This window comes from Nonlabens antarcticus (assembly GCF_015356755.1).
GTDB lineage: Bacteria > Bacteroidota > Bacteroidia > Flavobacteriales > Flavobacteriaceae > Nonlabens > Nonlabens antarcticus.
On record NZ_JADFCO010000066.1, the window covers coordinates 634384 to 865069 of the forward strand.

General features: G+C 37.7%; 210 protein-coding genes and 1 pseudogene (2 of these 211 running past the window's edge). 116 read left to right on the top strand and 95 right to left on the bottom strand.

What is annotated here, in order from left to right; translation table 11 throughout:
* Window positions 1-1062, bottom strand: the 5' portion of a protein-coding gene (locus IQ282_RS13850; protein WP_194852465.1) for an NAD(P)/FAD-dependent oxidoreductase. It extends 495 nt beyond the left edge of the window; only the first 1062 of its 1557 coding nucleotides appear in the window; the start codon lies at window positions 1060-1062; its stop codon lies beyond the left edge, outside the window.
* Window positions 1063-1154: 92 nt separating this feature from the next.
* On the opposite strand from IQ282_RS13850, the gene IQ282_RS13855 reads away from it, so the two are divergent.
* Together IQ282_RS13855 and IQ282_RS13860 are read left to right on the top strand one after the other, a co-directional pair.
* On the top strand, window positions 1155-2303 hold the full coding sequence (locus IQ282_RS13855; RefSeq protein WP_194852466.1) for a serine hydrolase domain-containing protein: 1149 nt from the start codon (window positions 1155-1157) through the stop codon (window positions 2301-2303).
* 317 nt (window positions 2304-2620) lie between these two features.
* A complete protein-coding gene (locus IQ282_RS13860; RefSeq protein WP_194852467.1) occupies window positions 2621-3229 on the top strand; it encodes an MCP four helix bundle domain-containing protein in 609 nt (202 codons plus the stop codon).
* 330 nt (window positions 3230-3559) lie between these two features.
* Here IQ282_RS13860 and katG (IQ282_RS13865) read toward each other — a convergent pair whose 3' ends face one another.
* The 7 genes from katG (IQ282_RS13865) to acs all read right to left on the bottom strand — a co-directional run bounded on the left by katG (IQ282_RS13865) (window position 3560) and on the right by acs (window position 14756).
* On the bottom strand, window positions 3560-5857 hold the full coding sequence (gene katG / locus IQ282_RS13865) for a catalase/peroxidase HPI (protein WP_194852468.1): 2298 nt from the start codon (window positions 5855-5857) through the stop codon (window positions 3560-3562).
* 440 nt (window positions 5858-6297) lie between these two features.
* Window positions 6298-7485, bottom strand: a complete 1188-nt coding sequence (locus IQ282_RS13870) for a BaiN/RdsA family NAD(P)/FAD-dependent oxidoreductase (RefSeq protein WP_194852469.1) — start codon at window positions 7483-7485, stop codon at window positions 6298-6300.
* Between the two features lie 334 nt (window positions 7486-7819).
* Window positions 7820-8041, bottom strand: a complete 222-nt coding sequence (locus IQ282_RS13875; RefSeq protein WP_194852470.1) for a putative signal transducing protein — start codon at window positions 8039-8041, stop codon at window positions 7820-7822.
* A gap of 95 nt (window positions 8042-8136) precedes the next feature.
* The gene (locus IQ282_RS13880; RefSeq protein WP_194852471.1) at window positions 8137-8856 is read right to left on the bottom strand and encodes a 3-ketoacyl-ACP reductase; all 720 of its coding nucleotides are present in this window, start codon (window positions 8854-8856) and stop codon (window positions 8137-8139) included.
* A 330-nt stretch (window positions 8857-9186) separates the two neighbouring features.
* Window positions 9187-11442 carry an FUSC family protein gene (locus IQ282_RS13885; RefSeq protein ID WP_194852472.1) on the bottom strand — a complete coding sequence of 752 codons (2256 nt, stop codon included), beginning with the start codon at window positions 11440-11442 and terminating at the stop codon, window positions 9187-9189.
* Window positions 11443-12008: 566 nt separating this feature from the next.
* On the bottom strand, window positions 12009-12581 hold the full coding sequence (locus IQ282_RS13890; RefSeq protein ID WP_194852473.1) for a PepSY-associated TM helix domain-containing protein: 573 nt from the start codon (window positions 12579-12581) through the stop codon (window positions 12009-12011).
* 267 nt (window positions 12582-12848) lie between these two features.
* Complete coding sequence (gene acs, locus IQ282_RS13895) at window positions 12849-14756, bottom strand: acetate--CoA ligase (protein WP_194852474.1); 1908 nt, start codon at window positions 14754-14756, stop codon at window positions 12849-12851.
* A 476-nt stretch (window positions 14757-15232) separates the two neighbouring features.
* On the opposite strand from acs, the gene IQ282_RS13900 reads away from it, so the two are divergent.
* The 6 genes from IQ282_RS13900 (at window position 15233) to IQ282_RS13925 (ending at window position 20970) form a co-directional block, all read left to right on the top strand.
* Window positions 15233-16324: a transporter substrate-binding domain-containing protein gene (locus tag IQ282_RS13900; RefSeq protein ID WP_194852475.1), complete on the top strand. Its 1092-nt coding sequence runs from the start codon at window positions 15233-15235 to the stop codon at window positions 16322-16324.
* Window positions 16325-16474: 150 nt separating this feature from the next.
* On the top strand, window positions 16475-16852 hold the full coding sequence (locus IQ282_RS13905; protein WP_194852476.1) for a DoxX family membrane protein: 378 nt from the start codon (window positions 16475-16477) through the stop codon (window positions 16850-16852).
* 205 nt (window positions 16853-17057) lie between these two features.
* Window positions 17058-18308, top strand: coding sequence for a metal-dependent hydrolase family protein (locus tag IQ282_RS13910; protein WP_194852477.1), 1251 nt, complete (start codon window positions 17058-17060; stop codon window positions 18306-18308).
* Between the two features lie 373 nt (window positions 18309-18681).
* Entirely contained in the window at window positions 18682-19155 is a 474-nt protein-coding gene (locus IQ282_RS13915) for a YehS family protein (RefSeq protein WP_194852478.1), read from the top strand.
* A gap of 84 nt (window positions 19156-19239) precedes the next feature.
* The gene (locus tag IQ282_RS13920) at window positions 19240-20022 is read left to right on the top strand and encodes a M90 family metallopeptidase (protein ID WP_194852479.1); all 783 of its coding nucleotides are present in this window, start codon (window positions 19240-19242) and stop codon (window positions 20020-20022) included.
* 177 nt (window positions 20023-20199) lie between these two features.
* On the top strand, window positions 20200-20970 hold the full coding sequence (locus IQ282_RS13925; RefSeq protein ID WP_194852480.1) for a S1/P1 nuclease: 771 nt from the start codon (window positions 20200-20202) through the stop codon (window positions 20968-20970).
* Window positions 20971-21055: 85 nt separating this feature from the next.
* On the opposite strand, the gene IQ282_RS13930 is transcribed toward IQ282_RS13925, so the two are convergent.
* From IQ282_RS13930 to IQ282_RS13940, 3 genes are all read right to left on the bottom strand, one after another.
* Window positions 21056-21559 (bottom strand): YkgJ family cysteine cluster protein, encoded by a 504-nt coding sequence (locus tag IQ282_RS13930; protein WP_194852481.1) that lies wholly within the window; start codon window positions 21557-21559, stop codon window positions 21056-21058.
* A gap of 611 nt (window positions 21560-22170) precedes the next feature.
* Window positions 22171-22686 (bottom strand): GNAT family N-acetyltransferase, encoded by a 516-nt coding sequence (locus IQ282_RS13935; RefSeq protein WP_194852482.1) that lies wholly within the window; start codon window positions 22684-22686, stop codon window positions 22171-22173.
* 254 nt (window positions 22687-22940) lie between these two features.
* On the bottom strand, window positions 22941-23657 hold the full coding sequence (locus IQ282_RS13940) for a sulfite exporter TauE/SafE family protein (RefSeq protein ID WP_194852483.1): 717 nt from the start codon (window positions 23655-23657) through the stop codon (window positions 22941-22943).
* A gap of 124 nt (window positions 23658-23781) precedes the next feature.
* Between IQ282_RS13940 and IQ282_RS13945 the strand changes: the two genes are divergently transcribed.
* Window positions 23782-24192, top strand: a complete 411-nt coding sequence (locus IQ282_RS13945) for an Lrp/AsnC family transcriptional regulator (protein WP_194852484.1) — start codon at window positions 23782-23784, stop codon at window positions 24190-24192.
* 399 nt (window positions 24193-24591) lie between these two features.
* Here the strand turns inward: IQ282_RS13945 and IQ282_RS13950 are convergent, their stop codons facing one another.
* The 6 genes from IQ282_RS13950 to IQ282_RS13975 form a co-directional block, all read right to left on the bottom strand.
* Entirely contained in the window at window positions 24592-24990 is a 399-nt protein-coding gene (locus IQ282_RS13950; protein WP_194852485.1) for a GlcG/HbpS family heme-binding protein, read from the bottom strand.
* Between the two features lie 98 nt (window positions 24991-25088).
* Window positions 25089-26279: a formaldehyde dehydrogenase, glutathione-independent gene (fdhA, locus tag IQ282_RS13955; RefSeq protein ID WP_194852486.1), complete on the bottom strand. Its 1191-nt coding sequence runs from the start codon at window positions 26277-26279 to the stop codon at window positions 25089-25091.
* A 215-nt stretch (window positions 26280-26494) separates the two neighbouring features.
* Window positions 26495-27328, bottom strand: a complete 834-nt coding sequence (locus IQ282_RS13960; protein ID WP_194852487.1) for a helix-turn-helix domain-containing protein — start codon at window positions 27326-27328, stop codon at window positions 26495-26497.
* 202 nt (window positions 27329-27530) lie between these two features.
* Window positions 27531-28343, bottom strand: a complete 813-nt coding sequence (locus IQ282_RS13965; protein ID WP_194852488.1) for a metallophosphoesterase — start codon at window positions 28341-28343, stop codon at window positions 27531-27533.
* A 516-nt stretch (window positions 28344-28859) separates the two neighbouring features.
* A complete protein-coding gene (locus tag IQ282_RS13970; RefSeq protein ID WP_194852489.1) occupies window positions 28860-29774 on the bottom strand; it encodes a glutaminase in 915 nt (304 codons plus the stop codon).
* 730 nt (window positions 29775-30504) lie between these two features.
* Window positions 30505-32673, bottom strand: a complete 2169-nt coding sequence (locus IQ282_RS13975; protein ID WP_194852490.1) for an FG-GAP repeat domain-containing protein — start codon at window positions 32671-32673, stop codon at window positions 30505-30507.
* A gap of 520 nt (window positions 32674-33193) precedes the next feature.
* Here IQ282_RS13975 and IQ282_RS13980 point away from each other — a divergent pair.
* Window positions 33194-33862 (top strand): FAD-binding oxidoreductase, encoded by a 669-nt coding sequence (locus IQ282_RS13980; protein ID WP_194852491.1) that lies wholly within the window; start codon window positions 33194-33196, stop codon window positions 33860-33862.
* A gap of 179 nt (window positions 33863-34041) precedes the next feature.
* Here the strand turns inward: IQ282_RS13980 and fumC are convergent, their stop codons facing one another.
* Entirely contained in the window at window positions 34042-35436 is a 1395-nt protein-coding gene (gene fumC / locus IQ282_RS13985; RefSeq protein WP_194852686.1) for a class II fumarate hydratase, read from the bottom strand.
* 310 nt (window positions 35437-35746) lie between these two features.
* Here fumC and IQ282_RS13990 point away from each other — a divergent pair, with 310 nt between their 5' ends.
* Window positions 35747-35932 carry a hypothetical protein gene (locus IQ282_RS13990; RefSeq protein ID WP_194852492.1) on the top strand — a complete coding sequence of 62 codons (186 nt, stop codon included), beginning with the start codon at window positions 35747-35749 and terminating at the stop codon, window positions 35930-35932.
* Between the two features lie 512 nt (window positions 35933-36444).
* On the opposite strand, the gene IQ282_RS13995 is transcribed toward IQ282_RS13990, so the two are convergent.
* From IQ282_RS13995 to IQ282_RS14005, 3 genes are read right to left on the bottom strand one after another with little or no spacing between them, the layout of a single operon-like run.
* A complete protein-coding gene (locus IQ282_RS13995; RefSeq protein ID WP_194852493.1) occupies window positions 36445-36768 on the bottom strand; it encodes a translation initiation factor in 324 nt (107 codons plus the stop codon).
* Window positions 36769-36777: 9 nt separating this feature from the next.
* Entirely contained in the window at window positions 36778-37353 is a 576-nt protein-coding gene (locus tag IQ282_RS14000; protein WP_194852494.1) for a mechanosensitive ion channel family protein, read from the bottom strand.
* Window positions 37350-38267: a septum formation inhibitor Maf gene (locus IQ282_RS14005; protein ID WP_194852495.1), complete on the bottom strand. Its 918-nt coding sequence runs from the start codon at window positions 38265-38267 to the stop codon at window positions 37350-37352. The genes IQ282_RS14000 and IQ282_RS14005 overlap by 4 nt, the downstream gene beginning before the upstream one ends.
* 167 nt (window positions 38268-38434) lie before the next feature.
* Between IQ282_RS14005 and IQ282_RS14010 the strand changes: the two genes are divergently transcribed.
* The 3 genes from IQ282_RS14010 to IQ282_RS14020 all read left to right on the top strand — a co-directional run bounded on the left by IQ282_RS14010 (window position 38435) and on the right by IQ282_RS14020 (window position 40158).
* Window positions 38435-38917, top strand: coding sequence for a lipocalin family protein (locus tag IQ282_RS14010; protein WP_194852496.1), 483 nt, complete (start codon window positions 38435-38437; stop codon window positions 38915-38917).
* Between the two features lie 40 nt (window positions 38918-38957).
* Window positions 38958-39644 (top strand): OmpA family protein, encoded by a 687-nt coding sequence (locus IQ282_RS14015; RefSeq protein WP_194852497.1) that lies wholly within the window; start codon window positions 38958-38960, stop codon window positions 39642-39644.
* Between the two features lie 121 nt (window positions 39645-39765).
* The gene (locus IQ282_RS14020) at window positions 39766-40158 is read left to right on the top strand and encodes a DoxX family protein (protein WP_194852498.1); all 393 of its coding nucleotides are present in this window, start codon (window positions 39766-39768) and stop codon (window positions 40156-40158) included.
* Here the strand turns inward: IQ282_RS14020 and IQ282_RS14025 are convergent.
* Entirely contained in the window at window positions 40155-40502 is a 348-nt protein-coding gene (locus tag IQ282_RS14025) for a DoxX family protein (RefSeq protein WP_194852499.1), read from the bottom strand. The genes IQ282_RS14020 and IQ282_RS14025 overlap by 4 nt on opposite strands.
* A gap of 157 nt (window positions 40503-40659) precedes the next feature.
* On the opposite strand from IQ282_RS14025, the gene IQ282_RS14030 reads away from it, so the two are divergent.
* Together IQ282_RS14030 and IQ282_RS14035 are read left to right on the top strand one after the other, a co-directional pair.
* Window positions 40660-41712: an NAD(P)-dependent alcohol dehydrogenase gene (locus IQ282_RS14030; RefSeq protein ID WP_194852500.1), complete on the top strand. Its 1053-nt coding sequence runs from the start codon at window positions 40660-40662 to the stop codon at window positions 41710-41712.
* A 79-nt stretch (window positions 41713-41791) separates the two neighbouring features.
* Window positions 41792-42814: a hypothetical protein gene (locus IQ282_RS14035; protein WP_194852501.1), complete on the top strand. Its 1023-nt coding sequence runs from the start codon at window positions 41792-41794 to the stop codon at window positions 42812-42814.
* 54 nt (window positions 42815-42868) lie between these two features.
* Here IQ282_RS14035 and IQ282_RS14040 read toward each other — a convergent pair whose 3' ends face one another.
* The gene (locus IQ282_RS14040; RefSeq protein ID WP_194852502.1) at window positions 42869-44080 is read right to left on the bottom strand and encodes a GAF domain-containing sensor histidine kinase; all 1212 of its coding nucleotides are present in this window, start codon (window positions 44078-44080) and stop codon (window positions 42869-42871) included.
* A gap of 273 nt (window positions 44081-44353) precedes the next feature.
* On the opposite strand from IQ282_RS14040, the gene IQ282_RS14045 reads away from it, so the two are divergent.
* A complete protein-coding gene (locus IQ282_RS14045) occupies window positions 44354-44785 on the top strand; it encodes a PepSY-like domain-containing protein (protein ID WP_194852503.1) in 432 nt (143 codons plus the stop codon).
* 106 nt (window positions 44786-44891) lie between these two features.
* Here the strand turns inward: IQ282_RS14045 and IQ282_RS14050 are convergent, their stop codons facing one another.
* Complete coding sequence (locus tag IQ282_RS14050) at window positions 44892-46049, bottom strand: sensor histidine kinase (RefSeq protein ID WP_194852504.1); 1158 nt, start codon at window positions 46047-46049, stop codon at window positions 44892-44894.
* Between the two features lie 377 nt (window positions 46050-46426).
* Here IQ282_RS14050 and IQ282_RS14055 point away from each other — a divergent pair, with 377 nt between their 5' ends.
* Entirely contained in the window at window positions 46427-47350 is a 924-nt protein-coding gene (locus IQ282_RS14055) for an EamA family transporter (protein ID WP_194852505.1), read from the top strand.
* Window positions 47351-47575: 225 nt separating this feature from the next.
* Here IQ282_RS14055 and IQ282_RS14060 read toward each other — a convergent pair whose 3' ends face one another.
* Complete coding sequence (locus IQ282_RS14060; protein WP_228547340.1) at window positions 47576-49126, bottom strand: M20/M25/M40 family metallo-hydrolase; 1551 nt, start codon at window positions 49124-49126, stop codon at window positions 47576-47578.
* Window positions 49127-49599: 473 nt separating this feature from the next.
* Here IQ282_RS14060 and IQ282_RS14065 point away from each other — a divergent pair, with 473 nt between their 5' ends.
* The 4 genes from IQ282_RS14065 to IQ282_RS14080 all read left to right on the top strand — a co-directional run bounded on the left by IQ282_RS14065 (window position 49600) and on the right by IQ282_RS14080 (window position 54783).
* Entirely contained in the window at window positions 49600-49791 is a 192-nt protein-coding gene (locus IQ282_RS14065; RefSeq protein WP_041496837.1) for a cold-shock protein, read from the top strand.
* Window positions 49792-49966: 175 nt separating this feature from the next.
* Window positions 49967-50794: a class I SAM-dependent methyltransferase gene (locus IQ282_RS14070; RefSeq protein WP_194852506.1), complete on the top strand. Its 828-nt coding sequence runs from the start codon at window positions 49967-49969 to the stop codon at window positions 50792-50794.
* Between the two features lie 232 nt (window positions 50795-51026).
* On the top strand, window positions 51027-53057 hold the full coding sequence (locus tag IQ282_RS14075; protein ID WP_194852507.1) for a M13 family metallopeptidase: 2031 nt from the start codon (window positions 51027-51029) through the stop codon (window positions 53055-53057).
* Window positions 53058-53769: 712 nt separating this feature from the next.
* Window positions 53770-54783 (top strand): LLM class flavin-dependent oxidoreductase, encoded by a 1014-nt coding sequence (locus IQ282_RS14080; RefSeq protein ID WP_194852508.1) that lies wholly within the window; start codon window positions 53770-53772, stop codon window positions 54781-54783.
* A gap of 112 nt (window positions 54784-54895) precedes the next feature.
* Here the strand turns inward: IQ282_RS14080 and IQ282_RS14085 are convergent, their stop codons facing one another.
* Window positions 54896-55621: an arylesterase gene (locus IQ282_RS14085; protein ID WP_194852509.1), complete on the bottom strand. Its 726-nt coding sequence runs from the start codon at window positions 55619-55621 to the stop codon at window positions 54896-54898.
* Window positions 55622-55667: 46 nt separating this feature from the next.
* On the opposite strand from IQ282_RS14085, the gene IQ282_RS14090 reads away from it, so the two are divergent.
* From IQ282_RS14090 to IQ282_RS14110, 5 genes are all read left to right on the top strand, one after another.
* A complete protein-coding gene (locus IQ282_RS14090) occupies window positions 55668-56357 on the top strand; it encodes an ABC transporter ATP-binding protein (RefSeq protein ID WP_194852510.1) in 690 nt (229 codons plus the stop codon).
* Window positions 56358-56404: 47 nt separating this feature from the next.
* On the top strand, window positions 56405-58897 hold the full coding sequence (locus IQ282_RS14095; RefSeq protein ID WP_194852688.1) for an ABC transporter permease: 2493 nt from the start codon (window positions 56405-56407) through the stop codon (window positions 58895-58897).
* Window positions 58898-59062: 165 nt separating this feature from the next.
* Window positions 59063-59521: a YqhA family protein gene (locus tag IQ282_RS14100; RefSeq protein WP_194852511.1), complete on the top strand. Its 459-nt coding sequence runs from the start codon at window positions 59063-59065 to the stop codon at window positions 59519-59521.
* Between the two features lie 333 nt (window positions 59522-59854).
* Window positions 59855-62284, top strand: coding sequence for a phosphoenolpyruvate synthase (gene ppsA, locus IQ282_RS14105; RefSeq protein WP_194852512.1), 2430 nt, complete (start codon window positions 59855-59857; stop codon window positions 62282-62284).
* Window positions 62285-62460: 176 nt separating this feature from the next.
* Window positions 62461-62652 carry a cold-shock protein gene (locus IQ282_RS14110; protein ID WP_194852513.1) on the top strand — a complete coding sequence of 64 codons (192 nt, stop codon included), beginning with the start codon at window positions 62461-62463 and terminating at the stop codon, window positions 62650-62652.
* Between the two features lie 202 nt (window positions 62653-62854).
* Here the strand turns inward: IQ282_RS14110 and IQ282_RS14115 are convergent, their stop codons facing one another.
* Together IQ282_RS14115 and IQ282_RS14120 are read right to left on the bottom strand one after the other, a co-directional pair.
* Window positions 62855-64105, bottom strand: coding sequence for a mechanosensitive ion channel family protein (locus IQ282_RS14115; RefSeq protein ID WP_194852514.1), 1251 nt, complete (start codon window positions 64103-64105; stop codon window positions 62855-62857).
* A 107-nt stretch (window positions 64106-64212) separates the two neighbouring features.
* Window positions 64213-64776 (bottom strand): DUF4494 domain-containing protein, encoded by a 564-nt coding sequence (locus tag IQ282_RS14120; protein ID WP_194852515.1) that lies wholly within the window; start codon window positions 64774-64776, stop codon window positions 64213-64215.
* 306 nt (window positions 64777-65082) lie between these two features.
* Between IQ282_RS14120 and IQ282_RS14125 the strand changes: the two genes are divergently transcribed.
* Entirely contained in the window at window positions 65083-65946 is an 864-nt protein-coding gene (locus IQ282_RS14125) for a hypothetical protein (RefSeq protein WP_194852516.1), read from the top strand.
* Window positions 65947-66113: 167 nt separating this feature from the next.
* Window positions 66114-66287: a hypothetical protein gene (locus tag IQ282_RS14130; protein WP_194852517.1), complete on the top strand. Its 174-nt coding sequence runs from the start codon at window positions 66114-66116 to the stop codon at window positions 66285-66287.
* Window positions 66288-66513: 226 nt separating this feature from the next.
* On the opposite strand, the gene IQ282_RS14135 is transcribed toward IQ282_RS14130, so the two are convergent.
* Window positions 66514-67155, bottom strand: a complete 642-nt coding sequence (locus IQ282_RS14135; RefSeq protein ID WP_194852518.1) for a thiamine phosphate synthase — start codon at window positions 67153-67155, stop codon at window positions 66514-66516.
* A 237-nt stretch (window positions 67156-67392) separates the two neighbouring features.
* On the opposite strand from IQ282_RS14135, the gene IQ282_RS14140 reads away from it, so the two are divergent.
* Entirely contained in the window at window positions 67393-67842 is a 450-nt protein-coding gene (locus IQ282_RS14140) for an ABA4-like family protein (protein ID WP_194852519.1), read from the top strand.
* A gap of 74 nt (window positions 67843-67916) precedes the next feature.
* Here IQ282_RS14140 and IQ282_RS14145 read toward each other — a convergent pair whose 3' ends face one another.
* Window positions 67917-68216, bottom strand: a complete 300-nt coding sequence (locus IQ282_RS14145; RefSeq protein ID WP_194852520.1) for a hypothetical protein — start codon at window positions 68214-68216, stop codon at window positions 67917-67919.
* Window positions 68217-68440: 224 nt separating this feature from the next.
* Window positions 68441-69013: a DUF4251 domain-containing protein gene (locus IQ282_RS14150; RefSeq protein WP_194852521.1), complete on the bottom strand. Its 573-nt coding sequence runs from the start codon at window positions 69011-69013 to the stop codon at window positions 68441-68443.
* 441 nt (window positions 69014-69454) lie between these two features.
* On the opposite strand from IQ282_RS14150, the gene IQ282_RS14155 reads away from it, so the two are divergent.
* The 4 genes from IQ282_RS14155 (at window position 69455) to IQ282_RS14170 (ending at window position 71590) form a co-directional block, all read left to right on the top strand.
* Entirely contained in the window at window positions 69455-69757 is a 303-nt protein-coding gene (locus tag IQ282_RS14155) for an HPF/RaiA family ribosome-associated protein (RefSeq protein WP_194852522.1), read from the top strand.
* Window position 69758: 1 nt separating this feature from the next.
* Window positions 69759-70160 carry a hypothetical protein gene (locus tag IQ282_RS14160; RefSeq protein WP_194852523.1) on the top strand — a complete coding sequence of 134 codons (402 nt, stop codon included), beginning with the start codon at window positions 69759-69761 and terminating at the stop codon, window positions 70158-70160.
* A 70-nt stretch (window positions 70161-70230) separates the two neighbouring features.
* Window positions 70231-71187, top strand: coding sequence for a TerC family protein (locus tag IQ282_RS14165; RefSeq protein ID WP_194852524.1), 957 nt, complete (start codon window positions 70231-70233; stop codon window positions 71185-71187).
* Between the two features lie 100 nt (window positions 71188-71287).
* Entirely contained in the window at window positions 71288-71590 is a 303-nt protein-coding gene (locus IQ282_RS14170) for a hypothetical protein (protein WP_194852525.1), read from the top strand.
* 107 nt (window positions 71591-71697) lie between these two features.
* Here the strand turns inward: IQ282_RS14170 and IQ282_RS14175 are convergent, their stop codons facing one another.
* From IQ282_RS14175 to IQ282_RS14190, 4 genes are all read right to left on the bottom strand, one after another.
* Window positions 71698-72327 carry a nitroreductase family protein gene (locus IQ282_RS14175; RefSeq protein ID WP_194852526.1) on the bottom strand — a complete coding sequence of 210 codons (630 nt, stop codon included), beginning with the start codon at window positions 72325-72327 and terminating at the stop codon, window positions 71698-71700.
* 1 nt (window position 72328) lies between these two features.
* Entirely contained in the window at window positions 72329-73036 is a 708-nt protein-coding gene (locus IQ282_RS14180; protein WP_194852527.1) for an MBL fold metallo-hydrolase, read from the bottom strand.
* A 907-nt stretch (window positions 73037-73943) separates the two neighbouring features.
* Window positions 73944-74192 carry an acyl carrier protein gene (locus IQ282_RS14185; protein ID WP_194852528.1) on the bottom strand — a complete coding sequence of 83 codons (249 nt, stop codon included), beginning with the start codon at window positions 74190-74192 and terminating at the stop codon, window positions 73944-73946.
* A 424-nt stretch (window positions 74193-74616) separates the two neighbouring features.
* Window positions 74617-75903, bottom strand: coding sequence for a beta-ketoacyl-[acyl-carrier-protein] synthase family protein (locus tag IQ282_RS14190; protein WP_194852529.1), 1287 nt, complete (start codon window positions 75901-75903; stop codon window positions 74617-74619).
* A gap of 135 nt (window positions 75904-76038) precedes the next feature.
* Between IQ282_RS14190 and IQ282_RS14195 the strand changes: the two genes are divergently transcribed.
* A complete protein-coding gene (locus IQ282_RS14195; RefSeq protein WP_194852530.1) occupies window positions 76039-77307 on the top strand; it encodes a POTRA domain-containing protein in 1269 nt (422 codons plus the stop codon).
* A 297-nt stretch (window positions 77308-77604) separates the two neighbouring features.
* Here the strand turns inward: IQ282_RS14195 and IQ282_RS14200 are convergent, their stop codons facing one another.
* The 9 genes from IQ282_RS14200 to IQ282_RS14240 form a co-directional block, all read right to left on the bottom strand.
* Window positions 77605-78189 (bottom strand): CHAP domain-containing protein, encoded by a 585-nt coding sequence (locus IQ282_RS14200; protein WP_194852531.1) that lies wholly within the window; start codon window positions 78187-78189, stop codon window positions 77605-77607.
* Window positions 78186-78581, bottom strand: a complete 396-nt coding sequence (locus IQ282_RS14205; RefSeq protein ID WP_194852532.1) for a hypothetical protein — start codon at window positions 78579-78581, stop codon at window positions 78186-78188. The genes IQ282_RS14200 and IQ282_RS14205 overlap by 4 nt, the downstream gene beginning before the upstream one ends.
* 190 nt (window positions 78582-78771) lie before the next feature.
* Window positions 78772-79212: a 3-hydroxyacyl-ACP dehydratase FabZ family protein gene (locus IQ282_RS14210; protein WP_194852533.1), complete on the bottom strand. Its 441-nt coding sequence runs from the start codon at window positions 79210-79212 to the stop codon at window positions 78772-78774.
* Window positions 79213-79217: 5 nt separating this feature from the next.
* Entirely contained in the window at window positions 79218-79997 is a 780-nt protein-coding gene (locus tag IQ282_RS14215) for an SDR family oxidoreductase (protein WP_194852534.1), read from the bottom strand.
* Complete coding sequence (locus tag IQ282_RS14220) at window positions 79991-81046, bottom strand: type III polyketide synthase (protein WP_194852535.1); 1056 nt, start codon at window positions 81044-81046, stop codon at window positions 79991-79993. Before IQ282_RS14220 ends, IQ282_RS14215 begins: the two co-directional genes overlap by 7 nt.
* On the bottom strand, window positions 81030-81746 hold the full coding sequence (locus IQ282_RS14225) for a methyltransferase domain-containing protein (RefSeq protein ID WP_228547341.1): 717 nt from the start codon (window positions 81744-81746) through the stop codon (window positions 81030-81032). Before IQ282_RS14225 ends, IQ282_RS14220 begins: the two co-directional genes overlap by 17 nt.
* Window positions 81743-82858 carry an NAD(P)/FAD-dependent oxidoreductase gene (locus tag IQ282_RS14230; RefSeq protein WP_194852536.1) on the bottom strand — a complete coding sequence of 372 codons (1116 nt, stop codon included), beginning with the start codon at window positions 82856-82858 and terminating at the stop codon, window positions 81743-81745. Before IQ282_RS14230 ends, IQ282_RS14225 begins: the two co-directional genes overlap by 4 nt.
* 46 nt (window positions 82859-82904) lie before the next feature.
* Window positions 82905-83123, bottom strand: coding sequence for a hypothetical protein (locus IQ282_RS14235; RefSeq protein WP_194852537.1), 219 nt, complete (start codon window positions 83121-83123; stop codon window positions 82905-82907).
* 60 nt (window positions 83124-83183) lie between these two features.
* Window positions 83184-85172, bottom strand: a complete 1989-nt coding sequence (locus tag IQ282_RS14240; RefSeq protein ID WP_194852538.1) for an alpha-ketoacid dehydrogenase subunit alpha/beta — start codon at window positions 85170-85172, stop codon at window positions 83184-83186.
* Window positions 85173-85363: 191 nt separating this feature from the next.
* Here IQ282_RS14240 and IQ282_RS14245 point away from each other — a divergent pair, with 191 nt between their 5' ends.
* The gene (locus tag IQ282_RS14245) at window positions 85364-86314 is read left to right on the top strand and encodes an isopenicillin N synthase family dioxygenase (protein ID WP_194852539.1); all 951 of its coding nucleotides are present in this window, start codon (window positions 85364-85366) and stop codon (window positions 86312-86314) included.
* Window positions 86315-86479: 165 nt separating this feature from the next.
* On the opposite strand, the gene IQ282_RS14250 is transcribed toward IQ282_RS14245, so the two are convergent.
* A complete protein-coding gene (locus IQ282_RS14250; RefSeq protein ID WP_194852540.1) occupies window positions 86480-87727 on the bottom strand; it encodes an NAD(P)/FAD-dependent oxidoreductase in 1248 nt (415 codons plus the stop codon).
* A 100-nt stretch (window positions 87728-87827) separates the two neighbouring features.
* Here IQ282_RS14250 and IQ282_RS14255 point away from each other — a divergent pair, with 100 nt between their 5' ends.
* The 4 genes from IQ282_RS14255 to IQ282_RS14270 all read left to right on the top strand — a co-directional run bounded on the left by IQ282_RS14255 (window position 87828) and on the right by IQ282_RS14270 (window position 91265).
* Window positions 87828-88751 carry a mechanosensitive ion channel family protein gene (locus tag IQ282_RS14255; protein WP_194852541.1) on the top strand — a complete coding sequence of 308 codons (924 nt, stop codon included), beginning with the start codon at window positions 87828-87830 and terminating at the stop codon, window positions 88749-88751.
* Window positions 88744-89037 carry a DUF3817 domain-containing protein gene (locus tag IQ282_RS14260; RefSeq protein WP_194852542.1) on the top strand — a complete coding sequence of 98 codons (294 nt, stop codon included), beginning with the start codon at window positions 88744-88746 and terminating at the stop codon, window positions 89035-89037. The genes IQ282_RS14255 and IQ282_RS14260 overlap by 8 nt, the downstream gene beginning before the upstream one ends.
* 111 nt (window positions 89038-89148) lie before the next feature.
* A complete protein-coding gene (locus IQ282_RS14265) occupies window positions 89149-89964 on the top strand; it encodes a TrmH family RNA methyltransferase (RefSeq protein ID WP_194852543.1) in 816 nt (271 codons plus the stop codon).
* 65 nt (window positions 89965-90029) lie between these two features.
* Window positions 90030-91265: a M48 family metallopeptidase gene (locus tag IQ282_RS14270; RefSeq protein WP_194852544.1), complete on the top strand. Its 1236-nt coding sequence runs from the start codon at window positions 90030-90032 to the stop codon at window positions 91263-91265.
* Here IQ282_RS14270 and IQ282_RS14275 read toward each other — a convergent pair.
* Window positions 91262-92080 carry a DUF4294 domain-containing protein gene (locus tag IQ282_RS14275; RefSeq protein ID WP_194852545.1) on the bottom strand — a complete coding sequence of 273 codons (819 nt, stop codon included), beginning with the start codon at window positions 92078-92080 and terminating at the stop codon, window positions 91262-91264. The genes IQ282_RS14270 and IQ282_RS14275 overlap by 4 nt on opposite strands.
* A gap of 100 nt (window positions 92081-92180) precedes the next feature.
* Between IQ282_RS14275 and IQ282_RS14280 the strand changes: the two genes are divergently transcribed.
* From IQ282_RS14280 to IQ282_RS14290, 3 genes are all read left to right on the top strand, one after another.
* Window positions 92181-93290 carry a M42 family metallopeptidase gene (locus tag IQ282_RS14280; RefSeq protein WP_194852546.1) on the top strand — a complete coding sequence of 370 codons (1110 nt, stop codon included), beginning with the start codon at window positions 92181-92183 and terminating at the stop codon, window positions 93288-93290.
* 400 nt (window positions 93291-93690) lie between these two features.
* Window positions 93691-94932 (top strand): MFS transporter, encoded by a 1242-nt coding sequence (locus IQ282_RS14285; RefSeq protein ID WP_228547342.1) that lies wholly within the window; start codon window positions 93691-93693, stop codon window positions 94930-94932.
* Window positions 94933-95013: 81 nt separating this feature from the next.
* Window positions 95014-96846 (top strand): ABC transporter ATP-binding protein, encoded by a 1833-nt coding sequence (locus IQ282_RS14290; RefSeq protein WP_194852547.1) that lies wholly within the window; start codon window positions 95014-95016, stop codon window positions 96844-96846.
* A gap of 149 nt (window positions 96847-96995) precedes the next feature.
* Here the strand turns inward: IQ282_RS14290 and IQ282_RS14295 are convergent, their stop codons facing one another.
* The 5 genes from IQ282_RS14295 to IQ282_RS14315 all read right to left on the bottom strand — a co-directional run bounded on the left by IQ282_RS14295 (window position 96996) and on the right by IQ282_RS14315 (window position 102358).
* The gene (locus IQ282_RS14295; protein ID WP_194852548.1) at window positions 96996-98195 is read right to left on the bottom strand and encodes a glutamate-5-semialdehyde dehydrogenase; all 1200 of its coding nucleotides are present in this window, start codon (window positions 98193-98195) and stop codon (window positions 96996-96998) included.
* A 64-nt stretch (window positions 98196-98259) separates the two neighbouring features.
* Entirely contained in the window at window positions 98260-99072 is an 813-nt protein-coding gene (gene proB / locus IQ282_RS14300) for a glutamate 5-kinase (RefSeq protein ID WP_194852549.1), read from the bottom strand.
* Window positions 99069-99875 (bottom strand): pyrroline-5-carboxylate reductase, encoded by an 807-nt coding sequence (gene proC / locus IQ282_RS14305; protein ID WP_194852550.1) that lies wholly within the window; start codon window positions 99873-99875, stop codon window positions 99069-99071. The genes proB and proC overlap by 4 nt, the downstream gene beginning before the upstream one ends.
* A gap of 424 nt (window positions 99876-100299) precedes the next feature.
* Entirely contained in the window at window positions 100300-101262 is a 963-nt protein-coding gene (locus IQ282_RS14310; RefSeq protein WP_194852551.1) for a phosphoribosylaminoimidazolesuccinocarboxamide synthase, read from the bottom strand.
* Window positions 101263-101407: 145 nt separating this feature from the next.
* Window positions 101408-102358 (bottom strand): PhoH family protein, encoded by a 951-nt coding sequence (locus IQ282_RS14315; RefSeq protein WP_194852552.1) that lies wholly within the window; start codon window positions 102356-102358, stop codon window positions 101408-101410.
* A 152-nt stretch (window positions 102359-102510) separates the two neighbouring features.
* On the opposite strand from IQ282_RS14315, the gene IQ282_RS14320 reads away from it, so the two are divergent.
* The 4 genes from IQ282_RS14320 to gldG are packed head-to-tail and all read left to right on the top strand — an operon-like array spanning window position 102511 to window position 106047.
* Window positions 102511-103347, top strand: coding sequence for an SAM hydrolase/SAM-dependent halogenase family protein (locus IQ282_RS14320; protein WP_194852553.1), 837 nt, complete (start codon window positions 102511-102513; stop codon window positions 103345-103347).
* Window positions 103344-103640, top strand: coding sequence for a putative quinol monooxygenase (locus tag IQ282_RS14325; RefSeq protein WP_194852554.1), 297 nt, complete (start codon window positions 103344-103346; stop codon window positions 103638-103640). Before IQ282_RS14320 ends, IQ282_RS14325 begins: the two co-directional genes overlap by 4 nt.
* Window positions 103637-104365, top strand: coding sequence for a gliding motility-associated ABC transporter permease subunit GldF (gldF, locus tag IQ282_RS14330; protein WP_194852555.1), 729 nt, complete (start codon window positions 103637-103639; stop codon window positions 104363-104365). The genes IQ282_RS14325 and gldF overlap by 4 nt, the downstream gene beginning before the upstream one ends.
* Window positions 104365-106047, top strand: coding sequence for a gliding motility-associated ABC transporter substrate-binding protein GldG (gene gldG / locus IQ282_RS14335; RefSeq protein ID WP_194852556.1), 1683 nt, complete (start codon window positions 104365-104367; stop codon window positions 106045-106047). Before gldF ends, gldG begins: the two co-directional genes overlap by 1 nt.
* Here gldG and IQ282_RS14340 read toward each other — a convergent pair.
* From IQ282_RS14340 to aroC, 5 genes are all read right to left on the bottom strand, one after another.
* The gene (locus IQ282_RS14340; protein ID WP_194852557.1) at window positions 106044-106616 is read right to left on the bottom strand and encodes a PhnA domain-containing protein; all 573 of its coding nucleotides are present in this window, start codon (window positions 106614-106616) and stop codon (window positions 106044-106046) included. The two genes, gldG and IQ282_RS14340, sit on opposite strands and share 4 nt — an antisense overlap.
* 125 nt (window positions 106617-106741) lie before the next feature.
* Complete coding sequence (locus IQ282_RS14345; protein ID WP_194852558.1) at window positions 106742-108076, bottom strand: hypothetical protein; 1335 nt, start codon at window positions 108074-108076, stop codon at window positions 106742-106744.
* A 564-nt stretch (window positions 108077-108640) separates the two neighbouring features.
* A complete protein-coding gene (locus IQ282_RS14350) occupies window positions 108641-109480 on the bottom strand; it encodes an N-formylglutamate amidohydrolase (protein WP_194852559.1) in 840 nt (279 codons plus the stop codon).
* A 527-nt stretch (window positions 109481-110007) separates the two neighbouring features.
* On the bottom strand, window positions 110008-111459 hold the full coding sequence (locus IQ282_RS14355) for a dicarboxylate/amino acid:cation symporter (protein ID WP_194852560.1): 1452 nt from the start codon (window positions 111457-111459) through the stop codon (window positions 110008-110010).
* Window positions 111460-111515: 56 nt separating this feature from the next.
* Window positions 111516-112580, bottom strand: a complete 1065-nt coding sequence (aroC, locus tag IQ282_RS14360) for a chorismate synthase (RefSeq protein WP_194852561.1) — start codon at window positions 112578-112580, stop codon at window positions 111516-111518.
* A 91-nt stretch (window positions 112581-112671) separates the two neighbouring features.
* On the opposite strand from aroC, the gene IQ282_RS14365 reads away from it, so the two are divergent.
* Together IQ282_RS14365 and IQ282_RS14370 are read left to right on the top strand one after the other, a co-directional pair.
* On the top strand, window positions 112672-113472 hold the full coding sequence (locus tag IQ282_RS14365) for an energy transducer TonB (RefSeq protein WP_194852562.1): 801 nt from the start codon (window positions 112672-112674) through the stop codon (window positions 113470-113472).
* Window positions 113473-113562: 90 nt separating this feature from the next.
* Window positions 113563-114321 (top strand): energy transducer TonB, encoded by a 759-nt coding sequence (locus IQ282_RS14370; RefSeq protein WP_194852563.1) that lies wholly within the window; start codon window positions 113563-113565, stop codon window positions 114319-114321.
* Window positions 114322-114361: 40 nt separating this feature from the next.
* Here the strand turns inward: IQ282_RS14370 and IQ282_RS14375 are convergent, their stop codons facing one another.
* The 3 genes from IQ282_RS14375 to mtaB all read right to left on the bottom strand — a co-directional run bounded on the left by IQ282_RS14375 (window position 114362) and on the right by mtaB (window position 116823).
* Window positions 114362-115072, bottom strand: coding sequence for a hypothetical protein (locus IQ282_RS14375; protein WP_194852564.1), 711 nt, complete (start codon window positions 115070-115072; stop codon window positions 114362-114364).
* Window positions 115072-115407 carry a PadR family transcriptional regulator gene (locus IQ282_RS14380; protein ID WP_194852565.1) on the bottom strand — a complete coding sequence of 112 codons (336 nt, stop codon included), beginning with the start codon at window positions 115405-115407 and terminating at the stop codon, window positions 115072-115074. The genes IQ282_RS14375 and IQ282_RS14380 overlap by 1 nt, the downstream gene beginning before the upstream one ends.
* 84 nt (window positions 115408-115491) lie before the next feature.
* Entirely contained in the window at window positions 115492-116823 is a 1332-nt protein-coding gene (gene mtaB / locus IQ282_RS14385; protein WP_228547343.1) for a tRNA (N(6)-L-threonylcarbamoyladenosine(37)-C(2))-methylthiotransferase MtaB, read from the bottom strand.
* 139 nt (window positions 116824-116962) lie between these two features.
* Here mtaB and IQ282_RS14390 point away from each other — a divergent pair, with 139 nt between their 5' ends.
* Both IQ282_RS14390 and IQ282_RS14395 read left to right on the top strand, forming a co-directional pair.
* The gene (locus tag IQ282_RS14390; RefSeq protein WP_194852566.1) at window positions 116963-118621 is read left to right on the top strand and encodes an ABC transporter substrate-binding protein; all 1659 of its coding nucleotides are present in this window, start codon (window positions 116963-116965) and stop codon (window positions 118619-118621) included.
* Complete coding sequence (locus IQ282_RS14395; RefSeq protein WP_194852567.1) at window positions 118621-119577, top strand: tRNA dihydrouridine synthase; 957 nt, start codon at window positions 118621-118623, stop codon at window positions 119575-119577. Before IQ282_RS14390 ends, IQ282_RS14395 begins: the two co-directional genes overlap by 1 nt.
* Window positions 119578-119830: 253 nt before the next feature.
* Here IQ282_RS14395 and IQ282_RS14400 read toward each other — a convergent pair whose 3' ends face one another.
* Complete coding sequence (locus IQ282_RS14400; RefSeq protein WP_194852568.1) at window positions 119831-120889, bottom strand: WD40/YVTN/BNR-like repeat-containing protein; 1059 nt, start codon at window positions 120887-120889, stop codon at window positions 119831-119833.
* 131 nt (window positions 120890-121020) lie between these two features.
* On the opposite strand from IQ282_RS14400, the gene IQ282_RS14405 reads away from it, so the two are divergent.
* From IQ282_RS14405 to purL, 6 genes are all read left to right on the top strand, one after another.
* Window positions 121021-122235 (top strand): RsmB/NOP family class I SAM-dependent RNA methyltransferase, encoded by a 1215-nt coding sequence (locus IQ282_RS14405; protein ID WP_194852569.1) that lies wholly within the window; start codon window positions 121021-121023, stop codon window positions 122233-122235.
* 10 nt (window positions 122236-122245) lie between these two features.
* Complete coding sequence (locus IQ282_RS14410) at window positions 122246-124780, top strand: endonuclease (RefSeq protein ID WP_194852570.1); 2535 nt, start codon at window positions 122246-122248, stop codon at window positions 124778-124780.
* A gap of 123 nt (window positions 124781-124903) precedes the next feature.
* Window positions 124904-125611, top strand: coding sequence for a membrane or secreted protein (locus IQ282_RS14415; protein ID WP_194852571.1), 708 nt, complete (start codon window positions 124904-124906; stop codon window positions 125609-125611).
* Between the two features lie 86 nt (window positions 125612-125697).
* Complete coding sequence (locus tag IQ282_RS14420; RefSeq protein WP_194852572.1) at window positions 125698-126585, top strand: SMP-30/gluconolactonase/LRE family protein; 888 nt, start codon at window positions 125698-125700, stop codon at window positions 126583-126585.
* Window positions 126586-126594: 9 nt separating this feature from the next.
* Entirely contained in the window at window positions 126595-127173 is a 579-nt protein-coding gene (locus IQ282_RS14425; protein ID WP_194852573.1) for a GNAT family N-acetyltransferase, read from the top strand.
* Window positions 127174-127267: 94 nt separating this feature from the next.
* Window positions 127268-130909 carry a phosphoribosylformylglycinamidine synthase gene (gene purL / locus IQ282_RS14430; protein WP_194852692.1) on the top strand — a complete coding sequence of 1214 codons (3642 nt, stop codon included), beginning with the start codon at window positions 127268-127270 and terminating at the stop codon, window positions 130907-130909.
* Between the two features lie 2 nt (window positions 130910-130911).
* Here purL and IQ282_RS14435 read toward each other — a convergent pair whose 3' ends face one another.
* Entirely contained in the window at window positions 130912-132033 is a 1122-nt protein-coding gene (locus IQ282_RS14435) for a DUF3800 domain-containing protein (RefSeq protein ID WP_194852574.1), read from the bottom strand.
* A 328-nt stretch (window positions 132034-132361) separates the two neighbouring features.
* Window positions 132362-132811: a KTSC domain-containing protein gene (locus IQ282_RS14440; RefSeq protein WP_194852575.1), complete on the bottom strand. Its 450-nt coding sequence runs from the start codon at window positions 132809-132811 to the stop codon at window positions 132362-132364.
* A 199-nt stretch (window positions 132812-133010) separates the two neighbouring features.
* Here IQ282_RS14440 and IQ282_RS14445 point away from each other — a divergent pair, with 199 nt between their 5' ends.
* The 3 genes from IQ282_RS14445 (at window position 133011) to IQ282_RS14455 (ending at window position 134561) form a co-directional block, all read left to right on the top strand.
* The gene (locus IQ282_RS14445) at window positions 133011-133601 is read left to right on the top strand and encodes an SET domain-containing protein (RefSeq protein WP_194852576.1); all 591 of its coding nucleotides are present in this window, start codon (window positions 133011-133013) and stop codon (window positions 133599-133601) included.
* A gap of 95 nt (window positions 133602-133696) precedes the next feature.
* A complete protein-coding gene (locus IQ282_RS14450) occupies window positions 133697-134155 on the top strand; it encodes a hypothetical protein (protein WP_194852577.1) in 459 nt (152 codons plus the stop codon).
* 28 nt (window positions 134156-134183) lie between these two features.
* The gene (locus IQ282_RS14455; RefSeq protein WP_194852578.1) at window positions 134184-134561 is read left to right on the top strand and encodes a DoxX family protein; all 378 of its coding nucleotides are present in this window, start codon (window positions 134184-134186) and stop codon (window positions 134559-134561) included.
* A gap of 106 nt (window positions 134562-134667) precedes the next feature.
* On the opposite strand, the gene IQ282_RS14460 is transcribed toward IQ282_RS14455, so the two are convergent.
* Window positions 134668-135579, bottom strand: a complete 912-nt coding sequence (locus IQ282_RS14460; protein ID WP_194852579.1) for a mechanosensitive ion channel family protein — start codon at window positions 135577-135579, stop codon at window positions 134668-134670.
* 13 nt (window positions 135580-135592) lie between these two features.
* Window positions 135593-137425 carry an SLC13 family permease gene (locus IQ282_RS14465; RefSeq protein ID WP_194852580.1) on the bottom strand — a complete coding sequence of 611 codons (1833 nt, stop codon included), beginning with the start codon at window positions 137423-137425 and terminating at the stop codon, window positions 135593-135595.
* A 122-nt stretch (window positions 137426-137547) separates the two neighbouring features.
* Between IQ282_RS14465 and IQ282_RS14470 the strand changes: the two genes are divergently transcribed.
* Window positions 137548-138009: a hypothetical protein gene (locus tag IQ282_RS14470; RefSeq protein WP_194852581.1), complete on the top strand. Its 462-nt coding sequence runs from the start codon at window positions 137548-137550 to the stop codon at window positions 138007-138009.
* Between the two features lie 218 nt (window positions 138010-138227).
* Entirely contained in the window at window positions 138228-138713 is a 486-nt protein-coding gene (locus IQ282_RS14475) for a hypothetical protein (RefSeq protein WP_194852582.1), read from the top strand.
* Window positions 138714-138826: 113 nt separating this feature from the next.
* Here the strand turns inward: IQ282_RS14475 and lon are convergent, their stop codons facing one another.
* On the bottom strand, window positions 138827-141280 hold the full coding sequence (gene lon / locus IQ282_RS14480) for an endopeptidase La (RefSeq protein ID WP_194852583.1): 2454 nt from the start codon (window positions 141278-141280) through the stop codon (window positions 138827-138829).
* A gap of 276 nt (window positions 141281-141556) precedes the next feature.
* Between lon and IQ282_RS14485 the strand changes: the two genes are divergently transcribed.
* The 6 genes from IQ282_RS14485 to IQ282_RS14510 all read left to right on the top strand — a co-directional run bounded on the left by IQ282_RS14485 (window position 141557) and on the right by IQ282_RS14510 (window position 146733).
* Window positions 141557-142099 carry an RNA polymerase sigma factor gene (locus IQ282_RS14485; RefSeq protein WP_317174210.1) on the top strand — a complete coding sequence of 181 codons (543 nt, stop codon included), beginning with the start codon at window positions 141557-141559 and terminating at the stop codon, window positions 142097-142099.
* Window positions 142096-142704, top strand: a complete 609-nt coding sequence (locus IQ282_RS14490; protein ID WP_194852584.1) for a hypothetical protein — start codon at window positions 142096-142098, stop codon at window positions 142702-142704. The genes IQ282_RS14485 and IQ282_RS14490 overlap by 4 nt, the downstream gene beginning before the upstream one ends.
* Window positions 142691-143770 (top strand): hypothetical protein, encoded by a 1080-nt coding sequence (locus IQ282_RS14495; protein WP_194852585.1) that lies wholly within the window; start codon window positions 142691-142693, stop codon window positions 143768-143770. The genes IQ282_RS14490 and IQ282_RS14495 overlap by 14 nt, the downstream gene beginning before the upstream one ends.
* Before the next feature lie 11 nt (window positions 143771-143781).
* On the top strand, window positions 143782-144507 hold the full coding sequence (locus tag IQ282_RS14500) for a head GIN domain-containing protein (RefSeq protein ID WP_194852586.1): 726 nt from the start codon (window positions 143782-143784) through the stop codon (window positions 144505-144507).
* A 138-nt stretch (window positions 144508-144645) separates the two neighbouring features.
* Window positions 144646-145800, top strand: a complete 1155-nt coding sequence (locus IQ282_RS14505) for an erythromycin esterase family protein (RefSeq protein WP_194852587.1) — start codon at window positions 144646-144648, stop codon at window positions 145798-145800.
* A 165-nt stretch (window positions 145801-145965) separates the two neighbouring features.
* Window positions 145966-146733, top strand: a complete 768-nt coding sequence (locus tag IQ282_RS14510) for a CDP-alcohol phosphatidyltransferase family protein (protein ID WP_194852588.1) — start codon at window positions 145966-145968, stop codon at window positions 146731-146733.
* A gap of 2 nt (window positions 146734-146735) precedes the next feature.
* Here IQ282_RS14510 and IQ282_RS14515 read toward each other — a convergent pair whose 3' ends face one another.
* Genes IQ282_RS14515 through ytxJ form a run of 3 tightly spaced genes read right to left on the bottom strand, consistent with a single transcriptional unit; the run spans window position 146736 to window position 149312 of the window.
* The gene (locus IQ282_RS14515) at window positions 146736-148049 is read right to left on the bottom strand and encodes an MFS transporter (RefSeq protein ID WP_194852589.1); all 1314 of its coding nucleotides are present in this window, start codon (window positions 148047-148049) and stop codon (window positions 146736-146738) included.
* A 48-nt stretch (window positions 148050-148097) separates the two neighbouring features.
* Entirely contained in the window at window positions 148098-148913 is an 816-nt protein-coding gene (locus tag IQ282_RS14520) for a M48 family metallopeptidase (protein ID WP_194852590.1), read from the bottom strand.
* A 9-nt stretch (window positions 148914-148922) separates the two neighbouring features.
* Entirely contained in the window at window positions 148923-149312 is a 390-nt protein-coding gene (gene ytxJ / locus IQ282_RS14525; RefSeq protein WP_228547344.1) for a bacillithiol system redox-active protein YtxJ, read from the bottom strand.
* A 172-nt stretch (window positions 149313-149484) separates the two neighbouring features.
* Here ytxJ and clpB point away from each other — a divergent pair, with 172 nt between their 5' ends.
* The 5 genes from clpB to IQ282_RS14550 all read left to right on the top strand — a co-directional run bounded on the left by clpB (window position 149485) and on the right by IQ282_RS14550 (window position 159794).
* The gene (clpB, locus tag IQ282_RS14530) at window positions 149485-152094 is read left to right on the top strand and encodes an ATP-dependent chaperone ClpB (protein ID WP_194852591.1); all 2610 of its coding nucleotides are present in this window, start codon (window positions 149485-149487) and stop codon (window positions 152092-152094) included.
* Between the two features lie 295 nt (window positions 152095-152389).
* Window positions 152390-154168, top strand: a complete 1779-nt coding sequence (locus IQ282_RS14535; RefSeq protein WP_194852592.1) for an AMP-dependent synthetase/ligase — start codon at window positions 152390-152392, stop codon at window positions 154166-154168.
* Window positions 154169-154447: 279 nt separating this feature from the next.
* Complete coding sequence (locus IQ282_RS14540) at window positions 154448-155812, top strand: exonuclease domain-containing protein (RefSeq protein ID WP_194852593.1); 1365 nt, start codon at window positions 154448-154450, stop codon at window positions 155810-155812.
* A 139-nt stretch (window positions 155813-155951) separates the two neighbouring features.
* Window positions 155952-156680 carry an SAM-dependent methyltransferase gene (locus IQ282_RS14545; protein ID WP_194852594.1) on the top strand — a complete coding sequence of 243 codons (729 nt, stop codon included), beginning with the start codon at window positions 155952-155954 and terminating at the stop codon, window positions 156678-156680.
* 222 nt (window positions 156681-156902) lie between these two features.
* On the top strand, window positions 156903-159794 hold the full coding sequence (locus IQ282_RS14550) for a M16 family metallopeptidase (protein ID WP_194852595.1): 2892 nt from the start codon (window positions 156903-156905) through the stop codon (window positions 159792-159794).
* Between the two features lie 516 nt (window positions 159795-160310).
* Here the strand turns inward: IQ282_RS14550 and IQ282_RS14555 are convergent.
* Window positions 160311-161756, bottom strand: a complete 1446-nt coding sequence (locus IQ282_RS14555) for an L-serine ammonia-lyase (RefSeq protein ID WP_194852596.1) — start codon at window positions 161754-161756, stop codon at window positions 160311-160313.
* A gap of 531 nt (window positions 161757-162287) precedes the next feature.
* Between IQ282_RS14555 and dnaK the strand changes: the two genes are divergently transcribed.
* From dnaK to IQ282_RS14575, 4 genes are all read left to right on the top strand, one after another.
* Window positions 162288-164195 carry a molecular chaperone DnaK gene (gene dnaK / locus IQ282_RS14560; RefSeq protein WP_194852597.1) on the top strand — a complete coding sequence of 636 codons (1908 nt, stop codon included), beginning with the start codon at window positions 162288-162290 and terminating at the stop codon, window positions 164193-164195.
* A 449-nt stretch (window positions 164196-164644) separates the two neighbouring features.
* Entirely contained in the window at window positions 164645-165133 is a 489-nt protein-coding gene (locus tag IQ282_RS14565) for a hypothetical protein (RefSeq protein ID WP_194852598.1), read from the top strand.
* A 409-nt stretch (window positions 165134-165542) separates the two neighbouring features.
* On the top strand, window positions 165543-165827 hold the full coding sequence (locus IQ282_RS14570; protein WP_194852599.1) for a hypothetical protein: 285 nt from the start codon (window positions 165543-165545) through the stop codon (window positions 165825-165827).
* Window positions 165828-166135: 308 nt separating this feature from the next.
* Window positions 166136-167035, top strand: coding sequence for a DMT family transporter (locus IQ282_RS14575; protein WP_194852600.1), 900 nt, complete (start codon window positions 166136-166138; stop codon window positions 167033-167035).
* Between the two features lie 47 nt (window positions 167036-167082).
* On the opposite strand, the pseudogene IQ282_RS15130 reads toward IQ282_RS14575, so the two are convergent.
* Window positions 167083-167190, bottom strand: a pseudogene (locus tag IQ282_RS15130) (IS110 family transposase); the annotation flags it as partial.
* A 299-nt stretch (window positions 167191-167489) separates the two neighbouring features.
* On the opposite strand from IQ282_RS15130, the gene IQ282_RS14580 reads away from it, so the two are divergent.
* Window positions 167490-167876 (top strand): DUF6122 family protein, encoded by a 387-nt coding sequence (locus IQ282_RS14580; protein ID WP_194852601.1) that lies wholly within the window; start codon window positions 167490-167492, stop codon window positions 167874-167876.
* A 116-nt stretch (window positions 167877-167992) separates the two neighbouring features.
* On the opposite strand, the gene IQ282_RS14585 is transcribed toward IQ282_RS14580, so the two are convergent.
* The 5 genes from IQ282_RS14585 to katG (IQ282_RS14605) form a co-directional block, all read right to left on the bottom strand.
* A complete protein-coding gene (locus IQ282_RS14585) occupies window positions 167993-168799 on the bottom strand; it encodes a type 1 glutamine amidotransferase domain-containing protein (RefSeq protein WP_228547345.1) in 807 nt (268 codons plus the stop codon).
* A 14-nt stretch (window positions 168800-168813) separates the two neighbouring features.
* Window positions 168814-169446, bottom strand: coding sequence for a nitroreductase family protein (locus IQ282_RS14590; RefSeq protein WP_194852602.1), 633 nt, complete (start codon window positions 169444-169446; stop codon window positions 168814-168816).
* A gap of 14 nt (window positions 169447-169460) precedes the next feature.
* Entirely contained in the window at window positions 169461-169922 is a 462-nt protein-coding gene (locus IQ282_RS14595; protein WP_194852603.1) for a MarR family winged helix-turn-helix transcriptional regulator, read from the bottom strand.
* On the bottom strand, window positions 169915-170337 hold the full coding sequence (locus IQ282_RS14600; protein ID WP_194852604.1) for a DoxX family protein: 423 nt from the start codon (window positions 170335-170337) through the stop codon (window positions 169915-169917). The genes IQ282_RS14595 and IQ282_RS14600 overlap by 8 nt, the downstream gene beginning before the upstream one ends.
* A 270-nt stretch (window positions 170338-170607) precedes the next feature.
* Window positions 170608-172869, bottom strand: a complete 2262-nt coding sequence (gene katG, locus IQ282_RS14605; protein ID WP_194852605.1) for a catalase/peroxidase HPI — start codon at window positions 172867-172869, stop codon at window positions 170608-170610.
* Between the two features lie 352 nt (window positions 172870-173221).
* On the opposite strand from katG (IQ282_RS14605), the gene IQ282_RS14610 reads away from it, so the two are divergent.
* The 9 genes from IQ282_RS14610 (at window position 173222) to IQ282_RS14650 (ending at window position 183464) form a co-directional block, all read left to right on the top strand.
* Window positions 173222-175435: a RelA/SpoT family protein gene (locus IQ282_RS14610; protein WP_194852606.1), complete on the top strand. Its 2214-nt coding sequence runs from the start codon at window positions 173222-173224 to the stop codon at window positions 175433-175435.
* On the top strand, window positions 175428-175895 hold the full coding sequence (locus IQ282_RS14615) for a Fur family transcriptional regulator (protein ID WP_194852607.1): 468 nt from the start codon (window positions 175428-175430) through the stop codon (window positions 175893-175895). The genes IQ282_RS14610 and IQ282_RS14615 overlap by 8 nt, the downstream gene beginning before the upstream one ends.
* Window positions 175895-177166, top strand: coding sequence for an adenylosuccinate synthase (locus tag IQ282_RS14620; protein ID WP_194852608.1), 1272 nt, complete (start codon window positions 175895-175897; stop codon window positions 177164-177166). The genes IQ282_RS14615 and IQ282_RS14620 overlap by 1 nt, the downstream gene beginning before the upstream one ends.
* Before the next feature lie 59 nt (window positions 177167-177225).
* Window positions 177226-178185, top strand: a complete 960-nt coding sequence (locus IQ282_RS14625) for a DUF368 domain-containing protein (protein WP_194852609.1) — start codon at window positions 177226-177228, stop codon at window positions 178183-178185.
* Window positions 178185-179204, top strand: coding sequence for a DUF368 domain-containing protein (locus tag IQ282_RS14630; protein ID WP_194852610.1), 1020 nt, complete (start codon window positions 178185-178187; stop codon window positions 179202-179204). Before IQ282_RS14625 ends, IQ282_RS14630 begins: the two co-directional genes overlap by 1 nt.
* Window positions 179179-179973 carry a shikimate dehydrogenase family protein gene (locus IQ282_RS14635; RefSeq protein ID WP_194852611.1) on the top strand — a complete coding sequence of 265 codons (795 nt, stop codon included), beginning with the start codon at window positions 179179-179181 and terminating at the stop codon, window positions 179971-179973. Before IQ282_RS14630 ends, IQ282_RS14635 begins: the two co-directional genes overlap by 26 nt.
* 64 nt (window positions 179974-180037) lie before the next feature.
* Entirely contained in the window at window positions 180038-182176 is a 2139-nt protein-coding gene (locus IQ282_RS14640) for a DUF349 domain-containing protein (protein WP_194852612.1), read from the top strand.
* A gap of 63 nt (window positions 182177-182239) precedes the next feature.
* Window positions 182240-182899 carry a hypothetical protein gene (locus IQ282_RS14645; protein ID WP_194852613.1) on the top strand — a complete coding sequence of 220 codons (660 nt, stop codon included), beginning with the start codon at window positions 182240-182242 and terminating at the stop codon, window positions 182897-182899.
* A gap of 52 nt (window positions 182900-182951) precedes the next feature.
* Window positions 182952-183464: a CIA30 family protein gene (locus tag IQ282_RS14650; protein ID WP_194852614.1), complete on the top strand. Its 513-nt coding sequence runs from the start codon at window positions 182952-182954 to the stop codon at window positions 183462-183464.
* Here the strand turns inward: IQ282_RS14650 and IQ282_RS14655 are convergent.
* The 3 genes from IQ282_RS14655 to pfkA all read right to left on the bottom strand — a co-directional run bounded on the left by IQ282_RS14655 (window position 183461) and on the right by pfkA (window position 186608).
* A complete protein-coding gene (locus IQ282_RS14655) occupies window positions 183461-184318 on the bottom strand; it encodes an N-acetylglucosamine kinase (protein ID WP_194852615.1) in 858 nt (285 codons plus the stop codon). The genes IQ282_RS14650 and IQ282_RS14655 overlap by 4 nt on opposite strands.
* A gap of 73 nt (window positions 184319-184391) precedes the next feature.
* Entirely contained in the window at window positions 184392-185396 is a 1005-nt protein-coding gene (gap, locus tag IQ282_RS14660; RefSeq protein WP_194852616.1) for a type I glyceraldehyde-3-phosphate dehydrogenase, read from the bottom strand.
* Window positions 185397-185624: 228 nt separating this feature from the next.
* Window positions 185625-186608, bottom strand: a complete 984-nt coding sequence (gene pfkA, locus IQ282_RS14665; protein ID WP_194852617.1) for a 6-phosphofructokinase — start codon at window positions 186606-186608, stop codon at window positions 185625-185627.
* A 589-nt stretch (window positions 186609-187197) separates the two neighbouring features.
* On the opposite strand from pfkA, the gene IQ282_RS14670 reads away from it, so the two are divergent.
* The 3 genes from IQ282_RS14670 (at window position 187198) to IQ282_RS14680 (ending at window position 190160) form a co-directional block, all read left to right on the top strand.
* Window positions 187198-188538, top strand: a complete 1341-nt coding sequence (locus IQ282_RS14670; protein WP_194852618.1) for an ATP-binding protein — start codon at window positions 187198-187200, stop codon at window positions 188536-188538.
* 41 nt (window positions 188539-188579) lie between these two features.
* Window positions 188580-189116 (top strand): DUF488 domain-containing protein, encoded by a 537-nt coding sequence (locus IQ282_RS14675; RefSeq protein WP_194852619.1) that lies wholly within the window; start codon window positions 188580-188582, stop codon window positions 189114-189116.
* A gap of 474 nt (window positions 189117-189590) precedes the next feature.
* Window positions 189591-190160 carry a pentapeptide repeat-containing protein gene (locus IQ282_RS14680; protein WP_194852620.1) on the top strand — a complete coding sequence of 190 codons (570 nt, stop codon included), beginning with the start codon at window positions 189591-189593 and terminating at the stop codon, window positions 190158-190160.
* A 336-nt stretch (window positions 190161-190496) separates the two neighbouring features.
* Here the strand turns inward: IQ282_RS14680 and ccsA are convergent, their stop codons facing one another.
* Complete coding sequence (gene ccsA, locus IQ282_RS14685; protein WP_194852621.1) at window positions 190497-193901, bottom strand: cytochrome c biogenesis protein CcsA; 3405 nt, start codon at window positions 193899-193901, stop codon at window positions 190497-190499.
* 87 nt (window positions 193902-193988) lie between these two features.
* Between ccsA and IQ282_RS14690 the strand changes: the two genes are divergently transcribed.
* The 6 genes from IQ282_RS14690 to IQ282_RS14715 are packed head-to-tail and all read left to right on the top strand — an operon-like array spanning window position 193989 to window position 197358.
* Window positions 193989-194744 (top strand): Rossmann-like and DUF2520 domain-containing protein, encoded by a 756-nt coding sequence (locus tag IQ282_RS14690; RefSeq protein WP_194852622.1) that lies wholly within the window; start codon window positions 193989-193991, stop codon window positions 194742-194744.
* Window positions 194728-195261 (top strand): KdsC family phosphatase, encoded by a 534-nt coding sequence (locus IQ282_RS14695; protein ID WP_194852623.1) that lies wholly within the window; start codon window positions 194728-194730, stop codon window positions 195259-195261. Before IQ282_RS14690 ends, IQ282_RS14695 begins: the two co-directional genes overlap by 17 nt.
* Window positions 195258-196166 (top strand): geranylgeranylglycerol-phosphate geranylgeranyltransferase, encoded by a 909-nt coding sequence (locus IQ282_RS14700; protein ID WP_228547346.1) that lies wholly within the window; start codon window positions 195258-195260, stop codon window positions 196164-196166. The genes IQ282_RS14695 and IQ282_RS14700 overlap by 4 nt, the downstream gene beginning before the upstream one ends.
* Window positions 196167-196760: a Maf family nucleotide pyrophosphatase gene (locus tag IQ282_RS14705; protein WP_194852624.1), complete on the top strand. Its 594-nt coding sequence runs from the start codon at window positions 196167-196169 to the stop codon at window positions 196758-196760.
* The gene (locus tag IQ282_RS14710) at window positions 196757-197155 is read left to right on the top strand and encodes a hypothetical protein (RefSeq protein ID WP_194852625.1); all 399 of its coding nucleotides are present in this window, start codon (window positions 196757-196759) and stop codon (window positions 197153-197155) included. The genes IQ282_RS14705 and IQ282_RS14710 overlap by 4 nt, the downstream gene beginning before the upstream one ends.
* Window positions 197152-197358 (top strand): hypothetical protein, encoded by a 207-nt coding sequence (locus IQ282_RS14715; protein ID WP_194852626.1) that lies wholly within the window; start codon window positions 197152-197154, stop codon window positions 197356-197358. Before IQ282_RS14710 ends, IQ282_RS14715 begins: the two co-directional genes overlap by 4 nt.
* A gap of 168 nt (window positions 197359-197526) precedes the next feature.
* Here the strand turns inward: IQ282_RS14715 and IQ282_RS14720 are convergent, their stop codons facing one another.
* Window positions 197527-197946 carry a nucleoside-diphosphate kinase gene (locus tag IQ282_RS14720; protein WP_194852627.1) on the bottom strand — a complete coding sequence of 140 codons (420 nt, stop codon included), beginning with the start codon at window positions 197944-197946 and terminating at the stop codon, window positions 197527-197529.
* A gap of 283 nt (window positions 197947-198229) precedes the next feature.
* On the opposite strand from IQ282_RS14720, the gene IQ282_RS14725 reads away from it, so the two are divergent.
* The 7 genes from IQ282_RS14725 to IQ282_RS14755 all read left to right on the top strand — a co-directional run bounded on the left by IQ282_RS14725 (window position 198230) and on the right by IQ282_RS14755 (window position 205335).
* The gene (locus IQ282_RS14725) at window positions 198230-199255 is read left to right on the top strand and encodes a DHH family phosphoesterase (protein WP_194852628.1); all 1026 of its coding nucleotides are present in this window, start codon (window positions 198230-198232) and stop codon (window positions 199253-199255) included.
* Window positions 199224-199787 carry a gliding motility-associated peptidyl-prolyl isomerase GldI gene (gene gldI, locus IQ282_RS14730; protein WP_194852629.1) on the top strand — a complete coding sequence of 188 codons (564 nt, stop codon included), beginning with the start codon at window positions 199224-199226 and terminating at the stop codon, window positions 199785-199787. Before IQ282_RS14725 ends, gldI begins: the two co-directional genes overlap by 32 nt.
* A 92-nt stretch (window positions 199788-199879) precedes the next feature.
* Window positions 199880-201016, top strand: coding sequence for a peptidylprolyl isomerase (locus IQ282_RS14735; RefSeq protein ID WP_194852630.1), 1137 nt, complete (start codon window positions 199880-199882; stop codon window positions 201014-201016).
* An 85-nt stretch (window positions 201017-201101) separates the two neighbouring features.
* Window positions 201102-201497, top strand: coding sequence for a Rid family detoxifying hydrolase (locus IQ282_RS14740; RefSeq protein ID WP_194852631.1), 396 nt, complete (start codon window positions 201102-201104; stop codon window positions 201495-201497).
* A 1-nt stretch (window position 201498) separates the two neighbouring features.
* Window positions 201499-202368, top strand: a complete 870-nt coding sequence (locus IQ282_RS14745) for a nucleoside phosphorylase (protein WP_194852632.1) — start codon at window positions 201499-201501, stop codon at window positions 202366-202368.
* A 36-nt stretch (window positions 202369-202404) separates the two neighbouring features.
* Window positions 202405-204453, top strand: a complete 2049-nt coding sequence (gene ppk1, locus IQ282_RS14750) for a polyphosphate kinase 1 (protein WP_194852633.1) — start codon at window positions 202405-202407, stop codon at window positions 204451-204453.
* A 9-nt stretch (window positions 204454-204462) separates the two neighbouring features.
* Entirely contained in the window at window positions 204463-205335 is an 873-nt protein-coding gene (locus tag IQ282_RS14755; protein ID WP_194852634.1) for a substrate-binding domain-containing protein, read from the top strand.
* A 1-nt stretch (window position 205336) separates the two neighbouring features.
* On the opposite strand, the gene ung is transcribed toward IQ282_RS14755, so the two are convergent.
* The gene (ung, locus tag IQ282_RS14760) at window positions 205337-206002 is read right to left on the bottom strand and encodes a uracil-DNA glycosylase (protein ID WP_194852635.1); all 666 of its coding nucleotides are present in this window, start codon (window positions 206000-206002) and stop codon (window positions 205337-205339) included.
* Window positions 206003-206154: 152 nt separating this feature from the next.
* Here ung and IQ282_RS14765 point away from each other — a divergent pair, with 152 nt between their 5' ends.
* The 4 genes from IQ282_RS14765 (at window position 206155) to IQ282_RS14780 (ending at window position 210444) form a co-directional block, all read left to right on the top strand.
* A complete protein-coding gene (locus IQ282_RS14765) occupies window positions 206155-208320 on the top strand; it encodes an endonuclease MutS2 (protein ID WP_194852636.1) in 2166 nt (721 codons plus the stop codon).
* Window positions 208320-208724, top strand: a complete 405-nt coding sequence (locus IQ282_RS14770) for a thiol-disulfide oxidoreductase DCC family protein (protein ID WP_194852637.1) — start codon at window positions 208320-208322, stop codon at window positions 208722-208724. The genes IQ282_RS14765 and IQ282_RS14770 overlap by 1 nt, the downstream gene beginning before the upstream one ends.
* A gap of 63 nt (window positions 208725-208787) precedes the next feature.
* Window positions 208788-209876, top strand: a complete 1089-nt coding sequence (locus IQ282_RS14775; protein ID WP_194852638.1) for an OmpA family protein — start codon at window positions 208788-208790, stop codon at window positions 209874-209876.
* Between the two features lie 4 nt (window positions 209877-209880).
* Window positions 209881-210444 (top strand): hypothetical protein, encoded by a 564-nt coding sequence (locus tag IQ282_RS14780; RefSeq protein ID WP_194852639.1) that lies wholly within the window; start codon window positions 209881-209883, stop codon window positions 210442-210444.
* Between the two features lie 51 nt (window positions 210445-210495).
* Here IQ282_RS14780 and IQ282_RS14785 read toward each other — a convergent pair whose 3' ends face one another.
* From IQ282_RS14785 to IQ282_RS14840, 12 genes are read right to left on the bottom strand one after another with little or no spacing between them, the layout of a single operon-like run.
* Window positions 210496-211308 carry a prohibitin family protein gene (locus IQ282_RS14785; protein ID WP_194852640.1) on the bottom strand — a complete coding sequence of 271 codons (813 nt, stop codon included), beginning with the start codon at window positions 211306-211308 and terminating at the stop codon, window positions 210496-210498.
* A 12-nt stretch (window positions 211309-211320) separates the two neighbouring features.
* Window positions 211321-213339, bottom strand: a complete 2019-nt coding sequence (locus IQ282_RS14790) for a hypothetical protein (protein ID WP_194852641.1) — start codon at window positions 213337-213339, stop codon at window positions 211321-211323.
* Between the two features lie 9 nt (window positions 213340-213348).
* Entirely contained in the window at window positions 213349-214095 is a 747-nt protein-coding gene (gene fabG / locus IQ282_RS14795) for a 3-oxoacyl-[acyl-carrier-protein] reductase (protein WP_194852642.1), read from the bottom strand.
* Window positions 214092-214634, bottom strand: coding sequence for a hypothetical protein (locus IQ282_RS14800; RefSeq protein WP_194852643.1), 543 nt, complete (start codon window positions 214632-214634; stop codon window positions 214092-214094). The genes fabG and IQ282_RS14800 overlap by 4 nt, the downstream gene beginning before the upstream one ends.
* A gap of 41 nt (window positions 214635-214675) precedes the next feature.
* Entirely contained in the window at window positions 214676-215554 is an 879-nt protein-coding gene (gene sucD / locus IQ282_RS14805; protein ID WP_194852644.1) for a succinate--CoA ligase subunit alpha, read from the bottom strand.
* A 31-nt stretch (window positions 215555-215585) separates the two neighbouring features.
* A complete protein-coding gene (locus tag IQ282_RS14810; RefSeq protein WP_194852645.1) occupies window positions 215586-215957 on the bottom strand; it encodes a nuclear transport factor 2 family protein in 372 nt (123 codons plus the stop codon).
* Between the two features lies 1 nt (window position 215958).
* Window positions 215959-216888, bottom strand: coding sequence for a UDP-3-O-(3-hydroxymyristoyl)glucosamine N-acyltransferase (locus IQ282_RS14815; RefSeq protein WP_194852646.1), 930 nt, complete (start codon window positions 216886-216888; stop codon window positions 215959-215961).
* A gap of 1 nt (window position 216889) precedes the next feature.
* Window positions 216890-217456, bottom strand: coding sequence for an elongation factor P (gene efp / locus IQ282_RS14820; protein WP_194852647.1), 567 nt, complete (start codon window positions 217454-217456; stop codon window positions 216890-216892).
* Between the two features lie 3 nt (window positions 217457-217459).
* Window positions 217460-218245 carry an acyl-ACP--UDP-N-acetylglucosamine O-acyltransferase gene (lpxA, locus tag IQ282_RS14825; RefSeq protein ID WP_194852648.1) on the bottom strand — a complete coding sequence of 262 codons (786 nt, stop codon included), beginning with the start codon at window positions 218243-218245 and terminating at the stop codon, window positions 217460-217462.
* Window positions 218245-219645 (bottom strand): bifunctional UDP-3-O-[3-hydroxymyristoyl] N-acetylglucosamine deacetylase/3-hydroxyacyl-ACP dehydratase, encoded by a 1401-nt coding sequence (locus tag IQ282_RS14830; RefSeq protein WP_194852649.1) that lies wholly within the window; start codon window positions 219643-219645, stop codon window positions 218245-218247. The genes lpxA and IQ282_RS14830 overlap by 1 nt, the downstream gene beginning before the upstream one ends.
* Window positions 219646-220665, bottom strand: a complete 1020-nt coding sequence (lpxD, locus tag IQ282_RS14835; protein ID WP_194852650.1) for a UDP-3-O-(3-hydroxymyristoyl)glucosamine N-acyltransferase — start codon at window positions 220663-220665, stop codon at window positions 219646-219648.
* 23 nt (window positions 220666-220688) lie between these two features.
* Window positions 220689-221906, bottom strand: coding sequence for an HD domain-containing protein (locus IQ282_RS14840; RefSeq protein WP_194852651.1), 1218 nt, complete (start codon window positions 221904-221906; stop codon window positions 220689-220691).
* Between the two features lie 31 nt (window positions 221907-221937).
* Here IQ282_RS14840 and porX point away from each other — a divergent pair, with 31 nt between their 5' ends.
* From porX to IQ282_RS15100, 7 genes are all read left to right on the top strand, one after another.
* The gene (porX, locus tag IQ282_RS14845) at window positions 221938-223491 is read left to right on the top strand and encodes a T9SS response regulator signal transducer PorX (protein ID WP_194852652.1); all 1554 of its coding nucleotides are present in this window, start codon (window positions 221938-221940) and stop codon (window positions 223489-223491) included.
* Complete coding sequence (gene tsaE / locus IQ282_RS14850; RefSeq protein ID WP_194852653.1) at window positions 223492-223902, top strand: tRNA (adenosine(37)-N6)-threonylcarbamoyltransferase complex ATPase subunit type 1 TsaE; 411 nt, start codon at window positions 223492-223494, stop codon at window positions 223900-223902.
* Window positions 223903-224079: 177 nt separating this feature from the next.
* Window positions 224080-224226 (top strand): hypothetical protein, encoded by a 147-nt coding sequence (locus IQ282_RS14855; RefSeq protein WP_194852698.1) that lies wholly within the window; start codon window positions 224080-224082, stop codon window positions 224224-224226.
* Window positions 224227-224368: 142 nt separating this feature from the next.
* Complete coding sequence (locus IQ282_RS15005) at window positions 224369-224668, top strand: hypothetical protein (protein ID WP_228547347.1); 300 nt, start codon at window positions 224369-224371, stop codon at window positions 224666-224668.
* Between the two features lie 32 nt (window positions 224669-224700).
* Window positions 224701-225900, top strand: a complete 1200-nt coding sequence (locus IQ282_RS14865; RefSeq protein ID WP_194852654.1) for an alanine dehydrogenase — start codon at window positions 224701-224703, stop codon at window positions 225898-225900.
* 9 nt (window positions 225901-225909) lie between these two features.
* Window positions 225910-226284: a DUF4258 domain-containing protein gene (locus IQ282_RS14870; protein WP_194852655.1), complete on the top strand. Its 375-nt coding sequence runs from the start codon at window positions 225910-225912 to the stop codon at window positions 226282-226284.
* A gap of 95 nt (window positions 226285-226379) precedes the next feature.
* Window positions 226380-226916, top strand: coding sequence for a glycosyl-4,4'-diaponeurosporenoate acyltransferase CrtO family protein (locus tag IQ282_RS15100; protein WP_394355206.1), 537 nt, complete (start codon window positions 226380-226382; stop codon window positions 226914-226916).
* Between the two features lie 61 nt (window positions 226917-226977).
* On the opposite strand, the gene IQ282_RS14875 is transcribed toward IQ282_RS15100, so the two are convergent.
* Window positions 226978-228147: a proline dehydrogenase family protein gene (locus IQ282_RS14875; RefSeq protein WP_194852656.1), complete on the bottom strand. Its 1170-nt coding sequence runs from the start codon at window positions 228145-228147 to the stop codon at window positions 226978-226980.
* 187 nt (window positions 228148-228334) lie between these two features.
* Between IQ282_RS14875 and aroB the strand changes: the two genes are divergently transcribed.
* Both aroB and IQ282_RS14885 read left to right on the top strand, forming a co-directional pair.
* Window positions 228335-229405 (top strand): 3-dehydroquinate synthase, encoded by a 1071-nt coding sequence (gene aroB, locus IQ282_RS14880; RefSeq protein ID WP_194852657.1) that lies wholly within the window; start codon window positions 228335-228337, stop codon window positions 229403-229405.
* A 70-nt stretch (window positions 229406-229475) separates the two neighbouring features.
* Window positions 229476-229808, top strand: a complete 333-nt coding sequence (locus IQ282_RS14885; RefSeq protein WP_194852658.1) for a hypothetical protein — start codon at window positions 229476-229478, stop codon at window positions 229806-229808.
* Window positions 229809-230212: 404 nt separating this feature from the next.
* Here IQ282_RS14885 and sucC read toward each other — a convergent pair whose 3' ends face one another.
* Window positions 230213-230686, bottom strand: the 3' end of a protein-coding gene (gene sucC / locus IQ282_RS14890; protein WP_194852659.1) for an ADP-forming succinate--CoA ligase subunit beta. 720 nt of this gene lie beyond the right edge of the window; 474 of the gene's 1194 nt are visible here — the last part of the coding sequence; its start codon lies beyond the right edge, outside the window — the gene reads right to left on this strand; its stop codon occupies window positions 230213-230215.

The window sequence follows — 230686 nt, forward strand, 5'->3', positions numbered from 1 at the left end:
AATTCCGCTGTTGGCAAACTTATTATTTCTTCTGGAAGGTGACATTCCGTTGACCACGACCTCACCATCTTCTGTGGCAGCTGGAACAATAAATCCACCAGGACACATACAGAAAGAATAGACGCCACGGCCTTTTATTTGTTGGACAAGGCTGTAAGCCGCTGCTGGTAATAACTCATTGCGATCACCCGAACAATTGTATTGTATAGAATCAATTATCTGTTGTGGATGCTCCACGCGAACTCCCATTGCAAATGATTTTGCTTCAATGGCAATTTTCTTTTTATCAAGTAAATAGAAAATATCACGAGCGGAATGGCCTGTTGCCAGAATCACGCGCTCCACGGTCATTTCACGTTGATCATCTAGAATGATGGCTGTTATCTTATCGTTTTTTAATTCAAAGTCGGTCACCTTAGTTTCAAAATGAATCTCACCTCCATATTTAAGTATGGTCTCCCGGATATTTTGGATGATTTTAGGCAGTTTATTCGTGCCTATATGTGGGTGCGCATCTACAAGAATTTCATTTGTGGCACCATGAAAAACTAGGTTTTCGAAAATCCTGCGCACATCACCACGCTTCAAACTGCGGGTATATAACTTACCATCACTATATGTTCCAGCGCCACCCTCACCAAAACAGTAATTGGAATCTGTATCAACAATATGATCTTGATTGATGGCTTTAATATCACGACGGCGTTTCTGTACATCTTTACCTCGTTCTAGAACGATAGGCTTGTAGCCTAATTCTATACAGCGCAGTGCAGCATACATTCCTGCAGGGCCAAAACCTATTATATGTACCTGACGACCACTTGAAACATCTTTGTAATCAAATTGATAATCAGACTCCTGCGGTAACGGCTCATTAATGTAAACCGCTAGTTTGTAATTAAATACGACAACTTTTTTACGTGCATCAATGGACTTTCTTAAAACAACCACGCCAGTTATCTTAGAAAAATCCTCCCCTAAGTAAGCTGCTGCTCTTCTAGCCATGTCTGGATCCTGTTCTTCCTCAGGCAATGTCACACGCAATTGTATCTCTTTAATCATGGCGCAAATTTATGTATTTATATGCAGGTATTAAGATTCTAATTATCATACTAATAGTGTTATATCCACTGGTAACGCTTATTTTTAAAACTATGAAAACCACTTCTTTATTATTGTTTTTGATTTCAGTTCTGACCGTAAATGCTCAGAATTTTTACTTTCCTGAACGCAATGCAAATTGGCAAACTATTTCAACGGCTGATGCTGGTATAAATAGTAAGAGTATGGAGGAGGCCATCGCTTTCGCGAAAGCGAATGAATATTCAGGCTCTCGGGATTTGAGAATCGCCATTTTAGAAGGTTTCAAAAGTGAACCATTTCACGAAATCTTAGGTCCTACGAAAAAACGCGGTGGACCCGCTGGAATGATTCTCAAAAGAGGAAAATTAGTTGCACAATGGGGAGATGTACAACGTGTCGACATGACCTTTTCTGTAACCAAGAGTTTCCTATCCACAATGGCGGGAATTGCTGTAGATCAGGGGTTAATTGCAGACGTAAATGATAAAGTTGCACCTTATGTATGGGATGGAACTTTTGATGGAAAGCATAATTCAAAGATTACCTGGAGCCAACTATTACAGCAAAATAGCGCATGGCAGGGAACTCTATTTGGCGGGAAAGATTGGGCAGACAGACCACCGAGCAAAGGTGACGTTGATGACTGGCAGTATGCCGCACCTGTAGAGCCTGGAACGGTTATGGAATATAACGACGTTAGGGTCAATATTCTGGCATATAGCTTATTAAATGTTTTACGCAAACCATTACCTCAGGTGTTAAAAGAACAAATAATGGATAAAATAGGAGCGTCGTCAACATGGCGCTGGCATGGTTATGATAAAGCATGGGTAGAAATTGACGGACTTCAAATGAAGAGCGTTACAGGTGGTGGTCACAGTGGTGCAGGACTATTCATAAACACAGCGGATATGGCTCGTTTTGGCTTGCTATTTTTGAATAATGGGGAATGGAAAAATGAACAGCTGATTTCTAAAGACTGGATTAACGCGGCAACAACCGCTTCAAAACCTAATCCTAATTATGGATTTATGTGGTGGCTCAACGAGCAAGGTCCACGACACTGGAATGGAGTGGGAGATGATGTTTTTTATGCAGCCGGATTCGGTGGTAATTTTATTGTGGTGGATCGTAAAAATGATCTAGTCATTGTTACAAGATGGTTAGAGCCTGCAAAAGCAGGTGAATTTATGAAAATGTTAGCTGAGTCAATGGAATAACCGTATGTCTGAGAAATATTTCATCAAAAGGATCAAGTGCTTTGGTTAATGAGGATTGAACTCGCAGCTTTTTAATAAGTCATGATGTCAATATTTTTTAGATTGAGTCGAGTCTGACAGTTTATGAATTATCTAATAGCGGAATAGACATAGTTCATATTATTTTCTTGGTGTTCTGACCCGCATTTATTTTAGAAATCAGCATATTTTAAATTGAGAAAACTTCTTGGAATCCTTTGTAGCTAAGGATTATGGATCGTGTTTTCAGGTCGTATAGTTTATATTTGCTAGAACTACATGTTTTAATATAATCAAATATGGCCTTTTACAATAAAATAAAATGGGTTCTAGGAATTCTCATGGTTTTCGTCCTGATCATTACTACGAATCTCATTGATAGAAATAATTTTGTTAGAGTGAAGGACTCAGTAGAGACCATTTATGAAGATCGGCTTATTGCAAATGATTTGATTTTTGAAATGACCAAGTTGGTTCAAGAAAAAGAGCTAGCGGTAGCCACAACAAACGAAGCGTTTTTTAAAGAGGAAAATCGGGTAATTAACAATGATATCCAACGATATATTGAACAGTTTGAACAAACAAAACTGACTAGAAAAGAAACAGAAGTATTTGAGAGTCTCAAATATAATTTTGACCAAGTAGAGAAATCAGAATCTTCTTTTATTGCTTCTGGATTTATAACTACAGATAAATTATCAACTCAAATAACCGATATAAAACAAGACTTGTACGACCTTTCAAAAATTCAACTTAATGAAGGAAGAAGGCAAATGTCGATCAGTAAAAAAGCTTTAGATACGGTAGAACTATTTACTCAAATGGAAATATACCTTTTGGTTTTTCTTGCCATAGTGATACAAATAATCGTGATGTACAATCCAAAGTCAAAGAAAGCAAACTTATAAATTTAGAGTTTTCATTTGTTTATTGATGTGAAGGATCTTGAACAATTGTCCCGCACGAGCGCAGGCATTTTTAAAAATAATAAATTGAGTTTCGACTGCATATTATTAAATGTAGCTGCCTAGCAGATATCTGACTCAAATTTAATGCACCGCTTAATATCATCTAAAACATTCAGCACTCTGTGTTCCCTGTGTTAAAAGCAAATTTGTTATTGAAATTGCTGATTTTATTATGCCACAACTTCAGAGTATCACAAAATATATAATCAAGTAAAATGCCCATCTTCTTAAAGAAGACGGGCATTTTTCAAAAGATCTTAGAAAGTTGCTTTAGTCGTCTTTCACGTCATAGCGGTCGTGCATCATCACTTTATCCCATGCCGCAACAAAATCCCGTACAAACCGATCCTGAGCATTTTCAGCGCCATAAACCTCTGCGATGTTGCGCAGTTGTGCGTTAGAACCAAAAATCAGATCACAGCGTGTTGCGGTATATTTAGTTTGCCCATCTGCACGACTTTTGATGTCAAATAGCAATTTACTCGAGCTTTTAGGAACCCATTCATAATCCATGCTGGTCAGCACTTGGAAAAAATCGTTGGTCAACTGTCCGGGCCGTTTTGTAAATACGCCATGCTTGGAGTGATCAAAATTCTGATCCAGAACCCGCAGGCCTCCGGTCAATACCGTCCATTCTGGAGCGTTTAAGTTTAAGAGCTGCGCTCTGTCCAGAAAGATTCTTTCAGAAGAAACGCGGTATCCAACTTTTGAATTATGGTAGTTTTTGAATCCGTCAGAAACGGGTTTGAGCCAGTCAAAACTTTCTACATCTGTCAAGTCCTGCGTGGTATCCGTTCGTCCTGGTGTAAAGGGAACTTTAACGGGAGTACCGGCATCGTTAGCGGCCATTTCTATGGCGGCGCAACCACCGAGAACAACCAAATCTGCTAGGGAAACCTGCTTGTCACCAGATTGCTTTCCATTGAAGCTGCCCTGGATTTCTTTAAGCTTATGAAGGACTTCATTCAATTCTGCTGGGCGGTTCATTTCCCAGCTGTTTTGAGGTTCTAAAGCGATACGAGCGCCATTTGCACCACCACGTTTATCAGAATGTCGGTAAATTGCCGCTGATGACCATGCTGCGTTTACTAATGCTGATACCGTCAGATTAGTTTCATGGATTTGGCTTTTTAAATCGGCAATGTCTTGATCATTAATTAACTCATGATTACAAACAGGAACTGGATCTTGCCATAATAGATCTTCTTTAGGTACTTCTGGGCCTAGGTAGCGGTCTTTAGGTCCCATGTCCCGGTGGGTTAATTTGTACCACGCTTTCGCGAAAGCGTCTGTGAAATAATCAAAATCATTCATGAATTTTTCACACACCTTGCGGTATTCTGGATCTACCTTCAACGCAATGTCAGAGGTCATCATCATGAGATCGTCCATTTTGCCATCAATATGCGCATCTGGCGTTTTAGGGGCGTTGCGATTAATAGGTGTCCACTGTGAAGCGCCAGCCGGACTGACTTTTTGCTCCCATTCAAATTTGAAAAGATTTTTTAGATAATCATTGTCCCATTCGGTAGGGTTGGGCGTCCATGAACCTTCAATACCGTTGGTACTCGTGAATTCTGCATTTCCTGTGCCTACCGGATTATGCCATCCAAAACCCTGCGCTTCAATGGATGCAGCTTCCGGAGCGGCACCTATTTTATCAGAATTTACCATCCCGTGACTTTTACCAAAAGCATGACCGCCAGCAATCAAGGCCACCGTTTCTTCATCACCCATCGCCATGCGCTTGAAGGATTCCCGTATGTGCCGCGCAGAATCCTGGGGATCCATATTCCCGCCTGGTCCTTCAGGATTTACATAAATCAAGTTGGAATGCGTTGCGGCCAGCGGGTTTTCTAGATCGTGGTATTTCTCTTTAAGCCCGCCTACCCATCGCAGGTTTTCATTCACCATTTCTTCAGGATGGCCTTTGCGATCGCCAGCTGTCATGGATTCATCAAATGGTTTTCCATCCCAAAACTCGGGTCCCCAGTACGTGCTACGGTCTGGTTCCCAAGCATCGCGACGGCCACCGGCAAAACCATAAGTTGGGAAATTCATGATTTCAAGCGAACAGTTTCCAGCGAGAATGATCAGGTCTGCCCACGAGAGTGCGGTTCCGTATTTTTTCTTGATAGGCCATAACAACCGTCTGGATTTATCTGTATTTCCATTGTCCCACCAGGAATTGATGGGAGCAAAGCGCTGCATTGCTTGTGCCGCGCCACCGCGACCGTCAGCAATACGATAGGATCCGGCAGAATGCCAGGCCATACGGATCATTTGTGGACCATAATTGTTATAATCTGCTGGCCACCAGTCTTTAGAATCTACGAGTAGCGCTTTAATCTCTTTTTTTAATTGATCATAATCCAGATTATTGAATTCTTTCTTATAATCCTCATCACTCAATGGGTTTGAAGCTGGCTGTTCCTGATGCAATAAATCAACTTGCAAACGATTGGGCCACCAGTCATCGGTGCTTGGAGCCGATCCCATGGCGCCACCGACTCGCGTACCGCGGAAAGGACATTGTTCAAGATTTTCTGGATTGTCTATGTTTTTCATATTATGTTTTATTGTAGTTTTCTATAGCTCCAAGAAAATTAATATTTAATTATTTCTAGGAAAGTTCACAGTTCACAAATTCAAAAATGATGTATTGAAGCAGTTTCCTTAAAACTATTAGATCTAGTGGAAAAACAGTGGCTATTCCCTGTTAATTTAAAACCAAATCTCTTTATTCACTTGAACAGAAAGTGTAATTATGAAATATTCATAGCTATTAGTCTAAGCCCTTAAAAATTTAAAATTTATATGTTTAATACTAAAAGGAATCACTTCAATTTGAGAATAGAAAGAAAGCATGAATAGAAGAAAGCTATTTTTTGTCTGTGATAGGATCTTTTTAATATGGAAAATGTTAGGCTGTGCTATATCCTTAGTTAACGAACGATTGATTCTCTATTATAAATTAGATAATAATATGAAATTTGATAATTAACAATCTACTTTCTTTCGTTCAAATGATTTGCAAGATAAACCCCACTGCTAGCGCAAGCTTGTATCAAATAACCACCGGTAGGAGCATCCCAATCCAGCATCTCGCCAATACAAAATTGATTCGATAATTTTTTCAATTCAAAATTTTCAGAAATAGCACTTAAATCTATTCCTCCCACCGTGGAAATAGCTTCATCCTTATTGACTGTACCTACAATGTCCAGTTTAAACCTCTTAATATTATTAGCTAATAATTCGATATTCAAGTAGGAATCTTTAGTCAGATATGTTTTTAATAAGTCAATTTGAGGAACACTTAGTTTTAGCTCCTTTTTTAATGTATCAGTAGTAGTTCTATGCGAGGATAATTTTATTTTTGCTTGAACTTCCTCTAAAGTGAGTGAAGGTTTGAAATCGATAAAAACAGTCGCTTTTGAATTTGTCGATAGCTGTTTTCTTATTTTAGGACTCAGGCCGTACAAGGTATTCCCTTCTAGTCCCTGCTTTGTTATTGTTGCTTCTCCTTTTTGCTCGATGTTATCACAATAAATAGCTATGTTTTTTAATGGAGCTCCTTCATGTTTGTTGATGAATTGAGGATCCCAGTCAACCTGATGACCACAGTTTGAAGCTTTGAAAGCTTTTGTTTGAACTCCAATTTTAGAAAAAACATTTAGCCAGCTGCCATCTGATCCTGTAACTTTCCAGCTGGCCCCTCCTAAGGAAAATACGGTATAATCGGCTTTCACACTCTCTTGATTTATTATAGGGTTGTTATACTGATCCCAATCAGAAAATGTGTGTTCATACTTCATAACGGTTCCTTTGTCTTTTAGAAAACTAAGAATGGCGTTGAGGACTTCTATAGGTTTAGTGCCTTTTGTAGGAAACACCCTTTTACTACTTCCTATATATGTTTTGATACCTATCTGACTAAGCCAATTTCTAAAATCTGAATTGGTAAATGCCGATATTGCTTTGTTTAAAAAATCGTTTGGTGTGAAACGATCAATAAAAGTACCTATAGGTTCTGAATGGGTTAAATTGAAACCTCCTTTACCAGCAACCAAAAATTTACGCCCAGCTGTTTTATTTTTCTCGTAAATGGTAACCTCAAATTTTTCAGCATCTAAAAAAGCGGCTAAAAATAATGCAGATGTTCCCCCACCAATAATAGCAACTTTTTTTTTCATCTCACAAAAGTAGTGGTTATTGAAATGCTTTATCCGCAAGATGAGGCTTTAGGGTTTCCAAGGATTGGTTTTGCGGCTTGGAGGCTTATTCATCTGGAATGCTAGTAACAACGTTCATTATAACCACTATTAGCGTTTACGATTCTACATCCCTAAATATTCAAAACGACCACCAGCAAAAACGATTGAACGATGGAGTAACTGAACCAAAACCTTTGAAGTTCAGACAATCATCGCTATTGAGTGTGAGAGTTTACAAGTTTCTTTATTGCGGCAGAATCTGTAACGGTAAGGTTGAGATCAATAATTAAATCTTCATCTGATTAATCCAGATTTATTCCGCCGATTCAAAATTGGAAAGCACTTTTTCTGCCTTGGGGAGATGTGTATTTAATACATACAAATCAACGCTATCTCCTGAAGTTCCAAATCCAGCCAGCCTTCCTGATTCTACATTGTCTTTTATAATGGAAGAGATATTTTCCTGATCTAATAAATCTGCTAATCTGCTGATGGTTATTGATGATCCTGCGTAAATTTTTGTGTATTCTTCCATGTTGGTAATGTTTAAATTGTTTTTAAAATGAAATACAGGGTTCGCTAATTGATTTCAAAAAATGATGGGATCGTTGGCCTAGTGTAAATTACTAATTATGGATTTGTTGACCACAAAGAAGCTGTTTTGAGCATGGCTCTTCTGGGGAGTTTTAATCCAGCAACAATCAGCTCGGCAAAATCTTCTGGTTGTAAAACGCTGTCTTCAGAGTCTTTGTCGGCTATTCCTAACTCTACAGACATGTCAGATGCTATTGTGCTAGGTGTAAGTGTACAAACTCTTATATTGTCTTTACGAACTTCTTTCATTAATGCTTCAGACATTCCTACCACCGCAAATTTAGATGCAGAATAGGCAGAAGTGTTGGCATTTGCAACTAATCCAGCTGTAGAGGCCACATTTATAATATCACCTTCATTCTTTTCTATTAAGTGCGGTAATACTTCTTTAGTCATGTAATACATTCCCATAAGATTTGTTTGTATAATCTGACTCCACTGGGTCACTTCCATTTCATTAAAAGTACCAAACGCTGCAATTCCTGCATTGTTCACCAAAATATCTACGGAACCTAATTTGTCGATAATCTCTTTGACACTGCTTTTAACTTCGTCATAATTGCTTACATCAAAAACGGAGTACAGCGCATTAACACCTAAAGATTCTAATTCTGCAACGGTTTCTTTCATTACATCTTCAGTTCTACCAGTAATAGCTACATAAATTCCTTCTTTCGCGAAAGCGATAGCAGTTGCCTTTCCTAATCCTCTGCCGCCTCCTGTGATTATAGCTTTTTTACCTTTTAAGTTTTGCATGCTTCTTTTTTATGTTGATTTGTATCGTTAATAAGTACCGGAGTAAAGTTAACCTTGACTTTTTAATTAACGGCAAGAGTCGTAGACTTTATCCATAGATTTTCTTACTTGTGAAAGTTATAAAAGTGATCAATAAATTCAACTGCATCTGAAAATATCAATCTGATTCTGGATAGACTTGATTTAATTACCGATCAAGAATAACGCTGTGATTATTGTAAAGTGATTGAAAATAGGAGAAAAAGTATACTTAATTAGTGTGAAGTAATTGTTTGGATAGATTAGTCTAAATAACAGCTAAACAATAAATTAAATATCGATAAATGATATTCAATTATTATCTATTATAGAAACCCTGTAACTATTAGTTGTCTTTTCTAGATTTTCTGAAAGTGATTTTAACCAGTTCATGTGATTAGCAATGAGGTAAGCTTCCTGTAAACCATGAAGAGTTTCCGTGTCTAATTCTGTATTTCCCTTTTTAATATTCTCATCCCTCATATTTGATAACAGACGGTATTTATCAAGTAATTTATCTTGTGCATCTTCAATGCTCTCCTCATTAATTTTTACCATGGATGATGTGGTATTTAAACAGTCAAATGACATTTGGAGCGTTTTAGCAATCCGTTCCATCAACCTATTAAACTCCACCGAGGCTGGAGTGGTTCTATGATTGATCATAAAATTGCCGATGGATGCAATCGCTGAGATCATGGTTTGATTAAGGGTTACAATCTCATAAATGAGTTGAAATTCTTTCTGTTTTGATTTAGGGTCCTGTGTCAAGCGTTGAAACGCCGCATTCAAGTTGCTGATCGCAAGAAAAGCTTCTTTCCTTGCCAGATTATAAGGCAGTTTGTTTGTTGACGGGTCTTGATACAAAGCTTGTGTTGCTAAAAGATAGTCCCTATTCATTTTCAAGGCATTCAACAAAACCTGCTTGAGGTTGTTGACTTCCCAACTGGGAACTATTAAATAATTTGCTAAAACAGCAATAACAGACCCTATAACAGTATCGAGCACGCGGTATTGAATAACCTCAAAGGCATCAGGATTAATCAGACAATACACAAAAATTATACTAATGGTAATTAAAGCTGCTGCCGACTTATAATTGAGCTGAAGCAATGAAAAAGCAAATATTAATGAAACAAACGCAAGGACAGCATAGACGACAACATTCTGGGTTATTAGCACGATCCCAACAGCGATTACAGCACCTATCAGAGTGCCTATAATACGGTCTTTTGATCTAGTTCTGGTCAGTCCATAGCTAGGACGCATGATCACAATTATGGTTAATAAAATCCAATAGGTATTTTGAATATCAAAAACGACACCCAGCATAAAGGCAAATATAATCGCGATAGTGAGCCTTAAAGAATGTCTGAACATCGTAGAGCTCAGACTGAAATTTTGAAGTAGAACGTTCAGTCGGTATTCCTGAAGGGTTAAAAACTGAGTGGAATTCTGCCGCTTTAAAGATATTTTAGAAGCATCCTGAACATTTGCCATCACTTTTCTAATGGCTTGTATTTCCTGAAGTAATTGTTCTTGATAATCGTATAAATTCTTCAAAACCAGTGCGCCCTCTCGCGCTTCAGGTAGTTTGACTTTATTGATATATTCTGTTATGATGTCATTGGCTTTCGCCAAAGCTGCTAGCAAAATTTTATTTTCAGGTATTTTATCATTCTGAATTAACAATTCAGATAAACGTATTAAATGGTTGCCCATTTTTTTATTCAGCTTTTTAGAAGCCTTTAAGTACTCTTTGCGCTCGCCGAAGATGCCGTCGATGGTATCGTAATCTAAATGTTTAGCTTCGATCAATTCAAAAATCTTAATAGAAGAAAGAAAGATTAACAACTGTTTTTCTTCATAGCGAGATCGCCCAGAACGTTTTCTGGCGGTAAGAAGCGTTTCACGTAGCGTTTCATGTTTGTCGTTAATTTGACTTTGAAGAACAAACGTTTGTTTTAACCCTTCCTCGCGTTTATTTTTATTGGTTAAGAGTTTGGCTCTTAATTTTAAATATTTCCCTATAAGCTGCAGTGTGTTTGACAAAAGCTGATTTTGATCTTTTTTAGGTGCTAGTTTTTGAAAAATAAGAGAAACGATGAGATACCAAAGACCACCAAGTCCCATTAACGCAACTTGAGCAAAAATTTCGGTTACTGTTTCCTTTGGAACAGCAAGTGCGATGACCATGGCTAATAAGCCAGAAAACGAAACTAAAGAAGCCCTAAATCCATAAACTGAAATCAGCGATATTATAAAAGTGATGACGGCAAGTGCTACAAATAAAACGGGAAGAAAAGGTTTAGAAAGATGGATTATGGCCGTAATAACCATGGTTAACCCTATACTTATAAGAATGGCATTAACCTTACGTTTGAAGCTACCTGGAATGTCACCAGGTGCATTTAAAAATGTTCCTAAAACTACAGCGGGAGCATATTGAGAATAACCCAATAAATAAAGGACTCCAAAAGGCACCACAATACCCACGCCGATTCTTATCCCACGGTCAAAGTTGGTACTTTTTAAAAATAATTCTAATTGCTTTATTAGGTCTTTCAAATAGATTGTCAATAGGATGGTAAGTTAGGAGAATATGGTCAGATAATCGATTCTTAAGAGCTCTTTGAATATACAAATGATCCATTATTCTAAAGAATGAAATCTCCTTAAAACCACGGTAAAATATTAAGAGTTATACCGCATAAATATTTTGAAACCTTCTCTAAGAAAAGTCACACAATCTCAATCAGTATAATTCCAAATCTAAAAAGTCAAATTAGATTTATCAGAATAAACATTATTTAGTTGCCCGATTTTTAATAATTGGTTTATATTTATTAACCAATTGATATATAAACGGTTAAGATGATTCACTGACTTTATGAATGAGCACTTTAAACCACTTGCAGTAAAGTAAAAAAGGATGAAGGTAGTGTAGAAATGATGTGTTTAAAAGCTTTCGCGAAAGCGGAAAAGAACTAAAAGTACTGCAATAAATAGATTTTCATAGTATCTATTATTGTCGCTAAGGATTAATAATCGCATGTTAGCTAGTTACAGATAGATTAAAAAATCTATACCTGCGTATAAGTAGCTACGCGATTAAATTTTTAATCATGATCATTCTATTTTTTACTTTTTCTCATGCGCTTAGGACCATACCACAACCAGAATCCAGTCACGGTAAACATGAGTAACGACAAGCCCATGATAGAAGTGTAAATAACTTTGAATGGCTCATTACTGGTATCAAAGATCTTGTCGAGAATTGATCCATCATGGATATTTTCAATAAGATCTGCCCGTCTTTCTTCAAGATGCAAAAGCTCTCCAGTGGAGCCATCCAGCTGGATTCCCCAGTAATGATCTTCAAAAACGAATTTTACCATTCCTTTTTCTTTCCTGATATCAATTCTATCAATTTTTGTGGATAAGTCTGGTGAGACGGAATCCCTGAGAACATTTACCGCAATAGTGTGTAAACTATCAACTGTAAGCCATTCTTTTAAGTCGGTTGATAAGCCAGATTGAGATTTGGGTAGTATTAAATTTCCAGTATGCTTCTTCCATCCCAATAGCAACCCGGTAACAGAAATAAATAAGAAAAAAACGAACAAGAAAGCCCCCATTGTTCTGTGGATCTTTCTCGAAACGCGTAATACTTTAGCTTGTTTCTTTCTCTTGTTCTTCTCCGTCATAATATTTTTTTCTCGCACCAAATTTAAAAAGTATTCGCTAATTTTTATTCCAAGTACCTAAGGTTAAAGCGGAACTAACACATCAAGAGAATTCTGCATTTGTTTCAAACATACGGCGTTTAAACGGAACATTCATGAGAGATAACCCTCAAGGGATTCAAGGTGAATGAACTTGGTAAAATCTATTACAATAGAGAATCACCGTTTCACAATTGTCCAATTGGTTCCTTTACCGATTTGATACAAGAATAGATCTAAAACTTACTTTTACAGTCTTGTGTCAATAATTTCTTGAACAACTTCTGGGTTGAGCAGGGTAGAACTGTCGCCTAAACTATTGATCTCTCCAGCAGCAATTTTTCTCAGAATGCGACGCATTATTTTACCTGATCTGGTTTTGGGAAGTCCATTTGTAAACTGAATCTTTTCCATTTTGGCAATCGGTCCTATACGTTCAGATATGAGTTGGTTGATTTCTTTCCTCAAATTTTGAGGATCGCGTTGTTCACCACTTTCTTTTAAAATCACAAAACCATAGAGCGAGTTCCCTTTAATGTCGTGCGGGAAACCTACAATCGCACTTTCTGCTACCGCCGGATGTTCATTTATGACGTCTTCAATCGGTGCAGTTCCCAGGTTATGTCCAGAAACAATAATCACATCATCCACACGGCCTGTGATCCGGTAATAACCTGTGGCATCTCTTAAGGCCCCATCACCTGTGAAATACATGTTTTTAAATGTGGAGAAATAGGTGTCTTTAAACCGCTTGTGATCACCATAAATAGTCCGAGCCATACCAGGCCATGGAAATCTTATACATAACCGACCAGAAACCTGGTTTCCTAAAAGTTCATTACCGTTTTCATCCATTAAAGCGGGCTGGATACCCGGTAATGGTAAAGTGGCAAATGTAGGAATGGTGGGTGTTGCAAAAGGTATTGGGCTGATCATTATTCCTCCGTTTTCTGTTTGAAACCAGGTATCTACAACTGGACAATTATTCTTACCTATGTTATCATTATACCAGTGCCATGCCTCTTCATTTATAGGTTCACCAACGGTTCCCAGTACTTTGAGCGAACTCAGGTCATGGTTCTCTACATAGCTAAGGTTTTCTTTTGCAAGTGCTCTGATTGCGGTGGGAGCGGTGTAAAATTGGTTAACCTTGTGCTTATCTATGACATCCCAAAACCTACTGTAATCTGGAAAATTTGGAACTCCCTCAAATAGTAATGTTGTCGCTCCATTGAGAAGCGGTCCATAAATGATGTAACTATGGCCGGTAATCCACCCAACGTCTGCACTACACCAATATACGTCTGGTTGATTGTATTGGAAAACATTTTTAAATGTGTAAGCCGCATAAACCATATATCCAGCTGTGGTGTGCAACATTCCCTTAGGTTGGCCAGTCGATCCTGACGTGTAAAGAACAAATAATGGATCCTCAGCATTCATGATTTCAGGTGTAAACGTGGTAGATGCCTCTTCCATTAAGGGTTCAAGCCACTTATCCCGATTAGGCCTCATATGGATATCACTTTTGATGCGTTTCACCACAAGAACGGTCTCAATAGAAGGCGTGTCTTCTAAGGCAACGTCAACTATTCCTTTTAAATCGATTGTTTTATTGCCTCGATATGAACCATCGCTGGTGATAACCATTTTACAATTAGCATCATTGATTCTACTGCGTATAGCGGTGCTGGAAAAACCAGCAAAAACAACGCTATGAACTGCACCTACACGAGCACAAGCTAACATTGCAATCGCTAACTCTGGAATCATCGAGAGGTAGATGCACACTCGATCGCCACGTTTTATTCCTTGATCCTGGAGAACGTTAGAAAATTTGCAGACGCGCTCCTGCAATTCTTGATAGGTGATATGTTGGGCAGGTTCTAACGGATCATTAGGTTCAAATATAATAGCCGTTTTATCTGCTGACGCATAAAGATGACGGTCCAGACAGTTTTCTGTAATGTTGAGCTGGGCGCCTTCGAACCATTTGATTTCTGGCTTTTCAAAATCCCATTTTAAAACCTTATCCCATCGTTTGCGCCACAAGAAATTCTCTTCCGCTATTTCTCCCCAGAACTGTTCTGGTTGGTTCACGGACTTGCGATATACTTGAAAATATTCTTCTAAACCCTTTATATGATAGTTGCTCATCTGTAGTCCTCGTTAAGTGATTTAAATGTACCAAAATCCTCCTACACAAAGAAGGTCTCTGATAAGTACATTTTCTATAAAACTCTAATAAACCAGAATCTTACCTAGAATAAACGAAAGGTTTCATTTAAAGTTTTTGTTATCAGGACGTAGAAAGTTCAAATCAAAATGAATACTCAACACATTGTAAAATGAACAAAAGTTTTAGACGCATGTAACGTCTTTCAATTATCGAAAAAATATCAGAGTAGCTTCAAAGCTTAAAGATGCTTCTAAAGAACCACTTGATGTAATTCAAACATAACTTCAAATAGTCAGGTAGCATCAGGGCTAATCTATACAAGCAAGTCTTAAAAATTAGTTGATTATTTTAAATTTATATATTTTTACAAAAATGGCTTGTCAATAACTGCTAGATATTATTATAATCTAGAGCTAAGTTGGCATCAATTCCAGAAAACATCGAATTAAATACTATGATCTCCACATTTTTGAAGAATCCTTTTTTATTAATTTTATTAGCTCTTTTTTCCGTCAGTTCAGTGACGGCACAAAATGATTCTACCACGCTAACTAACGAAACTTTGCGTGTAGGCGTAGCAGGAAGTCAGCCATTTACATTTAAGGATACTGATAAAGGTATTTCTGTAGAAATCTGGGATAAAATCGCACAGAAGAAATCATGGGAATATGAATATGTTTCTTATGATACAGTCAGCGATGCTTTATCTGCTTTGAAAAAGGGAGATATCGATTTAGTCGCAGGTCCTATTAGTATAACCGCAAAACGTTTAGAAACCATGCGGTTTTCACAACCGTTTTATAACTCGAGTATTTCTATTCTATCAAGAGTGGAAGATGCGAGTTTATGGCAAAAGGTAAAACCTCTTTTCAGCTTTAAATTAATCATCGCTGTCGGGATTTTCTTGATAATTCTCGCGATTGTAGGAACATTATTTTGGCTGGCAGAACGCAAGCGGTCACCAGAACAATTTCCACAGAAACCTATTGATGGCATTGGGAACGGTATGTGGCTTGCGATTGTTACCATGAGTACAACAGGTTATGGTGATAAAGCACCTATTACAGTCATGGGTAGGATTTTAGCTGGATCTTGGATGATAATTTCCATCATATTTGCCACTTCCATGATTGCTGGAATAGCTAGTATTTTGACAGTTTCAACCGCAAATACGACGATTTCTAATATTGAACAACTGTCCGGAAGAAAGGCAGCGACAATTTCTGGTTCACCTTCAGATGAGTTTTTAGTCAAGGCTGGAGTGAAGGTAACAGGAGTGACTACACTAAGTGAAGCAGTTGAAAAATTAGAAAATAAAGAGGTTGATGCGGTTATTTATGACCGTCCACAACTGCTATATTATTTAACTGAAAATCAAGTAGAAAATCTTTATATCAGTAAAGCAGAGTACTACAAACAAGGTTACGGGTTTGCTTTTCCAATAGACTCAAAACTAATTTCAGATGTGAACCGCAGTTTATTAGTTCTGACTGAAGATCAAGAAAAAGAAGAAATTATTCTTAAGTATATTCAAAAAGATGAGTAATAATTGAATAAACAAAATTCTTATTTTTAAGAATAAGTTTATTAAAAATTGTTTTTTCTTATAGATTCATAACGAAATGCCTAGGTTAAAAGCATGGTATTAAGAGCTTGAAACTTGAAGGGTTGTACCTTGCCCGTGTAAAAAAACAACATGAATCCTAAAATATTTCTAGTACTTCGCATTATTTTCAGTGCGTTTTTGATTTTCTTCGGTTTGGATCACTTTTTCAATTACATTCCATTTCCAGAGATGGCTCCAGAGGCAAACGCTTATTTTGCAAACTTACTTTCTACCTATGTAATGCAGTTAGTGGGAGTCGTGGAAGTTCTCGCAGGAATAGCGTTTCTATTTAATCGTTATGGGGCTTTGATGGCTTTTATATTGATGAGTGTTTCCATTAACGCCGTATTATTTCACCTTTTCCTTGACCCGCCTAAAATTTATGGCGCACTAGTTCTCTTGATTCTGAACGTGGTTTTTCTCTATCATTACAGAAAAAGTTATGCTGCAATACTGAAGCCGGTATAATTGACTTTTATTTATCCTGAATTGTGGATATTTAATTTGAGTTTCTAATATTTGAATTTATACTGAGATTGAGTTTATTCCGCTTTCGCGGAAGCGGAATAAACTCGTCTTAAAATAACAACTATCAGGTTTATAATTATCTGTTGCTTTCTTGCATTAAAAACGTATTGATTATTTTCTTAGAAGATTACTAACTTAGTCATCTATGAAAAACCTGCTTGCTTTAATTACCCTATTATTTTTTATCAGTGTTCATTCCCAAACATTACTGTTACCAGATCGTGTATTTGATGGTGTGGAAGTGCACGAGAACTGGTCGGTTCTAGTGGAGGGAAATAGGATTACTCAAGTAGGAGTGAGGGGTAGTCTTCAAGTTCCATCAGGCACAGTTGAAATATCTTTAAAAGGTAAAACCTTGATGCCAGGAATCATTGAAGGGCATTCCCATATTTTATTGCATCCTTATAATGAGACATCCTGGAATGATCAGGTGTTAAAAGAATCGCCCGTTGAAAGATCGATCAGAGCAACAAATCATGTGCGAGAGTCTTTGATGGCAGGAATCACCACAATGCGAGACCTAGGTGCGGAAGGTGCTGGATACAGCGATGTTTATATTAAAAAGTCAATTGATCAAGGCATAATTCCAGGACCACGATTGATCGTTGCTGGACCAGCAATAGTGGCAACTGGCGCCTATGGTCCTAAAGGCTTTCATGATGGAGTCACTGTTCCATTAGGGGCAGAAGAAGCAAGTGGAAATGATGTGATTTCCACCGTGCGACGCCAGATAGGCAATGGAGCAGATCTTATTAAAATCTATGCAGATTATCGTTGGAAAACGGGAGCCGCCTCGCAACCTACGTTTTCAATTGAAGAAATGAAATTGATGGTAGAAACAGCAAAAAGTGCAGGCCTATATGCCGTCGCTCACGCCAGTACTGCCGAGGGTATGCGCCGGGCGATTTTCGCAGGAGTAGAAACAATTGAACATGGTGATGGTGCGACTCCAGAGATTTTTGAACTTATGAAAAAAAACAATGTTGCCTTGTGTGCTACTCTGGCAGCCGGTGATGCCATTGCACAATATTCAGGATGGAATAAAAGTTCAGATTCAGAACCCAGCAGGATTATTGAAAAGAAAAAATCTTTCAAAGCAGCACTGGATGCTGGTGTGGAGATCCTTTTTGGCGGTGACGTGGGTGTTTTTCCTCATGGGGAAAATTACAGGGAACTGGAATTAATGGTGGAGTACGGGATGAAGCCTATAATGGCATTACAAGCCGCAACAGCCGTAAACGCCAGAGTTTTCCATCTCGACAATTTAGGGCTTATAAAAACAAACCATCTAGCCGACTTGATCGCGGTTGAGGGCAATCCTGTAAAGGATATTTCAATGATGCGCGACGTAAGTTTGGTTATGAAGGATGGTGTTGTGTATAAAAATGTAAATTGAAAATAATTGAAATTTTCATTTGACATTCACAGATCTTTAAGTCTATAACATTAATTATTAAGTGAAAGTATAGTGTAACTTCAAGTCAAAAGCAACACCTGCATCGTGAAATACGGATAGTTTAATAAAGACTGATTATAGCTTAAATTCGATATTCAACTAGCGTCTTTTGTAACATCTACAGAACTTATTTACAATACTTGTTCTAAAAGTATTTTTAAGATTATCATTTATGAATTACAATAAATGTGGGCTCATTAAAATGAATTGTTTTAAACAGTCTGTGATTTCTGTACTCTAGAAGTTTATGCAACGCGCTGTTAAAGTGCGATGACGAACTAGTATATTTGTAATTGCAAACCCTTTATTATTCATGGATAACAACGATATTTTACGACGCTTGCGTTATACACTCAACTTAAGTGATGATTCCATGATGGATATGTATGCTAAAGGTGGCGAGCCAGTTTCAAGATCTGAGGTAAGCGACTGGTTAAAAAAGGAAGAAGATGAAGCTTTTGATGTGGTAACAGATGAGAATCTTGCTACTTTTTTAAACGGTGTTATCGTCAATTATCGTGGAAAGCAAGATGGACAAACACCCGTGGCAGAAATCGTTCTTGACAATAATATTATACTTAGAAAACTGAAAATCGCTTTTAATTTTAAGGCGGAAGAAATGGTTTATCTATTAAAACTAGGAGGTCAGAAAGTGAGCACCACAGAGCTGAGTGCTTTTTTTCGCAATCCTAAACATAATAAGTATAAAGCACTTAATGATCAGTATTTGCGCAACTTTCTTTCTGGTTTTCAAAAACAACGAGATGCACAGCGGGATAAACTATAATCATTTTTTAGGCACTATTGTTTTCTCATAACCTTAAGAGTTATTCATTTTCCCTACAAGTACATTTGGTAAAAATTAAAACTCTTGCTGTATATTCTTCCCTTACTATTAGTCGCTGCCGCAGCTTTATACTTTTTTGTTTTTCGTGAGCCTGAGGCAAGAACCACCGCACATCCTGATGGATGGCATGCTGTGCTTTTGAAGGAAGTTGATTTTTATAAAAAACTCAAGAATAAAGACAAAAAACGCTTTCGCAATAGAATGATGTTTTTCCTAGAAGAAACATATGTGGAGTCTATTGGGTTTGAGTTAGAAGAATTAGACAAAATTCTTGTAGCTGCCAGCGCGGTGATTCCGGTATTTAGATTTAAGGAGTGGCATTATACAAACTTGAGTGGTGTCATCATTTATCCTGAAAACTTTAATAAAGACCTAGGTTTTGATGAAGGCCATCCAGACCGTATGATAGGAGGTATGGTGGGTAATGGAGCTTATGAAAATCAGATGATTTTATCAAGGTCTTCCTTGTACCATGGTTTTTCTAATAATAGTGATAAACACAACACAGGCGTTCATGAATTTGTTCACCTGCTCGATAAAGTGGACGGAGAGACGGACGGCGTACCGGAGCGATTGCTTCAACAATCTTATGTTATTCCATGGATCAATTTGATGCATAAAGAAATGGAAGCCATAGATAATAATAAATCAGATATTAGAAAATATGGTGGTACAAATCAAGCTGAATTCTTTGCAGTAGCTGCTGAATATTTTTTCTCTCGACCTAAGTTATTGAAGAGAAAACACCCTGAGTTGTATAAAATGCTTTCCATGTGCTTTGATCCAGAACATAATAAAGCCGGATAGAAACACAGGTTTTTTTGCATTGTCTCCTATTATTTTGCTTTCGCGAAAGCGATGATAATTGAAAAAACCACTCTTTTGAAAATTATAGTTTCTACAAGCTTTATAGACTATAAATCTTAAACATTAGGTAGCGCTTAAATATTAACGAAGCGTGTATATTTGTGAAAAACCTCACTTATGCGTTACTTATTATTTCTAGTCTGTTTGTTACTGTCAATTAATGCTCAAGCCTACGACTGGGGTCAAACAGGACACAGAGCCACTGGAGCCATTGCAGAAAACTATTTGACTTATAAAACCAAAAGAGCAATTGCAGATCTTTTAGATGGTCAATCTCTAGCATTTGTTTCTACTTATGGAGACGAGATAAAAAGTGATAATGCCTTTAGAATGTATGGGCCGTGGCATTATGTAAATGTCCCGTTCGATTCAACTTATGAAGAGCATGAGCACAATGATAAAGGAGACATTATTACAGGAATCGATACTTGTATAAAGATCATAAAATCAAAAACAGCCACTAAGCAAGAAAAGGCTTTTCATTTAAAATTACTGGTTCACTTTATAGGTGATTTACACCAACCTATGCATGTGGGAATAGGGGATGATAAAGGAGGGAATGATTTTCAAGTAAGCTGGTACAATAATGGAACTAATCTGCACAGTGTATGGGATTCAAGAATGATTGAAAGCTACGGAATGACATATTCTGAACTGGCTGATAATATGCCAGCGCTTTCTAAAGAAGAGCGTCAGAAAATGCAGTCTGGAACTCACAGAGACTGGATGGTAGACAGTCGTGTGGTCATAAAAGACATCTATGCAAATACGGAGGTGGGTGAAAAACTAGGCTATCGCTATATGTATGATTATTTTGATACGGTACGCAATCAATTACAAAAAGGCGGCGTGCGATTAGCTGGATTACTCAACGAATTGTTGGGCTAACACTAAGTTATCACATCGAATAATATTCTTAAAAAGTCATCTGCAATGCAGATGACTTTTTATATATACGGTATTTTTTTACTTTCTAAAAAAGAGATACTTCAAAATTTTTCAAAAGCAATAACTCCAGTTCATTAAGGTTTTTTAATAATTCAAAATGATCTTTAGATAGATTGGATGCCTCATGATTTTCATCTAATATTTTCTTGAGTTCGATCATTCTAAAGTAAAAAGAAGGAGAGGTTAGTTGCCATTGTTGGGTTGTTACTTGTTCTTCTATCACTCTCTTTTTTTGCTTGATTTCATGAACCATGTCTACTGCCACGTTAAAATCTAATTCGTTTTGTTCTACAGACTTTAAAAGACCACACTTGAAAGTTCCACAGTGTTTAGGCCGGTCTTCATAAATCGTACAACCATCACAAAATTTATCGCAAGGTTGTAGAAAGAATCCATTGCCGCCCTCGTCCTCAATATCCATCAGCTTTTTAATAGATGGCTTCTCTTCATCATTAAGCTCGACAAACCCTATTACTGTGCCATCACAGCATAAGCCGCAGGACAAACAAATACTTAAGTCGTCACTCATAATGATTGGAAATTAACAAACCTGTAATCCTAACTTAAATGGTAGAGGTAAATGATTTGTGATTGTGACAAAGGTAGTCTGCTTGTGAGCAGTTCCTACCAGTAGTGAGGTAATTTGTAATTATTATATAATAGTATCTGCGATATTTTTTTCTTATACGATTGATTCATCTAATCTTCATACTCAAATGTCGAATATCTATTAAGGAAATAGCCACTTTTTTGACCCTGCTGGTTTTTGTTTATTTAAGGGAGTTATAAAATGTCTCTTTAATTAAGAATTTTTATATGGAAAAAGTAGGTTTAACCAGTATAATTCATTTGCTCTATTTTCTTAATTGAGAGACTGTTTGACTGGTGTGTTTCTTAACTAGAAGAGAGATCAGTGAGGTACTCAAACGCTAGATGATACGTTATCTGCAATGGCTGTTTCTTAATTTTAATTTTAGCCTTGGGAGTCATGGATTCCTAGATGATTTCAGAATCATTATAGAATTAGAGGGTTTACACGATCTTATTTGTAGTACTATGAATTTTAATGTTTTGATTTTACTAATGAAGATTAGTTTTGAACCAAACAGATCCAGGTGATGACGCGTTCAGTAATGTTTCTTAAGAAGTCAACTTAATTTCAAAAAAGCACACATCTGCATTATGATAATGGGAGGGGAGCTCAGAACTGTCTTTGATTTTTTTCATTCCTAGAAAACTAAATCCGCTATTTACATAGTGATTGATCAGTCTCTCATTATTACCGCAAGTATCCATTCTAATGAACTCTATGTTATTATTGCGGGCAAATTCTTTAGACCAATTCACAATCGCATCTACAAAATTGTTACCTCTAAAATCAGGATTTGTTGCTATTCTATGAATATAAATAGCGGCATCGTTTTCACTGCCTTCCCATATCTGTGGGTCACTATTTGTAATAGCCCATACACAGGCTATCTGACCGTCGATTAACAGTTTGAATTGACGTTCTTCTTTGATTTCTGCAGTAATTAAATCATCACTAAATTTAGGCCATTGATTTGCTGGAAATTTAATTTTTTGAAAGTCGGTAGCTAATTGATATAGTCTAAAAATCTCTGGCATATCGGCCATTTGGCTATTCCTAATCTTCATATTCATATTCTTTTTATCTCTTGATTTAAAGCTATCAATAACAAAGATATGCTGCTGGTATAGAACAAAATAATGTTAGTGAGGACATTAAGTTTTATTTCCAAATAAAACATTGAATCAAAAAAAATGTCTTTTAGCTCAGTGTATCTAGTATTAGAAGCTTGCTTCAATATTCTTTCAACACCACCCTTAGGTTCTTAGGTATGGAATCAAGATCAATGGTTATTAATATCTCAAACACATGAAATAAATAGCTAAAAAATAAGAATGATACCAGAAATACATAGTAAAATCATTAATAACGCTTTAAACGCTTTTTCATTTATTTTCTTAAAAGTTCGCTTACCTAAAAACTGGGCAAAAAGGAATATAGGAAATACAATTAATGATGTTTTTAGATGGCTGAAATTTAAAATTCCGCTAACTGCCAGAGCGGGAACTCTTGTGAGTGTAACTAGTCCTAAAACGCCTATCATAGTTGCTCTAAAGGCTTTGACTTCCTTCACGGTATTCTCAATACACATAACATACAATGGGCCACCAGTAGAAAATACTCCTGAGAAAAAACCTCCTAGCACTCCAAATCCTATAATGCCACCTTTGCTCAATTGAACTTTCTTCTTACCAAAGGACGCATAAGCTACATAGATGATGATAAAAACTCCTAAAGCTTTTTTGAGGACAATCGGTTTTGAATAAGTAAGGACAATAATCCCTAAAATAACGCCTATGACAGAAGTGAAAGCGAGTTTTAGTATCATCTTTTTATCGATGTTGTGCCATTCTTTTGTGATAAGGAAAACACTAGAAAATAAGTAGAAGATCGAAATGTAAGCGATCGCATTCGGCAAATCCATCACTAACAGCAATATGGGTAGCGCCATTAATGAACCAGCAAATCCCACTACCGTTTGTACGTAAAAGCCAACAAATATTCCTAACGCGAGAATCAAAATAATATTTATATCCATAAAATCACCTGCCTTTATTTTTCAAAATTAGGCATAGCTATATGCAAGCCAAAATTGATTGATTGTAAAGCAGAACATATTTACACGTAAAAGATGTATTTTTAGAAATAAAATCAACGATTCCATGGTAAGTGATATCGATCTTAAAATAATCAACATCTTAAAAATAAACGCTCGAGCTTCTTTTGCAGAAATAGGAAGAGAGATAGCACTGTCGCCGTCTTCCATAAGGGAGCGCATTCAGAAATTAGAAGATCAAGAAGTTATAAAGTCCTATAATATCAAACTTGATCATGCCATGTTGGGAAATGGATTGGAGGTTTTTATTATGCTCAAGATTTTTGATGGCAAACTCAAATTTATATTATCAGAAATTACGACCTATCCTGAGGTACTAGAGGTTTTTCGCATCACGGGTCCTTATAACATTCACATGAGGGTGGCGCTGCGAGATCAACTGCATCTACAACAATTTATCGATAAGCTCATTAAGTACGGGAGCCCTACCACACACCTCATACTTTCTGAACTTTAGCATGTTGATTCCTAGCTTTAGCGTTAAGATTTAAATCTTTAACGTCCCATATTATCTTAGGAGAACACGGATTTCACTAAATATAATAGGCACGCTTTCGCGAAATCAGCTTAAACCCAAATCTTAGAAAGACGGATTTAGCAGAACACCTAGTTAGTGCTTTGCAATTTAAAATCATATAGCTAAAGTATGTACTGGCATCCCACTTCAAAATTCATAGCAGTAGGAATTTCAATTTTCACATTTTAAACCTTGAGAATTAGGGTGTCTTTTCATACTCTACGTGGTTAGATAAAAAGTCAATAACCATTATAATTATCTAGTTTTCCATTCGAGATTCTCAAAAAAAAAGAGGATAATTGGTTACAATTATCCTCTTCAATATAACTTAAAAACCTACTAGATTGCTGATACTCCAGCTTCTGCAACAGCGTGGTCATTTTCAACAGAACTACCGCTTACTCCGATAGCGCCAATAATGACTCCCTCTTTATTTTTGATTGGAATTCCACCAGGAAAAGTAATTAATCCATTGTTAGAATGCTCGATGTTAAATAAAGAACCTCCAGGTTGAGATAGCTCTCCTAGAAGACCCGTATTCATATCAAAATAACGAGCTGTCTTAGCTTTTTTGTTTGCAATGTCAAGTGAGCCTAACCATGCGCCATCCATACGTGCGAGTGCAACAACGTTTGCTCCACCATCTACAACGACAATGTTCATTTTAGTATCAATTGCAGTAGATTTTTGTTTTGCTGCTGCGATAGCTTTTTCTGCTTGTGCTAATGTAATATTCATAATTTTATATTTAGTGTTATTATTTTAATGAAAATGTAAATTGAGAATCTTTTAATTCTGTTTTTATAGTAGTTGAGTGCTTATATCAAGACGTCAAATTATTTACCTATCATACCGTGTGGATCGATAACAAACTTTTTAGCGACTCCTGTATCAAATTCTGCATATCCCCTTGGCGCATCTTGCAGACTTATTACCTCTGCATTTACGGCTTTAGCGATATCTACTTTATCGTGCAATATGGCATTCATTAATTGTCTGTTATATTTCATTGTAGGAGTTTGTCCTGTATGGAAAGAATGGGATTTAGCCCATCCCAATCCAAAACGGATTTTCAGACTTCCTTGTTTTGCGGCCTCTTCTTTGGCTCCTGGATCTTCAGTTACATATAAACCTGGAATTCCTATAGATCCACCAGCTTTAGTAATCGCCATAGCTTGGTTTAACACAATGGCAGGCATTTCTTTTCCTGCATTTTCACCATGTCCATTGGCTTCAAAACCTACACAGTCAACGAAGCAATCAACCTCAGGTATACCTACAATCATTGCGATTTGCTCTTCTACAGGGATTCCATTAGTTAAATCAATGGTTTCACAACCAAAACTTTTAGCATGAGATAAACGAGCCTTATTCATATCACCTACAATAACAACGGCTGCACCTAATAACTGACAGCTTGCAGCACAAGCGAGACCTACTGGACCTGCTCCTGCAATATAAACGACGGAACCAGCAGATACACCTGCCATTACCGCTCCATGAAAACCTGTTGGAAAAATATCAGTAAGCATGGTTAGATCTAATATCTTTTCCATCGCTTGATCTTTATCTGGAAACTTTAATAGGTTAAAATCGGCATAAGGTATCATTACATATTCGGCTTGGCCTCCGATCCAGCCACCCATATCAACATATCCATAAGCGCCTCCTGGTCGATCTCCGTTAACATTTAAACAGATATTTGTTAGTCCTTTTTTACAATTTACACAACGACCACAAGCGACATTAAAAGGAACAGAAACTAAGTCTCCGTTTTTGATAAATTCCACGTCGCGTCCACATTCTATGACCTCTCCCGTGATTTCATGACCTAGTACCAGTCCTTTTTCGGCAGTGGTTCTTCCTCGTACCATGTGTTGATCTGAGCCACAAATATTACTGGCAACTATTTTTAGTATAACGCCGTGTTCACATTTACGATCTCCTAAAGCCAGTTTTGGATAGTCAATTTCTGTCAATTCTACTTCTCCTGTACCTTTATAGGCAATTCCATGATTTTTACACATAACGTTCTAATTTTAATTGGATGAATAAATGCATTTGATAGTTACATCAAACCATTTGTAAATTTAGAATTAATAGAAGAGGATGTAATTATGAAAAAGGTTCATTAATTTATGATAATAGGTCACATAAACCAACCGTTTAATGAACTGCTTTAAAGAGTGGATCTAGCCAGATTCAATAGATAATGACTACAATCATTAAATAAGATTTGTCATCATGCGTCTTTCGGGCTAAAACCAAACTTATTCTTGAAGGCAGTACTAAAATTTGAAAGGTTGTTATACCCAAAATTTAAATAAATTTCTGATGGTTTCAGTTCTCCCTGTTCTAAAATTTCCTTTGCTTTTTGCAGTCTTTTATCTTGAAGCCATTTTCCTGGTGACCTTTTGTATTCCTTCGTAAAGTTTCTCTTAAAAGTCGAAAGACTCATATGACATAAGAAGGCGATTTCCTCCAGTTTTAAATTAGAGTCAATTTGATTTTCGACAATTTTTTTAAATTCAGACTTATTATCAATTATCAAAGAATATAAATATGCTTCAAACTTCCTTCCATATTTCTGTAGGAGGTAAAGCATTAATTCTTCAAATTTCACCGCAAGTAAATTTTCCAATAAAACAGTAGGGGACTTACTTATTGCCGATAAGGAATTTAAATAAGAAATGATATAGGCATCATTTCGAATAACGAAATAGGGGCTTTTCTCCTTTAAAATCAAGGGTTTATCAGCATGCTTATCTAAAAATAATTTAAGGTTCCTATCTGAAAAAAATAAAAGCTTACAATAATAAATCACTTCCGTATCTAATAATTCGGTCCAAAGCCAATTCCCTTTTTTAAGAAGTAGTGATTGATCTTTATTTACCGCAACAGAAGTCCCTGCAAAGTGCACCTGCTTTTTGCCCACCTGTAAAAAGCTAAACATATTCATACCTAAATGAACTTTGCTTTTTACAACGTCACGATTCATTTTAAAATCATACACGAATAAATCAGGAGTACTATTATTATCGTTAATATAGATTTCAGGAATTTTTTCGATAGGCATTTGAAACTATTTTTAGTTTAATGTTAAGGATCTAAACAAAATCAGTAGGTCGTAAAAATACACGAACGATATTTGTTTCTCTTTCATTTTAGTATTCCTATATTATGCAAATTACATTTCTATTTCTCTATTGAATTAGCATTACTCTTGTAAACCATTTAGAATTTTCTTGACTTTAGAAAAGTACTTTAAGTAGAGATTTTTAGATATCCATTTCCACCATTTCCGCTCTGGCACCAAAACGGATTGGTAGAATACTGGTTCCTATGCCCTTTGAAATATACATTTTTGGTTCTATGTTTTTGTACCAACCTTTTAAATATTTCCCGCTGCCCTGTGGTTTAAAAGGAGCAAAACCAAAAAGAGTAATTTGACCGCCATGTGTATGACCTGAAAGAACTAGATCTATCTTAAATTCTCCTTTTTCTGCTGTTATTACATCTCTATGTTCTGGACAATGGGACAGGACAATGTTAGTTTTAGTTTGTTTTATTCCCTGAATGGCTTTTAAGAAATCTGAATTGCCTCCTACATAATCATCAATACCAATAATTGATATCTCCCGTTGTTTTAAAGTGATACTTCTATTTTCATTGATTAAAAGTTCGCAATTATTGCGTGAATACATTTCTTTAAGTATTTTCAAATCAACATTTCCCCAATATTCCCAATTGCCAGTTATTGCGTATTTTTTAATTGGTTTATCAATTAATTGAAGAAACTCATTTAGAAGTTCAATTTTCTCTGTGTTCTCAACGGAATCACCGGTTATAAAAATCAAGTCAGGCTTCAGAAAATTTATTTTTTTTGCGATAGAACTATGAAAAGACTTTAGTTGATCAAAATGTAAGTCTGAGATTTGAATAATTTTTATCTTGTTCTTCTCCGATTTTGATATGTCAAAATAATTCCAGTCAATGACATATTTCTCAAACCAAAGAGAATCCAGAAGAACAAGCCCGATTAAAGCCAGAAGACCTCTTTTTAAAAATTTTCTTCTGGATAGTTTATTCATTCCTTATTTTGTTATTGCGCATAAATGTATTAGTTCTTGAAACATTTTTCATAACCTTTTTGGATTTTAAAATTAGCTACCTAATATATTAATGATACCGAATGAGTTTTCTTAAAGATAGATAGACTCCCAAACAGTTTATGCACAGTTACGCTGATGAAAAATTTCTTTGGACTTAATCATAAGGAGTTGTTCTTTCTTTTCGCGACTGGATTGCAAGGTAAAGACGCTATAACTTTTATTGAATAAGATTAAAAGTTATAAACTCCATCAAAATTTCAAATGTTTTAGTCGTGTTGAAATTTTGAAAGGAATGCGATTTCTATTCATTTACGGATATTGAATTGATTGCAAAACTTATTCAGAATTCGCTTTCGCGAAAGCGAACTCTTAGGTTATAAGATTAGATGATATACTTTTAATCACATTTTACCGAAGTGGCAAAAGCTGCTAAGTAAATATTGTCGTTTAAAATTTCCAAAACTGGCTTTTAAAGCAAATATCCTTTTAGAAAAATTAAAATATAGAAAGCTCAGATAGCGTGGTAAACTCTTCTAGAAATTTCATGCCGCGATATGAATTTCCTTTTGAATTTAATTTAGGACTCCACACTGCAATAGCATATTCATTAGGATGGATGGCTATGATACCGCCGCCCACGCCACTTTTCCCTGGTAAACCCACTCTAAAAGCAAAATCGCCAGACTCATCATAAAAGCCACAGGTTTGTAGAAGCGCATTAATTCTTTTATTTTGACTTTTAGTTAATATCTGATTATCATCGTGGGTCGTTTTTCCTTTATTTGATAAAAATAGGAATGCTTCTGAAAGCTGTTTACAACTCAACTCTAGTGAACATAAATCAAAATAAAAATCGAGTACGTCTTCAGGCTCATTATTTATATTTCCCAATGACTTAATGAAATTGCACATCGCGATATTGCGATATCCAACGGACTTCTCTGAAGCTGCAATTTTATTAGAAAAATTTATATCTTGATTTTTACATAGACTTCTAATGAACTTTAATAAATCTTCTTTGGGATCAGTTAAATGACTTAAAAGAATATCAGAAATGACCAATGCTCCCGAGTTGATAAACGGATTCCTAGGTATTCCATTATCATTATCAAGCTGGATTAAAGAGTTGAAACCTGTTCCTGAAGGTTCTAGACCTACACGGGTCCAAATACTTTCACCCAACATCTTATAAGCTAAACAAAGGGAAAAAACTTTAGCAATACTCTGTACGGAAAATTTTTCCTCAAAATCTCCAATTCCAAAATCAAAATTAGAAGAGGTTGAAATGTGGATACCCAACTTATTAGAATCTACGACAGCCAATTCTGGAATATAACAAGCTAATTGACCTCTGTTTTCTAGCTTAATAACCTTTTGGAAAACCTCTTCAATCAACTCCTTATAACTCATTCGCTCTATTTAAATAATTAGTTTGCGCAATAGTAAGGTAGAATAGGTACACTAACGAATTGTTTAGGTCCATTAAGATTACTTTTTATGTTATTTGTATATGACATAGGTCAGCTACAAGTTGTAGAACTTATAAATTTGCTGGTTTTATAAAGTCATAATTAAATTTTCGGTTTGCTAAATAGTTCCTAAGATAATGACGTAAATGAAACATGAATATTTACGATAGGATAAAAAGGAACGGAAACCTCAGAAGATAGGTTAATGCTGTTGGTCAAAAAAAACTTTATAAAGTCCTGAATTTTTTTGACATATTTTTTATTAGAAACAAAACATAATTTTCATACCTATGGATTTAAGAGTATAAAAAGTAGAAGTTAGCTATATAGTTATATAGCGCTTTCTCTAATAAAATGTCAGTCTACGAGCTTTGTAACAGAAGGGAGTAGAGGTTTTGAGGTGAAGGATTAAAAAAATCATCAATCGTTTATAGACTTATAATTTACACCCGTAATTAAAATAATTCATCAGAAAAAATTTTGAGTATTGAACAAAAAGAGACATAGGAAAACTCGCTCTAATTGTTGTGTGTAATAAGCATATGCCATTGCAAAATCCAAACTTATCTTTGACGACTCTTACAGAAGCACTTTAATTAAAAACTAAGTAGATTTCACTTGTTTTTTACCATAGTTATTTGGTGCCATTTCGTTGTTATTCGGAATACTATTTATTCGTTTAGTTTTTTACTAACACCCGCTTTCCATACATAAGCATTACCATCGCTATGCACACTAATTAAGTCCGCCTTACCGTCACCATTTACATCGGCAACACCAACAATATAATGTCCTGTTTTATCTACATTAGCGGTGTCTAAAGTACCATCGAAAGATGCAGTGGTATTAGAAAAATTGCCATTGGAATCGCCTTTAAAAACGTAAGCATTACCATTACTATGCACACTAATCAAATCTGCATTACCATCTCCATTAACATCAGCGACACCAACAATATAATGTCCTGTTCCATCTACATTAGCACTATCTAAAGTTCCATTGAATGAATCGATAGCTCCAGAAAACTTACCATTGGAATCTCCTTTCCACACATAAGCTCTACCATTACTATGTACACTAACTAAGTCTGCTTTTCCATCACCATTGACATCAGCGACACCCACAATATAATGTCCAGTCCCATCTACATTAGCACTATCTAAAGTTCCATTGAATGAATCTACAACTCCAGAAAACTTACCGTTGGAATCTCCTTTCCATACATAAGCTCTACCATTACTATGTACACTAACTAAATCTGCTTTTCCATCACCAGTAACATCAGCAACACCAACAATATAATGTCCAGTTCCATCTACATTGGCGTTGTCTAAAGTACCATCGAAAGATTCGGTAGTATTAGAAAATTTACCATTAGAATCTCCTTTCCATACATAAGCTCTACCATTGCTATGAACGCTAACTAAATCTGCTTTTCTATCTCCAGTAACATCAGCTACACCAACAATATAATGTCCTGTTCCATCTGCGTTTGCAATATCTAAAGTTTTATTGAAAGATTCGGCAGAATTAGAAAACTTGCTACTAGCATCACCTTTCCATACATAAGTACTTCCATTACTATGTACACTTATTAAATCAGATTTTCTATCGCCTGTGACATCTGATACACCTACAATATAGTGCCCAATTCCATCCACATTAGCGTTGTCTAAAGTTCCGTTGAAAGAACTAACGACGCTCCCGAATTTTTCTTTATGTTCAATAGTCATTTCATCCATTCCATAAATGATATGTTGATAACCTGATTCAACGGTTTTCTTAAGACAATCTGAATTATTAAAGAAATTGCATCCACCCATTTCTTCATGCCCAAAATTTAACCAATGTTGTTTGTACCAACCAAGATCTGTGTTTTCCTCTTTCCAAGAAAATGCACGAATAGATTCATTTATATCCTTACTGACTTTATCTCCAGAATGTACAATATATACTTTTAAGTTGTCTCTAGCCGCCGGAGGAAAAGTCACATCCATATCAACTTTCCAACAATATTTATTATTATCAATAGGATTTCTCAGTATGTCTTTTTTGCTATTAATTGGCAGGTATTGTTCAATTTTTCTTTTAATAATTACATTTGGCAAATGGAATAACATATTCGGAAGTTTCGCCAATATAGGATTTGCAGCTACTGGATCATAACCTTGCACAATTAATGGCGTTTTTGAATAGATAGAACTATGTCTCAGACGACTACCAAGTCGAAAAGCAAGTGCACCACCTCTACTTTGTCCTGATAATACTATTAACTCTACATTTGATGGAATAAACTTGGAAGTTAAAAAATTGAAGAAGGCAGTCTCTCTTCGTTTTGTTTCATTTTCAGACCTAAAATAACCTAGTCTTGCATCAAAAGCCAATACAAATAGAGTAGATTCTTTTGGGAATTGTCCAGAATTGATAAGTTTAGAAGCGAGTGATAATGAGTTTAATGTTCTTTTAGCCTCTAAGTTGTTAGTTGATCTAACACCTTGTTTATAGTTGTTTGGTTGTCCTGTAAGTACATTTGTGTAACCATCTCCATAATTTCCTGTAGTAATACCATCACTACTTGTTGGATCATCACTCTGTTGACCTGCAGCTATAAAAACAACTCTTTTAACTTGGTCTCTAGGCGGTTCACTAACTATTGATATATAAGTGTCTTGTCTACCAGTTAAACTAACTCCAGCTTCTACCCAATGATTTAGTTTAGAATGATTGGATCCTGATTTGTTTGTTACTCTCATTACAGTAACTTGCTCTTGAGCAAAACAGTATTGACTAAAAATCAAAAAAATTATAGTAAACATTAATAAAATTCGTTTTGCTTTCATAATTCTTTATTTATTTTAATGGGTTTTACATCCTAAATATTAGTTTTCCTGCTTTTTTTATCAAAAATAGGATTTATTTATAATTGTAATATCTGTCATTTGATCAATGGTATAGTTCATTCGATAATCGGTTCTCCACAATGAATGGCAACGTCAAAAGTATAATGCGTTTAAGGCGTTCCCTCTCATTTGGCTGTTACTTATAATTGGTTTAGATTGATGAAGATATACAATTGAAATGAATAAAGGCCTCGCTAGTAGCAACTTGCTTCGGACGAGATTTTGCGAGCGGAAGGCACAACCTGATGCATTTAATTAGTGATTCTTGCCAGTTGATACTATACGCGAATAGTATGCGATTAAATTATAAGGGTCGAGTTTACAATAATTTTAGGCTACCATGTCGTGTTCCGTATAATAGAATAAATTTTCTAACACTTGAGCGGTTTAAATGAATGTTAAACAAAGACACAGTTTACCAAAACACCTTACCTTAAAAAGGTCTATTTAAATACTGATCATGGAACAGAAAGTAAAAATTAAAGAGGTGGTTTCAATCACCCACGATGTCAAACAGTTCAAAACAGAAAAACCCGCCGGTTATAACTACACACCAGGTCATGCGACAGAGGTTTCTATAAATAAAGAAGGTTGGCAAGACAAAAAAAGACCTTTTACATTTACAAGTCTTCACGACGCAGATCATCTGGAATTTGTTATTAAAATATATCCAGATCACGATGGTGTCACAGAGCAGATGGATGCGTTAGAACCTGGTGACGAATTGATACTAAGGGATACCTGGGGAGCCATTGAATATAATGGTCCCGGTTATATCATTGCCGGCGGTGCTGGAATAACACCTTATATTGCCATGCTGCGCGATTTGAAAAGAAAGGACAAGCTTGAGGGAATGAAACTGCTATTTTCTAATAAGACAGAGAAGGATATTATTTTAAAAGCAGAATTGGATGCCCTTTTAGGAGAACATGCCACCTATGTGATCACAGATCAAAAAGATACCTCTCATAAAAAGGGTCACATAGATCAGGAATTTTTGAAAAAGGAAATTAATGATTTCGATCAAAAGTTCTATGTCTGCGGCCCGCCTAAAATGACTAAGGAAATAGCGGCGATCCTAGAAAATCTAGGAGCTGATCCTAACCAGGTGACACTGGACGATCAGTAAGCTAATAAAGATGTGCTACGTTGCTATACAAGAGACTTTAATGAAGCAAAATCCAGCAATAAAAGCCTGTTAAATTGTCAGCAACATTGATTTAATTCCGCTTTCGCGAAAGCGGAAAATTTCCCACAAAAAAAGCCCAATCCTTGAGATTGGGCTTTTGTATTTATGATAAACTATTCCTATCTTTTTCCCACCATTTCTTCTGGTTTCACCCATTCATCAAATTCCGCTGCTGTGACATAGCCTAAAGCCAGTGCAGATTCCTTAAGGGTCGTTCCTTCCTCATGGGCTTTATTTGCAATTTCGGCCGCTTTATAATAGCCTATTTTAGTGTTTAGAGCCGTTACTAGCATGAGAGAATTATTCAATAAATCTTTTATACGAGCATGGTTAGGCTCGATACCAGCAGCACAATGTTCTTCAAAACTTCTACAGGCATCGCCTATGAGCTGGGCACTTTGCAAGACCGCAGCTGCCATAACTGGTTTGAATACATTAAGCTCGTACTGTCCCTGCATGCCACCCACACTTACCGTCACGTCGTTCCCCATAACCTGAGCACTCACCATAGTTAAGGCCTCACATTGTGTAGGATTTACCTTTCCAGGCATAATGGAGCTTCCAGGTTCATTTGCAGGGATCATAATCTCGCCTATACCACTGCGAGGACCGCTGGCTAGCATTCTTATATCGTTAGCAATCTTATTGAGCGATACCGCAACTTGTTTCAATGCACCATGTGTTCCCACAAGAGCATCGTGAGCGGCAAGCGCTTCAAATTTATTAGGAGCTGTTTTAAAAGGAAGCTCCGTAAATTCTGAAATAAATTCTGCCACCTTCACATCATAACCATCAGGCGTATTCAGTCCAGTTCCCACCGCAGTTCCTCCCAGAGCTAATTCACTTAAATGATCCAGAGTGTTCTCCAGCGCTATGATACCGTGATCTAATTGTGACACATATCCTGAAAATTCCTGTCCTAATGTGAGCGGCGTTGCATCCATAAGGTGCGTGCGTCCTATTTTTACAACATCTTCAAACGCGATGCTTTTTTTATGTAGCGTGTTGCGCAATTGTATGATTCCAGGAATGGTGTTTTCCACCACTTTTTTATAACAAGCAATATGCATTCCCGTGGGAAAAGTATCGTTACTACTTTGTGATTTATTCACATCATCATTGGGCTGGATGGTTTTTTCTCCCTCACCTATTTTATGACCTGCAATCTGGTGCGCGCGGTTAGCAATCACTTCATTGACATTCATATTAGACTGGGTTCCAGAACCCGTTTGCCAGATCACCAGCGGGAATTGATCATCATGTTTTCCCTCTAAGATTTCCTCACAAACCTGAGCAATAAGGTCGCGTTTTTCAGTAGTTAATACGCCTAAATGTTCATTAGTATAAGCTGCCGCTTTTTTCAAATAGGCAAAACCATAGACGATTTCAAGAGGCATGCTTCCCGCAGGTCCTATTTTAAAATTATCCCGAGAACGCTGTGTTTGAGCGCCCCATAATTTATCTGCAGGTACCTCAACCGGTCCCATTGTATCTTTATCTATGCGATATTCCATTTGATTTGATTTTACACAAATATAGCCGTCCACCCATTCTTTTAACAGCCTCACGGTTATAAATTACTCTTAATACGACATTAGATACTGCGCAATAGCGATGTGATTCCTACTATTCAAAACTGGGTATGCGTACTAGTTTATATAAAAGAGAGTTCCATAAAATTTTTAAAATAGGAGAGAGGACACCCTATTAAATAATATAATGGTCGCTATTCACAATTACACATCTTATTTTGTTGATAAAGTTGGCGCAGGTTTTTCTTTTTATCTGCAAAGCCCTTATCTTTGCAATCAATAACACATTATTATGTTTGAATTTGATCAATATTTAGGCTTTTTGGCATTTGCGGGAATTCTTGTTATAGGTTTTTGGCTTATGATTTTCTTGACAGCTTTTGCGATTCCTTATTGGATTACAGGAACATTGCTGGAAAAACGTAAAATGAAGAAGGAAGCTAAGAAGTTAGAACAGGATAAAGAACTGCGAGCTTAAACCTATTTTAATTATATTTTAAAGCATGCCATTTAGGATTTCCTAAGTGGCATTTTTTATGCAGTTTATTTTGAACTTTAATAATCATAGTTCCAATCCGTTAATTTAAAAGATAAGTTCTACTTACAGAATTAGTCGTCTGACTGTTAATGTGCTAAGTTCGTTCCCGCAAAATGAACGGTATGATGATTATTATGTCTAGTCCGCTTTCGCGAAATGAACTTTTCCACGGGATTCAAGATAAAAGAGATCCCGAAACTCTTATCAAAATATTGCAAGAAGGAATTCCGTTTTCTTAAGAAAGATTCCAAATATCTGATACGCAATACAAAAAAAATCGAATTCACATTCTTTCCAAAATCCCAAAAACCTGTTTCGAGCGAAAGTCGAGAAAAGGTAAGTTCCAAACTCGATATAATCTTTAATTTTTCGCCTTTGGGGAAATGCCAGCAGGCAAAGAGTTTTCTGTCGTTTCTAGAACCTCCTAAAAAGTATCACGCTAGAGCGTCAAATCAACCGCCTACACGTTTTACCTTAAACCCCTTTTCTTTTAAAATTTCCATAATCCGCTGGCGGTAATCGCCTTGGATGATGATTTGGTCATTTTTGAAACTTCCTCCTACACCTAGAGTCGTTTTGATATCTTTAGCAAGAATTTTGAAATCTTCGGTAGCGCCAGTATAGCCTGCGATAATTGTATTCACTTTTCCTTTGCGTTTTTCAAACCTACATTCTAGCGGGTCGTCTTGCAACCAGATGTCACTTTTCTCTTCGGGAGTTTCTTCCGGAACCTCGTGCTCTGGAAATAAATTTTTGAGTTGATCACTTAATTCCATAATAAAGTTTTATCGAGCAGTGGGATCTGCTTCTTGATGTTTTCCGGGTTCATCTTGTTTGTAGATATCAAATATGGACTCTGTGCGGTCATATAAGATACTTACTCCCTTTTGCATCAATAAGTTGTTAGGATAGGTGACAAGTTCGCCGTCTGCAGTTCTTAATATGGTATAAAACCCTTTAATATCTTCAATTACTCCTGTTAGTGGCAAATCCTTATCGTGGATTCTAATACGGTCGCCTATCTTATAGGGAAATGAAAAGTAGAGAATGAAACTAGCAGTCACATTACTCAGGATACTCCAGTTTGCAAACAAGGCAACACCTACCACTGCAAATGTGGACCCTAAAACTACCAAAAATCCATCGCGCTCGACAATCCACACTAAAGCGATACTGATTAACGCCATTGTCCATATAATGTAACCTATGTATCTTTTTAAATATTGCTTGCGCAATTTAGAACGTTCAACTTGTTTACTCAACTTCAAGGCACTCCAGGAAACTATTTTATGCATCAAAAAACCCAACAGCAATAATACTCCTGTTAATATAACCTCACGCTGTAAGAAAAAATTTGTCATAAGTCTAAACTATCTCTTAGGACACTATATTTATTGCTGTTCTGTTGCCAGTAAGCCGTTTTTAAAGTTTTTCTGAGTACCGCTGTGGTGGTGGACATTCCCTCTAAACTAGGAAATTCCTCTTTCCAAGAAATGATTTCATATGGAAATTTTTTACCAACGACATAAGTAACTTTTCTACCTCCCTTAAAATCGACCCGATAGCTAAAGGTAGAATCGGTGGTGGCCAGGTTTGCAGTAGCTGCTTGTGCGTTTAACTTTTTATGGGTAAGCCGTAAATATTCTGTAGATGGAATAATATTCATTTTCCCGGTAGGCATTTGCTCTGGACCCAACCGCAATTGCAGCGGAATTTCGTTTTCCAGAATTGCTGCTTCCACTTTTAAGTTTTGATTTCCTTCTCCTTGAAAGTAACTATTCAAGACACCTTCAAAATTATCACCGGTTTTATCAAGTTGCATGTAGGTGTGGCCACACCATTCTTGTATTGAGGTGGCTACTTTTACAGCATTATCTTGAGAAGATAAAGGCAGAAAAGTACTACTCATAATTTTATAAGGATAAATGCCGGTGTAAAAATCTCGGGTTGCATTCAATTTCAACATGGACCTATTGCTGTCCTCGTTTTGATCTGTTTTGATATTTTCGTTAACACTAAATGGTTCAGTTACAAATATCATTACAGCAGTTCCTTCTCTGATCTCTCCATACCGCTCCATCTTTAGATCATAACTGGAAATTTCTGCAACGCCAGAATACCAATAATCCTTGAACTCGTTTGATAAGTTTCTCGATGCAGATCTAGTCGAATCTGGATTGGAACGGTTTTCAATCTCACGCAAACTAGAATCTTGATCCTTATTGCAAGAAACAATGCATGCCGCTAGAAGTAGAATTGTAATTAGGGATCGCATTATTTATATTTTTAACAAAGATAATCATTGCCTCATACCTAGACTCTAAGTCTTTTTTCATTCTCAAGCTTCTTTATATCAATTTAACTATTTGCTGTTAAACATCGTTAATCTTTGAAAGTTACAGGGAGCATAAAGTTAATTTTGGCCTTCAATCAATAATAACTATGAAAAAATTTATTCTATTAGGATTTGTGGCTACTATGCTTCTTGCAAGTTGTGGAGGTACTCAAAATATCCAGAAACAGACCGAAAGAACCGTACGTGGTAATTGGGTTGTAGACAGCGTTACTTACAACGGTAATGGTGAGTTTGCATCAACATTACTTCAGGACGTGTCCGCTAAATGTTTTGAAGGAAGCCAGTGGTACTTTGTAGCAAATAACAATCGTGGAAGCTATTCTATTGAGTCTATAGGCTGTGATACTGGAACTAGAAACTTTGTATGGGTAATACCCGGATCAAAAGACATCATTGAAGGTGACCTTTTATTGAAGCCTACTGGTGATAACTATAAAAGTGATTCTGATGCTGGCTTTAGATTGAATGTTAATAACCTGACTGAAACTAGCATGACTTGGAGTCAGAGTGTTTTGGTGGAAGGTAGAACTGTAAAAGTTAATATGAACTTTAGAAAACTTGCCGAGTAATCAACTCCTTAATTCAATTCAACTAACTAAAAATTAAAATATGAAAACTAAAATTTTAAGTATCGCAACAGCCTTGCTATTAATTGTAAGCTGTCAATCATTACAAAACACAAATAAACAACAACGTGGTACCGCTATAGGTGCTGCAGGTGGAGCAATTCTAGGAGCCATCGTTGGAAATAATGTAGGTGGTGGTGACAATCAAACGGAAGGTGCTATTCTAGGCGCTGTAGTAGGTGGTGTTGCTGGTAACGTGATAGGTCGTAAAATGGATAAGCAGGCTCAAGAAATTTCTCAAGAAATTCCTGGGGCAGAGGTAGAACGTGTGGGCGAAGGAATCGTAGTAACATTTGATGAAGGAAGTGGTGTAAAATTTGCTACAAATCAAGCTTCATTAAACGCATCTTCTCAAGCTACCTTGAATAAGTTAATCAACGTAATGAACAATTATGATGGTACAGAGATTCTTGTTTCTGGTCATACAGATAGCGCTGGTGATGCAGCATATAACTTAGAGCTTTCTAAGAAAAGAGCATTTGCTGTAAGAGATTACTTATCGGCTAAAGGTGTTGCGATGAATCGTATGGCTGTAACTTATGCAGGAGAAACTTCTCCTATTGCTACGAATGATACAGCAGCAGGTAAAGCAAAAAACCGTCGTGTTGAAATAGGTATTGTTGCCGGTGAAGAAATGAGACGTGATGCAGAACAAGAAGTGAAAGGATAATCTAACTTCTTTAAATTATAGCCGCTATGGATCTACCATAGCGGCTTTTTTTGTGAGTTTATTTACACTGTGTTCTGGCTTTACAAACTACTTTAGTGATCCATCAACTAAAACACTTTAAATGGAATACAATTTTTTAAACATCCTTGAAATAATTATAAAGCTCGTCGTGGGTTTAAGCATCCTGAACGTATGGATACTTAATCGTGATAATGCCTCGCCCTGGCGCGCTGGAAACGCCACAACCATGCGTGAGGAATTTGCGGTTTATGGTCTTTCAAAAAGTATGATGGTCATAGTGGGAACCCTTAAATGTGTATTTGCCGTTTTACTTATAATATCGATATTTTATCCCAGCAACTTTTTCCCGAGTATTGAATGGATAGGAGCAGCAGGAATTGCATTAATGATGGCAGTAGCCATATCAATGCACTTTAAAGTCAAAGATCCCCTTAAAAAATCAATACCAGCAGCGACCTTTTTAATACTTTCCTTAATTGTTATCTTGATTTAGACCATTAGCCATAGTTTAAATGCTATAATAGCATTCAAAACCATAAAAATAAATGCGGGTGAGGATTCATAAACAGAATCTTTGACCCGCATTCTTACTATAAAGCCCATAAGCATTAATAGCGATAAACCAGTTGCTGAAATAGCCGCGAGTATAAAAGAAAACTTAAAGAGCAATAAGCCCACAGCGCCCACTAATTGTAGTACACCCGTCAATTGTCGTTGTAGTTTGGTAAGGCCAAATCTTGTGAACTCAGTACGCATGTGAGGTGTAAATAAACAGGTGGTTCCAAAGAAAAGGAATGCAATACTGCTTAGATAAATTAAAATATATAAGGTGTTCATAAGAGCCAGTTGAAATATTCCGCTTTCGCGAAAGCGGAAACGGGATAAACTTAATGCAAAAACGTCAGTATTGGGCTAATGACTACAGCTTTAACGGCAGCTTAACCGATTTCCATGTATGCACAATTATATTTGCGTTATAAATCAATTACTACATATGTCTACTAAAATAAAAGCGTACGGAACACAAGATCCCAAATCAGATCTTAAGGAAATGACGATCGAAAGACGGGAGTTGAAGGATACTGATGTGAAGATCGATATCCTTTATTGTGGAGTGTGTCATAGCGATATTCATTCTGCCAGAAACGATTGGGGAAATGCAAAATATCCCATCGTTCCAGGTCATGAAATCATAGGAAAGGTATCTGAAGTAGGTTCCAAAGTATCTAAATTTTCAAAAGGTCAACTAGTAGGAGTGGGCTGCATGGTTGATTCTTGTCTTACTTGCAGTGCTTGTGAGGAAGATCTAGAGCAATTTTGTGAAAGTGGGATGGTAGGAACTTATAATGGAAAGGATAAACATTCTGGCGGCCATACCTTTGGAGGTTATTCTACAAGTGTTGTAGTTACAGAGCATTTTGTTCTCACCATTCCAGAAAACCTTGATGTTAAAGCAGTAGCACCTTTATTATGTGCAGGGATTACTACGTTTTCTCCATTAAATCACTGGAAAATTAAAAAAGGAGATAAAGTAGGTGTTGTAGGTTTAGGTGGTTTAGGTCATATGGGAATTAAATTTGCAGCCGCAATGGGTGCAGAAACTATTATGATAACTACTTCTCCAGAAAAAGCGTCAGATGCTAAGCGATTGGGTGCAAATGGTGTCTTGGTATCTAAGGATAGCGATGCCATGAACGAGCATAAAGGAACATTTGACTTCATTTTAAATACGGTTCCCGTAAAACATGATGTCAATCCTTATTTACAATTGTTGAAGAGAGATTCTACTATGGTAATGGTAGGTGCTATAGAACCTTTAGAGCCTATGAATGGTGGTAACTTAATCATAGGGAGAAAGAGTATTGCAGGATCTTTGATAGGAGGTATCAAAGAAACGCAAGAGATGTTAGACTTTTGCGGTAAGCATAATATTGTGTCTGACGTTGAAATGATTGATATGAACGAAATTAACACAGCATTTGATAGAGTGACAGATAATGATGTGAAGTACCGTTTCGTTATTGACATGGCATCTCTTAAAAATTAAGAATAATTATTATAACAAATTTTATTTAAGTCGGGCAATGGTAATCACTATCATTGCCCGATTTTACACAAGATCACGTATGAAATATATTTTAGGAGCTTTACTGCTCAGCGGGTTTGCTAGCATAGCGCAATCTGACAAATTTGGTGGGTTTAAAGATTATTACCCCATTGCCGTTCGTCCAGAGTTTTCTGTTGGCGTAGGAAACAACCAGTATGAACAAATCTTAATTGAAGCAAAGCCAGCCGTTTACTATGGCATTTATAACAACTTGAGAGAAGCATTAAATAAGGATACTATTTCTAATGGCGATGCAGTTTACATAACATTTCAGCCAGAATTTAGAATTTATAATGAAGAATCAAATCCAGTAAAAACACCTTCCTATAAGGTGTTATTAGGATGGCAAAAAATATTCAAAACTAACGCCGACAATTTTTTAACTGCAGCTATAGAATCTGGTCATTACAGCAATGGTCAATCAAACAGTGCTTTCAGTCAAGAATTTGAAGACGCATCAGATGAAAGTGTGGCGCTTTATGAAACATTCACAGACGACACAGACCTTGCTGCTTTATTGAATAGGTCTTCTGGTAACTTTTCTGTGAACTTAACTAGATTCTCACTTAATTATAGACTTAATACGTTTGATAAAGATAATGTTCCCGAAAAAATCCATTCCATTACTGCAACATATCAATTGTATCACGATAAATTTCTAGGTGTCGCAGATTTTGGAGGGTATAACCCAGAAGATATCAATATCTACGGTAGAAATAGAGTAGAGGTAGGATATGAATTTACAGGCAGATACAAAAAGTTCAGGTATACCTTGAGCGAGCAGGCATTGTATCATTTTGGCTCCCATCCATCTGCAAATCCTTTTAGATCTGAAACTAAGGCGATTGTTTATCCATGGGATAGGGACTTAGGATTTGTATTGCAGTTGAGTATAGGACGAGATGACTACAACTATAGATTTGTGGATAGTTTTACACGATTGTCCTTAGGAATAACCTGGGACTGGTTTACCCCTTTTGTAATAAAACCTACTAAGACCCAAAAGGTGGATCCCGACAAAGGTCTTAAGATCTTGAATTAAAAAATCCCTGAACATAAATATGTTCAGGGATTTCTGTATTTAGCAGGGTTGATATTAATTAATTTCTCGAGGAAATTTCATAGTGATTTTGGTTCCTACACCTAGCTCAGACTCGATGTCAATCGTGGCGTGTAATTCATCCAGTAATCTTTTAGTCGTGGCTAGTCCTATTCCAGTACCTCTTTTACCGTTGCGATCTGCTTCATCTGCAGTGAAGAATAATTTGAATACTTTATCAATTTTATCAGGGGCAATACCTCTCCCGTTGTCTTCTACGGTAAGCGTGTAGCAATCTTTTGATTGATTTAAATCTATGTGAATGGTGGTGGGGTCTTTATCTCCATACTTGATACTATTAGAAACGAGGTTCAACAAGATCTGGTGTAAGGCAGAATTACTGGTGCGCATCACAACGTCCATTTCTGGTGCATAGGTAACTAAAGTATGCTCATCAGTTACAGTCATCGCTACGATATCTTCCACAAGATCTACATAGCTAATTTCTTCAAACTCCTCGCTGGCAAGTTCATCACTTTTATAAAACGTCAACATACCATCAATATAGCGGCTCAATGTGCTACCGGCATCTCGCAGGTATTGAAGATATTTCATGGAGCGCTCACTAATCTTTTCAGCGTTTTCTTTCTGAAGTAAATCTGCAATCATCAAAATATTTGACAAGGGAGCTTTCAGATCATGAGAAACAATTCCCGCAAAATCTTTAAGTTCTTCATTCCGTTCCTCGAGCTCTTTTTTTGTGCGCAACAACTCAACATTTTGCTGACGCTCTTCAAACAATAGCATCACATGCTTTGCCATGCTCTTTAAAGACCTTAATTGCAAATCTGTAAGCTCTCTAGGTTTCGTATCAAATACGCATAGAGATCCTAACTTATATCCGTTTTTATCAATTAGAGGAACACCAGCATAAAAAACAATGTTTGCTTCGTCTAATAAAGGGTTACCAATAAAACGCTCGTCTTTAGTGGCGTCCGGTACAATAGTAACTTCATCATCGCTGGAAATGGTGTGGGAACAAAAAGAAATCTCACGTGGGGATTCCTTCATATCAATACCATAACTGGACTTAAGAAAAGTTCTATTTTTATCGACTAAGTTAATGATGGAAATTGGAACATTGCAAATGGTGGCCACGATGTCTGTAATACTGTCATAGTTGTCTTCAGGCATCGTATCAAGCAAGTCATATTTTTCAAGTGCTTGCAAGCGCTTCTTCTCGTCGGTCGGAATAGGTGCAACAATCATAGATTTTATTAAGTAACAAATTAATGACTTTCTTTGATGATATCAAATATCATTTTAATAGTAAGTCTAAAAAGAACATTGGTGTAAAGGAAAACCGTGCCATGATTTTCTAAGCATTTCTCGCTGCCATATTAGTGCAATCAAAATGGCAAAGGGCTCATTGAGTTAAAGGATTTGGCAAAAGCATGGCATTACTAGTAATCTTTAGCCAATTGATCTTTTCTAAACGCTTTCAGCTATTCTTTCCTCTTATAATTGTATCAAATTAAATCAATGAATCTCTTTTTCACACGCATTTTATTTGTGTTGGTTCTGGTCTGCACTACAGGTTGTGAAAACTCAGATGAAATCAAAGTACCACAGTCCGTAGAAGCAACTTTTCTAGCTCAATATCCTGGTGACAATAATCCAGACTGGGAGAAAAGTGCACAAGGGAATTGGGAAGTCCATTTCAATATTGCTGGTGAGAAATATAGCGCAGATTTCCAACCAAATGGTTTATGGATAGCAACACAAAACAGCATTACAAAAACGGAATTGCCAGAGCTGGTAAAACAAGCTATTGATAAGAATTATAGTACTGAAAAAATAACCAAAATCCATCGTGTTATCCATCACAGTAAAGGAGTGTTTTATTATGTAGAATTCAAAAGCAATGAAAAAAGCTACAATGTAGAATTTATAGAGGATGGAACTACTTTTTAAGCAGAATGTCAAAATTCTCTATACGGTGATGCTCAAGTAAAAAAACATAAATGAAAGAAGTCATCGTAAATATTTACGATAAAAAAAGCGGCCACCGGCCGCTTTTTTATGTTAACAGCTTTTCTTTAGGAATGCGGATGGTAAGAGCAGTTCCTTCCGTTGCAGTAGACTCAAATGTAATGTCCCCACCGTGAAATCGTGCAACCATCTGAGCGATGTAAGTTCCCAGTCCTGTGCCTCGATCTTTCCCAGAAGTAGTATATTTCTCAAAGAAATTTTTCTGAATTTCTATAGGTATCATGCCAGCATTAGAAATACGTATTTTGAAATCGCTACCATCCATAATAAGGATGTCGATCGTACCGTTTTCTGGAGAGGCATCAATCGCATTTCCTATCAAATTTTGAAATAAGTGCTCTAGATAGAATTGATCACCATTAATGAATAGCTCATCACTTCCAGGCTCGATCTCCTCATCGTTGCAAAACATATTGATCTCTACCTTTTTTTCATCAATGAGATTCATAAAATCCTTAGTAACACTAGCTAAGGAGCTTATTACATCAAATAATACATATTGAGGAAGGTATTCACCACGCTCCATCTTGGCAAAATCACGTGCAGATGCAAGCAGGTGTAATGTATCTTTTCCCACGCGCTTTATCGTTTCAACCCATTTACGCTGGTTGTCATCTATTTGCGTTTTAGATAAAATATCTGCAACAGAAACTATGGAACTCAGTCTGTTGCGCAAATCATGCTCTGCAAGCCGATTAGCGATATCCTGAGTTTCAAGTTTGCGTTCTAATATTTGGACGGTAGTTTCCAGTCGTACAAAAGTGTCTTCAAGTTCCTCCGCTCGAACTACCAGTGTCATTTTACTTTTATCACCGGTGTTTGCATCTTTTAGAAATGCAGCATTTGCGAGTATTTCAAACTTTTCCTTTTCTTTATTCTGTACAGTCCATCGTCCTTGGAGTTCAAACTCTTTTTCCATGAATTCATGATGATATTTCATCAATTCCTCCTTAGACTCTTCAGGAACCATGGCTGTAAATTTTTTACCTATCAGTTCTTCGCGCGTATATCCATAAATATCACAATAGGTAGCATTTACATCCGTAAAATAGCCTTCCATATTAGTGATGCAAATACCGATAGGCATGTGCTGAAAGAGATTAAAGGAAACGGCTTTTTTATCCTCAAAAATACTTTTGATGGAATGTAGATGGTTCTTTATATTTTTTTCTCGAGAGACATTCATAGTGTTGGTTGCTTAACAAAAAACAATAAATACGACACAAATCTACGAATAATCGTACATTTCTGAAACACCCGATATTATTAAAGTAATCGTGATTTTTAGGTGCTATGTTGGTGAGAGTAGGGGTTTCGCTTTAGCGAAAGCTAACTTTCACTCCATTTCATCAATAATGTTTCTAGACTTATAATGGCATCAAATTAAGATAGCTAGCCATTTTTAAGTAAGTGAAATCAGAGGTGTTCCTGATTTAAAATTAGTTGACAAGACTTAAGATCACTATCAATTTTATTGATGCATTTTAATCTATATCCTGCAGTATTACTCTAGTTTTGCATCCTTTTAAAACAGCTTCTTTCAGCCTTTAAGATTATAATTTGATGAGCATTTCTCGCAACACTTGGTTATTAGTTATTGCATTTTTTAGTGTGTATGTATTCTGGGGCAGCACTTATTTATGGAATAAGATGGCGGTTACAGAATTGCCTCCTTTTTTTCTAGCCTCGATCAGGTTTACTTCTGCTGGGATTTTGATTTTTACCATCGCAAAGTTCTTGAAGTTTGACCTTGCTATCACTAGAAAGCAGTTTTTGAACTGTATTCTGGCGGGATTTTTATTTCTCGCTTATGGTAATGGAATGTTTGTATGGGCCCTTAAGTGGGTGGATACTGGTTTTGCTTCTTTACTAGCGGCAATGCAACCCTTGATTATTTTATTGATGATGCGCGCTATTCATGGCAAAGCGTTGCAATGGAAATCAATGGTAGGTGTTGGACTGGGATTAATAGGAATGTATTTTTTGATAGGTCAGAATTCCATCATTGAAAAACCAGGGATGTTGATAGGAATAGGCATGATTTTTACGTGTATGATCAGCTGGTGTAGTGGAAGTTTATTTGTTGCCAAAGCAGACCTGCCTAAGAATTTCTTTGTAGCCGCAGCTTACCAGATGATAACAGCGGGAATTACACTTATGATGGCAAGCTTTCTATTTCAAGAAGATTGGAAATCACCAGTAGAATGGTCGCCCTCCACATTTGTAGCAATGATCTGCTTGATCCTTTTCGGCAGTATAGCGGCTTTTACTTCTTTTAATTATTTACTGAAGAAAGTCTCTCCAGAAAAAGTGAGCACCTCCACATTTGTGAATCCGCTAATTGCTATTTTATTGGGTTGGTATTTCCTGGATGAAAACCTAACCATGCAATCTGGTATCGCCGCATTGCTTCTTCTTACGGGCGTTTATTTTATCAATAGCCGCAAGCGAACTCCAGATGAACCTGTATCTCGCAAACGTACTTAATTAGTTTTTCGAGGATAATAGCTTTGACTTTATTAATGGCAGGAGATCCTTAATATAACGAATCGTGATTTTCTGCGGACAATTTGAGCTGGCTTCAATTAAATTATTTGCATAATGTAGAGAAAGTTCGCTTTCGCGAAAGCGAACTTATTTTCATTTTACAGCACAAAAAAAAGCTCGAAACTTTTGATAGTTTCGAGCCTTCTGTATAGAAATATTTTGGTACTAATCCATACCGCCTAATCTTGTAGGAGATCTAGGTGTAGGCCATACTCTAGGCTCCCCAGTTCTATTGTCTATAGGTAAAACAGCCTTCTCACGAGATGTAGTTTCAGGATCCTCACTTGCTTTATAGGCAAGAATCGCAGTTAGTATCGCATTGCTTCTTACATCATCAAAAACGATTTTATCATAGGTATCCCGGTTGGTATGCCAGGTATAATTCCAGTAATCCCAACTGATGGAACTCAAGCTGAAGGCTGGTGCTCCCGCTGCTTGAAAGGAAGCATAATCAGAACCACCGGACGCAGGTGCTCCAGGAAAGGAAGTTTCAATATGTTTAGTGATATCATTAGGAACAGCATTTAACCAGCGGCCCAGATAGTCATAAGACTGTAAAAATCCACCTCCAGATAAATTAACAACTCTACCGGTACCATTATCTTGATTGAAAGAAGCTTGAATGTTTTTAACGATTTCAGGATTATCCTCAACATATGCTCTGGAACCATTTAGTCCCTGCTCTTCACTTCCCCATAAACCAATTATAATGGTGCGTTTAGGGTTGGGATAATGTTTTTTGAGCAATCTAGCCGCTTCCATCATAGTTATAGAACCTGTACCATTATCAGTGGCGCCTGTACCGCCATCCCATGAATCAAAGTGAGCTGAAAGTACCACATACTCATCAGGCTTTTCAGTTCCAGGAATAGTTGCAATCGTATTAAAAGTAGGAACTTTTCCTAGTTCTTTAGATTCTGCGACTAGATGCACTACCGGCTTATTACCAGATTGTGCCAGTCTATAAAGCATACCATAATCTTCTAGTTCAAGGTCGATTTCAGCAATTTTTTTAGTTCCTGCACCAAATATTTTATTCACACCAAAACCTCTTGACCAGTTAGATGATAAAATAGCTGCTGCTCCAGCCTGTTCAAGAATACTGTCAAGGTCTCTGGAACTGATTCCCATATTTGAAAAGTTATCGCGGAATTCTTTTGACATGGCATTGCGATCTTCCTTCATTTTAGCTAATGATTCTGGAGTCGCAAACTCTTCCCAGTTCTCATCTGGACGGCCAGTAGGCTGTGGCATTGAAGTAAGGACAATTTTACCTTTTACCGTTTTAAGCCATGATTGGAATTCGCTAGCATTTTTCACTGTAGGTAAAGCAACTACCTCACCACGTACTCCTTTTTTAGAAGTTGAAGGACTCCATGCCAGCTGCGTTCCCTGCAGGCTTTGTACTCTAGGCTCTAGCATATCAATGTGGGTAATACCACGATCCCAGCCGCGCCATTCGCCATATTTTTCTGATTTGGCGTCAATCCCCCAATCATTAAATTTTGCAATCGCCCAGTCGCCAGCAGATTTCATCTGCGGTGATCCTACTAATCTAGGACCGACTACATCCATTAACTCATGAGCCAGATTTTCTAGCTGAGAGTTTTCTGTGCCATCCTTAACCATCGCTTCAACGACGGGATCTTTTGATTGTGCTAACAACATCGCGCTAGACAACAACAAACTGGATAATAAAATAGTTGTTTTGTTCATAGTTATAGTTTAATCGATTAAGATATGACAATGTGGTGAAATAGAATCTAGGTTTCAAGACATTTAATTCCATCTATGTCAAATTGAGCCACTCTATAAAATACTAATACAATGAAAAAAAGGATTTATCGTTCAAATAATTTTCAAAACACATTGAAAATGTGAACGTTGTAATCAACTAAAACATATTACTAGACTCAATTTTTTGTAGGAATCAATTTTAGATCATTAATATGACACTCTTGGGGTTTATTATAGGAGTAAATCATGTAAAAAACATTAAATAAATAGCCCTATTATTCTAGTTTATAGGGGTTCATGTAAAATATTTTTAAATTTATCATCTTGCAATCCCTTTAAAACAGTGAGTTTTTGAAATGACAGGATTTTTATTTTAAGAATAAATAAAAATTTAGCATTTTTTCATAATAAAGTAAGCATCTTTGCAACATAATTATTTTAAATAAATTACAATGAGTACAGGAACAGTAAAATTTTTCAATGAAACTAAAGGTTTCGGATTCATCACTGAAGAAGGTGTTGATAAGGACCACTTCGTACATATCTCAGGATTGATCGATGAAATTCGCGAAGGCGATGAAGTATCTTTTGATCTTAAAGAAGGAAACAAAGGATTGAACGCAGTAAACGTAAAAGTACTTTAATTAGACTTTAACCTTATTGTCATCCGGTTTTCTTTCAGAATTCAGGAATTGAAATTAAAAACCCATCGCATTGCGATGGGTTTTTTGCTTGGTATATATTTGAGTAGAAGGTTTTACCACTTGTTAGTTGGTAACCATTCTGCGTCTAATTAAAAGATCTGCAATACAAAACCCTATGATTTCTAGAATAAAACAAAATATTGATAGATTTTTCAATAGTCAGATTTTACACAACGTGCAACTTCTCCAGCCTTTCCAACCAAAAATAACCAACACAAAGATTTATAAAGTTCTTTTACTTTGTTTGTTTGTAATTCCCCTGCAGAGTTGCAATAGTCAAACAAAGGAGACCGCGACCAGTGAAAGTAATTCTTACATTTTCAAAACTGGTGATCGCAACGGGATAGGGAAGTGGTATTTAGGAAGGGAAATTGCCCACGTTATGGGATTCCAGGGAATGGAATGGCTCAACCGACCAGAACGGGAACAAGAAGAAAAGGTTTCTAAATTATTGGAAAATATGAACATCTTAAATACAGATGTTATTGCAGATATAGGTGCGGGTTCTGGTTTTCACACTTTTAGAATGGCATCCATGGCAAATAATGGTCTTATATATGCCGTTGATATTCAGAAGGAGATGCTGGCGGAAATGAATCGTCAGAAATCACTTAAGAAGATCAATAATGTCAAAACTATTCAAGGTACAGAGCAAAGTGTCAATTTGCCAGAAAACAGTATAGATAAAGTGCTGATGGTAGATGTATATCATGAGTTCAATTACCCGCTGGAGATGATGCTGTCCATTAAACAATCTTTACGTCGTGATGGCAAAGTTTACTTAATTGAATATCGCGGTGAAGATGCCAGCATTCCTATAAAGACAATCCATAAAATGACCGAAGCTCAATCTGTGAAAGAAATGGAAGCTGCAGGTTTTAAATTGTTGGAAAACATTGACAATCTACCGTGGCAGCATTGTATGATTTTTGGCATCAAATAATAGCTCATGAGACTCTCTGGATCAATCTTTTAATTCTAGATAATGCGCAATTTAGTTTTAAACACAAGTCTCGAAAGTCTCCAGTAGAAAGCAATTTAATTGTACCAATTTCCTTGATGATAAGAAGAAATTTGAATCATTGAAACTCTAAGACTTACGCAGGTATTTGAAATCTGCCAACTAAAGTTTTGGATGAGAGGATTTCTTATATTTGGGTAAATCTGATGCATTCATGAAAAACCTAGCTTACCTCGCGATCTTTGCTATACTTGCTACTTCTTGTAAAAGCGACACCTCCACAGATCCTGCACCGTTTCCTAAAGTGGATAGAACCGTGGTTTTTGATGGGATTTCAGACTCTACTCTACCAGGTGATAATTTTTATGATCATGTCAATAAGACCTGGTATGAAAATACGCCTATCGCAGACGATCAAGTAGGCGTAGGAGCCTACCGGTTTTTAAATATTCCCCAACAAGAATTGTTGCGCAAAATATTAGAAGAGGTTTCCCAGAACGAAAACGCTCAAGGCACAATAGAGCAACAAGTGGGAGATTTTTATGCTTCTGGAATGGATACGTTGAAAATTGATGAGCGAGGCATATCGCCCATAAAACCTATTCTCGCAAGAATTGGTGCGGTAAATGATATCAAATCCATGATGGTATTTGTTGCAGATCAGATCAAAACGGGTGATTATTCTATAGCGGCTCCTTATATTTCTCCAGATCAGAAAAACAGCACTATCAATATCCTTCATTTTGGACAATCGGGACTTGGTTTGCCTGACCGTGATTATTATTTCGCTACAGATTCTTCGACAATAGCTGTCCAGGAAGCTTATAAGAAGTATTTGACCACTCTATTTGAACTGGTTGATGAGGATAACGCTTTCGCGAAAGCAAAAACGGTTTATGATATAGAAAAACAACTGGCCCAGTCACACAAGACAAGAGTCGAACGACGAAATGTCACCAAAAATTACAACATGCTAGCGGTTTCAAGCCTGAACAAGTCGCAACAAAATTTAGGGTGGAAAACCATGCTTTCCAATCTAGGAGCAACTACAGACTCCGTTGACGTATCTCAACCTGGATATTATAAAAAATTGAATGCGATGCTAATGACTGTCCCTTTGAAGGACTGGAAATTATATTTAATGGCAAACTCGATTAGTACACACAGCAATTTGTTGAGCACTCCATTTCAGGACGCTTCTTTTGCTTATTCTAAGGTTTTATCGGGTCAAGGTGAACAACAACCACGCTCTAAAGTCATGACTAACCGGGTGGACGACCAGCTAGGATTTGCTTTAGGACAGTTATACGTAAAGCGTTATTTTAAAGAAGATGCTAAAAAAAGAGCATTAGACCTGGTCAATAACTTTCAAAAAACGCTTGAAAAACGCATAAATAATTTGGAATGGATGAGCGACAGTACAAAGGTTAAAGCGGTTGAAAAGCTATACGCCATCAATAAAAAAATAGGATACCCAGACGTGTGGAGGGTTTATGATGCAGACATTAAGAGAGAAGCGTTCTTTGAAAATGTAGTAGCATTAAGACAAAACGATTATGATTATGAACTCGCAAAATTAGGGAAGGCTCCCAATAAGGACGAATGGTTTACCACACCTTCAACGGTAACGGCTTATTATAATCCGTCTGCTAATGAGATTGTATTTCCCGCTGGAATTTTGCAAGCGCCATACTTTGATTTGTATGCAGATGATGCTGTGAATTATGGTGGTATAGGAATGGTGATAGGCCATGAATTTACCCACGCATTTGATGATCAAGGCGCCCAGTTTGATAAGGATGGAAATGTTTCCAACTGGTGGACCAAGGAGGATTATACAAAGTTCCAGGCAAAGACCCAACAGATTATAGATCAGTATAGCAACTTTACCGTGCTGGACGACCTCCATTTGAATGGAGCACTAACCGTGGGTGAAAACACCGCAGACAATGGTGGAATCGCCATCGCTTACGATGCTTTTCAAATGACGGAGCAGGGTAAAGGGTCTGAAAAAATAGGAGGTTATACACCAGAGCAGCGGTTCTTTTTATCTGTTGCTCGCATATGGCGTGTAAAAATGCGGGATGAATTCCTCAGAAACTATGTGACTACAGATCCTCATTCACCACCTACCTGGCGCGTTAATGGGCCATTAATGAATTTCACACCTTTTTACGAGGCGTTTGATGTGAAGGAAGGTCAAGCCAACTTTAAACCAGAAGCAGACCGGATCCGGATTTGGTAATTTGTTCCTTCAAAGAATTAAGCTTATTCTATTTTTTGGAAGTCAAATAGATTAGAAAATTTAGAACCATCAACATGAAATGATTTCTCGTTGTAATTTTATTTCTAAAGAACGGTGTGTTTAAGTCCTAACAGTTATTAACGAATGATCATTATTAAATGTTATCCTTATTCCGAATAGGGAACACGTTACCAACCTATGGCCAGCAATAAGTTTTTGGTAAGAGTAAAGGAACCTGAGAATTGAAAGCCAGCATATAGTATTATAAATTTCAAGCAGATTTTTTTTGAAATCTATAGTGTCGATTTTACCCTCGAGTTACTTAATATTTTATGTGATATTTTTGAAAATCTTTTGGTTCTGTGGTTCTATGAATAACATTTCTCTTTAAAATCTATTGGTTCTATAATAAGCATCAGATTGCTTCTAATGCAACGTTTTGAGGTATTAATCAGCAGTCAATTAAAGAACGAAACAGCTGAAATATTCAAAATTTTGTAAACCATACAAAATGGATATTCCTTCAGGATTCTGTAGCAATATCCATGAGTCATGTCAAACATTTCTTAACATTTGCAGCGTTACATTTAAGTTGGTTAACTTCTATTTAGTACCGTAAAACGCAAAAAAATCTAGAAAGCAATTAATGACTAATATTCATTTTGAGCAACTCTGATTTTAAGAAAAAGCGTTTTACCATTCAATAGCAATTATGAAAACAACTCCGACTTCCTATTCTATATTAGATCTTGCTTTAGTATCTCAAGGTCAAACGCTCAAACAGACTTATGACGGCGCTTTAGAATTGGCTCAAAATGCTGAAGCTTTAGGGTATACGCGCTACTGGCTGGCAGAACATCACAATGCGCCAAATATAGGAAGTAGTGCGACATCAATTTTGATAGGTTATCTCGCTCAAGGAACTAAAACCCTGCGTATAGGTTCCGGTGGGATTATGTTGCCTAATCATTCTCCACTTATTGTTGCAGAGCAATTCGGCACGCTTGCTTCATTATATCCTAACCGCATTGATTTAGGCTTAGGAAGGGCACCGGGAACAGACCGGGAAACTGCTCAAGCAATACGATCTGATTTTATGCAGGCTGCGCAGTCCTTTCCAAATGAATTGGATAAAATTGAAACTTATTTCTCAAAGGAAAACGCTAGTTCTAGAGTTCGCGCGACCGTTGCAGAAGGTGTGGATGTTCCCATTTATATTTTGGGATCCAGCACAGATAGTGCGCACCTAGCCGCAAAAAAAGGGTTGCCTTACGCTTTTGCAAGCCATTTTGCTACTACTCATTTATGGGATGCCATAACTATTTATCGCAATGAGTTCCAGCCATCTGATGTTTTGGATAAGCCCTACGTAATGGCAGGCGTAAATATCATTATTGCTGATACGGATGAAGAAGCAGAAAATATTTCAACCTCATTAATTCGCATGATCGTCGGAATTTTTACGGGTAAGCGCGATTACGTGCAGCCGCCCATTCCCATGAATGATGAGCTTAAGGAAATTCTCCAGCATCCACAAATTCACCAGATGCTCAAATACTCTTTTATAGGTAGTAAAGCTAGCGTTAAGGCTCAAGTGAAAGAATTTATGGAGCAGACAAATGCAGATGAATTGATTGCTGTGACTAATATTTATGATGTAAAAGACAGGGTCAAATCCTATAAATTATTTGCTGAAATCATGAAGGAATTAGAACAAGAAAGCTAATATTTTAGAAGCAGTACTATTTCTATTTTCGCAAGATGATTTTTTTAGAGTTCGCTTTCGCGAAAGCGGTCTTTTATTCAAAATAGCTGATTAAAGAACTCTGAGATTAATTTTAATCCATCACTACGGACAATATTTCCCACACGTTATTTGCAACAATCCTGTGACCTTCCGCAGTGGGATGAATGCCATCACTTTGATTCAAGGCTGCAATACCACCCACATCCTTTAATATAAATGGAATGAAAGCCAGGTCATTCTCAGCAGCTAAATCTGAAAAAATGGATTTGAATTCTGTTGTGTATTCTTGTCCCATATTGGGCGGTAGCTGCATTCCAGCGATAATTATCTGCGTGTCTGGACTTTTAGCATTTACAGCATCAATGATCGCCTGTAGATTTAATCTCGTTTCAGATAGAGGTACACCTCGCAAACCATCGTTAGCTCCTAACTCAAGCACAAAAATATCAATCTCTTGATTTAAAATCCAGTCGATTCTGCTTTTACCACCAGCACTCGTTTCACCACTCAAACCTGAATTGATAATCTCGTAATCTAATCCTAGAGAGTCAATTTTAGTTTGAATCAATCCAGGAAAAGCATCGTTAGTGTCATCAAGCCCGTATCCAGCGGTAATGCTGTCCCCAAAAAATAAAATCGTTTTTTTTGGGGTAATAGTGTCACTATCATTTTCAGAAGTTGTCGCGGTCGGTGTATTTTGATTTGCATCTGCTTTAGATTCCTTACCGCAACAAATCAGAGAAATTGCGACTATGAAATAACAAAAGTTTAAGAGGTTACGTTGATTGGAAATGCCTCTGTTTAAAAGCGTTTGCATAGTTTTAGACTCGAGCATAGGTTCAAATAATAATTTCAAATTATAGATGTCAAAGATATTAAAGATTAACGGTTTAGGAAAAACATATAACAGTGGTTCCCGCCAATTGACAGTTTTACAAAATATTTCATTTGATGTAGAAAAAGGGCAAACTTTTTCTATTGTAGGTCCATCTGGAAGTGGCAAAACAACATTATTAGGATTGTGTGCTGGTTTAGATCAACCTAATGCGGGAACAGTTGAGTTGTGCGGTTATGACTTACAAACATTAAACGAGGATGAACGAGCGGAATTGCGCAATAAAGAAGTAGGATTTATATTTCAAAATTTCCAATTACTGCCAACTCTTACAGCACTGGAAAATGTAAGTGTGCCTTTAGAATTACAATCGGCGCAGGATGCTTCATCAAGGGCTCGAAAGTTATTGGAAAAAGTAGGACTAGGCGATCGCATTCATCATTATCCATCACAATTATCAGGCGGAGAGCAGCAACGTGTGGCACTAGCGAGAGCATTCTCTAACCGACCCTCCATATTATTTGCAGATGAACCTACTGGCAATCTGGACGAGGAAACCGGTGAGAAAGTGATAGAACTACTTTTTGAACTCAATAAAGATGCAGGAACGACACTTGTAATTATCTCACACGATCTTGATCTTGCTGCACGCACACAGCAAATTTTGAGATTGAAGGGTGGTCAGATATTGACTAATGAAACGACAGCAACATTTTGAGTTCATCTAAACTAACATCGACTGTAAATACTCCCTGGTTATTCAAAATGGCATGGCGGGATGCAAAAGCAAGTAGGGTACGACTGCTGCTTTTTATGGCATCGATCATTCTTGGAATAGCGGCCGTAGTTTCTATACAATTATTCAGTCAAAACCTGACAGATAACATACAGCGTCAATCTAAATCATTAATGGGGGCTGATTTTATAATTGATAGCGACCAGATTCCAAACGAAAGAGCACAAGCAATTATAGACTCTCTCCAGCCAGATGCTTTAGAGGTGAAGTTCGTTTCAATGATTGCCTTTCCTAAAAACAATGGGACAAAGCTAGTGAGCGTGCGAGCTTTAGAAGGTAGTTTTCCTTTTTATGGAACGATTGAAACGCTGCCAGAAACTGCGGGATCAAATTACCAAAAGACTGGCGGTGTTCTAGTAGATGCCACGTTAATGTTGCAGTACAACATCGTTCCTGGAGATTCCATTAAGATAGGAGAGTTAACCATGCCTATTACTGGTTCTCTAAAAGGAATTCCAGGAAGTACGGGAATTTCCTCATCAATTGCGCCTACAGTTGTAATGCCGTATCGGTTTGTTGAAGCTACAAAATTGTTACAATTTGGAAGTCGTAAGGAATACCAGTTTTACTACAATCAACCCACAGCAGATCTCGCGGCATTGGAAGAAAACGTTGAACCAATGCTGGATGTACAGAATGCGGACCTTGATACTCATACCAGCACCAGCGAGCGTTTAGGAAGACGCTATGAAAACGTTGGATCATTTCTGAATCTTGCTGCCTTTATTGCGTTATTGTTAGGCTGCGTGGGAATAGCTAGTTCTGTTAATATCTACATTAAAGAAAAATTGCCCGCTGTAGCCGTATTGAAATGTATGGGAGCTTCCAGAAAGCAAAGCTTCTTGATATTCTTGATTCAAATTGCTGGAATAGGTATTGCCGGTGGAGTTGTTGGGACGGCTATAGGGGTAGGGCTTCAAATGGCCTTTCCCTATATTTTAAAAGAATTTCTACCTTTTGATTTAATCATCAACATCAGTGTACAGCCTTTAATCATGGGCGTTTTACTGGGTTTATTTATGTCAGTTCTCTTTGCTTTATTGCCACTATTGCGCACCTGGTACGTTTCTCCATTAGAAGTGTTGCGAGTAGGCGATAGTTCATCGACCGACTCTAGAAAAGCTCAGTATATTGTTATTGGGGTTATTGTTTTATTTCTCTATGGTTTTACATTTTGGTTGCTCAGGGATTGGCTATTTGCACTTGCATTTATCGGTGGTGTTTTACTGACGTTTGCTTTTTTGGCTGGAGTTGCAACTCTCACTATGAAAGCCATTAAAAACTTCTTTCCTAAGCGTGCTCGTTTTACAACACGACAAAGTCTGCTCAATCTTTTTAGGCCTAATAATCAAACGGTCGTATTATTAGTTGCTATTGGGTTGGGAACATTTTTGATCAGTACGTTGTTTTTTACCAAAGATATTTTGCTCGCTAAAACTGAAATAGGTCAAGCCTCTGATAAAGCAAATTTAATTACAATGGATGTTCAACCAGAACAACTCTCCGAAGTAGTTAATTCATTTAAATATAGCAACTTACCAGTTATTGATAATATTCCTATAGTGACCATGCGCATGCACAGTATAAATGATCAACTGGTAAATAATTTAAGAGCTGATAGCACTGCGCAAATCCGTGGTTGGATTTTGAGTCATGAATTTAGGACGACCTATCGTGACGAACTCATTGCCTCAGAGGAGGTTTTAGAAGGCAAATGGATTCCCTCTCAAAATGCGGAAGAAACCATTCAAATATCAATTTCAGATAATCTAGCAGAGGACGCAAAACTCAGCATAGGTGATCCTGTCGTTTTTAATGTGCAGGGCGTACTTATGGAAACTATCGTGGGAAGCATCCGGAAAGTTGATTGGGCTAATTTGCAAATAAACTTCTCTATCGTATTTCCAGAAGGTGTTCTTGAAGATGCACCACAATTTAACGTACTGACAACTTATGCCGCGACTGAGAAGGAATCGGCTGGATTGCAGCAGGACTTAGTTCAAAAATTTCCTAACGTTTCCATTATAGATTTGCGGCAAGTATTTACAGTGGTGGATGATATTCTGAACAAGGTTTCCTGGATCATAAATTTTATGGCCTTTTTTAGTATCCTCACAGGAATCATTGTTTTGATAGGATCCGTACGTACCAGTAAATATCAACGCATAAAAGAAAGCGTTTTATTGCGCACCCTAGGTGCTAAGAATAAACAAATCCTGACCATCACGGCGCTAGAATACCTTTTCTTAGGAATTTTAGGTAGCCTCGTCGGGATTCTGCTAGCACTAGTGAGTAGTTTTTTACTGGCTTTATTTATTTTCAAGGAACCTTTTACTCCTTCGGTGTTACCATTTTTAGTGTTTTTACCTGGCATTTCCATCTTGGTATTGGCCATAGGATTGAGTAATATCCGTAGTGTTCTTAAAAGTTCACCCTTGGAGGTACTTCGCAAAGCAAGATAAAGCTCTGTTCCATAATTCACTTTACAATGCAGGAGAACGCGCTGTTAACAGCACTTTGATTATTGAGATTACCTTTGATCTCAAGGATTTAAAATATTTCGCTTTCGCGAAAGCGAAAAAGCATTTTATTTACAATTATCTCATTATCATTATTATATTTATTCGATGACAAGAACACTAGGCATTCTATTAAAGATCGTGGCATTTTGTGCCGTAATAGCCATCATATGTCTTGCTATAGGCGTCGAAGGATATGCCTTTGTGGAAATCTATAACACACTTTCAACGATTATTACGGGATATACTCAGGAAGATGAGATCATTAAAAAATGTCTGAAAGGGTTAGATTTAGTTTTGTTAGGAGTGATTTTCTTTTCTGTCGCCACGGCCTTATTTGAACTCTACATCATGAAAATTCCAAAACTCCCCAAATGGTTAGTTATTGACGATCTGGACGGTTTAAAAGCTCTGATGATTAAGATGGTGATATTTGTTATGACCATATCATTTACAGGGCGCGTGGTGACCTACAGCGGCGGTATTGATATTCTATATTTAGGCGGCGGCCTCGCTTTAGTAATTGGGTCCTTAACTTACTTCCTCGTCAATAAGAATGAAACCTAGGGGTGCTTACCCTTACTTCTTATAAGTTTGCGAGATGAATGTCTGATATAAACCAATGCTGCTATACATTTGTGGCTTATCCGCAAGCCATTTTATCGTATTCTTTGTTTCTCTCAAAAAATAGACTGATCAGCTGTGGAATCAGCAATAGTCTATAAGCTATTTTAAAAATCCTTTTCATAGCATAAGTTGAAGATCTTCCTTTTCCGCTATTATAATTTTATGGATTTCTAGCAAATTTATAAATTGGGCTGTTATTATTTCAAAGTTTTACACAGCAACCCGTACTTTTAGAAAAATGAAATAAACAGCTTCTAAAAATACCCATGTAAAATGAACGAAAAGACGGAATACGTTAGACAGTTAGAGACCCTTAGTATTAATGACATCTCGTTAGTAGGTGGTAAAAATGCTTCACTGGGCGAGATGATTCAAAATCTAAAAAGCCAGGATGTACAGGTTCCTGGAGGTTTTGCTGTTACCGTGGATGCTTATGATGCTTTTATTGGTGAAAACAATCTGAAAGATAAAATTCTGGAAGAGCTGGAAGGACTGGATGCTACCGATATTATTCAACTGCGAAAAGCTGGTTCTCAAATACGGAAATTTATAGCTAACGGTAAATTTCCTCACCTAGTGGAGAAAAGAATACTGAGCGCCTATTATGAGCTTTCTGATAAATACGAACAGAATGCTACTGATGTAGCTGTTCGTTCTTCTGCAACTGCAGAGGATTTACCAGACGCTTCATTTGCAGGTCAGCAATCTACCTATTTAAATATTAGAGGTGGTGAAATGCTGTTAACCGTGGTTAGAAGCTGTTTTGCTTCTTTATATACGGATCGTGCAATTTCCTATAGATCTTCAAGGGGTTATGATCAATTTTCTGTAAAACTATCGGTCTGCGTTCAAAAAATGGTCAGATCAGACATAGGTTCTGCTGGTGTTGCTTTTTCCCTTGATACAGAAAGTGGATTTAAGGATGTCGTTCTTATAAATGGTTCTTACGGCCTGGGTGAGCTTGTTGTGGGTGGGGAAATAGAGCCCGACGAGTTTATCGTTTTCAAACCGACCTTAAAGAAAGGATTCGCTTCCATCATCGATAAAAGATTAGGAAACAAAACCCATAAGCTGGTTTACAGTAAGAAATCGTTTGAAACGGTTCGTAAAGTTCCTGTGGATAGAGAGTTGAAATCTAAATTTTGTATGACTGAAAGCCAGGTATTACAATTGGCGCAATGGGTACAGAAAATAGAAGAATATTACAGTGCAAAATATGATCGCTGGTGCCCTATGGATATAGAATGGGCCATAGATGGATTGACTGATCAGCTGTATATAGTACAGGCAAGACCAGAAACGGTGCATTCCCAGCAATCTGAGGGTGTTTTGAAAGAGTACAATATTGTAAATGAAATCCCGCTAGATCGTCTGTTAATGGAGGGTATTGCCGTTGGAGATAAAATAGGACATGGAAAAGCGAGGCAAATTTTAACCCTTGACGGTAGGGATGGCAGCGTTGACGAGATAGACTTTAAAGCGGGAGAGGTACTGATCACAGAAATGACCGACCCGGACTGGGAGCCACTCATGAAAAAAGCTTCTGCAATCATTACAGAAAAAGGAGGCAGAACGTGTCATGCCGCAATTATTGCTAGAGAGTTAGGAGTTCCTGCAGTAGTAGGAGTAGGGCCTAAGATTTCTCAATTGGAAAGTGGTCAGGATATTACTGTTTCTTGTGCCGAAGGTGGTGATGGTAAAATCTACAGCGGCATCATCGATTATGAATTTGTAGAAACTAATTACGACGAGTTTCCAAAAACGGATATGCACGTGATGATGAATATAGGTTCTCCTGATCTTGCTTTTAAGTACTCTAAAATACCTAACGACGGCGTAGGGCTGGCGCGACAAGAATTTATTATTAATAATCATATCAAGGTTCACCCACTAGCGTTGCTTAATCATAAAGAATTAAAAGACGATGAGCTTACAAAAGCTATAGAAGGGTTGACTAGAGGATATGCGTCTGAAGAAGATTTTTTCATTGAAAAGCTAGCACAGGGCGTTGCAAAAATTGCTGCCGCATTTTATCCTAAAAGAACCATTATTAGGTTATCCGATTTTAAAACCAACGAATATTATAATTTATTAGGAGGTAAATATTTTGAGCCTAAGGAAGAAAATCCCATGATAGGGTGGAGAGGGGCATCAAGATATTACTCTAGCGAATTCAGAAAAGCATTTGACATGGAGTGTAAAGCTCTCGCAAAAGTTAGAAACGAGTTCGGTTTAGACAATGTTACAATTATGATTCCTTTTTGTAGAACTCCTGCAGAACTCAAAAAAGTACTCGCTATACTTGAGGAAAATGGGCTGAAACGAGGGGAGAATGGGTTAGAGATTTATTTAATGGCAGAAATTCCTTCTAATATTATTTTGGCAGATCAATTTGCGCCACATATAGATGGATTTTCCATAGGTTCCAATGACCTTACCCAGCTCGTACTAGGGTTAGACAGAGACTCTAGTCTTGTGGCACATTTGTACGATGAGCGCAATGATGCAGTTAAAAGCATGATCAGTCTTCTGATACAAACAGCCAAAAAACATAACGTTAAGGTGGGGATTTGTGGTCAGGGACCGTCAGATTTCCCAGATTTTTCAGAATTTTTGATTGAAAATGGAATAGATACATTGTCTGTAACCCCAGATTCTATTTTAAAAACACTTAGGGTGGTGAGCGCTATTGAGGCTCGATAGTAGCGTTATTGTTACTTAAATCATCCAATTAAATTGACGATTCCCGTCGTAGATCGTCCGTTCTGGAAATCCGTTAAGAGAATAGTGGTCAAGCAATATTCTTAAATAGAGGAGTTTGTCAATAAATGGCACTATCATTGTATATATTTAAGTATTAATAAATTAAATACATTACAATGAGTAAAGGAACAGTAAAATTTTTCAATGACACAAAAGGATTTGGATTCATTACAGAAGAAGGAGTTGAAAGAGATCACTTCGTACACGTATCAGGATTAATCGATGAGATTAGAGAAGGTGACGAGGTAGAATTTGACCTACAAGAAGGAAACAAAGGACTTAATGCGGTTAACGTAAAAGTACTTTAATATATACCCATATATTTTTATCACAAACCCCATCAATTTTGATGGGGTTTTTTGTTGCCTTATTTTAATATTTGGTTCTTAGAATATGTGGATACTTACTTTGAACTAGTGACATTTTCGCTTTCGCGAAAGCGAATTCATAATCATCACTTTTCTATAAATGTTAGGTTCATAAAGAGAGCAATTCAACCTGTAGAACAGTTTACTTCTTGTAACCAGCAAAAGTGGAATTACTGGGTAATTCAAAAATGGCTAAATTAAAATAAGGCACCGCGGCAATAAGATGGTCAAATATATCTGCCATAATATACTCATAGTTCTGCCATCGTTTATCACTGCTAAAAGCATACATTTCAATTGGAATTCCTTGTTCCGTTGGTTCTAGCTGGCGCACCATGATCATCATCTCCTTATTAGTCCCAGAATGATTCTCAATGTAAGTCTCCATATATTTTCTGAATAAACCGATGTTCGTCAGGTTCCTACCATTCAAAAGAAGCTCTTTATTTACATGATTATTAGTGTTATAGCTATTAATATCTGACTGCCGGGTTTCTATGTAAGCAGAAATTAAATGGATCTCCTTTAAAGCAATAACCTCCTCATGGGATAAATATTTGATACTGTCTAATTTGATATTCAGGGCTCTTTTGATGCGTCTACCATCAGCATCCTCCATACCTCGCCAGTTCTTAAAGGAATCTGAGATTAAGGCATAGGTAGGAATAGTTGTGATGGTCTTGTCAAAGTTTTGAACCTTTACCGTTGACAGATTGATCTCGATCACATCACCATCAGCTCCATATTTATCAAAAGTAATCCAGTCACCTATGCGCACCATGTCATTTATGGACACTTGAATACTGGCAACAAATCCTAAAATAGTATCCTTAAATACAAGAATAATTACTGCAGATGCCGCTCCTATTGTAGTAAGGAATTTTATAAACTCTATTCCTGTAATGATCGCAAATGCAGACAAAATTCCCAAAACCCACGCTACAATCATAAATACTTGAATGTAGCTGTCTATAGGTTTGTCCTTCAAACTGGCTACCGTTTTAAAGTAATCCCTGAGCGCTTTTAGCAAACTACGTACGATCCACAAAGTTAATATGATAGCAAAGACTTGCAGCCCTTTTTCAAATAACCTCTCGAAATATGGAAAATCTACAAAAACCTGTGGTAGAAACTCCATTACCACAATCAATGGAATGATATGAGCAATGTTGTTGGGCACCTTGTTACTGACCAGTAGGTCATCAAAGTTAGTTTTGGTTCTTGTTGTGAACCTAATGAAGACCTCGATGATTATTTTCTTAATAATCAGGTCAATAACTACTGCTATTGTTATGAGCGCCGCCAGTAAGATTAGCGCATTTAAATAAATCGCAACCGACTCTAACATTCCCTGTTCTATCAGATAATCATATATAAGGTGTTCAATATTCATAACGATAAAAGCTTTTGTAAGCGTGACAGATGTAAAAGATTATTATTAAAAAAAAGGTAATGTCACAAAAGTAGCATTACCCTTTACATATAGACTCTATAATTGCCTTATTCTTCCTCGATAGAGGATAAAACGTCGGTCATTTCTGCATCTTCATCTATACCGACAGTTACTGGTACAGAATCTTTAAGTGCAGTGAAATTTTTCAAACGTTCTTCATCATCTTCTTCACCCGTAAAGTAAGGGAATACATCCACAATAGGTGATTCTGAAACCGCAGGAATAGTATACTCACCCATGGTACCTTTCATGATGCTCACGGTGTTTTCATAGGCTTCTTTCACATCATTTGCCTGTACCAATAAGTATAAATTGGTTTTACGCTCTTTCCCACTTTCTTCATCAAATGCGATTAGCGAAACGCGGGACTTGAACCAGCGGTCTGCATTCTCAAACGGATGGATCTCTGCATAATTGGCCACCTTAATGTTGGTAATCTTAATTTCTTCACTTTCACTCAAATAAGCCGCCATTTCTTGGGTAATTCTACTTTCAGCCTCTGTATATGAGATGGCATCTACTAAAAATGGTTCTGTTTTTATTTTTTGGGTGGCTGTCGCCTCATCAAATTTTCTGTATTTCACTTTACACTCGTACCAGGTTGCGCTCATTTTGTTTGTTTTTTAAGGACGGCAAATATAGGGTGGAGTGGAAGCTTAGAAAGTTCAAATAGTTGGGAGATGTTCACAAATTTGGTTTGGATTAGTAGAGGTTTTAGGATGAGAGGATTGGATAGTAGTTTTCTGTTTTTGTTTTCGCTTTCGCGAAAGCCAAATAAAAATAACAAGAAGTTTATGCCGTACTCAATACAATACGAAAACATAGGTGTACCTAATATTGATTTATTAAATGGCAATTTAAAACTTGAAGTAGTAAGGTGCTAGGTTTGCTTATCTTTCATTGAGAAAATATGGATTATGAAATTTACACTTTGTGCGATCTTATTAGGTGTTGCTGGTTGCCTATACGGTCAAAATTTAGTGGATCCTATCAGTGGATCTTATAACATGGGCAGCAACGACCCATTAGGCGGCACGCATTTCATAGTGATGCCAGACCAGCAGTTTGTGGTGGCGTATTTTGGCGGAATGCGCAAGGGAACATGGGAACGTTATGAAGATACCTACCAGTTTACCTATCATGTAGAACCACAATTTGTACTGTACGGTAGAAAGAATCCATCGATTGCCGACTCCATCCAGGTGCGCGTGGGTCTGGATGGGAATAGGGGCTTTGCAGTGCGATTCAATGGAACCAAAACCGATGCATTCACTCCCATTTTCAATGAGGATTCCAACTGCTATAGTTATCCCTATATCTACAAACAGACCGCTGCGCTGGAACAGGTAGACGTTTATGCGCCAGACTTGCGGGAATACTACGAAGGAGAAATCCACGAAATCCCAGATTATTACAGCTTCAAAGTAGGGGCAACCTACAATGAATTTGTTCTCACCGGATTATCCAGAGAATATTCCACAGAACGATCATTTACCGCCCAATTCAAAGAAGGTAGCATGATCATCAATGGCAGCGAATCCATCAAAAAAAGCGGCGATTATGCCGACTTAAATCCAGAAGATCTGAACTACTTCAAACAATACACAACTACCGAAATCTTTCCACCGCAACTGGAATACGGCAACGAATTCTTTCCTTATAACGATGAACCTATAAATGATGATTTGATACCGTTTAATAGGATTGATGCGGTTTTGGTTTCTTCTGATGGTGTTGTTGTGGGTGGTGAGTCTTTTTTTGTGGTACGTTGTGAGGAGTAGGGAATCGAACTTTTATAGAAGTAAAGTCATTAATGCGAATTGCAATTAATGCGGTTTGAATGGAATGTATATGTTTGGAATAAAAAATGACCTGCCAACAATTGAGAACATACTGTAACAAATCACTTTATAATTCTACCAATTCATTGAATACTAACTCGGCCAACATGAAAAACAAGAAAGCAACGACGCTATTTGTCATTGGGATTACGTTATCAACGTTAGGAGTGACTGTTTTATCTGATTATAAAATGGTTCAATATACCGCGATGATTCTTGGATTAATCATTATGATTTACAGTGTTTTTGTAACGGATGCTGAAAAGAAATGTCAAGGATAAAATAAAAAGTAAATCCGCATTTATGCTTGAATTAAACGTACAATCCAGAAGAAAAATAGAATAGTAGTGTAGCTTATAACAATATAAATTGTGGCCGGCACACTGTGTTTTCACGCGTTGGAAAAACGCTGATCCAAACACCATTTGGCGATCTCAAACACTAGCAAAAAAACATATTACATTTTTCAGGCTCCATCCATAAATACTGCTCATAATGACCAGTGATTTATGGTTTCTCAAAACTATGCCGCATCTCTTGATTAGAAGAAGCATTCAATAATTGATGAAAGGTTTTAATTCTATCAAAATCCTGTAAGATCGCATCAGAAACTGCAATTCCAGAAACGCCGGTTTTTAAAATATCGTTGACATCATCTGTAGTAATTCCGCCAAAACCTATCAGCGGTGTCTCGGTCGTTAAAGCTTCTGCAATAGCCGTATAACCGTTTACACCTAAAGTTTTAGTTTCATTATTACTAGAAGTTAGAAATGGCCCTAAACTGATGTAATCCACTTCTTGAGAGAGTAATGTTTCACAATCTTGTAAGGTGTGCGCGCTGGCGCCTATAGTTTGCCAGGCATGTAGATGATCCCTAACTAGAGTAGGGCGGGTGTCGGTTTTTTCCAAATAAACACCGTCTGCTTTTATTTGTTTGGCAATCTTGTAGTAGGAAACAATAATCAATCTTGTTTGAAAATGGGCAGTAATCGCTTGTGCTTCTTCGGCCAGTTTTAAGCGATGCGCTTTTGAAATGTGTTTGAGATCCAGTTGAACCAATTCGATTCCGGAACTACAGGCCTTTTGGATATTTTCTAAATGCTCTTTTGGGGATTTAGCCTTAGAAACGAAATGAAGTTTTGGGATCATGGGGTAGTTTTTATTGGTTTTACAACACTTTGCAATTTACGAATCCTGATGTGCCAATTGATTTAAATGGACGATTGACTTTTCAAAAAGAGATTGATTTCAAAGAATATTAATGAAAGTTCCCTGATTTTACGGACTAGTAACACTCCTTAATGGGCTAATGGTCTGGTGATCTTTATTAAAGTTGGATATTTGGTTTATTGAAAGCTTCCAAAGATCAATTTAATAATTCCTTATATGACACCAACCTTAGTTTTTTCCATTGTCAATATTCTCGTTTTGCCCATGTGGATCTTAATGATCTTTTTACCCAACTGGAAACCTACACGGTTCTTAATTAACTATAAAATTATTCCCGTGGTGCTTGGGATAATTTATGCTATCTATTTAATTCAGGCCCTTGCTGCAAATGGAATGATGGACTTCGGCAGTCTGGAATCCATCATGGGATTATTCACTACAGAAACGGCAGTGCTGACCGGCTGGATCCATTATTTGGCTTTTGACCTGTTGGTAGGAATGTGGATGGTGGATCAAAACAGATCTTTGGGAATTTCTAAATGGTTGATGGCGCCTAACTTATTGGGAACATTCATGTTTGGGCCGGTGGGTTTTTTGCTGTTTATGATTCTTAAAAGTATTAAAGAAAAGAGATCTCAAAAGTCCAAAGTACCTATGAAACTTTAGGTTTAAAAATGGTATAACGCAAAAGGCTTTCAAACCACAAAATTTGAAAGCCTTTTCTAATGATGTAGGTGAAATTATTTAGCCGCGTCATCACGCTCTAAATTATTTTTACTGTCACCACCTTGACTGTGCAGTTTGTTCTCCTCGTCATTGAGGCCTTTAGGTCCATGACCTTTTTGGGCTTCGTTTCTTCCCGGAATATCTAAATCATTTCCAGCAAAATCAGCATCCTTTTTTCTGTCTACTAATTGTTGATCTGCACCGCCATCACGATGCAAATTTTTATTTCCCTGGCGCAGGATATCTTTATCGTGCGCAGTTATGTCTGAATTATAAGGTAATTTCTCGTCGGATTTTGATTTGTTCTCTTTCATGATAATTGTATTTACTTTAAAGTTACCTATTAGTTAGTGGTAGAATGTTCAGAAAATGTTATAAAATAGGAACAGACTAAAATCTATTACAAACCTATATTTCCTTTAAAGCAAAGATCTCAAGAAGAAAGATGGCAATTATTACAATTCATATATCTGAACCATAATTTATATTATGTCAAGTAGAATATTTCAGAGTCTACACACAACTTCAATTATGATAATCATTCCATAGATTCCACTATTCGACCTCTATACTCTATTCTTGACCTTCTATTGCTTGTTATATAAATCATCACGTTTCCATTAGCATAAAGGATTACTTCTGTATCAAAATTATCATTCCCAGGATCATTAGCATTAAATGATATGTCATAACTATAGCTATTCTCCTTAGAACGCACGATATAATCATCTGGAGCTACTTCAAACTTTACTCCGGCATTATCTCTACTATTATAACCACCACCTTGACGCTGTTCTCCATAAAAAGGTAAATCGGCAGAAACCTTTTGCGGATTCAACTCCATGAAATGACCATCACCAGTAAGATCTATTCGGTTTGCGCTATCTCCTGAACCTTGCAAAACCGAATTCAATACTCGTTGCGTGGCGGCAGTATTACTGGGATAAGCCGCATCTACAGCGATTCTAATAGTTCCATTTTGAATTTTATCGGTTAGCGCAGCATATTCTTTAGCACTTCCTGTTTTAGAAACATTACAAGATGTTAATCCTAAAATAAGGACACTCACGATCATGAGTTTAAAACTAAAAATATAGTTAGTTGTTTTCATAGTTATGAATTTACAAGATTTTAAGTTAATAAAACCACACATGCCACCTTGGTAATTACTTCATAAATGTGCTCGATACAACTACCGCTCTGTCTTCTACCCTATTTTAGATCAGTATTTTACCATATGTGCTTCTTATAATCTATTAGTATTTGGAATCTTTTTCCGCTTTCGCGAAAGCGGAACCATTAAAATTATCGGTCAAGTTCCTATTTTCACGATGCTAGAAAAATGGAGTAAACCTAATGCCATTCAATCTAAATAAACTTTATTCACGTGATTGCGAATTAGTTGCTGAATAACCATACTTTACAAGCGATGCGTTTAATTTTCGTCGTTTATCGATTCCCTTAAATTATCACTAAATCATTGCTAATAAATGATTAAATTAGAGAATAAGAAAGTACTACATATCTATCTTTAAACTTAAAATATTAAACTATGTCTATAAATTTCAACTACCAACACGTAACCGGCAGCCAAGAACTGGAGGCTTTTACAGAGGAAAAACTAAAATCTATATTTGAAAGATATAACTGGGTGACCCGTGCCGACGTCTTCTTTAGAAAAGAAAATACTTCCAGTCGTGAAACTGGAATGATTGCTGAAATCAGGTTAAGTGCTCCTGGACCACGCCTTTTTGCAGAAGAGTCTCACAACACATTTAAAGAATCTGTGTCTAAGGTAGTAAGCCAGCTCAAGACGCAATGCGAGAAGCGCAAGGCAGACATGATCTCTCATTGATATGATTTCTATAGCAACTGACGAGCGGGAAATTGTATTTATCTACAATTCTGATATCAAAAACCATAGAGAAATATTTGCCTACGTACAGTCTGCAGATAAGAAAGTTAATGCTCTTGATATTACTAAAGAGAAGATTACAGGAACTTTATGGAGTGAAGTAGCTGAATTACTGGGTAAGGAAGTTAAGGATCTATTACATACAGATCACGGCACCTTTGTTCAGAAATACGGTGAAAATGTTTCTCTAGAAAATGATGGAGCGATCAAAATTCTCCAGAATGAACCAGAGATGTTCATTTTCCCTATTGCCATACGAGGCAAACATGCCATAGAACCTCACTTATATGGCGATGTGACAGAGCTTTTTGGTTCTGATTCAGGTAAGATAAACATACCGTAATATACATATCTTTGTAATACCCTAATCCAGCTGCTAAGGCTGGATTTTTTTTACCATATTCTTAAATGCTATGATAGTTTGGATTTCATTTATTATCCTCGTTAGTATATTTCTAGCTCTGGATTTGTTTGTCTTTAACCGGAATGCCCATATTATTAAAACCAAAGAGGCGTCAAAATACACAGCGCTTTGGGTAGGAATAGCGGTTGCTTTTACGGGTGTTGTTTACTTTATTTACAAACATGAGTGGATTGCAAATCCTGATAACCTAAGCGCCGGAACAGCAGCTCTCAAGTATATTACTGGTTATCTGATTGAGTTATCCCTGAGTGTCGATAACATTTTTGTAATCGCAGTTATCTTTAAATCTTTTTCTATTCCACTAAAGTTTCAACATAAAGTGTTGTTTTGGGGAATTGTGGGTGCCTTAGTTTTTAGAGCGCTAATGATATTCTTTGGTATCGCACTGATTAATGAAATCAGCTGGATGACCTACGTTTTTGGAGCCTTTCTATTGTACACAGCTTATAATATGTTAACCTCCCACGATGAGGAATTTGACCCTAACAAATCGTGGATTTACAAGTTTGCTCGTAAGTTATTTCCAGTAACAGACCGCATTGAAGGTGATCATATGTTTGTCAAGAAAATGGGTAAACGTATTGCTACTCCCCTATTCCTGGCATTAATTGTTATTGAATTGACCGATATTCTATTTGCACTTGATTCCATTCCAGCGATTCTAGCGATCACGTCAGATCCATTCCTGGTTTTCTCCTCAAACATTCTAGCGATTATGGGACTGCGCAGTATGTATTTCTTTCTTTCCAACCTGCTTGATAAATTTCAATATATCCATTACAGTCTAGTTGCTATTCTTGCTTTCGTTGGAATAAAATTAATTCTGGTGCATCATGTTGAATTTCCAGAATGGCTGTCTCTAGCCGTTATATTTGTGTCACTAGGTGCAGGTATGCTGTTCTCAAACTTCAAAAAATCCGATAAAAAGGAGATTGAGGATGTTTAAGAGTCGAAATAAATCGACGAATAACTACTAAAACTGTTAAAAAAGTCGTTAATCGACTATTGAGTGTTTTTGATCGGTATATTTGATCAAATCTACATCTATGGTACATTTCAACTATTCTCATTTGACCAGAAGTAAAAAGCTGGAAGAATTCATTAGCGATTCCTTATCAGATTTGATGCAGGAAGAATCACATATCTCTACGGTGTACTGTTTTCTAAGCCGCACTTTTGACAACCGTGATAAATTAATCAGTACTTTGAAAATGCAAATACGTTTGAAAAGTCAGGATAGCATTACCATGGAACAATCTGCCAGTAATTTTAAAGCTGCTTTTAAAACGATGAAGCCTGAGTTGACTTTTATGTTTAATGAAAGTAGGGAATCGTTAGCATCAGCATAAAAAAACAGCCCTGATTTATCAGGGCTGTTTTCGTTACAATAATTTGGTTCCAAACTTATAGCAGATCTAGTAATTCATAGATGTTTAAATAAGTGTTCTATAAACTTTTATTGATTCTTTGGTTTCACTTCCGCACGTTTTACATAATCACCGTTGAAAATGAATTCATCTTGTTTTTTACGGACTCGATCTTTGGTCTCTTCCCCTTGAAGGTCTTTAGGTAGGTCATCCATCTCACCACCATAATACCCTACGACAATACCAGTTGCGACATGATAGGAATCTGGGAACTTAAATTCTTTTAGCGCCTCCTCATGTTTTAACCCTGCCATCTGATGAACTGCAATGCCCATACTTTGAGCCTGGATCGACATATTTGCAGCAAACTGTCCCAGATCATGTAGTGCATGAAAGTTTTCTTTTCCATCTGGAGTCATCTTATCATAAACGCCCAGCATTAGAACCGGTGCATTTTTGACCCAACCTTGGTTGAACTCTACTAACACATTATGAATACGATCGTAAGTTTCACTACCTTTTTTACCCCATACAATATTCCAGGGTTGCATATTATTACTACTCGCCGCCCAACGTCCAGCTTCAAATAGCGATTGCAAATCTGTATCGCTTACAGGAGTATCTGCAAACTTTCGCGGGCTCCATCGGTTCTTTATCAGATCGTGAATTTTATGATCTGTAGGTGTGTTTTTGATTAGGTCTGTTTGTGATTCTTTCATTTTATAATTTTTTAGTTGATTCGTCTTTGATTAAATTTCTTAGAATTGTTGTGCGTTCATCATCGGTGAGATCAAATTGTGGTTTTCCATGGAGTGGTAAAATGTGTTCAAACTCCTCTGTAATTGTTCTCCAGCTCTCCCGTAATCCTAAATCCTTTTGATCATTTTCTATAATAGGACGATCAAAGTAATAATCATCTTCTTTATAAGGGGAACCTACAGCGCTGTCGCCCGTAAATAATGCTTTATTGAAATCACAATAGATGATCACTGATCCGTTCGTATGACCAGGTGTATGAATTATTTTTAAACCAAAATCCTGAAATACTTCTGGATTAGATGTAATATTCTTAAAAGCACCTCCTTTATTGTCCAGATCGTGAATGTATATATCGGCACCCAGATCTTCTTTTATGGTCTCGAGATCTGCATAAGTTTTATCAAGCATATCCACATTTGTTAGTAGAACTGCTTTTACATTATAACCGCTTTCCTTCAATCGCGTTAACTCATCGCGATGTTCTTCACGTATGCCATCAATAATGATAATATCTTGACGATTTTTATGACGCATCACATATCCGTTCCCCTCGCGGTTTTCATTCTTTTCAAATTTCATTAAAAAGGTATCAGGAAGTATTTTTACGGGTTTGCCGTAAACTGCAGTTCGCAATTCATCAAGACGGCTAAATATATCTATTTTATCCATTGTTTTTCTTTTAAAAATACAATGAACATCAGCATTTGAAGAAGGTTTGTGATTCCTACAACAGTGATTTAACACACACATGCAAAGTTCTGCAGGTATTTAAATTTTTACAATGTGACCTCGTTACAAAAATTTAATAAATCTTAAGTTGTTGAGCTTCTTCTATTGCCGTTTCTACAATTCGTTTTACCAGAATTCCGGAATGATTAAGGTTGGTAAAAAGTAGCAGATGCCCTGGCTAGAAAAACAGCTATTACCACTGCTTTATGTTCCATTAACTCCTTTATTCCTCACAGTTTCAACTTCAAGGTTTTGATGTAGTTATTTTTATCATGTATCAAGGTTTAAAACGTATCGTCTTATGAATCGTTAAGAATCTATAATTAGTGAACTTCCTATTTATAACCAGGCAATGTTTCAACACTATACAGGTTGAAAACATACACAAAAGCAGTATTAACAAAGTCCTCAAATCACACCACATAAAGCCCAGGATATCGTCTAAACCAAAACGGAAGTTGTTCCTTTTCATTCTGAATGCCGTCTCGGCTGCAGCGGTTAAAAAAGAATACGCCACAAATCATCTTGAATTCTTTTTGCATTCAAAATCCTATTTTCAGATCTTAAAAATAGCAGCTAGAGAAAACCCATATTAGAAAAACTCTTAAATAGTAAAATCAGAAAATGTTGTTGATGGTGAGTATTTAAATGCTAGGTTAATATCAAATCCTCATATATTATGAATGGTGACAAAGTACCCTAATTTACTTTAAAGGATTTCCATAATCATCTTTATGTAAATGTCTAATTGAGTTACATTCTTGTAGAGAAAATGTTTAAATCATCTCAAATACAATATGTAAGAAGTTCAAAATGAATTATTCAACTAGCCAACCTATAAACTTCATCAAGTCAGCTTCTCTTGTACAATTCGTACCGCATCTGCTACCGTTTGCATCTCTTCCATATTTTTTTCGTCCAGGGTAATATTGAATTCATCTTCAACATCGAGAGCAACATCTACAAGGTGCGCACTGTTAATATTGAGATCATTCATCAAATGGCTCTCTTGCTTTATGGCACTAGAGTCAACATCTTGCGGCAAATATGTTTTTACTATGGTGAAGAGCTTCTCTTGGATTTCGGTTTGAGTCATTTCGGGTTGTATTAGCATTTATAAACGATAGGTCGAATATATTGCGGATAGTTGACTTTTAAGTTTGGATTATGCTTTTTCATTAAGTGTTTTTGAAATGTATTCTCAGTTACTGAGATTCTATTGCACCTCTAAAACTAACATCCTAATTGGAAAATCCAGTGCCGCAAATAGCTGAACAATTTAGATTTCTCAACGGCAATGACTACTATTTTTGTTGGACAATCGTTATTAAAATCATTTCCAACACCTTGAAATACTGCATGCTTTAAAAGCAGTATTACATAATAGTTAATGGGATCTTGCTTCACGTTTTAAGTTTCCAGCAAATTTCAATTTTTTCTTTCGCTTAAAAAAGAAGCCCAAAAGACAATGTGAAACCCAGCACAAATTCAGAATTTTCAAAGCTCAAAATCTCCAATCGTTAATCATTATACTTTTTTAAAACTACACAAGCATTCACATCCCCAAACCCGAAACTCGCTTTGAGCAACACATCAATATCTGCTTCAATGGTTTGCGTTGGGATTTTTGAAACGTCTAAGAGTTCTAGAATTTCGGCATGTAATTGTGTTATGTTATTATTTTTGAATATTTGCTGGTGTTTTATTTGCAAAATGCTACCAACCAACTCAATGCTTCCAGCTGCTGCAAGACAATGGCCTATGCTAGACTTGAAACTGTTCATATAAGGAAAATCAGTTCCCTTTCTATTCAGAGCTTTTGACCAGTTTTTTACTTCGTATGCATCTTTCCCGGTTGCTGTAACGTGACCATTTATGGCATCTACTTGGTTTGAACTAATTCCCGCATCTTTCAATGACATCTTTATCACCTGTTGCACCGCTTTGCCATTAGGCGCCGTCATACTTCCATCACCACGGTGACCACCTGCATTTATGGCACCACCCAGCACTTCGCAATAAATGGTTGCGCCGCGTTCCAATGCTGATTCTAGACTCTCTAGCAGCATGGCACCCGATCCAGACCCGGGAACAAATCCTGCGGCATCACTGGAAAACGGACGACTTGCTAAAGTTGGGTTTTCATTATGTTTTGTGGGAAGGATGCGCATAGCATCAAAACCACCCCAAATGTAAGGTCCAGAATCACTTGTGGAACCTACTAACATCTGGGTGGCCTTTCCTGCTGCAATGCGTTCATAACCCATAATCAAAGCCTCTGTTCCTGTGGAGCAAGCGCTGGAATTGCTGGTCACCATATTTCCTGCTCCCAACTCGCCAGCAAGCCATGCGCTAATACCACTACCCATCGTTTGGATAACACTGGTGCTTCCTAAACGGCGCACGTTTTTATCGTCTATCAAATTGATGGCTTCCCTAAATTTTTCACCGCCACTCTGACCTGTTCCGAATATGATCCCAAAATCCTCTAATGCTTTTTCCTTAGGAGCGATAGTCAGCCCAGCATCGGCAAATGCTTGTTTTCCTGCGATAATTCCGTAAAGCATTCCGCTGGCTTTGAATCCTCGTTGCTGGAGCGGTGTTAGGTTTTCATCAATTTGTTGCTGGGTCACAGGCGGTATTCCAGCAATCTGGCAACCAAAATTTAAGTCGGCTAGTTGCTGATGGAATGATATCCCACTGGTTCCTTGCTGTAACGCTTTCGCGAAAGCGGAAACAGTTGAAGCATTAGGCGCAACAACTCCTAAACCCGTCACCACTACCCTACCAGAATTTTTCTTATCCATAATATTAAATGTCTTGCTAATCTAAAGCCTTTCTGATAGAATCTGAGTTCAAAACACGTGCAATAGTACTGCGGAGTTGTATATCCGGCCGTCATCTTTATAAATAGCTGATTTTAACATCGTAATATTGCGCCGATGATTTTTAAAAAGTTTGTAGTACTAGTAATTCTGTTTTTTTGTCAGATGGGCAACAGTCAGTCAGGGCGTATTGATCGCATTGAATTTGAAGGCCTGAATAGAACTAAAGAAACTTTTCTGCGACGTATTATGAAGGTGCAGCCTAAACATTTAGCTGATTCTGTTATGATTGCAAATGATCTAGAGCGGTTGAATAGGCTTCCAGGTATTGCTAATGCCAAAGTGACACGAACGACCTTAGAAAACGGCGATTTGATCCTGAAGTATGAGATCGATGAAAATTTTACAATCATCCCAGGATTACGTATTTCTACCGCAGCTAACGGTGATTTTGCTTTTAGAATATCTTTATTTGAATTCAATGCACTGGGTGCAAATCACTTGATAGGCGGCTATTACCAAAACGAAGTATTCTCTTCCTATGGGGCTTATATTGAGTCTAGATATCTATTTTCCAATAAATTAGGATTGGGAGTAAATTATCAAAGTAACAACACTTTTGAGCCTATCTATTTTAATAATAAAGAAGAAACAAATTACAGGTATCAAACAAATTCATTTGAAACATACTTTTTGAAAGAATTTGATTTTCACAATCGAGCGGAACTAGGTATTGCATTTTCTAGCGATGATTACACATTTCAAGATGGTCTTGCAGCTACTGAAATACCTGCCATGTTGCAAGCAAATAGGGTTAACCTTAGAAGTCAATACGAGTATATTAATTTAAAAATTAATTATCAATACGTCTCTGGATGGCGCAATCAAACTGATGTCCGGTTGATTACTGGTGGCGACGGTTTACTGGGTGATAATCTAGTTTTCAATAACGATTTAGAATACTTGACTAGAATAGGCACTAAAGGCAACTGGGCCAGTCGCCTGCGATTGGGATATTCAACTAATAATGATACGCCATTTGCCCCTTTTGTAGTCGATAATCAGGTGAACATACGTGGTGGTGGTAATATTGTTGCTCGTGGTACTGCAACAGCAACTCTAAATACAGAGTACCGACACACTCTCTTTGAAAAGGGGTGGTTCGTTTTGCAAAGCAATACTTTTATTGATGTCAATACTCAACGTCAAGTTGATAAAGGATTTGAATCGGCTTTTGAATCTCAAAATCTTAGGATCTCACCGGGAATAGGCGTCCGCTTTATTCACAAACGTATTTTTAATGCGGTATTCCGACTGGATTATGGTTTTGGAATTGGAGAAAATGCGTCCAACGGATTGGTGTTTGGGATTGGGCAATATTTTTGAAGGAATTCAAAGTGTAAATTAAAATCAATTGTGGAACTGAACCTTAGACTGGTAGCAATAGTGAAATGAAAACAATAGATCAAATCCTTCTTATTCGGGCGTAAGCTCTATCATCTTCAGCATTTTTCCAATATGGAAAAAGAAGTATCGCAATTAGTTCTATAGATCCAATGATTTACAAACTTTACCTTTTCCTCTTTGGAAGACTGAGTATAGGAGCTTAAAATTGAATTTGAACACGAGCATGAAGTTGAGTAAAAAAAGGATTTACAAACTCATATCTAACTCTTGTCTAACTCATTTCCGCAACCAGCCTAAAATATTTTTCTGCTCAATTTTCCACTTTCCATTCTTATTTTGCAAATCATAGGTTGCACGAGAACTAGCGGTAGGCCCTGGATTTTGTTGGATGATTTCGATAGAATCATCGCTTACTTTTGAGATGATGGACACGTGACCGTAGGAATTAAAAGTGGTAGGACCATAAACTACCAGATCGTTGACTTTAGGTTTTGAATTGCTGTTGTTAGTGTATTGGGTTAGACTTCGTTGTTTATTGTAACCACCGTCTTTGATGTTTTTATTAAAAAAGTCCTTAGCATGGCCATAACTATCGGGCATTTTATGATCTAGTGCTTCGTAATAATAACGTTTCACAAACTCTACACATTGATATTTTAGTCCTAGATTGTAGCCGTCCTTGGTCATGTTTCTACCTTCCACATTCCCCACGCTACCATTATAGTACACATTCACGCTATTAAATGAATCGACCTTCTCTCCTACTTTTTTAGAGGAAAACACCTGCGGATAAGTATATCCATAAAAGCCAATGACACTGATGGCACAAACGACAATTAGTGTAAACAGGATTTTTTTCATATAAAACTTAGGATCAAACTAAAAACAACAAGTATTAAAAGCACAAGCGGAAACACAGGCCAAATCTTGTAAACTGTTGAAATTAGATTCCAGCAATATAAAACTAAAAAAAGCGGTATTATAAAACCTAAATAATAGTAATCACGTTCAAGATTAATTCCTGCGCTTGCAATGTAAAAAAGCATTTTACCAAGAATGGCCAAAACGGAGTAAATCACCCATTTAGAGTTCGCCGCTGCCATTCTTAATTTTCTGGTTTTATTCCGGTTAATAGCTCTAATGTTGCCCATCCACAGTGATGTGGTGAAACAAAAAGAAAAGGCAACAGCATTGAAACCAATTATTAATTGGTAATAATTATTTAGAGTGTAATCATAACTCTCTTTTGCCATATGCAAATCTAGGCTTGCCATTATAGAGCAAAAGCGCAGTAACTCATTTAGAATAAAGCCTCCTATAACGCCGACAATAATCCCGCTGTAGAAATGAAATCGGCCTATTTCATTTCTACAAAACTCAGCTTTGCATCTACTCCGAATTAGTTTTTTTGAGCTTGCGTTGATCACGGTTATTTATGAATTACTAACTCTTTACAGACATGCCACTCAGCCACCCTTCTGCAACCTTATTTTCATGTTCATCAACCATTTGAACAATGACCTTGAGTTTACCAAATCTAAAATATTCTTTCTTTGCGGTCACAATAACGGTTGTTTCCGGCAGCACTTGACCTTTAAATATCACATGTGCTTCCGTAAAAACCAGTCTTGGCTTTTGATCACGATCGCGCAGCAAATAGGCTCCTAAACAGACTAACCCTATTTGAGCCATACATTCCTGTAAAATAACGCCGGGAGTCAATGGCCGATCGTTAAAATGATGTTTGTAGAAATATTCGCTTTCGCGAAATCGGTACATACCGACAACATGATCATCAGTCAATTCCAGCAACTGATCAACAAATTTAAATCCGTCGCCGTACGGCAGGTTTGCGACAATAGCTTCTTTTTCTGATGGGTTCATGGGGACTAAGTTAAGGATTCGCCACCATCTACTTTTAGGACGGTGCCGTTGATGAATGCGGATTCTGGTCTGCACATTAAATAAACGACATTTGCAACATCTTCAGGCAACGTCAATCGCCCCAGCGGATTCCGTTTCAAGCTATTCTCCTTCAATTTTTCATACATGGGGATGCGCTGCAGACTCTCAGTGTCTGTGACTCCAGCCTGGATACAATTTGTTGTAATAAATTCTGATGCAAATTCTAATGCCATGTTCCTTGTAATGGCTTCAAGTGTGGCTTTGGCAGCGCTTACCGCAGCATAACCAGGCATGGGTTTATGGTTTCCCTCACTTGTAAAGCTTAGAATCCGACTAGGGTTTGCCAATAAATTTGCATTCCGCAAAGCTTGCGCCCAAGAATACAAACTCGTTCCCATGGAAAAAATAGTTTGCTCAAAATCGCTGGTGGATAAAGTGGTTTCACCGGTCATCGGCTTTAAATTCCCTTTTGAAATGCTGTGAAGAAAAAGAAAAAGTTGCGCCCCATTGAGATATTTTTCAGCTTGATCAAGCAAATCATTCAGTTTTGAAACATTGGTGGCATCTGCGTTTATAAATAAATGATCTTTAAAGTTTTCTAATTTTTCAAAGCGCTTATTTATAGAATCTTGCTGTATTCTACCTGCACGATAGATTAATATCAATTTCATCCCATGTGCAGCGCATTTTTTTGCAGAAGCGTAGCCTAAACCACTGCTGCCGCCTAAGATTAATCCATACGTTCCCTCCAGATCTTTTACCATTCCAGTAAAATTCTTTGTGCGGTAAACCCAGGTCCAAAACTGAGCATTAATCCCTTCTCTCCTTTCTGAATATCAGTCTTATTCATAAAACGATCCAAGACAAACAATACTGTAGCGCTACTCATGTTTCCAAACAATCGTAAAACTTCCTTAGTATCGTCGATGTTTTTTCCCAGCTCGCTGAAAAGTGCTTCCACCGTCTGTACGATCTTCTTGCCTCCGGGATGAAAGATCAGGTGATCAATATCTTTAATATCTAAATCATGCTTCTTCAAAAACGGATGAATAATTGCTGGGAAATGATGGGCAATCGTTTCTGGAACTTCTTTATCCAGCACCATTTTTAAACCACTGTTGACCATGTCAAATCCCATCATGTGGGTGGCATCTGGAAAATGGTACATCTCATGACCTTTAATCTTTGGTCCTTCCTCACCTTCTACTGACGATAACAATACACAAGCACATCCATCTCCAAAAATCGCTGCGCTCACCATATTTGCCATGGAGAAGTCATTCAACTGAAAAGTGGCTGTAGGAGCTTCCACAGCGAGAACAGCTGCTTTTTTACCAGGATTTGCTCTTAAGAAATTATCGGCATATATGAGTCCTGAGATACCGGCGACGCAACCCATTTCAGTAACGGGTAAACGGACGATATCCTGACGCATATCAAGTTCGTTAATCAAATAGGCATCAATTGATGGAATCATAATTCCCGTGCAGCTCACGGTAATTATGTAATCCAGTTCTTGAGCCTTCCACCCTGCTTTATCCAGCGCTTTTTCAATGGCTGTTTTGGCTAGTGGGACGACTTCCCTTCTGTAAATATCATTGCGATCCTCAAAGGAAGTGCGTGTAAAAACCTCTGCGGGATCCATAATGGAATAGCGTTTATCAACCGCTGCTCCTTCAAATATTTTGATAGTTTTACGTCGCAAACGATCGTCCTGGCTAGAAAGCCAGGTTTCCACAAACGGTAAAATCTCAGCGGTTTCTTTGTAATACTGTGGCGTTACGGTCGCGACACTCTTAATCGTTACACTCATCTGTTGGAATTATCCATATATATCGGAACGACCACTTCCATTCAATTCGGTCATTTTTAAGTTGCAATTGTCGTGCATAACGCTGGAAATCGGCGCGTTTGAAACCTGACGCAATCGATATCAATCCATCATGGATCGAGATTTCCGTACGTATAAAAATAGGACTAAAAAATTTAAAGAAACTATAAGCAATGCGGCTTCTGTGCAGATCGTTGATAATAATAGCAGTACTTGCCATTTGCTGAAATCGGTTTAGGAATTTCGGCATTTCTTCTTCCGTAAAATGGTGAAGTGTTAGAGTGACGAGGACTATATCACATTTTAAATCTTCTAAGGGGGTTTTGAAAATATCGCTTTCGCGAAAGCGGACTCCTTTAAAGTTTTTGCTCTTTTCTGATGCCATTTCAATGGAACGCTTGCTCAAATCAATTCCTAAAAACTCAAAATTATAATCAGGTAGTTCCTTAGCTAAATATCTCAACATTGCGCCATCACTGCAGCCTACGTCTGTAATCCGGTACGTTTTTGAAGGATCTTTTTCAACAATCTTGAGAATTGCTTTTTTAGTAAAACCGTATCCACCCAGCCAGCGATTGCAAGTGTTGATGTCTGCAACGGCATTATCAAGGATTTTCACATCAAGTGTGGGATCGTCCATCCACTCGGGATCTGTATTGCGGTGATTTGATTGATAGGTCAATATTTTACTGGTTTACCGTGGGTTTTCTTAATAATACGTGGCATAATTGAGGGAAGTCGCGCAATCAGACCATACATTACTTTTGTAAGATGTGGATGTATCAAAATATTCTGTATCCATTGACCAAATCTCATTCTAGACTGAAAAAATCTGCGCCAGTGTTTGCGGTAATTTTTAATCATTTGCAATCGGGTGATTTTTTCTTGCATAAAACCCTCTAGATTTATGGCAGCGAGATGCGCACTATGGATCGCCATGGCCATACCATTACCACAGAGAGGATGAATTAAACCAGCACTATCGCCTATGAAAAGTAGTTTGCTACCTCCTTGCTTTTTAATACCAAAGGATATCTGGGAAATGGTCATGGGCTTTTCCCATAAAGGCTGGGCTGTTTTAAAAAATGCTTTTAATTGTGGGTTTCCACTTAAAACCTCTTTCTGAAAAAGATCAACATCTTTATATTTCTTGAATGATCTGTAACTAGTAAGATAGCACAGGTTTACGGCACCCGTTTCAGTTTTAGATAATCCAGCATAGCCACCATCAAAATTATGGAGTTCTACCTTATTTAAAGGCATTTCATATTTGTAGTGCATTTTAACGGCCAGCCATTCTGACTTACGCTTCATGAAATCACGTTGCAATTGTCGATCTAGTTGAGAACGCTTGCCAGTAGCAACTATAACTTGTTTACAGGTATATCGGTTTTTAGTTGTGATGACTGTTTGAAAAGGGTCATCGTCGTAAATTTCCTTTACCCGTTCCTTTAGAATGCTGCAACTTTGCGATGCGCGCTTGAAAAGTTCGAAATCTAAACAATGTCTAGAAATTCCATATCCACCTAGCGGCAATTTGCTATCGATCTCTTTACCATTTTGTAAAGTGATCTGAAAATGGTTGATGTAGGCATCGGTAAGTTTATCAAGTACGATACCTTTTGATTGTAATAAATCTTTGATTTCTGCACTCAAATATTCCCCACACATTTTGTGTCGTGGGTAGGCACTAGGATCTAATAAGAGTACCTTATAAGAATCTCCTAATTCAATGGCAGCCCAAAGTCCAGAAAGACCACCACCTGCAATTATTATATCATAATCATATTTCACCCCTCAAAAATAAAGGAGGTGACTACATAAAAAGAGAATGTTCGTGTTAAGATTGTGATTCTTCTGTACTTTCTGAATAATATCGTTTTTGAATAAATTTCAAAATTAGATAAATCACCAGTAAACTTCCGAATAAGGTAAGTAATAACCTACCTGTAAGTCCCAGTGTGCCTGAACTAGGGCCGAATGCCACCAGAATAGAAAACAGAATTGTCAGGAACCATAGGACATATCTAAAATTGTCCGCTTCATCCATGAATTTCATACTTTGTAAGTTTTAGTTTTCTAGGGGATACACAATATTAGATAATTAACCGATTAATTACTAATAATTAAGCAAAGTTCTGACAGCTATTTTCAATCTTTCAATAGGTAGATAGTTTTCCTCTAATCCTTTATGAAATGGAATGGGAGTATCAATACTTCCAACTCTCATTACTGGAGCATCCAGCTTTTCAAAGCATTGTTCTCCTATCATAGCAGCAATGTCACCTGAGATGCTTCCTGTCATATTATCTTCTGTAAGAATGATGACCTTGCCTGTTTTTTCAACGCTGGCTATAATGCTTTTCTTATCTAAAGGAGCTAATGTTCTCAAATCTAAAAGGTCCACGCTCAAGGATTCCTCTGTAATCAGACGGCTTGCCCAATGAACTCCCGCGCCATAGGTTACTATAGTTAGATCATTACCTTCATGAACTAACCTTGCGGTTCCTAACTCGATGGCATAGTCTTCCACTGGAACCTCTCCATAAACAGATCGATACAATGCTTTATGTTCAAAAAATAATACGGGATTAGGATCGTCGATTGCCGCCATGAGCAAACCTTTAACATCGGCTGGAAATGCTGGATACACGATTTTTAAACCAGGAATGGTATAAAACCAGGATTCATTAGTCTGTGAATGAAAAGGTCCTGCTCCCACCCCAGCGCCACAAGGCATTCTTATGACAACATCTGCATTTTCATTCCAGCGGTAATAGGATTTTGCCAGATAGTTGACAATCGGATTAAAACCACTGCTTACAAAGTCTGCAAACTGCATTTCTACCATCGCTTTCATTCCCGCGATACTCAATCCCATGGCGGTTTCTACAATGGCGCTTTCACAAATGGGAGTGTTGCGTACGCGGTCTGCACCAAATTCTTCTAAAAATCCTTCCGTGATCTTAAATACGCCCCCATATCCTGCAATATCCTGTCCCATCAAAATCAAGTTATCGTGCTTGCGCATGGAAGCTTTTAAACCGTTATGTATTGCGTCTACATATCTAATATTTTCGGTTTCACCTTTAGGCAGGTTGTAACTTAACTCCTTGCCTTTAAATACATCAGCTAGTTCTTGTTCTATAGTTGATTGAGGTTCCGCTTTCGCGAAAGCGGTTTCTAATCCATCATTAATATCTGCCTTAAACTGATCGTTCCATTCCGTTATATCGCTGGATGAAATCCAATTTTTATCCAAAAGCGTTTGCTCCATCTTATTTAAGGGATCGCGTTGTTCCCAATATTCTATAAGGTCGTCAGGAACGTACTTTGTGCCGCTTGCTTCTTCATGACCACGGCGTCTGAAAGTCTTAAATTCTACCAGCACCGGTCGTGGATTAACTCTTATATCTTCTAGGATCGCAGAGATCTTAGTATAAACTTCTACAATATTATTTCCATCTATGATATGCGCTTCCATTCCATATCCAGCACCTCGATCTGCCAGGTTATTGCAGCGGTACTGCTCGCTTGTCGGTGTGCTCAATCCATACCCATTATTTTCAATACAAAATAAAACGGGAAGATCCCAGACGCTGGCAACGTTCAATGCTTCATGGAAATCACCCTCGCTGGTACCACCCTCACCCGTAAAAACGACCGTAGCATTTTGAGTTTTTTTGAGTTTTTGTGCAAGTGCAATTCCATCAGCAACACCTAATTGAGGTCCTAGATGCGAAATCATACCGATGATCTTATATTCTTGAGTTCCAAAATGGAAACTGCGATCTCTACCTTTCGTGAATCCCTCTACCTTTCCTTGCCATTGGGCAAACAATTTCCATAGCGGGATGTTCCTAGAAGTAAATACTCCTAGATTTCGGTGCATGGGAAGGATATATTCTGCATCCTTCATCGCCATGGTCACTCCTACTGATATAGCTTCTTGTCCTATTCCAGAAAACCATTTGGAAATTCTTCCCTGGCGTAATAAAATTAGCATCTTCTCTTCAATAAGACGCGGCAATAACATGCCTTTGTAAAGTTCAACAGCTCGCTCTTGAGATAATGAATCAGGAAGTGCAATAAAATTTGAAACGATCATGAATTACAATATTATGCCCTCAAATGTAGAATTTTAAATAGAATTTGTGAAGCCTAATTATAAAGCAAACGTATTTTAAGGCTGGTTAAAGATTCTTATCTTTATCCTTTACGACGTAGGTATTCGGGTGTCAGGAATATCCTGTTATTCAAACCACCGCGTTTACATATTTACCGATAAATAATATCAAAATGAAAAATATACCCAGCGTCGATCTCGCAGATTTCCTAAGCGATGATCCTATTAAAAAAAAGAAATTTATAGACGAACTAGGAAAAGCATATGAAGAAATAGGTTTTGTAGCGCTGAAGAATCATTTTTTGACCGATGAATTGACTCAAAAACTTTACGATCAGGTGGAAAAGTTTTTCCAGCTTCCTGTGGAAACTAAAGAATCCTATGACCGTCCAGAATTAAATGGTCAACGAGGCTATGTGTCGTTTGGAAAAGAACATGCTAAGGGTAAAAAAGAAGGCGACCTGAAGGAGTTCTGGCATTTCGGTCAAGAAGCTAGCGATGATGCAGAGTTAACAGAAACTTATCCAGATAATATCGAAGTCAAAGAACTTCCAGAATTCAATAAAACTGGTATGGAAGCATATCGAATGTTGGAAAAAACGGGAATCTATGTTTTGCGAGCGCTTGCTTTACACATAGGGCTGCAAGAAGATTATTTTGACCATTGGGCTAGTAATGGGAATTCTATTTTACGTCCTATTCATTACCCACCTATTACCAGTGAACCAGAAAATGCTGTTCGGGCAGGTGCTCATGGAGATATAAACTTGATCACATTATTGATGGGTGCCAGTGCTCCTGGATTGCAAGTGCAAAATCGTGATGGTGAATGGCTAGATGCAATAGCTGAAGAAGATGAGCTTGTTATCAATGTTGGAGATATGCTGGAACGACACACTAATAATAAGTTGAAATCCACCATCCACCGCGTTGTGAATCCGCCGAAGGATTTGTGGCATACACACCGCTATTCCATTCCGTTTTTTATGCATCCACGTAGTGATATGAAATTAGATTGTTTGGACGAATGTGTTGATGCTGATCACCCAAAAGAATATAAAGATATAACTGCCGGAGACTTCCTACATCAGCGTCTTGTGGAGATAGGTTTGATAAAGAAATAGCTTTGAGCTTTGAGCTTTGAGCTTTGAGCTTTGAGCTTTGAGCGAAAATTAAAAAATCCAGAGAAACTTCATTGTTTTCTCTGGATTTTTTTTGATTTTCCACACATCCACACATCCACACATCCACACATCCACACATCCACACATGCACTCATCCACTGATTATTACCCTACCATTACCTTTCCTTCTATTTTGTCAATAACCGCTTGCGCAGCTGCTTTGCCATTTAACATGGCGGCATTCAGCGATCCATTGCTCAAATGATCTCCTGCTAAATAAACGTTTTCGGTAAGCCTGGTTTCTGTAGAATCCATGCAGTAGTTGATGTTTTTCAGACTGGGTAACGCTTTTTTGATTGTTTGAGACTTGATTAAATCTCCCAAATCTATATGAGCATGTTCTTTAAATTCCATGCGAACTCTAGAAGCGAGTTCGTTCTCATTGTAATCATGCTCCTTTACCACTGAGATACTAATGACATTTTCATGATCACTAAAAACGTCTTGTGAAAAATGAAAGTTATTGCTCAGAGATTTTGGATGAGAAATGAGACCTATAATAGGCTTGCCAAAACCTTTATGCGTCGTTTTGAAATACAAAACCGTCACCTCATGCCATTTGATGTTTGAGATAGGTAAATTGGGAACCAGTCGATCTGCTTGTCCTGCAATAATGGTGTAATCTGATTCTAGCACTGATCCATCTGCTAGTGTGATTTGATTTCCTACCACTCTAGAAACCGTTGTATTTAGCTTTATCTGATTAGTCTCTAAATGACTCGCTAGCTGCTCTGGTATCGCTTGTATTCCTGCTGCTGGCAAGGTGGCAGAGCCTTGTGAGAACATTTTAAAAACGAATTCAAACATGCGGCTGCTGGTCTGTAATTCGTTTTCTAGAAAAATTCCGCTGTAGAACGGTTTGAAGAAGTTCTGTATGATCTGATCTGAAAAACCTGCCTTTTGCAAATAATCCAAGGTTGTCGTTTCCTTGGTTTCAAATATATCGTTGAGCTTTTTCTGTTTCAGCTTTCGCGAAAGCGTAAACATTTTCAACTTATCCTTTATAGAACCGATGTTAGAGAATGCCGTGGCAAACAAAAAACTAACATCTCTCGTAGGATCACCCACTTTAGTGGACTTACCATTATTAAAAATAATGGCTCCAGGAGCAAACTTGACCAGATCAAGCGCTTTGAAATCTAAAAATTCTTGGGCTGCAGGATAGCTGTCCAATAGTACCTGAAAGCCATGATCAAGTATCTGACCTTCCATAACATCTGTTTGAACCCGACCGCCTAACCTAGCTCCTGATTCATAAACCGTAGTTTTATAACCTGCCTTTTTTAAGGTAATAGCAGCACAGAGACCACTTACACCGCCACCTATAATCGTAATTGTTGGATAATTTTGCATCTTACAAAAATAAACGTCCTCATCTAATCGGTTCGTTTTTTATCTAAGCTTAACATTTGTAAGAAATGTGGAGCTTATTTTTACTTAAAAGCTTTTACATATGCAGGACTCTACACCAGCTAACGTCAACTTCCAGGATCAACTGGGCATAACCTTAACTAATTATTACGAACGGTTTATCGATATATTGCCACGTCTAGGGCTAGGCTTGTTAATTATTATATTAGGTATTTTTATCGCTGGATTCCTCAGCCGGTTTGCCACCAGTCGTATAAAAGCTCGTACCCATGACCCGTTGATGAGTCGGTTTTTAGGTCGCACGATTAAGTTTTTAATTATCGTGGCTATTATTGTTATAGGTCTACAAGTAGCCGGTTTTGGTGACATTAGTGCTGGGATTTTTGCCACTGCAGGTGCGAGCGCTGTCATTTTAGGGTTTGCATTTAAAGATATAGGTCAAAACTTTATTGCTGGCGTGATTTTAAGTTTCAACAGGCCTTTTAATATGGGAGATACGGTGGAGATAGGATCAAATTTCGGAAAAGTAAAAGCACTGGAATTTCGTTATACCAAATTAAAAACTTTTGATGGTAAGGATGTTTATATACCAAATAGCGATGTAATTACCCAACCTGTTACAAATTATACCGAAGACGGATATTTCCGCTGGGAATTTATGGTAGGAATTGATTATGAAGATGATATTGTTCATGCCAAAGAAACCATTATGAAAGCCATGTTGCTAGATGAAAAAGTTATTTCTACAGAAGATCATCGCAGTTATATCACTGAAGACGAACTTGCTACCAGTACTGTAAATTTGAAGGTGATGTTCTGGGTCGACACTAAAGATTATGCCAGGGTTGCGACAGAAACACGAGGTAGAGTCATAGGTAACGTGAAAAAAGCACTTATGGAAGAAGGCTTCTATTTACCTGCAGATATTCAAGAAATCAAACTGTATGGTCGGGAGACTGACATACCTTTGTCCGTTAACGATTTGAGAAAACTGAAAAATGATTAAAGTATTTAGAATTTTATCGATAGCGGAGGGATATTCATTTTTGTTACTCCTTTTTGTAACCATGCCTTTAAAATATCTAGGAAATATAGGTTTGCCTAATACCATTGTAGGAATGGCTCATGGGTTTCTTTTTTTAGCTTACGTTGTGCTGGCTATCGTTGTGGGGCAAATGCTTAAATGGAACTTTAAGGACACCGCAATAGTTGTATTAATGTCCATAGTTCCTTTTGGAACTTTCTGGATGAAGGATAAATACTTGCCTCAAAGTAGCGAGTTAGCTGCTTAGGTTTAGTTGCGTTTTGATCTACAAAACTTCATAATCTAGATATTGTAGATTAATACAGGATGATGTTCAAAGCTAACATTGATGTAAATTTGTCATTCAACCACACTTGTTTTGAAATACATTTCTAGTCCTCATAATGCGATTATACGCCATGCAGAACAGTTGCAGCGCAAAAGTAAAATTCGCAAAAAAGAACAGCTTTTTCTTATTGAGGGTAAGCGCGAGATCGAACTAGCCATCGCTGGTAATTTTGAGATTGTAAAAGCCCTTATATGCGGTGAAATTTTACTGGGAACTGAAGAGTTTACAGCAGCAGCTGTTATCAGTCATTTGAATTTATCCCAACAAACTGAAATCATCACAGTATCCATAGAAGTCTATGAGAAACTCGCCTATCGCAGCGGTACTGAAGGTTGTATCGCTTTCGCGAAAGCAAAAAGCCTTGACCTCTCACAGCTTTCATTGTCAGAAAATCCGTTAATTTTAATCGCAGAATCTCCTGAAAAGCCTGGAAATATAGGAGCGTTGTTACGCACAGCAGATGCTGCAAAAATCGATGCTGTTATAATTGTAGATCCAGTTTCAGATTTATATAACCCTAATGTGATCAGATCGAGTGTAGGTTGTGTATTCACAATTCCCACTGCTATTGCAACTGCAGCAGAAACAGTTGCGTTCCTAAAATTAAAAGAAATTAATTTATACGCTGCGACCTTACAAAGCAGCAAGCGGTATGATTTGATTGATTTCAAGACAGCTGCAGCAATTGCGGTGGGTACGGAAGCTACAGGATTGTCCCATCAATTAAGAGACGCCGCAACCGCAAACATCATAATTCCTATGGGAGGTGTTATAGATTCCATGAATGTGTCTGCCAGTGCTGCGATTCTACTTTTTGAAGCAAGACGGCAACGAGGATTTGAGTAAGCTTTTTTAAATAACTTATAGGGATTTTAAGTATTCCCGCAGCGCCAGACGTTTACATTCGCATTATGGAAGCACAAACTCTTTTTTACCTCATTATTGCGATCTTAATATTTGATTTTGTGCTTGATCGTATCCTTAGTTACTTGAACTACACGTGGTATTCTAAATCTATTCCCAGTGACGTTACTGATGTTTATGACACCACTGAGTATGAGCGATCTCAAGAATACAAGAAAACCAACTTCAAATTTGGCTTGATTTCAAGCAGCGTGTCATTTGTTGCGATTTTGATGTTTTTGTTTCTCGATGGGTTTGCTATTGTAGATACGTGGGCCAGATCAATCGCGGATAATGAAATTCTTGTAGCTATCGTATTCTTTGGGATCATAGCAGTTGCAGGCGAGTTGATCTCACTGCCTTTCTCCTATTTTGGTACGTTTGTTATTGAGCAGCGTTTTGGCTTTAATAAAACAACGAAAAAAACATTTCTAATCGATAAAGTAAAAGGCTGGTTGCTTACAGCTATTCTAGGTGGCGGTCTACTAGCCATTGTTATTCTATGCTATCAATGGGCTGGTGATAGTTTCTGGTGGTATGTCTGGATTTTAGTAATAGCCATCTCACTATTGATGAACATGTTTTATGCGCGACTTTTCGTTCCATTATTTAATAAGCAGGTTCCATTACAAGAAGGTTCTCTCAAGACCAAGATTAAAACCTATGCAGAAACCGTAGGTTTCCAGTTGGATAAAATTTTTATAATCGATGGAAGTAAACGCTCTACAAAAGCTAATGCTTATTTCAGCGGTTTTGGGAGTGAGAAACGAGTGACGTTATATGACACTCTTGTAGATAAACTTACTGAGGAAGAGATCGTTGCCGTGCTCGCTCATGAGGTAGGTCACTATAAGAAAAAGCATATTATTTATAATCTACTTGCCAGTACCCTCACCACCGGATTTACACTGTGGTTATTTTCTATTTTTGTTGATAGTGCGTTGTTATCGCAGGCGCTAGGTGTTGAAAATCCCTCATTTCATATAGGCCTTATCGCCTTCGGGTTACTTTATGCCCCTATTTCCACGATTACTGGGATTGTAATGAGTTCGCTTTCGCGAAAGTTTGAATATCAAGCAGATCGTTACGCACAAGAAACTTATGAAGCTGCTCCCTTAATAGCAGCTCTCAAAACGCTTTCTAAAACCAGTTTGAGCAATCTGACGCCACATCCTGCTTTTGTGTTTTTCAATTATAGCCACCCCAGTTTAAGTCAACGTATTCAAGCAATGAATAAACATTAGTTGTTCCTTCTTCTTTTACGCCGCGCTTCTCTAGCATCTTTTTTCGCCTTTTTGATCTTATATTTTTCAATTTTCTGAGCGCGTTCTGCTAGGTTGATTTTATCGTAATCCTCTGGAAGGTTCTTTTGGAAAGTATTCCAGTTGTTGCGACCTTTAAAATAATCAAATGGAATTAAAGGTTTCTGTGGCTCTAATTCCTCACGTTTAAACTGCTGTTGTAAAATGTCTTCTACATAAAAATCCTCGACAATTGTTATAGGTTTATATTCCTCCTTTAGTGATATGTCAAAAATACTAGCGGTGTTGTTGAACCAGAAGGCACTCCAGCCACTGCGCAGTCTGCGGATCAACTCATAAGCGGTATCGCCCGTCTGTCGGTGAATCAATTTGATAAGTATCTGACCTTCAGTACGAGTAAGTTTCTTCAGTTCTGCAGTGAATTCTTCCTCTATATAATCCTCCACCATTTTAGCATATCTGCGCTTGTCTCTGTTTTTCTCAATGGTAGAAAGTCGCTCATCCAGTTCAGACAAACGCTCTGCAGCGAGTTTTGCATAGGGCCATACTCGTTTTACCTTGCGCTGTAATATCAAGTAACGTATGCGTTCGTAACGACTGGTAAATTTGAGATCTTGAATCAATAAAACCTCGTCCAGTTCAATGGAGCTCACACTGTCTCCATCGATGTAGTAATAGTCAGGAGTTGCAGTCTTTACCGTGTCCACTTTCAATGGTTCTGGTATCGGAATCGTTTGCGCTTTCGCGAAAGCGGAAACGACGATAAGCATTATTCCAAGAAATACTCTTTTTATCATATTCAAAAGTTGCCAAAAAGTGTTCCAAAAATAAGAATACACCAGTTAAACAAGCGTGTTAGCGCTGCGATTATTATCTTCACGGTCAAAATTTAATAAAATGGCTGAAAAGAGCATTCTTACCGATAAATCACTCAAGTTTTTAGAAGAATATCTCAATACCGCATCGCCTACCGGCTATGAATGGAACGGACAAAAAGTCTGGATGGATTATCTGGAACCGTATGTGGACGAATTCATTACAGACAATTACGGAAGCGCTGTAGGCGTAATCAACCCAGAAGCTAAATATAAGGTTGTGATTGAAGGCCATGCAGATGAGATTTCATGGTATGTTAACTATATCACAGATGAAGGACTTATTTATGTGGTAAGAAATGGCGGTAGTGATCATCAAATTGCCCCTTCTAAACGCGTAAATATTCATACAGACAAGGGAATTGTGATAGGTGTTTTTGGTTGGCCAGCAATTCATACCCGGGATAAATCAGATGAAAAAGGACCTAAACCCGATAATATTTTTATTGATGTAGGTGCAGATGATAAAGAAGGAGTTCTCGCTTTAGGCGTCGATGTAGGCTGTGTAATTACCTATCCTGATGAATTTATTGTTTTGAACAAAAATAAATTTGTTTGTCGTGCACTTGACAACCGTATGGGTGGTTTCATGATTGCAGAAGTTGCGCGATTATTGAAAGAAAATAAAAAGGAACTGGATTTCGGTTTATACGTTACAAACAGTGTCCAAGAAGAAATAGGCCTGCGCGGTGCAGAAATGATCTCTCACCGTATCAAACCTAATGTCGCCATAGTGACGGACGTGACTCACGACACTACTACACCCATGATTGAGAAAAAAAGCAATGGTGACGCTGCTATAGGTAAAGGACCGGTTGTGGCATATGCTCCAGCAATTCAAAACCGATTGCGCAACTTAATTCTAGATACCGCGACTAAAAAGAATATACCATTCCAGCGCAGAGCAACTAGCAGATCTACCGGTACAGACACGGACGCATTTGCTTATAGCAATGGCGGCGTTCCTAGCGCATTAATCTCATTACCCTTGCGTTACATGCATACTACGGTAGAAATGGTTCACCGTGAAGACGTGGAGAACGTGATCAAAATGATCTATGAAACTTTATTGGAATTGAAAGCAGATCAAAGCTTTTCCTATTTTGATAATTTGAGTGAAAAACTAGTTTAAAATGTTTTGAAGAAGCAGCTATTTTTCAAGACTCTGGTTTGAACACCGCATTATTCGGTTTTAAATTGCTGTCTTGCGCATAAAATGATAGCTGCAGTATATCCGTTCTGTAAATAGGAAAACCTACGGTTACCGTGGGTTTTCCTATTTATTATAAGCACTTAAATGATTTGCTTTCATTTACGTTATCGCCTTTGTGATAGGATTTAAACAACAGAAATGATTTTAAAATATATAAATCGTTTGAGATTTTTAACTACACTGCTTTAGTAGAATCATGGATCCTATTGAAACCAAAAAGGTTATGATTAAAGCTAATAGAATTCAGGAAAAGTAATTTGTAGATTTACAGAAAGTATTAATTATCGCATCTCGTAAAACCAACTGGCTCAACATAATTTTGCTCATTCTTGCGGGAGAAGCGGTATTTATTCTACCTTTTGTACTAGCTCGTATTTTTAGACCCACATTTCTCGAGGTGTTTCAACTTACAAATACTGAATTGGGTGCTTGTTTTTCAACTTATGGAATTGTCGCCTTTATCTCTTATTTATTTGGTGGACCGATAGCTGATAAATATCAACCCAAACACTTAATTGCGATAGCATTATTTGCTACTGCGGCTGGCGGTATCTTGCTGGCTAATGTTCCCAACTTTTGGACGTTGCAAGCTTTATATGGATACTGGGGTTTTACCACTATATTTTTGTTTTGGGCAGCCATGGTTAAGGCTACCCGAGTCATAGGCGGTGAAAAACGGCAGGGTCTGGCTTTTGGATTGTTGGATGGCGGCCGTGGGCTTGTTGCGGCGGGTTTTGGATCGGTTGGGATTATTGTCTTTACCTTTTTTATAGAAATCGATGCAGTTGATACTGCTGCAAATCAGCAAGAGGCCTTTAGAAATGTCATTTATGTATGTTCTGGAATCATTGCTTTCATTGGTCTTTTAGTTATTGCATTTCTAAAACCTACAGATGATGCAAGTTCCATACAGGTTTCTCATTGGAAAGATTTAATCCATAATTTCAGAACCGTTATTAAAATTAAAAGCGTGTGGCTTCTAATGGTTATTATTCTTTGCGCTTATGTAGGTTATAAAATCACTGATGTATTTTCCCTTTATGCAAGTGATGTTATGGGATTCGATCAAGTAGATTCTGCTAAAATTGGGACCTATTTATTATACATCCGGCCATTTATAGGAGTTGGGATAGGGTTACTGGCAGATAAAACCAAAACTTCACTAATGATGATTGTTGGGTTTATCATATCATTAATAGGTTCCCTCCTATTTGCGAGCGGTATTATAGAGAGTTCCATGGTAGGTTTGTTTTTACTTTCGCTGTTGATTGTGGCCACTGGAGTTTATGCGTTTAGAACACTTTACTTTGCCGCGATTCAAGAAGGTCATATTCCTTTATTTGCGACCGGTACCGCTGTAGGTTTGATATCATTAGTAGGATATACTCCAGATATTTTTATGGGACCCGCGATTGGTGTTTTATTAGATGGTTCTCCTGGAGAATTGGGACATCAGCACGTTTTTATGATGTGCGCTGGTTTTATGATTGTGGGGTTAGCCGCTGCAGTTGGGTTTTATAAAACTTCTAGGAAATCAGTAGTTTCTTTTTCTTCCAAATAATCAAATACAACTGTGGTATTGGAATCATTAATAGCAGTCTAATATTCCGTCAGTCATTTCTTCTAAAGTATCTTTGTAGTCATGGCAAGACCGCAATTAACCTCTATTAAAGAAAAGAAAAAAACATCTGTTTTTTCACTGAGCTCTCTCTCAGCTATTCCACGATTTTTTAAGGAAATATGGCGTACAAGTCCTAAACTATTTACTCTGAATGGGATCGCACGGTTGTTGACCGCACTTTCTCCGGTGGTAACATTATGGATCGGTAAAATTATAATTGACGAAATTATTTTACAGATTTCGCTCGATGAACAAAATTTAAACCGACTTTGGACATTTGTAGGCATTGAATTGGGGGTTGTCGTATTAACGGAACTTCTCAATAGATTAGTCACTTTAACAGACGGGTTGATAGGTGATCTATATTCTAATGCTTCATCTGAAAAAATAATCCGTAAGACAAATGAATTAACCCTCGAGCAATTAGAAGATCCCGATTTCTATGATAAATTAGAGCGTGCCCGACAGCAAACTAACGGTCGTGTCAACCTCATGAGCGATGCACTGAGTCAAGTTCAAGGGTTGATTGGTATCATTGCATTAGTAGCTGCACTCATCTATTTTGAACCTTGGTTGATCGTACTACTGGTTTTGAGTATTATTCCATCATTTATAAATGAGGCAAAATTTAGTTCTCACCGGTATTCGCTTGCCCGCAGCTGGACCGCAGAACGTCGGGAATTGGATTATTTAAGGTTCGTAGGTGCAAACAATACAACCGCTAAAGAAGTTAAACTCTTCGGACTCACGGACTATATCGCTTTCCGGTTTAAGAATCTATCCACTAAATACTATTTGATCAATAAAAGTTTGTCCTTGCGACAAAGTCTTTATGGATCGATATTTAATATTCTTGGAACGCTTTCTTATTATGGAGCTTATATTTTTATCATCATTAAAGTAATTGCTGGTGTTTTAACCATAGGTGAGTTGACCTTCTTGTCCGGTTCATTCAATCGTTTGAGAAATAATTTACAACAATTCTTTTCTAGGATTACCCGCATTTCTGAAAGTTCTTTATACCTACAGGATTACTTTGACTTCCTAGATATACCACTAGAGAATGTAACGGAATCCCCACTTCCGTTACCAAAAAAGATTCAACAAGGTTTTGAACTAGTTAACGTACGCTTTAATTATCCCGGTAGTGAAACACCAGTATTAGAAGGTGTGAATTTCAAAATTAAAGCCGGTGAAAAGATTGCTTTTGTAGGCCAGAACGGTGCTGGTAAAACCACATTAATCAAATTGATCCTAAGATTTTACGAACCTTCCAGTGGTGAAATCTTGCTGGATGGTATCAATATCAATAAATTTTCTAAAGAGGAATATAGAGCCAGATTTGGAGTTATTTTCCAAGACTTCTTTAAATATGAATTCCGCTTGCGCGAAAACATTGCTGTTGGAAACATTGCACAATTAGAGAATGATGAAATGATTACCAATGCTGCAGAGCGCAGTCTTGCTAGCCAGGTAATAAACGAAATGACAGATGGAATTGATCAGCAATTAGGCCGTCGCTTTGCCAAAGGTCAAGAACTAAGTGGCGGACAATGGCAAAAAGTTGCACTTGCGAGAGCCTACATGAAGGATGCAGATATAATGGTCTTAGATGAACCTACCAGTGCGCTAGATGCTCAGGCAGAATATGATGTTTTTGAACGTTTTATCGCTCTAACGGAGGGCAAAACAAGTATCATCATTTCACATCGATTTTCTACGGTTCGAATGGCAGACCGAATTTTAGTTTTGAAAAATGGTAAAATTGCTGAAATAGGAACTCATGTAGAATTGATGGCAAACGATGCTTTATACGCAAGATTATTTAATTTGCAAGCTGCTGGATATCAATAGGTTTTCTTAGGTGAGTTTCCGTTTTGTATTGTGCAGGAAAACCTCGATCAATTTTACTTTCGCGAAAGCGAAATTTTAAGATTAACTAAGACAAAAAAACAGCCCAAATTTTCATTTGAGCTGCTCTAGTCTTGAAAACAATTTACTTATTACTCCCGGATCTGTCCGGTACCAGAAACAAAATATTTATTAGTCACCAGTTGCTTCAATCCTAATGGACCGCGGTGGTGTAATTTGTCAGTACTGATGGCAAGCTCTGCTCCCACACCCATTTGACCACCATCCGTAAATCTTGTAGATGCATTGTGATATACAGCTGCACTATCTATTTGCTCCATAAAAGTAGCGGCGTCCTCAGTATTTTCTGTAAGAATAATGTTTGAGTGACCACCAGAATATTTATTGATTTTTTCGATAGCGTCCTCTAGCCCGTTTACCGTGCCTATCGCTGCCTTTCTGGCTAGAAATTCTTGGTACCAAACCTGCTCATCATCAACTTCCTGCTTGGTTTCTAGGATATTCATCAAATCTTTGCTCGCTATAATTTCTACATCGTGATCTACCAGTTCTTTTTCGATCGTGCGGCATACATTTTCAAAGTCTGGATGATTCGTATCAACGTAAACTTTATCCAAAGCGTTGCAGCCAGATATTTTGTCGGTTTTGGCATTTACAATTACTGGCAATACCTTTTTCATGTCTGCATCTGGAGCGACATAGGCAAAATTATTCCCACGACCACTGATAAGCACGGCACATTTTGCATGCTGTTTTACAAATTCAATCAAACGCTCACCACCACGTGGAACGATAAGATCTAATGGTTGATCAGGGTTTTTCAAAAACTCCTGTGTCGTGGCTCGATCCATTTTAAGGTATTGAATCCAGTCCGCAGAAAGTCCATTATCTTCTAGTGCCTGATGCCAGCATTTAACTAATTCTTCATTACTATTATGCGCTTCCTTCCCGCCTTTTAATAGTATTTTATTATTTGCCTTAAATGCTAATACGGCAGCCTCAATAGTTACATCTGGACGGGATTCATAAATAATCATGATCGTTCCAAATGGAGCCGTTTTATTAGTAATCTTCAAACCGTTTTCTAAGGTGTCATCACTAATTACCTTTCCAACTGGATCTTCCTGATTCTTTATTTCACGAACTGCACGGATCATATCCTTGATCTTTGCATCATCAACAATAAGTCTATCGTAAAGTGCTTGATCGTCACCGCTAAAATCATCAAGATCTTGCTTGTTAGCTGCTAAGATTCTATCCTTGCGCTTTTCCAGCTGATCCATCATGGATTGTAATACTTTATTCTTAGTTTCTTCTTTTAATAATTTCATACTAGTTTTCTAGTTTGTTAAAAAAATTGAATAAATCTGATACGTATTTTACGGTATCCTTTTTCTATTCTTCTTCCTCTCTTTTGTAGATACGGGTTCCTATGTCTTTGCCATTGACAATGTCAATAATGCAGTTTTCCCTTTTTCCGTTAGCAATAAAGGTTGGGATATTTTTAGCTGCTGTGAGCTTTGCCACATTAATTTTTGACATCATTCCACCACGGCCTTCACCTTCCTTCTTATTAGAAGACTGAATGAATTGCTCTACAGCTTGATCTGTCGCTACCGACTTTATAACTTTAGAGCTGTCGTCTTCTGGATTACCATCAAAAATCCCATCAATATCAGTAAGCAAGATCATCATGTCAGCGTCTATTAATTCTGCCACCAGACTTGCCAGTTCATCATTGTCAGTAAACATGGACATCGATAAGGACACCGCATCATCTTCATTTGCAATAGGTACTATACCTTGACTCAACAAGCCTTCATAACAATTTATCATATTGTCACGATGTTTACCTTCATCAAAATCCCGTTTTGTTGCAAGAACCTGAGCACAGCGCATACCATAATCATGGAAAATGCTATAATAATGTCGCATCATTCTAGGCTGACCTACTGCGGAATAGACTTGCCTTCTTATTCTAATATCTTCAATATCGTTATCATCCAATACTTCCATACCAGCGATTACAGATCCTGAAGAAATTAAAACACAAATAATATCTTCTTCATAAAGTCTAGCTATCTGATCCACTAGTTTTCTCAAAGTAGGCATCACAATCCGATTGTCCTTATTGACCATCACATTAGTACCTACTTTAACGACGACTCTTTTTTTATGTCTCTTTCTAGATTGTTTAATGTCTATCATATCTGCTTTCCAAGTTCAACTGCGCGATTAAAAGCTGCATATGCGGCTTCCTGGATCAAATCCTTCACGTTATTATCATCTAGGGAATCAAGTGCTGCTCTAGTCGTTCCTCCTTTAGAAGCCACTCGATTCATCCATGATGCTGGACTCAAGTCGGATTGATTGAAAAGCTCTACAGCTCCCTCAAAAGTTTGACTTACCAATACTTTAGAATCATGATCTGAAAAGCCCATTTTTTTAGCAGCATCCATCATCGATTGCATGAAATAAAATACATAAGCTGGACCACTACCAGATATTCCCGTAGAAGCATCAACATCATTTTCTGTATCCAGATAAACCGATTTACCAGTCGTGTTCAATAGATTCCTGACTGTTGAAAGTTCCAACCTGGAAACTTCATCAGATGCTGTAAACGAAGTAAGTCCTTTACCTACCTGCGCTGGTAAGTTAGGCATTGCTCTAACAACTTTTCTGATACCCAGACCATCTTGAATAGATTTAATAGTTACACCTGCCATTATGGAAACAATGACTTGATCTTTTTTAGTCATGGGTTTCAATTCCTTAAGCAACTCATCAGAGTGATATGGTTTAACAGCAATAAACACAATGTCTGCTAACGGCAAACAATCTGCGAGATTTGTGTAAACGTCGAATCTGCTGATTTTTTTCAGCTCTAGAGTTTTTTCAGGACTGGTATCTGAGATCATCAGATTTTCCTTACTTAGGTATTCAGATTTCACGAGGGCTTTAGCATACGCTAATCCCATATTTCCTGCTCCTATTACAAGTACTTTCATTTGTTAACTTTAAATTTTTCTAATTACTTTATAAGTTGCAAGCACCGTGCGGCGGTGCCATTACAAATAGATTATTTGGAATAATTGAGCTTAGTAAATATAATCTACTGATATACATACACTTATGATAATAGTGAGTCTTGCCCTAAAATATTTATTGCTGTCAGTTCGGCGGGAAATCGGCGAGAATGGCAGTTTTTTGAAGTTTATTTGTAAGGAAATTAAAAAAGAAGGTTCGGGAATGTATAGTATTTCCTACAATATGTCTATTAATCTGGAGTAGTTATCACAAAAGAATCCTTTAAATAGAATCGATCGTAAAATTTAAAAACAACGTTCTATACAGATATGGTGGAGCGAGATCTTCAAGGTTAATTTTTGAAACTGACAATAATTAATTAATCAGTAAGAATTTGAGGTTGTCTTAATCACGAGCACTTAACCATTCCACCACATTTTTTTCAATGCGATTCATGATATTTTTAGTATCAGCCTTTTCAAATTTCTCTCCTGTAATTTGTTCATAGAGTTCAATGTAGCGCTCGCTTACGGAAAGTACATATTCATCTGTCATAGAAGGAACGGATTGTCCTTCTAAACCTTGAAAATCATTTGAAATGAGCCATTGTCTTACAAATTCTTTACTGAGTTGCTTTTGAGTGTCACCATTATCCTGACGTTCTTGATAACCATCTGAATAAAAATACCTAGAGGAATCTGGCGTGTGAATCTCGTCGATCAATACAATAGTACCATCTGCCGTCTTTCCAAATTCATATTTAGTATCCACGAGAATCAAACCTCGATCTGCGGCAAGCTGTGTACCACGCTCAAATAGGGCTTTGGTATACTTTTCTAAAACTTCGTATTCTTCTTTTGATACAATTCCTTTAGAGATAATATCTTCTCGAGAAATATCTTCATCATGATCTCCCATCTCTGCCTTTGTAGCTGGAGTTATAATAGGAACTGAGAATTTATCATTTTCCTTCATTCCATCTGGTAAGGAAACACCGCATAGCATTCGTTTTCCAGCATTATATTCTCTAGCTGCATGACCACTCATATAACCACGAATAACCATTTCTACTTTAAATGGCTCGCATTTATGACCTATAGCAACGTTAGGGTCTGGTGTAGCGATGAGCCAGTTGGGAACTATGCCTTCCGTTGCCTTCATCATTTTAGTGGCGATCTGATTTAGTATTTGACCCTTAAAAGGAATGCCACGTGGTAATACCACATCAAAAGCACTGAGTCTATCACTGGCGATCATTATCAAAAGATCATTGTCCAAAAAATACACCTCTCTAACTTTACCCTTGTAAACGGTTTGCTGACCTTGAAATTTAAAGTTGGTGTCAGTGATGGTATCAAATAGAAACATGTGGTGGATTTTAATCTTTGGTAAATATGAGAAATCCCACTTGCAACAAAGCTTATGGGATAACTATTTATGAAGTATTTATTGACGGTTGTTGATGAATTGCTTTTGCGAAAGCGAACTAAAATCAAGCTAACTTACAAGTTAACTAATTACCGGTTTCAATCGTTTTATAAGCCGCAATAACCTTTTTAACAAGACGGTGACGTACTACATCACTGTCGTCTAGGTACATCATCCCAACTCCATCGACTTCTTTCAGGATTAATAAAGCCTCTTTCAAACCAGAAATCATGCGACGTGGTAAATCGATCTGGCCTGGATCCCCTGTGATAAAAAATTTAGCGTCTTTACCCATACGAGTTAAGAACATTTTCATCTGGGCATGCGTTGTATTTTGTGCTTCATCGAGAATAACATAGGCATGATCTAGAGTACGTCCTCGCATAAATGCTAACGGTGCAATCTGGATGGTACCCTTTTCAATGTAACTAGACAGGCGCTCTGCAGGCACCATATCTCGCAATGCATCATAAATAGGCTGCATGTAAGGGTCCAGTTTTTCCTTGAGATCTCCAGGTAGAAAACCTAGGTTTTCCCCTGCCTCCACCGCAGGTCTTGTAATTATAATGCGTTTTACCTCTCGATTCTTCAAAGCTTGTACCGCAAGAGCGACCCCTATATAAGTTTTCCCAGTTCCAGCAGGACCTATGGCAAAAACCATATCATTTTTTTTACAAAGTGCTACTAGCTTACCCTGATTAGGAGTTTTAGGTCTTATAAGCGCACCATTATTACCGTGAACTAAAACATCACTGGTCCCTTTACCATTAAAACTATCTGGTTCATTTGCGGTAAGCAGACGCTCAATGACATTTTCATCCAGCGTATTGTATTTGGTGAAATGATTTAAAAGCATTTCTAGCCTCTTATCAAATTCCTGTAATTGTTCCTCGTCACCATAGACTTTCATGACTGAGCCACGAGCGACAATTTTAAGTTTGGGATAGTGTTGTTTGAGAAAAGTTAGGTTCTTGTTTTTGGCTCCAAAAAATTCTCTCGGATTTGCGTCGGCAAGATCAATGATAAGTTCGTTCAAAAGCGATAAATTAGGTGACGTTATGCGTCTATTATTTTTTAGTTTTGCTATTGTGTTCTAGTGAGTCATGAAAGTAGTAAAAACTATGTTTATCATTCCATGGAATCACTTTATTTTAAGATTCATTTAATCAACAACCCAGCTTTTTTTCTATGCCCATTATTACCTTAACGACAGATTTTGGCTGGAAGGATCCTTATGTGGGCGCTGTGAAAGGTGCTATTCACAAAGAATTAGAAAACATAAATATCGTGGATATCTCTCATGATGTTTCACCGTTTCACATAGCCGAGGCCGCATATATTATCCAAAACGCTTACTCTTCCTTTCCTGAGGGAACCATTCATATTATAGGTGTTGATGCGGAGCACACTCCGGAAAATAAACACTTGGCCATTTTAATGAATGGTCATTATTTCATCTGTGCAGATAATGGCGTTTTAGGTTTGATCATAAGTAAGATGCGAGCAGAGCGGATGGTAGAAATTAATATACATGATCGCATTTCCTCTAATTTCACAACTTTGGATGCTTTTGTAAGCACTGCATGTCACATTGCCCGCGGTGGGACTTTAGAGGTCATAGGTAAGCCCATAACAGATTTGAGATCCATTACTGGAATACATCCTTTTGTTTCAGAATCAAAGAATAATATCCACGGCCAGGTTATCTATATAGATAATTATGGTAATAGCGTTTCAAACATTACCAGAGAACTTTTTGAAAAAATAGGCCGTGGTAGAAAATTTGAAATCTATGCGCGCAGTGAGCGCATCAAAACAATTTATGAACGATATTCTGATATTGTCAACTTTGATTTAGAACCCATAAAACGAGATGTTGATGGAAAAGGTCTTGCCATTTTCAATAGTTCTGACCTGATTGAAATCGCCACGTATAGATCAAATCCAAGTACCGTTGGAAGCGCCAGCACTCTTTTTGGTTTACAAATTGATGCTCCAGTAATCGTTAACTTTGAATTGATATGATTGTACGTATTGTAAAAATGCATTTTCAAAAGGATCGCATCCTCGAGTTTCAAACAATGTTTGAAGATATTAAAGAAGGTATTAGAAATCAGCCAGGTTGTAGCCTGTTGGAATTGTATCAGGATATCGATGACAAACAAGCATTTTATACCTATAGCTACTGGGATTCTGAAGCCGACCTAAATAACTACCGTCATTCTGCGTTATTTAAAAAGATATGGCCAGCGACCAAAGCGATGTTTGATGAAAAACCTACTGCACACAGCGTACACAAAATTCACAGCCTTAAATGAAAGCGATTTATCTAAAAGAGATTCGTGGTTTTTTCAGTAGTCTTAGTGGCTATCTGGTTATCTGTATTTTCCTTTTAGTAAGTGGTTTACTTGTTTTTGTTTTTGATGGTGAGTTCAATGTGCTCAACTATGGTTTTGCAGATTTAACTCCGTTTTTTCTTTTAATTCCATGGTTATTTATGTTCTTGATTCCTGCTATTTGCATGCGCAGTTTTACGGTGGAACGGGATCTGGGGACATTAGAGATTCTTCTAACGCGACCTGTTTCGATCCGCAGTTTGATAGGTGGGAAATATTTAGCAGCATTAACCCTTATTGTTGTTGCCCTGATTCCTACATTGTTATACGTTATCTCAGTAGGAAAATTAGGCACAACCTCATTTAACATTGATCTAGGCAGCACTATGGGCAGTTATCTGGGGGCTATCTTACTTGCATTGAGCTATACTGCAATTTCTATTTTCAGTTCTACCATTACTAAAAATCAGATTGTTGCTTTTCTCTTGGCCGCTCTACTCTGCTTTGCGATGTATTTTGGCTTTGAAGGACTATCGGGTTATGTGACTAGCGACGCCGTGCTGGCTTCATTTGGTATGAAATATCATTATGAAAGTATGGCTCGCGGCGTTTTAGACACTAGGGATGTAATTTATTTTGTGAGTATTGCCGTTTTCTTTTTCGCTTTAAGCGAAATCTCACTTAAAACAAGTCTAGCTAGAAATTGATGGTCAGAATAGTTAGAAATATGGTTTTGTGGATCGTTGCGCTTCTCGCGCTTAACTTCGTTTCAAATCGTTTCTACCATCGGTTTGATTTAACGGAAGATGGCCGCTATACCATTTCTAATGAAACCAAAACCCTTCTAGATGAAGCTCCACTGGATATTTATGTAGATGTTTTTTTAGACGGCGAGTTACCAGCCGAGTTTCTAAAACTTAAACGTGAAACCCGCCAATTACTGGAAGAATTAAGCTCCCTCCATCCTAATCTCAAATATGATTTTTTGAATCCGCTGGCAGATTTGAACCAGGAGGAGTCCGATCAAGTAATACAGCAACTGGCTCGAGAAGGTGTGCAACCGGCGATGGCGACCATAATGGAAAAAGGGAAACAGACTAATATTACCATCGTTCCCTATGCTATTATATCCTACGATGGAAAACGTACTGCCATCCCATTATTAAAAAAGGTCGCAAGATCAACTACAGAAGAGCGCGTTAACGCTTCCATCCAGCAACTGGAATATCAGCTGGCAGATGGACTGCGCAAGGTTTCAAAATCCAAAGACAAAAAGATTGCCGTACTGCGTGATAGTGGTGAATTAACAGATTTACAAATAGCCGATTTTATAAAATCTCTACAAGCCTACTACCGTGTAGCACCTTTTGGGATAGAGTTTGTCAAAAGTAGCGATAGCATCAAGCCAGCTGACGTTCTCAACGAATTGAACTCTTATGACCTGGTTATTGAAGCAAAGCCAACCATTCCGCTGTCTGAAACTAAAAAATACATTCTTGATCAGTATTTAATGAATGGTGGTAAATTGTTGATGACGGTGGATCCTATTATTATGGAAAATGACAGTCTGGCAAATGAAGAATCTAGAGCCTATGCCCTATCTCGCGAACTCAATCTGGATGATATGTTATTCAGGTATGGAATGCGATTGAATCGTGGATTGATTAAGGACGTACAAAGTGGAGCATTAGCGCTCGCCACAGGTCAAGGAAGGAATACACAATATGAAGCGTTTCAATGGCCCTATTATCCACTGGCTAGTGCAGATAGTAACAATACAATCACTCGCAATCTTGAAGATGTGAAATTTGAATATACCGGAAGTCTAGACACGTTAAAGACCGCTACAGTAAAACAAATTCTTCTTTCTACAAGCAATCAAACGCAACAGGTAACATTGCCAGCTGCCGTCTCGCTGGCAGAAATAGATGAAGAGATCAACCCATCATCCTACATTTCTGGGTCTAAAAACCTTGCTGCCATCGCTGAAGGATCTTTCACTAGCGCTTATAAAAACCGTGTCAAACCTTTTGTACTCAGTGACGGACTTGATGAAAGTAAGCCGGCTGGCTTATTTCTAGCCGCAGACGGTGATATTATGAAAAACCAGGTAGATCGCGGGCAACCGCAAGACCTAGGGTACGACATGAGAACAGGCCAATATTATGGAAATAAAGAGTTCTTAATGAATGTTGTGAACTATATGCTGGAAGATAATGGGTTATTGGCCTTACGTAATAAAGATATTAAAGTGCCATTTCTAGATGTGAAACGTAGCTATGATGATCGCACCTTCTGGCAAATGCTAAATATTATTGTGCCGCTTATGCTGGTTCTAGGGTTCGGATTTCTTTTCTTATGGGTGCGTAAACGAAAGTATGCCGCTTAAGTTTTCTTAACATACTGCGTCAGTATCACGATATGTTGACCGTTTGCTCTTCCCTCGATTTGATCAGCGTTATCATGAACTAAAGATATGTTGCGAACCGCCGTACCGCGTTTTGCAATAAAGTTTGCTCCTTTTACATCAAGATCTTTGATTAAAACGATACTATCTCCTTTACTTAAAATGTTACCGTTAGAATCTCTGTGTATAATTTTCTCACCGCGCTGGATACCGGCTTCTGCCCAGGCTTTAGTGTCCTCTTCTAAATACATCATTTCTAAAAGATCCACTGGCCAGCCTTCGCCTTTCAACTGGTTTAACATTCTGTAGGCTATTACTTGAACTGCAGGAACGGGACTCCACATAGAATCGTTTAAACAACGCCAGTGATTTGATTCCACTTGATCAGAATCTGTTAATTGAGTGACACAAGAAGAACAAGCTAGTATGCTGGTATCTTTTACATCAGAAGGAGATTCAGGCACTTCAAATATTACGAGAGACTCCTTTGAGCTGCATAATTCACAAGAACTTCCTGATCTTTCTTCTAATTCTTTAAGCAATTCTGACATAGACATATTATTAATAGACAAAGGTACTTATATTGTTTGTGGAGAAGGTCTCATTCCTACATGACATTGCAATATCAAGCATTCAATAGATATACGTAAAATGAATTATAGAGTATTTTTCACTCTTAAAAATCTTGAACAAGCATTTTCACTTTGATGAATGGAGTTTCTAAATTTGAGTCTTTAATCTTTGATTCTTTGTCTACTATAATAATCCTAGGAAAGTACTGAACGCCATAGGCATTCTTTAATAACTCTGTATCTTTTTCTAAGGCGATAACGTTAACACCCGCAACTTTCTGGTTTAGTTGCAAACCACGCCAAAATTCGATCTCAGAATTTTGAGATTGAAGCGCACAAGCGATGTAGTACGCATCCTTATCAACAGACCCGACAACCATCGAATTCCAAATTTTAAGGTTATAACTCAGGTTTGGGTCATTAAGGTCGTACATAAAGAAGTACACTTTTTTACTCCCTAACATTGAAAAGTCAAAGGGTTTAGAGTCTAAAACCTTAGCCTCTGGATAAATGAATTCAGTTCCTATGGCTGTTCGCTCAATGTTTCTATACATGACCTTTTCTGAATCTGGTCTGGGATCATACCTGTAATCCATAGCTTTATAAAAAAGTTTTGACTTAGGATGTCTTTCAGAAACCTCTTTCATGAGTTGCTCTCGCAAACCGAATCGAATTAAACCTTGCGGCAAATCATAATAATACTTTCTTATATCCCTGCTGCGCTCTAAATTTTTGACATTAGCATAATGATATGCAATGGATAAATTTTTGTATGCTGGGATGGTCGTATAATATCTTTCAATATCATAAATGGCTTCTGGAAACTCTTTTTTGTTAAGGTCCATCAAATCAATTTTTCCTTTGATAATTTGTCCTTTTAATAATTTCATATACAACGCATAACTATCGTAATATGCCTGTTCATCTGTTTTAAATATATCAGAATGAATGCTGTTGTTAAGTTTGCTACTCCATTCATATACCAGACTGTCTAAAGACTCTTCAAAAGACGCTTTGTTTTGTGACCAAAAACCTTTCTGATTTGAGAAATTTTTAAATGCCTCATCACGATTGAGTATATATTCATTTTTAAGAGCTCCCTGAGCTCCAGAAAAAACAAGATTGATAAGTGAATCAGTTTTGAATAATGCTACATTAAAATCATCGTTCTGTTCTAAATGAATAGGAAATACCTGATCTTCAACTAATAAATTATTGAAACCTCCATACCCCCACATGTAAGCCGTATCTGTACGTTTATATATAAAATCAACTTCAGTATTAGCACTGATTCTTGCCTTCAAATTACTAATCGTGTCATTTGTTGTAGTTACATAAATAGGAATGTCATATTGAATCTGAGCAATTGAGATTGTGCTATAGAATGCACAAAGGCATCCTATTAAAAGTTGCGTGACTTTAAGTTTTCTAATATCCATTCGTGATTATGATTTGTATTTTAGTAGGTTTCAAAAGACTCACAGCTGAAAGGTAACGGTTTTATCAAACCTAATCATTCTAGCGTTCGGCAGCTATTTTGCTATTCATTATACGTCTATTCATCAATAATGAGTCCATAAGATAAGCAACATAAAGCTTGTCATAAAGATATCTTCAAACTATAATAGAGCTCACTCTTTTATTGACAAGCGCTCCAGTGATCAACTTTCAAAGCAATAACTAATGATTCTGTAGCGAATACATAATGACCATAAATCAAATTCAAGGTTTAAGTAAAATAAGTATGCTTGATTGAAATATGTTGGTTTTTATCATATGAGACAACTTAGATAATTAAAACACCAATTAATTATCAGATTCATAATCTGCAAACTGACGACTCTCCTTTTCCGTTTCCAGGTCGCTTTAAATGGCTGTTGCTTAATAATTTAATAACTAATTAAAATTTAAAAAGGTAGCAATTGCAATTCAGAAAAAGTCTCAGAGCATTATTTAAATTCAATGATCAATTTCTGGAATTGACTTTAGTTATTTGACATTGTTTAGGATTCAAATGTGTGATGTCTATCATAGAAACGGTGTGCATGTGATTGAATGTAATATTTAAGCTTATCCCTTAAGGTATGAACCACTTCAGGGAAGATCACTCCAGTTTCTTCGTCACAATACACTTTTGCAATTTCTGTCGCAAGCACAAGTGAGTTCAATGAGTTGTCCGTAACATATTTTAAAAAGAAACCGTTCCCTTCAAATACATCGTTAATTTCACAAGTAACTTCCTCATCGATGGGTAGCGTTACATTCCCCAGTATTTCTTGCCATAGGTCAATTGCTGCCTTAAATTTATTCTGATCCACGCTTGAAGTACCTAAATTGAAAATAGGAACTTTACGATCCCATCTTTTCCAATTGTAAGAATGCACATCATAAAATACAGCGGTACCAAAAAGCTCTTCCAATTTTACAATCAACTGAAGCACCACTCTGTAAAAATTCTCATGTTTATGAAGAGCGCGCTCTTTTTCTTCCTCTGTTAGCGGGACTTTCCAAACATTTTTTCCCCATGCTGTATCATAAATAGCCTCACTAGGAGAACGATTTAAATCATATTCAAACCTACTATCATGAGCAGTCAGCGTTATAGGCAATAAAGAAATCATCGTTCCTGTGGCTGGATTTTCCTCGTACCAGCGTTCATAATCTGAGTGTAGGCAATTGTTCCACAAACGTTTGTCAAAATGATGTCCATCATGTATCGCAGCACATACATAAGGTACGTAATCATCAATTTTTATAGAAAAAGAATAATCATCTACTACTGCGTGAAATATTTCCTCATTCTCAATCTTTTTCAAGATGCTACGGATGGACATTTTATTCATGAATCTACTTGTTTCTTTAATTATTTGTTGGCTCTTATGCTTTGACTCTAATTCTACACTACATTTCTTATTAATCTATTTAGAGCTTTCCTCGTCATCACTTTTTTAGATATTGTATTAATCTGTAAAAAACCGTATTGGAAACATCATTTTAATTTCCTAGAATATGATGTATCTCTATAATTTACATTTTGAGAAAATCCCGGACTACAATGCCCACTAATCCTAAATTATAACAGTGATTCCCTTTTTTTACAAAATGCACTATTAAAAGATCTTTATTGTTAAAGCAAACTATAAATTAATTACATACTAATTTGTTAACTAAATGCGATAATTACTTTGATATTATGCTTTCAGTTTAAATGTTGATTATTGGAATTAAGCAACTAAATCTAAGGTTTTTACGCTTTCGCGAAAGCGATAAAGCAAAATATCCTTAAGATATTGGAATCACGTATATTAAAAAATCTTGCTAGTTCGTTTTCTAACGGCTCTAGCAAGATTAATACTTTCAGAGTATTTTTCTAAGAAGTGACATCTTTTAGATTATCGTCCCAATTATCCACTTTAGGCTCTCCAAATTTCCCCAAAGATTTAGCCACAATAGAGGCTACTGTCGCGTCTCCTGTAACGTTTACTGTAGTTCGCAACATATCGAGAGGTCGGTCCACTGCAAAAATTAAAGCCAGCGCCACAGGTAAAAGCTCGCTAGGGAAACTAATAGATTCCAGGACTATAACAAGCATCACCATTCCAGCTCCAGGTACCGCTGCAGAGCCTATGGAAGCCAGTAATGCCGTTAATACAATGGTTAATTGTGCAGTGAGCGCAAGTTCAATTCCTAAGGCCTGACAAACGAAAACAGCTGCAACCGCTTGATAGAGACTGGTTCCATCCATATTGATCGTCGCTCCAACGGGCAACACAAAACTGGACACTTCTTTTTCCACGCCCATATGTTCTTCAACCCGTTCCATAGTCACAGGAAGTGTTGCTGCACTAGAACTGGTAGAAAAAGCTAACAATTGTGCTGGAGCAATTTTATTTAAGAACCATAGTGGCGATTTCTTAACGTACAACCAGAATATTAAACAGTAGATGACGATCATAAGAATAAGTCCCAGAACTACAGTTCCTGCATAGTAAAGTAATGCCAGAAGCACTTCTGGATCATCTGCCGTGACTACAACAGTAGCAAGCAGCGCAAACACAGCAAATGGTGCGGTTAACATGATAAGGTCTACCATCTTGAGTACCACATCATTTAAAGAATCAAAAAAGTTTTTTAAGGGTAATGCGGCCTTTTCACCTATCAATAACATAGATATCCCTAGAAATATAGCAAAGAAAATAACTTGCAACATCAGACTGTTATTTGACATAGCAGCTACCGCATTATCTGGCACCATATCAATGACTGCCTGCAAGGGTCCAGCATCTTTTTGCAATGCTGCTGTTTCCAGTTTACTAGTAATTCCTGAATTACCTTCATATGTAGCACTCAAATTAGCTATCGTTTCTTCTGAGATTCCAGCTCCAGGATTCAATAAATTTACTAATACAAGACCTAATGTAATTGCAATGATAGTAGTTCCTATATAAATAAGAATGGTTCGTATCCCCATCCTCCGGAATTTTGCAATGTCTTTTAAATCTGATATCCCTTTAATTAAGGAAGCAAGGATCAACGGCACCGCGATTAATTTCAAGAGATTTACAAACATGGTACCGAACGGTTCGACCCAGTTGCTCACAAATTCTGCAGCTTTAGTGGTGGTAATGGTAATAGCAGGTTTGACCTCGTGATTTGTAATTACCTCACCATCTGCTATGGAATAATCAAGCATAATCTGCTCTTTAATAGTCCTGACAATAATTTCTTCTGAGCCCCAAGCAGTATTTAATAAAATGATACCAAAGAGGATTCCTGTGGACATTCCTATCAATATCTGCCAGTGTAATGCTAATTTTTTCATGTAATAATATGCTTATGTATTGCTTCATTCTCGCGAACAGCGAGAGCGAATATATATTAAATTTTTGCAGTTTTGTTTCTTAGAAAGTGATCTGCGAGTACAAGAGCTGCCATTGCCTCAACAATGGGAACGGCTCTGGGAACTACACATGGATCGTGCCTCCCTTTTCCTACCATCTCTGTTGCTTTTCCATCTTTATCAATAGTAGGTTGCGATTGCATTATTGTGGCCACAGGTTTGAAGGCCACTTTAAAGTGAATGTCCATACCGTTTGAAATACCACCTTGAATACCGCCACTGTAGTTGGTTTTCGTAGTTCCATCTGCATTATAAAGGTCATTATGTGTACTTCCCAGCATTTCACTGCCCGCAAAACCACTCCCGTATTCAAAGCCTTTAACAGCGTTGATGGAAAGCATTGCTTTACCCAGATCTGCATGTAGTTTATCAAAAACTGGTTCTCCCAATGATTCGGGAACATTTTGGATGACACAGCTTATAACCCCACCAATAGTATCACCAGCCTTACGCACTTCCATGATTTTTTTCTCACACGCTTTCGCGAAAGCAGCATCAGCACACCTTACTGGATTATTTTCAATCTCGTTGAAATTCAGATCTGCATATGGAATATTTGATTTTAAATCACCTACACTGCTCGTGAAAGCAGTGATCGTTACATTAGAAAGTAATTGCTTTGCAACGGCTCCAGCCACTACGCGACAGGCAGTTTCCCTGGCGCTGCTGCGACCACCGCCACGATAGTCGCGGGTTCCATATTTATTATCATAGGTTTTATCAGCATGACTAGGTCTGTAGCTGTCCTTAATATGGGAGTAGTCTTTTGATTTTTGGTTTTCATTTACAATCTGAAAACCTATGGGTGTACCCGTTGTCACGCCCTCAAAAATACCCGATAGGAATTCTACCGTATCTGATTCCTTGCGCTGGGTCACTATTTTACTTTGCCCTGGTTTACGACGGTCCAAGTCGTGCTGTACAGCGTCAAAATCCAATTTAATTCCCGCAGGACAACCGTCAATGATACCTCCTATTGCTATCCCATGAGACTCACCAAATGTGGTCAACCTAAATATCTGACCAAATGTATTTCCTGCCATAGCAACAAATATAAGGTTTGCATCAATTAAATTAACAGGATGTTAAGTTTTGATTCAAACGGGCACAGTAGTTATATTTGGTCAAAAACACGTGAAATTATTTATCCTCATTATTGCTCTTAACCTAAGTTTTTATGGTTCTGCACAAACTAAATTGACACGCACCCAGAAAAAAGAACTTGCATTTTTAGAAAAAGCCGCAAAAGCCTATCGAAATAAAGACTTTACAGAAGCTAATAATTGGATGGATATCGCATTATCAAAGGATCTAATCAAGGATGAATATCCGTTTTATGTATTTAAAGGGAATATTGAATTTGCACTGCAAAATTTACCGGCTGCACGCACAGCCTATCTAAAAAGCCTGCAGCTAGCCAACAACTCTGATGCAGATTTGAGTGCTATCTACATAGGATTAGACCGCGTTAATTCCAGAATCGAAAAAGATTCGACTAGTGAAATAGTAGAAAGCTATGCATTGTTGAAAGCTAAAGAAGCGTCAAAATTTAATATCTCTGAAAAAAATCCAGAAAATGACCTGCCTTTTTCGGTTATAGAAAAAATCCCTGTGTATCCAGGTTGCGAGAGTTCAACTACTAACGCGCAATTAAAATCATGCCTGCAACAATCCATCGCACAGTTTATAGTTTCTAACTTTAGAACAGACCTTGCGAGTGCCACTGGTCTCACGGGAAAGGTAAATCTACTGATGAATATTAAAGTCAATAAGGAAGGAACCGTAGAAATCATTAAGGCGCAATCCATTCATCCCTTGTTAGAATTTGAAGCTATAAGAGTTGTTAAGTTGCTGCCTCAACTCACTCCAGGCACGCAAAAAGGAGTTCCCGTCAATGTCATTTATGGACTTCCTATTATATTTGAACTGCAATAGACAAACCGATTGTGCTTGAGGTTTTTATCTAAATTTGGATATTAACTTTATAAAATTACTACGACCTGAAGAGGGCTTAAATTACAAATAATGAAATTATTTACTTTCGTTTTCATACTATCGCTAAGCACGGGAACGCTTTTCAGTCAATCCTCAAGGTCTCAAATAGTACAAGATACCGTCGCTTTAAATGAGATAAAAAATGCTTACGGTCATGGCGATTTTAATGATGCTAAACAGCTTTTAGAACAATTTATCTTAGACTATAATGTCGATAGCAGCGCTGGATTATCCTATGCATTAGGAAATATAGAATTTGCTAGAAGGGATTTTGAGGCAGCAAAAAAAGCTTATTCCACTTCTCTTGAATTGACGAATTCTACAGACCCTAATTATCAATTTGCTCAGATAGGCCTTGAAAGATCAACAGCTCGATTGCAATATCTGAAGGAGCAAAAAAGCAAAAACGATAATGATGGAAACGATTCGGATCCTGTACAGTTTCAATTAATTGAACAAGTCCCCATATTTCCAGGTTGCGAAAATGAAAAATCCGACGATTTAAAGGCGAGTTGTTTACAAAAGTCACTTGCCAAGCAAATAACCCGAGAATTTGATACAGAAATTGCCTTAGAAACTGGACTTTCAGGGCGCATTACAAATTCTTGTTTTTTTACAATTAATAAAGAAGGTAAAATTACAGATATTAAAGTGATATCATTAAATCCACTGTTTGAACAAGAGGCGATTCGCATTCTCAAAACATTACCAAAAATGAAACCAGGCTTACAGGATGGTAAACCGGCTAACGTCTCTTATACGTTGCCTGTCATATTCAACATCTTATAACACCCACAGATATCTTAAACATATCAGTTTCAAACCGCTTTTAATCTGCAAATTTATATTCTGGATAGGTCTGCTCTAAATATTCCTCTGCTCTTTTAGGGATTTCAATAATCATTATATAAAGGAATAGATAAAAGCTGCAAATAGTAATACTAAGCGCAATAAACCAATAGTCATTCATAGAATTAAATTCTGTAATTCCGCTGAATATATTGAAAAAATGCAATGGTACTATTGCAATACCACCTAGAGCCCCATGACTATATATCATTTCTTTGAACATCCATTTTTTATCATCGCTCTTACTTTTATTTTTATTGATCCGTCTGCGTTGAAAATACAAGCCTATTATATAAAATACGATTAGCATCAGTATACCTCCTAAAAAAAACACTTCTGAAAATGAAGATAGCTTTAAGATGAAGTAAGTTGCTAGTATGGCAAGTGCAAATTCCACAATTTTGGGAACCTTCATGTATTCCTTAAAATGTTTCCAAACTATTCTATTATACTTACTTCCCATAGCAGCCTGACGTTTTTCTACAACATTCATAAACCCAAAAACGCCGAACTTTTTAAATTCCCGATCGCGAGCCTGTTCAAAGGTCAAATCTGGATGCGATAACCATAGTGTTTCAATGCCATTGGCCATATGATCTACAAGTTCCGTTTGAAGATCATAAAATTCTACAAAATGCTGTCGGGTGAATTTAAATAGGGAATTCACTTGCTCATCGGTTAGTTTTGACATCAATAACTCAATTTAGGATTAAACAATTGTTCCATGGTAGCCATGTATTCTTTCAAAGCTGCAAGCTGACTTATCCGTTCTTTTTCACCCGCTTCCGTGATTTTATAATATTTGCGTATTCGTTTTCCAACCTTCTCCACCTCTACCGTCAAGAAATTTTCTGCTTCAAGTTTATGTAATATCGGGTATAAAGCGCCTTCTTTAATTTGCAGAGAGCCATTGGTTTTGTCCTTCACTTTTTGGGTGATTTCATAACCATACATACGACCATCGGTTTCCAAAAGCTGGAGCACGATGGCGGTTAAATTTCCACGATATAATGAAGGTTGTGACATACCTATGTATCTTAGGTATAAATGTAGTGGATATTCCGCTTTCGCGAAAGCGAAATATTTAATAATCTCGTTGGAAGGAACTAATTATAAAAGTTCGACGCGAACCGTGCCGTCTTCATCAATATCTGCAAGCTGAACTTGGTGTAGTTGATTGACAAATTCTGGATTGTAATAGGTTTTAACCTTCACATAATTCTCTGTGAATCCATGAATGAAACCTTCCTTATTTTCTGCCTCCCAAAGCACCGTTTTCTCTTTCCCTATCTGACTTTCGTAGAACGCACGACGCTTTTTCACGGAAAGACCGCGCAACATTTTTGACCGCTTTTTACGGATGTTCATGGGAACGACACCGTCCATCACCGCGGCTTCTGTATCATCACGTTCTGAATACGTAAAAACGTGCAGGTATGAAATATCCAAATCGCTCAAGAATTTGTAGGTGTCCATAAAATGCTCGTCAGATTCTCCAGGAAAACCTACAATCACGTCAACACCTATGCAGCAATCGGGCATGCTTTGCTTAATGCGGGAAACGCGATCCACGTATAACTCCCTATTATAACGCCTTTTCATTTTACCCAGCAATTCATTGTTTCCTGACTGCAACGGTATGTGGAAATGCGGAACAAAAGCTCTGGAACGAGAAACCAAATCAATGGTTTCGTTCTTCAATAAATTAGGCTCAATGGAAGAAATACGCAAACGTTCGATCCCTTCCACCTTATCAAGTTCTGTAACGAGATCTAAAAAGGTATGTTCATGCTTTTTATTGCCAAATTCACCTTTACCATAATCTCCTATGTTCACGCCAGTCAAGATAATTTCCTTGATATCCTGAGCGGCGATGTCTCGAGCATTTTGAAGTACATTTTCCATGGCATCACTGCGGGAAATTCCACGGGCCAGCGGTATCGTGCAATAGGTACATTTATAGTCGCAACCATCCTGAACTTTCAAAAAAGCGCGTGTTCTATCGCCTATGGAATAAGAACCAACGTAGAAGTCTGCCTCATCAATCTCGCAGGAATGTATCTGTGCTGGTTCGTCTTTTGAAAGTTGGTTGATGTAGTCTGTAATCTTGAACTTTTCTGTGGCGCCTAAAACCAAATCGACACCGTCAACGGCAGCCAATTCTTCAGGCTTTAACTGTGCATAACAACCTATGGCAATGGTAAAAGCGTCTTTGTTTTGCTTTTGGGCTTTTTTAACTATGGATTTGAATCGCTTGTCAGCATTTTCAGTAACGCTACAAGTGTTGATGACATAAATATCTGCCGCCTCTTCAAATTCCTTGCGCTCATAACCTTGCGTATCAAAATCACGCGCTATCGTAGAAGTCTCGCTAAAATTGAGCTTGCAACCCAGCGTGTAAAAAGCAACCGATTTTTTGTCTGCAACTGCATTCATAACCATTTGTAATAGTTTGCAAAGATACTGGCATTCATGCGGCCTCCCAACTTTACCTAATTGATATTTAGAGAGTAATAACAATGCAGTACCAGCCGTTCATTCTTGTTCTTTTTAAAGTCCTACATCCAGTATCTTTGCCGCCATGAAATCACTTTTCTGGTTAGCTATTTTATCCTTCACATGCATCAGTTGCAATAACGACAGTGTAGAGATAGATCCTACCACCGTTTTCAGGTACAACGAGCACGCAAATATCACCAGTCTTGATCCTGCTTTCTCAAAAGACCAGCGCAATATTTGGGCCTGCAATTTGATTTACAATGGGTTAGTAAAGTTAGATAATGATCTTGAGGTTGTTCCAGATCTCGCTGATAGCTGGTTAGTAAGTGATGATGGATTAAAGTATTCCTTTATTTTAAAAGAAGGTATTTATTTCCACGAGAATACAGCATTTAAAGCTGAAAAAGGTTCATTATCTCAAGCCGATTCCACAAAAACTACGAATTCAAAACCATCTTCAAAAAAGAATGAAAAAGTCACGGCAGCCGACTTTAAATATGCCTTAGAAAGACTAACAGATCCTAACATTGCCTCGCCTGGATCATGGGTTATGGGAAATGTAAGTACGATTACAGCAATTAGTAAAAAGGAATTGGTTATCGAACTAAAACAGCCTTTTCCCGCCTTTTTAGGATTGCTGACCATGAAATATTGTTCTGTGATTCCAGATGTAAATCGGTTGAATGCCGATTATGATCAGCGTTCCAATCCTATAGGAACAGGTCCTTTTTATAAAAAACGCTGGGAGGAAAATGTGAAGCTGGTTCTAAGGCGGAATTCAAATTATCATGAAATTGATGACGAAGGTAAACCACTACCCTATTTAGAAGCTGTAGCGATCACGTTCAAGAATGACAAACAATCAGAATTTTTAGAGTTCGCTCAGGGAAATTTGGATTTCATTAATGCACTAGACCCCAGCTATAAAGACGAGCTGCTAACCACTCAAGGAGAACTCAAACCTGCTTACGTTTCCAGCGTGAATATGATTAAAGCTCCTTTTTTAAATACAGAGTATCTAGGATTGCAACTGGATAGTAAAACTCCTGAACTTCAAAGCTTAAAACTACGTACTGCGATCAATCTAGGATTTGACCGCAAGCAAATGATCAAATACCTAAGAAACAACATAGGAACGCCCGCGAACAGTGGTTTTATCCCAGCAGGACTTCCAGCTGGAGGAAAAATCACAGGATATGAATATGATCCATCATTGGCACGGAAACTAGTTTCAGAATACAAGCAAGAAACCGGTGATGAGAATCCGCAAGTGACGATCAGTACCAATGCAAATTACCTAGACTTGTGTGAATACATTCAAAAAGAACTTGATAAAGTTGGAATTAAGGTTGACATCGATGTCATGCCACCTTCCACATTGCGCCAGGCGCGCAGCGCCGGGCAACTGGATGTTTTTAGATCCAGCTGGATTGCAGATTATCCAGATGCGGAAAATTATTTATCCCTGTTCTATTCCAAGAACTTTTCTCCCAACGGTCCCAATTATACTCATTTTTCAGATCCCGCTTATGATGCGTTGTATGAACAGGCACTTTCAAACCCCAATTCGAAAGAGCGTCAGAAATTATACGTTCAGATGGATTCCTTAATTATTGCAAGGGCTGCCATCATACCTTTGTATTACGACCAGTCCGTTCGATTCATTAGTAAAAAGGTGCATGGACTGGGAACCAACGGAATCAATATTTTAGATTTGACCCGAGTTTATAAAACAAATTGATGCCCCAAGATTTCAAATTACTTTCCTCTCCTTTACAAGGCTTTACCGATTTCAGGTTTCGCAATGCGTTCCATGAATTTTTTGGTGGAATAGATACTTTTTACGCGCCATATATCAGATTTAATGGGAAGCTGGAAATAAAATCTTCCTATCAGCGTGATCTGGATCCAGAAAATAATCATGTTCCAGAATTAATCCCGCAAGTAATGACTGCAGATGCTGATGAGTTTTTGCTCGCAGCTAATTATATTAAATCCTTAGGGTATACAGAATTAAACTGGAATCTAGGCTGTCCCTACCCGATGGTTACAAAACGTGGGATGGGCTCTGGATTGATCTGCAATCATGAAGGAATAGATCATATTTTAAAACGAGTTCATGATGAAACTGACGTTCTTATTTCTATGAAAATGAGAATGGGTTATGAACATTCCGGCGAAATTCTAGACACCTTCGAAACCCTAGAGAAGTACCCTCTTAAGAATATTGCTATTCATGCACGTACAGGAAAGCAGCTGTATAAAGGTGGCGTTGATTTAGAAGCATTCCAGAAATGTGTGGATCGTGCCAAACAAAAATTGTATTACAACGGTGACATTACCAGTGTATCTATTTTTAAGGAGCGTCAAGAGCGCTTCCCTTCCATTGACCATTTTATGATAGGCCGTGGGCTGATTGCAGACCCGTGGTTGCCGTTCATGATTAGAAATGACCAAGAAGAATATCCGTTAGATCGATGGGAGAAATTTAGAGAATTTCACGATCGCATTTATACACAATACGATGAGTTTCTTCAAGGGCCAACTCCTATTAAAATGAAGATGCAGGGATTCTGGGGTTATTTTGCAGAGCAATTTGACAACCCACAAAAAATTATCAAGAAAATTAAGAAATCAGGCGGTTCGAGAAATTATCAAACGGCAGTCAACGAAATTTTGAACACCGTTCAGAAATAATTTTAAAACAGCGCATAAAAAAAGAGAAGATTGCTCCTCTCTTTTAAATTAGCGATCTCCACCGCTATATTTTAATAAACAACAAATCTAAACATAAGGTGCTTATTTACTTAAACCGATTTAAAGGTAGGTCGTCGACACCTTTCGTCGATCATTCTGCGATATGTTTTTAAATATTTGAAATGTTTAAAAACGTAAATGCTTATATATCAATTATATATGTATTTTAAAACATTGCCGTTGATCGGCTTGTCTAATTTCTAATCAATTGAAAAGAACTGATTTGATTACTTCCAGCTAGCATTCCGCTATTGGAATCTTTAAAAGAAACCGTGTAAAAACCCTGATCAGAAAGTTTTTTCCAGGAGGTTCCTTGATCTCCACTCCACCATATTCCAGGTGATCCTACGGCAATTAATTCATTACCGCCAGTTCCAGGAACAAATGAAATATCACTGTTATAACCGGGACCTTTGCCATCAGATAGTAAGTTCCAAGTTTTACCACCGTCCTTTGTAATCGCCTTATTTGAGGTAGATTCGTCCTTCTGGTTCCAATCTCCTCCCATAATAGCTCCTAGATTTTCATCGTAAAAATCAATTGCATAGATTCCAGTCATTTCACCACCTTTAACTATTGGAGTTTCTAGGACTTCCCATGATTTACCACGATCTGCACTGTGTAATACACGGCTCGCCATCCCACCGGTTACTATCCATATTTGATCACCTTGCAGCTCGATATTAGAATTGCTGGCAGCATATGCTGCTTCTCCTTTTTTAATTTTAGGAAGTACATCACAAGAGATTTTATTCCAACTTTCGCCACCATCATTCGTAATTAATACGGTAAAACAGTCTTCTTGTGGGTCACCCAACGCAACGCCATCCGTATCGTTCCAAAATTTCATACTGTCATAGAAAACAGTCTCACCTATTTCTTCATAAACAAGCGCTAAGGAATCATTCTCATGAGATATGCGATAGATTAACCCTGGATTTCCCGCGGTCAAAATAAAGGTAAAGCTACTGGTTACCGCAATGGACCTAAACTCCAGCGGCTGGTAGTCTTTATAGACCACGCTTCCCTTAGACACCTGCATTGTACTATCAGCTATCGATCCATAAGCGCCTTTACTTCCTGCAAACCAGAAACCATTACCGGCGCGCTCCAGTGCACGAATACTTATGGAGTCATTTGAAATTGATGTAATTTCAATAGAAGAAACTTCTTCTAAAGAGACTTCCTTTTCTTGCTCTGTTTTGCAGGAAGAAAGCATGATGAAAAGTGCAAAAATGAATCGGTAATACATGTAAATTAAATTAAGTTTTTGTGATTGATGTGCGTTCCGCTTTCGCGAAAGCGGAACACTTCCTCATACACATTGCAAAAAACAACCATTTCGTAACATTATGAGCCATAAGTTAGCTGTATTTTTGCGCCATGAGATTTCATCATAATTTAGTACAGGGAACAGTCGATGCGTTGCATCAGACATTTAATGACGGCAAATATGCTGATCAAGCCATTCAACAAATCCTGAAGCGTGACACACGCTGGGGCGCAAGAGACCGCGGTTTCATTGCAGAAACTACATACGACATCGTGCGCTACAAAAGATTGTATGCTGCGATTGCAAACGTAAAAGAGCCTTTCAATTCTGGTGATTTATGGAGAATGACGGCGGTATGGATCGTCCTTAAAGGCCACGATATTCCTGCATGGGAGGAATATTACAACACGCCGGTACGCAGGATCAAAGGAAAGTTTGATGAGTTATCCTCAGACCTAAAATACCGGGAATCCATTCCAGACTGGCTGGATGAAATGGGTCGCAAAGAACTGGGAGACGAGTTGTGGACTAAGGAAATGGCGGCCATGAACAAGCAAGCGGAAGTTGTCCTGAGAACAAACACCTTGCAAACTGACGTCAAAACTCTACAAGAGAAATTGCTGGCTGAAGAAATTCAAACTACGACGGACGAGCGTTTTCCTGATGCCCTTATATTAAAGGAGCGCGCAAACGTTTTCCAGACCCAGATGTTTCAAAATGGGCTTTTTGAAGTTCAAGATGCCGGGTCTCAAACTATAGCTCCATTTTTAGAAGTTGACTCTGGATTGCGTGTGATGGATGCTTGCGCTGGTGCCGGTGGAAAAGCATTGCACCTTGCTGCCCTGATGGAGAATAAAGGCCAGGTCATTGCGACAGACATATATAAAGGTAAACTTCATGAACTAAAACGCCGTGCACGTCGTGCCGGTGCTCATAACATTGAAACAAGATTGATTGATACCACTAAGGTCATCAAGAAACTGGACAGTAAAATTGATAGGCTTCTAATTGATGCTCCCTGCAGCGGACTGGGAGTCTTGCGTCGTAATCCTGATGCTAAGTGGAAGCTGCAGCCAGAGTTTATAGAAAAAATTAAAGAGACCCAGCAAGAGATTCTTCAATCTTACAGTCGCGTATTGAAACCAGATGGAATTATGGTGTACGCCACCTGCTCTATTTTCCCATCAGAAAATGAAGAACAAGTGGACTCCTTCTTAAAATCAGAGGCTGGGACCAATTTTGAATTATTAGATTCAAAGTCACTATTAGCCCATCGAGATGGCTTTGACGGTTTCTATATGGCCAGGCTGAAACGTAACAAGTAAAAACTATCCCATGAAAAAAATTACCCTGATTGCTCTAATATTAATTAGTTATCTGGGTACGGCCCAGGCTCCGACTGGTTATTATGATAGTGCTGAAAGCCTGAGTGGTTTTCAGTTAAAAACTGAATTGAAAGCTATTATTTCTAATGGCTTCAACTCCAGAACCTACGGCGATCTTTTGACGTTATATGCAACATCTGATAACGATGAATACTATCCAGGTCAAGAAGGAAATATTGATCAAGCAACTACCATTCTCGATATCTATTCAGAGAATCCCACTGGTGCAGATGCATACAATTATACTTTTGAACAAAGTGGTGCCAGTGCAAATGAAGAAGGCGGTGGTTTTAATAGAGAACACTTATATCCACAGGGATTTTTTAATGGGCAAGAACTCATGCGCAATGATGCCCATCATGTGGTTCCCTCAGATATTTTAGTAAACAATAGACGTAATAATTATCCATTCGGAGAGGTGGGCACAGCGAGCTATACCTCCAGTAACGGGAGTAAATTAGGGAATTCAATAACTCCAGGATACACATTAATTGTCTTTGAACCTATTGATGAATTTAAAGGTGATGTTGCCAGAAGTCTGCTATATTTTGCGACGCGTTATGAGGACAACTGGAATGATAACAATTGGGATAATTTTGATAACGAGCGTGACCCACGAGGGGGACCTATTAAAGGGCAATGGTATGATGCCTGGTTCATTAATTTATTACTCAAATGGCACGCACAGGATCCTGTAAGCACCAGAGAACGGGATCGGAATAATGAGGTGTATGTACATCAAAACAATCGCAATCCGTTTATTGATAACCCACAATATGCAAGCTCTATATGGGGTGACATAGAAAACATTGTAGCTGTTAAAGGAGATTTAGTTGGAAGTTATGTTGACGCTGATAATGATGGAAATGTGAATGTAGGTGATCAAATTGAATACGTTTACAGCATTACCAATGCAGGTAATAAAATATTATATAACATCAATATTGCTAGTGAGAAGGGTCTGTTTGAAACACCGCTTCAATTAGAAAATCTAGCACCTGGTGCGACAAGCACTAATTTCTCAGGAGTGTTAACTTATACGATCAAGCAAGAAGATATAGACAGTTCCTGTGAATGTGTTACAAATCAAACTTCGTTTAAAGCGAACACAGAAAGCACCAATGATGGTAGTATTATCAATGGGATAAGTGATGATCCTAGCATTAGCACAAATGTGGATAGCGATAATGATTCCTACCCAGATGATATCACGGTAACAGACCTTCCTTTTCCTAGAACGGGAGGCGGTGGTTCAAATGACTTGTTCATTTCTGAATACATAGAAGGTTCTGGTTTTAATAAAGCCATAGAAATCGCAAACTTCACTGGTGCTGCTGTTGATCTTTCTAATTATTCATTAAAGCGAGATGGTAATGGTGAAGGTGCATGGATTGGAAATGCAGTTTTGGAAGGAACTCTAAATGATGGTGAGGTGTATGTTGTAATTAACAATAAAGCAGACGAATCTAATATTGTAGCTCAAGCAGACCTAGTTATTACCAGCACTGGTAGTGCTGTAATTGATTTTAATGGAGATGACCCTGTAGGGTTGTTCAAGAACGATGTATTAATTGACATCGTAGGAACCTTTGGGGTTCGTGTTGAATTTGGTAAGGATGTTACTTTGCTTCGTAAAGCGGAAGTTTTAGGCCCCACAACTACATTTGATCTGGCTGGAGAATGGAATTCATTTACCCGCAATACTTCTACTGATCTAGGCATGCATACCTACAATGGTGAACCTGTTATAACTTCAAACGACTTGTTTATCTCTGAATATATAGAAGGTTCTGGTTTAAATAAAGCGATAGAGATTGCAAACTTTACAGGTGTAACGGTTGATCTTTCTACCTATTCCATTCAACGTAATGCAAGTGGAGGAGCTACTTATGAAGGTGCCGTTGACCTTTTAGGATCACTTAACGATGGTGAAGTTTACGTAATTATCAATGATGGAGCTACAGATTCTAATATTCTAGCCCAGGCAGATCTGGCAATCCCAAGCACTGGCTCGAGTGCAATAGATTTTAATGGGAATGATCCCGTAGGCTTGTTTAAAGATGATGTGTTGATTGATATTGTCGGAACTTTTAATGGCGGTGCTGCAGATTTTGCTAAAGATGTTACTCTAGTAAGAAAATCGAGTGTCACTGGACCTAACCTTAATTTTAATCTTGCTGCCGAGTGGAATTCTTTCCCTAGAAATACCTCTACAGATTTAGGTCAACATACCTATGGAGCAACCGCAGGAGAAAATGATAAGGCATTAAGCTTGTTTCAAGTTTATCCTAATCCATCAAAAGGTGTCTTCCATGTCAAAGGTCTTCTAGGAGAGGCACAGATTTCAATATTTGATGTTGCCGGAAGACAATTGTCCAGTCAGAAACTGGTCAACAGTCAATTTACAATTGAAAACCAGGGAATCTATCTGGTGAAAATTCAAACCAATACGGTCGCAAGAGTTTTTAAAGTGATCGTAGAATAGAATCCACTTTTTATTGAAAAAAGTCCTCAACCTTTATAGGCTGAGGATTTTTTAGTTTAGAACGTCAAAATTCGATATTTACAATTTATACATAACTTTGAATAGGCTCAATAGGAACGTTTTATGAAATACATTCTGATGTTAACAATGACTGTAATATGCTGGACGGTAAAAGCTCAAGACCTTAACGGTGCATGGGAAAACACCGTGGAGACACCTACCGGTCAGATCATAAAAACAGTTTTAGTCTTTGCTAATGGTTATGGTACCCAGACAATTTATGATGCGTACTCGGGAAGATTCATGAGTACTTTGGGAGGGTCATTTGTTGTTAAGAATGGAGTTTTGAGCGGAAAAATAGAATTTGATTCCCGACAACCACAAAACGTAGGAACAACAATTTCGCTAAAGATATCTTTAGAAGAAGACAAATTATATGTTCTGGATTCAAATATGCTTTTTGACCGCATAGATCATGGAACTTCAGGTAAACTAAGCGGAGCCTGGCTCATGTCGGGAAGGGTTAAAGATGGTAAAGAGCAAATCAGAGACGCTAATATTCCTAGAAAAACCATGAAAATTTTATCTGGTACTAGATTTCAGTGGATAGCTTATAATACTGAAACGAAAGAATTTATGGGAACTGGTGGGGGATCTTACACCACTGTTGATGGTGTTTACACAGAAAATATAGAGTTCTTTTCTAAAGATGATTCTAGAGTTGGCGCGAGTTTAGATTTCAATTTTGAACTTAGTAATGGAGATTGGATCCATAAAGGAATGTCAAGTAAAGGAGATCCTCTTCATGAGATCTGGAAATTGAGGTTATAATCACATTTATTTAATCATATTAATATTTTTAAATCATTCATTATCAGTTTTATAATCAATGGTTCTATTCTCAAATTGAACATTTTATGACGATCCGGTTTTTAATTATCAGTTTAGCCCTGTTTTCAGGCAACGTATTATGCGCACAAAATGATCTTGATTTTGTTTCAAAATATAATTTGAATTTAGTGGTGGAGATTCCAGACTTAGCACACGTGGAATCTGTTGCGTTTGATGCAAGCACTCAATTATTGTATGCCAGTATTCAAGGCAATCAAGAACCTGGCGATGGATCTATTGTCACATTTCAACTAGACGGTAGCATGGAAGATATTGCCTTCACAACAGGTTTAAATAACCCCAAGGGGATTGCGATCTATAAAAACAAACTTTACGTTTCAGATGTAACAGAACTCGTGGAAATTGACCTGCAGACTGGAAATATTCTGAACCGGTTCTCCACAGGAACTGAGCAGTTTTTAAATGATGTCGCTATAGACGCTGACGGGAATGTCTACGTTTCTGATATGGGATCTTCATCCATTTATAAATTGGAAACTGATGGTAAATTTACCAATTGGCTTTCCAGTCCTAAATTAGAAAATCCCAATGGGCTGCTGGTTAAAGATAATACCTTATTCATCGCAGCTTGGGGATTACCTGATAAAACGAACAACGCGAGCAACCCTCAAGGTAGGTTTTTAAAAGTCGATCTCACAACAAAAATAATTGATCAAGTAACGGAAACACCTCAAGGAAACCTTGATGGTTTGCAAGTTCTTGATGATCAAAACTTTCTAATTTCAGACTGGCGCAAGGGCACAATTTTAAAAATTTCGAAAAGTGGAGTAACAGAATTATTTTTCACTAGCAAAATCAGTGTTGGAGACATCCTTTACCTGCAGAAAGAGAAATTATTAGTAATACCATTAAATAGGCAAAACAAAGTAGAGATCTATAAAATTACCGACTGATAAGGCACAATGATGATAACTACCGGATCTCCTATTGGAATCAATGCCCGCTTGCTTTTACAACCGATTAAAGTGTCAGACCAGAAGAAACTTTCATCGCTTATGATGGATATTTATCGTCCTGTTTACCAGCATTTGTGGTTTGATGATGGTAGTTATTACGTGGACTCCCAGTTTAATACTGAAAATTTGACACTGGAACTAGCAGTTTCAAATGCACCATATTATTTTATAATTTTTGAAGAAGCACCTATTGGCATATTGAGGTTCATAAATCACCTCTCCACTCCCACTGGTTCAATTGAACCGTCAGTTAAATTACACAGGATCTACCTTGCGCCATCTGCTCACGGTAAGGGAGTAGGAAAAAAGGTGATTCAATGGCTTTCCCAAGAGGCTCATAAAAACAAACAGCAGTACATCTGGTTGGAATGTATGGACACCCGGCTTTCTGCCTATAATTTTTACAAGCATTTGGGCTTCAAATTATTTGAACAGTTTACACTGGATTCTCCTAAAATGCGACGGGAATACCGCGGTATGTTGCGCATGAAATTAGAAGTGAACGGGAACTTGCAGGGTTGTTAAGAAACTGGTGGTAATTTCGCTTTCGCGAAAGCGGAAACCTCTCAATTAAATTTCTAAAAAAGTATCTTTGTCAAAGCCCACAAAAGCGCTCACAATGATCCATTTTTACGGTAATCCCACTCAATTAATCTACGCAGTTCAAACCCAGCACGATTTATCAGATGAAGACGATAAAAAATTGCAATGGCTGTTTGCAAATGCACCAAAGTTTGAGGCCCATTCCATTCCAGGTTATTTCACGGGACCACGCGCTACGACCATTACTCCCTGGTCTACAAATGCGGTAGAAATCACCCAAAACATGGAAATCAAAGGCATCCAGCGTATCGAGGAGTTTCATTCCTGCCTGGATGATACCGATCATGATAAAATGTTATTGCAGAGGTTTGATGGACTGGACCAGGCACAATACGATGTCAACGTGGAGGCAGAGGAAGTCCTGGAAATCGATGATATCGCCGCCTACAATATGAAGGAAGGGCTGGCCTTAAATGATGACGAGATTGATTATCTAATCAATTTATCTGAAAAACTAGAACGCAAACTAACCGACAGTGAAGTTTTCGGGTTCTCACAGGTAAATTCAGAACATTGTCGTCATAAAATATTCAATGGCACCTTTATTATCGACGGAAAGGAAAAACCCTCATCCCTTTTTAAACTCATAAAAGAAACCAGCAAACAAAACCCTAACGGAATTGTTAGCGCATATTCTGATAACGTTGCTTTTGTAAGCGGTCCAAAGGCCGAGCAATTTGCACCGGCAACCGCAGATAAACCAGATGTGTACCAGATGAGTTTATTTGATAGTGTGATTTCGCTCAAGGCTGAAACACATAACTTCCCAACCACGGTAGAACCATTCAATGGCGCGGCCACAGGGTCTGGAGGAGAAATCCGAGATCGATTAGCTGGCGGTCAGGGCTCCTTGCCATTAGCGGGAACTGCTGTTTATATGACCAGTTATTCTAGGTTGAAAGAAAATCGGCCTTGGGAAAATGGTTTTGAAGCGAGAAAATGGTTGTATCAAACCCCCATGGATATATTGATCAAAGCATCAAATGGTGCTAGTGATTTCGGAAATAAGTTTGGACAACCTCTTATAGTGGGTTCTGTTCTAACTTTTGAACATCAAGAAGGTGATCAAAATCTAGGATATGATAAAGTTATCATGCAGGCCGGTGGAATAGGTTATGGCAAACTGGAACAGGCGTTGAAAAAAACGCCGTCTGCAGGTGATGATATCATCGTTATGGGTGGTGACAACTATAGAATTGGTATGGGTGGTGCAGCAGTTTCCAGTTCTGATACTGGCACACTTGACTCGGGTTTAGAGCTAAACGCTGTGCAACGTTCCAATCCAGAGATGCAAAAACGTGCGGCAAATGCGATACGTGGGTTGGTTGAAAGCGATAACAATCCCATAAAATCCATTCATGATCATGGTGCGGGTGGACACTTGAATTGCCTCTCAGAATTAGTGGAAGAAACTGGCGGAGTTATCGATGTTAATGCACTTCCCGTAGGCGATCCTACCCTATCTCGTAAGGAATTGATAGGAAACGAATCCCAAGAACGCATGGGAATCGTGATGGATGCTAAGGACACTCCTATTTTAGAAAAAATAGCAGCGCGCGAGCGCGCTCCTTTATATAAAGTAGGAAAAGTAACTGGAGATAATAAATTTGTTTTTAATGAGAAAGATGGTCGCAGTCCTATGGACCTTGCGTTGGAAGATATGTTCGGTTCCAGTCCTAAAACGATAATGGACGATAAAACCATTACACATCAGTATAAGGAAATTGTTTATCAGGTGGAACATTTTGACACCTATCTTGAACAAGTTCTCAAAATGGAAGCCGTAGCTTGTAAAGACTGGTTGACTAATAAAGTAGATCGTTGTGTCACAGGTCGGGTGGCCAAACAGCAAACCTGTGGTGAATTGCAACTGCCACTGAATAATGTGGGAGTTATGGCTATTGATTACAATGGAAAAAATGGAGTTGCCACAACCATAGGACACGCTCCAGTCGCTGCATTAATAGATCCAGCCGCCGGTTCCCGCAATGCGATTGCCGAGGCGTTGACAAATTTGGTTTTTGCTCCATTAGAAAAAGGGCTAAGTGGTGTTAGTTTGAGTGCGAACTGGATGTGGCCCTGCAACAATCCTGGCGAGGATGCTAGGTTGTATGCAGCCGTAGAAGCCGTTAGTGATTTTGCAATTGAACTGGGCATCAATATTCCTACAGGTAAGGACAGCCTTAGTATGAAACAGAAATATCCAGACATGGATGTTTTAGCTCCTGGTACTGTGATCATCAGCTCTGTCGGGACTTGTGACGATATCACGAATATTGTGGAACCGGTATTGCAGCGCAATTTTGACGCTCCTATTTACTACATAAACATGAGTAGTGATTTGCTCAAATTGGGTGGATCTAGTTTTGCTCAAACAATGAACGCCATTGGAACGGAGTGTCCCGATGTGGTAAATGTTTCCGCTTTCGCGAAAGCGTTTAATGCCATACAGCAACTCATTAAAGAAGGAAAAGTACTGGCAGGTCACGACATCTCCAGCGGCGGAATGATTACTACCTTATTAGAAATGTGTTTTCCTTCCCAGAATATTGGAATGAAATTATCATTGAGAGATTTAGGTGATGACGTAATCAAAACCCAATTCTCAGAAAACGCTGGTGTCATAATTCAAGTCACAGATACGACGGTAGAAAAAGTATTGAAAGAGAGTGAAATCCAGTTTTACAATATAGGAAAAGCAATCGACCAACCCTTTATGGAAATTGACGGTCACAGTATTGACGTTAATAAAGCTAGGGATCAATGGTATGAAACCTCTCACCTACTCGATCGCCAGCAATCCCTTCATGGAAAAGCAGATGAGCGTTTTGAAAACTATAAGAATCAGCCATTAAGATTTCAATTCCCGTCACAATTTGATGGAAAATTACCCTCACAACCTACCAAAAAAATCAAGGCAGCGGTTATCAGAGAAAAAGGAAGCAACAGCGAGCGAGAAATGGCGCGAGCCATGCATCTAGCAGGATTTGAAGTTACAGATATCCACATGACAGATCTTATAGCTGGACGTGCAAATCTGGAAGACATGCAATTCATTGCCGCGGTAGGTGGTTTCTCAAATTCAGATGTTCTGGGAAGTGCCAAAGGATGGGCAGGAGCTTTCCTTTATAATGATAAGGCAAATAAAGCTTTAAAGAACTTTTTTGCCAGACCAGACACGATGAGTATTGGCGTTTGTAATGGTTGTCAGCTTTTTGTGGAATTAGGATTGATCAATCCAGACCATGATATAAAGCCTAAAATGCTGCATAATGATTCTGGTAAGTTTGAGTGTAATTTTACCAGTGTTGAAATAGCAGAGAACAATTCCATCATGCTGAAATCATTAGCGGGAAGCAAACTAGGAATCTGGGCTGCCCACGGAGAAGGAAAATTCCAGCTACCAATGGATCGCAGTTCTTACCAGATTCCAGCCACGTATGCTTATGATAGCTATCCTGCAAATCCTAATGATTCTGATTACAATGCAGCAATGCTTAATTCTGAAGATGGCCGTCACCTCGTTATGATGCCACACTTGGAACGTTCTACATTTCCATGGAACTGGGCTTACTACCCTAAGGATCGTAAGGATGATGTTGTAACACCATGGTTGGAGGCTTTTGTAAATGCTAGGGAATGGTTGGAAGGGAAATAGATTTATAAATTGAAAATAATAGAGTTGTCGACTTTATCATTGATAATATTTAGATCGTCAATATTTAAATTTACTTTATCCAATATGTAGTCAGCAAGTTCATCTTTATGATTATTTCCGGATTGATTGAGTTTTCGATTTACTGCGCCTGTAAACAAGTCGGCTATTTGAATTTGATGATGATCGCTAGAATTAACTGCCTCGAAGGTTTCTGGATAAAGGCCTTCGATATTCTGAGCTGCCAACCTTTCCTGTATAGAGGCTAGTTTTTGTCGGTCGATACCTTCTTCATCTCTATCTATCCAGACCTGTAGAATTCTAGGTAGAGGAGCTCTAGAAGTGTGATGCTCGTAATTAATTCCTTGATATACTAATTGAAATGTAAGGTCAGTAATAGGTAGTTCTAGCTTACTAAATCCAGAATTTTTCACTGTTATTATTTTAAAGCTGTGAGCTCTGAATAACGAAATAAAAAGATCGAAAAACTCCTTATAATCTTCTAATCTATTTTTGGATAAATCGGAAAAATGAAACTCATATTTAATATTTTTATCCGATTTCCATTTTGTTATTTGATTCGTTTTCGCGTAATCGTCTTTTCCAATATCTGTAATCCATAAGCTACCAACAGCTAGGTATTCATCGTTTTTACCTGTTTCATCAATATATACTGAATAATTTCCTATACCTGAGGGCTTCTTAGCGATAGCAGTCTCCTTTTCGCTCTCCTCTAGTTTACCTCTATATTTTTTCACATCAGAAGATGCCTGAAATAGCTTAAATTCGTTTTGGATTCTTGCTCGCTCGCGACTTAGAGATCGAACTTTAGTTAATGCAAATAAATTTTCTTTGGTAACACTATGACCATTAAACTTATCACTTTCAAAGATGTTCCAATAGTTCCAAGCAAGTTCAATATCTGAATCTCTACTATCGACAGATTGATTTAAGACATATGCAACCTTGTCTGTCATTGTTTCGACTCTATTACTTGACACATTTTTTAATAAAATCCTTGCCTTTTTTTCAGTCTCAGCCGCCTTTTTCTCTATTACAATATCTAATAAAATTTGACTATCATCATCTCGCTCATCATTATTGACATGAAGATTAACTACTTCCATAACTCAATTTTTTAGATAAATATACTCACATAATAGATATATAAACTATAAATGGATAATGAGGTCATATCGTAATAAAGTGAGGCGAAAATATAATTGTAAAATTTATAATCTTTAATTTATAAGATAACAATCCAACTATCAAATTAAACTCCGCAAATAATTACTCGTACTTTTCCCTAAAAGTCCTTTAATTAACTTATTGAATTGAAAAAAATAATTAAATCCACACCATAAATAAAGATTGACAAATAACGACCACAGTCCCATATTAACGAAAAAAACTTCTCATTTCTGAGAAGCTTTTTTTATATAACCGAAATGGCAATTATGCCAGTTCTTGATCTTTTTTACTCTTGCGGTACAAGAAATTGTTGAAGATGTTACGTTTAGCAAAACGGTAACGGTTAGGAGCATTGATCAATTTCTGAAAAATAGGCTTCTGTACCCCAAAATATTCATAAGTACTTCCATCCGTAAAAGTGATTTCCAGTACCTGACCTTTATGATCAAAATCTTCAATTCCGGTGTTGGTAGTCGTTTCTAGGTATGTATCAAGGTTGGCTTCCTTCGTTTCTGGAGCAATGCTCACGAGAAAATGATAACCATCGATAATATCACGACTCATCACTTCCGCTTCATCTTTTTTATCATCGCCATCCTGGTATTTGTCAGGGTGCCATTCTTTTACTAGATCACGATAAGATTTCTTGAGATCTTTAAGATTGATCTCTTTCTCAACGCTAAACATTTTTTTGTACTGATTGATACGCTTCATAAGTTCCTTTTTCTAAGGCCGTGCAAAAGTACTGCATCTATATAACTTAATGAATCGCTTTTATAAATTATATTATAAAACTGCTGATTGATAACTTATTAAAGATCAGGGCAGCAAATAAATCCATTTTAGTGATGCTTATTCAGAAAATAGAATACATTTAATCAGATTTACGGCGCTATCTAAAAGCCTGACCACCATGATACATCCACATACGGAACTTCACTTTATTAGTAATGAAATAGGCTACGGTGTCGTGGCTACACAGTTCATACCGGCAGGAACTATTACCTGGATTCTTGACGAGCTGGACCGGGAGTTTCTTCCGGCGCAGCATGATAAAATGAATTACCTGTATAAGAATATTTTGGACACGTACACCTTCCGCAATAATAAGGGTAACATGATACTTTGCTGGGATCTAGGCAGATTTGTCAACCACAGTTTTAACTCAAATTGTCTCACTACAGCCTATGATTTTGAGATTGCCATACGTGATATTCAGCCAGGTGAGCAGCTTACGGACGACTATGGATATCTCAACATTTCAGAGCCATTTGATGCTATGGATGAAGGGAATGATCGTAAAACGGTATATCCAGACGACCTTGTGAGGTATTACGAATTATGGGATCAAAAGATTGAAAAAGTATTTAATAAAATTACAAATCTGGAGCAACCATTAAAACCTCTCATGAAAGATGCTCTTTGGAATAAAGTGAATTCTATTATTAAAGGCTCCGAAAGGATAGATTCCATACTGACAAATTATTATGATCCAGCTAAGTAATCTCCATTAATTGTCATTTATAAATATTGATAGGAGTCCGCTTTCGCGAAAGCGGACCCCTTAAATTTATTATCTTGAAATTTCAAACTTTATTTATGTTTCAAAATATTGCTACTTGTACCCTATTATTCTTTGTACTTATAGCCGTCTCCTGTAAAGAGACAAACACGGAAAACGTTCCAGAGATAAATGAATCTACACAAGAGCCAGCTAAAACTAAAAGAGAAAACGCAGTGTCCATGAGTGCTAGCGACTTAAAATCAAAATTACAAGGAGAATGGAGAAGAATTGATTACCCTTTCAGCCGCTATGAATTCAAAGGAGACAAATCCTTATTATTACAAGAAGGTCAGGCAGAAAAGCCAGAATTTATGGCTTTTGAAATCTTAAAAAAATGCCCTTTTAAAGGTAAATTGAATGAAGTGCTTGTAAATGACGAGTTCATAATATCTTATGCTAAATATGCATCTTGCGAGAAAGTAAGTGTTAGAAATGACACCTTGCGCACTGGTGATTTGATGGGGAAATACACCATAAAATATGTCAGAAAATAAAATGTAAACATTCTAAGATAACGTTATAATGATAAAGAAAATTTTACTCATCCTATTCGTTGCATTTTATGCGATTGCTGGAATCTTTCATTTCATCATTCCTGAAACCTATTTAAAATTAATTCCAGAATGGTTGGGTGATGCACTCACCATTAACCTTATCGCTGGTGGCTTTGAAATTATAGTGGCTGTACTAGCTATATTCCCTAAAACCAGAAAATTAGGCGGGTATTTAGCCATCTTAATGTTACTGGCTTTTACAATTTCCCATATTTACTTCATTCAGCTAGGACATTGCGCGGGTGAGCTATGTGTGCAACCATGGATAGGCTGGGTGCGGTTGATAGTGATTCATCCAATGTTAATATATTGGGCGTATTCCATAAGCAAACTCAAAGTCCCATAGTTCAGGATCTATTATTTAAGGGTGAAGCTGTTTTAGATAAGGCTGTCAGGGGACTTACATAAAATTTAATAATAGATTTTAGTGTATTGAATGTCCCATTTCCCATCTATTTTAAATCCTCGTTATTACGTTCGAATAAGCGACTGGTTTTATCAGAAACGTCCAGTGTGCGTATAGGGAATGGAATTTTAATGTCATGCTTTTCAAAAACATCATAAATTTCAAGAATAGCAGCATGCTGGGCAGCATAAAACTGCCGTTTATTAATAAAATCAGTCCAGAATCTTGTCATAAAATTTATGGAGAAATCATCAAATTCTAGGTAATAGAATTCTACGCCTTCATTTTCACGTTGCTCAAATCTATCTGCAATGGCTTTCGTTACTAAAGCTATAACATCATGCAGATTAGAACCATAAGCAATACGACTTGTCACTGTTACACGAGCACGAGGAACCAGCGAAAAATTCACGAAAGATTCTGAGATAAATTTTGCATTAGGCATAATGACAAAGTGGTTATCCGTCTGACGCAGAACTAGGTTGCGTAAGCTAATTTCATGAACAAAACCACTGTGACTATCTGTTTCTATGTAATCACCTATCTTGATTTTAGGTAAAAATGACAACATAATTCCTGAAAAGGTATTGCTTAAAGTTCCTTGCAGTGCCAGACCTATCGCTAGAGCAACAACTCCCGCACCAGCAAGCATAGATGTTAACGCCTTATCAAGATCCATAACTCCCAATGCAATGAAAAAGCCCAAGAATAGGGTCAACCCAAATACTACCTTAATAATGATTCGTCTTACAGACTGGTTCCCTAAATATTTCCTGAGTATTTTACGCAATAATACCGACACGCCGCGAGCGATGAAATAAAACAAAACCATAATGACTATGGCTACCGCAAGATTTGGCAACCTTAAAATGATGGCATACCACCACCCTTCAAGTTTAGCAATCAACTTTGCCCACATATCCGCAGACTCTTGAAAAGATAAAAGCAATTGATTCATTGGTAATATGGTTTTAAAGTAAGGTGGAAAGCAATAATGTACCAACTATTAAAAGAATTATACTTAAAATCCCTCCAATGATGAGAAAGTGCCTGAATTTATAATTCCCAGTCCCATAGATCAGAGTATTTGTTTGATAGCCTACAGGAGTAAAGAAACTGAAATTAGCCGCAAACATTACCGCAAGTATAAAAGGTTTAAGTGGTAAATCAAAACCAGCTCCCACAGACATCGCTATAGGTGTCATAATAATTGCAGTGGCATTATTAGAAATCGTTCCACTTAACAACATGGTAAATAAGAATATCAATCCCAAAACCATAATAGGTGCCTGTCCTTTTAAAATATTCAAGAATTGATCTGAGATCCACACATCTGTTCCCGTATTATTCATGGCAATTCCTAGAGGTATCATGCCCGCCAGTAGAAATATAATTTGCCAATTGACCCGATGATAGATTTTTTCTAAAGAAATACAATTCGTTAATAATAATATTCCTATTCCGGTAAGTGAACTTGATAGAATAGAAAGCAAGCCGCTACTAGCCAAACCGATAACGGCAAGTAAGGTAAAAAGCGTTATATATTTTTTATGCAGCGGAGCAGAAACCTTCAAATCGTGCTCATTGAGAATTGCAACGTTCTCTATTTCTTCCAGATCACGCATAGAACCATCTTGTAATTCAAGCAGCAACCTATCTCCCGGCTTCACTCTAATGGCATTAATATCTTTACGTATCAACCGCTCTTTCGTATTTCTAATGTTTTTACGTTTTTGTATGGCGAGTGGATAAGCTCCCTGCAGTAAGGTCTTGCGCAATCTTCTTAAGGTCTGCCCTATCAAATTTGATCCTGGAAGAATAAGCAGCTCAATATATCGCATGGGCGATAGCTCTTTTTCCTCATCGCTATTACTTTCCACTTCATTAGCTTCCTTTAATTCTTCACTAGCTCTGTTTCTATCGTCGTGCAGGATAAAATCATCTGCTTCAAGAAATTTAGCGAGATCGTCTACGCTTCCCATGATTACAATATGGTCGCCTGCTTTCAAATCAATGTATTTACCAGGTGCATTAATTACGTTTCTATTTCTTATGAGCTTTAGGATACTTAATTCAGGATTGTCTTCCAGCAATGTTTCTGAAAGCCGCTGCCCTATTAGATCGCTTGTATCAGTCACTGTAAGGGTAAAGATAAATTCCTGGATTCCATAGCCATCGGCTACGCCTTGATTTTTGTCTTTGGGCAGCCATCGAGAAGCGATAGCCATGAAAATAATTCCTATCAAAAGAAAGACTAAACCGAAACCGGTAAACTCAAAAAATCCGAGTTTTTCTGCTCCTAATTTTTGGGATACAGAATTTACAATCAAGTTTGTGGAGGTTCCCATGAGCGTACAACTACCCCCTAATATTCCAGCAAAAGATATAGGCATCAACAACTTACTGGAAGAAAATTTATATTTTGCAGATAGCTGCGATACGATTTTAATGAATATAATAACCACAGCAGTAGTGCTAATAAATGCTGATATGCTAGCGCTGATAAACATAAAAGTAGGGACAATGAAAATAAGCGGTAGAATACTTACTTTTCTAATCCCGTTTGTAAGCCATTCAATCACACCATTGTCTTCCAGACTTATGGCGATAATCATGAGTGATAATACAGTAATGGTTGCAGGATCTGCAAAACCGCTGATGGCTTCTTCTGGTTTTGTAAGCCCTAATAATACCAAACTTACAATAATGAGAAATGCAATCTTATCTATAGGAAACCATTCCGTCAGAAACAGTAATACCGTCACACCCAGAACAATAAAAACTAAAATGATTTCGAAATCCATGAGTCAACTTTACGCGTAAATGTATTTTTTAAAACTCGTATCCAGCTATTAAAGTATTACTAAATTTTTTCACAGGCTTGATAGGAAGTTGGCTAACTTTCGGTCCATTAATAAAATTCACCATGCTCAAAAAGAAAGGTTATTCTAAAAGTAAGTACAGCTGGATGTATGCACTCATAATGGTAGGCGCAATTGTATTGTTATCCATAATCGCTTTTCAACTGGGCTTAAGACAGGAGATTTATGTAAAGATCCTTTACATCCCAATATTATTTTTAGGAATTATCTCCTTTACCCGAGACATTGTTTTTAATTCCAACAAAAAAATAAAGTTCAATAAACTTCTTTTTTACAGTATGCGTACTGGGGTTTTTACCTGTGTATTTTTGTATCCGCTTATTATGTTGTTTTTGATCTACTTCTATTCAGAGGGCGGAATTATTAAAATGAGAGATTCCGTAGCAGGCGATGCAGGCGATTTGAGTGTATTATTTACACTGGAACTGGAGATCTTTATTGTCATCTTGTTATCATCCCTTGCTGCAAGTGGATTATATCTCAATAGGCAAGAGAAGGTTACTTAAAAAACCTTGGAATATTTAATCCGAACTGAATTCACTCTATTGGTGATACATAGTGTTCTAAATAATTTTGAGCGTTCTAGGATTTACGTTGGTAATGCCAGCTTGTTGTTATTATTATTATTTGATTAATCGGGAGCAGTTAATCTTAAGTCGTTTCTTCTTGAATACAATGGTTATCTCATTTTACGGAGATAAATTTTCAAATCCACACCTTGAACATGAAACAAATAAATTTCCTTATCATTTCAATCCTGGTATTATTATGCAGTTCCTGTAAGGAAAATGATCCGGAGATCCCATCGATTAAATCGGCTGAGAAAAATCAATTGCCAGAATTACGAACGGTAGAAACTGAAGTAATCGATGAATTTATAGATCAATTAAATGGTAAATGGACAATTACAGATGCTCTCTTAAATACTTATGAGTTCAGAAGGACATGGAAGAAAACACAAAATAAGATGATGATGAAAGGCAATTCAGGTAAATATACTTCTACAACGCAAACTGAAGAGCGATTGTACCAATCCTATGCGTATTCCTATTCATGCCCGTTTAATGAATTCGTTGAAAATTTGAATGACAATGAATTTATTATGACTGATTTAGATACGGAGTCTTGCCGTATCATACAAATTAGAAACGATACCTTATTTATAGCCGACTTAAATCATCAAAATCAAAAGAGCTTCATCAGGCTATAATTAGATGGTGAAACTGCAAACGCTCATAAATAATTCCTCAAATCCTGTCAAGTTCTATAACTAAAAAATCCCGACTGCAGAGTCGGGATTTTAAATTCTATGATAAGTTATTTTTACAACACCTTAGCATTCTTAACCTTCTGTTTTGTGAGGGCAAGTTCTAAAACATTGCTCATATCACTCACATAATGAAAGGTCAATCCCTTAAGGTAATCTTCCTTGATCTCTTCTATATCTCGACGGTTTTGCTCACATAATAGAATCTCTTTAATTCTAGCACGCTTAGCCGCCAGAATCTTTTCTTTGATTCCACCTACAGGCAACACTTTTCCTCTTAAAGTGATTTCTCCCGTCATTGCAAGGCTCTTCTTCACTTTACGTTGTGTAAATAAAGAAACTAGAGAGGTCAGCATTGTGATTCCTGCACTAGGACCATCTTTGGGTGTAGCTCCTTCCGGCACGTGAATGTGGACGTTGTACTTCTCAAAAATCTCTGGGTTCACCCCTATTTCCTCAGCGTGTGCTTTGATGTATTCCATTGCTATGGTCGCACTTTCTTTCATCACTTTTCCTAGGTTTCCGGTGATGGTTAAAGTACCCTTACCCTTGCTTAGAATAGATTCTATGAATAGAATATCACCGCCTACACGAGTCCATGCCAGTCCAGTTACCACGCCAGCAACATCATTATTTTCATACTTGTCTCGCATCATTCTAGGTGCGCCCAGTACATCAATAACAGTTTCATTAGTCACTTTAAGATCGTACTCATCTTCCATGGCGATGCTTTTTGCGGCATAACGCACCATTTTAGCAATCTGCTTATCCAGTGCTCTAACTCCGCTCTCCCTAGTGTAACCTTCCACAATTTTTTCAATTTGTGGTTTGCCTAGTTTAAGTTGGTCTTTGGTCAGACCATGTTCCTTAATTTGCTTTGGAAGTAAGTGTCTCTTTCCTATTTCCACTTTTTCCTCAATAGTATAACCGGTCACATTTATGATCTCCATACGATCGCGCAATGCAGGTTGTATGGTTTGTAAACTATTTGAAGTTGCGATGAACATTACTTTACTCAAGTCAAAGCCAAGTTCCAAGAAGTTATCATAGAAGGAATTATTCTGCTCTGGGTCTAATACTTCCAGCATGGCGCTTGATGGGTCACCGTTGTGTGAGCTTCCTAATTTATCAATCTCGTCCAGTACAAATACAGGATTTGAAGTTTTGGCTTTTTTGATGCTTTGGATAATTCGGCCAGGCATGGCTCCTATATAAGTTTTACGATGACCGCGTATTTCTGCTTCATCTCGCAAACCACCTAAGGAAATACGCACGTATTCTCTACCCAAAGCTTCTGCAACAGACTTTCCTAGTGATGTTTTACCCACTCCTGGAGGTCCATATAAACATAGAATAGGTGATTTCATATCATTACGCAATTTCAAAACTGCGAGATATTCTATGATTCTCTTCTTCACATCATCCAGACCATAATGATCGCGGTCTAGAATTTTCATGGCACGTTTCAGGTCAAAATTGTCCTTAGAGTATTCATTCCATGGTAAGTCTAACAACAGATCCAGATAATTGCGCTGGATGGAGAATTCTGCAACCTGCGGATTCATGCGTTGCATTTTAGACAGCTCCTTTTCAAAGTGTTCCTTCACCTTGTCGTCCCATTTTTTTGATTTGGCACGCTGGCGCATTTCGTCAATTTCTTGATGTGAGCTCACACCACCACCCAGCTCATCTTGAATGGTCTTCATTTGCTGGTGCAAGAAATATTCCCGTTGTTGCTTGTTAATATCGGTTTGAACGCGGGACTGGATATCATTTTTGAGCTCCAGTTTTTGACGTTCCACATTCATGAACTTGAGCGTCTCTAAAGCCCTGTCCTTAAGATCATTAATTTCGAGCAATTTCTGCTTATCCTCGATCTTTAGGTTCATGTTAGAAGACACAAAATTGACTAAGAAACTATTGGACTCAATATTCTTAATCGCAAAACTCGCCTCACTTGGAATGTTGGGGCTTTCCTTAATAATTTCTAGGGATAGCTCCTTTATTTTTTCAATGATCGCGTTGAACTCCTCATTTTCTGGTGCCGGCCTTGCCTCTTCCACAGCTTTTGTCGTCGCTCTTAAATATGGCTCCGTTTCCACAATGCTGTCGATTTCAAAGCGTTTTTTACCTTGGATAATCACGGTTGTATTTCCATCAGGCATTTTAAAAACTTTGAGAATGCGCGCCACAACACCCGTATGGTGCAGATCATCCTGTCCAGGATCTTCCACGCTACCATCTTTTTGCGCGACAACGCCTATCGCCTCGTTCTTCTTATTGGCTTCCTGCAATAATTTTATGGATTGATCACGTCCCGCAGTAATGGGAATCACGACACCTGGAAACAATACCATGTTGCGCAATGGCAATATGGCAAGCGTTTCTGGAACCGCTTCAGCGTTCATTTCCTCTTCATCTTTTGAGCTCAATAGCGGTATAAATTCCGCATCCTGATCAAATTCCTGTTGTGACATAATGTCTACTTGAAACTTTTTTGGTTTAAACATATATTTTTAAGTCGCCACTTTGTCAGTGCAATGTGGCTAATTTTATTCATTAATTTGTGCCTTTTACGGTGGATGGAAAGGAGCCCGCTTTCGCGAAAGCGGAACACTTCAACATCAATATACTACCATTCAGTCTTTTACACCATATTAAAAATAGTGCAAGAGGATCAACCGCAGACACCGAAGCCCTTTGCAAATGATTAATTTTCAAAATCAATGCCACCAACTGTAACATCGCGCTCAAAGTCGCATCTTTAATGTAGAAACACTAACCAAGTGAACCTAACCAAAACAGATAACGAAGTCTTTGACTTGTGTGAAAAAGGCGACCGTCGCGCGCAAATGAGGATCTATAATAATTATGCTAAAAGCATGTATCATGTGGCCTTGCGCATTGTAAATGACAGAGCACAGGCAGAAGATATTATGCAGGAAAGTATGATTACGGCCTTTACAAAAATTAGTCAGTGGAATCGGGAAGCAACCTTTGGCAGCTGGTTAAAGCGGATTGTCATCAACAACAGCCTGACGCATTTAAGAAAAGATAAAAAAATGCCTACAACCTCTTTTGAGGATCATCATGATCACGTGGATGAAACGCAAGGTGTTGATATGGAAGAAGCCAGCTGGACGGCAAAAAAGGTGCTGGTCGCCATGAATGAATTGAAGGGAAATTATAAAGAAATACTGACGCTTTCCCTAATTGAAGGAATGGATAACGAGGAGATCGCGCAGATTATGGGAATCTCAAACGGTATGTGCCGCACAACGATTTCCAGAGCAAAAACAAGTTTAAAAAATAAATTAGAGGCGATATGAAAGATGGAATGAAAGAATGGTTTGCCCAACAAGATTTTGACCTGGAGCAATTACCTGAAGGACATGAGCAGCGTTTTCTAGCCAGACTGGAGGCCGCCTGTAAGGAAGATGGTGATGAGCCCGAAAATGAAGATAAAAATGAAGTTGAAGTAAAAGGCGTAATTATTTCAAAGCCAAAAGGTCGCGTGATTACAATGAGCGGCGTCCTTAAATGGTCAGCTGCGGCGGTGATAGCGATTATGATAGGATCTGCCAGCTTTTATATGGGCCAGTCACAATCTTATGAGTTGAAGTCTGTCTCTCCAGCAATGGCGCAGGCGCAAAGCAATTATATAGAAGTGATCGATCAGCAACTGGCGGCGATCAACAAATTAAAATCACCAGAAACAGAACGCATTATTGTAGATGCTAAAACGAAACTCCTAAAACTGGAAACTGATTACATCAAGATTAAAAAAGACTTTAAGACTAATGGTGACAATCCAGCGGTGATTGATGCTATGATTCAGAATTTTAAAAATAGAATCCTTTTGCTAGAGAAGGCTCGAGAACAAATCAAATCCCAACAAGAACAACTTAAAAAAATGGACTATGAAACTCTATAGCATATTTTTCCTACTGCTGGGCAGTATGACAATGGCATCGACGCACCCCATTGATAAATACAACAAGACAAAAAAAATCAACAAGACCTATAGCGTTAATAGTGATGCCCTAGTGCGTGTGGAAAATAGCTTTGGCAATGTGACTGTTCAAACCTGGGATCAAAATAGCGTTAGTATTGAAGTAACCGTTGAAGTAAGTGGGAACGATGAAGACCGGGTGAATGAGCGTTTGAGAATGATCGACGTAGATTTTAGTGCTTCAAAATCTAAAGTTTCAGCAGTAAGTAAAATTCCTAATGAGAATGGCAGTGGATTATTCAGCTTTTTCAATAGCAAGAGTAAGACGAATACTCGAGTGGATTATATTGTGAAAATTCCACGCAACTCTCCGCTAGATGTGGAGAACGATTATGGCGCGGTGATCATTGATAAAATGACCGCACCGCTGACTTTAAATTGCGATTTTGGCCGGTTACAAATTGGTCAATTGTTGAGTCCAGATAACAAGTTGGCTTTTGATTACACGGACAATTCCCACATAGATTATATGAAAGGCGGGAGCATCGAGGCCGATTTTAGTAAATTCAAATTATATGGTGCAGATGTCGTGGATTTTAGAGGCGATTACACAACCGTTGCTTTTGGTAAAATGAAGAAACTTAAATACAATTCTGATTTTTCAACGCTTTCTATTGAAAACGCTACCACTATTGATGGGCGTGGTGATTACTCTACCGTAAAAATTGACTCTTTTGAAACTGCAACCCTATTGAAGGCGAGTTTTGGAAAGATTATTATTAATAATTTAGCCACAGGTTTTAAGTCATTAACTATTAAATCTGATTATACAGATGTTAGGATAAACCACGATAGAAATGTCGCATTTGATTATGAGTTAAGTGCAGAATTTGCCTCTATCAATCTGGGAAATGATTTACAGACGGTAACTTCCAGAAAAGAAAATAATGAAGCCTACAAACAGGGATATAATACTGTTGCAAAATCTGGAAGCCGTATAGAAATAAATAGCAGTTTTGGCAGTGTCACTTTAAAAACTAACAATTAAAAAAAATAATCATGAAAAAAATAATTCTAGTAGCTGTAGCAATGGTAGCCATTCAAACAGCAAACGCACAATGGTTCGGTAGTAAAAAAATAAAAGGTGATGGAAATGTAATCACAAGAACTTTTAAAACGTCAGATTATTACGATGTGAAAGTAGCAGGTTCCATGGATGTAGAACTGATAAATGGTAAAGAAGGCAGTATCAAAGTAGAGGCAGAATCTAATATCATGGACTATTTAGAGATTGAGGTTAAAGGAAGCCGCTTGACAATAGGCATTAAGGACGGTATCAACTGGAGTACTAGAAAAGGAATTAAAGTTTTTGTTCCTGTAGAAGAGATTGACGAAGTAAGCCTAGCTGGTAGTGGTGATATCTATAGCGATCTCACCTTGAAGTCTGAAAAGATGGAAATATCTGTTGCAGGAAGTGGAGATATCAACTTGAAATCTGAGTCAAAACGACTAGAGTTAAATGTTGCGGGAAGCGGTGATCTAAAAATTTCTGGACGTACCGAGAATCTAGCGGCGAGCGTCGCGGGAAGCGGTGACATAAGCGCCTACGACTTGAAAGCAAACAATGTAAAAGTGAGTATTGCTGGAAGTGGTGATGTAGCTGTTTTTTGTAATGGAGGCGAGATGAGCGCGAGTATTGTAGGATCTGGTGACCTAAGATATAAAGGAGAAACCAGTAAGATCAAAAAGTCCATTATGGGCAGCGGCGATATTACAAAAATGTAAATCTCTTCTATACTAGAAACAAGATGGGCCTGAGATTACAGACTATGATACATGTAAAGTAAAACTAAAGGCTCGTTCTACAGCTTGATATACTTAGAAAGTTTGTTAGCACAAGCTTTATGAACGAAGGTTGACCCTATGAAAAAAACGATACTACTACTTTTTATAATTTTTGGTTTAAATTCTATTAGAGCTCAGGTTGAGAAGAGTGTTTACGAGTTAAACAACATAAAGGATCTTATTACTGATGATGTTAAAGCAATTCTAGACACCAGATTAAATGATAAAAAAGTAGTCTTCTTGGGAGAATCAAATCATTATTTCGGTTCTGATTTGTTGGCTAAAACAGAATTTGTCAAGTATCTCGTTTTAGAAGAAGGATACAAAGATATTGCCTTTGAAGCCGATTTTTTTGGACTTTATTTTGACCACAATAATAATGTGGAGACGAATTTATACGCGTTTTGGTCGCGTTCTGTTCAAGGGAAAGAGCTCTTTGAATTTTTAAGAGAACATCAAGTCACCATTTGGGGTTTTGACAACCAAATGGGATCTGGTTACACAAATGCAAATTTCACAAATAAACTATCTCAGTTTTTAACGGACAACTTCATTGTTGTTGATGATAGTTTCATCGAGTTAACGGAGCGTTTTGTCAAGAATAGAAGCGATGCGAATGAAATTGTTGGAGTATCAAACTTGGGGAAACTAGAGAACGAAATTGAAAAATTACTGAAGAATGAAAAGGTTATTCAAGATCCGTTATGGTATCAATTTTTAGAAAGTTTCAAAAGTGACCTCGTTTTGAACTCCACCCATAAAAGCAGCGGAAAAGGAACACCGGTAAGAGATGCACAGATGGCAAAAAATTTAGACTTCCTTGTGCGTACCATGCCTGAAAAAAAGTTTGTCGTTTGGTTACACAATGCTCACATGATCAAAGATGATTATGGAACCCAGAATGGACAAACTATGGGTTTTCAATTTGTAACTGCAAATCCAGATATTTCTTATCACGTTGCTTTTTCATCCATTAATATGCCGTACAGAAAGCCTAAATGGATTGCAAGATCAAGTAAAGACAAAGGAAACCTACTGCAATTTTTACCATCCACAGAACAGAATTACTTCATTGACTCACAGCAAATTATAAGTAACAATCCTGATTATGGAGAAAAAGAATATGATGGAATGTTTGTAGTTGAAAAGGATAAGCTAAAAACAAACTGGTTCCGACATTATGATGCTTTAGTTTTTATTTCTAAAGGTGAAGATGTAACATTCAAAGAGTAAATATTTTTGATGAAAATTATGATAAGCCTCTATAAAGCAATGCTTTTTAGGGGCTTTTAATTTGTAAACCTGGATCGAATTTTAAAGCGAGATGAACAATGTTGCATTGAAAGCTTTTGACAGTTATTTAGACTAATTTTGCAGCCCGCTAGCCAAATAGCTTTCATGTCTAAACTTCCACCTCAATATAAATTTCTTGATCTCTCTGATTATGGACGACCTGGTGGGAAATTGATTGCAAACGCATTGCAGGAAACCCGCTTCACTCCTATTCACGTCACCCTACTTTTTGTAGTCAGTGGATTTATTGCCATTTATTGCATAATGAATGGTTATTATATTCAAGCTGCGTTCTTTCTTGTCTTGAAATCAGTTATTGATGCTGCAGATGGGGAACTTGCTAGACTTAAGAAAACACCTTCTTATGTAGGACGCTATCTAGATTCAGTTTGTGACTTATTGCTCAATCTACTTTTCTTGATCAGTATTATGATCGTTACTGACGCTAGTGCGGTGGTTACCTTTTTAGCTTTTATTGGTTTGCAACTTCAAGGGACATTGTACAATTATTATTATGTCATTCTACGCAATAATGTTGACGGTGATTCCACCAGTCGTGTTAGAGAGAATACGACTCCCAAAGCACTGCCAGGAGAAAGTCAACAAGCTGTAAATATTTTATACAAAACCTACATCAGTCTTTACGGGATATTTGATGTGATTATTTACTACCTCGATAAAAATGCACATCGCAGCAAACCGTTTCCTAGTTGGTTTATGACAATCCTTTCCGTTTATGGATTGGGGTTTCAATTGTTGATTATAGCCATTTTATTGATTACCGGACTTGAACAATGGATTATTCCCACCATACTGATAATGTCCTTATTTATTCCAGTGTTTATAGGAATACGCAAGTTGCTTTTAAAGTAGTTTTAATCTTTTAGAGCCTCTTTAAGCTTAGGTACTCGAGCTAATAAGATAATTCCAAGAATAAAAAATACGACTAGAAAAAGTATGCTACTGCGCATGGACCCAGATATTTCTCCTACAATAGCAAAAATCAACATCCCGAATACAATACCGATTTTTTCAGCCACATCAAAGAAACTGAAATAAGATGCGGTATCCTTACTTTCCTCAGGAATCATTTTGGAATAGGTACTGCGGGATAACGATTGGATCGACCCCATAACAAATCCTACAAAGCCAGCGGTAATGTAAAACTGGATAGGAGTCGTCACAAAATATCCATAGATACACACGCAAGCCCATACGATGTTGATGCCTATCAGAACCTTGATATTTCCATGCTTTCGCGAAAGCGAACTAGCGACAAAAGCTCCTACAATAGCGACAAGTTGTATGAGTAAAATGGAAATGATCAATCCCATGCTCGCACCATCGTCACCCCAATTCACTTCTTCAGTACCAAAATAAATAGCTACAAGCATCACAGTTTGCACCGCCATACTGTAAACGAAAAACGCTCCTAAATAACGTTTCATTTGTTTATTATCTCCCAGCTGATTCCAGATTTTTTTAAGCTCTGTAAAACCATTCGTAAAAATATTTCGAACCTCGTCAGTGTTCTTTTTAGTTCCTGAAGGTAAATAGGCATAAGTGTACTGCGCAAAACCGATCCACCACACTCCTACTAGAATAAAAGAAATTTGAATAGGTAATTTTTCACTTTCAAAAAAACCGCCTTCAATCAATATGAGACAAATCACTAATAAAATCACGCTTCCTATATAACCCATTGAAAAGCCACGAGCACTCAATTTATCCTGCTGTTCTGGAAAAGCAACATCTGGTAAATAAGAATTATAAAAAACTAGGGAACCCCAGAAACCAACTAAAGCCAACAAATAAACTAATAAACTAATCCACAAATAATCAAAACTGAAGAACGCCAATGCGATGCTACAAGTTCCTCCTAAATAGCAAAAGAACTGCAATAAATATTTCTTTTTACCAGAGTAGTCAGCAACGCCCGAAAGAATAGGAGAAATAATACTGACTATTAAAAATGCCACAGCTGTGGTAAGAATAATGATAGTTTCATTATTCATATTCACAAAAATATCTGGTACATTTCCCGTTTTGTACGCACTCTTACTGATTGCGCTATAATAAATGGGAAAAATTGCAGTGGCAATAACTAGTGAATAAACGGAGTTTGCCCAGTCGTAGAATGCCCAGGCAGTCATTAACTTTTTGTGACCTTTAGGGTAAGTTTTTTGCATAAAAAAAGGGTTCTTGAAGAACCCTTTAAAAGTATGTTTTTGAAATGACTATTTGAAACTAGTCACACCATATTTTGCAGCTTCAGCTCTCGCTTGTGGTGCGATTTTTTGAAGGTTAGCAATACGGGACGCATTTGAAGGGTGTGTACTTGCAAATTCTGGCGGAGCCTGTCCACCACGAGCAGCCATACGCTTCCATAACTCTGCTCCCTCATCTGGATTATACCCAGCAATCGCAGTAAGGTACAATCCTATTTGATCTGCTTCTGTTTCATGTGATCTGGAAAAAGGCAGCAATACACCATATTGAGATCCCAATCCATAAGCTTGTCCTAAAATAGCTTGAGTAGATTCACTTTGACCGCTCCCAGCAACTGCAACACCTACAGCTCCTAAAGCTTGTAATTGACCAGCACTCATACGTTGAGCACCGTGATCTGCTAGAGCATGGGCAACTTCATGACCCATAACAACAGCTACACCTCTATCTGTCTGGCAAATAGGCATAATTCCAGTATAAAAAACAATTTTACCACCTGGCATACAGAAGGCATTTACATTTTCATCCTGGACTAGGTTATATTCCCACTCATATCCATTTAGATATTGTTGTTCACCTAGAGCATTCAACCACTTTTCTGCTGCTACTTTAATATTAGCACCTACGTTGTTAATCGTACGAGCATCTGCGGTTCCTTTGACTACTTTATTTTCAGTAAGGAATTCATCGTATTGGGCAAATGCCGTTGGAAATATTGAGCTGTTAGAAACAAAATTCAAGGTTTTTTTTCCTGTAAAGACATTTGTTTTACAAGAAAAAAGCAGGAAAGCTACTGCGATAAATAATATGCGTGTGATTTTCATAAGGTTGGTTTATTTATTGAGTTGTTGAATTTTTTTAATATCAATACCATGATGACTTTCCGTGTGAATGACCAGACCATCTTTCAATACAATAACTTGAGGAGATTGATGCGCGACCTTCAACTCTTCCGCAATTGCATTACTGACATCTCTATTATTCAAAAGATCCAATAGGTAATAGGTTACATTTTGATTAAGCTCTTCATAGTTGCGTTCAAAATTATTTAACGCCATCCTGGAAATCCCACATCTTGTGCTGTGCTTAAAGATTACCTTAGTAGTCAATTTTGAATTCTTAACCAGATTATGCAGCTGGTCCACAGACTCAAGTGACTCCCATTTTATACCTTTTATTTCATCCTTAGCGATATCGCGCTGAGGTTTAAATAACTTATCCATGATACCCATAATTGATTCGTTTTGAACCCTGCAAATATAATAGGTATTCATAAGTAAAAGTACTAAGAGTTTAACAATATGACAATATGTCTGATTATAAACGATTATCGCATGACTTATTGGCAAATTTGAAATTGGTATATACTTTGACTTCTTAAATAAAACATAACAGATGAACATAAACAAACTTACCATAAAATCGCAGGAAGCGCTTCAACAGGCGCAGCAACTTGCACAAGAATTAGGACATCAAATCATTGAGAATGCGCACCTCTTTAAAGCTATCTCAAAAATCGATGAAAATGTTTTGCCTTTTATTTTCAAGAAGCTCAACATTAGTTTGAGTCTTGTAAATCAGCTAGTCGACAGTCAGATTAGTTCATTACCTAAAGTGGAAGGCGGCGACCTTCAATTTTCTAGAGAGTCGAGTCGTGATATTAACAACGCAATTTCTCTGGCATCAAAAATGGGAGATGAATATGTATCAATTGAGCATTTATTACTCAGCATATTTGACGGCAAGTCAAAAACTGCACAGATCTTAAAAGATCAAGGCATGAGTAAAAAAGAGCTGGAAAAAGCGATGTATGAATTGCGACAAGGCGATAAGGTAACCTCTCAAAGCGCAGAAGAAACCTACAACAGTTTAAATAAATATGCTAAGAACTTAAATGAACTTGCAGATCAAGGAAAGCTGGATCCAGTTATAGGTCGAGATGAGGAGATCCGCAGGATATTGCAAATTCTTTCTAGAAGAACTAAGAATAACCCGATGTTAGTCGGAGAACCCGGAGTTGGAAAAACAGCAATTGCAGAAGGACTTGCACACCGTATAGTCGCTGGAGATATTCCAGAAAATTTAAAAAACAAACAGATTTACTCCCTAGATATGGGAGCATTAATTGCTGGAGCAAAATTCAAGGGAGAATTTGAAGAACGACTGAAGGCAGTCGTTAAAGAAGTGACCTCCAGCGATGGGAACATCGTTCTTTTTATTGATGAGATTCATACATTAGTAGGTGCGGGCGGTGGTGAAGGCGCCATGGATGCCGCAAATATTTTAAAACCAGCACTCGCTAGAGGAGAATTGAGAGCTATAGGAGCGACTACTCTTGATGAATACCAGAAATATTTTGAAAAAGACAAAGCGCTAGAGCGTCGATTCCAAAAAGTAATGGTGAACGAGCCAGATACGGAAAGCGCTATCTCCATATTGAGAGGTATAAAAGATAAATATGAACACCACCATAAAGTGCGCATAAAAGATGATGCTATTATAGGCGCAGTGGAACTTTCGCAGCGTTATATTACCAATAGATTTCTTCCTGATAAAGCCATCGACCTAATTGATGAAGCAGCGTCAAAATTGCGCATGGAAATCAATTCTAAGCCAGAAGAACTGGACGTACTCGATCGTAAAATCATGCAAATCGAGATAGAGATCGAAGCTATCAAACGAGAGAAGGATGAGGTAAAACTAAAGACTTTACGCAGTGATCTGGCAAATTTGAAGGAGGAACGCAATGAATTGAATGCGCAGTGGGTGAATGAGAAAGAGCTCGTAGACAGCATTCAAGATGAAAAAACAAACATAGAAAACTTCAAGCTTGAAGCAGAACGGGCAGAACGTGATGGAGATTATGGAAAGGTGGCGGAGCTGCGTTATGGGAAAATAAAGGAAAGTCAGGTACAGCTGGACAAACTCCAATTAGAAGCCAACAGTCTGGATAAAACGAAATCACTTATTCAGGAAGAAGTGACTTATGATGACATCGCAGAAGTGGTGGCTAAATGGACGGGAATTCCAGTTACTAAAATGCTACAAAGCGAGCGTGATAAATTATTGAGACTGGAAGATGAGCTTCACAAACGTGTGGTAGGTCAGGAAGAAGCTATTGTTGCCGTGAGCGATGCCGTACGTAGAAGTCGCGCTGGTTTGCAAGATCAAAAAAAACCAGTCGGCTCCTTTTTATTCTTGGGAACTACCGGAGTTGGTAAAACAGAGTTGGCCAAAGCGCTGGCAGAATACCTCTTCAACGATGATAATGCCATGACACGCATTGACATGAGCGAATATCAAGAAAGACACAGCGTGAGTCGACTGGTAGGTGCGCCTCCAGGATATGTAGGATACGATGAAGGAGGACAACTTACAGAAGCGGTACGACGCAAACCTTACTCCGTTATATTGCTGGACGAGATTGAAAAAGCGCACCCAGATACCTTTAATATATTGTTACAAGTCCTCGATGAAGGACGATTAACCGACAATAAAGGCCGAGTAGCTGACTTTAAAAATACGATTATCATTATGACCTCAAATATGGGAGCTGATGGTATACAAGAGAGCTTTGAAAACTTCAAAGGTGATCTTGAAAGTACGATGGAAGCTGCTAAAGTCGAGGTTTTAGCCGCTCTCAAACAACGCGTTAGACCCGAGTTTATCAACCGGATCGATGATATTGTGATGTTCACTCCATTGAGTCAAGAGAATATTAAACAAGTGGTAAGACTACAGTTAAAAGGTGTGACAAAAATGTTATCACAACAGGGAATTATTGTTGATACCACAGAACAGGCGGTAGATTTACTGGCACAATTAGGTTATGAGCCGCAATATGGAGCGCGACCTGTCAAGAGAATCATTCAAAAGCAGATTCTGAACGAACTTTCTAAAAAAATCCTTTCTGGAAATGTATCTTCAGAAGATGTAATATTGATTGATACCTTTGAGGATCAGATTGTTTTTAGAAATGAAAACACTGTTGTTGATGTAGATTGAGAAAGGTCCTTAGCTAATTTCCACCTGCGATGGATTTAGTTTACGACCTTTTTATCGCAGCTCACCAGTCTAGAATATAAATGAATCCACTGACGAGCCTTTCCTATTTATACCAGGAGAGGCTTTTCTTTTACATGCAGTAAAATGCTATTACCTAGCAATCCTAAGCTTAATTTGTTAAATGAGTGTTTATTCGCTTTCGCGAAAGCGAATTTATTATCAATAGTGATATTCGGATTTTAGCGTTTGGGATATCAAGATCTTTCCTTACTTTGCAATACACAATTATCAAAATATGCAAATCAAAAGACTTTTTGACTTTCCATACCACCAGTTGGAAAAATTTCCTAGAAAGGATTCCCTAGTGACTAAAGTTAATGGAAAATGGGTAGAAACTTCAACCCAATCCTTTGTTGACCAGGCGAGAGCTATATCCCGAGGATTGCTCAAAATGGGGATTAAAAAGGATGATAAAATAGCTTTGATTTCCACGACTAATAGAACGGAATGGAATATCATGGATATAGGAATCATGCAGACTGGCGCGCAGGATGTGCCTATTTATCCTACCATTTCTGAAGATGAATATGCTTATGTTTTGAATCACAGTGAATCAAAGTATGTGTTTGTATCAGATCAGGAGGTATATGACAAGGTTATGTCTATAAAAGATCAGGTAGCTTCACTTGAAAAGATTTTTAGCTTTGATGAAATTTCTGGTTGTACCAGCTGGAATGAAGTAAAGGAAACAGGAAAATCTACCGATAATGATGCGGCGCTGGGTGAGATGATGAAGTCCATTCATGAGGATGACCTGGCTACTTTAATCTACACTTCTGGAACTACTGGCAAACCTAAAGGTGTAATGTTGTCTCATAAAAATATTGCTAGCAACGCTATAAATTCAGAGACTAGATTGCCTATTGAACTTGGTAATTCTAAAGCGCTAAGTTTTCTTCCCGTGTGTCATATTTATGAACGAATGCTGCAATATCTGTATATCTATACCGGTAGCGGAATGTACTTTGCCGAATCACTAGATACGATATCTGAGAATCTTAAGGAAGTTCAACCTGAGGTTATGAGCGCTGTGCCTCGTCTTCTAGAAAAAGTATATGATAAAATTATTGCTAAGGGCGCTGATCTAGACGGTGTAAAAAAGAAATTATTTTTCTGGGCGGTTGAATTAGGTCTGGAATGGGAGCCTTACGGTCAGAATGGCTGGTGGTATGAAACAAAATTAAAGCTTGCCAAGAAATTAATATTTTCAAAATGGCAAGAAGCTCTAGGTGGAAACCTAAAGGCTATTGCTAGTGGTAGTGCTGCATTACAACCACGCCTTGCTCGTGTCTTTAATGCCGCAGGTGTTCCTGTGATGGAAGGTTATGGTTTGACAGAAACCAGTCCCGTAGTCTCTGTAAATGATATTAGAGATAAAGGATTTAAGATAGGAACCGTAGGTCGCCCGCTTCCACACACAAAAGTTAAGATTGCGAAGGATGGAGAGATTCTAGTAAATGGTCCACAGCGCATGTTAGGTTACTATAAGGATCAGGAAAAAACCGATGAGGTTCTTGATGCTGATGGATTCTTTCACACTGGTGATATAGGTGAAATTGATGCTGATGGATTCTTGAAAATTACAGATCGTAAAAAAGAGATGTTCAAAACTTCTGGTGGTAAATATGTTGCACCGCAAATGATTGAAAATATCATGAAGCAAAGCCGATTCATCGACCAAATAATGGTGATAGGAGAAGGTGAGAAAATGCCAGCTGCATTTATCCAGCCTAACTTTGACTTTTTAGAAGATTGGGCTAAGCGAAAAGGAATTTCTTTTACAGATCATAAAGACCTTATCAAAAACGATCAGGTGAAAGAGCGCATACAGCAAGAAGTAGATACTCACAATGAGAATTTTGGTAATTGGGAACGCGTTAAAGTCTTTGAATTAACTCCAGAGGTCTGGTCTATAGAAGATGAGCTCCTCACTCCTACCATGAAATTAAAGCGTAGAAACATTAAAGAAAAATACATGGATCTTTATAATAAGATCTATCATGAGAAAATCTAAATCTCAATTGTAATTTTAAAAAAAGGTCTGCCGTTGGCAGACCTTTTTTTCGTTTAGCAAGTGTGGTTCTGATCCTGAACTCAATCGTTTATTTTGAATTGGTCTTGTCAAAAAATCGCAATTCATGGACTGTAAACACTTTCTTTTTGTCAAAACTCAATCATTTTATACCCGTAAATAAAGCAATCTCAATTCAAATGCATTTTTAATTTAAAACGTACATTTGAAATCCAACAGCTGTAAGAATAACGCTGATTTGAATACTTTAAAAAATAGCATTTGTACGCAATTGTAGATGTAGAAACTACCGGTGGGAAGTTTAATGAAGAGGGAATTACTGAGGTCGCCATTTATAGGTTTGATGGTCACGAGATTGTCGATCAATTTGCCAGTCTTATAAATCCGGAGCAGCCCATACAACCTTTCGTAGTAAAGCTTACGGGTATAAACAATGCCATGCTAGTACGTGCCCCTAAATTTTACGAGGTAGCAAAGAGAATCATAGAGATTATGGATAGCGCCACGCTGGTGGCCCATAATGCTAACTTTGACCACCGCATGTTACGGCTAGAATTTGAACGTTTGGGTTATGAATTTGACAAACAAACTTTGTGTACGGTAGAGTTAGCCCAGCAATTAATGCCGGAACAGGAAAGTTACAGTTTAGGGAAATTAGTTAAGTCTCTTGGTATTCCTATAACGGACAGACACAGAGCCACTGGTGATGCATTAGCCACCGTCAAGCTTTTCAAATTGCTACTTAATAAAGATACTAGTAAAAATATTTTACAACAAAGCCTTAAATCTTTTCCCAAGCCAGTTGTTGCTACTAATCTTAAATCACTTATTGAAAGTGTGCCAGCATCTACAGGAATTTATTATTTGTATGACGCAAATGATACTTTGATCTACATAGGTCGCAGCCGCAATATCAGGAAAAATCTAACGCAACATTTTACTAGCGAGCGCAAAAAATCTGTAGAGTTGACCGCTCTTGTTACCGATGTAAAATTTGAAAAAACAGGAAGTGATCTGGTTGCAATGCTCAAGGAAAGTTTAGAAATCAAGAAGCACTGGCCGAAATTCAATAAAAAATCTAAAAGAAAAAATTTCTCTCACGGATTGTACACAGAGATTGATGCCGATGGTTATATTACTTTTAAGATAAAACCAGCTGCACGAGATAATACATATATCACGAGTTTTAGCAATTCAAAATCTGCTAAAACGTTCCTAGAATCTATGGTTAATGAGTATGAATTGTGTCATCGATTGATAGGCCTGGAAAAGGATGGAACCGGGAGTTGTATCAAGTACGACCTTCAAGAGTGCCGCGGTGCTTGCATCAAAGCAGAATCTGTAGCAGATTATAATTTGCGTGCTCAAGAAATGATTGATGCAAACAGTCTCGTTCATAAAAATAAAATAATAATTGATCGCGGTCGAGAACCTTCTGAACGCAGTATAATATTAGTAGAAGACGGAATCGTAAAAGGATATGGATATGCAGATTTACAAATCCAATTTACCGATCCAAAAATATTGAGAAACGTGATTACTGAAATTCCGGAAGATGCGGAATCCAGACACGTGGTACAAAGTTATTTAAGACACAGAAGAGTAAATAGGATTGTGAATTTTTAAAATTCACATTAAGATTTATATTTTTCATCATCCTTTATAGATCACTTATTACATTTTAAATAACCTTCGATACTTAAAAAACACCAGCTTCCACCCTATCCTTTAATATGTAACTTGAAGGATCCTAATTATCAAAACTATGCCATCAGAAAAAGGACATTTGTACTTAATACCAGTAACCTTAGGAAGTATTGACCCTTTGGAGGTGATGCCTATTTCCGTAAAACACATTGTTGAAATGGTTGATGATTATATCGTGGAGAATGAGAAGACAGCAAGAAGAGCGATTAAAAGTTTAGTTCCAGAAAAGCAACAATCTATATTAAACTTTTCCCTCATAAATAAATATACTGACATCTCAGAAATACCAGAATTTCTCAATGCTTGTCTTGCAGGAAAAAATATGGGATTAATGAGCGAAGCCGGAGTTCCTGGAGTGGCAGATCCAGGAGCAGATGTGGTTGCAATCGCTCATGAAAAAGGTATTAAGGTTATCCCGCTAGTGGGACCCAGCAGTATTTTAATGGCAGTTATGGCTAGTGGTTTAAATGGTCAAAATTTTGCCTTTAATGGATACCTTCCTATCGACAGTAAAGATCGACGCAAGAAAATTACAGAATTAGAGCAACGATCTAGAATCGAGCAGCAGGCACAGCTTTTCATAGAAACACCTTACAGAAACGGAAAAATGCTGGATGAATTAATCAATTCGTTAAATCCTGAAACCATGCTTTCCATTGCATGTGATATCACCCTACCTACAGAGTTTATTAAAACACAGCCCGTTTCCCAGTGGAAATTTAATAAAGAGGAGTTTCACAAACGACCAGCAATATTTATGCTTCAACATAAGGCTCAATCCTATTAAGAGCATTCAGATTCATTAATTATCTTTTTTAAATAAGATCAGGTATATCCTATTCATTTTAGATGTAATAATCTATTGAAGAGTGGTTTATTATCGTTAATTGGCTTACAGCCTCCTTCCAATTCTGAACCTTTATTTTCAATAAATATAAATTTATAACTAAAACTAAGTTCTTAGTCCTTATTTTTAGAGTCTAATTTTATCAAATACCAATCACAAATTATGAAAATCAACAAGATTTACTATGTATTTCTCACCGCGTTGATCATTGCCTGTTCGCCTAAAATGGCAGACAAGAAAATGTCGGACAATGAGAAAAACATGGAAAATTCCAAGTCTGAAATGGCTATGGAAGAATCCATGAATGCAATGCCGGGAATGGACGAGATGATTCCTATGGATCCCAGTGTTCGCATGGGTGTTTTGGACAACGGCTTAACCTATTATGTAAAAAATAATGGAAAACCAGAAGACAAAGTAGAATTGCGCCTTGCAGTAAATGCCGGTTCTGTTCTAGAAGATGAAGATCAACAAGGTCTTGCTCACTTTATGGAACACATGAACTTTAATGGAACTACAAATTTTGAGAAAAATGAACTGGTCGATTACCTTCAGGGAATCGGTGTCAAGTTTGGAGCAGATTTGAATGCGTACACTAGTTTTGACGAGACCGTCTATATTCTTCCTATCCCTAGTGATGATCCAGAAAAACTGGAAAAAGGATTCTTGATTTTAGAAGATTGGGCACACGGTGCTTTATTGAAAGAAGATGCTATCAACGACGAGCGCGGTGTTGTTCTTGAAGAATCGAGAAATGGTAAAGGTGCCAATGATCGTATGAATAAAGTAACAATCCCAACTCAATTTTACGGTTCTAAATATGCAGAGCGTCTTCCTATAGGTAAGGATGAAATCCTCAAAAACTTCACACCAGAAGTATTAGAGCGATTCTACAACGACTGGTACCGTCCAGACTTGATGGCTGTTGTTGCCGTAGGAGATCTAGATCCAGCGGTATTAGAGCAAAAGATCAAGGATCATTTCTCTAAAATAAAATCAGTTGACAGTCCTAGAGAACGTCCTGTTTTTGAATTACCTAATCATGACGATACTAAAGTTGCAGTTGCTCAAGACCCTGAAGCTACTTTTGCATCTGTAAACGTTAGTTACAAGGACACTTTTGAAACAGAACCTACGACTACAGTGGGCGATTACCGGGACGACCTAGTAAATGGGTTGTACTCGTTTATGATTAATAATCGTTTGCAAGAAGTCACTCAAAAACCTAATCCTCCATTCATATTTGCTCAAAGTAGTTATGGTGGTACGGTTGCCAAAAACAAGAACGCCTATTCTTCATTTGCAGGATCTGCTCCAGACGGACAGTTAGTAGCTTTGAAAGCAGTACTTGAAGAGAATCAACGTGTGAAGTTGTACGGTTTTGGAGAAGGTGAATTAGAACGTGCAAAAACCGCTTATAGCTCCTTTATCCAGTCCACTTATGAAAACCGGGACAAATTGGAAAGTGGTCGTTTAGTAGGTCAATATGTACAAACCTTTTTGAATGGTGGCGCTGCTCCTAGTATTGAGTGGACTTATAATAAAACAATGGAGTTGCTTCCAACGATTACAGTTGAAGAAGCGAATGCCAAGATTCAGAAGTACATCCACGACGATAATAGAACAATAGTTTTTACTGGTCCTACAACAGAAAACAAGCCTACAGAAGAAGAAATCTTAAAAGTGGTGAATGATGTCGCTTCCGCGGAAATTGCTCCTTATGAAGACGCAGTGGTTCGTGAGAACTTGATTGAAACATTACCAGCGCCTGGTGCGATTACTAAAACAGAATCTAACGAAAAGTTAGGAACTACAACCTATACGTTAAGTAATGGAGTAACCGTAACTACAAAAGCAACTGATTTCAAAAATGATCAAATCTTGATGTCTGCCTACAGTTATGGTGGAACCAGCTTATATTCAGATGATGATTATTTAGCTACTGTATTTGCTAACGGTGGATTGACACAGGCTGGTGTTGCTGGTCTATCTCAAACAGATATGGATAAATATATGACTGGTAAATTAGTAAATGTTCGTCCTTCTGTGGGAGGAATTACTGAAAATTTGGGTGGCTCTTCTACTCCACAAGACCTAGAGACCATGTTTCAATTAGTACATGTTTATATGACTGACTTGAATAAAGATGAAGAAGCTTATGGTAGTTTCATTTCAAAGCAGAAATCCTTTGTAGGTCGTATGATGTCGAATCCTCAAACATACTTTGGTAACGAAGTAAATGAAATGCGTAATGAGGGTAATCCACGATACGCAGGTTTCCCAGATGAAGCTGCTTATGATGCTGCAGATTATGATAAGGCTTATGAGTTATATAAAGAGCGTTTCTCTAATGCAAGCGACTTCAACTTTTTCCTAGTAGGTAATGTTGATGAAGCTGTGATCATGGATTTATCTAAAAAATATCTTGCTAACCTTCCATCTACAGGAGAGAAAGAAATGTACAAGATTTCTGACTGGAAAGAAAAACAAGGAACTCGTAAAATCACGGTGAATAAAGGAACTGAAGAGAAGAGTCTGGTTCAAATGATATGGGATTATGATATTGCTACTTATGACGCTCAAGAAGAGCTTGCCGTTAATGCTTTAGGAGAAGCATTAACCATAAGAATCATAGAAGTATTGCGCGAGCAAGAAGGTGGAATTTATGGTGGTGGTGCTCGTGGTAGCATGAGTAAAATACCTGAGCCAGGATTCAATTTCAGTGTTTCTTTCCCATGTGGGCCGGACAACGTTGAGAAATTGATCGCTGCTACTCAAAAGGAAATCGCAGAATTGAAGAAAAATGGTCCTAGCGATGAAATCCTCAATAAAGTAAAAGAAGGTTATTTGTTAGAACATAAAGAAGATTTGAAATCAAACTCTTACTGGTTAAATAATCTAGTAAGCGCAAGTCGCGAGCAACGTGATCCAAACAAAATGATGAACTTTGAAGCGGAAGTTGCTAAAATGACTGCCAAGGATATTCAGGATGTTGCTAAGAAATATTTGAATGAAGATTACATTCTAGCGGTCTTAATGCCAGAAGTCAAGTAATTTTTAGTTCATAGAGCTTCACTGCTACTCTATTGTTAAAGCCCATAACATTTAATTGTTATGGGCTTTTTTAAATTTTGGAAAGTTGTGGGAGTATTGAAAGTTTCGTTACTCAAATAAGTATGTTCTCAAACGAAATCTAACTGCCAGCCTACCTGATCAGGATTTAGTATTTGAAAACAAATATTTCTGCAGCAAATTCTTATGTGAGATATAAAAGGTGTTTAGTAAAACTCAAATTCCGTTTATATCCAGAATTCAAACAATTGAGAAAGTCTTTCTGAAGGTGTCAAATTCTAACGTGCAGTATACCTGGGAAATTTTCGGCTTACTATCTCTTTTTATTCAAATTGCTGAGAAGCAAACTTTCGCGACAGCGAGATTAAAATGCTCTTACAACCTTCTCAAACGATCGAATACTATCATTAGAAGCAAAGAAGACTTACAACTAACGTAATTTAGAGATTTAGGAAGAAACTTTTTCCAATAGCTAAGCTATAAAGGAGATATAATTATCTAGCAGTCAGACAAGGCAACATTGACCGCCAGTCCTCCCTCACTTGTTTCCTTATATTTAGAATTCATATCCTGCGCGGTTTGCCACATCGTCTCAATAACATTATCGAGCGGCACCTTCACGTTTTTAGCATCGGTTTCTAGTGCCATTTCGCAAGCATTGATAGCTTTTATAGCTCCCATAGCGTTGCGCTCAATACACGGTATCTGAACCAAGCCGCCTATAGGGTCGCAGGTCAGACCTAAATGATGCTCCATCGCAATCTCGCTAGCAATTAAAACCTGGGCTGGAGTACCGCCCATCAATTCTGTAAGCGCACCTGCCGCCATAGCGCTGCTCACTCCTATTTCTGCTTGACAACCGCCCATAGCGGCGCTGATGGTTGCTCCTTTTTTAAATAACGCTCCTATCTCACCTGCCACCAATAAGAATTTTTTGATATGCTGGAAATCGGCTTGATGGTTTTCTATCGTGAGGTAATACATAATCACTGCTGGAATCACACCAGCACTACCATTTGTAGGGGCTGTGACCACACGTCCTAGAGAAGCATTGACCTCATTAACGGCAAGTGCAAAACAGGATACCCATTTCAAAATCTCACGGAATTTTACTTCCGTTGATCTAATGGCGGTAATCCATTCTTCTTTATTTTTATAATCGGCACCTTTTTGTAAGCGCTGGTGGGTATCAAATGCACGACGTCTCACATTTAGTCCTCCTGGAAGGGTTCCTTCCGTATGACATCCAGTGTACATAGAATCCAACATTACATCCCAAATATCTTTCAGTCTGGAATCTATATCTGCGGGATCGTTAAGGTATTCTTCATTTTCGAGAACGATCTGAGAAACAGATTTGTTATCCCTTTCACAATATGCCTGTAGTTCTGTAGCTTTAGAAATAGGTCGCGGGAAACATTCAAATATTGCCTGTTTACGTGCGGCTCGCTTGCGTTCTTTCTGTACAAAAAAACCACCACCTATACTGAAGTAAGTTTCGTAAACCACTTTTCCATCATTCAAAACTGCCTTGAAACGCATTCCATTGGGATGAAATGGCAGGAAATTTTTATGAAAATGGATCTGAGTGGCTGGATCAAATTTAATAAGGTGAACACCATCCAGCTGAAGCAATTTCTGGTTAGTGATGTAATCAAAAGTTATAGGAATCTCTTCTATATCGCAGGTTTGTGGGTCTGCATTTGTAAGTCCTAAAACAACTGCAATATCAGTTGCATGGCCTTTTCCAGTTAAGGATAAGGAACCATATAAATCCACCTCGATCGAGGCTACTAATTCAAGCCTGTTTTTATCTTTTAGTTTACTTAAGAAATTGCGAGCCGCCCGCCATGGTCCCAAAGTATGGGAACTGGATGGCCCCACACCTATTTTAAGCATGTCAAATACACTTATGGCTTCAATGTTTTTTACAGTTTCAGACATATGGAGTTGGCTTTTTTGCAGTGACAAATATAGGGAATTAGGTAGTAGAACTCCCATTACCGCTTTTGCTTAGGGGAATGCGTTTAGTTCCTATTAAAGTACTAATTGCTCTGGACTTCTTTATTATTTAAATATTAGAGGTTGATCTGATTTAGAATCCTTCTTTCTAGTAACCGCTGTTCTCCATGAAACGATTTGCTATTCTCAAATTCAAGATTTTACCATTAATTGTATTCGTAATTCTGGATTGTAAAATCTTTCTTAGATACCGATTTTCATACTTGCAATTATTAGTGTTCTTGCTCTATAATGAATCATTAATTATAGGGTTGTGAGAAGTTCGCTTTCGCGAAAGCGGTTTAAACATAGGCAATGTGACAAGATTTGAATCGATCAGAGCTATTAACCAATTGTGATTTATGCCAATTCTGAACTCTTTCTGACAGCTTGTCATTGTGAAACCGCTGGCACAAACATTGACTTTATGAGATCGTAACAGAAATTAAAATTTGCTAACTAAAATATATTAAAATGAGTAAAATAATAGGAATTGACTTAGGTACGACCAACAGTTGTGTTTCCGTAATGGAAGGAAGCGAGCCCGTGGTAATCCCTAATGCAGAAGGAAAACGTACGACTCCATCTGTCATCGCTTTCGTTGAAGGTGGTGAGATTAAAGTAGGAGATCCCGCAAAAAGACAAGCAGTAACTAACCCAACTAAAACGGTGGCATCGATCAAGCGTTTTATGGGTAACAAATTTAGCGAGGTTTCTAACGAGGCTGGTCGCGTACCTTATAAAGTAGTAAAAGGTGACAACAATACGCCACGTGTAGATATCGATGGCCGTTTGTACACGCCACAGGAATTGAGTGCTATGATTCTTCAGAAAATGAAGAAAACAGCAGAAGATTATTTAGGTCATGAAGTAACTGGAGCAGTAATTACTGTACCTGCATACTTTAATGATTCCCAACGTCAGGCAACTAAGGAAGCTGGTGAAATCGCTGGTCTTAAAGTAGAGCGTATTATTAATGAGCCTACCGCAGCAGCACTTGCTTATGGTATGGATAAAAAAGATACAGATCAGAAGATCGTTGTATTTGACTTCGGTGGTGGAACGCATGACGTTTCTATCCTAGAATTAGGTGATGGTGTATTTGAGGTTCTTGCAACTGATGGTGACACGCATTTAGGTGGTGATGATGTGGATGAGAAGATCATCGACTGGCTAGCTGACGAGTTTCAGTCTGCTGAAGAAATTGACTTGCGTAAAGACCCAATGGCTTTACAGCGTTTGAAAGAAGCTGCTGAGAAAGCAAAAATTGAGCTTTCTTCAAGTGCACAAACAGAGATCAACTTACCATATGTAACGGCTACCGCTAGCGGACCGAAGCACTTAGTAAAAACATTGACTAAATCTCAATTTGATAAATTAATTGCTGATCTTGTAAAGAGAACCATCGAGCCTTGTGAAAAAGCGATGAAAGCTGCTGGATTATCTAAGAGCGACATCGACGAGATTATTCTTGTAGGTGGATCGACTCGTATTCCTGCCGTTCAGGAAGCTGTTGAAAAATTCTTCGGTAAGAAGCCATCAAAAGGTGTAAATCCAGATGAGGTAGTTGCCGTAGGTGCAGCGATCCAGGGTGGTGTTTTAACCGGTGATGTGAAAGATGTATTGTTGCTGGATGTGACGCCGCTATCTTTAGGTATCGAAACCATGGGTAACGTGATGACTAAATTGATTGAGTCTAACACAACTATCCCAACCAAGAAATCCCAAGTATTCTCTACCGCTGCTGACAACCAGCCTAGTGTTGAGATCCACGTACTTCAAGGAGAACGCGCTATGGCACCGGATAACAAGACGATCGGTAGATTCCACTTGTCTGACATTCCACCAGCACGTCGCGGTACACCGCAAATCGAGGTAACCTTTGATATTGATGCTAACGGTATCATCAAAGTAAGTGCTGAGGATAAAGCGACAGGTAAGAAACAAGACATCCGTATCGAGGCTTCCAGCGGACTAAGCGAAGAAGAAATCGAGAAAATGAAGCAAGATGCTGCTGCAAATGCAGACGCAGATAAGAAAGCTAAAGAAACTGCTGACAAACTGAACAGCGCAGATCAAATGATCTTCCAGACAGAGCAACAGTTAGAAGAATTTGGCGATAAGCTTCCAGAAGATAAGAAAGCTCCTATTACAGAAGCGCTTGACGAATTGAAAGCTGCTTATGAAACTAAGGAGATTGAAAAAATCGATCCAGCACTAGAAAAACTGAATACCGTTTGGACAGCAGCTAGCGAGGAAATGTACAAGTCACAAGCGGACGGTCAAGGTGGACAACCTGGCCCAGACGCCGGTGGTAATGCAGAATCTTCAGATGCTGACACTAGCGATGTAGAAGATGTAGATTTTGAGGAAGTGAAGTAATTGAGATAGTAACGGCGCAGCCGTTGCGTAATCAAACTTTACCCAAACAAGTGCTAGCGCAGATTTGGGATCTTTAAAAAGTAAGAAAGACCCTGATTAATTTCAGGGTCTTTTTTTTGTTTCTATGAAAATTATATTTAAACAATTACTCGAGTTATCACTTACTCGAATATATAATCTTGTTGGGTTTATCTTTCATCTGCATAAGTTCGCTTTCGCGAAAAGAGCAAGATATAATGACCTACAAATAGCCGACATTAAACGTTTACTTTCAAAACATGCTGATAACCAGCAAAACAGGAATTGTGTATTTACGCAAATAAAATGCATTTTAGCATAGTGAAATGACTGATCGTCAGCGGTTATAAATTAACTTGTGTATATACACTAGTTGTGCAAAATATTTGGGCAACTTTACAAACATCAGTAATTAAACCAAAAGAAGTGATATGCTTGCTAAATTAGAAAATGGAATCGTTAACGTTTATAATGAAAATGATATTATAATAGGCGGAATCAAAACAGAATCAAATTATAAAAATGCTGAAATTACTATAGGCGAAAAACGATACCAATTATCTCGTGAAAAATGGAATACGCAAATATCAGAAAATGGAGAGATTAAATACAATTTGAAAAGCAATTCGTTTTCTGGGAATACCGAGATATTAGAAACTGAAAGAAAAATTACAGGAGTTTTTGGATTAAAATGGGCAACAAAAATGATTGACAACCAAAAAAATACTCTAATTAAAATTAGAAACGAAAGTCAATTTGTAAACAAAAATAAATACGAAATAGAAGTTTCAAGTAAAGATGTTACAGATTTAGAAATAGTTACTACTTTATATGGACATCTATACGGTTCGAATATGAAAACTCAAGCAGTAATAATTGGAGCGATAGCTGGTTCAGGTGCTTTAATATATTTCACTTAGTTACGCGAAAAATACTTTGCACAACAACGTATATATCTCATAGCTAGTTAGTTGCTTAATCGAAGTTAAGGTTTATTTGCTAGTCCGCCAAATTTTTAAATTTGACGATTTCCAATAAAAAAGATAAATAGTAAAATTTAAAAACCTGGCTTGTGCTTAACCGAAAATTATTTTTCTAATTTGCACGCTACGAGCCATATACAGAGACGTTCTACACCATTTGAAAAAAACATTCATCATATCATTACTACTAGGATTTCTAATTAGCTGTGGAAATAGTAAGTCTATATCTAATATTGAAAAATATTTAATTGACATCGATAACCGAACAGACCTGAATGAAATCGTCTCTGAATCAAGCAATGAAAACTTAAGAAGTGACTTAATAAGTCAAATAAAAATTCAGATATTGAAAAATTCAAATGACGAAGTTGTCAAGGTTACAGCAGACATAATTCAAAAAAACAGAATCCCTGTTAAATACAAATTTTATTTTAAAAACGAAGTATTAATCTTTGCAAGAATGGCTGAGTTTAATGAAAGTCGGAAAGACACAACAATGGATAGCGATTATTATTTTAATGTGTCGGAGTTAATAAAACAAGTTGATAGAAAGAAAAACGAAATGGAAGCGGAAACTGTAATGAATGTATCGGAATTTTATTTAGTTTTTGGTAAAGAAAGTGCTGAGTAAAACGGTGTAGAACAACGTATAAAAACAATAGGGCAATTGTGGCTAAACCGGATGGTTCGGACGCTTTTTCGAGGTCGCCAAATTTTTAAATTTGGCTTATTGAGAAAAAAAATAATAAGAAAAATTTAAAAATTCGGCTTGTGTTTAACTGAATGGTTAGCGACTGTTTGCAGCCCTACTGTTCTTATACACGACCGTTGGGCGCAATTTGAAAAACCAATGAAAGTCAATGAAAAAAAACTTGATTGAATGATTATATACAAATCGAAAGATTAAATTTGTCGAATTAAAAAAAATATAGACACTTTATGAGGCAATTCATTCAAAATAAATATTTTCTACTCATCTTTATTGCTATAACCTGGGGTTCTTCTTTTATACTCATAAAAAAATTACTACCAGTATTTGACCCATATCAAATCGGAGCTTTTAGGGCAGGATTGTCAGGCTTGCTTTTGTCATTTATTGGATTCCCAGCTTTGAAAAGAATGTCAAAAAAGGATGTTTTTTGGATTGCTCTATCAGGATTATTTGGTAACTTTTTAGTGGTCTTTATTTTTCCTATTGCACAACAAGGCGTAAGTAGCTCATTGGCAGGCATCATAAATGCATTAGACCCAATATTCACACTCGTTTTAGGAGCAATTCTGTTTGGAATCAGAAATAAAGTTATTCAATATGCTGGAGCAATAATTGGATTTATAGGTGCGATCATTTTAGTTTACTCTTCCAATTCAGGAAATGGCGAAAATCATCTTTATTATACGGTTTTATTGGTTATAGGTTCGGCACTTTATGCCGTTGCCGCACTCATTATTGAAAAAAAATTACATCACATAAAATCGACAGATATATCAACAGGTATTTACACTATTTGGATGGTGCCGTCTCTTTTAATTTTAAGTTTTTCAGGTTTTTTTACAGACATTGATTACAGCCAAAATGAAACTTTAACGGCTCTAGGCTATTTAGTCTTTCTAACCGTCATTAGCACTACTTTGGTAATGTTTTTGTTTTTCAAGCTTGTTCAAGATACCTCTGCAGTTTTTGTAAGTACTATTTCACTTTTATTACCAGTCGTTGCGGTAATTTGGGGCGTTTTGGACAAAGAGAAATTTACAGTTTGGTATGCAATCGGTGGATTATTAATTTTGATTAGTGTATATCTCATTAGAGAAAAGAAAAATAAATCATTGGAAAAAGAATAAAAACTGCGCCCAACAAAGTACTGTGGTAAAAAACAAGTAAAATCTACTTAGTTTTTAATTAAAGTGCTTCTGTACGAGTCGTCATAGATAAGTCCGGATTTTGCAATGGCAAATGCCTGTTTTATGAGCTTATTGCATATCGCTAAACTGCATAACTACAAAACGCTCATATATCCACTGAAACAATCCGTTATCACCACCAACATCAGCGCCGTCCTCTTCCCTATTCTTGGAATCTATTTAAGCCGTTTAAAAGGCTCTTGATGCTTCTGACTAGAAATTTTAATGAGTTGAGAATATAATTTTTTATAGCTCAGCTTTTGTGATATTTCAATTTATACTGAGATGTTTAAAAGGAATAAGCTGTTTTAGATCTACTAAAATTTCATGTTGGTTCTAAATTGATACAGAAGTATCTGTTTTTTGAAGTAATATCGCTGTCCTATAAAATTTTATGCAACTATTCCTTCACTACTTCCTTCATTTTGGAGCTCCGTTTTTCATCGCATATCTATTCTTTAAAAGTGATTGGAAAAGGGTTTATCTGATCCTGCTAGCTACAATGCTGGTGGATTTAGACCATTTGATTGCCAGTCCGATATTTGCAAACGATCGCTGTAGCATAAATTTTCATCCGTTGCATACCTATTGGGCTATGGTAGTTTATGTGGTGCTCTTATTTTTTAAAAAACCGTTTAGAGTCATCGGTATAGGTTTACTATTTCACATGTTTACTGATACCGTAGATTGTATGATGACATATGCGAGTTGCAAGGACTGTCTGGCGGCATCGCCTGCGATACGTCTTTTAGAGACGATAGGTGAGTTTCTAGGGATATAGATCCAGTTTTATTTTGGGAATGAGTAACTACAGAATGAAAACAATTAAAAATAGGAACCTAAAAAAGCCCATACTTACATAAAGTATGGGCTTTATGATTTTTAATAATGTAAAGGTTATTTAATTGCTTCGTATAGTTTCTCAGCAACCAACTTAGAAGATGCTGGATTTTGTCCGGTGATCAATCTTCCATCTTGTAAAACATATTCTGACCAGTCAGCACCCTTAGAATAGATTCCTCCGTTTTTTGTAAGCATATCTTCCACTAGGAAAGGAACAACATCTGTTAAACCAACAGCTTCTTCTTCTGAGTTTGTAAATCCTGTGACTTTCTTACCTTTTACTAGAAACTCTCCATCAGTTCCTTTCACGTTTTTTAAAGCTGCTGGTGCGTGACATACAAATGCGACAGGTTTCTCTAATTCGTTGAACTTTTCAATCAACCTAATAGATGTTTTATCATTAGCTAGATCCCATAAAGGACCATGTCCACCAGGATAAAATACAGCGTCGTAGTCTGCTGGGAAAATGTCAGTCAGCTTGTGAGTGTTGTTGATTAGTTCTTGAGCTTCTGTATCCTTGTCAAATCTCTCTGTAGATTCTGTGGCATTATCTTCAGTGGCACTTCCTGGATCGATGGGAGCTTTTCCCCCTTTAGGAGTTGCAAGCGTAATTTCTACGCCTTTATCTTTTAGAGTATAATAAGGTCCTGCAAATTCTTCTACCCAAAAACCTGTTTTTTTACCAGTGTCTCCTAGCTCATCGTGCGATGTTAATACAAATAATACTTTCATGACTTTTTGTTTTTTAATGTTAGTACTCAATTTTAATGGCTCATTGTCTGCCACCTTGTTTTCTTTGTTGTTGCATCCTATAAGTGCTAAAACCATTATAAGAGGTGCAAACGTATTTTTGATATTCATATAATGAAATATTACTAATTCAATACAGTGACCAGTTCTTCTGTGCTTTTTCTAACCTTTACTAGATCTACCAGCCAGTCTTCAGAAGATGCCCGATAACCTAAAGGTAACAATACTGATGCACGCAAACCTTGTTCTCTTAACCCTAAGATCTCATCTACCGCGTCTGCATCAAAGCCTTCCATAGGAGTAGTATCTACTTCTTCATATGCCGCAGCAATAACAGCATGTGCAAATGCTATGTAAGCTTGTTTTGATGCGTGATTGAAATTCTCTTCAGCATCTTTTTGTGGATAGGAGTTCAATAATTGCTGGCGGTAATTTTCCCAACCTTCGTTTTTGAAACCTCGTATTTCGTTAGTTAAATCAAACATATGGTTAATCCGTTCTTTAGTGTAGGTATCCCATGCGGCAAAAACCAATAAATGCGAACAGTCTGTCACCACCGATTGATTCCAGGCTACAGGTTTGATCTTAGCCTTAATCTCATCACTAGTGATTACAAAAACTTCAAAAGGTTGAAGCCCACTGGATGTGGGTGCTAATCGAACTGCCTCTAAAATTCTATCTATTTTATCCTGAGATACCTTTTGACCATTCATGGCCTTTGCGGCATACCTCCATTTTAATTTTTCTAGTAATTCCATTATTTATATTCTACTTATTTATTATTTGATTCATGAGTGGATAGAACGGTTATCCATTCTTCCAATACACTTTTTAACTGTTTGATTTCTGGTAATCTGATATTCTCTGTGATCAATACGTTCAAAAGTTCTTCAGGTATGGGAACTGCCCGTAATTTTAATTCTGATCCTTTTTCGGTCAGTTTTACTTTTACACTACGTTCATCTTTATGACATCTATTGCGTTCTATCAAGTCTCTTTTTTCCATACGCTGGAGCAGCGGTGAAATGGTATTTGTATTGAGTAACAATTTATCTGAAATCTGCTGTATGGAAATATCGTCTTTTTCCCATAAAACCAGCAATACCAAATACTGAGGATATGTGATGCCGATTTCATCCAGATATGGCTTGTAAGCTTTCGTCAATAGTCTAGATACCGAATAAATAGGAAAGCAAAGTTGCTGACTTAGTTTTAAAGAGTCTGTATTATCCATTTGTTTGTTTTTTATTGTTTCTCCATGCTGACCATGCTCCTGAGGACCACATTGCCCAGGCTACTAATACTGGCTGGAAAAACAAACGAATCAGTCTTGCCTTGTCAGAATTTAAAGCACTAAAAGCATCTTTACCATCAACATATTGAGCAATATTACCAGGAAACACTAAGACAAAAAAGATAGCTAGAGCCCAACCCATTTGTGATCTGTATTTTTTCCACAGTAACAATCCCAGTCCCAAACTAATTTCCACAATGCCTGACGCAATCACAACAAAATCCTTGCTCATAGGCAACCAATCTGGAACCTGCGCTTGAAAATCAGTCCGATTGAATGTCAGATGACTCACGCCTGCATATATCATGATCAGAGCAAGCAGTATGCGAAAAATATTCTGTACGGTCGTTTTCATAAAACTTGAGCCCTAATTTAGATCGTGTGCAACTATATCGTGCACGATACAAATTTACGATATTGTCATTCGTCATAAACGTTTATAACTCATAAACTAATGTTATTAATAATGGAGTAAATAGCAGTCAATAAAAATTGCAAAATATTTATTGCAAATTCTACAAATTGTGAAGTGCAAAAAATAAAAGTATAGCTTGATGTTTAAGAATTTGAGGGCAAAAAAAAAGCGATTCCATTCGGAATCGCTTTATCATATACCTTTAAATATTTAAGCTAGATCAAATCGATCAAGGTTCATCACTTTGGTCCAGGTTTTAGCAAAGTCTTTTGCAAATTGCTGTTGAGCATCCTCACAGGCATAAACTTCCGCAATCGCTCTAAGTTCAGAGTTGGATCCAAAAATAAGATCTGCTCTAGTCCCTCTCCATACCTTTTCACCTGTCTTACGATTGGTTCCATCAAATAAGATTTCTGAGGAGGACACCGCTTTCCAGTTGGTTCCTAAATCTGTAACATTGACAAAGAAATCATTAGTCAATAATCCCGGCTTATCGGTAAAAACGCCATGTTCTGAATGATCATAGTTGGCTCCCAAAACTCTCAATCCGCCTACCATTACCGTCATTTCTGGAACAGACAGTGTTAGAAGATTTGCACGATCAATCAACCACTGTTCTGCAGTAGCTTGTTGGCCGCTTTTCATATAATTTCTAAACCCATCTGCTTGGGGCTCTAAATAGCCGAACGAATCTATGTCAGTTTGTTCTTGTGACGCATCTGCCCTACCTGCAGTAAAAGGAACCTCCACATGGAAGCCAGCATCCATCGCCGCTTTCTCTACTGCTGCCGTTCCTCCCAGCACGATTAAATCTGCCATGGAAACGCTCTTTTCATCACTGCGTGTGTTGTTGAAATCTGACTGGATTCCTTTTAGAACATTTAATACTTTATGCAACTGCTCTGGATTGTTGACTTCCCAACGATTTTGCGGTGCAAGTCTTATGTGACCTCCATTTGCCCCACCTCTTTTATCAGAATCCCTATAAGTGGAGGCAGATGCCCATGCCACAGAGACTAGTTCTGAAACGCTTAAACCCGATTCTAGAATTTGATCTTTAAGGTGTTTGATATTTTGATTATCTATAAGCTCGTGCGTCACTTCGGGAATAGGATCTTGCCATGTGAAATCTTCACTAGGTACGTCATTTCCTAAATAACGGGATTTAGGTCCCATATCCCTATGCGTCAATTTGAACCACGCTTTCGCGAAAGCGTCCTCAAAGTCCTTTGGATCATCTAGAAAATGCTTAGAAATTACCGCATAATCTGGATCCATTTTAAATGCCATATCTGCTGTGGTCATCATCAAATCCTGCTTTTGAGTAGCATCTCCTGCTCTAGGCGCCATCATAGGATTTGAGGCTGCCGTAGGTTTCCACTGGTGTGCACCGGCTGGACTTTTAGTAAGTTCCCATTCATATCCTAGCAATACTTTGAAATAATCGTGATCCCATTGTCTAGGATTAGGCGTCCACGCCCCTTCTAAACCACTAGTAATCGCGTGGTCTAGTACTCCAGATTCATAGGTATTTTTCCATCCCTTACTCATCTCTGCAATATCAGCACCCGCTGGCTCTGCTCCTACATATTTCTCAGGATCTGCTGCACCGTGAGCTTTACCAAATGTATGTCCACCAGCGGTAAGAGCTACTGTTTCCTTATCATTCATCGCCATGCGACCGAAGGTTTCTCTAATATCAAAAGCAGACCCCAGAGGATCAGGGTTTCCATTGGGCCCTTCTGGATTTACATAGATCAATCCCATATGGGTTGCTCCTAATGGAGACTCTAATTCTCCAGTGGCATATCTGGCTTCATTTCCCATCCATTCGGTTTCAGAACCCCAGTACACATCTTGTTCAGGTTCCCATACATCATCACGACCACCAGCAAAACCTAGAGTTTTGAATCCCATGGATTCCAGCGCCATATTTCCAGTCAGTATCAATAAATCTGCCCATGAAATTTTACGTCCGTATTTTTTCTTTATAGGCCACAAAAGTAAACGTGCCTTGTCTAGATTACCATTATCTGGCCAGCTGTTGAGTGGCGCAAATCTCTGATTCCCCACTCCTGCTCCACCACGTCCATCGCCTATGCGATAGGTTCCCGCGCTATGCCATGCCATTCTAATGAACAGTCCACCATAATGACCATAATCTGCAGGCCACCAGTCTTGGGAATCTGTCATCAATTTTTTTAAATCATCCTTTACCGCTTCTAGGTCAAGACTCTTAAATGCTTCCGCATAATTGAAGTCGCCTCCCATGGGGTCTGATTTTGAAGCGTGCTGCCGCAGTATATTTAAATTTAAGGAATTGGGCCACCAGTCGCGTGCGGTGGTCCCACTACCGGCAGTATTAGACGGTGCACCACCCATAAAGGGACATTTAGCCGCTGCTTCTGAATCGTTGATCTCCCAGACATTTGAGTTTTCTGCGCCTTTATCTTGATGTGATTTACCTTCCATAATGATTTTATTAATAAGTTACCTCTCAAAGATATTTTAAAGAATCATTAAAAAGCTGATTTAAAATCTAAAAGTAAACTCATTCAATAGAGAAATCTTATAGTAAATAATTATACGATATTATTTAACGATTGTTTTCAAAGTGGAAATAACGGTAAAAGCTGAATCGCTTTCTCAAAATAAGAATTAACCATCAGCCAGCTTTTTAAAATCTATCGCTCTTGTCCCAACTATAATATTATATGAACCTGCTGAAATGCAACTGTTTTCGCATTCGCGAAAGCGATAAAATAACAGCTTACAGCATCATTCATAAGTTGGCATATCGTAGAAACTAGCGTATTTTTACTGTATGACAGAAGTTGCGGAACAAGACGAAAATAAGCGTATTGCAAAGGAATATAAGGAGCTCCTGCGCATCAGTTATCAAGCGTTATCACGTGATGATAAAAAGCTGATTCGTAAGGCATTTGACCTTGCCGTGGAAGCGCATGCTCCACAGCGCCGCAAGTCTGGCGAGGCCTACATTTTTCACCCAATTGCTGTTGCAAAAATTGTTGCAAAACAAATAGGTCTGGATGCCACCGCCATCGCTGCTGCCCTACTTCACGATGTTGTCGAGGATACTAAATACACGCTCGCAGATATTGAAGAGCAGTTCAATCCCACAATTGCGTTAATCGTGGATGGATTGACTAAAATTATGCATCTCAAAAGCGATGCAGATATTTCCTCACAGGCAGAGAATTTCCGTAAAATGTTGCTGACCTTAAATGATGATGTGCGGGTCATTATTATAAAAATTGCAGACCGTTTGCACAATATGCAAACTATGGACAGCATGCCACCGGCAAAACAAGTGAAGATTGCTAGTGAAACTCTGTATATCTATGCACCTATTGCCCACAGGTTAGGACTGTATAATATTAAGACAGAGCTTGAGGATCTAGGTTTAAAATATACCGAGCCTGAGATTTTTGATGATATTCAAAAATCGATCAAGGATAGCAAGGAACAACAAGACGAATACATCAAGGAATTTAGCAGAACGATTGATGAAAGCTTGAAAAAGGAAGGGCTGGAATACACGATCAAGGGACGCCCTAAATCGGTTTTCTCCATCCGTCGTAAAATGCTTAAACAAAGCGTGAGTTTTGATGAAGTTTACGACAAGTTTGCCGTCCGCATCGTTTTCCGTGGAGATCGAGTTAATGAAAAGTTTCTAGCCTGGAAAATATATAGCGTGGTTACTGACCACTTTAGACCTAACCCAGTGCGGTTGCGAGACTGGATTAGTTCTCCTAAATCCACAGGATACGAGGCGTTGCACATTACCGTTATGGGACCTGATGGACGCTGGGTAGAAGTTCAAATACGCAGTGATCGCATGCATGAGATCGCAGAAAAAGGTTATGCAGCTCATTACAAATACAAGCAAGGAAACGAGGAAGATGGACTTGACGAATGGCTCAATCGACTACAGGAAGCATTAGAAAATTCAGAAACTAACGCTGTTGATTTTGTGGAGCAATTCAAACTCAACTTGTACAGTAAGGAGATATTTGTATTTACCCCTCGAGGCGAACTCAAATCCTTGCCTAAAGGAGCTACACCGCTAGATTTTGCTTTTGCCATTCATACAGAAGTAGGCTTACATACACGTGGGGCACGTGTTAACGGTAAATTAGTGCCTTTATCCCATTCTTTGAACAGTGGTGATCAAGTGGATATCATTACCAGTGAAAATCAAAAACCAACTAAAAACTGGCTTGATTATGCGACCACGGCCAGAGCGAGATCAAAAATCAAAAGTGCGCTTAAAGATGATCAAAAAGAAGTTGCAGATGAAGGTAAAGTAATTCTGATACGCAAGTTGAAATCTCAGAAAATCAAACTGGATGAAAATACAGTGAATGAGATGGTAAACTTCTTTAAAATGAAAACCAGTCAGGATCTGTTTTATAGAGTAGGTCTGGGCAGTATTGATAATAAGATGATCAAGGACTATGCGAGCAGTCGCAGCAATGTCCTTTATAATTTCTTTAAAAGTAAGATACGTAAAGCTCCAGAAAACACGGAGCTTCATAAGGAAGAAGTTACTCAAAAATATGATGAATTAGTTTTCGGTAAGGAGCAAACACAGCTGGATTATACGCTTTCTCAATGTTGTAATCCCATTCCCGGCGATTCTGTTTTTGGATTTACAACGGTTAGCGAAGGCATTAAGGTGCACAAGAACAACTGTCCTAACGCCATAAGCTTACAAAGTAAATATGCGTATCGTATTATAGCTGCAAAATGGATTGATTCTTCTCAAAAAGAGCATCGAGCAGACATCAAGCTTACTGGAATAGATCGCATGGGACTGGTACAAGAGATTACACAGTTGATCTCACAAAACATGCTGGTCAATATTAGAAACATTAGTTTTGCCAGTGATGATGGAGTTTTCACTGGAACCATTGCCGTTGTAGTTCCTAACATCTCCATGCTCACAAAATTGATGCAGAATTTGAATAAAATAAACGGTATTGATAAAGTCACCAGATCTTACAACTATGAATGAAATTATTAACAATCTAGAAAGAGAGCAAGCAATAGTACGTGACGTATTCACCCAATTTCTAAGTGTTAAAAAGCACCGTAAAACGCCAGAACGTTATGCAATTCTAGATGAAATATATGCTAGCGAGGAACATTTTGATGTGGAGTCCTTGTACACTAAAATGAAAGATCAAAACTACCGTGTAAGTCGCGCTACACTTTATAATACTATTGAATTATTACTAGAATGTAAGCTCGTACGCAGGCATCAATTTGGTCAGAATCAATCTCATTATGAAAAGTCCTATTTTGATCGTCAACACGATCACTTAATCATACAGGATACGAACGAAGTGATTGAGTTTTGCGACCCTAGAATTGAGTCGATAAAAAAGACAATTGAAGAGGTTTTTGATGTGAAGATTACCAGTCATTCTTTATATTTTTACGGCATCAAAAACACAACTGAAAACAACACATAATGGCAGTAGATTTATTGCTCGGCCTTCAATGGGGCGACGAGGGAAAAGGTAAAATTGTTGATGTATTAACTTCAAGCTACGATATCATCGCGCGATTTCAAGGAGGTCCTAATGCAGGACACACCCTAGAATTTGACGGTATAAAACACGTGCTACATACCATTCCTAGCGGTATTTTCCACAAAGATGCTATTAACATTGTAGGAAATGGGGTTGTTATCGACCCTGTGATTTTTAAAAAGGAATTGGACAATCTAGAGCAGTTCAATCTAGATATTAAAAAAGTGTTGTTGCTTTCCCGCAAGGCACATCTTATACTTCCTACCCACCGCCTATTAGACGCCGCAAGTGAGGCATCAAAAGGAAAGGCAAAAATAGGTTCCACTCTCAAAGGAATAGGACCTACTTATATGGATAAAACTGGAAGAAACGGAATCCGCTTAGGAGATCTAGAACTTCCTACATGGAAAGAAAAATACCGCAATCTTGCCGATAAGCATGAAGCAATGATCGGTTTTCATAATGTTGAAATTGAATACAATCTACCAGAATTAGAAAAGGAGTTTTTTGCTGCTGTTAAAGCACTCAAGGAATTAACCTTTATTGATTCTGAGGAATACCTACAGCAAGCACAAAGAGAAGGTAAAACAATACTTGCAGAAGGCGCGCAAGGATCTTTGCTGGACATTGACTTTGGAACCTATCCTTTTGTAACTTCTTCTAATACAACTGCTGCAGGAGCTTGTACTGGGCTAGGAGTTGCTCCTACACAAATAGGTGAAGTTTATGGAATTTTCAAAGCCTACACTACAAGAGTAGGAAGCGGTCCATTCCCAACGGAACTGGATGACGACTATGGTGTTGCCATGGCGAAAGTGGGTAGAGAATTCGGCGCGACAACAGGAAGAGCACGTCGCTGTGGATGGTTAGACCTAGTGGCATTACGTTATGCCTGTGAGATCAATGGCGTTACACAATTGATGATGATGAAGGGTGATGTGATGAGCGGTTTTGATAAACTGAAAATTGCTACAGCCTATAAATACCTCGGTAAAGAAATAAAACATTTCCCATTCAATATTGAACCTGAAAACGTAGAACCTATCTATACTGAAATGCCAGGATGGAAAGAGGATTTGACCAAATTGCGGAGCGAAAAAGAATTTCCAAAAGAGCTGAACGACTATATAAGTTTCTTAGAAAAAGAACTGAATTTGCCAATTAAGATAGTAAGTGTAGGTCCGGATCGCACACAAACTATCCATAGATAAATTCTTTTTAAAAATTTGATATATAGGTTTTTAAACAGGTTTTAATAATTCAATACTTTATGTCTTTAAAATCTAGGTCGTCAGTTGTTCTTAAAGGAATGTTGATGGGTGCTGCAGATGTTGTTCCAGGCGTTTCTGGAGGTACCATTGCTTTTATCACTGGTATCTATGAAGAGCTTATTAAAACCATTGATAATTTAGATCTTAGTCTTTTAAAAGATCTTAAGCATCTAGGCTGGAAAGCAACGCTTGTAAAATACAATCTAGGTTTCCTGCTTTCTCTGTTTTTAGGTATTGCAATTAGTGTTCTAAGCCTCTCAAAGCTCATTACCTATTTGCTAGAGAACTATCCAGTATTGGTTTGGGCTTTTTTCTTCGGTTTAGTGTTGGCTAGTGTATTATATATTGGTAAACAGGTTACCCATTGGAATGTGTTGGCTTTTGTTGCGATAATTATCGGTACCACCTTATCTTATTTAGTCACTATTGCAGAACCTTTAGGCGCACCAGATAGCTGGTGGTATTTGATATTTTCAGGATTTATAGCCATTATCGCAATGATATTACCCGGGATTTCAGGTGCTTTTTTATTATTACTACTAGGAAGTTATAAAACCGTACTGGGATCAGTCACTGGAATTATTGAAGGCGTTATAGATGGTAATTGGGTGGTAGCTGGACGCAGTATAGGAAACCTCGCTCTTGTTGCCGTAGGTGCCATTTTAGGTTTGAAACTATTTTCTCGTGCTCTCACCTGGTTGTTTGAAAATAAGAAGAATCTAACTCTCGCACTTCTTACTGGATTCATGATAGGTTCATTGAATAAATTATGGCCTTGGAAAGAGGTTTTAAGTACAAGAACCAACTCTGCAGGCATGGAAGTTCCATTTTTAGAGAAAAGTGTTTTTCCATCAAATTTTGATGGTGATCCACAGATTTTATGGGTTTGTATTCTCGTCGTTATCGGTTTTTTGCTTATCCTTATACTAGAACGATTTGCAGTTAAAAAACCTGATTAGTGCGGCAACCTACTCGCAGTTTAAGCGATAAATTTTACCTTGTTTTGAAAGGCATGGCGATGGGAACCGCAAATAAGGTTCCTGGCGTTAGTGGCGGTGTGGTTGCTTATGTTGCTGGTTTTTATGAAGAGTTTATCTATTCGTTTCAAAAGCTAAACCTAAAAGCGCTCAAATTACTTTTTGCAGGTCGCTTCCGCAGTTTTGGGTATTACATTAATGGCCGGTTTCTAAGTTTGTTATTACTGGGTGAATTGATTAGTTACTTCACGGTAAGTTTGGGTTTTGACGTGCTTATTTCTTATTATCCTATTTTAGTCTGGGCTGCATTTTTTGGGATGATTCTAGGCTCTATCTATTACCTAGTGCGCAATTACGACAACTGGACACGGCAAAATGTCGTGATTCTTTTGATAGGTACAGCGATAGGAATAGGCACCAGTCTGCTGGATCCAGCACAAGACAATGCTAACTTATTTTTTGTTTTTTTCTGTGGTATGGTCAGTGTGACTGGTATGACATTGCCAGGATTGAGTGGGAGCTATATTCTGATATTGCTAGGTAATTATGTATTGCTTCTTGTGGATAGTATCAATGCTTTTCTGAATGTGATGTTGTCTTTTTTTCAGGGTGATTTCAGTTGGTGGAACGATCCTGTACAGATGAATTTACTGGTTATTCTAGTTGTATTTGTTGCGGGATCTTTAGCTGGTTTGATCAGTTTATCCCATTTACTGGGCTGGACTTTAAAACATTACAGAAATGAGACAAATGCGATGATTATAGGGTTTATTGCGGGTTCACTAGGTGTGGTATGGCCATGGAAAAGAGAAACCTATAAAATAAGTTCTTTAGGAATAGATGCTATCGACGCCAGCGGTAATAAAATTGTAGAAAATTATGAACGATACCTGCCATCCATTCAAGATTCTCATACCTGGCTAGCGCTAGTGATGGTTGCTATAGGCTTCGGTATTGTATATTTATTAGATCATTATGGAAACGAAAAAAATCCCGTCTAGCGTTTTTGGATTGATCGGTGCACGGCTGGACTACAGCTTTTCGCGTGCCTATTTCTCTCAGAAATTTGAAGAACTCAAGTTAAAGGATCACGAGTACCGCAATTTTGAAATAAGCAGTGAGGAGGAATTATTCCGCTTTCGCGAAAGCGTTACTTACGACAATAAGTCTCGCACCACACAAGGAAAACCAGAGATCATCAGAGGTCTCAATGTAACCATTCCCTACAAACAAAGCATGCTAAAAGTCGTCGACCATGTGAGTGACGAGGCTATAGCGATAGGTGCGATCAATACTGTAGTTATTGAGGATAACGTATGGACCGGTCACAATACAGATGCGTATGGTTTTGGAAAAAGTCTGGAGCCTTTCCTTCCTATTAAGGGAAATGCGTTGATTTTAGGAACCGGTGGTGCCTCAAAAGCTGTAGCATATTTACTAGAGTCGCTTCAAATTCCATATCTAAAAGTAAGCCGCTCTGCAGATGATGATGATCATACCATCGATTACAAATCATTGAATAAAGACGTCATCTCGCAAGTGCAACTAATTATAAATACAACACCTTTAGGAACGCAACCCAACGATCATGAGTCGCCTGCAATTCCTTATGAACACCTTACTAAAAAGCATATATTGTACGATCTGGTTTATAACCCCAGCTTAACACTATTTATGAAAAAAGGTATGCAACAAGGTGCTCAAGCTGTAAATGGATATCAAATGCTGGTACAGCAAGCAGAGAAATCTTGGGAACTTTGGAATATGTAATCACCCCTTAATTGGGATAGCGGGAGATTCTAATTATCTTGCCGTTATTTATTAAAATTAATCAATGGATACGAAAGACAACCTGCAATCTAATGCAGACGGACAAAACAAAGAGGTGCAAAAAGATCATCTTAAAGAAGATACGCTTGAAAATGCTATGGTAAATGAATCTCAAAAGACGAAGCCAGAAGAGCATATCGAGGTAGAAAAAGAATCTCCTGAAAAGGGAAGATCTGCCAGTATTGAAACAAAAACGGCAAATGAAGAAGAAGATTCTACTCATGAGGATGCCATTGTGAACGAAAAAGTTAAAGTAGAAAACACCAAAGATCCCATCGTTAATGTGGATGATGATGAAGATGATGAAGAGGAAGATTCTGATGATTCAGAAACGGAATCTGGTAATCTAGAACCTAAGGACTATAGCGAGATGTCTATCTTAAAATTGACAGAGGAATTGCGTCACTTGATGCAGGAATTTCCTATCAACAAGATTAAGAACCAGGCTCAAGATATTGAAAAAGCTTTTGAAACCGTTGATAAGGAGACACAGCTAGAACAACAGGAAGCTTTTAGAAAACAACAACTGGAACTTGCGGAAGAAGAACGCAACCCGGACTTCCAGTACTATAACAAAGACAGTCGCACTTTTAAAGAATTACACGGTATTTATCGCAAGCAACGCGGTGAATTCCAGCGTAATGTACGTAAAGAAAAAGAGCAGAATCTAGAAAAAAGACGCGCAATCATTGATGGTATTAAGAACCTCATTAATGAAGAAGAAAATATAGGAACTACTTTTAAGAAGTTCAATCAACTTCAAGACGACTGGAAGAAATCAGGAAGTATACCTCACGATGCCTATAACATCATCTGGGAAGATTACCGCCTGCACGTTCAGAACTTCTACGATTTTATCTCGTTAAGTAAAGAGCTGCGCGATAAGGACTTTGAGCGCAATCTTGATTTCCGTAAAAAAATTATTGCTCGTGCCGTTGAACTGGCAGATGAAAAGGATATTCACAAGGCATTGCGGGAATTACAGGAATTGCACCGCATGTGGAAAGAAGATACCGGTCCCGTAGAAAAAGACATGCGTGATCCTATCTGGGATGAATTCAAAGCAGCTTCTGATGTGATCCATGAAAAGCGTCAAGCTTATTATGAGGAGCGCGATAAAATGGCTGGAACCCACCAGACTATCAAGCAAAATATTATTCAAGAGATTCATCGCATTATAGACACTAAGCCTGCAAGTCATAAAGAATGGCAAGAACGCTTGAAGGAAATCAATGCTCTAAGAGAATTGTTTACGCAAACAGGCCCAGCACCGAAAGCTGTAAATAATGAATTGTGGAACCAGTTCCGCAGTGTGACTCGTGAATTCAATAAGGCTAAAAATGAGTTTTACAAGGGACTGAAAAATGAGCAACAGGAAAATCTAGATAAGAAGTTAGACTTGGTTAAAATTGCCGAGGAACATTCTGAAGCAGGAAATTTCACAGAGTCACTAGACACCATGAAGCGCATACAAGCAGAATGGAAGAAGATAGGTCACGTTCCTAGAAAGGATAGCGATAAGATCTGGAAACGTTTCCAAAAGGCCTGTAATGCATTCTTTGACCAGCAAAATTCGCAAAAGAAAGCAGACAGTAAGGAAGAGGTGGCTAACTTTGATTCTAAGGTTGCCGTTTATGATAAGCTCAAGGAGTTGTTGCCACAAGATGATCAGGAGGCTATGAAGACAGAAGTACTGACCATTATGGACGAATGGTCTGCTATTGGAAGAGTTCCTCACTCTAAGCGTCAGTTACAAGATAAGTTTGAGAAGTTAGTCAAGGCAAAATTGACTGCTGCTGGTATGTCTGCCGTGGATGCAGAAATGCTTAAGTATTCTAACAAGTTGGAAAGCCTTAAAGAAGGAGACGAGCGTGACTTTACTAATGAACGTTTCTATCTGAGAAAACGTCGTGATGAAATTCAGGATGAATCTAGACAACTGGAAAACAACCTTCAATTTATCAATGCTAAGGATGATAAGAATCCGTTCCTAGTGCAGCAACGTAAAAACATTGCTGATTTGAAAAAGGAACTGGATGTCATTAAAGAAAAGCAGAAACAACTGAACATTCTAGAAAGACAACTGGTCAAAGAAAGTGCTGTGGAAGATGATGAGCCCGAAGCTACCAGCGAAGAGTCTTAAATAACTATTACTTAAATTTACAAGAGCGCTTGACATAAGCGCTCTTTTTTTATACCTAAAATTATGTGGAAATATCTTGAAAGAATACTAGGCAAACCTTCTCAGTATTACGAGAATCTCATGCGGACTAGAGATTCAAAAATTGATCTATCCAGAACGACAATTGACGATGCAAGTTCTATTTTGACACCATTGATAAAGCCGGGTTTTAAATTGCAGCTAAACTCTGATAAACCAGAGATCGCGGTCGCTCCAAAAAACAAACGTAAGCTTGAAATTCCATATTTTGGAAAAATTGAACATCCTGAATATGCCCTTTACCTGTTCTTCGATAATTCTAAATTTTTAAATGATGAATCAAACATTTCATTGATTGTTGAGAAAAAGAAACATAATGGAAACACAAGAATAAAATCATTTCAGACATTACCTATCTGGGAGGAGTTGATTCATTATAATTCTATTGCTCATCATGGCATCGTTGAGCTATCTGGAGATCATCCCTGGACCCTTTACAGGACTGCAAAGAAGGAGTTAGTTGGAACACCAAATCGCAATCAGGTAAGCGGGTATCCGCAGTGGTTAGTGAACAATATAGATTTTAGAAAAATAGCCGCTAAGGAGTTTCTATTTCAAATGGAATTACCCGGTACTGAAATGATTATCTATTACTTTAAGAGTGCTGCAAACACCACAGCAGAATTCTTTATTCAAAAGTTGTAAAATTGGAATCCCTAATGGTATATTTAATTTCTCGTATTTTACCAACCACCGTATGCACATCAGTAAACCTAAGGAAATCTTCTTTGGAGAATCAAATACAAACCTTGTATGGATTCCGTTTACAGATCAAGTAATTGGTGGGAATTCAAAAGGTGAAGTACTGCAACATGAAGCACATTTAGAGTTTACGGGAAGCGTGGATAATGTTGTCAAAGGCCGTGGTTGGGCCGGATTACGTTCCAGAAAAGAAGCCCATGATTTGAGTGATTATAAATTTATTGAACTTAAAATAAAAACAGACGGTCTTCCTTATCAATTTCAATTGGAACACGATATGGCATGGCAAAATGATAAGTTGAGCACCACTATAGATATAGTTTCTAACCAGTGGAAAGTGATGCATTTAGAAATGGCCGATTTTAAAATATTCAATGCTCATAAAAATGACATTACCCGTAAACCAAAAATTGAGCTTTTAAAGTGCATTTACCGGTATAATATCCTAGCTGCAAGAGAAAACAACAGAGGATTCAACTTCCAAATTGAATATATTAAATTTCATTAGGAACGTAGTTTCATTCTGTGATATTCCACGAGCCCTTCGATAGGTCGTCTCACAATATTTCCCACTTCATAATCAAACTCACTGGCTACCTGTTTTATTCGGCTTTCGGCAAAATGGGCAATGCTGCCCACAAAATGCACCTGATGTTGTTTGATTTCTTCATGGAATTGCAGGATCATGTTGCGGGAAAATTTACGCAATCCACGTCTCAACAATTTTTTGATATAGGATTCTTCCAAGTGTTGAAAAATAAATTCGGCATGAGAAGCGAGGTATGCATTAGGATTAGGTTGTTTATAAAGGTGGTGTTTGATATAATCACTGTCCATATCATAATCCGCAGCAAATTGAGAACGTAAATCTTCTGGCATATTCTTAAAGAAATAATCACGTATCAATTCCTTGCCATACCAGTTACCACTAGCCTCATCCATTAATGTATAACCTAAAGAAAGTACTTTTTGATGGATTTTTTGACCGTCAGAAAAACAACAATTTGAACCCGTTCCCAGAATACAAACTACTCCAGGCTTGTCCCCTACCGCTGCATAGACTGCTGCTGCAGTGTCTTCTTTTACAATGACTTCAGCGTTCTCAAAATAGGAAAGTAATAACTCTTGAAGTACAATTTTGGGTTTTTCCGTACCACATCCAGCGCCATAAAAATGAATTATTTTGATTTCACTTTTATGCGTTACAAGTTCTTCTGACTCCTTAATTCTAGAGAGTAATTCCTCCGTAGACAGAATGGCGGGATTCATGCCTCGTGTTCTAGATTTAAATAATTGATTCCCGTCATTATCTAAAGCAATCCAGTCGCATTTAGTAGAACCGCTATCGGTTATTAAAATCATAGAGGAATATTGTGATGAATTTAAAATTGAAAAAGCTGTCAGAACCTTGTCTAACAGCTTTTTCAAATATTAATTAGAGTGAATTAACCTTTTCAGCGAGGTCCACTAATTTGCTAGAGTACCCAAACTCATTATCATACCAGCTCACTAATTTGAAAAAAGTAGAATTCAGCTCGATCGCTGCTCCTGCGTCATAGATACTGGTGCGAGCATCACTTACAAAATCTTGTGACACAACTGGCTCTTCTGTATATCCTACAATCCCTTTCATGGAACCGTTTGCCGCTTTCGCGAAAGCGGAATTAACTTCCTCTAAACTGGTTTCTCTACTCAATTTAACGGTAAGATCCACTACTGAAACGTCTGCAGTAGGAACGCGGAAAGCCATTCCTGTCAATTTTCCTTTTAACGAAGGAATCACTTTAGTCACTGCTACAGCCGCACCAGTGGTTGATGGAATGATGTTATTTAAAGCACTACGCCCCAATCGGTAATTTTTCTTGCTGGGTCCATCAACCGTCATTTGAGTTGCAGTAGTCGCGTGAATTGTGGTCATCAATGCCTCTTCAATACCAAAGGTCTCATCCAGGATTTTAGCCATGGGCGCTAGACAGTTAGTAGTACAAGATGCATTTGAAACAATCGTATGATCTGCTGTCAGATCTCCATCATTGACTCCCATCACAAACATAGGCACCGTTTTAGAAGGTGCAGAAATCACAACTTTCTTTGCTCCAGCATCGATATGCGCTTGTGCTGCATCTAGATCTGTAAATATTCCTGTACAATCTGCAACCACATCTACTCCTACTTCATCCCATTTAAGATTTTTAGGATCGCGTTCTGCAGTTACCCGTACTTTTACACCATCAATAATTAGATTACCATCTTTTACCTCAATCGTTCCACCATAACGTCCGTGAACCGAATCATATTCTAGTAAATAGGCAAGTTGATCTACATCGACAAGATCATTTATAGCTACAACTTCAACATTATTTCTTTCTAAGGTTGCTCTAAATACGATACGTCCTATACGTCCGAAACCGTTAATTCCTAATTTTAATTTCTTACTCATAATAATGTTTTATTAATAATTATTGCATCCTTTACAGATGATTCTTGTTAGTGTTGTATTTTTTTTAAACTTAAACCTAGGCTCAAATCTCAAATCCTAAGTTTTGACAATATAAACGTATAAGCAAGTTCAAAATCACAAAATTTACTTGTAATGACATTTCATTTTTAATGCCTAGTTCCTAAAGTGTATGGATCTTAATATTTTGTACTCAATACCAATTACCAATTAGGTCGTCATAATATCACTCACTCGTATCAATTCCTTATCGATTTTTGTCTTTCCTTTCACAGCCTGATCTAGCGGACATAGAGTCATTTGAGAATCGCGAATCCCAATCATGTAATTTGACTTTCCTTCCATCAAACTTTCCACAGCTTTCACGCCCATACGGCTGGCTAAAACACGATCCCAACATGAAGGGGAACCGCCACGTTGCATGTGCCCTAGAACGGAAACTCGTACTTCATATTCCGGTAGGTTTTCTTCCACATAATCCTTGAGTTCAAAAACATTTTCACCCGTCTTATCGCCCTCTGCCACCACGACAATACTAGATGATTTACCAGAGGCACGACTCCGTTTCAAGCTCTCGATTAACCTTTCTTTTCCCAAGTTTTCTTCTGGAATAAGAATCTCCTCTGCTCCTGCACCTACACCGGCATTGAGCGCAATATTACCTACATCGCGTCCCATCACCTCTACAAAAAATAACCGATTGTGAGAGCTGGCTGTATCCCTTATTTTATCAATCGCTTCAACAACCGTATTACAAGCCGTATCATAACCTAAGGTTGAGCTCGTTCCAAATATATCATTATCGATAGTTCCTGGAATCCCTATAACTGGGAAATTATTTTCTTCTGAGAATAATATAGCTCCATTGAAGCTTCCATCTCCTCCTATAATGATTAACGCATCAATTTCTGCACTTTTCGCTTTCGCAAAAGCAGTATCTCGACCTTCTCTAGCTCTGAATTCGTCAGATCGTGCACTCTTCAAAATCGTGCCTCCTTTATTAATGATATTATTTACACTGCGGGCATCCATTGATTTGAAATCGCCTTCAATAAGACCTTGAAAACCTCTATATATACCTATGCATTCCAGCTCGTGATAAGCGCAAGTACGCACTACAGAACGGATCGCTGCATTCATTCCTGGAGCGTCGCCTCCAGAGGTCATCACCCCAATTTTACGAATTGTTTTCATTTACTATTTTTAATAAACTACTTGCTAAACTATTAAAGTTTAGCGGTTATGAATAGGGAATTTGTATTTTTTTAAGCAGATTAATAAACTCAAACGTTATCGTTAACAACTTTACCTTGAGATGAACTCTATTTATAGGTTTCTGCGGGACTCTACACTATTAAAATAGAACTTAAAACCTAATAGATAAAAGCATCTATCAACTTTAAATAATAAAAATATAACAGGTGGATTTGATCTTGCCCATTGCTACATTGATGCGCTTGAGAGGTCGTCAAATTCGCTTCTAAATTTACTTTTGATTTCAGGTCGTAAATAAATCATAGCTAACTTAAAGATAGTATGAATTAATCTAGACTGTCTGGTTTACCAGTTATCATTGAAATTCACTATCAATGTTTGAAAAAATAATACTCAAAATAAAATAGTAGCTATCATAAATTCCAAAGTTTAATCAATTTAAGATAAAATAAAATTCAAACAAATGGAATTAAGATCATTGTGATACTCACAATACTCTGAAGAAGTATTAGTTAAGCGCTTATATAAGCGTATCTTCAGATTAAAGTCATCAAAATATACTCCGTAATTGAATGATAAGCCGACATATAAAGAACTACTAAGCAAGCTGGCCGCACTGCAGGAGCAAAACGATATCCTTTGTTTAGACTTTTCTCTTCAGACTTTGGAGCGAGATAAGCATGCCGCAGAATTAGAAATTGCAAATATTGAGCTGAAACATCAAAATGGAGAAAAGAAAAAGCGAGCGGCAGAGCTTAAAATAGCCAATGTAGAACTCGAACATCAAAATTTAGAAAAAGAAAAACGCGCGGCAGAACTAATCATTGCTAACATAGAATTAGAACATCAAAGTAAGGAAAAAGGAAAACGCGCAGCAGAATTGGTGTTAGCTAACATAGAGCTAGAGCATCAACAAAAAGAGAAGGAAAAACGCGCTGAAGAACTAAAAATTGCAAATGTCGAATTGAAGCATGAAAGCAGTGAGAAGAAAAAGCGTGCTGCAGAATTAATTATTGCAAATGTTGAACTTGTTTTTCAAAAAGAAGAAAAGGCAAAACGAGCTGCAGAGTTTATGGTTTCTAAAATTAAACTGGCACAGCAAGACGAGGAGAATGAAAAGTTGGAAGAAGAATTAGCTATAGCAAATCTAGCCGTATCTCTTCAATCAGAACTAGTTATCGCTAAAGAAAAAGCGGAACAAAACGAAACTCAAGTTAGAGCATTGAATGCTACTAAAGATAAATTATTTTCTATTATAGCCCATGATTTAAGAAGTCCCTTCCATAGCATTATTGGCCTATCAAATCTATTAGCTTTTAGTGTAAAAAGTGAGGAGAAAGAAGAAATGCAAAGCTATATAGAAATGCTAAGTACGTCTGCTAAGAGTACACTTGATTTACTGGATAATCTTTTAGAATGGGCAAAGTCTCAAACTGGTCTCATTAAATTCAATCCTGTAAAAGTAAATCTCGAACCTATCATTGTTGAGATTTTCGACATTTTAAATCCCACCGCTGAAATTAAACGCATATCATTAAATTATGACCAGTCTGTTGATATAGAAATAGATGCAGATGAGAACATGTTGAAAACCGTACTGCGTAATCTAATTTATAATGCTATTAAATTTACCAATTCAAATGGTAGAATAGATATTTATGCTTGCAATATGGAAGGCTTCATTGAAATTACTGTGAAGGATAATGGTATAGGAATTATGAAGTCGGTACAAGACAAATTATTTAATATTGACAATAATATAAGCACTAGAGGAACGGCGGACGAACAAGGTTCTGGTTTAGGTTTGATCCTTTGCAAAGAGTTCATAAATAAACATAGTGGAAAAATATGGATAGATAGTAAAGAAGGAAAAGGCAGTTCGTTTAAGTTTTCGCTACCATTTAAATGATAAAAATAATTTCTTGGAAATTCTCAATCTAAGTATAGTTTATGAAAAAAAATACTATTTACACCATAGGACACTCTACCCGCAGTTTGGAAGACTTTATGTCCATGCTTAATTCCTTTAAAGTAAAAGTTGTAGCTGATGTCAGAAGATTCCCAGGCTCTAGAAAATACCCACAATTCAATCAGGAAAGCTTAAAAAGTTCTTTGGAGGAAGCTGGAATTGAATACATACACATGTTGGATTTGGGAGGAAGAAGAAAAGCTAGAAAAGACACAAAAAACACTACTTGGAACAACGTTTCCTTTAGAGGCTATGCCGACTATATGGAAACTGAAGAATTTGAGAATGCCGTTAGCAAGCTAGAAGTTATCGCTTTAAAGCAAACCACTGTTTACATGTGTTCTGAAGCTGTGTGGTGGCGGTGTCACCGTTCCATGGTTTCTGATTACCTCATGGCGAAAGGTTGGGAGGTTTTACATATTATGGGAATAGATAAATCTCAAGAGCATAAGTACACGGCTCCTGCTAATGTGTATGAGCAAAAAGTATCTTATGCTGAAGAAGATCGAACAGAATGATTAAGAGAACGAGATAAAAGTGATGTGGTCTTGGTAAGCTGATGAAGTTTCTTGAAACTTATATAAATGGTTTCTATTGTTTAGAGTTAATAAGTCAAGATTCAGGAACTAATTTTAAAAACAAAATGAAGAGTAGTAATAAAGATCATATTACCGTCCACAAATAATTATTTGATAAGACTTAATGTTTTGTGCTAGCAATGTGTTTAATAGCCAATGGATTAAACTAATCCATTGCATTTCAAACCGGCAGATAAGACTAAAATTTAATAAAGCATCACTTCGAATTGTTTTTAATCACGTGCAATTAACTGTTAAACCGTTTCTATCGTGTTGATTTAATATTAATTTCGTGACTTCTTAGACTACTTCAATAATTCAAAATAGGGAATTCTCTGTGTTTAACCCAAGAGTCCAACACAATCATCTATCGTAGTCATAAACTTTCAATCAACCAATTCAATATAATTTTTAATGCAGCAGTTAATAGAGGAAAAATCATTTGAAAGAAAGGACTTCTCAAAAACCGGTTTTGAAAAGGGAGATTACGAATTGTGCTCATTTACCAACTGTAATTTTTCAAATACAGATTTGTCTCAAATAAGATTCATAGAATGTGAGTTTAAGGACTGTAATCTAAGTACTGCCATTCTTAATAAGACCGAGTTTCAAGATGTCGTATTTCAGGATTGCAAAATGTTAGGAATGTTTTTCGAAAAATGCAGCGACTTCGCTTTTTCCATAAAAGTGGAAAATTGCCAACTAAATCATTCCTCGTTCTACCAAAAGAAACTTTCTAAAACAACATTTTCCAACACGAAATTACAAGAGGTGGATTTTACTGAATGTGATTTGAGCTCAGCTGTTTTTGAGGATTGCGATTTAAGAAATGCCATATTTAACAACACAGATCTCAGACAAGCTGACTTCAGGAATTCATACGACTTCGTTATAGATCCTGAAGATAATAGAATGAAAGGCGCAAAGTTTTCTTTAGCGTCGGTTGGAGGTTTATTGGCGAAATATGGAATATCCCTAGAATAAAATTTAAAATTCTTAACGTAACGATTATCAACCAAGATAATTTTTAGCCTTTATAAGCTTATCAATGGAGTTAGAAAGATCGTTAGCTATGGTTATGAATTCCACGTTGCTTTCTCTAATGCATTAATGAACCTATTCAACCAACCATTCGTGATTTGTAAAAATCAAGAGGGTTTCTATTGAATGAATTATACTACGTAACTATAAAGAAAGACAGATAACTATTGATTTCAATAATTAGTGGGTAACCACTGGCAGCATGTTTAAAGGTCTTTCGAAATTTATAGGATAGAAATAAGATGAAAATCATTCCGCTTTCGCGAAAGCGGAATAATTTTAATTCTTCTTTTTCTTCTTACCATAAATCTTTTTATCCTTCCATCTTGCAAGCCCTGCAAGAATAGCTACAAAGGCTAGTGAAGCAATGACCGCATTGTAAGAAATAATCTGGTCACCACTGGCATAACTGTGTAATCCAGACAGGTAGAAATTCACACCAAAGTAAGTCATCATAACACTGTAAAAGGCCAGAATAGACCACAGGTTGAACGTCCATCTTCCCTTCAGACCAGGTACTAATCGCAGGTGAAGCACAAACGCATAAACAAAAATGGTTACCAGTGCCCAAGTTTCTTTAGGATCCCATCCCCAGTATCGACCCCAACTCTCGTTAGCCCACATCGCACCTAAGAAATTACCAATGGTCAGCATAATTAGACCCACGGTTAGGGAAACCTCATTGATATAGGTCAACTCTTTGATATTCATCTCCATTACTTTTTTGTTCTTCTCCGTAGAGAAAATCATCAATAATAAAGTCACGATTCCTAAAATCATCCCCAAAGCAAATGGACCATAACTTCCAACAATTACCGCAACGTGAATCATTAACCAGTAAGAATCAAGAACTGGTACGAGCGTTGTAATGGAAGGGTCTAACCAGTTCCAGGAAGCGATCATCAGTACCATCGCCACTACAAATGCCGTACTCGCAATGGTCATCTCACTTTTCCTACCAAACATCAAACCGAAAGCCATCGTTGCCCAAGCCACATAAATAAGTGATTCATAAGCATCTGACCAGGGAGCGTGACCGCTTAAATACCACCTAACAATTAACCCTGTCGTATGCACTAGGAAGATTGCGAAAATCACATATTTATGAAACACGATCGCCCAGCGTATTTCTTTCATAGGCTTTACAATTTCAACAATCAATAAAATTAACATGGCAATACCGAACCATAAATACCACCAGTGAAGCTTTTTGAAAATGTCGTAATCATTGTAAAGAATCTCGGCATCTATGCGTTGTTTAGAAGGCATCACTTCTGATCCATAAGCTCTCTGGAATTCAAAAAGACTGTTCAATGCAGTGTTTGCTCGCAGGTAATCGCCAGTTTGATTTCCTTCTCTCATTAATGCTGCATAAGCGGGTATAAAATCGCGTACAAAGTTAAAATCACCTTCACGCTCATAACCTGCTTCTTCTAATTCTGGTCTGGAGAACCATTTATTATTCTCTGATTCTGGCTTAGGAAATATTTTAAATATAGATCCAGTGATCACTTGATCCAGAAGTCCAACGCTAAAGTTGATGTCAATGAATTCGTTCTGAATATTAGTCTTCACATTAGCGCTATTCGCATCATCAAGAAAAGGACTTAATTTATAATTCCCTACTTCGCCGTTAGGTTTTCTAAAAAAATCCATTCCACTAGCAAGACTTTTACTCCTATCTAGATCTAAGATGGATTTTAGAGAATCATTCTTACGGTTTAACTTTATTACGGGTACTTCAAACCAAAGCTGTCCCATTTGCATCATACTAATTATAGTCTGTTCTGGAGATAAACGTACCACAGAATCATTCACTACAGCCTCATAATAATCTCTTTCTGAAAGCCTTCTGAGAATCTCTGATGCAAGCGTCGCCATGGGTTTCATACGTCCATTGTCTTGAACTACTACTCGACCAAATTTATCTGCCTGTGCCTGTGGAACCATGTTTGCCACGATAACACTATCTAAAAATTTCAAAGGAATCACAGGTGCGATCAATGGCTTTACATCTGCACCACTCTTTGGTTTGTTAATGTCATCAACATCAGTATTAGTACTGATTCCGTTATCGCCTTCTGCTGGTGCAGTATGATTGTTCTCTACTTCATGATTATGGCCGGTGTGATCTTCCTGAACAGGTTGTTGCTGTTGTTCAATGGGATGATTGTGTCCCGTATGGTCTTCCGCAGGAGCGGGTGTCTGAGCAAAAGAAAACGTAGTACCTAAAATCACTAACAATACGCTCAGGTATTTCGCTTTTTGCTTTTCAACGCGATGAATCAATCGTCTGAGTTCGCCGAATCTGGTATTGGGATCAAAAATCAAAGCCATCATTGCTATATATAAAAGGATGTAGCCTGTATAGGTCACTAGTTTACCCCAGAAATCATGGTTCACAGATAAGTGCGTTCCCAACTCATCAGGGTCAAAACTCGCTTGGAAAAACCGGTAACCGGCTTTATCCATTACATTGTTCATATATATGTGTTCGTCCGTTTTAGTGCTATCGGCATTATTTACTACTACTTTACTTTCAAAAGCAGAATAACCCTTTTCAGTTCCGGGATATTTTTTCGCAATAAAATCTTCAAGTGTTATAGAGAAAGGCAATTCACGAGCTATACTACCATATTTAAGATAAACTTTCATTCCGTCTATTTCGACATCTTTGTAATTAGACTCGATTCCCTTTCCTCCCATTATCTCTACTTTTTTAGTCACATCACCGCTGCGTACGGTAGTTAAAAGACCAAATGCTCCTGTAGGAGTAGGTTCAAGACTTCCTACAATTCCCACTTCACCTTGTTGAATGGGCTCTGGAATCACAAATTGCATTCCTGCCATGGAATAAAGAGAGCGCAAATTCAACGGTTGTAAAGAATCTTGAAATACGGCACCTTTTTGCTGGTCTGCCATTCTTAGATACTCTCCTTCAAAAGGTGATTGAATAAAGTACCCATTCCAGTTTTCAATAATGTTGATGAGTCCTTTTTCTTTGGCAATTTCAGGATCAATATTCACACCGAACAATACGCCATGAATACTATCTTCTTCACCATCCTGTAATAGATGATCGTGTCTACTACCGTCGCCAGCTTCTACAATTTTAAGAAATTTTGAACCTGTAGCTCCAGGTTTCAAGCCTTCCACCGCATTAGGAATTAAGGAATCAATGGTTAACGTGATTTCCTTATCGTAGAAATCAAATGACTCTGCATGATCATAATCATATTTAGTAATTAAAACCCGCTCTTTGACCTCACGCTGCATAGGTGTACCATTAAGGTCATTGCCCTGAATTAGCGCACTGAAATAGGTTTCCTCACTTAAAAAAGTATTCTCCGTCTCTCCTTCACGGATTGACATAATACCTTCAAATGATATATATCTGGTAATTCCTGCTCCTATAATAATAAGTATCCATGATAAGTGCATGGTAAGTGTTGCCCATTTTTTCCACTGCCACAACTGGTATCGTTTAATATTGCCGATAAAGTTGAACATAAGCCATAGCATTATGGCAGAGAACCACCAGGTATTATACACCCAAAGCTTTGAGGTAGGCGTATCGTATGAGTTTTCAATAAAAGTACCTACTCCCATACTTATGGCAAAGAATAGTAACAAAATGGACATGGTACGGGTGGAGAATAATAATGCTAGAATCCTGTTTTTCATAGGTATATTTAACAGCCGGCAAAGATACCTCACAAAAGCAACATTGCCATAGTTTGTGAGTCGGTTGTTAGGCCGTATTTTTACACCATGATCAAGGTATTTATCATAGGCACCGGTAATCTAGGAACGCAATTATGTTATGCGTTGGAAAAATCCATGAACAACAGTGTTAAATTGGTAGGTTACCGCAATAACAAAGGTCAGAAACTGGAATCCAGTAGCGCACCCTTATTCCAAAATTCTATTCCTGATTGCGACCTGATAATTCTCGCAGTTCCTGATGATTTGATTGCTCAAGTTTCAAACTCTTTAAATATTTCAGAAGTTACTGTAGTACACACTAGTGGAAGCGTTGACATGAAAGAATTATCTAGCTTTAAAAATCACGGTGTTCTTTATATACCGCAAACATTTAGTAAAGAAAGAGCTGTTGATTTTGCTAACCTTTTTATCTGTTTAGAAGCGAGTACAGACACTACAATGAAGCAACTGGAACTGGTAGCGAGTTCGCTTTCGCGAAAGCAAAAACATATCAATTCTACACAAAGACGAGAGCTTCATCTTGCCGCAGTTTACATGAATAATTTTGTTAATCATTGTTACTACAAAGCAGATCAATTATTAGAAAAAGCATCCATTCCAACGGCTTTATTGCAACCTTTAATGGAGGAAACGCTTAAAAAAGCTCAAGATTTAGGAGCATTAAAAGCTCAAACTGGCCCTGCAAAACGTGGCGATCAACAAACTATTAATAGACATTTAGAATTATTAGAAGAGGACGATCGTGATATGTATCGCGTCATCACCAATTCAATAGAACAAACTCATGGAAAAAAATTATAAAGAATTATTGCATAAAATTAAAGCGTTCGTATTTGATGTGGACGGCGTTCTCACAGATGGCCGCTTGCTCATTTCTGATAGCGGTGAACTGCTGCGCACGATGAATGCAAAAGATGGCTACGCTCTGAAAACGGCACTCAACAATGATTATTTAGTCTGCATTATAACGGGTGGAAATAATAACGGAGTCAAAACCAGACTGGAAGGGTTAGGTATCACAGATGTTTTTTTAAATGCTCATGATAAAATGGTGCAAATGAAAGAATACATGGAAAAACATAGTTTAAAAGCAGAAGATATTCTCTTTATGGGTGACGATATGCCCGACGTTCCTGCCCTAATGTTTGCTGGACTGGCCACTTGCCCTCAAGATGCCATTCCTGAAGTGAAAGGTGTTTGCGATTATATATCACATAGAAATGGCGGTGACAGCTGCGTGCGCGATGTGATCGAGCAGGTCATGAAGGTTCAAGGTAAATGGAACGTAGCATCAGGCACAAAAGCGACAAGTAGTTGAAATATTTGAAACTAATGCGCTGGCCTAATGTGCTCATGACGCTGATCACCCAGGTCATTATCATTTATGTCTACCTCCCACAAACTAATGCCATTTTAAGTCTTGCACACTGGCAGGTTCTGCTCTTACTAAGCTCCACAGCTTTACTCACGGCGAGCGGGAATGTAATTAATGATATCTATGACGTTTCTACCGACATTATCAACAAGCCAGATAAAGTCCTTGTAGGCAAGTCCATTACAGAGAAAAAAGCCTTTACCTTTTACATGGTTATAACTAGTATATCAGTTGGCTTTGGTTTTATTCTTGCCAATAGTGTGGAGAAGCCAGCTCTGGCCGGGCTATTTATAGGTATCGCTTTTCTGCTTTATACTTATGCAACTACGCTAAAAAAAATGCTTCTTGTTGGCAATATTTTGATCTCGATTTTAGTAGGATCTGTAGTTTTAATCACGGCTCTTTTCGAATTATTCCCCTCCATTACTGAATTTAATAAAGCATATCAATTAGAAGCATTGCTGCACCTTACGGTGTTTGCTATTTTTGCGATTTGTGTCAACCTATTGCGGGAATGGATCAAAGATTGTCAAGATATGAAAGGCGATCACGCAAGTGGCAGATCGAGTTTACCACTACTTTTAGGTAAAAAGCGAGCAGCACAAGCCATGGCAATTTACACACTCATACTGGTTGTGATCATAGGCTATTTAACAACTATGGAATTAAATACAGATCCAATCAGTCTTTATGGTTCCCTGTTTTTAATTATGGCGCCGCTTCTATATGTAGCGCTGCGATTATTTAATGTCGATTCTGTGAAGGAATTTGGCATACTTTCACTGCTTTGTAAAGTTGTCTTGTTTGTAGGAATTATAGGAATCGGATTTATAAAATTTACCGTTTAAATGTTACAAGAAAAACTTAAACATATTGATATCATTCTCGCCTCGCAATCGCCGCGGCGTCAAGAATTATTGAAAGGACTGGATCTAGATTTCAGAATTGAAACCAGACCAATTGATGAAGTTTACAATAGCGAACTCATTGCTGGCGAAATCACCGCTTTTCTTTCCTCGCTCAAGGCGAAAGCATTTAGCGATGACCTTCAGGAAAACCAATTGATAATGACAAGCGATACCATTGTATGGTTAGACGGTAAAGCATTAGAAAAACCAAAAAATGGAGGTCACGCTAAGAAAATGCTAGCTTCCATGAGTGGGACAATGCATCAGGTTTATACTTCAGTTACTTTTACATCGTCAAAGATTCAGGAAACAATCACAGATGTCACTAAGGTTTTCTTTAAAGAAATGACTCCGGAAGAAATTGATTATTACGTGGATCACTATAAGCCTTTTGACCGTGCCGGTGGTTATGGGATTCAGGATTGGATAGGTTTCACATCTATTGAAAAACTAGAGGGATGTTATTATAATGTGATGGGGTTGCCACTACCCAAAGTATATGAATGGCTCAAAACAAATGCAACTCGATTATGAAAAATATATTATTTGTAGTATTGATAGCCGCATCTTTATTGAGTTGCAAGAACGATAAAAATGAGGATCTGGTTGATGAATTAGATTGCTCTTCTGTAAAGACGGGTACTTTCAAATATGCTAATAAGGCTTATGGAGAATGGATCATTGAACGCAATGATAGTACCAGTATAGAAAGCAGTCCTAGTACAGAAATGAAAATTTACAGTAAGGTCGTCTGGATAACAGATTGTGAGTATGAACTGCACATTCAAGATGTGGACAAGAGTGATAATATGGCGGTAATCAATAGCGTTTTAAGAGTAGTTATCACTGATGTTACAGATTACGGCTATAAGTGCATAACTTACAACAACAGTGGCCCTGAGGAGTTTGAAATGATACGTATCGATTGAAACACATAAAATACATAGCGTTATACCTCATATTCAGCATAGGGTTTGCTTTACTGATTTATGGCTCAAACATCACTTATCAATGGGATAAGTTCAATTGGACTCCATTTTTAAAAGAGTTAGGCTTTGTGTTTTTTATTACAGGGTGTAGCGTTTTTGGAACGTGGTGGTGGAATAAGAAAGAAGAAAAAGTCGATCGATAATACTTTATAGATTAACTTATCTCAAACCATAGAAACTTAAAAAACCCATTCTGAATCTTCAGAATGGGTTTTTGAATAATTGATAATCCTATTGTTAACTTGAAAGCATCAATAGTTTGGAGTTCATTATGCGTAGTGGTAAATTGTTGTTTATCGCAAAGCGATGAACTAAAACATTTCACGTCCAGCAAAATGAAAAGCTGCTTCAATCGCTGCATTCTCATCGCTATCACTACCGTGAACGGCATTTTCACCTACACTTTTTGCAAACAATTTTCTGATAGTTCCATCAGCTGCCTCAGCAGGATTAGTTGCTCCTATTAACGTACGGAAATCTGCTACTGCATTATCTTTTTCAAGAACCGCCGCTACGATTGGACCGCGAGACATAAATTCAACTAATTCTCCGTAGAATGGACGCTCACTGTGTACTTCATAAAATTCCTGTGCATCTGCAACAGTCATTTGTGTTAATTTTAAAGCCGCGATTCTGAAACCACTGCTTGTAATTTTTTCTAGTATAGCCCCTATGTGTCCGTCCTCGACTCCATCAGGCTTGATCATTGTAAAAGTTCTATTCGTTGCCATTTTTGATTTTTAAAATTGCGCTGCAAAAGTAGTTCTTTCTGTCAGGCATTAAGCATTAGACACTTGGTTTTTTAATGATGCATTTTAATCACTGTTTACAATACGACCAATTCACCTTCGTTAACACTGATTCAACCTCTTTCATAAAGTCGGGAACTTAAATACGCGGAAAGAACTATCGGTTTTACAGATTCTCTCCTACTTAATTTTAGACATTCATTGTAGCTTCAAATTGAGGTTGGCAGTTTTTTAAATCTGCTTAGAAATATTACTTTTGCAGTCTATGGAAAAAGATCAATACGAGAGTCTTAAAAAAGAGCTTTCTACTACTAAAAAGATTATCATCGTTCCACATAAAAGCCCTGATGGAGATGCGGTAGGTTCCATTACAGCACTCTATGGTTATCTCAAGAAAAAAAACCATGAAGTTAGCATGATTTCTCCTAACGATTTTCCTAGCTTTTTACAATGGATGAAGCATAGTGATGAGATATTGAACTATGAAATGAATAGAGATCAGTCTGATGATTTAATTGCAGCAGCCGACCTGATTTTCATTCTAGATCATAATGCATTTCATCGCGCAGGCGATATGGAAACGCCCCTTTCCAAAGCAGATGCCACTTTTGTGATGATTGATCACCACCAGCAACCAGACGATTTTGCAACTTATATGTATAGCGACACTGGCATGAGTAGTACTTGTGAGATGGTTTATCACTTTATCGAAAACATGGGTGAACTCGATAGCATCGATGAGAACATGGCTTCCAGTCTTTATACCGGCATATTAACAGATACTGGGAGTTTTAAATATCGTTCTACAACCTCTACAACGTTAAGAGTAGCTGCAGATCTAGTGGATCTGGGAGCTGATAGTGAGGGGATCAACAGAAAAATATATGATGTAAATACGCCTACTCGCATGAAATTGTTAGGGGTGGCTTTAAACAACATGGTGATACTCGCAAAACACCGTACGGCTTATATTACTTTAACTCAAAAAGAGTTAGATGACAACAATTTTCAAAAAGGAGATACAGAAGGCTTTGTAAATTATGCCTTGAGTCTTGACAATATTGTTTTTGCTCAAATCTTTATAGAAAAAGCAGATGAAGGCATTATCAAAACATCCTTACGCTCTAAGGGTAATTTTGATGTAAACACGATGGCTCGTGAAAATTGGAATGGCGGTGGGCATAAAAATGCAGCTGGCGGTCGATCAGATGAATCCATGAAAGATACCGTAGATAAATTAATTAGTATATTGCCACGCTATGAAGATGACTTACAAAGCACTCAAATATAGCCTTGCCATCACATTATTCGTGATGCTTGCCAGCAGCTGTAAGAATCAAGTCGAAGTCCGTGAGCCTAAAAGCCGGAAGACTGCAACTACTACTAATTTTTCAATCGAACTCAATAAAGAGCGTAATGCCGCAGAAGAGAAATATATTGAAGGAATAATAGCGAAAGATTCTACGGAATTTACACGCTCACCTAACGGCTTCTATTATCGATTTGTTACTCAAGACAGTATCGCCGGTGATCGTCCTGAATTTGGAGATCGCGTTGTATTTGAATATGATGTAAGTAATCTGGATGGAGATATCATATATAGTAAGGAGGAGATTTCTCCTGTAACTAAAAGTCTTGAACAAGAATATGGAGTGTTCAAAGGCCTGCGAGAAGGATTGAAATTAATGCAAGTTAATGATGAAGTTATTTTCTATTTCCCTTCTTACACAGCTTACGGGTTTTATGGAGATAATAATCGAATAGGTTTAAATACGCCGCTTGTAAGTAAAGTCAAACTTCTAGTTATAACAAAATCAAAATAATATAAACGATTCATCGCAATTTGCTCCTAGCTAGTTGAGACACTTTGAAATCGGTCTAAAGAAATGTGAACTAAATAATTAAAAATTAAGAAATGAAGAAAACCCACGGCTTACTAATCGTTCTAGCCATAATTTTAACCGCATCTTGTAAGGACAAATATCCAGATGCTAAAGATGGAATTTATGCCGAAATCGAGACCACAAAAGGTACGATGTTCGCAGAGCTTTACTATGAAGCTACACCTGCTACAGTAGCTAATTTTGTAGCACTCGCAGAAGGAAATCATCCAGAAGTAGCAGACTCATTGAAGGGAAAACCGTTTTATGATGGTCTCATCTTTCACCGTGTGATAGAAGGATTTATGCTTCAGGGTGGAGATATAACAGGAACTGGATCAGGTCAATTAAGCTATCAATTTGATCAAGAAATAGTAGATAGTTTGAAACACGATGCAAAAGGTGTTTTGTCCATGGCAAATGCTGGTCCTAATACTAATGGAAGTCAGTTTTTTGTAATGCATGAACCTAACCCTAACCTGGATGGTGGTTATAATGTTTTTGGAAAAGTCATTGAAGGACTTGCGGTTATTGATTCTATCGCAACGGTGGAAACAGGCGAGGCAGATAGACCTCTTGATAGCATTGTTATGAAAAAAGTAACAATTATCAGAAAGGGAAAAGCTGCAAAAAAATGGGATGCCCCAGCAATATTCAAGGAGCAGCAGAAACTGTCTAAAGAACGTAAAGAAATGGAAGAAAAGCTTGCTGTAGAGCGCCGCGCTGCAGCACCTGCTATTAGAGAATCTAAAGCAAGTGAACTGGCTGCATTGAAAGAGAAAGCAACTAAAACTTCAACGGGAGTTGCCATTTATACCCTCAAAAAGGGAAGTGGTGAGAAGCCAGAGATAGGATCTACGATTCTATTAGACTATAGTGGGTATCTTGAAAGCGGTGTATTATTTGACAGCAGCGATCTAGAGGTTGCTCAAATGTTTGATGCCGTTAATCCACGTAAGCAACAAGCTAGTGCTTATCAAGCTATGCCTGTTCAATATAGCCCTGAAGTAGGAATGATTCCTGGTTTTAGAGAAGCCATGCTCAGTATGAACTACGGTGATGAAATCATTGCATTTATTCCGTCTGAACTAGCTTATGGCGCTAACGGTGGCGGACCTATTCCTGCAAACAGCAACTTGATATTTGAAATGAAGATGCTTCCTAAGGAATAAATTCAACTGCTAAATCTATTCTAAAAACGTGCTGCTACGCAGCGCGTTTTTTTATTCCCCAATTCTTTTAAAGTATCTTTATCTAATGAAGAAAATTATTTACACGAGCACTGCTCCCAACCCTATCGGGCCATATAACCAAGCCGTTTTGTGGCAAGGAAAAGAACAACAGACATTATATACCAGCGGTCAAATCGCTATAAATCCTAAAACGGGTGAATTAGAAACAGAAAGTCTGGAAAAAGAGACACACCTAGTTATGAAAAATCTAGAGGAAGTCTTGAAAGCAGCAGGTATGAACTTTAATGATGTCGTAAAAACAAGCATCTTTTTGAGCGACATGAAAAGCTTTGCAGTAGTTAACAAAATTTACGGCGGATATTTTAATGAAGAAGATGCCCCTGCTCGTGAGACAGTAGAAGTTGCAAACTTACCTAAGTTTGTAAATGTAGAAATTTCAGCAATTGCAATACGTGGATAATATGGCCCTTTCAGAATCAGAACTAATTCTAAATAAAGACGGTAGTATCTACCATTTAAATTTAAGACCAGAACAATTAGCTCCAATTATAATTACGGTAGGAGACCCAGAGCGTGTGCCAGAAATCTCTAAGTACTTTGACGCTATTGAGTGTAAAGTTGGTAAGCGGGAGTTCCACACTCATACAGGAACATTTAAGGGAAAACGGATAAGCGTTGTATCCACGGGAATAGGAACCGATAACATTGATATCGTATTCAATGAGCTAGATGCGCTTGTGAATATTGATTTTGATACAAGACAAGTTAAAGAGAAATTGACTTCTTTAGACATCATACGCGTTGGAACCACTGGAGCTGTTCAACCTAATACACCTATTGATTCCTTTCTACTTTCCCAGCGTGGTATAGGCTTTGATAGTTTATTACACTGGTATGAAAATGACATTAGTGACAAGAAATTTACTGATGCATTGGTTAAAGAATTGAACTTATCAGAGAATATGTCTAAACCTTACATCGTATCATGTGATCGCGATCTAGCAAGACAGTTCCAAACAATCGAAATGCTTAATGGGACCACCATCACTAACGTCGGTTTTTACGGTCCACAAAGCAGAAGTTTACGCCTTGCTCCATCAAATAAAGAATTGAAACAATTGATTTCTAATTTTAACTATGATGGTCACCAGATCACTAATTTAGAAATGGAAACTTCTGGTATTTATGCAATGTCTCACCTATTAGGTCACAGAGCAATTTCACTGAATTCTGTCGTAGCAAATCGTGCTACCGGTCAGTTCAGTAGTGATCCAGAAGAAGCTGTAGAAAAATTGATACGGTTTACTCTGGAACGCATTGCAACTCTCTAATTGGCGATTTTTCTTAATAGATCTAAAAAACAATATTTGAAAGACTTTAATGAGTACCCATATCAGCATCGAGATATCAACTGGCTCAGTTTCAATGATAGAGTTTTGCAGGAAGCTGCAGATACTTCAAATCCTATCTATGAACGTTTGAAGTTTATTGCTATATTTTCCTCCAACCTAGATGAATATTTTAGAGTACGGGTTTCCCAACTTAGACAGTTGAAAAAGGTCGAAAAGAATTTGCGCAAAAAGCTAGCACTGCGCCCTTCTAAGTTTGTAAAGCAACTGCTGGTTAAGGTTCACGAACAACAGCACTGGTTAGGTGAGATTTTCTTTGAATCTATTGTTCCAGAATTAGCTCAAAATCATATTCATTTACTTCACCACGACCAGTTGAAAAGTCGTTTTAAAAAGAAGGCTAAGGATTATTTTGAAACCCACTTAAATAATATAGTTGATTATGAATACGTCGAAGCCAGTAAATCCAGTGAAATATTCTTAAAAAATCAACATCTTTATTTACTGGTGACTTTTGAGAAGCAAGAAAAATATGGCGTAGTAACGATTCCTTCAAAAAAGCACGATCGGTTTATTGAGATTGATCAAACTGACGAAGATCATTATATCTGCTTTTTAGACGATATAATTAAGCTGAAATTACCCGACTTATTTCCAGAAGAAAAAATTGTTGATGCATATGCCGTCAAACTTTCCAGAGATGCAGAGTTGTACATGGATATTGAGTTAGAAGGTGATCTTGAAGATAAAATTTATAAATCCTTAAAGCAACGTACAGACGGGCAACCCACTAGATTTCTTTATGATGAGCGCATGCCCAAAGACGTCATAAAAAACGTAAGAAAAAGTTTAGGTCTAGGAAAGATTGATATGGTTTCTGGAGGTTTTTATCATAATTTTGATGACTTTTTTGGTTTTCCTGATCCTACTAGAAATCAAAGTTTACACGCTGGAGAACTACGGACTCTGGAACATTCACAACTGTACAACAAGAACTTTTTTGACGTTATTAGAGAAAAAGATCAGCTGGTTCACTTTCCATTTATGTCGTTTGATTACGTGCAAGAATTTATAGATCAATCTGCACAGGATGAGAAAGTGGAAGAAATAAAAATCAGTTTATATAGGGTTGCCGATGAAAGTGCTTTGACAGATTCATTATTGACTGCATTGAAAAATGGTAAAAAAGTAACTGTTTTTGTTGAAGCAAAAGCAAGATTTGATGAAGAGAATAATATCAAATGGGGCCGTATTTTTGAAGAGCACGGCGCTACCGTAATCTATAGTTACCCTAGAATAAAAGTTCACAGTAAAGTTTTGCTTGTTTATAGAAAGGAAAACGGGAAATCAAAAAAGTACGCTTACATAGGAACTGGAAATTTTAATGCAAAGACTTCAAAGATCTATTGTGATCATGGTCTTTTCACTGCCCATAAAGGGATTACTAAAGACCTAGGAAGGGTTTTTCAAGTCCTTCAAGGTGATCTAATAATTCCAAGGGCAAAGGATTTATTGATCTCGCCATTTAGTACAAGAAGTACTTTTGAAGACTTAATTCGCAAGGAAACTGAAAATGCCAGTAATGGAATTGACGCGCGTATTACGGCCAAAATGAATCAGTTGGAAGATCAAGGTTTGATCAATCTTCTGTATAAGGCAAGTCAGGCTGGAGTTAAGATCAGGCTAATTGTGAGAGGATTTTCCTGTCTTGTTCCTGGGCTCAAAGGAATCAGCGAGAACATTGAAATGACTTCCATTGTAGATCGTTTTCTAGAACATGGTAGAATTTATAAATTCCATAATAATGGAGATCCATTGATTTACATGGGAAGTGCAGACTGGATGTCCCGTAATCTGGACCGTCGCATTGAGGTCCTCACTCCTATTTATGATACTGATATTTTTAAGGAACTGGATGAAATCCTTGATATTCAGATACAAGATAATACAAAGGCTAGAATCCACACACCACAGGAAAATAATCCTTTTGTAGATCCTAAGGGAAATAAACCTGTTCGATCGCAGCATGCGATTTACAATTACCTCAAAAAGAAACACAACGTTTAAATATATATCATGACGACTATAAACATCGGTGGCGTTCCAGAACATTTCAACCTTCCATGGCATTTAGCTCTAGAGGATAACGCTTTCGCGAAAGCGAACATTGATTTACAATGGCAAGATATTCCAGAAGGAACAGGGAAAATGTGTCAGTTACTGCGTGATGGTGAACTGGATGTTGCCTGCATTTTAACGGATGGAATAGTCAAGGATATTATGGCGGGTAACCCATCAAAAATTATTCAAGTATATGTGGAATCGCCACTTTTATGGGGCGTACACGCGCCTGCCTCTATGATTGAAGAAGATACTGCGCAACTCATCGATCCCGTGATTGCCATCAGTCGTTATGGGAGTGGTTCACATTTGATGAGCTATTTACTAGCCAAAAGACACGATTGGAATCCAGAAACTTTAAAATTTGATTTAGTCAATACCATTGATGGAGCAGTGAAATCAATAAGTGCTGGAAACTCACAATTATTTTTATGGGAACGTTACATGACGCAACCATTAGTTGATCAAGAGATCTTTAAAAGATTAGAAACTATCGCCACGCCATGGCCCAGCTTTGTGATCGCTGCAACAGATAATTGTTTTGCAGAAAAAGAGGCGGCGTTAGTAAAAATGCTGCAAATAACTAATAGCTATTCCTCTGATTTTAAGGAGATACCAAGCATTGATCGTACCATTGCTTCACATTATGACCTGCAAGTGGGAGATGTTCAACAATGGTTGCTGCGCACAGAGTTTACAGATCAACAGCTGAATGCCAAAACGGTTGCTAAAATCAGCAAGCAGTTTAAGGCCGTAGGAATATTAAAGGAGGAAATCACTTTAGAAAAGCTGATTCATAACCTACCGATTCCTGAAGAGGAGGAATAGTTTACCATTCAATAGGCTGTTTTCTTTTTTCCTGCAAGTATCTATTAGCTCTAGAGAAATGCTGGTTTCCAAACCAGTAGCCACGATTTGCACTTAAGGGTGACGGGTGACCGCTGGTTAATACAAAATGTTTCTTCTCATTGATAAGCTTGATTTTAGTTTTAGCAAAACCGCCCCAAAGCATAAATACAAGATTTTCCCGCTCGTCAGAAAGTGTTTGTATCACCTTATCAGTGAATATTTCCCAACCTTTTTTTTGATGGCTTCCCGCCATTCCCTGCTCTACGGTCAATACTGTATTTAATAGTAACACACCTTGATCTGCCCAGCGTTCTAAATTTCCAGATTTAGGGTTAGGAATCTGTAAATCCTTTTGTTGCTCCTTAAAAATATTTATCAACGATGGCGGTGGTGGAACACCGTCTGCTACAGAAAAACACAAACCGTTAGCTTGTCCTTTTCCATGATAAGGATCTTGTCCTATAATCACCACTTTGACCTTTTCAAATGGCGTGCGATCAAACGCCGCAAAAATCTTATTCCCAGGTGGAAAACAGACAGTTCTCTCGTATTCTGCTTTTACAAAACTAATGAGCGTTTCAAAATACTCCTGATTAAATTCCTCCCGCAACATTTCTTTCCAGCTTTCATCAATTTTAATAGACATATAGATCTCTTTCTGTAAAGTTAGGAAGGAATTTGGAGGATTTCAAGGTAGAAATTATAAACTAGTGGGTAAAAAAGATACTTAAATCGGCCGTTAAAAATTGAATAATCAATGGCTTAAACTAGGCATCCTGCGTTATTTTTGTACCACATATGGGGAAAATTTCTACAAAGACCTTACAGGATATTGAGTTTGACAAGGTCATCAAACAAGCCAGTATTTTTTGTACTACAGACGATGGTCGGGATCGCATGAAACAAGTTGTTCCTTTGTCAGGCGATAAAAACATCACAAATGCACTTTCTCACACAAATGAATACCTTTCCTCCTATACTACAGAATATGCCATACCTAATCACGGCTTTGAACCTATAGAGCGTGAGCTTCAATTATTAGGTATTGAAAATAGTGTGTTAGAAAAAGAAAGCATCCGCAGACTGGTAACATTGCCCAAGTCTGTTAACGACCATGTCAAGTTTTTTAAAAAAACCATAGAATATTTTCCGGTACTTGCAGAACGCACCGCTCCTATCCCTTTGAACACAGAGGTTCCAGATCGTGTAGATCAAATTTTAGATAAATTCGGAGAGATTAAAGACGATGCCTCTCCTGTTTTAAAAGATCTACGTCGTGAAATGAATAGTGTACGTGGGCAACTCAATGGAAGTTTCGGTGCAGCGCTCAGTCATTATTCAAAACTTGATTTTCTAGATGAAATCCGGGAAACAGTCGTAGAAAACCGTCGCGTTCTCGCCGTCCGTTCCATGCACCGCCGTAAGGTAAAGGGAAAGATCATGGGCAGCTCAAAAACCGGCAGTATCACCTACATAGAACCAGAACGCGTGTTAACGCTTTCGCGGAAGCTGTCTGAATTAGAAATTGAGGAGCATGAGGAAATCCAGCGCATACTCAAAGAATTGACAAATTTTCTTAGGTATTACATTGAGGACTTTGAAACCTATCGCGACTATCTAGCGCAAACGGATGTCATAGCCGCTAAGGCAAAATATGCACGTAAAATAAACGGTATATTGCCTATGGTCGTTAGGAATCGAGAATTAAATCTCGTGGACGCCTACCACCCATTATTATTGATAGCAAATAGAGAACGTGATGAAAAAACGTTCCCACAGAGTATTCAATTAACACCAGAAAATAGAATTATCGTGATTTCTGGTCCTAACGCTGGTGGTAAATCCATAACTCTCAAAACTATAGGATTGCTTCAGGTGATGACACAATCTGGTATGTTGATTCCCGTGCACGAGAAAAGCAGGATTTGTTTCTTTGATTCCATACTTACTGACATAGGCGACAATCAGAGTATTGATAATCATTTGAGTACCTATAGTTATAGATTAAAAAATATGCGTGGCTTTCTCCAAAAAGCAGATGATAAAACACTTTTTTTGATTGATGAATTTGGTACGGGATCTGATCCTGAACTAGGTGGTGCGCTGGCAGAAAGTATGCTGGAAGAAATGTATGCTCGCAAATCATACGGCATTATAACCACACATTACACCAATTTAAAAATGCTGGCTAATGAAATGCCAGAAATGACAAATGCAAATATGCTATTTGATTCCCGGTCATTAGAGCCTATCTATCAATTACAATTAGGGGAAGCTGGTAGTTCCTTTACTTTTGAAGTTGCGCAAAAAAACGGTATTCCTTATTCTTTAATCAACAAAGCAAAGAAAAAAGTAGAGCGAGGTAAAATTAGATTTGATAAATCAATTGCCGCGTTGCAAAAAGAACGTTCAGATTTACGACGTAACAATGAATCACTGCGAACTAAAGAGGTTCAGGCAACTCAAAAGGCAAGTAAATTAGACGATACTCAAGATCGCGTTAAACAGAAACTTGAAGATTTTCAAGATCTCTACGACACTTACCAACGCCATATTAATTTAGGTAAAAAGTTTGACCAGCTTGCTAAAGATTTTTCCAATAACAAGAAAAAGCGTTTGCTACTCGATGAGTTGATGAAACTCGTGATTACAGAAAATGTAAAGAGACAACCCGTAGCACAGAAAAAAGCAGAGGCTAAAAAAGAGGAGGGAAAACAGAAGCAACTTGAAAATGAGGTGATTCAAAAGGTGACTAAAATTAGACAAGAACGAAAGGTCACTCCCAAAAAAGAAATTACCGAACAAAAACCAAAACACGTTTTCAAAATTGACGAACGTGTACGTCTGATCGATTCAAAATCAATAGGTACAATAGATTCCATTGAAAAAGGAAAGGCAACCGTAAATTATGGTATGTTCACGACTATTGTTAGTTTAGAGCAGATAGAACCGGTGAAAAAATAATGAAAAAGAAAATTGTGCTTTTTGACGGTGTTTGCAATCTGTGTAACAAAGCGATTACATACATCATAGAACATGATCCCAAAGATCAATTTAGATTTGCCGCACTGCAAAGTGATGAGGGCAAAAGCTTGTTAGCTAAATATGAGATTGACCCCACAGAGATTGATAGCATCGTCCTCGTGAGTGATAATAAATCATATATTAAAGCGAGTGCCGCGCTACGTATAGCAAAAAATCTTTCTGGCGCTCTTCCTTTAATATATGGGTTTGCAATATTTCCAAAAGTGATTACTAATGGAGTGTATGATTTTATAGCACGCAATAGATATAATTGGTTTGGTAAAAAGGACAACTGCATGATTCCAACCGCAGACTTGAAATCTAAGTTCTTGGATAATAAATAAGTAAGGGTATTCTTATGGCATCAGTTTAAAAATTAGCTATTATATTTAGTGAAATTTTATACGTTGAAGAGTTTTTTAATTGGTTTCATTGTTTTTCTATTATACGCTGCTATTTGCGTTCTATTTTTAGAGCTCGCATTGCCTAAAATGGGATTTAATCTTTCCAATCCCATTCAAAATTCTATTGTTAATGAATCATCTCTCAAAGATTCTTTTAAAGAAGACCCCATCCTTTCTAAAGAACTTGTTTTTGATGAGCAATTTGATACAACTCAAACAGACTCCACATTATTCGATAATGACACAGGCCTAGATTCATCAGTAGTAGAAGATGAATTACGAGAAAATAACGACCCTGATACAGAAAGAACGTTAAATCAAAACAGTGGGTTTCCTGTCAAATTTAATATTGCATTACCAAATGGCAGTTATTTAATTAATTGTAACGCTTACTCCACTATTTATAAGGATGTGGAAAAAGTAAGGATTCCATATGTTTGTAGGGATTATGGTCTCGCTGTAAAATCATTTTTAGCTGCAAATTCTTCTACAACCTTATTAATAACTGGTTTTTCAGATCCCTCAGAATCTAACGCTATAGGTAGATCACGAGCAGAATATCTCAAGGGATTACTAACAAACACAGGAATTGATTCTGATAGAATAGTGACAACAGCAGCAGTAAGTGAACTCAACATTGAAAAAGGCTATGCAAGTGGTGGTATTCGTATGGAAATTAGAGGAATCGTTTCTAGCTCTTCAATGATTTCAGATAGCACGCCACAAACCACGAAAATTACAGAAGCAACTTCAAAAACCGTTGAACAGCAGTCAATTCTTTCTGACAAGAAATTTACATCAGGTTTCCAAGGAGATTATTTTTATGGCGATCAGAAATTCAAATCTCATGTCCTTACCTTGAAAACACTCCTCAATCAACATCCAGGTAGTAAAATATATGCGTATAGTTATACCAATAAAGAAGGTGACGACAAAGATAATTATGCTGTCTCAAGAGATAATGCCAGTACTGTCAGAAAAATATTAATGCAGTCTGGAATAAAATCGAACAGAATAACATCAATAGCTAGAGGCGAGCAGTCATCTGGGACTTCTGGGTCGAATCGCTGTGTTATAATCACCGTTAAATAAGTTCATGGAAGATTTCATTACCCATCTACCCTATTATGCAATATTGCTGGTCATGTTGCTGGGTGCTTTTGTAATCGGTTATATTTTTGGTGCGAGATCAAAGAAAGTGATCGTTGTAAAGACAGAAAAAGTTCGGGTGCCTCTAACTCCTAATGATAAGACTCATTTAAAACCAGACTCCAAGAAGAACAGCGAGAATGGCGGCCACAATCCTATTGATCTTGATGACCTTTCTAAACCAGGATCTATTAGGGCCATGAAAACTAGAGAGCGATCTGGCACATTAAGCAGCGATGTTAAAACGTCTATTGTTGAGGATAAAATTGACTTCTCCACAATAGGTAGAGCTGAGCCTCATGAAAAAGACGATCTTCAAAGAATTGTAGGAATAGGACCTTATGTAGAAGATCAACTTAATGACATAGGAATCTACAAATACAGCCAGCTTGCAAACATGAGCGATCCAGATATTATAGGTATAACATCACTTATAGATTTCTTTCCGGGAAGAATCCACAGGGACGACTGGAAGGGTCAGGCAGCACTATTCAAAACGGAAAAGAGATAAACAAAAAAATGTCCCGATTTATCGGGACATTTTAATCAGTACAAAACCTTTTTACTGGTTTCCTAGTATGATAGGCAATCCGCCATCTCCAGAACCTACAACCACCACTTTGGCATTAGGAGATTCTGCAAGCTTTAAGGTTGCTTCAATACCTTTCTCTGTTAGAATTTTATCTGTTAGAGAGGCACTTAAAATTGTATTTGCCACAGCTTTACCTTCAGCGTCAATTTTTTGGCGCTCAGCTTCTTTCGTTGCTTTTGCAAGACGGAATTCATATTCTAAGGACTCTTGCTCTTGGCGTAGTTTACGCTCAATAGCTTCCTTAATTTTCTCTGGAAGAGTCACATCTTTTACAAGAACTCTATTGACCTGTACATATTGTGAACTCAATTCTTTCTGCACTTCATCAAGAATTTCATCTTGAATCACGTCACGTTTACTAGAATACAATTGTTCTGGTGTGTAACGTCCTACGACGCTACGAGCAGCTGCACTAATTGCTGGTGCTAGTATTTCAGATTCATAGTTACGACCCTTTTCTTGGTAAAGAAGGGGAAGTTTTGAATATTCTGGTTGATACCAGACCGTAGCATCTACAGCTACTTCAAGTCCGTTTACAGATAGTACTCTCATCTTATCACTGACAGACAACTGTCGTACCGGGAAAATGATCATATCATTCCAAGGTGCTATAATGTGAAACCCCTCACCATAGGTCATTTCAGTTTCTACTCCTTCACTAAATGGGCGGAATAAAACTCCAGCCTGACCAGCCTCGATGACTACAGAACTTTTAAAGATGACGATAATAAATAAAATAACTCCCACGATCGCAAAAATCGCAGCTCTAGGTAATCTCTCCATAATTTGTTGTTGTTAAATTAGTCCGTTGTATTTTCTAAGGAACCATTCCAAAGTGAGTAATATAAGTATAAAACCCATCAATATCTTCCAATCTATCAATGATTGATATGTTACTTCCTTGCGCTCCACATCTTGCATTAATGAATCCTTCATAAGGACGGACTTCAATTGCTTTATCTGTCGTGGATAATACAAATTACTATCAAAAGCAACTGCTTTTAGGCCTTCTGGGTTTGAATATATGAATTGCTTTTCAATGTCAAATTCTAGTATCGAAAAGTTACCGGACCTAGTTAAGTTTTCAGTAGCTGCATCCACTGTGAAAGTATAATCACCGGCATTTAAACCACTTAAATCTACCGTATAATTGTTATTAGTAAGAATTAACGGTCGGATTACGGCTTCTTCATTTTCTGAATTTCTCAGTTTTAAATTTAAAACGCCGTCATTCATGAATTCATAATTCTTATTTAAATATTGCGCGCCGATTAAAACTTTCTCATTTTCATAGTAAAACGTTTTAAAATCCAGTTCAAGTCTATTACGCTTCTTATTGCTAGCGAGATATTGAATTTGTGAATTGATCAAATCGTCAAAATTTCTAAAATCCTTAGTATTCAAGTAATTCTGACTGCGCCATCGCCATAAGCCACTACCCGCAAAAACAGCGTGTTTAGTAGTTCCCATTTCATAGGTAAACCATAATGGCTGCCGCGTTTCTACATTACCTATCTGCTTATACATCAAAACATCGATAGGGACATCATTTGTAATTTGTCCAAATGGGGATTGCACCGGTGGATAGTCATCATATTGAAACAATTCAAGATTGAAATTTGGATAAGAATTGTTTATTATAGGCTGGACGTCATCTGTTTGAGGATAGTTTTCAACTTTAAATGCATCGTTAGTAGCGTTTAAGAATGATAGATCGGGTTTTGTTCCAAATATTAACCACGTGTTCTTTCCTAAAGTATTGATGGAGGAGTTCGCTTTCGCGAAAGCGGAATTGTATCCATATAAAATAACAAGATTGTAATCATCAATCGCATAAATATCACTCAGCTTTTTGATCTCAACACTACGTTGTTTATTGCTCTCGATAGCACTTTTAAGAGCAGACATGTCAGGATGAAACGTGTTGCTGAGTATCAAAATTTTTGATTGCTGGTCAATAACCTCCACGGCAAAATTACGAGAGTTATTCTCCCTGTTCTTTTCTGAAGTGATCCATTGGATCTGAGCGAGCATTCGATGCAGGCCCACAGAATTACTGGTCAGGTTAAAATTAAGTACCGCAGATTTCTCAGATTTAGAAAAACTAACGGCTTGTTCAAACAACGTGTTTCCATTTTCAGTAATCTTGAAAACCGTATTAACATCTGCGTCACCCGTGTAGTTTAAGAATACTTCCACAGGATATTCATTATTTAAATAACTATATCGATTTACATTGAGTTGGGAAATTCTTAAATCAGGATATTTTGTGGTGTCACCATAAACAATGGGATAAAGGTGTGTTTTACGATCCGTTTTTAAATATTGAAAACTGTTTCCTACCGTCTGGTTGCCGTCTGTTAACAGAACAATTGCTTTATTGCGATCTTTATACAACTGCTGTGGTTGTAAAATGGCTTCTGATAGATCTGTTGAACTCCCGGTAAAATTCAAACTGTCCTGCTGTGAGATGTGCTGATCGAATGTATAAGTGAGGACATCAAACTTTTCATTAAGCTCTGGATCATTTTTCAGTTCTTCTAGATCAATACCGAGAGCTTCTTCAACATTCAGGTTTTTTATGGAACTACTATTATCAGCCATCAAGATCAATTGCGGCTTTAATGTTTTATAATTATTATTCTCAATCTTAGGACTGATGAACAATAGCAGAATTAAAAAAACCGTGAGTGCACGTAAAACGGCAAACCACGGTTTTCTTTTATCTGTTGTCCTTGCGAACAAATAATTATACTGAATCAAAGAAATTAATACGGCGACTAGTGCCGCAATCGCAATCCAGATCCAGATCATAAACTTAAATTATGTAAGCATTCCCCCATCCACTTGAAGTGTCTGACCGGTAATATAAGCGCTCAAGTCGCTTGCTAGAAATACACAAGCATTGGCAACATCTTCTGGAGTACCACCGCGTTTCAAAGGTATTGCATCACGCCAACTCTGTACAGTTTCTTCATTGAGTTTTCCAGTCATTTCTGTCTCAATAAATCCTGGGGCAATCGCGTTACATCTAATATTACGAGATCCCAGCTCTAATGCTACAGATTTTGTGAATCCTATGATCCCAGCTTTACTCGCAGCATAGTTCGTCTGCCCAGCATTACCCTTAACACCTACTATACTACTCATATTTATAATGCTTCCTGAACGTTGTTTTAACATCGTACGTTGCACAGCCTTAGTCATATTGAAAACCGATTTCAAATTGACTTCAATAACTTGATCAAAATCATCCTCGCTAATGCGCATTAGCAAATTATCTTTCGTAATTCCCGCATTATTAATCAATACGTCTATGCTATCGAAATCTTTTGTAACCTGATCAATCAGTTCCTGTGATTCCTTGAAGTTTGCAGCATTGCTTTTGTAGGCTTTAGCTTTTACGCCTGTTTTATTTAATTCCTTTTCCAACTCTAGAGCTGGAGCTTCAGAACTACTATAGGTAAACGCTACGTTTGCACCATGCTGAGCGAACATTCTCGCAATACCGCTACCGATACCGCGACTTGCGCCTGTAATTATTACATTCTTTCCTTCTAAAAGTTTCATTTAACAACTATTTTATTACGGTATTCATTTTGAAGTAAGCCTTCTCTTTCAAACCATTCTTTTAAACCCATGTACTTAGTTCTAGAACCTTTAATGGCAAAATTATCTATCTTATCTTGTTTGGATCTCAATACAAATGCTGCAGCGATAATCTTTTTACGAATAGATTCAAACTCTGCAGGCTCTAAACTTTTTATAGCAATGGCATGACTTGTCATATCATCATACGATAAAGGTACTCTGGTAGACTTGAGACGTGATAAAATAAACTTACCCCAGATAGATTTACGACCGGGCTTCTTTTTGTATTTCCGTTTAGGCATTTCACTTGACTGATCTGAATCGGGTTGAGTGGAACTATTCACAGCAGGTATTGTCGCACTGCTCGAATAGTCCTCAGCGAGTCCAGTATCAACCTCCTTCAATTGATCCAGCACCGATTTAATTTCAACAAGTTTCTTCATCGTCTGTGAATACTCTTGTTGATAATGCAGTTTCATTTTTACCGCAACTTCTTCATTGATCGTGTAATCTGCCATGGGGGACGGTTTAAGTTATCAAATTGTTAAAACACAGCAGTCTATTTTTTTCCTAGAACCTCTGCTACTTTTTTACCTATTTCAGCTGGGGAATCCACCACGTGAATACCACATTCCTTCATAATCTTTTTCTTTGCTTGCGCTGTATCTTCAGAACCTCCTACAATTGCTCCAGCATGGCCCATAGTTCTTCCCGCAGGTGCAGTTTCACCAGCGATAAAACCTATAACTGGTTTCTTATTTCCAGTTTCTTTGATCCATTGCGCTGCATCTGCTTCTAGTTGACCACCTATTTCACCTATCATAACAATAGCTTCAGTTTCAGGGTCATTCATGAAGAGTTCAACAGCTTCTTTAGTAGTAGTGCCTATGATAGGGTCACCACCTATTCCTATAGCAGTTGAGATTCCAAAACCTTGTTTCACAACTTGGTCAGAAGCTTCATAAGTCAATGTTCCAGACTTAGAAACGATTCCTATTTTTCCTTTCTTGAAAACAAAGCCAGGCATGATTCCTACTTTTGCTTCTCCAGGAGTAATAACACCAGGACAGTTAGGTCCTACAAGACGACAATCTTTATCCTTGATGTAATCAGCTGCTTTTACCATGTCTGCTACCGGAATACCTTCTGTTATCGTTATGATGACCTTTATTCCTGCGTCAGCAGCTTCCATAATTGCATCTGCTGCAAAAGCTGGTGGCACAAAAATAATTGTTACATCTGCACCTGCCTTTTCAACGGCTTCTTGAACGGTGTTAAAAACGGGTCTGTCTAAATGAGATTGACCACCTTTTCCTGGAGTTACACCTCCCACTACATTAGTTCCATACTCGATCATTTGACCAGCGTGAAACGTTCCTTCACTTCCTGTGAAACCTTGCACTATTACTTTAGAATCCTTGTTGACTAAAACGCTCATTTATATATTTTTTAGTTGAGTTTTATTAAAATTAAATTGCCGGATGGCTGGTTTGATGACATTCAATTAATTGACCGTCTGCAACCTTCCAGATGCTTATGAAATATCCTATGGGAACTTCCTCGCTAGGATTTTCTATGGTTCTTGAATATAAGGTATATCTAACAGCTACTTCTTCTTTTTCACTTAAGATATGTGTCACATCATAGCGCAAGCTTTCATAAGATAAAGATGCAGATTCTACCAGTTTCCAATACCCTTCAAAGTCATAAAAGTTGTATCCAGAACTAGAATGCCAGTGTAGCTTAAGATCTGGATGAACAAACTCTCTAAACGATTGTTTATCCCGGAAGGAATCTGAATTAAAAAATGCTCTAACTATCTTTTTTGCCGTAGCTGACATACTATTTGTTATTTTTCATAAAGTTAGGGAGCATTCTAACAGCAGCCAACTCTTTAAACTTTTCTTTAGAATCTGACGCAGGAGTTCCAAAAACACTGGATCCGGCAGGAACGTCTTTAGAAATACCACTTTGAGCAAAAACTTCTGCTCCTTGGCCTATCTTAACATCACTGCGAACTCCTACTTGACCCCATATTTTTACATCATCCTCTACAAGAACACAGCCTGAAATGCCCACCTGACTTGCAATCAATACATGCTTACCAATTACAGTATCATGTCCTATGTGAATCAAATTATCTAACTTTGATCCATACCCTATTGTTGTGTCGCCAGTAACGCCACGATCGATGGTACAATTTGCACCTATCTCTACATTATCTTCTACAATCACACGACCGTTACTGAGTAATTTATCGTACCCATCTGCTCTACGCTTGTAATAAAAAGCATCAGACCCTAGAACGGTTCCAGAGTGGATTGTGACATTATCGCCTATTACACAGCCATTGTTTAAAGAAACATGACTATGAATAACACAATTTTTACCTACCGTTACATCATTTGCAATAAATACCTGAGGTTGAACGATTGTATTTTTACCTATTTGATATGTGGGTAGTTCCGCTTTCGCGAAAGCGGAAAATGGATTAAAATGCTGCGTTAATTTATTAAAATCCCGGAATGGATCCTGCGAAACTAATAAGGCTTTTCCCTCTGGACATTCTACATTTTTGTTAATCAATATGATAGTTGCAGCACTCTTTAATGCCTTATCATAATATTTAGGGTGATCTACAAAAACAATATCGCCTGGAGTAACCACATGAATTTCATTCATTCCAGTTATTGGAAAATCAGGATCGCCTTTAAACTCGCACTCTAGAATCTGCGCGATTTCTGACAACTTATATGTGGTATTAAATTTCACTCTATTTTTTCATGCGTTCTTGATAGGCTCCTTTTTCCGTATCGATACGGATGATGTCTCCTTCATTAATAAATAACGGCACATTTACAGTTGCGCCGGTCTCTACAGTTGCAGGCTTTGTGGCGTTAGTCGCTGTATTTCCTTTCAGACCCGGTTCTGTCGCAGTAACCTCTAGAATAACATATTGAGGCATATCTACAGACAAGGGAGAATTATCCTCTGTATTAATTTGAATGGTAACGTTCTCGCCTTCCTTCATTAATTCTGGAGTGTCCAGTGAAGTTTCTAATAAGCGGATTTGTGTATAATCGTCCGTATTCATGAAGTGATAAAATTCACCATCGTTATATAAATACTGGAACTTTTGCGATTCCACACGAATGTCCTCAATCTTATGACCTGCAGAAAAAGTATTATCTAGTACCTTACCATTAGTGACACTTTTCATTTTGGTTCTTACAAAAGCAGGCCCTTTTCCAGGCTTTACGTGAAGAAATTCAGTAATCTTATAAATATCGTTGTTGTACCTAATGCACAATCCTTTTCTAATGTCGCTTGTTGATGCCATAATTTAGTTGCTACCAAGGTATCCTCTCATGATACCTCGTTTGGAGTTTTTGATGAATTCTAATATCTCGTCGCGTTCTGGTGTCGCGCTCATTTCTGCTTCAATAATTTCTACCGCTTGTGTAACGTTATAATTCTTCTGATATAAGATTCTGAAAATATCCTGAATCTCGCGGATTTTCTCCAAACCAAACCCACGGCGCCTTAAACCTACCGAATTTATACCTACATAGCTAAGAGGTTCCCGACCTGCTTTTACATAAGGAGGAACATCCTTACGAACTAGTGATCCACCCGTCACAAAAGCATGACTTCCTATCTGGCAAAATTGCTGTACGGCAGTCATACCGGCTAAAACGACATGATCTCCTACCGTTATATGACCTGCTAATGTGCTATTGTTTGAAAAAATACAATTATCACCTACGACACAGTCATGAGCGATGTGACAATAAGCCATAATCCAGCAATTCTTACCGATAATTGTTTTCATACGGTCAGAAGTACCACGATTAATCGTTACACATTCTCTAATTGTTGTACCATCGCCTATAATAGTTTGAGTATCCTCATCATCAAATTTCTTATCCTGAGGAACTGCTGAAATAACTGCACCAGGAAAAATGCTTACATTTTTACCTATGCGGGCTCCTTCCATAATAGTGACATTTGATCCTATCCATGATCCCTCGCCTATAACTACATCGTTATGAATTGTGGTAAAAGGTTCTATCACCACGTTTTTAGCGATTTTAGCTCCAGGATGAACGTATGCTAACGGTTGGTTCATTATTTTACTTTTGAAATTTGTGCCATCAACTCTGCTTCAGCACATAGAATGCCGTTAGCATAAGCGTAAGCCTGCATGTGAGCGATGCCTCGACGTATGGGTGTGATTAGTTCTGCTTTAAATATAAGCGTATCTCCTGGAGATACCTTTCGTTTGAACTTCACATTATCCATCTTCATAAAAAATGTTAGGTAGTTTTCTGGATCTGGAACGGTACTTAATACTAGAATACCGCCGTTTTGTGCCATTGCTTCTACTATCAAAACCCCTGGCATAACAGGTTGACCGGGAAAATGACCTGCAAAAAACGGTTCATTCATCGTTACATTTTTCAAACCTATAACCTGAGTATCGGTTAGTTTGAAAATTTTATCTACCAGTAAGAACGGTGGTCTGTGCGGCAATACGCTCATAATCTTGATGGTGTCCATAAGCGGCTCCTTATGGATATCCACTTGGGGTACGTTATCGCGTATTTCCTTTTTAATCATTTTGGATAGCTTCTTAGCAAACTGGGTATTTACAAAGTGCCCAGGTTTTGTAGCAATCACTTTACCTCTTATTCTATAACCTACAAGAGCAAGATCTCCTATAACATCTAGCAACTTGTGACGCGCTGCCTCATTAGGATGATGCAAGGTAAGGTTATCAAGAATACCATTAGGTTTCACAGAAACGGAATCCTTATTAAATGCCTTTTTAAGATTGCTCATTGTTTTAGGAGACAGTTCTTTGTCTACATAAACAATAGCATTGTTTAAATCACCTCCTTGAATCAATCCATTTTCCAGCAACATCTCAATTTCATGCAAGAAACTGAACGTTCTGGAACTAGCAATTTCATCTTTAAATTTAGATATTTCACTTAGGGTTGCATTTTGTGTACCTAAGACTTTGGTCCCAAAATCCACCATGGTGGTAATTTGATAAGAATCTTCTGGCATCAATAAAATCTCGCTACCAGACTCTTCATCTTTGTAGGATATGACTTCTTTGACCACAAACTCTTTACGCATTATATCGAGTTCCACTTTCCCAGCTTCTTCAATAGCTTGAACAAAGAATTTTGAGGAACCGTCCATAATAGGTGGCTCACTACTATCAATTTCAATCAAGCAATTGTCGATTTCCAGACCTACTAATGCAGCAAGAACGTGCTCACAAGTATTGATCTGCACGCCGTTTTTGTCGAGAGTGGTACCCCGTTTAGTGTCAGTAACATAATGCGCCAGTGCTTCAATTACAGGTTGTCCTTCTAAATCGATTCTTTGAAAGGCATAACCGTGGTCTGCTGGAGCTGGTTTGAATACAAGGGAAACTTTCTTTCCAGTATGAAGTCCTACTCCTTTGAGAGACACTTCATTTTTAATCGTTGTTTGCTTAAATTCTGTAGTGGTCATTTATGCATTGTTTTTTTCAAGATCACGAACACGCTTATCTAATCCGGGTAAATTTTTAAAATTGACGTAAGACCTATTCCATTCTCCGTAATCAAATGCAGGAGAACCCTGTATATTAGAGTTGGATTTTATATTTTTTCCAATTCCAGATTGGGCTTGTATCCCTACATTATCTCCTATAGTTAGGTGACCGGCAATTCCTACCTGTCCACCTATCCTGCAGTTCTTTCCTATTTTACTAGAACCAGCGATACCTGTTTGCGAGGCTATCACCGTATTCTCACCTATCTCCACATTATGGGCTATCTGGATTTGATTATCCAGTTTGACTCCTTTTCTTATAATCGTACTTCCTAAGGTAGCTCTATCAATACTGGTCAGAGCTCCTATGTCAACATAATCTTCAATTATTACATTTCCTATCTGTGGAATTTTTGAATAGGACCCATCCTCTTCCGGAGAAAAACCAAAACCATCAGCTCCTAGCACACAGCCAGAATTGATGATTACGTGACTACCTATAACCGTATCAGACATGATCTTAGCTCCAGAATATATGATAGTATGATCTCCTATCGTCACATTTTCTGCTATGTGAACGTTTGAAAAAATCTTCACATTAGCTCCTATCTTCACATTTTGAGCAAGATAACTGAACGCTCCTAGGTATAAATCTTCAGCATAAGTCGCAGACTCATGGATATAGCTAGGTTGTTCAACACCTTTTTTATTAAGCTTTGCAGCCTGATAAAACTCCAGTAATTTAGAAAACGCTTTATAAGAATCGGGTACTTTTATGAGGGTACAGCTTATTTCTTGTTCAGGAACAAAGGTATCATTCACAATAACTGCAGATGCTTTGGTAGAATATAGATAAGAATTGTATTTAGGATTTGACAGGAAACTTAAACTCCCGTCAGAGCCTTCTTCAATCTTTGATAATTTGTTGACTTCTATTTCTGGATTACCTTCAAGGGTTCCCTCCAGCATATCCGCAATTTGTTGCACCTTAAATTTCATTCCAGCAAAAATAGTAATTTAAATCAATCTTGAATCTTCGGATAGCAATAGTAATATTTCGTTACAACTTCGGCTAGTGCCTTGAAACTGGGTTCTTTTGCAGCATTTGTAAGTTCTACCACCTTATTTTTTTTGTTTAATATTAAAATAGGTTTCGCTTTCGCGTAAGCGGAATTACTAACCTTGCCATTAAAAATAAAGTATCCCGCCTCTTTATCAGTCAGCTTATAGGACTTTTTGAGTTGGTCAATTTTCTTCTGAAGTTTCTTTTGAGTGATAGGTTTAGCGGCAAATTTGATGCGCAATAATTGTCTATTTATAATCATCTGACACAATTCCCGTAGCACAAAATCTTTGTTATTCATATTGCTCTTAAGCAACGCTATAATATCTGTATCGTCAATAGCCGCAAATTTTTCTAGCAATAAATCGCGATCAAGGTCTTTTTTACCCATGAAAAAATTTAGTGTTGACGGGATATCGACAGGTTCGTCATTTTCTAACAATTCTTGAACACGCTGCATCACACTTTGCAACAGGTGCTCTGCTCCTATGCCGGTTTTATGCAAATATACCTGCCAGTACATAAGTCGACGGCCAGACAGGAAATTTTCCACGCTATACAAGGCTTTCTCTTCTACCACAAGCTTATCGTCCACCACGTTAAGCATGGCAATAAGGCGCTGGCTATTGATATTTCCTTCTGCAACACCGGTATAAAAACTGTCCCGCTTCAAATAGTCCAGCCGATCAACATCCAACTGGCTCGAGATCAAATCTAGCATGAAAGGACGATCATATTTGCCCTGAAATATCTGAATGGCAAGGGTTAAACTTCCGTTAAACTGCTGGTTAAGATCCTGCATGAAAAGCAGTGATATTTCCTCGTGACTAATGCCGGGAACGATCAAACCTTCCAGTGCATGTGAGAATGGCCCATGTCCTAAATCATGTAGTAAAATAGCTTTAAAAAGAGCGTCTTCCTCTTCATTAGATATCTCAACTGCCTTTGCCCTAAGCACTTGAACCGCTCTTTGCATAAGATGTAAACAACCTATTGCATGGTGGAATCTAGTATGATGTGCACCAGGATAAACCAGGTAACTCAATCCCATTTGCGTAATGCGCCGCAATCGCTGAAAGTATGGATGTTCAATCAGCTCAAATATGGCGTCACTAGGTATCGAAATAAATCCATAGATAGGATCGTTTAATATTTTAAGTTTGTTCTGCTGTTTCAATAGATGCAAGCGTTTCAACAAATATACAGATATGACAACGATCAAAATACTATGGGTAGATGATGAAGTAGATCTACTCAAACCACATATTATATTTCTAACTCAGAAAGGCTATGAAGTATCCACAAGGGTTTCTGGAAGTGAAGCGCTGGAAGCCATTGAAGAAGAATCCTTTGATGTCGTTCTACTCGATGAAAATATGCCTGGGTTGACCGGTCTTGAAACTCTTTATGAGATCAAAGAAAAACAAGCAAATTTGCCTGTGATCATGATTACTAAAAGTGAGGAAGAATATATAATGGAAGAAGCGATAGGCTCTAAAATTGCTGATTACCTTATAAAGCCAGTGAATCCGAATCAGATTTTACTTTCTCTCAAGAAAATTCTGGATCACTCCAGACTGGTAAATGCAAAGACAACTTCTGACTATCAGCGGGAATTCCGCAAGATTTCGATGGATATGTCCATGATTAATAGCTATGAAGAATGGGCGCAATTGTATCAAAAACTTATTTATTGGGAACTGGAACTAGAAGATGTAGATGACCCAGGAATGTTTGAAATTCTCAGCGCTCAAAAAACAGAGGCAAACCACCAATTTTGCAAATTTGTAGATAAAAATTACCCTGGATGGTTTGAAGACGGCAATGAAGATGCCCCATTATTGAGCCATCAAATATTCAAGGAACGAGTAGCTCCTTTATTAAAAGAGAAAGATCCGGTTCTATTAGTCGTGATGGATAATATGAGATACGATCAATTCAAGGTTTTTGAGAGTATTGTTAATACACACTATAAAAAGGAGAAGGAAGAGACCTATTATTCAATTCTTCCCACAGCTACACAATATGCACGTAATGCTATATTTTCAGGTTTAATGCCTGCAGACATGGAGAAACGACACCCTGAATACTGGTTGAACGATACCGATGATGGCGGTAAGAATATGCATGAAAATGATTTTCTGGAAGCACAACTCAAAAGACTGGGATTAAATATCACCCATCAATACCATAAGATCACCAATGAAAATAGCGGTAGAAAGCTAGCGGAAAGCTTCAAAACACAAAAGGATAATGATTTAACGGTAATCGTTTATAATTTTGTAGATATGCTATCCCATTCTAAGACTGAAATGGAGGTCATCAAAGAACTCGCCAGCACAGACAAGTCGTACAGGTCTTTGACTTTGAGTTGGTTTAAGAACTCCCCATTATTAGAAATGATCCAGCGCGGTCAAGAGCTGGGAATGAAACTCGTGTTGACCACAGACCATGGGACTATTAATGTCACTACGCCTAGCAAGGTTATAGGCGACAAGAACACAAGCCTGAACTTACGCTATAAAACGGGTCGTAGTCTATCTTACGAGGATAAAGATGTACTTGCAGCAACAGATCCATCTACTATCAAATTACCCAAGATCAATATGAGCAGCAGTTTTATTTTTGCAAAGGGCGACTTGTTTTTCGCTTATCCTAATAACTACAACCATTACGTTAGTTATTACCGCAATACCTACCAGCACGGCGGCGTTTCTATGGAAGAGATGTTGATACCACTAGCGATTTTCAATCCACGATAGATGGAATATCATATAGACGACATTGATAAGGCAGCCGACTTTGTTATCGCTTCCGCGAAAGTCAATACGTTGTTATTTACTGCTCCTATGGGAAGAGGAAAGACCACACTTATTAAAGCGATTTGTAAACAACTGGGAGTTGTAGATGCGATCACCTCACCCACATTCAGTATTGTGAATGAGTATCAAGGAAGTCATAACCTAATATACCATTTTGACCTCTATAGATTGAACTCAATCGATGAACTACACGATATGGGAGCCGAAGACTATTTTGATAGCCCAGCATTCAAACTCGTTGAATGGCCACAATTAGCTATGACTATAATAGGTGATTATCAAGAGGTTGAAATCGATGTTTTGAGTGATTACAAAAGAGAAGTTCGAGTAAGTGCTACCGTTTATCGATGAAATAATTTCACTATGATTTACTATTAATATAATTTGTGATAAAATTTGATCCTTGTGTCGAATAATTGATGTGGTCGTCGATCATTATTGGTTTATAATAAAAGAAAGTAAGCGGATTCCTAGTTTAGTATCACTTATTTACTTAATCCCTTTTAATAATTATTTAAACCAAATCACATGAACAACAAATCACTCAAAGCAATCGCCCTAGTTTCTCTTTTTGCAGTATCTTTAACTGCAACAGCAGTAACATCATTTGCTCCAGAAACAACCAATGCTAAGAAAATCGAAAAAGCCAAAATCCGCATACCTTCTCGCGGGTAGTCTTGTCGCAGTAATTTTAGCTATTACTCCATATTTTTTTTATACATATGAAGTTGTCCCACCTACTTTGGTATGGGACAACTTTTTTTTTAAATATAATTCAGGTTGGTACGAAGACGCTCAAGTTAGTTTTTGGACTCTAATGGCAAAATTTATACCTTTTTATCTTATGGTAATTTGGTTTTTAACTTGCAAACACTGGTGGTATCATTGTATTATTATCCCCATGGCTATGTTCGGTTTTCAACTTTACAGTGCAATTAATGACGATTTAGAATTTATGGATGAAGGTGATGAGTTAAAATACATAGTTCCTGTAGTCATAGCCTCACTTTCTATGTCCTACTTAGCTCGTACAAAGGTTTTTGATAAAATCAACAATATCGACATCTCAGAAATTGAAGACGGTATTAAAAAACCTAGCGATAAATTCTTCAAGTAATTTCATAACTTACAGACTCGACATACACCTTTATGGGTCATATTCTCACACCATTTACTAAAGCACAGCTTATTCCGCAAGAAGAGCGTTTAGAAATCCAGCGGTTTAAGCAGGATTTATTTATAGGTATACCTAAGGAAAACCAACACGTAGAAAAACGCATTTGTTTGACACCTGACGCTGTAGCTGCTTTAACCGCACACGGCCATCGCATTTTAATGGAAAAAGGTGCAGGACTAGGCAGCAGTTTTACTGATAATGAATACCTGAATGCCGGTGCAGAACTTACAGCAGATACTAAAAAGGTTTTTTCCTGCCCTACGGTTCTCAAAGTAGCTCCTCCCTGTGATGCAGAATTAGATCTTATCAAACCGCAAACAGTTTTGATAAGTGCACTCCAGCTCAAAACAAGAAGCAAATCGTATTTCGAAAAATTAGCTTCCAAAAAAATTACCGCACTAGCTTTTGAATTTATTCAAGATGATGTGGGAAATCATATTGCCACTACTGCATTAAGTGAAATCTCTGGTGTGGCCTCTGTTCTTATTGCTGCAGAATTATTGACAAGTGGTGAAAATAGAACCGGACAACTTTTCGGTAACATTACGGGAGTTCCACCGGTGGATGTTGTGATTTTAGGAGCAGGAACGGTAGGAGAATTTGCCGTTAGAACTGCACTGGGTCTAGGAGCAAGCGTAAAAGTATTTGATAATTCCATTGCAAACCTACGACGTATTAAAGACAATGTAAGCCAGTCCATATTTACATCTACACTGCAACCCAAGTATTTATCAAAAGCACTATGTCGTTGTGACGTTGTTATTGCTGCATTAAGTGGCAAAAATCGTGCTCCTGTGGTCGTTTCTCAAACCATGGTGGAAAACATGAAAGCCGGCTCTGTTATTATTGATGTTAGTATAGATATGGGTGGTTGTTTTGAAACAAGTGAATTAACGACACACGAGAAACCTACCTTCGTGAAATTTGGTGTTACCCATTATTGTGTTCCTAACTTGCCATCTCGATATTCTAAAACTGCATCTATATCTCTTAGTAATATATTCACTCCTTATATGTTGAACATTGCAGACGATGGCGGCATTGAGCATTCCATTAGAATGGATAAGGGTTTGAAAAATGGGATCTATATGTATCACGGCATTCTCACGAATAAATCAGTTGGTGAGTGGTATAACTTACCTTGCAGCGACGTAAATTTGCTGATCTTTTAAATAGTCTTCATGAATTTTTTCAAACGCTTAGGTTTTTACATGGGCGGTTTTGCCATAGGATTAGTATTCCTCATTTTCTTTTTAAGTGGTAAACGAGCGCAGTGTAACTGGTTTCCAGAAGATCGGGTAATTGCTGATATTGGTAAAAAAGCAATACGTTTATCACCTGAAATTCGCGAGCATTTGATAAAAAAAGAACTCGACACATTAAGTATTCAACTTATTCTAAAGTATGGTGATGTCGATTTTTCAAAATCTGATACGGAAGCATCTCCTTGCAACATTTATTATATCAACGGTAGAAAAGAATTAGAAAAAACAGGACTTTTGGTAACTAATTGTGAACGCTATGCTCGCGTGGAGCAAATGATCATTGAGGATTAGTCCGTTATATTCTTTGGTCTTCATTGAAATAAACAGCTTAATAACGATTTAACATAGACGGTATTTAAAATGCAAAAATCGATGCGTATCTTTTTATGGTGTCTTTGCACCATTTTATTTTCAATTGGCGTTTGCATTCTCTTCCAGCAATTCCCAAAATACTTCCCGTTCGATGGGATTATTTTTGCGGTAGAAATAAATTTTATTTTGATGGGTTGGTTTGCTGTTACCACGCCACTTTTAAAATTTTCCTATCAATAATATTATTTCAATATAAACATATTGAACAGCAGGGTTCTATTTATAAATATTTGGGAGTTGGTTTGTGTAGAAAACTTCTGGTGATCATAGGCTGGGAAAAGATGACAAATTATATGAATCCATCGATAAAATTCAATCCTGAAAGTCTTAAACAACGAGAACTCAATACGAGAGCAGGCGAATTCTCTCATTTGATTATTGCTACCATAATTGCAATTATGATCCTTATTTTGCCAATTTCTATAACCGAAGCTAAGTGGCTAATCGCATCAATTATTCTATTTCACATATACCCTATTTTCATACAGCGGTACAATCGTCCTAGGTATTTAAATTTGATAAGAAAATATGAGAACCGCGTCAGGATCTGAGAAAGGCTTTATGTCTTTTGTGACATATTATTGCCTAAATAGCGGCCGAGAGTTTAAGTACCTACAACCCGCGACGTTTAATTTCTTGTTCTACCAGTGCTTTTTCACGACCTACCTGCCCTGCGACAGATGTATTTTCTTGAGCACGACGTATTAAATATGGCATCACGTCTGCAATAGGACCAAATGGAACAATTTTAAATGCGTTGTATTTTTCCTTAGCCAGGTTAAAAGTCAAGTTATCACTCATTCCATACAGCTGGCCGAACCAAACATCATTACTACTGGGATCTACACCTTTAGTTTCTAAAGTCTGCATTGCCTCTAGAGTGCTTTGCTCATTATGGGTTCCCACGCACAGTTTTATTACATCTAATCTATCAAGGATAAATTGCATCACACTATTAAACATGGCGTCAGTAGCATCCTTAGAGGCACAAATAGGCGTTTCATAATTCATTTGTGCAGCACGAGCACGCTCCTTTTCCATGTAGGCTCCGCGTACAATTTTAGTTCCTACTACAAAATCGTGTGCCACGGCATCATTATATAGGTCCTGTATATAATCCATGCGATCATGTCGGTAACACTGTATCGTATTATAGATATACGCCCTTTCCGTGTTGTACTTAGCCATCATATCACGTATCAATCGGTCTACAGCATCTTGCATCCAGCTTTCCTCGCCATCAAATAGTAAAGAAACCTTGCTGTCTGCAGCAGTTTTACAGAGCAGATCCACTCGGTTCACGATGCGCTCCCATTCAAGTTGCTCCACATCAGTAAGTTCTTTTCCTTCTGTTTGCATCTGCCATAAATGAAAACGACCAATTCCAGTAGGTTTCACCACTTCAAATGGCAAGGCTTCATTTTCTGACGCAGTATGAATCAATCGCAGTTTCTTCCCTACTACATTGTCAAAATCGGCTTCATTTGACTTTCCTTCAACGGAGTAATCCAGAATAGAACTCACGCCTTTAGAGTACATTTTTTCCACTAAAGGCAAACACTCATCTTCTGTGGTTCCACCGCAAAACTGCTCAAAAATGGTATTGCGTATAAGTCCTTTAATAGGCAAGCCTAACTTCAGTCCTATCATAGTCGCTTTCGACCCCAGATCGACTAGCCACTGACGACCCATCATGGAAAATATAAAACGTGATTTCTTTAATTCGGCATCAGATTTTAGCGCAAAAGCCGTAGCTGTATTCTCAAAAATATCTTGATTCATGTGGCAAATATAAATTGGAAAGGGTTGTCTTTTAGCATAGAGTTGGTACTTTTGACACCGATTATTGTTTGTTATTTTGACTGAGGTAAAGTTCGCTTTCGCGAAAGCGTAAACGCTACAAGTCTTATACCAAAGTAGTCGAATTGAGTAAGCAAACTTACCTAATAACCATCAAGGATTTCTACGAATGACTTCAATTATCAATGAAAATTATACTATCCATTTTGGTAGTGAATGTTATCCAGCGCTAAATGCTTTTATTGCCCAAAAAAAACCGAGTACTGTTTTTATTCTGGTCGATGAAAATACGATGGAATATTGTTACGCTCCTTTTATATCTCAATTAGAAACGGTTGCGGCGATTGAGGTGATAGAAATTGATGCCGGTGAAGAATTTAAAAATATTGATACTTGTAGTGGCGTCTGGAACGCACTGATAGAACTTAATTGCGATCGCAACAGTCTTTTTATAAGTCTGGGCGGTGGCGTGGTGACAGATCTAGGCGGTTTCATTGCTGCAACCATTAAAAGAGGAATTGATTTTATACACGTTCCTACCAGTTTGCTGGCGATGGTTGATGCAGCGATAGGCGGGAAAAATGGTGTTGATCTAGGTCCGCTTAAAAACCAGATAGGTTTAATTCAAACGCCCATTATGACCCTTGTGGACCCATCCTTTCTTTCCACTTTACCTCCTGTTCAAATGCGCAACGGAAGTATAGAGATGTTCAAACATGGACTTATTTCTGATCGAGCCTATTGGGAAAATATGCTAGAACTGGATTTCAATTTTTCCAGCGATACTTTTGAGTCTTTAATTTACCAATCTATAATTATAAAAAATGATGTGGTCATGAGCGATCCTTTTGAAATAGACGCTCGCAAATCATTAAACTACGGTCATACCATAGGCCATGCCATTGAATCCTATTGTATGGCGACTGACGCTTATGATGAACTACTTCATGGGGAAGCTGTTGCCGCTGGAATCGTGATTGAGTCTTACTTAAGTCATTTGAATACCGGTTTATCAGAAAAAGACTTGAATCAAGTTGAGGAATTTTATGAATCGCTAGAACTGGACCTGCATTTTAGCAAGTCAGATGTAGAACAAATCATAGGCTTCATGGCGCATGATAAAAAAAATGTGAATGGAGAAGTGCGCTTTGTCCTTCTCAATTCTATAGGCTCGTATCAAATCGATTGTGTTGTTCCAGTAGCAGAAATCCGGAATGCTTTTAAATTATATTTGAGCTAGAGAATCTTTTTTATTTTATTGTCGATAATAACTAATTTTTATATTTTCCCCTAGAATTGAAACACCAGTTATGAGAAATGTAATCGTTGATTATAAGAAGTTAACGCCAGATGTACTCCAGCTACTCGTGGCTCGTTATCCGGATGGATATGGCGATGACGATGTTATTACTTTCAAAAACCATAAAAATGAAACTATTAATGCGGTCGAGGTAATGACCGAAGACGTAAAGTATCTAGTCAAGATCTCGCAAAAATTAGAAATGCAAATGGAAGCTTTTGACATGGATGATTATGGTGATGCAGACATGGCAGATCCAGATGCTCTACCAGAAATGGATCCTAATGAAGAAGCTGTAGATGTAGCAGATGAAGAGGAAGAGCCAGAGGAAGAGGAAGATTAAGTAGAAGCTAGAAGCTAGAAGCTAGAAGCTAGAAGCTAGAAGAAAAAAATGCTTTTCAAGTTCTAAAGCAAAAAAAACATCCCAAAATTGGGATGTTTTTTTGTGAGCTGCTCTTTAGAGGTTTCAAAATCTTTTACTAGCTACTCCCCTCAGATGAGGAGAGGACAGATGCGTCTCGCCGCTTGCGGTGATCCAATCAGAGTGTTTGAAGATTTCCTTAATCTGATTTATAGTCTGAACGTAACAAACACTCCTTTGTACTGTGGATATTTTCCCTGATGGGGAATGATTAGAACTCAAATTGAATAAGTAATTTAATCAGCGCAGTAAAACAAAAAACCATCCTTACGGATGGTTTTTCTATAATTCGTAACAATCTATTACTGATTGTTGACTCTTGTATTTTAAGCAAGCACGGCTTGAACCTTATCCGCTGCTTCTTGAAATTCAATCGCACTTTGAACATCCATACCGCTGTTATCAATCAATTCTTTTGCGATTTCAGCATTAGTCCCTTGTAATCTTACGATCAACGGAACGTTCATGGCATCACCCATGCTTTTCTTAGCAGCAATAATTCCTTCTGCTACACGATCACATCGTACAATACCACCAAAGATATTTACTAAAATTGCTTTTACGCCTTTATCCTTTAGAATGATTTTGAATGCTTCTTCTACTCTTTTGGCATCTGCCGTTCCTCCTACATCTAGGAAGTTTGCCGGTTCAAAACCAGCTTGTTTGATAAGATCCATCGTTGCCATGGCAAGTCCAGCACCATTTACCATACATCCAACGTTACCGTCAAGATCTACATAATTCAATCCTACCGCACGAGCTTCAACCTCAGTTGCGTTCTCCTCGCGGATGTCTCTCAT

Coding starts and splice junctions, on each gene's coding strand:
- IQ282_RS13855 (WP_194852466.1), top strand. CDS start 1,155: ATGAAAACCACTTCTTTATTATTGTTTTTGATTTCAGTTCTGACCGTA.
- IQ282_RS13860 (WP_194852467.1), top strand. CDS start 2,621: ATGGCCTTTTACAATAAAATAAAATGGGTTCTAGGAATTCTCATGGTT.
- katG (WP_194852468.1), bottom strand. CDS start 5,857: ATGAAAAACATAGACAATCCAGAAAATCTTGAACAATGTCCTTTCCGC.
- IQ282_RS13870 (WP_194852469.1), bottom strand. CDS start 7,485: ATGAAAAAAAAAGTTGCTATTATTGGTGGGGGAACATCTGCATTATTT.
- IQ282_RS13875 (WP_194852470.1), bottom strand. CDS start 8,041: ATGGAAGAATACACAAAAATTTACGCAGGATCATCAATAACCATCAGC.
- IQ282_RS13880 (WP_194852471.1), bottom strand. CDS start 8,856: ATGCAAAACTTAAAAGGTAAAAAAGCTATAATCACAGGAGGCGGCAGA.
- IQ282_RS13890 (WP_194852473.1), bottom strand. CDS start 12,581: ATGACGGAGAAGAACAAGAGAAAGAAACAAGCTAAAGTATTACGCGTT.
- acs (WP_194852474.1), bottom strand. CDS start 14,756: ATGAGCAACTATCATATAAAGGGTTTAGAAGAATATTTTCAAGTATAT.
- IQ282_RS13900 (WP_194852475.1), top strand. CDS start 15,233: ATGATCTCCACATTTTTGAAGAATCCTTTTTTATTAATTTTATTAGCT.
- IQ282_RS13905 (WP_194852476.1), top strand. CDS start 16,475: ATGAATCCTAAAATATTTCTAGTACTTCGCATTATTTTCAGTGCGTTT.
- IQ282_RS13910 (WP_194852477.1), top strand. CDS start 17,058: ATGAAAAACCTGCTTGCTTTAATTACCCTATTATTTTTTATCAGTGTT.
- IQ282_RS13915 (WP_194852478.1), top strand. CDS start 18,682: ATGGATAACAACGATATTTTACGACGCTTGCGTTATACACTCAACTTA.
- IQ282_RS13925 (WP_194852480.1), top strand. CDS start 20,200: ATGCGTTACTTATTATTTCTAGTCTGTTTGTTACTGTCAATTAATGCT.
- IQ282_RS13930 (WP_194852481.1), bottom strand. CDS start 21,559: ATGAGTGACGACTTAAGTATTTGTTTGTCCTGCGGCTTATGCTGTGAT.
- IQ282_RS13935 (WP_194852482.1), bottom strand. CDS start 22,686: ATGAAGATTAGGAATAGCCAAATGGCCGATATGCCAGAGATTTTTAGA.
- IQ282_RS13940 (WP_194852483.1), bottom strand. CDS start 23,657: ATGGATATAAATATTATTTTGATTCTCGCGTTAGGAATATTTGTTGGC.
- IQ282_RS13945 (WP_194852484.1), top strand. CDS start 23,782: ATGGTAAGTGATATCGATCTTAAAATAATCAACATCTTAAAAATAAAC.
- IQ282_RS13950 (WP_194852485.1), bottom strand. CDS start 24,990: ATGAATATTACATTAGCACAAGCAGAAAAAGCTATCGCAGCAGCAAAA.
- fdhA (WP_194852486.1), bottom strand. CDS start 26,279: ATGTGTAAAAATCATGGAATTGCCTATAAAGGTACAGGAGAAGTAGAA.
- IQ282_RS13960 (WP_194852487.1), bottom strand. CDS start 27,328: ATGCCTATCGAAAAAATTCCTGAAATCTATATTAACGATAATAATAGT.
- IQ282_RS13965 (WP_194852488.1), bottom strand. CDS start 28,343: ATGAATAAACTATCCAGAAGAAAATTTTTAAAAAGAGGTCTTCTGGCT.
- IQ282_RS13970 (WP_194852489.1), bottom strand. CDS start 29,774: ATGAGTTATAAGGAGTTGATTGAAGAGGTTTTCCAAAAGGTTATTAAG.
- IQ282_RS13975 (WP_194852490.1), bottom strand. CDS start 32,673: ATGAAAGCAAAACGAATTTTATTAATGTTTACTATAATTTTTTTGATT.
- IQ282_RS13980 (WP_194852491.1), top strand. CDS start 33,194: ATGGAACAGAAAGTAAAAATTAAAGAGGTGGTTTCAATCACCCACGAT.
- fumC (WP_194852686.1), bottom strand. CDS start 35,436: ATGGAATATCGCATAGATAAAGATACAATGGGACCGGTTGAGGTACCT.
- IQ282_RS13990 (WP_194852492.1), top strand. CDS start 35,747: ATGTTTGAATTTGATCAATATTTAGGCTTTTTGGCATTTGCGGGAATT.
- IQ282_RS13995 (WP_194852493.1), bottom strand. CDS start 36,768: ATGGAATTAAGTGATCAACTCAAAAATTTATTTCCAGAGCACGAGGTT.
- IQ282_RS14000 (WP_194852494.1), bottom strand. CDS start 37,353: ATGACAAATTTTTTCTTACAGCGTGAGGTTATATTAACAGGAGTATTA.
- IQ282_RS14005 (WP_194852495.1), bottom strand. CDS start 38,267: ATGCGATCCCTAATTACAATTCTACTTCTAGCGGCATGCATTGTTTCT.
- IQ282_RS14010 (WP_194852496.1), top strand. CDS start 38,435: ATGAAAAAATTTATTCTATTAGGATTTGTGGCTACTATGCTTCTTGCA.
- IQ282_RS14015 (WP_194852497.1), top strand. CDS start 38,958: ATGAAAACTAAAATTTTAAGTATCGCAACAGCCTTGCTATTAATTGTA.
- IQ282_RS14020 (WP_194852498.1), top strand. CDS start 39,766: ATGGAATACAATTTTTTAAACATCCTTGAAATAATTATAAAGCTCGTC.
- IQ282_RS14025 (WP_194852499.1), bottom strand. CDS start 40,502: ATGAACACCTTATATATTTTAATTTATCTAAGCAGTATTGCATTCCTT.
- IQ282_RS14030 (WP_194852500.1), top strand. CDS start 40,660: ATGTCTACTAAAATAAAAGCGTACGGAACACAAGATCCCAAATCAGAT.
- IQ282_RS14035 (WP_194852501.1), top strand. CDS start 41,792: ATGAAATATATTTTAGGAGCTTTACTGCTCAGCGGGTTTGCTAGCATA.
- IQ282_RS14040 (WP_194852502.1), bottom strand. CDS start 44,080: ATGATTGTTGCACCTATTCCGACCGACGAGAAGAAGCGCTTGCAAGCA.
- IQ282_RS14045 (WP_194852503.1), top strand. CDS start 44,354: ATGAATCTCTTTTTCACACGCATTTTATTTGTGTTGGTTCTGGTCTGC.
- IQ282_RS14050 (WP_194852504.1), bottom strand. CDS start 46,049: ATGAATGTCTCTCGAGAAAAAAATATAAAGAACCATCTACATTCCATC.
- IQ282_RS14055 (WP_194852505.1), top strand. CDS start 46,427: ATGAGCATTTCTCGCAACACTTGGTTATTAGTTATTGCATTTTTTAGT.
- IQ282_RS14060 (WP_228547340.1), bottom strand. CDS start 49,126: ATGAACAAAACAACTATTTTATTATCCAGTTTGTTGTTGTCTAGCGCG.
- IQ282_RS14065 (WP_041496837.1), top strand. CDS start 49,600: ATGAGTACAGGAACAGTAAAATTTTTCAATGAAACTAAAGGTTTCGGA.
- IQ282_RS14070 (WP_194852506.1), top strand. CDS start 49,967: ATGATTTCTAGAATAAAACAAAATATTGATAGATTTTTCAATAGTCAG.
- IQ282_RS14075 (WP_194852507.1), top strand. CDS start 51,027: ATGAAAAACCTAGCTTACCTCGCGATCTTTGCTATACTTGCTACTTCT.
- IQ282_RS14080 (WP_194852508.1), top strand. CDS start 53,770: ATGAAAACAACTCCGACTTCCTATTCTATATTAGATCTTGCTTTAGTA.
- IQ282_RS14085 (WP_194852509.1), bottom strand. CDS start 55,621: ATGCAAACGCTTTTAAACAGAGGCATTTCCAATCAACGTAACCTCTTA.
- IQ282_RS14090 (WP_194852510.1), top strand. CDS start 55,668: ATGTCAAAGATATTAAAGATTAACGGTTTAGGAAAAACATATAACAGT.
- IQ282_RS14095 (WP_194852688.1), top strand. CDS start 56,405: ATGGCATGGCGGGATGCAAAAGCAAGTAGGGTACGACTGCTGCTTTTT.
- IQ282_RS14100 (WP_194852511.1), top strand. CDS start 59,063: ATGACAAGAACACTAGGCATTCTATTAAAGATCGTGGCATTTTGTGCC.
- ppsA (WP_194852512.1), top strand. CDS start 59,855: ATGAACGAAAAGACGGAATACGTTAGACAGTTAGAGACCCTTAGTATT.
- IQ282_RS14110 (WP_194852513.1), top strand. CDS start 62,461: ATGAGTAAAGGAACAGTAAAATTTTTCAATGACACAAAAGGATTTGGA.
- IQ282_RS14115 (WP_194852514.1), bottom strand. CDS start 64,105: ATGAATATTGAACACCTTATATATGATTATCTGATAGAACAGGGAATG.
- IQ282_RS14120 (WP_194852515.1), bottom strand. CDS start 64,776: ATGAGCGCAACCTGGTACGAGTGTAAAGTGAAATACAGAAAATTTGAT.
- IQ282_RS14125 (WP_194852516.1), top strand. CDS start 65,083: ATGAAATTTACACTTTGTGCGATCTTATTAGGTGTTGCTGGTTGCCTA.
- IQ282_RS14130 (WP_194852517.1), top strand. CDS start 66,114: ATGAAAAACAAGAAAGCAACGACGCTATTTGTCATTGGGATTACGTTA.
- IQ282_RS14135 (WP_194852518.1), bottom strand. CDS start 67,155: ATGATCCCAAAACTTCATTTCGTTTCTAAGGCTAAATCCCCAAAAGAG.
- IQ282_RS14140 (WP_194852519.1), top strand. CDS start 67,393: ATGACACCAACCTTAGTTTTTTCCATTGTCAATATTCTCGTTTTGCCC.
- IQ282_RS14145 (WP_194852520.1), bottom strand. CDS start 68,216: ATGAAAGAGAACAAATCAAAATCCGACGAGAAATTACCTTATAATTCA.
- IQ282_RS14150 (WP_194852521.1), bottom strand. CDS start 69,013: ATGAAAACAACTAACTATATTTTTAGTTTTAAACTCATGATCGTGAGT.
- IQ282_RS14155 (WP_194852522.1), top strand. CDS start 69,455: ATGTCTATAAATTTCAACTACCAACACGTAACCGGCAGCCAAGAACTG.
- IQ282_RS14160 (WP_194852523.1), top strand. CDS start 69,759: ATGATTTCTATAGCAACTGACGAGCGGGAAATTGTATTTATCTACAAT.
- IQ282_RS14165 (WP_194852524.1), top strand. CDS start 70,231: ATGATAGTTTGGATTTCATTTATTATCCTCGTTAGTATATTTCTAGCT.
- IQ282_RS14170 (WP_194852525.1), top strand. CDS start 71,288: ATGGTACATTTCAACTATTCTCATTTGACCAGAAGTAAAAAGCTGGAA.
- IQ282_RS14175 (WP_194852526.1), bottom strand. CDS start 72,327: ATGAAAGAATCACAAACAGACCTAATCAAAAACACACCTACAGATCAT.
- IQ282_RS14180 (WP_194852527.1), bottom strand. CDS start 73,036: ATGGATAAAATAGATATATTTAGCCGTCTTGATGAATTGCGAACTGCA.
- IQ282_RS14185 (WP_194852528.1), bottom strand. CDS start 74,192: ATGACTCAAACCGAAATCCAAGAGAAGCTCTTCACCATAGTAAAAACA.
- IQ282_RS14190 (WP_194852529.1), bottom strand. CDS start 75,903: ATGGATAAGAAAAATTCTGGTAGGGTAGTGGTGACGGGTTTAGGAGTT.
- IQ282_RS14195 (WP_194852530.1), top strand. CDS start 76,039: ATGATTTTTAAAAAGTTTGTAGTACTAGTAATTCTGTTTTTTTGTCAG.
- IQ282_RS14200 (WP_194852531.1), bottom strand. CDS start 78,189: ATGAAAAAAATCCTGTTTACACTAATTGTCGTTTGTGCCATCAGTGTC.
- IQ282_RS14205 (WP_194852532.1), bottom strand. CDS start 78,581: ATGGCAAAAGAGAGTTATGATTACACTCTAAATAATTATTACCAATTA.
- IQ282_RS14210 (WP_194852533.1), bottom strand. CDS start 79,212: ATGAACCCATCAGAAAAAGAAGCTATTGTCGCAAACCTGCCGTACGGC.
- IQ282_RS14215 (WP_194852534.1), bottom strand. CDS start 79,997: ATGGTAAAAGATCTGGAGGGAACGTATGGATTAATCTTAGGCGGCAGC.
- IQ282_RS14220 (WP_194852535.1), bottom strand. CDS start 81,046: ATGAGTGTAACGATTAAGAGTGTCGCGACCGTAACGCCACAGTATTAC.
- IQ282_RS14235 (WP_194852537.1), bottom strand. CDS start 83,123: ATGAAATTCATGGATGAAGCGGACAATTTTAGATATGTCCTATGGTTC.
- IQ282_RS14240 (WP_194852538.1), bottom strand. CDS start 85,172: ATGATCGTTTCAAATTTTATTGCACTTCCTGATTCATTATCTCAAGAG.
- IQ282_RS14245 (WP_194852539.1), top strand. CDS start 85,364: ATGAAAAATATACCCAGCGTCGATCTCGCAGATTTCCTAAGCGATGAT.
- IQ282_RS14250 (WP_194852540.1), bottom strand. CDS start 87,727: ATGCAAAATTATCCAACAATTACGATTATAGGTGGCGGTGTAAGTGGT.
- IQ282_RS14255 (WP_194852541.1), top strand. CDS start 87,828: ATGCAGGACTCTACACCAGCTAACGTCAACTTCCAGGATCAACTGGGC.
- IQ282_RS14260 (WP_194852542.1), top strand. CDS start 88,744: ATGATTAAAGTATTTAGAATTTTATCGATAGCGGAGGGATATTCATTT.
- IQ282_RS14270 (WP_194852544.1), top strand. CDS start 90,030: ATGGAAGCACAAACTCTTTTTTACCTCATTATTGCGATCTTAATATTT.
- IQ282_RS14275 (WP_194852545.1), bottom strand. CDS start 92,080: ATGATAAAAAGAGTATTTCTTGGAATAATGCTTATCGTCGTTTCCGCT.
- IQ282_RS14280 (WP_194852546.1), top strand. CDS start 92,181: ATGGCTGAAAAGAGCATTCTTACCGATAAATCACTCAAGTTTTTAGAA.
- IQ282_RS14290 (WP_194852547.1), top strand. CDS start 95,014: ATGGCAAGACCGCAATTAACCTCTATTAAAGAAAAGAAAAAAACATCT.
- IQ282_RS14295 (WP_194852548.1), bottom strand. CDS start 98,195: ATGAAATTATTAAAAGAAGAAACTAAGAATAAAGTATTACAATCCATG.
- proB (WP_194852549.1), bottom strand. CDS start 99,072: ATGATAGACATTAAACAATCTAGAAAGAGACATAAAAAAAGAGTCGTC.
- proC (WP_194852550.1), bottom strand. CDS start 99,875: ATGAAAGTACTTGTAATAGGAGCAGGAAATATGGGATTAGCGTATGCT.
- IQ282_RS14310 (WP_194852551.1), bottom strand. CDS start 101,262: ATGTTTCTATTTGATACCATCACTGACACCAACTTTAAATTTCAAGGT.
- IQ282_RS14320 (WP_194852553.1), top strand. CDS start 102,511: ATGCCCATTATTACCTTAACGACAGATTTTGGCTGGAAGGATCCTTAT.
- IQ282_RS14325 (WP_194852554.1), top strand. CDS start 103,344: ATGATTGTACGTATTGTAAAAATGCATTTTCAAAAGGATCGCATCCTC.
- gldF (WP_194852555.1), top strand. CDS start 103,637: ATGAAAGCGATTTATCTAAAAGAGATTCGTGGTTTTTTCAGTAGTCTT.
- gldG (WP_194852556.1), top strand. CDS start 104,365: ATGGTCAGAATAGTTAGAAATATGGTTTTGTGGATCGTTGCGCTTCTC.
- IQ282_RS14340 (WP_194852557.1), bottom strand. CDS start 106,616: ATGTCAGAATTGCTTAAAGAATTAGAAGAAAGATCAGGAAGTTCTTGT.
- IQ282_RS14345 (WP_194852558.1), bottom strand. CDS start 108,076: ATGGATATTAGAAAACTTAAAGTCACGCAACTTTTAATAGGATGCCTT.
- IQ282_RS14350 (WP_194852559.1), bottom strand. CDS start 109,480: ATGAATAAAATGTCCATCCGTAGCATCTTGAAAAAGATTGAGAATGAG.
- IQ282_RS14355 (WP_194852560.1), bottom strand. CDS start 111,459: ATGAAAAAATTAGCATTACACTGGCAGATATTGATAGGAATGTCCACA.
- aroC (WP_194852561.1), bottom strand. CDS start 112,580: ATGGCAGGAAATACATTTGGTCAGATATTTAGGTTGACCACATTTGGT.
- IQ282_RS14370 (WP_194852563.1), top strand. CDS start 113,563: ATGAAATTATTTACTTTCGTTTTCATACTATCGCTAAGCACGGGAACG.
- IQ282_RS14375 (WP_194852564.1), bottom strand. CDS start 115,072: ATGTCAAAACTAACCGATGAGCAAGTGAATTCCCTATTTAAATTCACC.
- IQ282_RS14380 (WP_194852565.1), bottom strand. CDS start 115,407: ATGTCACAACCTTCATTATATCGTGGAAATTTAACCGCCATCGTGCTC.
- mtaB (WP_228547343.1), bottom strand. CDS start 116,823: ATGGTTATGAATGCAGTTGCAGACAAAAAATCGGTTGCTTTTTACACG.
- IQ282_RS14390 (WP_194852566.1), top strand. CDS start 116,963: ATGAAATCACTTTTCTGGTTAGCTATTTTATCCTTCACATGCATCAGT.
- IQ282_RS14395 (WP_194852567.1), top strand. CDS start 118,621: ATGCCCCAAGATTTCAAATTACTTTCCTCTCCTTTACAAGGCTTTACC.
- IQ282_RS14400 (WP_194852568.1), bottom strand. CDS start 120,889: ATGTATTACCGATTCATTTTTGCACTTTTCATCATGCTTTCTTCCTGC.
- IQ282_RS14405 (WP_194852569.1), top strand. CDS start 121,021: ATGAGATTTCATCATAATTTAGTACAGGGAACAGTCGATGCGTTGCAT.
- IQ282_RS14410 (WP_194852570.1), top strand. CDS start 122,246: ATGAAAAAAATTACCCTGATTGCTCTAATATTAATTAGTTATCTGGGT.
- IQ282_RS14415 (WP_194852571.1), top strand. CDS start 124,904: ATGAAATACATTCTGATGTTAACAATGACTGTAATATGCTGGACGGTA.
- IQ282_RS14420 (WP_194852572.1), top strand. CDS start 125,698: ATGACGATCCGGTTTTTAATTATCAGTTTAGCCCTGTTTTCAGGCAAC.
- IQ282_RS14425 (WP_194852573.1), top strand. CDS start 126,595: ATGATGATAACTACCGGATCTCCTATTGGAATCAATGCCCGCTTGCTT.
- purL (WP_194852692.1), top strand. CDS start 127,268: ATGATCCATTTTTACGGTAATCCCACTCAATTAATCTACGCAGTTCAA.
- IQ282_RS14435 (WP_194852574.1), bottom strand. CDS start 132,033: ATGGAAGTAGTTAATCTTCATGTCAATAATGATGAGCGAGATGATGAT.
- IQ282_RS14440 (WP_194852575.1), bottom strand. CDS start 132,811: ATGAAGCGTATCAATCAGTACAAAAAAATGTTTAGCGTTGAGAAAGAG.
- IQ282_RS14445 (WP_194852576.1), top strand. CDS start 133,011: ATGATACATCCACATACGGAACTTCACTTTATTAGTAATGAAATAGGC.
- IQ282_RS14450 (WP_194852577.1), top strand. CDS start 133,697: ATGTTTCAAAATATTGCTACTTGTACCCTATTATTCTTTGTACTTATA.
- IQ282_RS14455 (WP_194852578.1), top strand. CDS start 134,184: ATGATAAAGAAAATTTTACTCATCCTATTCGTTGCATTTTATGCGATT.
- IQ282_RS14460 (WP_194852579.1), bottom strand. CDS start 135,579: ATGAATCAATTGCTTTTATCTTTTCAAGAGTCTGCGGATATGTGGGCA.
- IQ282_RS14465 (WP_194852580.1), bottom strand. CDS start 137,425: ATGGATTTCGAAATCATTTTAGTTTTTATTGTTCTGGGTGTGACGGTA.
- IQ282_RS14470 (WP_194852581.1), top strand. CDS start 137,548: ATGCTCAAAAAGAAAGGTTATTCTAAAAGTAAGTACAGCTGGATGTAT.
- IQ282_RS14475 (WP_194852582.1), top strand. CDS start 138,228: ATGAAACAAATAAATTTCCTTATCATTTCAATCCTGGTATTATTATGC.
- lon (WP_194852583.1), bottom strand. CDS start 141,280: ATGTTTAAACCAAAAAAGTTTCAAGTAGACATTATGTCACAACAGGAA.
- IQ282_RS14490 (WP_194852584.1), top strand. CDS start 142,096: ATGAAAGATGGAATGAAAGAATGGTTTGCCCAACAAGATTTTGACCTG.
- IQ282_RS14495 (WP_194852585.1), top strand. CDS start 142,691: ATGAAACTCTATAGCATATTTTTCCTACTGCTGGGCAGTATGACAATG.
- IQ282_RS14500 (WP_194852586.1), top strand. CDS start 143,782: ATGAAAAAAATAATTCTAGTAGCTGTAGCAATGGTAGCCATTCAAACA.
- IQ282_RS14505 (WP_194852587.1), top strand. CDS start 144,646: ATGAAAAAAACGATACTACTACTTTTTATAATTTTTGGTTTAAATTCT.
- IQ282_RS14510 (WP_194852588.1), top strand. CDS start 145,966: ATGTCTAAACTTCCACCTCAATATAAATTTCTTGATCTCTCTGATTAT.
- IQ282_RS14515 (WP_194852589.1), bottom strand. CDS start 148,049: ATGCAAAAAACTTACCCTAAAGGTCACAAAAAGTTAATGACTGCCTGG.
- IQ282_RS14520 (WP_194852590.1), bottom strand. CDS start 148,913: ATGAAAATCACACGCATATTATTTATCGCAGTAGCTTTCCTGCTTTTT.
- ytxJ (WP_228547344.1), bottom strand. CDS start 149,312: ATGGATAAGTTATTTAAACCTCAGCGCGATATCGCTAAGGATGAAATA.
- clpB (WP_194852591.1), top strand. CDS start 149,485: ATGAACATAAACAAACTTACCATAAAATCGCAGGAAGCGCTTCAACAG.
- IQ282_RS14535 (WP_194852592.1), top strand. CDS start 152,390: ATGCAAATCAAAAGACTTTTTGACTTTCCATACCACCAGTTGGAAAAA.
- IQ282_RS14545 (WP_194852594.1), top strand. CDS start 155,952: ATGCCATCAGAAAAAGGACATTTGTACTTAATACCAGTAACCTTAGGA.
- IQ282_RS14550 (WP_194852595.1), top strand. CDS start 156,903: ATGAAAATCAACAAGATTTACTATGTATTTCTCACCGCGTTGATCATT.
- IQ282_RS14555 (WP_194852596.1), bottom strand. CDS start 161,756: ATGTCTGAAACTGTAAAAAACATTGAAGCCATAAGTGTATTTGACATG.
- dnaK (WP_194852597.1), top strand. CDS start 162,288: ATGAGTAAAATAATAGGAATTGACTTAGGTACGACCAACAGTTGTGTT.
- IQ282_RS14565 (WP_194852598.1), top strand. CDS start 164,645: ATGCTTGCTAAATTAGAAAATGGAATCGTTAACGTTTATAATGAAAAT.
- IQ282_RS14575 (WP_194852600.1), top strand. CDS start 166,136: ATGAGGCAATTCATTCAAAATAAATATTTTCTACTCATCTTTATTGCT.
- IQ282_RS14580 (WP_194852601.1), top strand. CDS start 167,490: ATGCAACTATTCCTTCACTACTTCCTTCATTTTGGAGCTCCGTTTTTC.
- IQ282_RS14585 (WP_228547345.1), bottom strand. CDS start 168,799: ATGAATATCAAAAATACGTTTGCACCTCTTATAATGGTTTTAGCACTT.
- IQ282_RS14590 (WP_194852602.1), bottom strand. CDS start 169,446: ATGGAATTACTAGAAAAATTAAAATGGAGGTATGCCGCAAAGGCCATG.
- IQ282_RS14595 (WP_194852603.1), bottom strand. CDS start 169,922: ATGGATAATACAGACTCTTTAAAACTAAGTCAGCAACTTTGCTTTCCT.
- IQ282_RS14600 (WP_194852604.1), bottom strand. CDS start 170,337: ATGAAAACGACCGTACAGAATATTTTTCGCATACTGCTTGCTCTGATC.
- katG (WP_194852605.1), bottom strand. CDS start 172,869: ATGGAAGGTAAATCACATCAAGATAAAGGCGCAGAAAACTCAAATGTC.
- IQ282_RS14610 (WP_194852606.1), top strand. CDS start 173,222: ATGACAGAAGTTGCGGAACAAGACGAAAATAAGCGTATTGCAAAGGAA.
- IQ282_RS14615 (WP_194852607.1), top strand. CDS start 175,428: ATGAATGAAATTATTAACAATCTAGAAAGAGAGCAAGCAATAGTACGT.
- IQ282_RS14620 (WP_194852608.1), top strand. CDS start 175,895: ATGGCAGTAGATTTATTGCTCGGCCTTCAATGGGGCGACGAGGGAAAA.
- IQ282_RS14625 (WP_194852609.1), top strand. CDS start 177,226: ATGTCTTTAAAATCTAGGTCGTCAGTTGTTCTTAAAGGAATGTTGATG.
- IQ282_RS14635 (WP_194852611.1), top strand. CDS start 179,179: ATGGAAACGAAAAAAATCCCGTCTAGCGTTTTTGGATTGATCGGTGCA.
- IQ282_RS14640 (WP_194852612.1), top strand. CDS start 180,038: ATGGATACGAAAGACAACCTGCAATCTAATGCAGACGGACAAAACAAA.
- IQ282_RS14645 (WP_194852613.1), top strand. CDS start 182,240: ATGTGGAAATATCTTGAAAGAATACTAGGCAAACCTTCTCAGTATTAC.
- IQ282_RS14650 (WP_194852614.1), top strand. CDS start 182,952: ATGCACATCAGTAAACCTAAGGAAATCTTCTTTGGAGAATCAAATACA.
- IQ282_RS14655 (WP_194852615.1), bottom strand. CDS start 184,318: ATGATTTTAATAACCGATAGCGGTTCTACTAAATGCGACTGGATTGCT.
- gap (WP_194852616.1), bottom strand. CDS start 185,396: ATGAGTAAGAAATTAAAATTAGGAATTAACGGTTTCGGACGTATAGGA.
- pfkA (WP_194852617.1), bottom strand. CDS start 186,608: ATGAAAACAATTCGTAAAATTGGGGTGATGACCTCTGGAGGCGACGCT.
- IQ282_RS14675 (WP_194852619.1), top strand. CDS start 188,580: ATGAAAAAAAATACTATTTACACCATAGGACACTCTACCCGCAGTTTG.
- IQ282_RS14680 (WP_194852620.1), top strand. CDS start 189,591: ATGCAGCAGTTAATAGAGGAAAAATCATTTGAAAGAAAGGACTTCTCA.
- ccsA (WP_194852621.1), bottom strand. CDS start 193,901: ATGAAAAACAGGATTCTAGCATTATTATTCTCCACCCGTACCATGTCC.
- IQ282_RS14690 (WP_194852622.1), top strand. CDS start 193,989: ATGATCAAGGTATTTATCATAGGCACCGGTAATCTAGGAACGCAATTA.
- IQ282_RS14695 (WP_194852623.1), top strand. CDS start 194,728: ATGGAAAAAAATTATAAAGAATTATTGCATAAAATTAAAGCGTTCGTA.
- IQ282_RS14705 (WP_194852624.1), top strand. CDS start 196,167: ATGTTACAAGAAAAACTTAAACATATTGATATCATTCTCGCCTCGCAA.
- IQ282_RS14710 (WP_194852625.1), top strand. CDS start 196,757: ATGAAAAATATATTATTTGTAGTATTGATAGCCGCATCTTTATTGAGT.
- IQ282_RS14720 (WP_194852627.1), bottom strand. CDS start 197,946: ATGGCAACGAATAGAACTTTTACAATGATCAAGCCTGATGGAGTCGAG.
- IQ282_RS14725 (WP_194852628.1), top strand. CDS start 198,230: ATGGAAAAAGATCAATACGAGAGTCTTAAAAAAGAGCTTTCTACTACT.
- gldI (WP_194852629.1), top strand. CDS start 199,224: ATGAAGATGACTTACAAAGCACTCAAATATAGCCTTGCCATCACATTA.
- IQ282_RS14735 (WP_194852630.1), top strand. CDS start 199,880: ATGAAGAAAACCCACGGCTTACTAATCGTTCTAGCCATAATTTTAACC.
- IQ282_RS14740 (WP_194852631.1), top strand. CDS start 201,102: ATGAAGAAAATTATTTACACGAGCACTGCTCCCAACCCTATCGGGCCA.
- IQ282_RS14745 (WP_194852632.1), top strand. CDS start 201,499: ATGGCCCTTTCAGAATCAGAACTAATTCTAAATAAAGACGGTAGTATC.
- IQ282_RS14755 (WP_194852634.1), top strand. CDS start 204,463: ATGACGACTATAAACATCGGTGGCGTTCCAGAACATTTCAACCTTCCA.
- ung (WP_194852635.1), bottom strand. CDS start 206,002: ATGTCTATTAAAATTGATGAAAGCTGGAAAGAAATGTTGCGGGAGGAA.
- IQ282_RS14765 (WP_194852636.1), top strand. CDS start 206,155: ATGGGGAAAATTTCTACAAAGACCTTACAGGATATTGAGTTTGACAAG.
- IQ282_RS14770 (WP_194852637.1), top strand. CDS start 208,320: ATGAAAAAGAAAATTGTGCTTTTTGACGGTGTTTGCAATCTGTGTAAC.
- IQ282_RS14780 (WP_194852639.1), top strand. CDS start 209,881: ATGGAAGATTTCATTACCCATCTACCCTATTATGCAATATTGCTGGTC.
- IQ282_RS14785 (WP_194852640.1), bottom strand. CDS start 211,308: ATGGAGAGATTACCTAGAGCTGCGATTTTTGCGATCGTGGGAGTTATT.
- IQ282_RS14790 (WP_194852641.1), bottom strand. CDS start 213,339: ATGATCTGGATCTGGATTGCGATTGCGGCACTAGTCGCCGTATTAATT.
- fabG (WP_194852642.1), bottom strand. CDS start 214,095: ATGAAACTTTTAGAAGGAAAGAATGTAATAATTACAGGCGCAAGTCGC.
- IQ282_RS14800 (WP_194852643.1), bottom strand. CDS start 214,634: ATGGCAGATTACACGATCAATGAAGAAGTTGCGGTAAAAATGAAACTG.
- sucD (WP_194852644.1), bottom strand. CDS start 215,554: ATGAGCGTTTTAGTCAACAAGGATTCTAAAGTAATAGTGCAAGGTTTC.
- IQ282_RS14810 (WP_194852645.1), bottom strand. CDS start 215,957: ATGTCAGCTACGGCAAAAAAGATAGTTAGAGCATTTTTTAATTCAGAT.
- efp (WP_194852647.1), bottom strand. CDS start 217,456: ATGGCATCAACAAGCGACATTAGAAAAGGATTGTGCATTAGGTACAAC.
- lpxA (WP_194852648.1), bottom strand. CDS start 218,245: ATGAACCAACCGTTAGCATACGTTCATCCTGGAGCTAAAATCGCTAAA.
- IQ282_RS14830 (WP_194852649.1), bottom strand. CDS start 219,645: ATGACCACTACAGAATTTAAGCAAACAACGATTAAAAATGAAGTGTCT.
- lpxD (WP_194852650.1), bottom strand. CDS start 220,665: ATGAAATTTAAGGTGCAACAAATTGCGGATATGCTGGAGGGAACCCTT.
- porX (WP_194852652.1), top strand. CDS start 221,938: ATGACAACGATCAAAATACTATGGGTAGATGATGAAGTAGATCTACTC.
- tsaE (WP_194852653.1), top strand. CDS start 223,492: ATGGAATATCATATAGACGACATTGATAAGGCAGCCGACTTTGTTATC.
- IQ282_RS14855 (WP_194852698.1), top strand. CDS start 224,080: ATGAACAACAAATCACTCAAAGCAATCGCCCTAGTTTCTCTTTTTGCA.
- IQ282_RS15005 (WP_228547347.1), top strand. CDS start 224,369: ATGGCAAAATTTATACCTTTTTATCTTATGGTAATTTGGTTTTTAACT.
- IQ282_RS14865 (WP_194852654.1), top strand. CDS start 224,701: ATGGGTCATATTCTCACACCATTTACTAAAGCACAGCTTATTCCGCAA.
- IQ282_RS14870 (WP_194852655.1), top strand. CDS start 225,910: ATGAATTTTTTCAAACGCTTAGGTTTTTACATGGGCGGTTTTGCCATA.
- IQ282_RS15100 (WP_394355206.1), top strand. CDS start 226,380: ATGGTGTCTTTGCACCATTTTATTTTCAATTGGCGTTTGCATTCTCTT.
- IQ282_RS14875 (WP_194852656.1), bottom strand. CDS start 228,147: ATGAATCAAGATATTTTTGAGAATACAGCTACGGCTTTTGCGCTAAAA.
- aroB (WP_194852657.1), top strand. CDS start 228,335: ATGACTTCAATTATCAATGAAAATTATACTATCCATTTTGGTAGTGAA.
- IQ282_RS14885 (WP_194852658.1), top strand. CDS start 229,476: ATGAGAAATGTAATCGTTGATTATAAGAAGTTAACGCCAGATGTACTC.